Here is a 220,698-nt window from a genome sequence, read left to right as displayed (position 1 = left end):
GACCAGCTCCATCCCCACATTGCCAGGGCAGACCTTTCCTTCTGCGCGCTGGCCTGGATACTCTCGATGTCCACCGAAGTGCCTGATCACGAACACGCTCCTGATGGCGTCGACCAAGTCCAGGACGGCATCGATCTGTGGACCGGGTATTTGGTTTGTAGTGTTTAGCCCCAAGGCTTCCGCAGTCTTCCTGCCCAAAGCCAGTAAGTCGTCACCTTCTTCGGCGGTAGTCAGGTTGTTCAGCATAACGACGCCGATAACACCTGTGTTGTAGTCCAGAACGCTCGATCCCTTGAACCTGATGTCTCGCCCCTCATAGATCACCCCCGCACAATCGATTCCGAAGTGATATCCGATGTCGTCGTACCGTCCAGCGAGGTGGTCGTCTTGGGTATCGGCCATCTGTTCTGCCCCTGGGGCGCAGGAATAGCTACGGCCAGCATGGTGCAGCGCAATCATGCTGTAGTTCCAATCTTCAACCAGCGGCTTTTGGGGCGGCTTCGCTTTCCACTGGGACCGTTCAACGAACCTGCGTCCGAGCGACCGAACCTTGCGGATAACTGCTTCGCGGGTGGCGGCACGATCGTCGACCTTGATGGGGATAGGCTGAACAAGTTGGCCGGGCTTAACCTCCTGGGCCTTTGCCTTTGTCGTGAAGGTCCCGGTCATGCAGTAGCCTCCGAGAACTCGGTCAGGTCGCGGGCGGGGGACCGGAACATGATATGAAGCTCAATCACCGAATCTGCCGAAGGAGCCTCAATAGTGGCCATACCGCTGGAGTCGGTCACGCCAGTTCGACGGTAGCCATCAACCAGTACGATGTATTCGCGATTAGCGAGAGGCTGGCCAGTTTGACTGTCCGTGATGACAAATGACTGGGCGAAAGTCTTCGCGAAATGCACAGGGGTAGGCGCCTCAAAGGGAGCCGGAGTATGGCTGTCACCAATGATCACAGTGCCCGAACCGGAGATAACGACATTTCCGTGAGCGCCAATACTGCCAACAGTCGCAGCATTGCGACCATTGATGAAGACAGTCCCCGAAAGGTTCCCGGTCATCGCACCACCGCAGGCGCTCGGGTCTCCTTGACGCGCAGCCGGAAGGCCATCGAACAAGACATCCGGAGAGCCGGCAGCGATCGGATTCACCCCATGACCGGGCAAGGGGCAGGCTGTCGGATCGGTAAGACGAGCAGCAGGTTTTCCACTCATAACGCTAATCCTTGCATGGCGCATTGATGGCAGCAGAAAGTTGGCCAAGCAGCCGTCTTCCTCTTCAACCGCCAGACGTTAGCAGGGGCAAAGCGCGCAACTTCTTGCGCATACGGGACATAACCCGCATGGAGTCTGGGGCGGTGTCGTTTGTAATAATTTAATTCAGGTGTCCGCATGTTCATGATGAAGGGACTGGCAAACCCCATCTCATCTCTTGCTGTGAATCCAGTTCACAGCCCCTATGCCACCAACAGGGATTATCACCCCGCCCCCGGCTCCCTACCCTGCGCAGACCAGGGCCCATGAGGCCCTGGACAATCACAAGAACAATCCTGCGTGCCGAGGTGCTGTCGATGAACGCGACGCCTGAGAACCCACCCAAGAACCGCCTGGGCCACGGCCTGAAGAGTCGCCAGGTGACCATGATTTCCATCGGCGGCGTGATCGGCGCCGGGCTTTTCGTTGGTTCCTCCAATGCCATCGCCACCGCCGGGCCGGCGGTGTTGCTGGCTTATCTGCTGGCTGCGGTCATCGTCGTGCTGGTGATGCAGATGCTGGGCGAGATGGCCACCGCGCGGCCGGACACTGGCTCCTTCTCGTCCTATGCCGACCAGGCCATGGGACGCTGGGCCGGGTTTTCCATCGGCTGGCTGTACTGGTGGTTCTACGTGCTGGTGATCAGCATCGAGGCCATAGTCGCCGGCAATATCCTCGCGCCCTGGCTGGGCGTGGCGCCCTGGGTGGCGGCGCTGGGCATCACCCTGGCGCTGACGCTGTGCAACTGCCTGAGCGTCGGCAACTTCGGCGAGCTGGAGTACTGGCTGGCATTGTTCAAGGTGGTTTCCATCGTCGGCTTCATCGTCCTCGGCGTGCTGGCGATCTTCGGCTTGCTGCCGGGCTCTTCCACTTCCGGCGTGCAGCACCTGTATGCCGACGGCGGCTTCATGCCCAAGGGGCCGGTGTCGGTGGTGGCGGCCATGCTCACGGCGATGTTCAGCTTCCAGGGCAGCGAGATCGTGACCATCGCCGCCGCCGAGACCAAGGAGCCGCGCGCCAATATCCGCAAGGCGATCCGCGCCGTGGTCTGGCGCCTGGGGCTGTTCTACCTCGGCTCGATGCTGGTGGTGGTGTGCCTGGTGCCGTGGAACGCGCCGGGGCTGGCGCAGGGTTCCTACCAGTCGGTGCTGGCGGCGATGAACATTCCCTACGCGCCGCAGATCATGAGCGTGGTGGTGCTGGTGGCGGTGAGCAGTTGCCTGAACTCGGCGATCTACACCGCCTCGCGCATGGCCTACTCGCTGGCTTACCGTGGCGACGCGCCGCGCGCCTGGAGCCGCACCAACCGCCGCGGCGTGCCGCTGGGCGCGGTGCTGAGCACCGCCGGCGTGGCCCTGCTGGCGCTGGGCGCGAACTACCTGCTGCCCAAGGAGGTGTTCGACTTCCTGCTCGCCTCCAGCGGCGCCATCGCCCTGCTGATGTACCTGGTGATCGCCATCACCCAGCTGTGCATGCGCCGCAAGCTGCGCGCCAGCGGCGAGCCCCTGGCGGTGGAGATGTGGGCCTTCCCCTGGCTGACCCTGGCGACCATCGCGCTGATCGTCGGCATCCTGGCGATCATGTCGGTGTTCCCCGGCCACCGCGGCGAGCTGCTCACCACCCTGGGCCTGAGCGCCGTGCTGGCGGGCATCGGCCTGTACCTGCAGAAGCGCCAGCCGCAGCTCTCCGCGCAGCGCGCGCAGGGCGGCTTCGGCGAACTGGCGGCGCTGTGACGCCGCTTCACAACGCCTGTGCCGGCGGCCCGGTTTTTCCGCCGCCGGCGCACACCTAACCTGCCCGTGGCGGGGCTCGCCGAGCCCGCCGTGACCTTCCCCAACTGCCTGATAGAGAGTGATCGATGAGCATCGCGATGAAGCCGGACGAACTGGCGATTCCCTACCAACTGCCGCAGGTGCCGTTCATGGCGCCGGACATGGTCCTGCCCGGCGTGCTGGACCAGTGGCTGGAGGACGACCAGCTGTGGGTCCCGGTGACCGCCAGCGTCTCCTTCAAGCCGCTGCTGCTGAGCGTGAGCGGCGGCTACTACATCAACCTGCTGCGCGTGCGCCAGAGCGGCGTGCTGTCGCGCCATCGCCATACCGGCGGCGTGCACGCGCTGGTGCTCAAGGGCCGCTGGTGGTACCTGGAGCACGACTGGATCGCCGAACAGGGCTCCTTCGCCTTCGAGCCGCCGGGCGAGACCCACACCCTGTTCGTGCCCGAGGACGTCGAGGAAATGATCACCTGGTTCCACGTCCAGGGCGGCTACACCTACGTCGATCCGCAGGGCGTGGCGGTGGGCTACGAGGACGTCTTCACCAAGCTGGAGGCAGCGCGCCGGCACTATGCGTCCATCGGCCTGGGTGAGGACTACGTCGAGCGTTTCATCCGCTGAAGCAGGCCGGAACGGCGGGCGCTATGCTCGCCGCCACGACGCATCGAGGACCGGACATGGACAACTATTCGCAACTGCTGGCCTTCATCTGGGCGGTCGAACACGGCAATTTCTCCGCCGCGGCGCGCGCCCACGAGATGACGCCTTCGGCGGTCAGCAAGCTGATCAGCCGCCTGGAGGATCGCCTGCAGGTGCGCCTGTTCCAGCGCGGTACGCGGAGCCTGACGCTGACCGAGGAGGGCGCCGCCTACCTGCGCAGCGCCCGCGCCGTGGTGGAGGCGATGGCCGAGGCGGATTCGCTGGCCGAAGCGCTGCCTACGCGGGTCAGCGGCACCCTGCGCATCCACACCATGACCACCTTCGCCAAGCACCAGATAGCGCCCTGGCTGCCGGAGTTCCTCGACCGCTACCCGGCGCTGCAGGTGGAGATCCAGGTCGGCGCGCAGTACGTCGACCAGTTCGAGCAGGGCCTGGACCTGGCCATCCACAGCGGCGTGCTGCCGGACTCCAGCCGGGTGACCCGGCGCCTGGGCGAGACGCAGTGGATCACCTGCGCCGCCCCGGCCTACCTGGCGCGCTGCGGCACGCCCCGCCACCCGCAGGAGTTGCTGCGCCACCGCTGCTTCCAGTTCAGCTTCGACAGCCCGTGGAACCGCTGGAGCTTCCGCGCAGGCCCGGAGCGCCTGAACGTGCCGGTGACGCCCGCGGCGACCTTCGCCCAGGGCGACCTGCTGCGTGACATGGCCCTGGCCGGCGCCGGCATCGTGCGCCTGGCCGACTTCCATATCGGCGCCGACATCCGCGCCGGCCGCCTGGTGCAGGTGCTGGAGGAATACCCCAGCGACCTGCGCGAGCCGGTGTACCTGATCTATGCCAACCGCAGGCACCTGAGCCCGAGGATCAAGGTCTTCCGCGACTTCCTCGAGCAGCGCCTGCGGGAGGCTCCCTGGAGCCTGTCCTAGGGCAGGCCGTTACGACCCATTCACGAGGCGCCCGCACGGCGGGCGCGATGCAGGAGTAGACCATGGCCCATCTGGTGGGTGACGTATCCAGCGCCGCGCGCATTCTTCCCGACCTGGACGGCGAGAAGCTGTTCATCCAGCGGGGCAGGGGGGCCTATCTCTGGGACGCCCAGGGGCGGCGCTACATCGATACCGCGCTGGGCTTCGGCGCGGTGCTGCTCGGCCATTCCGAGCCGGCGGTGATCGAGGCGGTGGGAGCCGCCTTGCAGGACGCCGCCGCGCCGTCCTGGGCCCACGTGCGCGAGCATGCCGCCGCCGACTGCCTGGCGCGCCACGGCGGCGCGCTCGACAAGGTGATCTTCACCAACTCCGGCAGCGAGGCGGTGCACCTGGCCTGCCGCGCGGCGCGCGCCTACACCGGCCGGCCGCGCATCGCCAAGATGGCCGCCGGCTTCGACGGCTGGTTCGACGAGGTGACCCTGGGCAACGTCGGCTCCGCCGAAGCCACCTTCGCCCCTGGCGAGCGCCCGGCGAGCGAGCGCATGACGCTGCTGCGCTACAACGACTTCGACGACGTCGAGCGGCTGTTCGCCGAGCACAGCGACATCGCCGCCGTGCTGCTCGAACCCATGCTGGCCAACGCCGGCTGCATCATGGCCGCGCCCGGCTACCTGGCGCACGTGCAGCGCGTGGCCCACGCCCATGGCGCGCTGGTGATCAGCGACGAGGTGCTGATGGGCTTCCGCCGTCACGCCGGGCTGAGCAGCCTGTACGAGGGGCTGGACCCGGACCTGGCCAGCGTCGGCAAGGCCATCGGCAACGGCGTGCCGGTCTCGGCGGTGCTGGGCAAGGCGCACATCCTGGCCGGCTTCGAGGAAGGCCGGGTACTGCGCGGCGGCACCTTCAGCGGCAACCCCATGGCCTGCGCGGCGGTGCAGGCAACGCTGGCGCAGCTCGAAGACGCCGACTACGCCGCGCTGATGGCGCGTGGCGAGGCGCTTCGCAGCTGGATCGAGCGGCTGTTCCGCGAACATGGCATGCCCCTGTCCACCAGCGGCTACGGCAACGTCTTCGGCCTCTGGCCGGCAGAGCGGGCGTCGCGGGATTTCGACGAAGCCGCGCGCATCGCCAATCCCGGCTTCAGCAAGGCGCTGCATCTGGAACTGCGCCGCGCGGGCCTGTTGCTGATGCCGTCGCCCTATGGCCGGTTGTACCTGTCCTTCGCCCATACCGATGCGGTGGTCGAGGAGATGAAGGCAGCGTTCGAGCAGGCGGTGGGGCGCTTGGCCGAGGTGCTCTTGTAGGAGCGAGCTTGCTCGCGAACAAGCGCGGTGCCATGCGGTTCGCGAGCAAGCTCGCTCCTACGCTGCCCCACCTACGCCATTCCCATGTAGGAGCGCGCCCTGCGCGCGAAATCGCGGGCAGGGCCCGTGCGGGAATGCGTGGTGTTTTTCCCGTAGGAGCGGAGCTTCTCCGCGATAGCCGGATGTATCGGCGCGCTTCGCGGATGAGATCCGCTCCTACGCTGCCCCACCTGCGCCATTCCCCTGTAGGAGCGCGCCCTGCGCGCGAAATCGCGGGCAGGGCCCGTGCGGGAATGCGTGGTGTTTTTCCCGTAGGAGCGGAGCTTCTCCGCGATAGCCGGACGTATCGGCGCGCTTCGCGGATGAGATCCGCTCCTACGCTGCTCCACCTGCGCCATTCCCTTGTAGGAGCGCGCCCTGCGCGCGATTTCGCGGGCAGGGCCCGCTCCTACAGGTTGTGGGCTTTCAGGCTTGCTGGCGGGCGCTTTCCTGCAGTCGCCGGGGCTCGGCGGCGGCTTCTTCGCCGGCCAGCTTCTGCGCCGCCGGCTCGTCTTCGGCGTTGACCGAGCGGCGGAAGCCCTTGATGGCTTCGCCGAGGTCGCTGCCCAGGTGTTTCACCCGCTTGCTGCCGAATACCAGCAGCGCCACCAGCAGCAGGACCAGCCAGTGTTTCCAGTCGAATATGCCCATCACCATGTCTCCAGATCGCGGTTCGGTTGTTGTTATTGGCGCCTGCATTTTTGGTGGGAGGGTTCTGCTGCAGAAGGCACTATCCAACAGATAACCTGGACTTTTCAGGGATCGTGCGGATGGCCGATCTACGGCGGGAGGGCAGGGCTGGAGACTTTTCCGCGAGGAGTGGAATTTTCTTAAGAGTATTCGCTTGGCTTGTCCGCTGAATATTTATAACTAATTGATTTTTAAGTATTTAACTCGTGGCATGGTAATTGATTGGGGGTCGCCGGCGCGGCACGCAAGTGGCCGCGCGCCAATCCGATAACAACAAAAGGCCGGCACTCCCATGTTCGATCAATCCGTTCGCCTTCGCGTATCCCGCCTCGCCTGCGCCATGCTCCTGGCCGGCGCCGCCACCTCGGCCCTCGCCACGGAGGGCGGCACCTCCTCCTGGCCCATGGGCATCGAGATCTACGGGATGGGCATCCTTCCACCGCCTGGCACCTACGCCCAGCTGTTCGCGGGCAACTACCTGGCCGATACGTTGCGCGACAACGGCGGCCACAAGGCCGCTGACATCGACCTGCGGGTCTCCACCCTGGTGCCGCGTTTCGTCTGGGTGACGGAGCAGAAGGTGCTGGGCGGCGACCTCGGCTTCCATGCCCTGCTGCCGCTCACCGACATGCGCCTGAACATCAAGAATGGCCCCCACGACCACAAGCGCGGCATCGGCGACGCCCACCTGGGGCCGGTGATCGGCTTCCACCCGAGCGAGAAGTTCCACGTCGCCACCGGCGTCGACTTCGTGCTGCCCACCGGCAGCTACGACAAGGACGACATCATCAACCTGGGCACCCACTACTACACCGTGCAGGCGGTGCTGGCGATGACCTACGTGGACCCGGCGGGGCCCAACGCCGACATCCGCCTGATGCACGACTACAACTTCGAGAACCGCGCCACCGACTACCAGTCCGGGCGCGAACTGCACGCCGATTACACCCTCGGCTGGGGCATGGGCAACGGCTGGGTGCTCGGCGTCGGCGGCCACGCCTACCAGCAGATCAGCGACGACAAGCTCGATGGCCATACCGTCGAGGACTCCCGCGGGCGGACCTTCTCCATCGGCCCGGCGGTGCAGTATGCGAGCAAGGACGGCTGGTTCTTCAGCGCCAAGTGGCAGGACGATACGGGCGTGCGCAACCGCCCGGATGGGCAGACGTTCTGGTTCAAGTTCACTACGCCGCTTTGAAGGGGCGGGGGTTCTTCGTAGGAGCGAGCTTGCTCGCGAACAGATTCCGCAGCGGGGCTCATTCGCGAGCAAGCTCGCTCCTACGAGAAGCCGTGCCTGCCTGAACCGTAGGAGCGGAGCTTCTCCGCGATAGCCGGAACCACCGGCGCGATTCGCGGATGAGATCCGCTCCTACGCTGCCCCGCCTACGCCATTCCCCTGTAGGAGCGCGCCCTGCGCGCGAATCGCGGACAAGGTCCGCTCGGTAAACATGACGCCCCGTAGGATGGGTTGAGCCTGCGATACCCATGCGGTCGTGGTGATGGGTATCGCTTCGCTCAACACCATCCTACGAAAGGCCATGCTCGCCCATGCGGTAGGAGCGGAGCTTCTCCGCGATAGCCGGAACCATCGGCGCGATTCGCGGATGAGATCCGCTCCTACGCTGCCCCACCTGCGCCATTCCCCTGTAGGAGCGCGCCCTGCGCGCGAATCGCGGGCAGGGCCCGCTCCTACACTCTCCGGCAAACACAACGCCCGTAGGATGGGTTGAGCGAAGCGATACCCATCACCCTGGCCCGATGGGTATCGCAAGCTCAACCCATCCTACGAAAAGCGCCTCGGCGCAGTTCGCAAGACAGTTGCGGCCTCAGCGCCCCTTCAACCGGTAGCTGACCTGGGCGCGGCTCATGCCGAGCATCTGCGCGGCGGCGGTGATGTTGCCGCCGGTGCGTTCCATCGCCACCTGCACCAGGCGTCTTTCCACGTCTTCCAGGGAGATGCCGAGGGTCGGGTTGCGGCCGGAGACGAAGGCGAGCAGGCTGGCCAGTTCGGGTTCTTCCACGGCCTTGCCGGGCGCTGCTTCGGGCGTCGCTGGCGCCTGCTCGGGCTGTTCGCCGCCGGCTTCGGCCAGGGGGCGCGTCAGCCGGCCTTCCGCCGTCAGCCCTATGGGCGCGGCGATCGGTGCGGCGCCGCCTTCGGCCAGGTGGATGACATCCATCACCTCGCCATCGGCGGCGGCGATGACGCCGCGTTCGATGAGGTTCTGCAGCTCGCGGATGTTGCCCGGGAAGCGGTAGGTCAGCAACGCGTTGACCAGGCGTGTGCTGAAGCCCGCCAGTTGCCGGCCGTGGCGCAGGCTGAACTTGCGCAGGAAGTAGCTCATCAGCAGCGGGATGTCTTCCCGGCGCTCGCGCAGCGGCGGCAGGTGGATGGGGAAGACGTTCAGGCGGTAGAACAGGTCCTCGCGGAAGCGCCCGGCCTCCACCTCGCGGCGCAGGTCGAGGTTGGTGGCCGCGACCACCCGCACGTCCACGCGGATCGCCGTGGTGCCGCCGACCCGCTCCAGCTCGCCCTCCTGCAGCACGCGCAGGATCTTGCTCTGCGCGGCCAGGCTGAGGGTGGCGATCTCGTCGAGGAACAGGGTGCCGCCGTTGGCCCTTTCGAAGCGCCCGGGCCGCGAGCGCTCGGCGCCGGTGAAGGCCCCGCGCTCGACGCCGAACAGCTCGGCCTCCACCAGGTTCTCCGGCAGGGTCGCGCAGTTCAGCGCCACCAGCGGCCCCTGGCTGCGCTTGCTGGCCTGGTGCAGGGTGCGGGCGAAGAGTTCCTTGCCCACGCCCGATTCCCCGGTCAGCAGCACCGTCGCCTGGGTCGGCGCCACGCGCTGCAGCAGCTGGCTGGCGGCCATGAAGGCGGCGGAGATGCCGACCATCGGCTGGTCTTCGTCGGGGCTGGGCAGCGTGGCGACCGTGGTCGCCTGGCTGCTGCCGTAGGTGCTGCGGCCGAGGAAGTCGCTGGCGTCCAGGTGGGCCAGGTCGGCGTCGATGTCGTCCCATTCCTCCGCCGGCTTGCCGATGATGCGGCAGGCGTGGTGGCCCATGGCGCGGCACTCCACCTCGCGGAACACCACCAGGCGCCCGAGCAGCGACGAGGCATAGCCGCTGGCGTAGCCGATGCCCATCCAGCACGAGGGCTCGCTGCCCAGGCCGTAGGTGGCGATGTGTTCGTCGGCCTCCAGCGAGTTGTGCCAGAAGAACTCGGAGTAGAAGTGGCCGATGCTGGTGTCGATCTCGAAGTTGATCGGCTCGACGTTGACCATCCCTTCGAGCATGTGCAGGCGCGGCCCGGCGCTGTACAGGCTGGCGTGGTCGCCCTCGGGCCACTGCTCGCTGACCTGCGCCGCGTCGCGCGCGCCGGCCTGCCAGCCGATGCGGGTGAGCAGGCCGCGGGCCTTGTCCAGCCCCTGGGCCTCGATCAGTTCGCGGCGGATGGCGCCGAAGGCGGAGCCCTGCAGCAGCATCATGCGCTGGCCGCACAGCCAGATGCTGCCGTCCTGGGGAGAGAAGGCCACGGTCTCGGCCAGTTGCTCGGCAGAAGGCAGGCCCCGTGGATCGAATTGGCAGGCGCGGTCGACGATCAGGCGTTTCTGCCGGCTGAGCATGTGCCGGAAGAACTCTTCGTCCACCGCGCGCCCGTGTTTGCCCGGATTTGTAATAGTCATAAGGCAGTTCAAGAAGACGCAGGCTGGTCTGGGGAGTATGCCGGCCCGGCCACGGCGGTCAATCGGATTCCAGTCCGAGGGGGAGGGGCGGCGAGCGCAAAACGTACGATAACCGCACGAAATCCCGTTTTTGGCCGCGTCCGTCGAGCTTTCTCCAGCGCCGCGATTTTCTCTGCACAAAATTCCGCGGCCGCCGCGCCGCCAGCGCGAAAGGCGCCGTAGAAGTCTTCCGATAAAATCACAACTATTTGTTTTTAAAGGATATTTTTACGGATAGCGCAACTGGCACGATAGTTGTTAATGCCGAAACACTTGCAACTGAAAAATCCATAACAAGAAACCGGTGATTTCGACATGAACATCCTCCGCGCTTTCCGCCATGCCCGTGCACTAGCCCATCCCGCCCTTGCCCGGCGCCGCCCGGCCCGCCCCGGCGACTGACCTTCGCCCAGCCCGTTTCCCTGTTTCCGTGGCCTTCGCCCAGGCCGGCGGCGGCCGTCCCTCGTCCAGACAAGAGGCACCAGCAACGATGAGCACCAGACCCCAGCCCTACCAGAACCTCGACCTGCAGCCGATCGCCGGCGCCTGGCGCGCCGGCGGCAGCGGCCGGCACATGGAGGTCCTCGACCCCTACACTGGGCAGAGCCTGCTGCGCCTGGCCCTGGCCGACCGCGCCGACCTTGACGCCGCCTATGCCAAGGCCGCCGAGGCCCAGGTGGCGTGGGCCGCCAGCGCGCCCGCCGAACGCGCCCGGGTGATGCTCGAAGCGGTGCGCATCCTCGATGCGCGCCGCGAGGAGATCATCGACTGGCTGGTCCGCGAATCCGGCAGCACCCTGCTCAAGGCGCAGATCGAATGGGGCGCGGCGCGCGCCATCACCCTGGAGGCGGCCAGCCTGCCGAACCGCGTGCACGGGCGCATCGTCGCCTCCAACGTGCCGGGCAAGGAAAGCCGCGTGTACCGCGTGCCGCTCGGGGTGGTCGGGGTGATCAGCCCGTGGAACTTCCCGCTGCACCTGACCCAGCGTTCGCTGGCGCCGGCCCTGGCCCTGGGCAACGCGGTGGTGGTCAAGCCGGCCAGCGACACCCCGGTGTCCGGCGGCCTGCTGCTGGCGCGCGTGTTCGAGGAGGCCGGGCTGCCGGCCGGCGTGCTCAGCGTGGTGGTCGGCGCCGGCAGCGAGATCGGCGACGCCTTCGTCGAGCACCCGGTGCCGGCCTTCATCTCCTTCACCGGCTCGACCCAGGTCGGGCGCAACATCGGCCGCATCGCCAGCGGCGGCGCGCACCTCAAGCACGTGGCCCTGGAGCTGGGCGGCAACAGCCCCTTCGTGGTCCTGGCCGACGCCGACATCGAGCAGGCGGTGAACGCCGCGGTGGTGGGCAAGTTCCTCCACCAGGGGCAGATCTGCATGGCGATCAACCGCATCATCGTCGAGCAGCCGGCGCTGGAGGCCTTCACCCGGCGCTTCGTCGAGCGCGTCCAGGCGCTGCCCTATGGCGACCCGCGCAAGCCGGAAACCGTGGTCGGCCCGGTGATCAACGACCGCCAGCTGCAGGGCCTGCGCGAGAAGGTCGCCAAGGCCCTCGACGAGGGCGCGCGGCTGCTGGTCGGCGGCGAGCCCCAGGGCAACGTCATGCCGCCCCACGTGTTCGGCGACGTGCACGCCGGCATGGAGATCGCCCGCGAGGAAATCTTCGGCCCGCTGGTGGGCATCCAGGCCGCGCGCGACGCCGAGCATGCGCTGGAGCTGGCCAACGGCAGCGAATACGGCCTGTCCAGCGCGGTGTTCACGTCGAGCCTGGAGCGCGGCGTGCAGTTCGCCCAGCGCATCCACGCGGGCATGACCCACGTCAACGACATGCCGGTCAACGACGAACCCAACGCGCCCTTCGGCGGCGAGAAGAACTCCGGCCTGGGCCGCTTCAACGGCGACTGGGCGATCGAGGAATTCACCACCGACCACTGGATCACCCTGCAGCACTCGCCGCGGCCCTATCCCTTCTGAGCGGCCGGCGGTCCCACCAATCCAATAACAAGATGGAGTACGAAATGTCCTTATCCTTCGACAGCCCGGCTGTGAAACGGACCTTCGCTGCTTGCCTTTGCGTGCCCTTGCTCGTGCTGGCCGGTAGCGCCTTCGCCGACGGCGACGGCGTGTGGAAAGGCGGCGCCAACGTCTACGAGAAAGTCTGCGGCCGCTGCCACGAGACCGGCATCGGGCCGGAGCTGAAGGGGCGCCAGCTGCCGTCGCCCTACATAGTCGCGGTGGCGCGCAACGGCCTGCGGGCGATGCCGGCCTGGCCCGCGTCCTTCATCGACGACAAGGCGCTGCAACAGGTCGCCGACTACATCTCGCAGGCGCCCGCGCCGGCGGCCAAGCCCTGAGGAGCGCGCCATGAATCTCGAACGTCGTTCCCTGCTCAAGGGCATGGCCCTGGGCGGGCTGGCGGGCATCGCCATGGGCGGCTCCGGCCTGGCCCTGGCGCGTGGCGTCGCCGGCAGCGCCGCGGCACAGCCGACGCTGGTGCTCATCAGCCCGGCCGTAGCCGGCTCGGCCTTCCTCCAGGGCATCGCCGCCAACCCGGCCGCGGCCCGGGCCGAGCTGCTGCGCAGCGATGCCAGCCTGGCTTTCGTCCGTGAACTGCAACAGCGCCTGGAGGCCGGACGGCCGCAGCGCATCGTCGGCCTGCTGGACGACGCCAGCGCCGCGCTGGTGGTGGACCTGGCGCGCAGCGCCGGCGCCCGCGTGCAGTGGCTCGGTGAGCACAGCGCCGATGCGCGCGCCTCGCGGCACCGGCTGATCACCGCGGACGCCGCCCATGGCCACGCCCTGCAACTGGGCCTGCAGCTGGACGCCTGCGGCGCCGGCTTCGACCTGCGCGAGCAGTGCCCGCTGGGCAGCCGCCAGCCCCTGCGCCTGGGCGCAGCCGGCCGCAGCGCCGGCAACGCCGAGCAATGGGCCGCCACCCTCGGCTACGGCCTGGCCTCGCTCGGCGCGCAGCCGCCGGCGCCCGCGCCGCTGGTGGCCGGCCGCCTGAGCCCGCTGGCCGGGCATTTCGTTTCGTTCTCGATCCAGGCTTGAAGGAGCACCTCCCATGACTGACGCAACCAACAAGGCCGTGCTCCCGCGCGGAGTCGACGCGAACCACTTCCAGCAGGCGCTGGCCAAGTTCCGCAAGCTGCTGGGCGAGGACAACGTCCTGGTCAAGGACGACCAGCTGATCCCCTACGGCAAGATCATGATGCCGGTGGACAACGCCGAGCACGCGCCTTCCGCCGCCGTCACCGCCACCAGCGTCGAGCAGGTGCAGGGCGTGGTGAAGATCTGCAACGAGTTCAAGATCCCGCTGTGGACCATCTCCACCGGGCGCAACTTCGGCTACGGCTCGGCGGCCCCGGCGCAACGCGGCCAGGTCATCCTCGACCTGAAGAAGATGAACAAGATCATCCACATCGACCCGGAGCTGTGCACCGCCCTGGTCGAGCCCGGCGTCACCTACGGCCAGCTCTACGACTACCTGCAGGAAAATAATCTGCCGCTGATGCTGTCGTTCTCCGCGCCCTCGGCCATCGCCGGCCCGGTGGGCAACACCATGGACCGCGGCGTGGGCTACACCCCCTACGGCGAGCACTTCCTCATGCAGTGCGGCATGGAAGTGGTGCTGGCCAACGGCGACGTCTACCGCACCGGCATGGGCGGGGTGCCCGGCGACAAGGCCTGGCAGGTGTTCAAGTGGGGCTACGGTCCGACCCTGGACGGCATGTTCACCCAGGCCAACTACGGCATCTGCACCAAGATGGGCTTCTGGTTGATGCCCAAGCCGCCGGTGTTCAAGCCCTTCAGCATCGTCTACGACGACGAGGCCGACATCGCCGACATCGTCGAGATGATCCGTCCGCTGCGCATCGCCCAGATCATCCCCAACGCGGTGGTGATCGCCAACGCGCTGTGGGAGGCCGCCGGCATCAGCGTGCGCCGCTCGGACTACATCAAGGAGAAGGGCGCGACGCCCGACTCGGTGATCCAGCAGGTCGTCAAGGACAAGGGCCTGGGCCAGTGGAACGTCTACGCGGCGCTGTACGGCACCCCCGAGCAGGTGGAAGTGAACTGGAAGATCGTCACCGAGACCGTGAAGAAGTCCGGCAAGGGCCGCATCGTCACCCAGGAACAGGCCGGCGACACCCAGCCGTTCAAGTACCGCGCCGAGCTGATGAGCGGCGTGCCCAACCTGCAGGAATTCGGCCTGTACAACTGGCGCGGCGGCGGTGGCTCGATGTGGTTCGCCCCGGTCAGCCAGGCCCGCGGCAGCGAGTGCGACAAGCAGAAGGTGCTGGCCAAGCGCATCCTCAACAAGCACGGCCTGGACTACACCGGCGAGTTCATCGTCGGCTGGCGCGACATGCACCACGTGATCGACGTGCTCTACGACCGCACCGACCCCGAGGAGACCCAGCGCGCCCACGACTGCTTCGCCGAGCTGCTGGACGAGTTCGCCAAGGAGGGTTACGCCGTGTACCGCGTGAACACCGCCTTCCAGGACCGCGTGGCGCAGATCTACGGCCCGGTCAAGCGCCGGGTGGAGCACGCCATCAAGCGCGCCCTGGACCCGAACAACATCCTCTCGCCGGGCAAGTCCGGCATCGACCTCGCCAACAACTTCTAGCAACCGCAACGGGCCCCGCCGGCAATCGCCGGCGGGGCCGTTTCGCACAGCTGGATCCACTGGCCCGTTCCGCGCACGCCGGGTGCCGGGGGCCCCGGAACGGGAGCGACTCGCGCCATGCGCAACTGGTTTGACAACCTCGGCGTCACCTACAAGCTGGGGCTGGGCTTCGGCCTGGTCCTGTGCCTCACCGCGCTGCTCGCGGTGGGCGACTGGATCAGCCGCGAGAGCCTGCTGGAGCGCAGCCGGGCCCAGGAGGTCTACGGCGCGCTCAACGAATCGCTGGCGGAACTGCGCCTGTCGCTGCAGGACTATTTGCTGGACGGCGCCAAGGCGGCCAGCGAGCAGCGACTGGGCGCGGCGCTGGATGACTTCGAGCGCCAGCAGGCGGCGATGCGCGCGCGCAAGCTGTTCGCCCGCGCGGACCTGCTCGCCCTGGAGCAGCAACAGGGCGAACTGGTCGGCGACTACCGCCAGGCCCTTGGCAAGCTGCAGGCCGCCAACCATGCGGCCAGCGCCGTTCGCGACGAGATGGCCGAGCGCGCCGAGCGGGCCTTCAAGGCGCTCAGCGCCCTGCAAGCGCTGGCGGCGGGCCTGGACGAACACGACGAGCGCCGCTTCGCCTACTACCAGGCCGGCACGCAGCTGATGCAGGACCTGCTGCTGGTCCGCTACCGCGCGGCGGGCTACGTGGCCCACCCCGGGCCGGAATCCGAGCGGCTGCTGAACGAACAGATGCGTCTGGCCATGGAAAACTTCCCGCGCCAGGCCAAGGTCTTCGGCGCACAGCCCCCCGCCGAGCTGATGGCGGTGGCGGCGGACCAGCAGAGCTACGCCAAGTGCATCGAGGCCTACCGGGCCGCCACCGCCATGGTGGAACAGGCCCGCCAGGTGCTGGTCAAGGTCGCCGAGCAGACCCGCGAGATCACCCAGACGCTGACCCGTCAGCAGATCGAACTGCGCGACGAGGTGGCGGCCTTCAGCCGCATGGCCCAGGCCAGCGTGGCCTTGCTGGCGATACTGGCCAGCGCCCTGGCCGCCTGGTTCATCACCCGCCGCATCACCCGGCCGCTGCACGACACCATGCAGGTGGTCGAGCGCATCGCCTCGGGCGACCTGTCGCAGAACATCCAGGTCCGCCGCCGCGACGAGCTGGGCAGCCTGCAGCAGAGCATGCAGCGCATGAGCTGGAACCTGCGCGACCTGATCGGCGGCATCCGCGATGGCGTGACGCAGATCGCCAGCGCCGCCGAGCAGCTTTCGGCGGTCACCGAGCAGACCAGCGCCGGCGCCAATAGCCAGAAGGTCGAGACCGACCAGGTGGCCACCGCCATGCACGAGATGTCCGCCACCGTGCAGGAAGTGGCGCGCAACGCCGAGCAGGCTTCCCAGGCCGCCTCCGCCGCCGACCGCGAGGCCCACGACGGCGACCGCGTGGTGAACCAGGCGGTGGAGCGCATCGAGCGCCTGGCCCGGGAGGTGGAACGTTCGGCCGACGCCATGCAGCGCCTGGAGCAGGAGAGCGAGAAGATCGGCAAGGTGATGGACGTGATCAAGTCGGTGGCCGAGCAGACCAACCTGTTGGCCCTCAACGCCGCCATCGAGGCGGCCCGCGCCGGGGAGGCCGGCCGTGGTTTTGCCGTGGTGGCCGACGAGGTGCGCGGCCTGGCCTTGCGCACCCGGCAGTCCACCGAGGAGATCGAAGCCCTGGTCGCCGGCCTGCAGAACGGCACCCGCCAGGTCTCCAGCGCCATGCTCGGCAGCCGCGAGCTGACCGCCAGCAGCGTGGCCCTCAGCCGCCAGGCCGGCGAGTCGCTGGGCAGCATCACCCGCACGGTGTCCAGCATCCAGGCGATGAACCAGCAGATCGCCACGGCGGCGGAGGAACAGAGCGCCGTGGCCGAGGAGATCAGCCGCAGCGTGGTCAGCGTGCGCGACGTGTCCGAGCAGACTGCCGCGGCCAGCGAGCAGGTCGCCGCTTCCAGCGTGGAGCTGGCGCGGCTGGGCGGCGAGCTGCAGGCGCTGGTCGGCCGCTTCCACGTCTGAGCCCCGAACGCCGCCGGGGCCTGGGCACGCCCTCAGTCGTGCCCGTCGTCGTGGCCCCGGCTCGGCACCATCCCGGGCGGCACCAGGCCCTCGGGCAGCCAGAGCCGCTCCAGGTTCCTGAAGCCCCAGCGCAGCGGGTCCTCGCGCTGGACGATGCGGTCGTAGATGCGCACGTCGGCCAGGTCGCGCAGTTCCTTGGCGATGGCCTGGCGCCGGTGGGAACAGAAGAACACCTGCACCTGCGGGCGCGTCAGGTTCTCCGGGTTCTGCTGCACCACCACCCCGAGGTGCCCGGACTCCAGGCGTACCAGGCTGCCGATGGGGTAGATGCCGATGGTCTTGACGAAGGCCTGGAACAACTGCGGGTCGAAATGCCCCTCCCAGCTGGCCATGCGCGCCAGGGAGCCGGCGGCTTCCCAGGCGCACTTGTACGGGCGGTCCGAGGTGATGGCGTCGTAGACGTCGCAGATCGCCGCCATGCGCGCCAGCAGGCTGATCTGGTTGCCGGCCAGGCGGTGCGGGTAGCCGGTGCCGTCGTAGCGTTCGTGGTGGTGCAGGCAGACGTCCAGCACCTGGGGCGACAGCCGGGTGTGCTGGCGCAGCATCTCGTGGCCGCGTTCGGGGTGGGTGCGCATGATGGCGAGCTCGGCCTCGTCGAGCTTGCCGGGCTTGTTGAGGATCGCCGGCGGCATGGCCATCTTGCCGATGTCGTGGAGCATCCCGGCCAGGCCGGCCTCGCGCTGGGCCTCGACGTCCAGGCCGAGCTGGCGGGCCAGGGTGACCATCAGCGCGCACACCGTCACCGAGTGCATGTAGGTGTATTCGTCCTTGTTCTTCAGCCGCGCCAGGCTGATCAGCGCCGAGGCGTCGCGGGCCAGCGAGGCGCAGATGTCCTCCACCAGCGGCAGGCACAGGTCCAGGTCGATCGCCCGGCCCATGCGCGCCTCGCGGAACAGTTCCATCAGCGTCAGCTTGGAGCGTTCGAGGATGCGCGCGGCTTCGAAGAACTCGTTCGGATAGATGGCCGGCGGCGCCTCGCCGACAAGCGCCACGACCGGCTCGGCGATGCCTGTGGCGGGCGCCGCGCCGGGGCCCTGCGCCGCCGGCGCGACGGCGTCGGTGACGCCCAGGCCGCGGGCGTCGTCGATCCACAGCCATTGCACGCCGCTGTTCTGCAGGGCGCGCAGGTCGCCGGGGTTCTCCAGCATGAAGCGGGTCTTCCAGAAGGGGTGGGACAGCCAGCTGCCCTCCAGCGACTGGATGAACATGCCCAGGCGAACCTGGTCGGTGCGAATCCGCTTAAGCATGGGGCAGGCTCCGTGGCGGCGGCGCCGGGCTGCGGCAGCCCTCCGGGGAACGCCGGCCGGGGCGGGCGGGCGAGACAGTCACGCACTCTGCTGGCATGGGGTACCTACGGGCCAAGGGGCCTCTCCTTCGTTCGGTGCCATTATCTCGGCGCCAGGAAGTAGCGCTTCTGCTGGAGTGCTGTGGCCCTTTGCCAGCAGGCAAAATATTTTCGTCGTATACGGAAAATTCCCTCTGTAATGGCAAAGTAACGGTCGGGCGGGGACTGACGTGTAGGAACTCATCGGAATGCCGAGCTTTATTCCCGATGCGCTGGAGGGGCAGCGCATCCTGGTCGTCGATGATCTGGAGAGCGAGCGTCGCCTGCTCGCCGAATACCTGCAGCAGCAGGGCTGCCGCATCTACCTGGCGAGCAACGGCCAGGACGCCTTCAAGAAAGTCCAGATGATCAACCCGGACCTGGTGCTGATGGACGTGCTGATGCCCGTGTGGGACGGCCTGACCTGCTGCCGGATGATGCAGGCGAACACCCATACGCGGGACATCCCGGTGGTGTTCCTGAGCGGGGCGAACACCCCCGAGGAGCGCGTCCAGGGGCTGCTGGTGGGCGCCGTCGACTACATCACCAAGCCCTTCAACCTCGAAGAAATCCGCCTGCGCCTGGCCATCCACCTGCGCCGCTGGGGCACCGACCGGCAGGCCTCGCCCATGCCGCCCAGCCACGCCGGCAACCTTGACAGCATCCTCTTCCAGTCGGCCCGCCAGGTACTGCTGCGCACCCTGTCGCACACCCCGGAACTGCAGGAGCTGGCCGAGGCCGTGGGCACCAACAGCAAGCGCCTGAACGAGGCCTTCCGCCAGTGCGTGGGCGTGACGGTCTTCGAGTACCTGCGCGAGGAGCGCATGAAGGAGGCCTGCGTGCTGCTCAGCGGCACCGGCCTGCCGATCCAGGCCATCGCATTGGAGGTGGGTTTCACCAGCGGGGCCAACTTCTCCACCGCCTTCCGCGAGCGCTATGGCCTCTCGCCCAGCCAGTTCCGCCAGTCGCGCCTGGACCTGGAGCCCGGCGATGCGCCCTGACCCGCGCGCCGCCTTCACGGCCCTGCTGGGGAGCCTGGCGCTGCTGCTGGTCATGGGCGTGTCGCTGTTCCTCAACCGCGGCGACCTGCAGGCGCCCTACATCGACCTGACCCGCAGCGCCCAGGTGTTCGAGGAGGCCCCCGGCCAGGCGCTGACGCCCGAGCAAGCCTGGCGCCAGGCCGACTGGCGGCCGGCCGATGCCAGCAGCCTGGCGGCGCCGCGGCGGGAGTCGACGCTCTGGCTGCGCCTGCGGCTGGAAAACCCCGACGCCCTCGCCTGGGAGCGCTGGCTGGAAGTGGCGCCCTGGCGCGTCGGCGAGGTCGACCTGTACCGCCTGGACGCGGCCGGCGGGCGCGTCGACGGGCACTGGCGCATCGGCCTGTCGGTGCCCCTGGCCGAGCGTTCGCTGCACAGCCGGCGCAACCTGCTGCCGGTGGCGCTGGCCCCGGGGGAGAGCCGCGAGCTGCTGCTGCGGGTGCGCAGCGAGAGCCGCCCGGGCCTGGCCCTGAACCTGTGGGACATGGGCGCCGTGCTGGCCCAGGACAACGTCGAGCAACTGACCCATGCGATGCTGTTCGGCTGCGTGCTCACCCTGACCGTGCTGCTGTTGCTGCGCCTGGACTGGAGCTTCGCCATGCTCGCCGTGTGGCTGGGCGCGGCCTACGCCCTGGAGGCGGAAAAGGAGGGCTACCTGGCCTTCCACCTGTTCAGCGGGCAGTTCATCCACGGCCCGGGCATGCGCATCGCCTTCTGGCTGGTTTCCCTGGTCGGCTTCCTGGTCGCCGCCCGGCGCCTGCTCGGCCTGGCCGGGCAGGGCGCATGGCGGCGCCTGTACCTGGCCGGCGTGTTCGCCTGCCTGGCGCTGGCCGTCGCCCTGCCGCTGCTGCCGAACAACCTGGCGCGCACGCTGAACCTGTCGCTGAGCTTCTGCCTCCTGGCCTGCTGGCCGCTGTCGCTGTTCTCGCTGCGGCTGCGCGGCGACTTCTGCCGGCAGGTGCTGGCGGGGCTGTTCCTGCTGAGCTGGGCGGAAAGTTCCTGGTTCATCCTTCGCTACCTGCTCAACCTGGGCTACAGCGGGCAGTTCAGCGTGGACGTGGTGATGCTCAGGCTGAGCATCATCATCGGCATCATCGGCCTGTTCACCCTGCAGCAGCAGATGCGCAAGCAACGCCTGGAAACCGAGAGCCTGCAGAGCGAACGCCGGCAGAAGGCGCAGCTGGAAGAGGCGGTATCCCGGCGCACCGCGGAGCTGCAGGCCGCGCTGGTGAAGGCCAAGGACGCCAACCAGGCGAAGATCGACTTCCTCGGGCGCGTCAGCCACGACCTGCGCTCGCCGCTGACCTCCATCATCGGCTACGCCCAGCTGCTGCAGGAGGAGGGCGGGCGCAGCACCCGCAAGGCCGGTGTCATCCTGCGCAGCGCCGGCCACATGCTGACCCTGATCAACGACCTGATCGACCACGCCCGCGGCGTTTCCAGCGACCGCCTGGACATCCAGCCGGTGTACATCCACGGCCTGCTCGACGCGGTGGCGATGGACGCGCACATCCTCGCCCAGCGCAACCGCAACGCCTTCCGCCTGACGCTGTGCGGCGACATTCCCACGGTGCTGCAACTGGATGCCAAGCGCCTGCGCCAGGTGCTGACCAACCTGCTGGACAACGCCGCCAAGTTCACCCGCGACGGGCGCATCGCCCTGCAGGTGCAGGCCGCCGGGCAGCCGCCCAAGGCGGGCCTGGCGCAGCTGCGCTTCTGCGTCAGCGACACCGGCTGCGGCATCCCCGAGCAGGACCTGCCCAAGCTCTTCACCCCGTTCTTCCGCTGCGACGCCACCGGCGTGGAAGGCGCCGGGCTCGGCCTGGCCATCGTCGAGCACTGGGTCCAGCTCATGGGCGGGCGGGTGACGGTGCAGAGCGCGCCCGGCGAAGGCACCCGGGTTTCCTTCGAGCTGACCCTGGCCGTCGGCACCGAGCAGGACATGGCCCAGCCGCAGCTGTTCGACCTGCCGATGAAGAGCCTGCCGGTGCGCGGCGAGGGGCAGCTGGTGTGGGTCGTCGAGGACAACGCCGACATCCGCGACATGCTGGTGGACCTGCTCGAGGCCAGCCGCTTCCGCGTCGAGGCCGCCGTCGACGGGCAGGACTGCCTGGAGCGCCTGATGGGCCCGGGCGGGCAGCGGCCGGACCTGGTCCTGACCGACTACCTGATGCCGCGCTGCAACGGCGGCGAACTCCTGCTGGCGCTGCGCGAGCGCTGGCCCGGGCTGCCGGTGGTGCTGATGTCCGCCACCCAGCAGACCATGCAGTCCCTCGGCCAGGCGGGCGGCCTGCCGTTCGACGCCAGCCTGGTTAAGCCCATCAGCCTGGCCGACCTGGGCGTGACCCTGGCCCAGTTGCTGCGCCTGCGCGGCGGCCTGGCCGGCGTGACCGAAAAGCCTGACCGCCGTCAGCAAGCGCCGGCCGAACAGTTGGAATCCTTGAGCCGAGGGCAGCGGCAACAACTTCAGGCGCTCGTGGAAGCGGGCGCCATCACCGACCTCATCGAATGGAGTCGAACACTCGCCGATGCCTCTGGGGAGTTGGCGGTGTACTTGCGAGAACTGGCAGAAACAGGGGACTTGGACTCCATGGAAGAAATGATGGGGTTACTGGGAAGCAACCCGTGAAGTCCCGCGTTTTATTTTTGGAAAGGAAAGGCCCTGGCGGCTTGCGGGCTTAGGGGGTCGAGTGTGGGGAGTCAAATGAAAAACAAACAACACCGGGCGTTCGAGGTGCTCGTCATCGACGATGAGCCGCTGGTCGCATCGGAGCTTTCCGAAGTGCTGGAGAGCGTCGGTTTCTCCTCGGTCGGTTGCAGTTCCATCGCCGAGGCGGTCGCGCTGTTCAAGAAGAACGCCAAGTTGCGCATCCTGGTGTGCGACCTGAACCTGGGCAGCGAATGGGGCCTGGACGCCATCAAGGAAATCCACGGCGCGGTGGGCGACGACTACATCTTCGAAGTCATCGTCCTCACCGGGTACGGCGAAAGCGACAAGGTGGTCGAGGCGATGCGCGCCGGGGCCTCGGACTTCCTGATGAAGCCGGTGGCGCCGCAGGAGCTGATCGAGTCGGTGGAGCGGGTGGAGAGCAAGCTGCTGCAGAGCATCCGCCGGCAACGCAGGATCCTTCACCTCAACGGCCGGCTGGAGCATATCGCGGAGTCGCTGAACTCGCTGTTCCAGGACGTCAGCGCGATCAAGATGGACGTCCACGGCGGCCCGAACGTCTTCGACCTGGACGATGACGAGCGCGCCGCTCCGGACAAGGTCGACATCAGCAGCCCGCTGTTCTTCAACCTGACGCAACGCCAGCAGGAAGTCGCGCAGTTGATCTGCAAGGGCTATTCGAACTACCGGGTGGCCCATGAGCTGGGCATTTCCGAGAACACGGTGAAGCTCTACATCACCCAGATATTCAAGCTGCTGCGGGTCAGCAACCGCACCCAGCTGGCCATGCTGCTGGCCGCCTCCTCCGGCGCGCCTGGAGGCTTGGATGCCAGGGGGGCGCTGAGGTAATCCGCAATAAGCGGGCGCCTACAGGTCGTGGTTCGCCTTGCGCCTGGGCGATGACTTGAGCGCCAGCTGCGTGCGGTTGCTCAGCCCGGTGAGGCGCAGCGACTGGGAGACGTAGAGCTTCACCGTATGCTCGCTGATGCCCAGCTTGCAGGCGATCTGGTAGTTGCTCAGGCCTTTGCCGATCAGCCTGACCACGTCGAGCTGGCGCAGGGAGAGCTTGGCGAAGAAGGGGTTGGCCAACTGGTCTTCCGGCGTGTTCAACAGGGCCTCGTCGTCCTTCGAGGGCTCGCCCCTGGTGGGCCTGGACGCAGTGCTCGCGTAGTTGATGGCCTTCTTCGCATCGCTGGCCAGGGACTTCAGGCTCTCGGTCAGAACGTCCAGGCGCGACTCCGCGCGGATGACCCGCTGCCGGTCGCGGGCCCGTTCCTCCAGCTTCTCGGCCAGCTTCTCCAGCGCGGCCAGCAGGTGCTCGGGGTTCAGCGGCTTGGCGAGGAAGTCGCAGAAGCCGCTGCGCAGCACGTCGATCAGTTCGTCCTTGCCGGCCCGCCCGCTGATGGTGATGGCCTCGAACAACCTTTCGCTGCCGGCCAGCGCCTGCATGCGCTCCAGCACCCGCGGGCCCAGGCTGTCCTGCAGGTCGAAGTCGAGGATCAGCATGTCGACGCCGGGGTTGGCCTGGAACAGCGCCAGGGCCTGTTCCGCGGTGTGCGCGCCCAGGCAGGGGTAGCCGGCGCAGTTCAGCAGGTCGACGACCTCTTCGACGATGTCGGGCTCGTCGTCGAGGATGAGTGCCTGGTGCCCGTGCAGGTTCGCTTTTCTTGTTGTAGCCACTGTGTTCAGACCTTGTTGCGCAGGCGCCGGGCCCTGGCGGTTCAGCTGGATTGCTTGAGGTTTCGCGAGCGCAGTTCCAGGTATTCGCTCAGGTCCTGGAGCCTGTCGCGCTCCAGCTTCCTGCGCATGTGCGACCTGATCCGGCTGACGAAGGTGCGGGGTTCCACCGGCTTGGGGATGAAATCGGCCGCGCCCAGTTCGAACCCCTCCAGCTCGGCTTCTGTGGTGTCCTCGCCGGTGAGGAAGATGATGGTGATGTCGCGGGTGCGGGCGTCGGACTTGATCGCTTCGCACAACTGATGCCCGTTCATGCCCGGCATGCCCAGGTCGGCGATGACGATGTCCGGCAGGGGCGTTTCCTCCAGCGTGCCTAGGGCTTCGTGGCCGGAGCCTGCGGTTTTTATATTGAACAGGCTTTCGAGCAACTCTGCCGTCAAAGCCAGTGCGTCCGGGTCATCGTCAACGAGCAATATCAGGGGAAGTTCCGAACGGGTCAGCATCGCTTTTACCGAAGTTCTGCGGAGAGTGGTGTTCGCCTGTTTCCTTTTTGATTTCCGCTGGGCAGGTTTTATTGATTAAAGCTGCCCAGTGCGCGCGCGGATATTCATGAATTTGCCCCACTTCAATTGCGGATATGAAGTGGGGCGGTGCGATTGCCGCGGCGAGAAATCAGAGCGCGTCGGAGATCTGCTGGAAGACCGAGACCAGCTTGGGACCGAGGATCTTCAGGGTGGCGATGATGGCCACGGAGATCAGGCCGGCGATGACCGCGTACTCGATCGCGGTGGCCCCTTCCTTGTCCTTGGCGAATGCCTTTGCGGAAGAGACGAGTTTCTGGATTTTCAACTTGAAGTTCATGGTGCCTCCGTTGCGGGTATATCTTCCGATTCTTTTATGGGGAGTAACTTTTTACAACTAGTAGGAAGGGCCTAGTAGCTTTTGGTCGTTTTATTTATCGGGGCATCAAGGTAGCTTGCCGGCCTTCTCGCGAGATCGACGAGTCTGCTTTCGATACTTGCTTCCCGAATGTGCTTTCCGCTGGCTGCAACGAAATAATCATCATGAAAAGTAAATTGTTGATGGCGTTTGCCGGGCTTCTGTTACTGGGGGCGGTGGTGGTCGGTTACCTGGGGTTGTCCATCGGCAGGCCCGAGGCGCCGGTGGTCGCCAGCGAACCCGTTCCCACCGTGCTCCCCACCGATCCGGACAAGCTGCAGCGCACCCCCGTGGTGGTGGTCACCCGCGACCTGCCGGCGCTGGCGCTGCTGGGCAAGGACGATCTGCGCCTGGAATACCTGCAGACCGCGCCGGCGGGCAGCTACACCCAGGTCGAGGCCTTGCTCGGCCAGCGCGTGTGGGTGCCGGTGGCGGCCGGCAGCATCCTCTCCGGCGCCGTGCTCGAACCCGGCGGGCCGCTGGCGCGGACCATCCGCGCGGACGAGCGGGCCATGGCCATCGCCGTGGACGACGTGGTCGGCGGCGGCGGCTTCGTGCTGCCGGGCGACTACGTCGACGTGGTGCTCTACGTCGCCGACCAGCAGGGCATCCAGCGCGACGTCCGCGCCCAGCTGGTGCTGCCGGGCGTGCGCGTCCTGACCTATGGCGAGCAGATCGCCGTGGGCGGCGACGGCCAGGCGCGCAATGCCGACGACGGCAAGGACAAGGAACGCAAGGTGGCTCGCACCGCGGTGTTGGCGGTGCCGGCGAACGCCACCGCGCGGCTGATGCTGGCCAGCCAGGCCGGCTCGTTGCGCCTGGCGGTACGCAGCAAGGACGAGAAGCTCTACGAGAAAGAGCAGCAGGGCAGCTACCAGCACACCGCCCTGAGCGCCGCGAACACCGAGTCCATCACCCTGGAGCAACTGCTCGGCCGCCGCCAGCCGGTGGCCGCGGCGGTTCCGCGCAGCCCGGCCCGGCCGCGGGCCGCTGCGGGCGTGACGGTCTACCGCGGCGGCACGGTCGCCCACGAGGCGCCTTGAATCAGCCCCTGAAGCAGGGAGAGGGAGTAGTTAGGATGGCTTGCAATATGGGATACCGGCGTCCGGCTGGTGGGGTGGGCGTTTGCCTGGCGGGCGTCATGGCATGGGCGCTGCTGGGTTCGGCGCAGGCCGCGCCCAAGGCCTGCGAAGGGCTGGCGCAACTGCCGCAGAAGCTGGTGCTGGCGCTGCAGCAGGGCGTCCAGCAGGACCAGCAACTGCCGCTGCCGATCAAGCGCCTGGCCATTGGCGACCCGCAGATCGCCGACGTGCAGCTGCTGGACAAGCGCAACTTCCTGGTCACCGGCAAGGCCCAGGGCGAGACCAGCCTGCTGGTCTGGACCGGCTGCCCGGGCGACCCGCTGCGGGCCCAGGTGCAGGTGGCCGGGCGTTCGATCCGCGACGTGGGCGCGACCAGCGACGCCGTTGCCGCCGCCAACCTGGCCAGCCAGGTGCAGACCGACATCCGCTTCGTCGAGGTCAGCCGCAGCAAGCTCAAGCAGGCCAGCACCTCGCTGGTGCGGCGCGGCTCCAACCTGTTCATGCTCGGCGCGCCGGGCAGCCTGAGCGGCATCAGCGTGGGCTCCGACGGCGGTGTGACGGGCAACTTCGGCACCAGCGACAGCGGCTTCAACGTCATCTGGGGCGGCGGCAGCAGCAAGGTGCTGGGCTTCCTCAACATGCTCGAAGGCAGCGGCTTCGCCTACACCCTGGCGCGCCCCAGCCTGGTGGCCACCAGCGGGCAGAGCGCGTCCTTCCTGGCCGGCGGCGAGTTCCCCATCCCGGTGCCCAACGGCGATAACAACAACATCACCATCGAGTACAAGGAATACGGCGTGCGCCTGACCTTGACGCCGACGGTGATGTCCACCGGGCGCATCGCCCTGAAGGTGGCGCCGGAGGTCAGCGAGCTGGACTTCTCCGCCGGCATCCAGACCAACGGCATCGCGGTGCCGGCGCTCAACGTGCGGCGCACCGACACCAGCGTGATCCTCGCCGACGGCGAGAGCTTCGTGATCAGCGGCCTGATCAGCAGCAACACGGTGAGCAACGTCGACAAGTTCCCCGGCCTGGGCAACCTGCCGGTGCTGGGCGCGTTCTTCCGCTCCTCGCAGCTGGACAAGGACGATCGCGAACTGCTGATGGTGGTCACCCCGCACCTGGTCCAGCCGCTGGCGGCCAATGCCGCGCTGCCCAAGCTGCCCGGCGAGGGCCTGCGCAAGTACGACCCCGGCTTCGGCGAGTTCTACTTCCTGGAGAACGGCCAGTACGACGGCCGCGCTTCGGCCAGCGGGATGTCCCAGTGATGGCCGGCGATCCGTTGGGCCGCAGCGGCAGCCGCGTGCCCGCCGCGCAAAGCCGCAACCTCGCCCAGACCTTCGTCGCGCTGACCCAGCATGCCGGCGAGCTGGAGTGGCTGCAGAGCAGCCTGGCCAGCGCCGGCCAGGTGGTCGCCGCCACCAGCGGCACCCTGGAGGAGCTGCTGGCGCTGCTGGAAGTGACCGGCGCCGGCGTGCTCTTCATCAGCCTGAACAAGGCCAACCTGATGGTCCACGGCGCCCTGATCGAGGGCCTGGTGTCGGCGCGGCCGATGCTGGCGGTGGTGGCCGTGGGCGATGGCCTGGACAACCAATTGGTGCTGGCGGCCATGCGCGCCGGCGCCCGCGACTTCGTCACCTACGGCGCCCGCGCCAGCGAACTGGGCGGGCTGGTCCGGCGCCTGGGCGGGCGCCTGCCCAGCGTGCCGGTGAGCGCCGTGCAGCAGGGCGAGCTGTTCGCCCTGGCCAGCGCCCGGCCGGACGCCGACGGCGCCTTCGTCGCCCTGCACCTGGCGTTGGCGTTGCAAGCCCGGGAGGGCAACCGGGTGCTGCTGGTGGACATCGGCCAGCCGGCCGGCGAGGCCCTGGCCATCCTCGGCATGGACGCGCCCTTCACCTTCGCCGACGCCATGCGCAACCTGCGCCGCCTCGACCAGACGCTGATCGACAGCGCCTTCAGCCGCCACGACTCCGGTCTGCGCCTGCTCAGCCTGACCGACGAGCCCGGGGTGCTGGAGCGCATGACCACCGCCGAGCTGTACCTGCTGCTGGGCAACCTGCGCGGCGCCTTCAGCCACGTGCTGATCAACTTCACCGCCATGCCCGAAGGCGAGCTCGCCCGCCAGTTGCTGCAGCAGGCCAGCCGCGTGCTGTGGCTGGTGGACCAGAGCGTGCCCTCGTGCCGGAAGGGCCTGGAAAGCCTGCGCCGCCTGCGCGAGAACAGCCAGGCGCTGCCGCGCATCGAACTGCTGGTGGAGCGCTACCTGCCCGCGGTGCCGCCGGACGAGCAGGCCCTGTGCCGCATGTTCGGCCTGGAACTCTTCGGCGTGTTGCCGGCCTCGGCCGAGGCGCGCCTGCGGGCGAAGAACCTCGGGCGCAGCCTGTTCGAGGTGGCCCCGCGCGACCCCCTGGCGCTCAAGCTGCGCGCCCTGGCCGAGCCGCTCGGCGCGGTGGGCGGCCAGGCGCGGCGGCGCTTCCCCTGGTTCGGCCGCTTCCGGGGCGCGCGTCCATGAGCTACGCCAGCAGCCTCGGCGCGCACGAGCAGGAAATGCAGCTGCTGAAGATGCGCTTGCACCGCTACATCATCGACGAGATCGACGAAGACGGCGTGAACCTGCTGGAAGGCGCGCGCCCGGCGGTGGCCCAGTACGTCGCCGAGAAGGTCGGCGAATACGCTGCGCGGCGCCAGCTGGCGATCTCCCGCTACGAGCTGGACCGCCTGGCCGAGGAAGTGGTGGACGAGCTGACCGGCTTCGGCCCGCTGGAAGTGCTGCTGCGCGACCCGGACATCAGCGAAATCCTGGTCAACGGCCCCGACCGCGTTTTCATCGAGCAGCGCGGCCGCCTGTACCAGAGCGACCTGCGCTTCATCGACGACCACCACGTGTACCGCGTCATCCAGCGCATCCTGGCGCCCCTGGGGCGGCGCCTGGACGAATCCAGCCCGATGGTCGACGCGCGCCTGCCCGACGGCAGCCGGGTCAACGCCATCATCCCGCCGGTGGCCCTGGACGGCCCGTGCATCTCCATCCGCAAGTTCAGCAAGGAGCTGCTGCAGAGCGCCGACCTGCTGGCCTACCAGAGCGTCGACGAGGCGCTGCTGGGGTTCCTCCGCCAGGCCGTGGAGAACCGCTGCAACATCCTCATCAGCGGTGGCACCGGCACCGGCAAGACCACGCTGCTAAACGTGCTGAGCGGCTTCATCGACGCGCGCGAGCGCATCGTCACCATCGAGGACACCGCCGAGCTGCAGCTGGGCCACGACCACGTGGTGCGCCTGGAGACGCGCCCGCCGAACGCCGAGGGCTACGGCGAGGTGACCGCCCGCGACCTGATCCGCAACGCCCTGCGCATGCGCCCGGACCGCATCATCCTCGGCGAAATCCGCGGGGTGGAGGTACTCGACGTGCTGCAGGCGATGAACACCGGCCACGACGGCTCGATGAGCACGGTGCACGCCAACTCGGCGATGGACTCGCTGCTGCGCATGGAAATGCTGGTGGGCCTGGCCGGGCACAAGCTGCCCGAGCAGACGCTGCGGCAGATGATCTGCGCGGCGCTGGACATCGTGGTGCAGATCACCCGCCAGGCCAACGGCCGGCGCTGCATCAGCGAAGTGCTGGAAGTGCTGGAGGTGCGCGACGGCATCTACGTCACCAACTCGCTGTTCAGCCTGGACCGGCGCGCCAGCGGCAGGTTCGTGCGCACCGGCGTGCCGTCGGGGCTGAAGCTGCGCCAGGTGGCGGCATGAGCGCCGGGGCGCTGTTGCTGGCGGTGGCCAGCCTGGCGCTGGTGGGCCTGGCCGTGCTGCTGCTCGGCCTGGGCCTGCGCGCGCGCAACAACGAACAGGTGGTGCGCCGCCTGGTGCCCGGCCAGGCCCTGGGCGACCTCGCCGCGGCGCGGCCGCGCACCCAGCACTGGCTGGTGCGGCGCATGCGCCGCGCCGGCATCGTGCACATGCGCCCCTGGCTGGTCGGGGCGGGGCTGGCGATGCTGGTGCTGGCCGTGCCGGGCTGGCGCCTGCTGAACGTGTTCGGCGTGCTGCTGGCCGTGCCGCTGGTGCTGCTGCTGTTCAACGGCCTGCTCGGCCTGCTGTACCAGCGCCGCCTGCAGAAGATGATCCGGCAGATGCCGGCCTTCCTCGACCAGGTGGTGCGCAGCCTGCAGGCCGGACGCACCCTGGGTGACGCCATCGAGCAGGCGGTGGTGGCGGCCGACGACCCGCTGCGCTCGATCTTCGCCCGCGCCAGCAGCCACGTGCAGCTGGGCATCAGCCTGCCCGAGGCGCTGCAGGACATCGCCGAACTCTACGACGTGGAAGAGTTGCACATCCTCGCCCTGGGCGTGACGGTCAACTACCGCTACGGCGGCAACACCACGGACCTGCTGGACAACATCATCAAGGTCATCCACGAGCGCGAGAAGATCGGCCGCCAGCTGCGCGCCATGACCGGCGAGACGCGCTTCAGCGCCCTGGTGCTGGCGGTGCTGCCGCTGGGCCTGGGCATGTACATCCTGGCCAGCAACCCCGGCTACCTGATGGCCATGTGGACCGACGGCTTCGGCCGCACGCTGCTGCTGACCTCGCTGGGGCTGCAGGCGGTCGGCTGCGTCACGCTGTGGCGCATGCTCAAGAGCGTGTAGGAGACGGACATGGACGCAACCTGGTACGTACTCCTGGCCCTGCTGCTGTTCGGCGCGGCGCTGGCCCTGCTGGTGTCGCAGAGCCGCGCGGCCAACCGCGAGCAGCACCTGATCGAACAACGCCTGGGCGCCGCCGCGCAGGGCGGCGAGGACGCCGCGCGCTGGAGCGCCCGGGCCATCGAACGGCTCGGCGACGGCCCGCTGGGGCGGCGCCTGCAGCCGGGCGACCAGGAGGTGCGCGACCTGCTGGCCCGCGCCGGCTGGAACGGCAACCTGCCGCGCAGCCTGTACCAGGCCGCGCAGCTGGCCTCGCCGCTGCTGGCCTGCGCCCTGGTGGCGCTGGCCGGCCTGCTGCGGGGCGACGCCCTGGACGACCTGCTGCTGCCGCTGGCCTTCGCCGCCGGCCTCGGCTTCCTGCTGCCCAAGCGCGTGCTGGCGCACCTGGCGGACAAGCGCTGCCGGCGCCTGGCCGAGGAAGTCATCGTCTTCATCCAGCTGGTCCGCATCCTCTTCGACACCGGCCTGACGGTGGAACAGGCGCTGCGGGTGGTGCAGCTGGAGGGCCGCAACATCGTGCCGCTGCTGACCCAGGAACTGGACCTGGTGCTGGCCCACGCCGACAGCGGCCTGGACCTGGCCGACGAGCTGGACCAGCTGGCCAGGCGCCTGCAGGTGGCCGAGCTCGCCGACTGCTGCGGCGTGCTGCGCCAGATGCTGCGCCAGGGCGGCAGCGCGCGGGCCTCGCTGGCGACGCTCAAGGCCCTGTTCGAGGACCGCCGGCTGACCTCGCTGCAGGAACGGATCAGCAAGCTGGCGGCGAAGATGAGCCTGGTGATGATCACCCTGCTGTTCCCGGCGCTGCTGATCATCCTGGCCGGGCCGGGGTTCATGGCCATCACCAAGGCACTGGGGGGAATGTGATGAGGACGTTGTGCTTGCTGGGCCTGATCGGCCTGGCGCTGGGCGGCTGCGCCAACCTGCCGGACGACCTGCGCGGCAACCTGGCGGAGAGCTTCCCGGCCCTCGGCCAGAGCTGCGGCAGCCGCCTGAGCCAGGACCAGGAACTGCAGCTGGACATGGCCCGCGGCATGCTGCGCGAGGGCCGCCTGCACGCCGCCCTGGCGCACCTGCAGACGCTGCCGGCGCAGTCGCTGGACGTGCGCGAAAGCAAGGCCGTGGCTCTGCGCCGCATCGGCAGCCCGCAGGCCAGGGCCGAGTACCAGGCCCTGCTCGGCACCTGCAAGGCCGGCGAGGCGCACCACGGCCTGGGCCAGATCGCCCTGCGCGAGGGGCGCATCGCCGAGGCCGAGCGCGAACTGCGCGTGGCGGCGCATCTGCAGCCCACCGACCGGCTGGTGCGCAACGACCTGGGCGTGGTGCTGCTGCGCAAGGGCGACCGCGAAGGCGCGCGCTTCGAATTCCTCACTGCCCTGGAACTGGACGGCGACGACAAGCTGCCGGCCAGCAACCTGCTCAGCCTGTTGCTGCTGGAAGGCAAGACCGCCCAGGCCACGGCGCTGGCCGAGAAGGCGCGGCTTTCCGACGAGCAGGTGCGCCAGGCCCGCCAGCGCGCCGATGCGCTCAGGGGCGGCGCGCCGGCGCCGCGGGCGGCTCAAGTGGCAGCGGCGCTGCCAGCCGTGCCGGCGGCGGATGGCGCCAGCGTGGCCCAGGTCCGCGTGCAGGCGCAGCCCCTGCCGCAGCCGCTGGTGGAACAGCAGATCAGGTAATCGACGGCGGGCGCCCGGCCGCAAGGCGGCCAGGGCCCGCGATGGAAACGGAGACTAGCTATGAAACGGATCATCCTCAGCGGCCTTCTGCTGGCCGCCCCCCTGAGCCTTGGCGCCACCGAGTCGGCGCGGCCGCAAGCGGGCAGCAGTGCCCGCGACCAGTGGGAAGTCGACCACTGGCTGCAACTGCAGCGCAGCGGCCAGCAGGCCTCGGCCAACCGCCAGGCCGCCACCGCGGCCGAGCGCGACCGCGCCTACCGGCGCTACCTGGACAGCTACAGCCACCCGATCCCCGAGTACCTGCTGGACGAGAACCAGGGCTTCAACACCGGCAAGAAGTGATCCCCGACGTCAAGGAGATGTCCATGTTCGGCAAGCGGCAGCGCGGCGCTATCGGTGTGCTGGCGGCAGTCACCCTGCTGTTGGTGCTGATCTGCATGGCCCTGGTGGTGGACACCGGGCGCCTGTACCTGGAGCAGCGCAAGCTGCAGCGGGTGGCAGACATGGCGGCGCTGGAGAGCGCCACCCAGAGCGGCATGTGCGCTACCCAGGCGAACGCCGACGTGCAGGCGCTGGCGATCACCAGCGCGCGGCGCAACGGCTTCGCCGACGACGGCCGGCTGGTCGCAAGCCTGGGCGACGTGGTCTTCGACGGCAGCGGCCAGCGGCGCGTGTTCCAAGCCGCCAATAGCAGCTGGAACGACTCGGTGCAGGTCGTCGCCAGCCGCACGGTGCCTTCGAGCCTGGTGCTGAACGTCGCCTCGGTGTTCGGCGCCGGCACGCCCACCAGCGTCACCCTCCAGGCCCAGGCGGTGGCCCGGCGCCAGGCCATGGCCGCGCTGTCGGCGGGCAGCGGCCTGCTGCGCCTGGACAGCAGCAATTCACCTCTGCTCAACGCCTTGCTCGGCGGCCTGCTGGGCACCCGGCTGAACCTCGACCTGGTGACCTACCAGGGCATCGCCGGGGCCAACGTCAACCTGCTCGCCCTGGGCGAGCAGCTGCAGCTGGCCGGCGTCGACCTCGACCTCGGCTCGGTGGACAGCCTGCTGGACGCCGACGTCAGCGTGGCGCAACTGCTCCAGGCCGCCATCGACGCCGCCGACGCCTCGCAGGTCGCCGGCGTCAACCTCGCCCTGCTGCGCAGCGCCCTGGCCAGCATCAAGGTGCCCTCGGCGAACCTCAGCCTGGGGCAGATCATCAGCGTCATCGCCCCGGACAGCGCGCGCAACGCGGCCCTGGGCGCCGACGTCAACCTGCTGGACCTGCTGATGACCACCGCGCTGGTGGCCAACAAGCAGCATGCGCTGGCGATTCCCGGCCTGACGCTGAACGTGCCGGGGCTGACCAGCCTGACGGTGAAGCTCACGGTGATCAGCCCGCCGACCATCGCCGTCGGCTACCCCGGCAAGGACGCCGGCGGGCAGTGGCGGACCCGCGCCAGCTCGGTGCAGGTGGCCCTGAACGTAGTGGCCGACGTGGACCTGCTCAGGCTCGGGCTGGTCAACGCCCATGTCGACCTGGGCGCCAGCGTGGCCCAGGGCTACGCCGCGCTGGACAGCATCGCCTGCGGCGGCGCCCAGCGGGCCTCGCAGGTCAACGTCAAGGCGCAGCCCGGCGTGGCGGCGGTGGCGCTCAACGACCTGAGCGTGAAGCTGCTGGGCAACGGCAACGCCTACCTGGCCAGCGTGTCGGTGAATACCCGCAAGGGCGACGTGGCGCTGGCCGCCCCCGGGGAACAACCGCTGGCCTTCGACATCGCCTCGCCGGTCGACCTGCCCAGTGCCGTGCAGCGCGTGCAGAGCCCCCTGGGCGCCTCGCTGGCGGCGGGCATCGCCAGCCTGTCGCGGAACCTGAGCCTGTCCGTCGAACTGAACACCCAGGGCCTGCTGTGCAAGGCGCCCCTGGTCGGCTGGCTCCTCTGCCCGCTGGGGAAACTGCTCGATGGCGTGGTCGGCGGCCTGGTCGGTTCGCTCGGCGACCTGACCAGCCTGCTGACCCAGGCGCTGGCCTCGGTGTTCGCCAGCCTGGGCAGCCAGTTGATCGACCCGCTGCTGCAACTGCTGGGCATCCAGACCGGCACCCTCGACGTGCGCATCATCGACCTGCGCACCCCGGGCGCCCAACTCCTGATCTAGGCCACGGCCGTCGCCAGGCAACCACGACTCTACCCGGGGGAACCCATGCAGCAGAAACACCCGAGCCGCCAGCGCGGCGCCGTGACCATCGAGTTCGCCGCCGCCTTCATCCTGTTCTTCACCGTGATGTACGGCGTGCTGGCGTATGGCATCCCCATGCTGGTGCTGCAGTCGTTCAACGACGCCGCGGCCGCCGGCGCGCGGGTGGCGCTGTCGGTGAACGACTCGCTGGGCTCGCAGCAGTACCAGGCGGCCCTGCAGGACACTGTGGCCCAGGCCGTGTCGAGCCGCCTGGGCTGGATGCCGAGCCGCTGGTACACCGGCTGCAGCGACGGCAAGTACGTGGCCGCGCCGGTGGCCGAGGGGCGCTACACGCGCATCACCGTCTGCGTGCGCTACCCCGCCGACGCCACCCCGCTGGTGCCGGTGCTGACGCTGCCGGGCATCGGCCCGGTGCCGCGGCTGCCCGCGGTGCTGCAGGCCCAGGCCAGCCTGCTGCTGTGAGGTCGACGATGCGAGGACTGTTCCGTGGCCACTCCAACGACAAGGCCGCCCCGGCGCCCGGTGGCGATGCGCTGACGCAAGAGACGCAGAGCAGCCTGGACGAGCCGTTCTGGCAATGGAGCCAGGCGCACTGGGACCTGTGCATCGAGCTGGATGCCGAGGACCGTGTGTGCCGCCTGGGCGGGCGCCGTGCCCGCTGCCTGGCGCAGCCGACACATGCCGGCACGGCGCGCCTGGGCGACTACCTGGAGCGCAGGTCCCGGCCCGCCAGCCCGGCGCCGGAGTTGCGCCAGAGCCGCCAGGTGGACCTGGCCCTGCGCAGCCTCGACCAGCAGCCGCTGGTCTTCCGCATGCAGGTCAGCCCGCTGGCCGGCCGCGGCTGCCTGCTGCTGGGCACCGACATCTCCGACCTGAACTGGCAGAGCGACCGGGAAAAGTCGCAGATGCAGTGCTTCAACGTGATCAAGCAGTTGCTCTCCCGGCTCAGCCACGTCGCCCTGGCCGAGCTGCCGGGCGCGCTGGGCGAAGTGCTGGAGGTCATGGCCAACAGCTTCGCGCTGCAATCCATGGCGCTGGTCCTGGCGGAGCCGGGCGGCGGCGGGCGGGTGTTCGCCTGCTACGTCCGCCCCGGCGCCCACAGCCTGCTGCGCGAAGGCCTGGCCCTGCCGGATTGCGGGCTCGCCGCCCTGGCCGACAGCACCCTGCTCGGCGCCGGCGGGCCCGGCTCGGCGTTGCTGAAGCAACTGTGCTGCGAACGCCTGCGGGTGGTGCCGGCGACGCCGCAGGGCGGGCAGGGCGCCTGGCTGATCGGCGAACCGGACGGCCTCGACGAAGGCCGCGCGGGACTGTCGCCCGGCGACTGGCAGTGCCTGGCCGAACAACTGGCGCTGCAGGTCTTCGGCCGCCTCGAACGCAAGCGCCTGCGCGATGCCCTGCACCGGCTGAACCTGCTGGAGAGCAGGGTGCAGGGCGGCTACTGGCGCTACGACGCGGCGCGCGAAGGCTTCCAGTTCTCCGCCGCGGTGGCGGCCATCCTGGAATTGCCCGAGGGGCAGACGCGGCTGTCGCGGGAGGAACTGCTGCAGCGGCTGCATCCCGCCGATGCCGACGAACTGCTGATACGCCTGCGCCAACTGGGCCCCGGCGGGGAGCTGGCGCAGGACCTGCGCCTCTGCCCGGATTCCTGGACCCGCATCCGCCGCTGGCTGCACCTGCAGGGGCGCTGGCAGGGCGGCAGCGAGCACGGCTTCCTCGACGGCGTGCTGCTCGACGTCAGCGAGGCCCGCCAGCAGGCGCAGCAGGCCGAGGCCACCCATGCGCGCCTGCGCAACCTGATCGACAAGGCGCCGGTGGTGATCTACGTGCAGCGCGTGGAAGACGGCCAGCTGATTCCGGAGTTCTACAGCGAAAGCGCCGGCAACCTGCTGGGCCTGGACCTGCAGGCGAACAGCTGGCAGGCCCTGGCCGAACGCGTGCACCCGGACGACCTGGGCAGCTTCTTCGAGCGCGGCCGCACGCTGCTGCGCGAAGGGCGCGTCAATGCCGAGTACCGCCTGCGCGACGGCGCCGGGCAATGGCACTGGCTGTACGACGAGGCCAAGCTGCTGCGCGACGCCCAGGGCCTGCCGCGGGAAGTGGTGGGCCTGTGGCTGGACGTGACCGAGCGGCACCAGGCCGCGCAGCGCATCGCCGAGAGCGAGGAGCGCTACCGGATGCTGGTGGAGGACTCGCCGGCGCTGATCTGCCGCTATTCGGCCAGCCTGGTGCTGACCTTCGTCAACCACACCTTCGCCAGCTTCCTCGGCGAGCCGGTACAGGCGCTGCTGGGGCGGCGCCTGGACTACTGGCTGTCCGAGCGCGATTGCAGCGCCCTGCGCGCCCGCCTGGTCGAAGGGGCCGGCGGCGGCGTCGAGGAATCCTGGGAGCTGCGCTTCAACCTGCCCGGCCGGGAGTGTCGCTGGCTGATCTGGAGCGACCGCCTGCTGTTCGACGACCAGGGCCGGCTGCGCGAAGTCCAGGCGGTCGCCCGCGACAACACCTCGGTGCGCCATTCCCAGCAACAGCTCGCCCAGGGCGCCAAGATGGCCGCCCTGGGGCAGATGGTCAGCGGCATGGCCCACGAGATGAAGCAGCCCCTGCACGTCATGCGCCTGGCGCTGTTCAACGCCTGGCAGCGCCTGGACGACCCGCAGTACCTGGGCGAGAAGCTCAAGCGGGTGGATGCCCAGGTCGACCGGCTGACCCGCGTGGTCAACCACATGGGGGTGTTCAGCCGCAAGTCCGACCTGGACATGGCCCCGTTCGATCCCCAGGCCTGCTGCGAGGCGGTGGTGCTGCTGCTGGGCGAGAGCATGACCCAGCAGGGCATCACCCTGGAGCTGGAGGCGCCCCAGGCGCGGCCGAAGGTCATGGGCTTCGCCGACCAGCTGGAACAGGTGCTGGTGAACCTGCTGGCCAACGCCCGCGACGCCTTGCTGGAAAAGCGCGAGGGCGACAGGTGGATCCGCCTGGGCCAGCACCCTTGCGCCGAGCCCGGGTGGCTGGAACTGCACGTGTGCGACAGCGCCGGAGGCATCGAGCCGGCACTGCTGGAACGCATCTTCGAACCCTTCTTCACCACCAAGCCGGTGGGGCAGGGCACCGGGCTGGGGCTGTCGGTGAGCCACGACCTGATCCGCAACATGGGCGGCAGCCTGCGCGTGAGCAACGCCGAAACGGGGGCGCTGTTCGTCATCCGCCTGCCCCTGGCGGAAGGCTGAAAGTTCCGGGGTGATGATTGCCGGCGAAGAAGTTCGCCGGTTTTTTCTTGCGATGTAGAAATAGATTCCGATGTTGGGCAAAGTTGCCCCTGGGGCATACTTTGTTTTTCATCATTCGAAGAACGATTGATTGCGACGATGATATAGCGAGGGCATTGGTATGCTGTTGGCGATCCTTGCTGGCGTGCTTGTTGTTATTGTCCTTGAGTTTCTCCGCGTATTGAGAAACTCCGCCCGTAGGCGGCGCAATCCTGAAGACGAATGAGGTAGAAAAGGCGGGAGGCTGTCCCTGCAACGGGGGCGGCCAGGTGTTGCTCAGGGGCGCGCGGCTGGGAGCGTAGCGGCTGCGCGGAGAGGGCGGGGTTGCGCGCTGGGCTAGCCGGCCCGGGCCCTGGAGAAGCGGATCTTCTGCCAGCTGACCGCGCTTCTGAAGTCACCGGTATCGCCCAGCAGCTTGAAGCGCGTGCTGCGGTACAGGGCGGTGGGGAAGCTGCAGCCTATTCTTCTGAGATGACCATACATCCAGAGCAGACCGGAGTCCTCGTATTGAACTTTCGCTTGCATGGCATTCCTTGAATGAAGGATGAGTCGTTCTTCTGGTTTTGCATAGGGCTCGACTTTTGAATTATGGAAGTGGGTGGATAACTTGGATATATCCACATGGAACTAGTTGCTTCGTCTAGTTATTGAATAGGCGCGACTTTCCCGGGGTTATCCCGGTGGACTATCGGCGTGGGTTCTCGGGCGGCGGGTGCACTGCGGGAAGGGAAGGCCTGCGCCTCCCCGGTCATCGAGCGTTCATTCCCCTGGCGGGAGCAGCGTGTCGATCTCGCGGAAGATCGCCTGCCATTCCGCCTCGCTCATCTCCATCAGGCCGAAGGAGCGCAGCAGGAAGGCGCCCTTGGCGGCGAGGAAGGCCAGGCGGGCGTTGCGGCTGCGCTCGTCGTCGCCGCCGTCCTGGATCAGCAGAGGGCGGTACCAGTCGCTGGAGCGCTGGCGCAGCTCCTCACGGCTGAGCATCGCCGCCAGCACCGCCGCGGCGCGCTTGCCCAGGGCCTCGTCGCTGGCGGCCAGCAGTTGCACATGGGCGCGCAGGTTGTCGAGCGGTTCCGCTTCGTCTGGGGTGTTGTCGCGTACAGCCACCTCGAACTCCGCTTTCCATCGGTTGAACATGGCCTCGATCAGCCCATCCTTGGTGCCGAAGCAGGATTGCACGCCACCCTTGCTGATCCCGGCGGCCTTGGCCACCTCGCCAATGGACAGCGCCGCAACGCCTTCGCGCATGACCAGGCCTTCGGCGGCATCCAGGACCTTGCCTCTATCAATGACGGGGCGCTTACTCATCAGGCCTCTTCTGCATTAGAATACGTTCGTATTTTAAGGTTGGCCAGCCGTGCGGCCGCCCGTGCTCGTCCTGCTTTGCTGCGCCTGGCAGCCAGGGGACGGCACGGCCCTTCTCGATTCGCAGCAGCCGCTAGAGCTGCGCGCTTGCGGTAATGGCCAGGGACCATGTCCGGCAGGGAGGCGGTGGCTTCCATTCCTGATCGATTCGTCAACGCTTGCCACCCGCCTGGCGAGGGGCAAGTCATCACTGTTCATGGCAATGGCGTTTTTTTGACATTGCCGGTCTTGCGGGTGAACGTCGCCGCTATGTGGACGGAAGGCTGACGCTTTCACCCAATGGGGAAGCATAACGCGCCCAGCGGGAAAGGCACGTCAGACATGCTGGCAATTTACAGGCGCCATTGCCGATGCCGCCTGTCGACCCTTCGCCGAAGGCCGTCTCTGGATTGATGTATGGAAATGGAAAGCAGTACTTCCGCCGGTATCGCCTTCGCCAGGCGCATCCACGCGCCACGCAGCCTGGGCTGCGGTCTCAGCTTCGTGTTCATCGCGGTGCTCGTCTATCCCGGCCACCCCGCGCTCTGGGCCTGGATGCTGGTCAACGGCTTCCTCTGGCCGGGTCTGGCCCGCTTCATCGCCGTGCGCGCCGCCGAGCCCTACCGGGCCGAACTGCGCAACCTGCTGCTGGATTCGCTGTTCGCCGGCGGCTGGGTGGCGCTCATGCACTTCAGCCTGCTGCCCTCGGCGCTGCTGCTGTCGATGGTCACCATGCACAACGTGGCGGCCAACGGCCCCGGCTTCATGCTCAAGGGCCTGCTGGCCAACGCGGCGGGCATCCTGGCGATGGGCTTGCTGACCGGCTACCAAGTGGACCTGGAGACGCCCAGGCGGGTGATCTGGGCCTGCCTGCCGATGCTGTTCTTCTACCCGCTGGCGGTGGGCTGGACCAGCTACAGCCTGGCGCGCCGCCTGCACGCCCAGCGCCGCGCCTTCTCCCTGGTGGACTGCTTCGACCAGCAGCTGCTGCTGTCCTACGACGTCTGGCTGCACCGCCTGGCCCAGGAATTCGGCCGCTGCCGGCGCGGCGGGCCGCGGGCGACCCTGGCGCTGATCCGCATCGACGACCACGCCCGCCTGCGCCTGCGCTACGGCAACCTCACCGCCGAAGCCCTCAGCGTGCGCCTGGGCCACCTGATCAAGGCCGAGGTGCGCAACACCGACCACGTCAGCCGCAAGCACCCAGACGAATACCTGGTGCTGTTCCGCCAGACCCACGGCGCCGGCGCCCGGGCCTGCGTCGAGCGCATCGCCCAACTGTTCGGCAACTTCGACGAAGCCTCGCTGCCGCCGCTCTCGCTGAGCATGGGCCTGGCCGACTACTCGACCGACTTCGCCAGCGAACACGACTGGGTCGAGCACGCCCGCCAGGCCCTGGCGCCACGCACCGCCGCCGAGGACGCCGCCCCGTAGGTGCCGGCTGCGCCGAGGTGCTCTTCGTAGGAGCGAGCTTGCTCGCGAACCGCATGGCACCGGGTTTGTTCGCGAGCAAGCTCGCTCCTACAGGGGAATGGCGCGGGTGGGGCAGCGTAGGAGCGGATCTCATCCGCGAACCGAGCCGGTGGTTCCGGTCATCGCGGACAAGGTCCGCTCCTACGGGGGAGGAATACCGTGCTCCCCAGCAACCTGTAGGAGCGGGCCCTGCCCGCGATATCGCGCGCAGGGCGCGCTCCTACAGGGGAATGGCGCGGGCGGGGCAGCGTAGGAGCGGATCCCATCCGCGAACCGCGCCGGTGGTTCCGGTTATCGCGGATAAGATCCGCTCCTTGGGAGGAATGCCGTGCTTCCCGGCAACCTGTAGGAGCGGGCCCTGCCCGCGATTTCGCGCGCAGGGCGCGCTCCTACAGGGGAATGGCGCAGGTGGGGCAGCGTAGGAGCGGATCTCATCCGCGAACCGCGCCGGTGGTTCCGGTTATCGCGGATAAGATCCGCTCCTACGGGGGAGGAATACCGTGCTCCCCAGCAACCTGTAGGAGCGGGCCCTGCCCGCGATTTCGCGCGCAGGGCGCGCTCCTACAGGGGAATGGCGCGGGTGGGGCAGCGTAGGAGCGGATCCCTTCCGCGAACCGCGCCGATGGTTCCGGTTATCGCGGATAAGATCCGCTCCTACGGGGGAGGAATACCGTGCTCCCCAGCAACCTGTAGGAGCGGGCCCTGCCCGCGAAATCGCGCGCAGGGCGCGCTCCTACAGGGGAATGGCGCGGGTGGAGCAGCGTAGGAGCGGATCTCATCCGCGAACCGCGCCGGTGGTTCCGGTTATCGCGGATAAGATCCGCTCCTACGGGTAACTCTGGATTCACCATTCGCTCCGAACGGCCCCCTCTCCCTTCAGGGAGAGGGTTGGGGAGAGGGCGCTCTTACCCCCAACACCACAGTCACCGGGAAACTCCCTTCGCGAGCAAGCTCGCTCCTACGAAGAGCGCCTCGGCGCGATGCTCAGCCGGCTGGTATCCACCAACTCCACCACCCGCGCCCGCAACTGCCCGCAACCACCCTCCACATCCTGCCCCGCGCTGTTGCGCACCTTGGTCAGCACCCCCCGACTGTGCAGGTAGCGCACGATCTCGACGATGCGCTCGCCGTCCGGGCGCTGGTAGGCGTCGCCTTCCAGGGCGTTGAAGGGGATCAGGTTGAGCACCGCGAACTTGCCCTTGAGCAGGCGCAGGATGCCGTCCAATTCATCCTGGCCATCGTTCACGCCCTTGAGCAGCGTCCACTGGTACTGGATGGGGTAGCCGACCTGGCGGGCATAGGCCTCGCCCAGTTCCACCAGTTCGTCCGGGGTGAGCTTCGGCGCCTTGGGCAGCAGGTGTTCGCGCAGGTCCGCGCGGGTGGTGTGCAGCGACAGGGCCAGGGCCGGCTTCACCCGCTGTTGCGGCAGGCGCTCGAACACCCGCGGGTCGCCCACCGTGGAGAACACCAGGTGCTTGTGGCCGATGCCGCCGTCGCCGCCGAGGACGTCGATGGCCTCCAGCACGTTGTCGAGGTTGTGCGCCGGCTCGCCCATGCCCATGAACACCACCTTCTTCACCCGACGCAGGCGCCGCGCCAGCACCACCTGGGCGACCATCTCGGCGGCGCTGACCTGGCGCAGCAGGCCGCTGCGGCCGGTCATGCAGAAGCGGCAACCCACCGCGCAGCCGACCTGGCTGGACACGCACAGCCCATCGCGCGGCAGCAGCACGCTCTCCACCATCTGCCCGTCGGCCAGGCTCACCAGCAGGCGCTCGGAGCCGTCCCCGGCGGGGTGGCGGGAGTGCAGGCGCGCCAGGCCTTCCAGCTGCGCGGCCAGCTCCGGTACGGCGTTGCGCACCGCCAGCGGCAGGAAGTCCTCGCTGGCCTGGCGCTTGGTCCCGGCATCCAGCGCCCGGCCCTGCAGCCAGGCACGCAGCATCCGCCCGCGATGGAGGGGCAGGGCGCCGAGGTCGGCGAGGCGTTGGTCGAAATCGGTCAGGCGCATGGGGCGCGCATGCTAACACCGGCGCGGGGTGTGGCGAAGGTGGGGTGACGGATGCCGATGCGCCAGTGGGTAGGGCTTCAGCGTCGCTTGTTGGCGAGGTCGTAGATTTCGTTGTCGCGGCGAGCACCCACCGCGATGATCAGCACTTCGATGCGCGGGCCATCCACGCGGTAGACGATGCGGGTATTGCCCACCCTGATTCTTCGGCAGCCGGCGAGGCTTCCCGCCAGTGCCTTGCCCAGCTTGTCGGGTTCACCGTCGACGATGCGTTGCTGGATGGCCTTGAGGATTCGTTGCGCCTCGACCCTGCCCAGGCGCAACAGGTCGTCCGTGACAGCTTCGTGATAGATGACTTTCCATGCCATGCGGCTCGCGGCCTTCTTCAGTCGGCGAAGCGAGCCACCATGTCCTCGTGGCTGATCGCCTTGCTTGCATCGAAGCTGTCCAGGCGGTCACGGGCGACGCGTTCCACGCGCAGGTCTTCCAGTTCGTCGAGCAGTTCCTGATAGGCCTCGACGTTGAGGATGACCGCTGCGGGTTCGTTGTCCTTGAAAACGATGAGCTTCTCGGTTTTCCGAGTTGCCACGTCCCGCAGCTTCGCGCTGAAGCTCCTCGCCATACTCGTGACGGACACCGCCTGATCAGCGCGGTCCATAAGTGCTGCCATTTCCTGGCCTCCCATCGGTGTATATCTATGGCCGATTAATTCGGCTCATTTAAATATGCTCGATTATGCGCTGAATTATGCGCTTTACAAGCCGTGCATCGATGGGGGGCAGGTGCAGGGAAGGTGGAGTATCCATCGCGCTTGCCGATGGCGGGCTGAGGTGGATTCGATTCGGACCGTTCCTGCGGCGCTATCGGCATCGGCCTGCCCGGACGATGCGACGGTCTGATTCAGGGGAGCGACGGACCTGGGTGCTTCTGGTCTAGGCTCTAGGTCTATCCGTCGATCGCCGAGGAACCCGCCATGCAACGCCTCACCGCCCGCGATTTCCCGCCCGAGCTGCTGGAGCTGTACGACCACTACGCCCACGGCCTGATCAACCGCCGCGAGTTCCTTCAGCGCGCTTCGCTGGTGACCGTCGGCGCGGCTGCCCTGGTGGAGGCGCTGAGCCCGGACTATGCGCTGGCCGAGCAGGTGCCGTTCACCGATCCGGACATCGTCCCCGAGTACATCGCCTACGACTCGCCCAAGGGCAACGGCAAGGTGCGCGCCTACCTGGTGCGGCCGGCCAATCCCGTGGGCAAGCTGCCAGCGGTGCTGGTGGTGCATGAGAACCGCGGGCTCAACCCCTACATCGAGGACGTGGCGCGGCGGCTGGCCAAGGCCGGGTTCATCGCCCTGGCGCCGGACGGGCTGAGTTCCGTTGGCGGCTATCCGGGCAATGACGACAAGGGCCGCGAGCTGCAGGCCAAGGTCGACCCCGAGAAGCTGATGAACGATTTCTTCGCCGGCCTGGAGTGGCTGATGCGCTACGAGGGCGGCACCGGCAAGGTCGGCATCACCGGCTTCTGCTATGGCGGCGGGGTGGCCAATGCGGCGGCGGTGGCCTACCCGGAGCCGGCCGCGGCGGTGCCTTTCTACGGGCGCCAGCCGCGCAGCGAGGACGTGCCGCGGATCCAGGCGCCGCTGCTGCTGCACTACGCCGAACTGGACACGCGCATCAACGAGGGCTGGCCGGCCTACGAGCAGGCGCTGAAGGCTGCGGGCAAGACGTACGAGGCGTACATCTACCCCGGCGTGAACCACGGCTTCCACAACGATTCCACACCGCGCTACGACGAGGCCGCGGCGAAGCTCGCCTGGGACCGCACGCTGGCCTGGTTCCGCCGCTACCTGGCCTGACTGCGTCCTGCGGCCGCAGCCTGCCGGTCAGGAAAGGCTTGCCCTGGCGGCTGGACGTGGCAAGCTAGCGGCCCTCCCGTCCACCCCTTCCGCATCATGTCGCTCAATCGCAAAGTCGTTCTCGCGGGCGTGCTCATCGTGGCCTGGCTCGGCATCCTGTTCGCCGCCTTCTGGTCGTTCCAAGGCCGCTACCTGCGCAGCTATCCCGATACCACCCAGCTGTTCGATGGCCAGGCGCTGCAACTGCCGGCGCAACTGGCCGGCCCGGGGCATATCCGCGTGGTGCATTTCTGGGACCCGGAATGCCCGTGCAACGTCGCCAACCAGCAGCACCTGGCCTCGCTGATCAAGCGCTTCGAACCCCAGGGCGTGGACTTCTACGCCTACCGCAAGCCCGGCACCCAGGGCCGCCTGGCCAGTGAGCTGTGGGGCCTGAAGCCGCTGCCGGAATTCCCCTCGCCGCCGCCCATCGCCGCCAGCCCCTCGGTGGCGGTGTGGGACCGCGACGGCAAGCTGGCCTACTTCGGCCCCTACAGCGAAGGCGCCACCTGCACTTCGGCCAACAGCTTCATCGAGCCGGTGATCCAGGCGCTGGTCGAAGGCCGCCAGGTGAAGTCCCCCAGCACCCTCGCCACCGGCTGCTACTGCGACTGGTAACGGCGTTGGGCCTTGCGGCCCTGGGAGCGGCTTTGGCTTTTCGTAGGAGCGAGCTTGCTCGCGAACAGGGGTTACCGGTGGCGTAGGTGCTGGGGGTAAGAGCGCCCTCTCCCCAACCCTCGGCTGCGCGCCCCGCCCTGAAGGGAGAGGGGGCTGTCCTCTGCGGGCTGGAGGTCAGGTGCCATCCTTACGCATTGTCATCCCCGTGAACGGTCGTACGTCCTGCATCACCGGGTGGGCTTGGCGTAGGGCGGATAACCGTTCGCGGTTATCCGCCGTTTGACCTTGGTCCCGGGGTGCGCCGGATTCGAACCCGAAGCTCCCGTTTCCGAGCGCTCCGGGCTTGACCAGGAAGCCAGCGTCGAGATGGGTGTAACGGCGTACAACCGCGAACGGTTGTACGCCCTACAGCGTCAGCGTGAAACGCTCCACCAGCGCGCCTGGCAGTAGCTGGGTGGCTGCGCTGCGGCGTCCGTAGGTGTTGGTGTCGATGCGCAGCGAGCGTTCTTGGGTCAGCGCCTGCAGGTGTTCGCCGAGCAGGCTGTAGAGGCTGTTGTCGAAGCGCATGCTGGCCAGGGGCGCGACTATCCGGCCGTCTTCCACCCAGAAGCTGGCGAAGCGCGTCATGCCGGTGATGCGCGCGGCGGCCAGGTCCGAGTAGTTCAGGTACCAGAGGTTGCCGATGTACAGGCCGGTGCCCAGGCGCGCCAGCACTTCGTCCTCGGGCAGTTCGCCGGCGGCCATGACCAGGGACTGCGGCGTCTCGTGGCTGTTGGCGCCGTAGGCGGGCAGGTTGAATTCCTTCGCCGAGCGCGGGCTGACCAGTTGGCCGACCATGCGCCCGCCCTCGATCAGCGCCTGGTCGCGGCGCAGGAAGCCGTCGCTGTCGAACAGCGGTTCCAGGCCGGCGCTGGCCGCTTCCTCCAGGCTGACCTGCGGCGACAGGCTGGCATGGCCCAGGTGCAGCGACAGCAGCGGGCTCTGGCGGGTGGCCAGTTCGCGGGCGGAGAAGCCGCCCCAGCACAGCAGCGAGATGATTTCCTCCAGCGCCGCCGGCGCCAGGTAGGCGCGGTAGGCGCCGGGTTGCAGCGTGCGCCGTGGGCGTTGCAGGTAGTCCAGCTGCTCGCGGGCGCGGACGAAGGCCTGGCCCAGGGCGGCGGCATCCCAGTCACGCGCGGCGTAGGTGGTCTTCACCGCCTCGCCGTTGCTGGCGAACAGGCTCCAGTCCAGGCTGGCGCTGCCGGCGGCGTGCCAGCCGAAGCTGCCGCGGGTGTTGGCGAAGCCGCGGTACAGCGGGCCGCCGGCGTAGATGCCGACCAGGTCCAGGCCTTGCGCCCGGGCGTCCACCTGGTCGATCACCTCGCGGACTTCCGGCAAGCGGCCGGGGGCTTCCTGGACGCGGGTCCAGGGCTCGTCCTCCAGCAGCAGGTACGGGTCTTCCGGGACCACTTCCAGGGTGCCGCGCAGTTGTTCCAGGCCTTGCTGCAGGCGCTGGCGGTCTTCCTCCGCGCTGCCGGTCAGGCTCAGTTCCAGGCTGGCGTGGCGCGCGCCGCGGATCAGCCGCAGCTGCGCCTCGATCTGCAGCACGCGGGTGGCCTGGCGCACCCGGGCGTGGTTGAAGCGCACGAAGTCGGAGTCCTCGGCGGCGAGCCACAGGCTGAATTCCTCGTCGCCGCGCAGCCGGCCCTTGAGCCAGTCGGCGAGTTCGCGCAGGTGGTCGGGGGACAGTCGCAGTTGCATCAGGCCTGCCCTCCGAACACGGTGACGTCCTTGAACACGCAGGCCGGCGAGGCGTGGCCGACGGTGATCGCCTGGTTGGGCTCGCCCTTGCCGCAGTTGGCGGTGCCCAGCACGCTGAAGGTGGAGGCGTCGCCCACCGCGCCCAGGCTGCGCCAGAACTGCGCGGAGATGCCGCGGTAGTTGGGGTTGCGCACCACGCCGGCGAGTTCGCCGTTTTCGATCAGCTGGCCCCATTCGCAGCCGAACTGGAATTTGTTGCGCGCGTCGTCGATGGACCAGGAGCGGTTGGTGGCCATGAGGATGCCTTTTTCGATGCCGCCGATCAGTTGCGCCAGGCTCTGGTCGCCGGGCTCGACGTTGAGGTTGGCCATGCGGTCGATGGGCGCGCGGTTCCAGCTGCTGGCGCGGCTGTTGGCCACCCCGGCGAGCTGGCTGCGGGCCTGGGACAGGGCGCCGCCCAGGGGGCGCTGAAGGATGCCGCCGGCGATCAGCAGCCGGCGCTCGGCGGGGGTGCCTTCGTCGTCGTAGGCGTAGCTGGCCAGTTCGTCGGGCACGTCCGGGGCGAAGCTGACGTTGAGCAGCGGCGAGCCGTACTGGTAATGGCCGAACATGTCCGGCGTGACGAAGCTGGTGCCGGCGTAGTTGCGCTCGTCGCCGAGGATGCGGTCCAGCTCCAGCGGGTGGCCGATGGATTCGTGGATCTGCAGGATCATCTGGTCGGGCATCAGCAGCAGGTCGCGGGTGCCTTCCGGGGTGTTGGGCGCCAGCAGCAGTTGCAGGGCCTCGTCGGCGACGCGCGCGGCGGCGCCGGCGAAGCCGCTGTGCAGCACCACCTCGGCGCCGCCCTGGCGCGCCACGTCGAAGGTGCGCGTCTGGCTCTGCCGGCCGTCGAAGGCGGTCACCGAGAGCCAGGGGTAGAGGCGCTGGGTCTCGTGCAGCAGGTCGCTGCCGTGGCGGTCCAGGTACAGCTGCCGCTCGCGCACCACGCGCAGGCTGGCGGACCAGTCGACGATGCGTTCCTCGCGCGGCACCGCGGCGCATTCCGCGCGCAGCAGGTCCAGCCATTGCGCCAGGTCCGGCAGCGGGGTGTCGAGGTTCGGGCTGCTACGCCGCTGGCGGCCGAGGTCGGCGCCGGTCTGGGCCGGGCGCGGCAGAGCACGGGCGGCGATGCCGGCGGCGAGCTGGCGGGCGCGCTCGAAGGCCTGGCGCAGGCCCTGTTCGCCGAGGTCGCTGGTGGCGGCGAAGGCTTCCACGCCATCGACCTCGGCGCAGAGCATGGCGCCCTGGTCGAGGCCGTGGCGCACCGGGTCGGGCTGGTCGCGGGTCACGCCGCAATCGAGGCTGTGCCGCTGCACCAGGCGCAGGGAGCGGAAGGCCGGGTCGTGGCGCAGGGTGGAAACGAAGTGGCGCAGGGCCGCATGCAGGCTGTCGGGCATCCGGGGGCTTCCTGGGGAGGGGCGAACCTTGGATTGTGCTCCTGCCGCAAACTTCATTGCCAGTGTGAAAAAGGGGGAAAGAGCGTAGGGGATGGCTTTGGCTTTTGGGCTTTTGGGCTTTTGGGCTTTTCGGCTTTTCGTAGGAGCGAGCTTGCTCGCGAACAGTGGTTACCGGCGGCGTAGGTGTTGGGGGATAAGAACGCCCTCTCCCCAACCCTCTCCCTGAAGGGAGAGGGGGCTGTCCTGAGTGGGCTGGGGGTCAGGTGTCATCCTTGCACATCGTCATTCCCGCGAACGGTTGTATGCCCTACGGAGATGGGCCTGGCGTAGGGCGGATAACCGTTCGCGGTTATCCGCCGTTTGACCTTGCTCCCCGGCGCGCCTCGGTTACGGGTAATGCTCCAGCAGATACCGCAGCGACGCCGGCAACATGGGCCCATGCCCCAGACCATCGAACCGCTGGTACTGCACCTGCAGGCCCGGCACCTTGGCCAGGTCGGCGCTCAGTTCGCGGGCCGGGCGTTCGGCGTCGCCTTTCAGCGGGCCGCGCGGGTTGCCCGGTTCGTCGCCGCCGCGCATCAGCAGCAGGCGCGGGCGGCTTTCGCCCAGGCGTTGTTGCAGGCCGGCGGCTTCGCGGACGATGGCGCCGTCGTGCCACCACAGCGAGGGGCTGGCGGCGGCGTAGGCGCTGAACTCGCCGGGGCGGGTGAACAGGGCGTGGAGCACGGCCAGGCCGCCGTAGGAGTGGCCCCAGAGGGTCTGCCGGCTGGCGTCGATGGGGGCGACGGCGGCGACCATGGGGCGCATGCGTTGGCGCAGCAGGTCGAGGAAGGCGTCGACGCCGCCGCTGGGCTGGCCGGTCAGCGGGTCGAGTTGCCTGGCCTCGCCGGGCAGCGGCGGGGTGTAGTCGTAGGTGCGGGCGTTGCGTTCGATGCGCTGCTCGGTCTGGTAGCCGACCGCGACCAGCAGCGGCGCCTGGCCGCTGGCGAGCTTTTCCAGGCTGGCGGCATCGAGCGCGCCGAGGGCGGCGTTGCCGTCGAGCATCCACAGCACCGGGTAGCCGGCGGCGGGCGCCGGACGTTCGGGCTTGCCGACCCACAGGCGGTAGTGGCGCTGGCCGTCGGCGGAGTCGAGTTCCAGTTGGGTGAAGCGGTAGGCCAGGTCCTGGCGTTGCAGCAAGGTGGTGTCCATCTTCTGGTCCGGCGCCGGTTGCGCCAGGGCCGCCGGGGCCGGCGCGGCCAGTGCCAGCGCCAGGACCAGGGGCAGGGTGGTGGTTTTCATCAGGCGATCTCGTCTGCCGGCCCCCGCCGGGAGCGGGGGCCGGGTGGTCCTCAGAAGGACGCGGTCAGGCTGGTGTAGAGGGTGCGGCCGGGTTCGTTGTAGGTGGCGGCGCCGGCGCCGGCGATGTTGGTCACGCCCTGGGCGTTGCCGGCGCGGTACAGGCGCTTGTCGAAGATGTTGTCGACGCCGGCGGTGAGGCTGAGGTTCTTGCTGATCTTGTAGGTGCCGCTGGCGCCGGTCAGCGCGTAGGGCGAGAGCTGGTCGTTGGCGCTGCCGGTCACGCGGTTGCCCTGGTAGTCGTACTTCTTCGGCTTCTGCTTGCCGTACCAGGCCACGCTCAGTTGCAGCGAGAGGTCGTCGCTGGCCTGCCAGTCGAGCATGGAGTTGAGGGTGTACTTCGGCGTCACCGAGAGCACGTCGCCGGTTTCCTTGTTCTTCGACTGCAGCATGTAGGTGAAGTTGTTGTTCCAGGTCAGCTGCGCGGCCAGCGGGACGCTCAGGGTGCCTTCCAGGCCCTCGACCAGCGCCTTGGGCACGTTCTCCCACTGGTAGATCGAGGCGTTGGCGTAGCTGCCGGTGCCGCCGGTCGCGCTGCCCACCGGGGTCAGGCCGGAGTCGATCTTGTTCTTGTAGTCGTTGCGGAAGTAGGTCAGCCCGGCGACCCAGCCGTCGTCCTTGAACTCGATGCCCAGTTCCTTGTTGACGCTGGTCTCGGCCTTGAGGTTCTCGTTGCCCTGCAGGTAGCAACTGGTGCTCTGCCCGTAGCAGCCCTGGCCGCGGCTGTAGAGCAGGTAGTCGGGGTTGAGCTGGTAGAGGTTCGGCGCCTTGTAGGCGCGGGCGATGCCGGCCTTCAGGGTGAGGGTGTCGCTCAGCGCGTGGGACAGGTTGAGCGACGGGCTCCAGTTGTCGCCGACGATGCTGTGGTGGTCGAAGCGCAGCGCCGGGGTGAGCATGGTGCCGGGGAGGATCTCGATGTTGTCCTCGGCGAACAGCGAGAAGATCTGCGCCTGCGAGGTGGTGTCGCGGCCGGCGCTGGTGAGGCCTGCGACCGAGCCGCCCTCGGTGGTGGTCTGGGTGTTGGCGCTGGGGTCGTCGAGCTTCTGCTGGTTCCACTCGCTGCCCAGGGTCAGGGTTTGGTCGCGCCAGGCGTGCAGCGGCAGGTTGACTTCGCCGTGGGCGGTCAGGTCGCGCAGGGTCGAGGTGTAGAAGTCGGTGTTGCTGAAGATGCCCTCGGTGCCGCCGGCCAGGCCTTCGTTGATGCGGCTGTTGCGCGTCTTCTCGTACTGCAGGTAGGCCATCGAGCTGCCGAAGTCCCAGTCGCCGCGGTGGGTGACCGAGTAGTTCTCGCGGTACATGATGTTGGTCTCGTGACCCAGCATGCTCTTCACGTTGGCGTTGCTGTTGGTGTTCTGGGTGTCGCCGGTGTAGATGTTGCCCTGGCGGCTGAAGCCGCTCTCGAACTCGAGGCTCTGGTTGGGCGCCAGCTTCCAGCTCAACTGGCCGTTGATGTCCTTGTTGCGCACGCCTTCGCGGCCGGCGGGGAGGGTGCCGGCCTGGTTGCCGGTGCGCGCCGATTCGTGGCCGGCGTTGATGTCCCAGTCGTCGGCGTCGGTCTTGGCCAGGTTGCCGTAGACGCGGTAGCTGAGGGTATCGGTCAGCGGGCCGTTGAGGCCGAAGCTCACGCGCTTGCTGGCGCCTTCGTCGCCGTGCTGCGGGAAGTTCTGGTAGACGGTGAGGTTGCCGTGGGTTTGCTTGGCCGCCTGCTTGGTGATGATGTTCACCACCCCGCCCATGGCGCCGGAGCCGTAGCGCGCCGCCGCCGGGCCGCGGATGACTTCGATGCGCTCGACCTGGTCGGCCGGCACCCAGTTGGTGTCGCCGCGGGTGTCGCGCTCGCCGCGCCAGCCGTAGCGCACCGAGCTGCGGCTGCTGACCGGCTTGCCGTCGACCAGGATCAGGGTGTTCTCCGGGCCCATGCCGCGGATGTCGATCTGCCGGTTGTTGCCGCGCTGGCCGCTGGTGGAGTTGCCGGTCAGGTTGACCCCCGGCATGGTGCGGATGATCTGCGAGAGGTCGTTGGCCGGCGGGCGCTTGGCGATGTCCTCGGCGGTGATGACCGACACGCCCGGGGCCTGCTTGGTTTCTTCCTGGGCGGTGGCGACCACGGTCTGGCTGTCCAGTTCGACGGGCTGCTCGTCCTGGCTGGCGGCATGGACGGCGCTGGCCAGCAGGCAGCTGGACAGCAGCAGGAAGGGGACTAGGGGTTGGGCACGGGACGACATCTTCGATCTCCGGAAGTTCAGCCTGAAGGCGAGAGATCGAAGATGATAATCACTAACAATTGCGAGTAAAGCGCATTAACTTTCTAAACACTTCCAGGCCGCCGGCAACAGCAGGTGCAGGCACAGGCCGGGGTGGGCGTTGGTGGCCCACAGGCGGCCGCCCTGCAGCTCGATGGCGCGGCGGGCGATGGCCAGGCCCAGGCCGAAGCCGGCGCCGCTGCCTTCCAGGCGCTGGTAGGGCTCGAAGATGCGCTCAAGGTCGGCCTCGGCCACGCCGGGGCCTTGGTCGCGCAGGCACAGGTGCCAGTGCCGGCCTTCGCGCCAGCCGTCGAGGCTGACGCGGCCGCCCGCCGGCGAGTGGCGGATGGCGTTGCGCAGCAGGTTCTCCAGGGCCTGGGCCAGGCTGTCCAGGTGTACCTGCACGCTGCATTCGGTGCCCAGCGAGCAGGGCAGGCGCGCGGGCTCCCAGCCGCTTTCGAAGCAGGCGTCCTCGCGCAGGGCTTCCCACACCGAGAGCACCAGCACCGGTTCGGTGGGCAGTTGCGGGCGCTCGGTGTCCATCCAGGCCAGGTCGAGGGTGTCTTCCAGCAGCCGCTGCATGTCGGCCACTTCGCGGCCCAGGCGCTGGCGCAACTGCTCCGGCGGCAGCTCGCTGTCATGGGCGATGCGCAGCCGTGCCAGGGGCGTGCGCAGTTCGTGGGACAGGGTGCGCAGCAGCAGGCGCTGCTGGGCCAGGCTCTGGCGCAGGCGCGCGGCCATGTGTTCGAAGGCCTGGGCCAGTTCGCCCAGTTCGTCGCGGCGCTCCTGCAGCGGCAGGCCGGGGCTGTCGAGGTCGTCGGCGCGCAGGGCGTCGGCGCGGTCGCGCAGGCGGTTGAGCGGCACCACCAGGTGGCGGTACAGGGCCAGGCCGAGCAGCAGGGCCAGCAGGGTCGGCGCCACGCCGTGGGTGATGACGTGGGTCCAGGGCGTCAGGCCGCTGGGCAGCAGGCGCTCGGGCAGCTGGATGACCAGGCGGCCGTCCTCAGGGTGTTCGGGGAACTCGATGCTGACGTAGGGCAGTTCATCCTGCAGGCGCCGGCTCATGGGCCAGTCGAGCTTGCGCATGAAGGTCAGGTGGCTGGCTTCCTCGGCGCTCAGCGGCGTGGTGCCGAGGCTTTCCAGGCGCGGGCCGACCAGGGCGACCCAGGTGTCTTCCTCGCGTTCCAGCTGGCGGCGGAAGGCTTCGGCGCCGGCCGCGCCGCCCTGGCGCCAGGCCTGCTCGGCCTGCAGGGCGTAGCGTGCGAGGTAGAGGCGGTCGGCTTCGTCGAGGAAGTAGGTGCTGCGTTCCACCGACAGGCCCCAGTTCCAGAGCAGCCAGGTCAGCGTCAGGCAGAAGCCCACCTGCAGCAGGGCCAGCTTCCACAGCAGCGGGTGGCGGCGCATCAGGCACCGTCCGTCTCGACCAGCACGTAGCCCTGGCCGCGCACCGCCTGGATCTGCAGGTGCTGCGCGCCGATGGCGGCGAGCTTGCGGCGCAGGTTGCAGACGTGCACGTCCAGGCCGCGGTCCAGGCGGGTGTAGGCGCGGTGCAGCACGCTCTGGTAGAGGAAGGCCTTGCTCAGCGCTTCGCCGGGGTGCGCGCGCAGGGTCGCCAGCAGGCGGTATTCGGAGCCGGTGAGGCCGGCGGCGCGGCCCTGGTGGGTGACGTCGCGGGCCTCCTCGTCGAGGGTCAGCTCGCCGTCCCGGGGGGCCTCGGCCGGGCGCCGGTCGAGGGCCACGCGGCGCAGCAGGGCGTCCACCCGGGCGTCCAGCTCGGCCAGGCTGAAGGGCTTGGGCAGGTAGTCGTCGGCGCCGCGGGTGAAGCCGCTGATGCGGTCCTGCTCGGCGCCCAGGGCGGACATCAGCATCACCGGCACGGTCTGCCGGCGGCGCAGTTCGTCGAGCAGGCTGAGGCCGTCGACGCCGGGCAGCATGATGTCCAGCAGCACCAGGTCGAAGCGGCCCTCGCGCAGCGCGGCCAGGCCCTGGGTGCCGTTCTCGCAGGCGCGCACGGCGAAGCCGCGGGCCAGGAAGTGGCGTTCCAGGTCCGGGCGCAGGTGGGCGTCGTCTTCCACGAGGAGTAGTTGCGGTGACACGTGATCAGCCATGGATGAGAACAAAAAGCAATTGCAAATGATCCCACTGGCGGTGGGGGCGGGGCAATGGCTGGGTGCTGGCATTTCGTCGCATCTGAGGTGCTTGGGGGGAATGGGATGGTGCTTTTCGTAGGAGCGAGCTTGCTCGCGAACAATGGCGTCAAGTCTTGCTCCGGAGCGATGTCGAAGCCGGTCCCCTCTCCCCAGCCCTCTCCCTGAAGGGAGAGGGGGCTTGTCCGTGCCGAGAGGAGGAATGGCTTCAGTCGGAAACCAACGGTGCTGCCGGCTGACTCCAGAACATCCGTGTCTGCCCAACGGCCCCCTCTCCCTGAAGGGAGAGGGGACTTGTCCGTGCCGAGAGGAGGAATGGTTTCAGCTGGCAGCTTTCGGTACTGCCGGCTGACTCAGGAATATCCAAGCACTCCGAACGGTCCCCTCTCCCTTCAGGGAGAGGGTTAGGGAGAGGGTGCTCTCAGTCTTGGCGCCGAAGCCCCATTCGCGAGCAAGCTCGCTCCTACGAAAAGCAAGCTCGCACCCGGCTGGCCCCAACGATCAGCGGCGTGCCGCTGTAGGGATCGCTCAGCAGCGTACAGCGCACGCCATACAGCGCTTCCACCAGCTCCGCCGTCACCACCCTGGCCGGCGCGCCTTCGGCCAGCACCTGGCCGCCCTTCATCGCCACCAGGTGGTCGGCGTAGCGGCAGGCGCTGGACAGGTCGTGGACCACCATCACCACCGTCTTGCCGGCTTCGGCCAGGTGGCGGATCAGTTCGAAGACCTCGATCTGGTGGCCCAGGTCCAGCGCCGAGGTGGGTTCGTCGAGCAGCAGCAGCGGGGTGTCCTGGGCGATGGCCATGGCGATCCAGGCGCGCTGGCGCTGGCCGCCGGACATGGATTCCAGCGGCCGCTCGGCCAGCTCGCCGAGGTCGGCGGCGGCCAGGGCGGCGTCCACCACCTTCTGGTCCTCGGCGCTCCATTGCTGGAACAGGCCCTGGTGCGGCTGGCGGCCGAAGCGGATCAGCTCGGCCACGGTGAGGCCGTCCGGGGCGCTGGCGTCCTGGGGCAGCAGCGCCAGGCGCCGCGCCACTTCCTTCGACGGCAGGCTGGCGATGGCCTTGCCGTCGAGCAGCACGGCGCCGCCGCTGGGCTTCTGCAGGCGCGCCAGGCCCGCCAGCAGGGTGGATTTGCCGCAGCCGTTGGGGCCGACGATGGCGGTGACCTGGCCGGCCGGCAGGCGCAGGTTCAGGCCTTCGATGATCGGCCGCTTGCCGTAGGCCATGCACAGGCCGCGGGTTTCCAGCGGGGCGACGGGGTTCGGGTTCATGGCTGTCTCCCGGAGGGTTGGCGCAGGATGATCCACAGCAGGTAGGGCGCGCCTATCACCGCCATGACGATGCCCACGGGGATTTCGATGGGCGCTAGCAGGGTGCGTCCCAGCCAGTCGGCCAGCAGCGTCAGCAGGGCGCCGGCCAGGGCCGCGTTGAGCACCGGCACGCCGTGCTGGCCGCCCAGGTAGCGCGCTGCCTCGGGGGCGATCAGCGCCACCAGGCCGACCGGCCCGGCCACCGCCACGGCCAGCCCGGTGAGGGCCACGCTCAGCGCCAGGGTGGCGATGCGCATGGCGCCCAGGCGCACGCCCAGGCCGATGGCCACGCTGTCGGAGAAGCGCATCGTCGTCAGTGGCCGCGTCAGCAGGCGCGCCGCCGGCAGGCCCAGGGCCAGGCCGCCGGCCAGCAGCCACACGGCCAGCGGCGGGCGGGCGTTGAGGCTGCCGACGGTCCAGGGATAGGCGGCGTTGGCCGCGTCTATGTCGGCGCGGGCCAGCATCAGGTTGGTCAGGGCGCCGAACAGCGCGCCTATGCCCAGGCCGACGACGATGAAGCGATAGCCGCGGGCGCCGGCCCCGGCGGCGAGCAGGAAGGTCAGCGCGGCGGCGCTGGCGGCGCCGGTCAGGGCCAGGGCCGAGGGCGCCAGGCTGGTCGGCACCGCGACTATGGAGGCCACGGCGAAGGCGGTGGCGCCGTTGTCCAGGCCGACCATGCCCGGGGTGGCCAGGCGGTTGCGCGCCAGGGTCTGCATCAGGCAGCCGGCGGCGCCCAGGGCCGCGCCGCTGAGCAGGCCGGCGAGCAGGCGCGGCAGGCGCAGTTCGCGCACCAGCAGTTGCTGGAAGGGGTCGCCCTGGCCGCCGAGCAGGGCGGCGATGGCCTGGCCGGCGCCGAGGCCGTCGCCGCTCAGGCAGAACACGAAGGCGGCGGCCAGCGCCGCCAGCAACGCCAGGCCGACCATGAGGCTGCGGCGGTGCCAGAGCAGCGACAGCCGGCCCAGGCGCAGCAGGCCGTAGCCGTGGGGAGAGGGCGCGTTCATTGGCGTTGCAGCGTCGGCAGGCGGTGCGAGCGCACCACGGCGATGAGGATGGGCGCGCCGACGAAGGCGGTGACCACCCCTACCGGCATCTCGTAGGGGCGCACCAGCAGGCGCGCGATTATGTCGGCCAGCAGCAGTACGCAGGGCCCCAGCAGCAGGCACAGGCCGAAGCAGCTGCGGATGTCGCTGCCCACCAGGCGGCGGGCGATGAAGGGTACGATCAGACCGAGGAAGGCGATGGGGCCGGCGGCGGCATTGGCCGTGCCCACCAGCAGCGCCACCGCCAGCAGGGTGGCCAGGCGCACCCGCTGCGGGTGGTGGCCGAGGCCGCTGGCGACGCGTTCGCCCAGGGCCAGGGCGGCCAGCGGGCGGACCAGCGGCAGCGCCACCAGCAGGCCGAGCAGCAGTCCCGGCAGGCTCCAGTGCAGGGTATCCAGCGGGCGGCCGGCGAGGCTGCCGACCACCCAGAAGCGCACCTCGTCGGCGGTGCGCTGGTCCCACAGCAGCACCAGGCTGCTGAGCGCGGTGAGCAGGCCGGAGAAGGCCACCCCGGCCAGCACCAGGCGCACCGGGTCGTCGCCCACCCCGCGCAGGCGCGACACTGCCAGCACCAGCAGGCAGCCGCCCAGGGCGCCGAGCACGGCCACCGCCAGGTTGAGGCCGGCGGCGGTGGCGCCGAGGTTGATCGCCAGGGTCACGGCGAAGGCCGAGCCGGCGCTGACGCCCAGCAGGCCGGGCTCGGCCAGCGGGTTGCGCGTCACCGATTGCAGCAGCAGGCCGGCGGCGCCCAGGGCCACGCCCACCAGCAGGGCCAGCTCGGTGCGCGCCAGGCGCAGCACGCCGACGACGAAGCGGGTGTCTTCGTCGGCGCCGCCGAACAGGGCTTGCAGGCTGGCCCACGGGCCGGCGTCGCCGGCGCCCAACAGCAGGCTGGACAGGCACAGCAGCAACAGAAGCGAAGCCGCCAGCCCGAGGGCCAGCGGCTGGGGCAGGCGCGCGGGCAGCATCAGTTGGCCAGCGCCTTCTCCACGTCATCCAGCACCTGCTGGGCGGCCAGGTAGCCGGAGCTGCTGCTCCAGATCTGCCCGTCGACGCTGGCCAGGTGCCCGGCCCGCACCGCTTTCAGGCGGGTGAAGGCCGGTTGCTGGCGGGCTTCGGCCAGGGCCTTCTCGCCGTCGGGGTTGAGGGTGGCGAGGAAGATCCAGTCGGCATCGGCCTTGGACAGGTTCTCCAGGCTGAGGATGTCGGTGTGCGGGCGCTGGGTCTGCTGCGCCGCCAGCGGGTTGGGCTGCAGGCCCAGCTGGTCGAGCAACTGGCCGGCGAACAGGTGGCTGGACATCATGATCGGCCCCTGCGGGTTCCAGCGCACCACGCTGAGGCTGGTGTTGGCCGGCAGGCGCGGGCGCAGCCCGGCGATGCGCTGGTCGAGTTCCTGCAGGCGCTGCTCGGCCTCGGCGTTCCTGTCCAGGGCCGCGGCGTAGGAGCGGAAGGCCGCGCGCCAGTCCTCCAGGGCGCCGCCCTTGGGCACCACGGTGGGCGCCATCAGGCTGAGCTTGGCGTACTGCTCGCGGGTCAGGCCGGGGCTGGCGAGGATCAGGTCCGGGCGCAGCTTGAGCACGGCTTCCAGGTTGACCTCGCGCACGGTGCCCACCAGCGGCAGCTTGCCGGCCTTGGCCTTGAGGTATTCGGGAATATCGCTGCCGCCGCGGCTGGCCAGCGCGCCCAGGGGCTGCACGCCCAGGGCGAGGGCGGCGTCGAGGGTGTTCTCGCCCAGGGCCACCACGCGCTGCGGGTGGTCCTTGACCTGCACCGGGCCGAAGGCGGTGTCCAGGGTGGCGGCGCTGGCGCCGCTGGGCAGCAGGAGCAGGAAGGCGCTGGTGACGGCGGCGGCCGCGCAGGCCAGTAGGCGGCGGGAGAGGGGAAGGGCTCGGGCTTGCATGGAGGTTTTCCTGAGGCGCCGAAGATGGCGGGCGGTTGGGAAACGCCCATAGATACGACAGAAGCGAGTTGGAATCACTCGCATTTACCGTTTTTTTACAACTGCGATGATTTATGTCAAAGCCGCGCGGCAGAGCGCCGCGCGGTTCGCCCGGGTCAGTGGCCGGCCCACAGCGCGCGAGGAATGCACACCTGGCCGTCGAACAGCAGGCGCGCGGTGCGCACCAGGCCGCAGCCGGCCACCTGGCCGTCGCGCAGGCGGATTTCCACGCTGAATTCGCCGCTGGGATGTTCCACCGCCAGGCGCCGCACCTCGCCTTCGCCAGCGCGAGCGCGAGCGACGTCCTGCGCCACCGAGCCTTGCACCAGGCAGGCGCTGGCCACGCTCACTGCGCCGAACACGCCGATGGAGGCGTGGCAGCGGTGCGGGATGAACGAGCGGGTGTTGATCGCCCCGCCCTGGCGCGGCGCCGAGACCAGGCACATCTTCGGCACGTTGCGCTGGCCGACGTCGCCCAGGTTCATGTGCGGGCCGGCCTGCAGGCGGATGGATTCCAGGCGCGCCTTCAGTTCGGCGTCGGCGTCCAGTTCCTCGCGGCTCTCGCAGCCGCTGCGGCCCAGGTCCTCGGCGCGCAGCAGCACCACCGGCATGCCGTTGTCGATGCAGGTGACCTCGATGCCGTCGAAGCTGTCGCGGGCATTGCCGGTGGGCAGCAGGGCACCGCAGCTGGAGCCGGCCACGTCGGCGAACTCCACCACCAGCGGCGCGGCGCTGCCGGGCACGCCGTCGATGCGCGTGTCGCCGGCGTATTCCACCTCGCCATCGGGCGTGGGGACGTGCGCCACGGCGATCTGCCCGGTGTTCTCCATGAAGATGCGCACCGCCGTGCTGGCGCCGCGCACCGGCACCAGGCCGCGCTCGATGGCGAAGGGGCCGACGCCGGCGAGGATGTTGCCGCAGTTCTGCCCGTAGTCCACCCGCGCCTCGTCCACCAGCACCTGGGCGAACAGGTAGTCGACGTCGGCGTCCTCGCGGCGCGAGGCCTGGACGATGGCGACCTTGCTGGTCAGCGGATCGGCGCCGCCGAGGCCGTCGATCTGGCGCTTGTCCGGCGAGCCCATCACCGCCAGCAGCACGCGCTCGCGCAACCCGGCGTCGGCGGGCAGGTCGGTGCTGAGGAAGTAGGCGCCCTTGGAGGTGCCGCCGCGCATGAGCAGGCAGGGGATGCGGGTCTGGCTCATGTTCAGCCTCCCAGTTCGTCGAGGCTGTCCACGTAGCGCAGGCCCTTGGCGGCCAGGCGTGGGCGCATCTCGTAGATGTCCAGGCCGAGTTCGCCGGCGGCCAGGCGCAGGCGCTTCTGTTCTTCCAAATCGGCGCGCTTGCGTGCGGCTTCCAGCACCTGGGCCGCTTCGCCGTGGCGCACCACGACCACGCCGTCGTCGTCGGCGACGACGATGTCGCCGGCGTTCACCAGTTGCCCGGCGCACAGCAGCGGCAGGTTCACCGAGCCGAGCACTTCCTTCACCGTGCCCTGGGCGTTGATGGCCCTGGACCAGACCGCAAAGCCCATCTCGCGCAGGGTGTGGCTGTCGCGGATGCCGGCGTCTATGACCAGGCCGCGCACGCCGCGGGCCTTGAGCGAGGTGGCGAGCAGGTCGCCGAAGTAGCCGTCGCTGCACGGCGAGCTGGGCGCCACCACCAGCAGGTCGCCGGGGCGGCACTGCTCGACGGCGACATGGAGCATCCAGTTGTCGCCCGGCGCCACCAGCACGGTCACCGCGCTGCCGGCCACCGCCACGCCCTGCTGGATCGGGCGGATGCCGGTGTTCAGCAGGCCCTTGCGGCCCTGGGCCTCGTGCACGGTGGCCACGCCGAGGCGGCCGAGTTCGTCGATCACTTCCGGCGCTGCGCGGGGGATGTTGCGCACCACGATGCCGGTCTTGCCGATCAGCGCGCTCATGCCAGGTTCTCCGTCACGCGCGGGAAGATGCTCTGGAAGCCTTCGGCGTAGACGATGTTGCGCGCGCTGGTGATGCCGACGTTGCGCTTGGCCTGCACGCCGCGCTGCAGGGCGACGCGGGTGTAGTACTCCCACAGGTGTTCCTGGCCGGCCATGCACTGGATGGCGGCGTACTTTTTGTCCCACACGCCGGTGATGTCGAGGAAGGTGTCCGGGCGCCATTCGCACTGCTCCGGCTGGTGCGGTTCGAAGGCGTATACGGGCGGCGCGCCGACGATCTTCTCGCCCGGCTTGTAGCCTTCGGCCTGGGCGATGATGCGCGCCTCCTGGGCGAGGTTCATGGCCAGCGGGTGGTCGTAGTTGTACGGGTCCTTCAGCGAGTGGCTGAGGACGAATTCCGGCTGCACGCGGCGGAACACGTCGGCCAGGCGGAACAGGGTGTCCTGGTCGGCGCGCATCGGGTAGTCGCCGATGTCGAAGAACTCGACGCTGGCGCCGAGGATTTCGGCGGCGGCCAGGGCTTCCTCGCGGCGCGCGGCCTTGACCTTCTCTTCGGTCATCTCGCCCTTGCGCCACAGCTTGGCGGATTCGCCGCGCTCGCCGAAGGACAGGCAGACGATGTGCACGGCGTAGCCCTGCTCGGCGTGCAGGGCGATGGCGCCACCGGCGCGCCAGACGAAATCGGCGGAATGGGCGCTGACCACCAGGGCGGATTTTTGTGCTGCGTTCATGTGGGTGGGCTCCGGTTGGGAATGTGTCGAGGATGTCACCGAGGGCCACGGCGGACTAATGCGTTCAGTTGTTGGAGGTATGCGTTCTGCTTATTGCGCTTGTCGGGAGGGCTGGGCATAGTCCCGTCGGAGTAGGGCTGCGCGCCGGGAGGGGATATGAGCGACTTCGAGCTGCCGAACCTGATGCAGGTTCGCGCCTTCGTCCGCGTGGCGGACCTGGGCAGCGTGTCGCGGGCCTCGGAGGCGCTGTTCCGCGCGCAGTCGGTGGTCACCCGCGCCATCTCCGAGCTGGAGGCGCGGCTCGACGCGCCGCTGTTCGAGCGCCACGCCAACGGCATGCGCCTGACCGACTACGGCGACTGCGTGCTGCCCCGCGCGCGCCGCGTGCTGGCCGAGCTGGAGAGCGTGCCCAGGGTGCTGGGCGCGGCGCCGGTAGAGCCGCTGTACCTGTTCCAGGGGCGGCGCCTGGAGGTCTTCGTCAAGCTCTGCGAGACGCGCCACATGCAGACCGTGGCCAGCCACTTCGGCCTCAGCCAGCCGGCGGTCAGTTCGGCGCTCAAGGTGCTGGAGGGCGGCTGCGGCCGGCCATTGTTCGAACGCACCCCGCGCGGCCTGCAACCGACGCGGGCGAGCCACGAGATCCTCTTTCCGATCCGCCGCGCGCTCAACGAGCTGCGCCACATCGAGACCGACCTCAGCGCCATGCGCGGCAGCCTGCAGGGCGTGGTGCATGTCGGCGCGTTGCCGCTGGGGCGCACGCGCATCCTGCCCGAGGCCATCGTCCGCCTCACCGCCGAGCATCCCGGCGTACGGGTGATCACCAACGAAAGCCCGTTCGACCTGCTGGCCACCGAGCTGCGCGCCGGCGACCTGGACTTCGTCTTCGGCGCCCTGCGCTCGGCGGACTACGCCAGCGACCTGGCCGGCGAGGCGCTGCTCACCGAGGAGATGGTGCTGCTGGCGCGCCGTGGCCACCCGCTGCTGGAAGGCACCCGCGAGCTGGCGGAACTGCAGCGGGCGCGCTGGGTATTGCCGCGCGCGGGCTCCCCTGCTCGGGGCCTGCTCGACGCCTGCTTTGCCGCCTCGGGCATGGCCGCGCCCTGGCCGGTGGTGGAGAGCGGCGACCTGGCGACCATCCGCGGCCTGCTGCTGCGCTCGGACATGCTCGCGGCGGTGTCGGCGCACCAGCTGGAACACGAGATAGCCTCCGGCGAGCTGTGCCGCCTGCCGGTGCAGCTGCAACAGACCACCCGCGCCATCGGCCTGACCTGCCGCAGCGGCTGCCTGCATTCGCCGGTGTCGGCGGCGTTGATGCAGAGCATCCGCGAGGTGGTCCAGGGGACAGGGCCCTACACCCTGTAGGAGCGGGCCCTGCCCGCGATTCGCGCGCAGGGCGCGCTCCTACAGGGGAATGGTGCGGGTGGCGTAGCGTAGGAGCGGATCTCATCCGCGAATCGCGCCGGAGGTTCCGGCTATCGCGGACAAGGTCCGCTCCTACGGGGGAGAATGCCATGCCTCACGGAAACCTGTAGGAGCGGGCCCTGCCCGCGAAATCGCGCGCAGGGCGCGCTCCTACAAGGGAATGGCGCGGGTGGGGCAGTCGTAGGATGGGTTGAGCGAAGCGATACCCATCGCCATGGCCGCATGGGTTTCGCAAGCTCAACCCATCCTACGAAAGCGCCTCGGCGTGGGGCCTACAGCAGGCTCAGCGGATAACTCACGATCAACCGGTTCTCGTCGAAGCTGTTCGTGCGCCCCCAGTCGCGGCGCATGTTGGAGTTGCGCCACTTCACGTTCAGCGTCTTCAGCGGCCCGGACTGCACGGTGTAGGCCAGCTCGCTCTCGCGGGCCCATTCGGTGCCGTCGTCGGTGCTGGCGTTGTGCACGTTGTCGCCGTGGATGTAGCGGTTCATCAGGGTCAGGCCGGGCACGCCCAGGGCCGCGAAGTCGTAGTCGTGGCGCAGTTGCCAGGAGTGTTCCCTGGCGCTCTCGAAGCTGGAGCCGAAGGCGTCGTTGGCCAGGGTGCCGCCGCTGGCGCCGTTGACGCGGAACCATTCGTCGTCGCCCATGACCTTCTGCAGCCCGACGTAGAAGGTGTTGCCGCCGACCTTCGCCGAGAACATCCCCGAGGCGGTGCGGTTGTCCAGGTCGCCGGCCTTGGCGCTGCCGTCTTCCTGGCCCCAGAAGTAGCCGAGATTGGCGCCCAGCACCCAGTCGCCGAGCGGCTGGATGTGCTGCACCTGCAGGTACTGCTGTTGGTAGATGTCCTTCAGTTCGGCGTTCCACAGGCCGACCAGGGTGCGCTCGTGGTTGAAGCGGTATTCACCGCCGACGAAGTCGAAGCGGTCGGAGGTGTAGGCCGTGCGGTTGAACAGGCTCATGTCCTCCATGCTGGCGTCGTTGCGCGGGCTGTTCTGGCGGAACTCGCCGCCGTAGAGGGTCAGGCCGGCGATTTCCTTCGAGGTGAGTTGCGCGCCCTGGAAGGTCTGTGTCAGCGAACGGCCGTCGTCGGAACGCAGGATCGGCAGCGCCGGCGCCCATTCGCCGACTTTCAGTTCGGTCTTCGATACTCGCGCCTTGCCGGCCACCGCCAGGCGGCCGAAGTCGTCGGCCGGGCGGCCATCGTCGTGCACCGGCAGCAACTGGGTGCCGGCGGTGCCCTTGCCGCCATCGAGCTTGACGCTGTACAGGCCGAGCACGTCCAGGCCCAGGCCGACGGTGCCCTGGGTGAAGCCGGACTTGAAGTCGAGGATGAAGCTCTGCGTCCATTCCTCGGCCTTGCCCTGGGCGGCATCGCCGGTGTAGTCGCGGTTCATGTAGAAGTTGCGCAGGGTCAGGCTGGACTTGGCGTCGTCGAGGAAGCCTTCGGCCAGGGCCTCCAGCGGCAGGGCCGAGGCCAGGGCCAGGGTGCAGACGAGACGGTGCTTGGTCGGGCGGATCATTGTTGTTGTTCTCCGTTTCTTGGGCAAAGCGTCGCCGGCCAGCGGCACGATGGCGTCGCTGGTGGGCGGTGAAGCTGGGCGGGGGAGCGGGGTTAGCGCGGGGCCTTGCCGGCCACCGAGTAGCGCACCTGCTGGTTGCGCGTCTTCATGAAGTCTTCCAGGCTCTGGCCGCGCATGGCGGCGTAGATGTCCAGGTTGGAGACGCCGAGCACGGCGCCGAGTTTCTCCAGCACGAAGAAGATCACCCCGTAGTGGATCAGACCGCGCCAGTCGCGGCGGCGCAGCAGGTCGCGCTCTTCCTCGCTGAGGTCGGCTTCTTCGTACAGCGCCTCGGGTTCGGCGAGGAAGCGCTGGCGCCACTGCGGCTCGATCATGCGGTGCAGGAACTTGTTCAGCCGGTAGCCCTTGGCGCTGCGCTCCAGGGTGTAGGGGTAGGTGCCTTCCAACTGCTCGGCGCCGGCCAGCTGGTGCTGCATGTGCTGGCGGTGGCGCTCGATGGCCGGGGCCGGCAGGCGCTGGTCGCGGTTCTGCAGCAGCAGGGTGGCGATGCCGGTCATGGACGGCAGGTAGTAGTCCTGGTGCAGCTTGTCGACGCTGGCGGACAGCGCGCCGCGCATGATCAGCCAGGTGATCACCTCGGCGCCCTCCATGCCGCCGAGGGTGGCGTATTCGGCGACGGTCATTTCGGTCAGGCGCTCGGGGTCGTTGACCAGCAGCTCGATGAACTGCGCGTCCCACTCCGGGTTGTTGAAGCCGCAGCGCTCGCCGTGGACCTGGTGCGACACGCCGCCGGTGGCGACGATGGCGACCTTGAGGTCTTCCGGGTAGCTCTCGATGGCGCGGCGCAGGGCCTGGCCGAGCTTGTAGCAGCGCCGCGCGCTGGGGATCGGCAACTGCAGCACGCCGACCTGCAGCGGGACTATCTGCAGCGGCCAGCCGTCTGCGCAGGGCAGCAGCGCCGACATCGGCGAGAAGAAGCCGTGGTCCAGCGGCTTGTCGCGGAAGAAGCTCATGTCGAACTCGTCGGCCATCAGGCTTTGCCCGATGTGCCGCGACAGCGCCGCGTGGCCGCCCACCGGCGGCAGCTCGCGCGGGTTGCCGCCCTCGTCGGCGACGCCGTAGCGGTCGTCGACGCCGAGGGTGAAGGCGCTGTAGTGGTCGAAGAAGAACGAGGTGACGTGGTCGTTGAAGATGTAGAAGAGCACGTCCGGGCGCTGTTCCTGGAGCCAGGCGCGGATCGGTTCGAAGCTCTTGAAGATCGGCGCCCAGGCCGCTTCCTCCTGCTTGTCGTGGTCGACGGCGAAGCCGATGGTCGGGGTGTGGGAGACGGCTAGGCCACCAATGATGCGTGCCATGACGGGGTCCTCTGGTTCAGGTTACTGCGCGGCCAGCGCCTGGCTCGCGCGGCGCCGGGCGTGGCCGTTGGCCAGGATCGCCAGGGCCGCGACGAACGCCGGCAGGCCGAGGAAGGTGAACAGCAGCGGCAGGCCCAGGCCGAGGCTGAGCACCGCGCCGCCGATGAGCGAGCCGAAGATGGCGCCGAAGCGGCCGATGCCGAGCATCCAGCTTACCCCGGTGGCGCGGAACTCGGTGGGGTAGTAGCCCGGGGCGAAGGCGTTGAGGCCGGTCTGCGCGCCGCTCATGCAGAAGCCGGCGGCGGTCACGCCGACCACCAGCAGGCTGGATTCCAGGCTCAGCGCGCCGAGGCTGACGATGCACAGGCCGCCCAGGGCGTAGGCGATGGCGATGACGCGGTTGGGGTTGCGCCGGTCCATGATCCAGCCGACCACGATGGCGCCGACGGTGCCGCCGATCTGGAACAGCCCGGTGATGGTGGCGGCGCGTTCGATGGACAGGCCGCCGTCGCGCAGCAGGGTGGGCAGCCAGCCCATGGTCAGGTAAATCACCAGCAGGCCCATGAAGTAGGTGGCCCACAGCGCCAGGGTGCCCAGGCGGAAGCGCCCGTCGAACAGCTGGCGCACCGGCGTCTTGTGCCGCACCGGCGGCTCGCTGACGGTGAAGCGGGTGCCTTCGGCGAAGCGCCCGCCGAGCCTGGCCAGGGCGGCGGCGATCTGCTCGGCCGGGGCCTTGCGCGCAGCCATGAAGCGCGCGGACTCGGGCAGCAGCCACAGCAGGAAGGGCAGCAGGGCCAGCGGCAGCAGGCCGCCGGCGAGCAGCACCGCCTGCCAGCCGTGGTGCGGGATCAGCCAGGCGGCGAGGAAGCCGCCCAGGCCCGAGCCCATGTTGAAGCCGGTGAACATGATGGTGATCAGCAGTGAGCGGCTGCGCTCGGGCAGGTACTCGGCCAGCAGCGTGGTGCTGTTGGGCATGGCTGCGCCCAGGGCGACGCCGGTGAGCAGGCGCAGGAAGGCCAGTTCGTAGGGGCTGCGGGCGAAGGCGCAGGCCAGGCTGAGCAGGCTGAAACCGGTCACCGCGATCAGCAGCACCTTCTTGCGGCCGAGGCGGTCGGCGTAGGGGCCGGCGGTCAGCGCGCCGATGGCCAGGCCGATCATCCCGGCGCTCATCACCGGGCCGAAGGCGGCGCGGGACAGGCCCCACTCCTGCATCAGCGACGGGGCGATGAAGCCCATCACGGCGACGTCGAAGCCGTCGAACAGGACGATGAGGAAGCACAGGGACAGGATCAGCCACTGGTAGGCCGAGATCGGGCGGCTGTCGATCCAGTCTTTGACATCGACGGTCTCCATGCCACCGGGGTTTTGCTTGAGCATTCGCGTTCACCTTTTGTTCTTGTAGTGGTGAAAATTCCAACAGGCTTCGAAAACGATGATGACCGGCAGGAATCACCTCGCCGTTTTTCGGCGTGGGGCGACTGTAAGGCTCAAGGGGCGGGGCTTGCCTCTGGGAAATCCTTAAGCGGGTATCGGTTTTGTTTATGAGGTGCTTGCGCAGGCGTTGCCGGGGCCGGCGACGCCTGGCGGGCGGGTTTCACTGGCTGAGTTCTTCGTGGTAGTCGGATTCACCCTGGCGCCAGTAGGCGGCGACGCGCATGGCTTCCTTCGCCTGGCCCTTCTCCAGCAGCAGGTTGCGTACGCGGACCATGGCCGCGGCCTCGCCGGCGCCCCAGGCGAAGCCTTCGCCGGCGGGCAGGTGCAGGGCCTCGACGGCGGCCAGCAGGGTTTCGCCGTCATCGAACCAGTGCAATTGAAGGTCGGCGGCGCTGGCGAACTGGCGACGATCGGCCGCCTCGACCTGCAGCAGGACGATGGCGCGGGTGCCGGCCGGCATCTCCTCCAGGCGCCGGTGCACGGCGGGCAGGCCGGTGGCGTCGGCGACGAACAGGTGCCAGTCGAAGTCCAGCGGAACGATCATCGAGCCGCGCGGGCCGCCGATCACCGCGTTGTCGCCGACCTGGGCGTGCTCGGCCCACTGGCAGGCCTTGCCGTGGCCGTGCAGGGCGAACTCGACGGTCAGCTCGCGGGCCGAGGCGTCGAAGCGGCGCGGGGTGTAGTCGCGGCGCACGATGCTGCCGTCGTCGTCCTCGAACATGAACTTGACGTGGTCGTCGAAGCCGGCGGAAACGAAATCGGCCAGGGCCTCGCCGGCGAAGGTGAGGCTGACGAAGTGCGGGCTGAGCTGTTCGCGGCGGGCGACCTTCACTTCGCGCATGCGCAGTTCGTGGCGGACGCGTTGCACGCGGCGTTGTTGGGTGGCTTGGGTCATGGGTGGCCCTCTTGGGCTATGGTTGATAATATCAACGATCATAAGAATCATTAGTTGATAAAGTCAACCGTATAGCCATGAAAGCCGACGACGTTCTCGAAACCATCCATGCCGTCATGCACCTGTACCGTTCGCGGCAATACCGCGAACTGCGCGACGGCCCCCACGACCTGACGCACATGGAATTCAAGGTGCTGGCCTTCTTCGCCCGCCGCCCGGGCGCCACCCAGCGCCAACTGGTGGAACACAGCGGCCGCGACAAGGCGCAGATCGCCCGGCTGATCCAGGGCCTGCGCAACCGTGGTTTGCTGGAGGGCAGCGCCGATGTGCTGGACAAGCGCAGCGTGTGCCTGAGCTTGAGCGCTGCGGGTCAGGCGGTTTACGCCGAGGTGGAAGGGCAGGGCCGGCATTTGTCGGAGGTGGCGGTGCGGGGGTTCAGTGCGCAGGAGCGGGAGCAGTTGCAGGGGTTGTTGGCGCGGGTGGAGGCGAATTTGCAGGGGGAGTGAGGGTGTTCTTTGTGGGGTGCTTGCCGGTGGTTTCGGTGTGTTGGGTGGGCGCCGCCCCTCTCCCCAGCCCTCGGCTGCGCGCCCCGCCCTGAAGGGAGAGGGGGCTTGTACGTGCCGAGAGAAGGCCAGGTTTCAGCCGGTAGCTTTCGGTGTTGCCGGCTAACTCCAGAACATCCGTATCTGCCCAACGGTCCCCTCTCCCTTCAGGGAGAGGGTTAGGGAGAGGGCGCGGAGGTTGGCATGGCAGCGGAGCCGCCGGTTACCTCGTTCGCGAGCAAGCTCGCTCCTACGAAAAGCTGGCCAATACCCGAGCGCAATAGCGGCTCCCGTAGGAGCGGGCCCTGCCCGCGATTCGCGCGCAAGGCGCGCTCCTACAGGAATGGCGCAGGTCAGCCCTCCACCACCCGATAGCACGGCTCATACGCCGCCCCACCCGGCAGCTTCATCCGGTGCTGCTTGACGAACGCATGCAGCAGTTCATCCAGGCGTCGCATCAGCGCGGGTTCGCCGTGGATTTCGTAGGGGCCGAATTCCTCGATGGCGCGCACGCCCTTTTCCTTGACGTTGCCCGCGACTATCCCGGAGAACGCCCGGCGCAGGTTGGCGGCCAGTTCGTGGGCCGGCAGGTCGGTGCTCAGCTGCAGGGCGGCCATGTGTTCGTGGGTGGGGTCGAAGGGGCGCTGGAAGCCGACGTCGATCTTCAGCAGCCAGTTGAAGTGGAAAGCGTCGTTGCGCTCGCGGCGGAACTGCTTGACCTCCTTCAGGCCCTGGGCCATGTGCCGCGCCACTTCGGCGGGGTTGTCGATGATGATCTGGTAGCGCCGCTGCGCCGCCTCGCCCAGGGTGGCGCCGACGAAGGCGTGCAGCTGCTCGAAGTAGGCCGAGGCGCTGCGCGGCCCGGTGAGCACCAGGGGGAAGGGCAGGTCCTGGTTGTCCGGATGCATGAGGATGCCCAGCAGGTAGAGGAATTCCTCCGCCGTGCCGACGCCGCCGGGGAAGATGATGATGCCGTGGCCGACGCGGACGAAGGCCTCCAGGCGCTTCTCGATGTCCGGCAGGATCACCAGTTCGTTGACGATGGGGTTGGGCGCCTCGGCGGCGATGATCCCCGGCTCCGTCAGGCCCAGGTAGCGGCCGCCGTGGTGGCGCTGCTTGGCATGGCCGATGGTGGCGCCCTTCATCGGCCCCTTCATCACGCCCGGGCCGCAGCCGGTGCAGACGTCCAGGTTGCGCAGGCCCAGCTCGTGGCCGACCTTCTTGGTGTACTTGTACTCCTCGGTGCTGATGGAGTGGCCGCCCCAGCACACGACTATCTTCGGCTCCACGCCCGGGCGCAGGGTGCGCGCGTTGCGCAGCAGGTGGAAGACGTAGTCGGTGATGCCCTGGGAGGTGTGCAGGTCGACGCGCTGGTTGTCCAGCTCGTTGGCGGTGTAGACGATGTCGCGCAGGGCGCTGAAGAGCATCTCGCGGGTGCCGGCGATCATCTCGCCGTCGACGAAGGCGTCGGCCGGCGCGTTGACCAGTTCCAGGCGCACGCCGCGGTCCTGCTGGTGGATGCGCACCTCGAAGTCGCGGTAGGCGTCGAGGATGGTCTTGGCGTTGTCGATGCGCGCGCCGGTGTTGAGGATGGCCAGGGCGCACTGGCGGAACAGTTGGTAGACGCTGCCCGAGCCGGCTTCGCTGAGTTGCTGGACTTCGCGCTGGGACAGGGTTTCGAGGGTGCCCTTGGGGCTGACCGAGGCATTGATGGTGGGTCTGGGGGACATTACAGCTTCCATTGGTGCGGATGCCCGGGAGGGCACCTGGGTACTCGACCGCGCGGTGGCGGTGTCCTGCCCCGATATGGCCGCAAGGGCGGCCCGGTGAGGGTGGGGCTTAAGCGGATAGTAGTGCGTGGGGAGCGAGGCCGCGAGCCCTGCGGATTGCCATCACGGCTGCGGGAAGGCCTCGGCCACCCGCCGGGGAGGCGGGAGCCGGACGACGGGAACGGGGCGTTCAGCCGGCCAGGGCGGCCACCGGAATGCCCTGCTGGTTGGGCAGGTAGCCGTTGCCCAGGGACAGGCTGATCGGCTGGCGCTGCGGCTTCAGGAAGCCGAGCAGGGCATCGCGGGTGTCGTGCCAGCCCTGCTTGTGCTCGACATCGATGAAGTGCCCGGCATTGCGGATGGTGCGGAACTCGCAATCGCGGATCAACTGCTGGAACAGCTTGGCCTCGGCCGGCGTGGTGTAGAGGTCCAGCTCGCCGTTGAGGAACAGCAGCGGGATGTCGATGGCGGCGAACTTCTCCATGTAGCTCTCGGCGCTGAGCTTGAGCACCTGGCAGATGTGGAAATGCATCTGCCGGTACTCGTGCTCGTCCAGGCCGGCGACGTGGCGGAAGTTGTAGCGCTTGAACAACTGCGGCAGGTAGCGGCCGATGGTCTCGTTGACCAGGCTGGCGACGTTCGGCCGGTCGCAGGCGCCCAGGTAGTCCAGGCCGCGGTGCAGGTAGTCGAGCATCGAGGCGTTGAGCAGCGGCGAGAAGGAGCTGATCACCGCCTTGCGGATGCGGCTGGGTCGCTGCGCCAGGGCCAGCAGGGTGGCCACCCCGCCCCAGGAGAAGGACATCACCACGTCGGCGCGGTAGTGCTCGATCAGCCCGAGCAGCAGCTGCGCCTCGTACTCCTTGCTGATGAATTCGCGGCAGTCGTTGTGCGCCTTGGACCCGCCGGCATAGGGCTGGTCGTAGCAGACCACGTTGAAGTGCGGTTGCAGGTATTTCACCGTTTGCGCAAAGGAGGCGGTAGTAGCCAGCGAGCCGTTGACCAGGATGATGGTCTGGCGTGCTTCCCTGTTGGCGTGGAACTCCGTGTAGACCCGGTGTTGCAGAATTTCGACGACGGCGGTTTCCGGCCTCATGTCGCTTCCTCCATACGCAGCTCGAATGGATGCACCCACGATTGGGTACGAGAGAACTACCAGGCAGAAGGAAAACGCCTCGAGGTGACAGCTTCATGTCACTCGGCGAAAGTTCATATTTCTTTTATTTTCAAAAACTTATAAGTGCAAAAGCGAAGCGCCGAACCTCTTCGGGAGGGCCGTGCACGGGGCTTTCGAGGCAGGTAGGAAAGGCTGGGCCGGGAAGTGCCGAGCGGAAAAAATCTTCTTGGACGTGATGCGTGACCGATGAGTCACGCATGGGGCAGAGTTAAGCAGGACGGTTCGCCCGCCGCAAGCCTGTGCCGGGCGTTTTCCCGCCGCCGCCGGGGTGGAATCCGACGAACTGCGTTTTTCCGGCAAAAGGCCAGCGTCCTATTACACTTTCCTACAGCTCTTTCTAACTAACTCTCCTGCCGCGGAAGAGGTCGTTGCGCTCCTCCCTGGCCGACACAACGGATGGGTCGGATTCATGGTCGTGCACCCTGTTTTGCGAACCGGGCTGGTTTTCGCCGTGCTGGCCTGCGCGGGTCCGCCCGCGGCCGCGGATGACCTCTACGGCTGCGCGCAACCGGTGCGCCTGGCGTTCTACCGCAACCAGGTATTCTACCACGACGGCAAGGGCCTGGACGCCGACTTGGTGGCGGAACTGGCGCGCCGCACCGGCTGCGCCTTCGAGGTCTCGGTGCGGCCGCGGGCGCAGATCTGGACGGCCCTGCAGCGCGGCGAACTGGACATGGCCACCAGCGCCGTGGCCACCGTCGAGCAGCGCCGCTACGCCTACTTCGTGCCCTACCTGCGCCTGCGCGAACGGCTGATCGTGCCGCTGGACCTGTCCGCCGACCTGCACAGCCTGGACGACTTCCACGCGCTGCCGGGCGTGCGCCTGGGCGCGGTCGCCGGCTACAACCACGGCCCCTACCTGGACGCCATGCTGCGCATCCTGCGCAGCGAGGGGCGGGTGCGCGAATACGTCGACGAGACGGCCTGCTTCAACGCCCTGCTGGGCGGCGAGGTGGACGGGCTGATCGGCCACGAACTGAGCCTGTCCGGGCTGCTCCACGAGCCGGCGCTGCGCCACCGCTTCCGCGGCATCGACGTGGCCCGCGGGCCCGGCGTGCCGCGCAGCCTGGTGCTGGCCCGCGGGCGTTTCAGCGCGGCGCAGAGCGCGCAGTGGCAGCGCCTGTTCGAGGACCTGCGGCTGGACGGCTCGCTGGTCCGCATCTTCCTGCGCAACGCGCCGCTGGACGTCGCTGCGGCGCTTCTCGACAACGGCTACCGGCCGACCCCCGACGGGCAAGGCGGACAGGACGAGGCACCATGAGGGCAGACAAGCGCGGCATCCCCCTGCAGGTCCTGGTGACCGGCGCCATCATTCTGAGCATGCTGGTGCTGGCCGTGTCCCTGCTGGTGCAGGGCTACCGGGGCGTGGAAGGGGCGTTGGTGACGGCGGCTGGGGAATCCGCGGCGCAGCTCGGGGTGACGGTCAACGAGCGCATCCGCCGGTTGCTCGACCCGGCGCAGAACACCCTGCGCCTGCTCAGCTACGACGGCATCTCGCAGACCGACAACCTGCCGGCGCGCCTGGAGCGCCTGCCGATGCTGGCCGAGAACCTGCGCGCCAACCGCACCCTCAGCGCGCTCTACATCGGCTACCCGAACGGCGAGTTCCTGCTGATCCGCGCCCTGCGCACGGCCAAGGCGCGCCAGGCGCTCAAGGCCCCGGAGAAGACCTTCTACCTGGTGCAGAGCCAGACCCTCGGCGAGCAGGGCGCGCTGGTCGGCGAGTGGCGCTTCTACGACGCGCGCCTGCAACTGCTGCAGCGCCAGGAACGCCCCGACTACCGCTACGACCCGCGCCAGCGCCCCTGGTACAAGGACGCCTACGCCGGCAAGGGCACGGTGCTGACGCAGCCCTACGTGTTCTTCACCACCCAGGAGATCGGCCTGACCCTGGCCCTGCGCAGCGTCGACGGCGCGGCGGTGATCGGCATGGACGCCTCGGTGGACGACCTGGCCACCGAGATGGGCGGCCTGCGCCAGACCGCCAACACCGAGCTGGCGGTGCTCGGTGAGCAGAACACGGTGATCGCCTACCCGGACCTGGAGCGTTTGCTGCTGCACCAGGGCGGCGAGGTGCGCCTGGCCCACCTCGACGAACTCGGTGTGCCCAGCCTGGAACGCCTGGTGGACCTTGGCGGCCCGCCCGGCACGCCGCAGCGCTACCAGGTGGCGGGGCAGGACTGGTACGGCATCTGGGTGCCGCTGGTGAACTTCGCCAGCGGCCAGGCGCGGGTGCTGATCGGCATCCCGGCCGACGAACTGCTGGCCGGCGCGCGGCAGATGCTGTTGCACCAGGCCGCCTGGAGCGGCGCGCTGCTGCTGGCCCTGCTGCTGCTCGGCTGGCTGATCGGCCGGCGCATCGCCCGCCCGCTGCGGGCCCTGGCCGACCAGGTGGGGGCGCTGGCGGCCTTCGACTTCGCCCGGCCGGTGGGCGTCGACTCGAAGATCCGCGAGGTGCGCGAGCTGAGCCGGGTGCTCGGCGGCATGTCGCGGACCATCCACAACTTCCAGGGGATCACCCTCAGCCTGAGCCGCGAGACGCGCCTGGACAGCATGCTCGCCGAGGTGCTGTCGCGCCTGGTGGTGGCTACCGGCGTGCAGGGCGGCGCGGTGTACCTGCTGCAGGAACAGGACAATCGCCTGGTGCAGGCCTGCGCGGTGAACGGCGAGCACTACCCGCAGTCACTGCTCATCGAGGGCTTCGACGAGGCACAGCTGGCCAGCCTGCTGGACCAGGCCCTGAGCGGCCGCGGCCGGCACATGGAGGTGCCGCTGCGCAACCGCAGCGAGGAACTGCTGGGCATCCTGGTGCTGCAGCTGCAGGAGGAGGGCGAGCGCCGGCGCACGCCGCGGCGGCCGTTCAAGCGCTTCGTCGAGGAGCTGTCCGGCGCCGCCGCCGTGGCCATCGAGACGCGCCAGCTGATCGAGGCGCAGCAGCGCCTGCTGGACGCCATCATCAAGCTGCTGGCCGACGCCATCGACGCCAAGAGCCCCTACACCGGCGGCCATTGCGAGCGGGTGCCGCAACTGGCCGACATGCTGCTGCAGAAGGCCATCGACGACCACGACGGGCCCTACGCGGCCTTCGCCATGAGCGACGCCGAGCGCTACGAATTCCAGATCGCCGCCTGGCTGCACGACTGCGGCAAGATCACCAGCCCCGAGTACGTGGTGGACAAGGCCACCAAGCTGGAGACCCTGTACAACCGCCTGCACGAAGTCCGCATGCGCTTCGAGGTGCTCTGGCGCGACGCCGACATCCGCTACTGGCGTGGCCGCGCCGAGGGCGGCGAGGAGGCAGCCCTGCGCGAGCGGCGCGATGCCGAGCAGCAGGCGCTACGCGAGGACTTCGCCTTCGTCGCCCAGGCCAACGTCGGCGGCGAGTTCATGAAGGACGAGGACATCGAGCGCCTGGCGCGCATCGGCGAGCGCCGCTGGTGGCGGCACTTCGACGACCGTATCGGCATCTCCCACGACGAGGCCGAGCGCCTGGCCGCGACGCCGGTCGAGCCGCTGCCGGTGGAGGAACGCCTGCTGGCCGACAAGCCCGCGCACCAGGTGCCCTGGGGCGAACGCAAGCCGCCGGTGGCCAAGGACGATCCGCGCAACACCTGGGGCTTCGACATGCGCCTGCCGGCCTTCGCCAGCCACTACGGCGAGCTGTACAACCTGGGCATCCGCCGCGGCACCCTGACCGACGAGGAGCGCTTCAAGATCAACGAGCACATCGTCCAGACGCTGATGATGCTCAGCGCGCTGCCGTTGCCCCGGCACCTGCGCCGGGTGCCGACCATCGCCGCCAACCACCACGAGAAGATGGACGGCACCGGCTACCCGCGGCGGTTGTCGGGCGAGGCGATGAGCATTCCCGAGCGGATCATGGCTATTGCCGACATCTTCGAGGCGCTGACTGCCGCCGACCGCCCCTACAAGGCGCCGAAGACGCTGTCCGAGTCGCTGAAGATCCTCGCCTGCATGGCCCGCGACCGCCATGTGGACGCGGGGCTGTTCCGGCTGTTCGTGGCCAGCGGCGTGTACCGCGAGTACGGCGAGCGCTTCCTGCGGCCGGAGCAGATGGATGTGGTGGACGAAGCGGCGGTGCTGGCCATCGTCGAGGCGGGGCAGGCGGAGAAGGCCTGAGCCGCGGCGTAATGCTGATCACTACGGCGTTATCCGCCGAATCGCGGACAGAGTCCGCTCCTACGGGGGAGGCATGCCGTGCTTTCCGGCAACCTGTAGGAGGCCCTGCCCGCGAAATCGCGCGCAGGGCGCGCTCCTACATGGAAATGGCGTGGGTGGGGCAGCGTAGGAGCGGATCTCATCCGCGAATCGCGCCGGATCGTCCGGCTATCGCGGACAAGGTCCGCTACGGGGGAGGCATACCGTGCTTCCCGGCAACCTGTAGGAGCGGGCCCTGCCCGCGATTCGCGCGCAGGGCGCGCTCCTACATGGGAATGGCGTGGATGGGGCAGCGTAGGAGCGGATCTCATCCGCGAATCGCGCTGGTGGCTCCGGCTATCGCGGACGGAGTCCTACAGTTCCAGGGAAGCCCCGTAGGATGGGTATCGCTTCGCTCAACGCCATCCTACGAAAAGCCGTGCTTCCTGGAACCGTAGGAGCGGACTCCGTCCGCGATGGGATTCACCGGCCACGCCGGACGTCCCGGTGGCACGAACAGCCCCTCTCCCTCCGGGGCGGCGTCAGCGCGGCGAGTCCAGCGCCACGCTGCCCTCGGCCTGGAACAGCACCAGGTGGTCGGCGGCCACGCCGATGCCGACTTCCTCGCCCGGCTGGTGATCGGCATGGCTGGGGAAGATCGATTCCAGCAGGGTGCCGGTGGCCAGTTGCAGGCGGTACAGGGTCGCCGCGCCGAGGAACGACTTGCCGACGATGCGCGCCTTCAGGGTGCCCTGGGGGGCGTAGACCAGGTCGTCCGGGCGCAGCAGCACGTCCACCGCGCTGCCCTGGGGCAGGCTGTAGGCGCGGTTGCCGCGCAGCACGCCCAGTTCGGTCTGCACGCTGTCCGGGTCGAGCATCTGCCCGCGGATGAAATAGCCCTGGCCGATGAAGCTGGCGACGAAGGGCGTCTGCGGCTCGTGGTAGAGGTTGAAGGGGGTGTCCCACTGCTCCAGGTGGCCGTGCTTGAACACGCCGACCTGGTCGCTGACGGCGAAGGCCTCTTCCTGGTCGTGGGTCACCAGCACGGCGCTGGTGCCGCGCGCCTTGAGGATTTCGCGGACCTCGTGGCTGAGCTTGCGGCGCAGCTCCACGTCGAGGTTGGAGAAGGGCTCGTCGAGCAGCAGCAGCAGCGGCTCGGGGGCCAGCGCGCGGGCCAGGGCCACGCGCTGCTGCTGGCCGCCGGACAGCTCGTGGGGGTAGCGCCGGCCGAGCTTGTCGAGCTTCACCAGCTCCAGCAGCTCGGTGACGATGCGCCGGCCTTCGGGGTGCTTGCGGATGCCGAAGGCGACGTTGTCCTCCACCGTCAGGTGCGGGAACAGCGCGTAGTCCTGGAACACCATGCCGATGCGGCGCTTCTCCGGCGCCAGGGTGAAGCCGGGGCGCGAGATGGCCTCGCCGGCCAGGTGGATCTCGCCTTCCTGCACCGGCTCGAACCCGGCGATGGCGCGCAGGGTGGTGGTCTTGCCGCAACCGGAGGGGCCCAGCAGGCAGCCGATGTCGCCGGCGTTCAGGTGCAGGCTGACGTCCTGCACCACGCGCTGCTGCCCATAGCCACAGGAGAGGTTTCTGAGTTCGAGCAACAGCGGTCGGGTCATGGATCGGGCCGTGGAGAAAGAAGCGGAGGCAGAGAGTTTACACGTGGCGAATGAGAATTACTCGCCGGCGCGAACGCGGCGACCCCGTGCCGCACGGCGGGCCGGGGCCGTGCGGCTGGGTGAAGGTCAGGCGTAGTGGGCGTGTTCGACCAGCAGTTCGAGCAGCGCCTTCTGCGCATGCAGGCGGTTCTCCGCCTGGTCCCAGGCCACCGAGCGCGGGTCGTCCAGCAGGTCCTCGCTGATCTCCTCGCCACGGTGCGCCGGCAGGCAGTGCATGAACAGCACGTCCGCGGCGGCGCCGTCGAGCAGCTCGCGGCTCACCTGGTAGGGGCGGAAGGTGCGCAGGCGCGCCTGGGCTTCGTCTTCCTGGCCCATGGAGGCCCAGACGTCGGTGCTCACCAGATGCGCGCCGGCCACCGCTTCGCGCGGGTCACGGACCACGCGCACGCGCTCGCCGGCCAGTTCCTGCAGCGCGGCGCTGGGCTCGTAGCCCTCGGGGCAGGCCACGCGCAGCTGGAAGTCGAAGCGGATGGCCGCCTCGATGTAGCTGTTGCACATGTTGTTGCCGTCGCCGATCCAGGCCACCGTCTTGCCGGCGATGCTGCCGCGGTGCTCGTGGAAGGTCTGCATGTCGGCCAGCAGCTGGCAGGGGTGCAGGTCGTCGGACAGGCCGTTGATCACCGGCACCCGCGAGTTGGCGGCGAACTCGGTGAGGGTGCTGTGGGCGAAGGTGCGGATCATCACCGCGTCGACCATGCGCGACATCACCTTCGCCGCGTCGGCGATGGGTTCGCCGCGGCCCAGCTGGGTGTCGCGCGGGGAGAGGAAGATCGCCTGGCCGCCGAGCTGGATCATGCCGGCTTCGAAGGAGATCCGCGTACGGGTCGAGGCCTTCTCGAAGATCATGCCCAGCACGCGGTTCTTCAGTGGCTCGTAGAGCACGCCTCGGTCGCGCAGGTCCTTCAGCTCGCTGCCGCGGCGGATCAGACCGAGGAGTTCGTCGGTCGTGTAATCCAGCATCGAGAGGAAGTGCCTTGCGCTCATGATTCAGTACCTACTGCTTATTCTCAGAGTTGCGACCGAGGGTCTGGCCGGCTTTTCGAGAAAAAACGGACTGAACCTGCGGCCTGACCGCATGCAGCGGAAATTTAGGGGGAAGACGCGATCCTATAAGGAAATTACGCATCCACGCAAGTTTGCCGCTGAGAGCCCCGCCGGGCCCGGTGGCGGCGGGTTTCGGAACATTTCGGAAACGAACGGAAAGGTCCTATTGGGTCTGGCGAGCGGGACTACATAAACGCCCGCGTCTCCCTTGATAGCTTTTCGCCGCCGCCGAGTCCGGCGGCACAAGCCATTAGGAGAAGTTTTCAATGAAGAAACTATGGATGAGCACCGCCCTGGCAGCGGTGATCGTGACCGCCAGCGGTTGCACCAGCTACAACGTCAACCAGCCGTCGGCGCCCATGGATGGCGTGGTGAGCACCGACCTCAAGGCCGACGTCCGCGTCGGCGAGCCGATCACCGGCCAATCCTCGGTGAACATCCTGTTCGGCTTCCTCAAGTTCGGCGGTGACAACCAGTTCGCCGACGGCGTGGCCTACGGCGGCACCGACGGCGGCTCGCTGCTGTCCTTCGACCCGGTGTCCAGCGTCAAGTCCGCCGCGGCCTTCAAGGCCGTGAAGAGCTCCGGCGCCGACCTGATCGTCGCGCCGCGCTACGAAGTGTCGGTACAGGACTACTTCGTGTTCAAGAAGGTCGACGTCAAGGTCACCGGCAACAAAGGCAACATCGCCGGCATCCGCTGATGCCAGCACGGTCGGCATCCCCCCTCTGCCGACCGTCGTCCCCTGGTGGAGGGCCGGCCCCGTGCCGGCCCGATTCACGTCTATACCCCCCGATTCACTGCACTTAGGCTTGTGGCGTTCGCCGCGGCGCCGTTCCATAGTGCTCGCTCTGGTAACGACCGGCCCATGAAGGCCGGCGCAACAACAAGAGGCGAGCCATGAGCAAGACCCTCCACCACCGTGCGTGCCACCTGTGCGAGGCCATCTGCGGCCTGACCATCGAAACCGAGGAGCAGCGCATCCTGTCGATCAAGGGCGATGCGCGGGACAGTTTCAGCCGCGGCCACATCTGCCCCAAGGCAGTGGCCCTGCAAGACATCCAGAACGACCCCGACCGCCTGCGCCAGCCGATGCGGCGGGTCGGCGGCGAGTGGCAGCAGATCGCCTGGGACGAGGCCTTCGAGCTGGTCGCCGCGCGCCTGGCCGAGATCCGCGAGCGCCACGGCAACGACGCGGTGGCCGTGTACCAGGGCAACCCCAGCGTGCACAACTACGGGCTGATGACCCACAGCAACTACTTCCTCGGCCAGTTGAAGACGCGCAACCGCTACTCGGCCACCTCCGTGGACCAGCTGCCGCACCACCTGGTCAGTCAGCAGATGTTCGGCCACGGCCTGCTGATCCCCATCCCGGACATCGACCACACCGACTTCATGCTGATCCTCGGCGGCAACCCGCTGGCTTCCAACGGCAGCATCATGACCGTGCCGGACGTGGAGAAACGCCTCAAGGCCCTGAAGGCCCGCGGCGGCCGCCTGGTGGTGGTGGACCCGCGGCGCACCGAGACCGCGGCGCTGGCCGACCAGCACCTGTTCATCCGCCCGGGGCAGGACGCGGCGCTGCTGCTGGGCATCCTCGACGTGTTGTTCAGTGAGAACCTGGGGCGCGCCAGACACCTGCCGGTGGCCGGGCTGGAGGAGGTGCGCACGGCGCTGGCGCCCTTCGGCGTCGAGGCCATGGCGCAGCGCTGCGGCGTGCCGGCGGCGAGCATCCGCGAGCTGGCCCGGGACTTCGCCGCCGCCGACAAGGCGGTGTGCTACGGGCGCATGGGCGTTTCCACCCAGCGCTTCGGCACCCTCTGCCAATGGCTGGTGCAACTGATCAACCTGGTCACCGGCAACCTCGACCGCGTCGGCGGCAGTCTCTGCACCACGCCGGCCGTGGACCTGGTGGCGAGCACTTCCGGTGGTGCCTTCGGCCGCTGGCGCAGCCGGGTGTCGGGCTTGCCGGAGTACGGCGGTGAACTGCCAGTGGCAGCGCTGGCCGAGGAAATGCTCACCGAGGGCGAGGGCCAGGTCCGCGCGCTGGTCACCGTGGCCGGCAACCCGGTGCTCTCCACCCCCAACGGGCGGCGCCTGGAGCAAGCCCTCGACGGCCTGGAGTTCATGCTCGCCATCGACCTCTACATCAACGAGACCACGCGCTACGCCGATCTCATCCTGCCGCCCACCGCGCCGCTGGAGCACGAGCACTACGACAGCACCTTCAATGTCTTCGCGGTGCGCAACGTCACCCGCTTCAACGAGGCGGTGCTGCCCAGGCCCGCCGGCGCGCTGCACGACTGGGAAATCTTCGTCGGCCTGGCCAAGGCCTATGCCGCGCGCCAGGGCACCGAGCTGAAGCCGACCGTGGCGCCGGAACAGATGATCGACATGGGCCTGCGCTTCGGTCCCTATGGCGATGCCAGCGAGCACAAGCTCAGCCTGGCGCGCCTGCGCGAGCATCCCCATGGCCTGGATCTTGGCCCGCTGCGGCCGAACCTGGCGGCGCGCCTGAAGACCCCCAGCCGGCAGGTGGAAGCCGCGCCGGCGTTGTTCCTCGCCGACCTCGGGCGCTTCGCCGACACCCCGGCGCCGGCCGAGGGACAGTTGCTGCTGATCGGCCGCCGTCACGTGCGCAGCAACAACTCCTGGATGCACAACTACCACCGCCTGGTGAAGGGCAAGCCGCGCCACCAGTTGCTGATGCACCCCCAGGACCTGGCCAGCCGCGGCCTGGTGGATGGCCAGCGGGTGCGGGTGCGTTCGCGGGTGGGCAGCGTCGAGATCGAGGTGGCGGCCAGCGACGAGGTGATGGCTGGCGTGGTCAGCCTGCCCCACGGCTGGGGCCATGCGCGCCCCGGCGTGCAACTGGCCATCGCCAGCGGGCAGGGCGGCGCCAGCGCCAACGACCTGACCGACGAGCGCCACCTCGACGCGCTGTCCGGCAACGCCGCGCTCAACGGCGTGCCGGTGGAGGTGGAGGCGGCCTGAGGCGTGCGGCAAAGCCGAGCGCTGTGCTCGGCTTTCCGGTACACTGTCGGCAAAGTACCGGCTGCATTGCCGGGCAGTAGCGAAGTTCAGCCGAGGTTAGCCAATGGACATCATCGATACCATCAAAGAGCAGATCGCCAACAACCCCATCCTGCTGTACATGAAAGGTTCGCCGAACGCTCCGCAGTGCGGTTTCTCCGCCCGCGCCGCGCAGGTGCTGATGGCCTGCGGCGAGAAATTCGCCTACGTCGACATCCTGCAGAACCCGGAAATCCGCGCCAACCTGCCGAAGTACGCCAACTGGCCGACCTTCCCGCAGCTGTGGGTGGGGGGCGAACTGGTCGGGGGCAGCGACATCCTCGTCGAGATGTTCGAAAAGGGCGAACTGCAGCCGCTGATCAAGCAGGCCGTCGGCAACGCCGAAGCCTGATCGACGGCATAGCCGTCGTAGCGAAGAACCCCGCGCCAGCGCGGGGTTTTTCATTTGTGCGGAGAAAGGATTCGAACCGATGGACGACCGCAAGAGGGCCCGCGCGGCCCGTTGGGCCTGCGCCTTCTGCTTCGGCGCCGGCGGGCTGGTGCATGGCAGCGTCATGGGGCGCATCCCGGCGCTGAAGAGCCTCACCGGCGTCGACGAACAGGGCCTGGGCCAGGCGCTGCTGGGCGCCGGACTCGGCGCATTGCTGGCGTTCTCCTTCGCCGGCACGTTGGTGCGGCGCCTCGGTAGCCGGCGGGTGACCCTGGCCAGCGCCGCGGCGCTGCTGCTGGTGTTCCCGCTGCTGGGGCTGTGCCAGAGCTGGTGGGCGCTGGCCCTGGCGCTGCTGCTGGTAGGGCTGACCTTCGCCACCCTGGACGTGGCGATGAACACCCAGGCGGTGGAGGTGGAGCGCCTGCTGGGCCGGCCCTGCCTGTCCAGCCTGCATGGCATGTACAGCCTCGGCGGCCTGATCGGCGCGCTGGGCGCGGCCTTGCTGGCAGACCTCACGCCGTTCCGGCATTTCAGCCTGCTCGCCGTGCTGACGCTACTGGCCCTGCCGCTGTTCGGCCGGCGTCTGCTGGAAGGGCGCAGCGAACCTCAGGCCGATGCACAACCGCGCCGGCGGGGGCTCCGGCTGCCGCCGGCGGCGCTGGTCGGCCTGGGGCTGCTGACGCTCTGCGCCTTCGTCTCCGAAGGCGCGGTGGCAGATTGGAGCGCGCTACTGCTGCACAGCGTGCTGGGCGCTTCGGAGCGGATGGCAGCGCTGGGCTTCGCCGCCTTCTCGGCGACCATGGTGATCGGCCGGCTGTTCGGTGACCGCCTGCGCCTGCACGTCGCCGACGTCGCCCTGGTGCGCGGGCTCAGCCTGCTGGCCATCGCCGGCATGCTGCTGGCGCTGTTCGGCGGCCGCGCCGAGCTGTCGGTGGCGGGCTTCGCCCTGGTCGGCCTGGGCCTGTCGGTGGTGGTGCCGATCCTCATCGGCGCGGCCGGCAACCGGCCGGGCGTGGAGGCATCGAGCGGGGTCGCCGCGGTGGCGTCGTTCGGTTATGGCGGGTTGCTGCTGGGGCCGCCGCTGATCGGCATCCTGGCCGAGCACATCGGCCTGCACCTGGCATTGCTGGTGGTGGTGGGGCTGTGCGCGGGGCTGCTGTTCTGGGCACACCTGGTGCGCCGCCCGCAGCAGGCGGGGTAGGGAAGAACGGGGGGCGCCGCGTAAGGCGGCGCCCGCAACCGTCAGTCGTCTTCGTGCATGTGCGACTGCAGGTAGTTCTCCAGACCGACCTTCTGGATCAGGCCGAGCTGGGTCTCCAGGTAGTCGATGTGCTCTTCCTCGGACTCGAGGATGTTCTTGAGCAGGTCGCGGCTGACGTAGTCATGCACGCTTTCGCAATGCACGATGGCGTCGCGCAGGTCCTTCGCGGCCTTGAGTTCCAGGTTCAGGTCGCACTGCAGCATTTCCTGGGTGTTCTCGCCGACCAGCAGCTTGCCCAGGTCCTGCAGGTTGGGCAGGCCCTCGAGGAAGAGGATGCGTTCGATGAGCTTGTCCGCATGCTTCATCTCGTCGATCGACTCGTGGTACTCGTGGGCGCCGAGGCGCTTCAGGCCCCAGTCGTTCCACATGCGCGAGTGCAGGAAGTATTGGTTGATGGCGATCAGCTCGTTACCGAGGACCTTGTTCAGATGCTGGATGACTTTCTTGTCGCCTTTCATGCCGAGTCCTGCCGTGTGGAGTGGGTAGGACTGGAATTTTCGCTCTCTTATAACCGGATGTCAAACGTAAGCTATTGATTTAGTTATAAAAAGGAATATGAATACGAATGTTTTCATTCCGCAGTTAGACGCTAAATCCTTGAATTACGGGCATAAAAAAACCGGGCCTGGGCCCGGTTCTTCTGGCGTATGCCGAATCGGCATCGCTCAACTGGCGGCATAGGCCAGCGAGTAGTTCATCGTTTGCGCGCCCTGCAGGTCGCCGAGGGTCTCGCGCACCACCTGCTTGGCGAGGCAGGCGCACTTGCCGCACTGAGTGCCAACGCCGGTGCTTTCACGCACTTCGCGGTAACTGCAGCATCCTTCATAGATCGCGTCGCGGATCTGGGTATCGGTAACACCTTGGCAGAGGCAGACGTACATGGATGGCACTACTGGTGTGGGGTTGTTGGCGTCGATACTAATGTTAATGAGAATGATTGTCAAAAGTTGAGGGGAGACTTTTTGGCGTGTCGACGAACGGTCTTTCGGGGGGAAGGGCCCAATCGCGGACGGAGTCCGCTCCTACGGTTCCAGGAAGCACGGTTTTTCGTAGGATGGCGTTGAGCGAAGCGATACCCATCACCACGGCAGCATGGGTATCGCAAGCTCAACCCATCCTACGAAGAGCACCTCGGCATAAGCCTGAGGTTCAGGGAGGTACGGGCGTAGGAGCGGACTCCGTCCGCGATGGGGTTCACCGGCCACGCCGGACGCCCCGGTGGCACGAACAGCCCCAGGCATCGATCCAATAAAAAAGCCCCGCACCGGCGGGGCTTTTTCATAGCAGAGGGCCAAGAACCAGAATCAGTCCTCATCCTCCATCCACCCACCACATTCCTTCCAGCGGTTGACGATCCCGCAGAACAGCTCCGCGGTCTTCTCGGTGTCGTAGCGTGCCGAGTGCGCCTCGCGGTTGTCGAATTCCATGCCGGCGGCCTGGCAGGCCTTGGCCAGGACCGTCTGGCCGTAGGCCAGGCCGGCGAGGGTGGCGGTGTCGAAGCTGGAGAAGGGGTGGAACGGGTTGCGCTTGAGCCCGGTGCGGTTCACCGCGGCGTTGAGGAAGCCCAGGTCGAAGCTGCTGTTGTGGCCGACCAGGATCGCCCGCTTGCAGCCGTTGGCCTTCAGCGACTTGCGCACGCCACGGAAGATCTCGGTGAGCGCCTGCTCCTCGGCCACCGCCATGCGCAGCGGGTGGTCGAGCTTGATGCCGGTGAACTCCAGGGCCGCCGGCTCGATGTTGGCGCCTTCGAAGGGCTCGACGCGGAAGAAATGGGTATGTTCCGGGAACAGGTAGCCGTTCTCGTCCATGCCGATGGTCACCGCGGCGATTTCCAGCAGGGCGTCGGTGGCGCAGTTGAAGCCGCCGGTCTCGACGTCCACCACCACCGGCAGGTAGCCGCGGAAGCGGCGCGCCATGGGGTGGCGCGGGCCGGGGGGAAAGTTGCCGTCGAACTCTTCTTCGTAATGCTCCTCGCTCATGCGCCGGCCTCCAGCAGGCGCCAGCGCAGTTTTTCGCCGGCGCGCAGGGGCACCACCTCATGGTCGCCGAAGGGCAGGCTGGCGGGCGCCTGCCATTCCTCGCGGACCAGGGTGATGCTGTCGGCGTTGCGCGGCAGGCCGTAGAAGTCCGGGCCGTGGAAGCTGGCGAAGGCTTCCAGCTTGTCCAGGGCGTTGCGCTGCTCGAAGGCCTCGGCGTACAGCTCGATGGCGGCGTAGGCGGTGTAGCAGCCGGCGCAGCCGCAGGCCGCTTCCTTGGCGTGGCGGGCGTGGGGCGCCGAGTCGGTGCCGAGGAAGAACTTCGGATTGCCGCTGGTGGCGGCGTCGAGCAGGGCTTCCTGATGCACGTTGCGCTTGAGGATCGGCAGGCAATAGAAGTGCGGGCGGATGCCGCCGACCAGCATGTGGTTGCGGTTGTACAGCAGGTGGTGGGCGGTGATGGTGGCGCCGACGTTGGCCGGGGCGGCCAGGACGAACTGCGCCGCATCGCCGGTGGTGATGTGCTCGAACACCACCTTGAGCGTCGGGAAGCGCTCGACCACGCGGGCCAGGTGCTCGTCGATGAAGCGCTTCTCGCGGTCGAACACGTCTACCTCGGCGCGGGTCACCTCGCCGTGCACCAGCAGCGGCAGGCCGACTTCGGCCATGGCCTCGAGCACGTGGAAGATGTTGTCGATGCTGGTCACGCCGGAATCGGAGTTGGTGGTGGCACCGGCCGGGTACAGCTTGGCCGCGTGGACGAAGCCGCTGGCCTTGGCGTTGCGCACGTCCTCGGCGCTGGTGCGGTCGGTGAGGTAGAGCACCATCAGCGGTTCGAAGCGGCTGCCGGCCGGGCGCGCGGCGAGGATGCGCTGGCGGTAGGCGTCGGCTTCGCCGGCGTTGCGTACCGGCGGCACCAGGTTGGGCATGATGATGGCGCGGCCGAAGGTGCGCGCGGCATCGCCGACGGTCTGGGCGAGGGCGTCGCCGTCGCGCAGGTGGATGTGCCAGTCGTCGGGGCGCAGCAGGGTCAGGCGGTCGGACATGGGGATACCAGAGGACGATTTGCAGCGGAATTGAAGTGGGGAAATGCTACCGGAAAAGCCCGCGGCCGGCACTCGCTATCAAGTTTCGCCGGGACCGTCCGATATCTCCTGGGTACTTTCCAGCATTACCCGGAGCCGTCCGTGCGCCATTCCTACTTTCTCCTGCTCGGCCTGTGCGCCAGCCTGCCGGCCTGGGGGCTGACCTTCCAGACGCGCCTGGAGAACGCGCGCTGGACGGCGGCGGGCGACCAGTTCGAGTGCCGCCTGTCGCAACAGGTGGACGGCTTCGGCGTCGGCGAGTTCGTCTGGCGCGCCGGCGAGCAGCCGACCTTCCGCTTAAAGCCACAGCGCAACTGGGCCGGCGGCGGTTCGGCGACGCTCCTGGCGGCGGCACCGCCGTGGCGGCCGACCCAGGGCGACATCAACCTGGGCTCGGTGGCCCTGGTCGCCGGCGATGTGCCCTTCACCAGCAGCCAGCAGCAGGCCGGGCGCCTGCTCGACGGCGTGCTGGAAGGGCGCAGCCCCGAGGTGCGCCTGCGCGCGACGGGCGGCCAGGACCTGCGGGTGCGCCTGCTGCCGGCGCGCTTCGCCGACGGCTACGCGCAGCTGCAGGATTGCTCGACGAAGATGCTGCCGGTGAACTTCGAGCAGGTGCGCCAGGCGCAGGTCGGCTTCCCCGGTGGCGGCGACGCCCTGGATGCCGTGGCCCGCGCCAAGCTGGACATCGTCCTGCAGTACCTCAAGGCCGACCCGACGGTGAACCGCATCGAGCTGGACGGCCATTCCGACAACAGCGGCAACCGCCTGAGCAACCGTGACATCTCGCGGCGCCGAGCGGTGGCGGTGATGGAATACCTCAAGGCTCACGGCGTGCCCGAGGAGCAGATCACCGTGCGCTTCTACGGCGAACGCTACCCGCTGGTGAAGAACAATTCCGAGGCCAACCGCGCGCGCAACCGCCGGGTGACCTTGCACCTGTCCCGCGAGGCAGTGCCGGAAACCCCGCTGGCGCCCACCGCCGCGCCCAACACGATGCCGCCCGTGCCGCCAGCCCCCGCGCCCGCGGCCCCGCAGGCCAAGGCCCCGGCCGGCAACGCCCCGGCTTCGGCGCCGCCGGGCCAGTCGCCAGCCCGTGGCGCCTAGTCGCACTCACGATAGAATCTGTCGCTTTGTCGTCAAAAGCTGTCGCGCCTCTGTAATTTCCTGAAACGCAGCAGTAGAATCGGGGGTTTTCGTGACAACCCCCCGTGGAGTGATGGCATGGCGGACGTGAAGAAGGTAGTCCTGGCGTATTCCGGTGGCCTGGATACCTCGGTGATTCTCAAGTGGCTGCAGGATACTTATAACTGCGAAGTGGTGACCTTCACTGCCGATCTCGGCCAGGGCGAAGAGGTCGAGCCAGCCCGCGCCAAGGCCAAGGCCCTGGGTGTGAAGGAAATCTACATCGAGGACCTGCGAGAAGAGTTCGTCCGCGACTTCGTCTTCCCGATGTTCCGCGCCAACACCATTTATGAAGGCGAGTACCTGCTGGGTACTTCCATCGCCCGTCCGCTGATCGCCAAGCGCCTGATCGAGATCGCCAACGAGACCGGCGCCGACGCCATCTCCCACGGCGCCACCGGCAAGGGCAACGACCAGGTGCGCTTCGAGCTGGGCGCCTATGCGCTCAAGCCGGGCGTCAAGGTCATCGCCCCCTGGCGCGAGTGGGACCTGCTGTCCCGCGAGAAGCTGATGGACTACGCCGAGACCCACGGCATCCCGATCGAGCGCCACGGCAAGAAGAAGTCGCCGTACTCCATGGACGCCAACCTGCTGCACATCTCCTATGAAGGCGGCGTGCTGGAGGACACCTGGACCGAGCACGAAGAGGACATGTGGAAGTGGACCGTCTCCCCGGAGAAGGCCCCTGACGCTGCGACCTACATCGAGCTGACCTACCGCAAGGGCGACATCGTCGCCATCGACGGCAAGGAAATGACCCCGGCGCAGGTGCTGACCGAGCTGAACCGCATCGGCGGCGCCAACGGCATCGGCCGCCTCGACATCGTCGAGAACCGCTATGTCGGCATGAAGTCCCGCGGCTGCTACGAGACCCCCGGCGGCACCATCATGCTCAGGGCCCACCGCGCCATCGAGTCGATCACCCTGGACCGCGAAGTCGCTCACCTGAAGGACGAGCTGATGCCGCGCTACGCCAAGCTGATCTACACCGGCTACTGGTGGAGCCCGGAGCGCGAGATGCTGCAGCAGATGATCGACGCCTCCCAGGAGTACGTGAACGGCGTGGTGCGCCTGAAGCTGTACAAGGGCAACGTCATCGTGGTCGGCCGCAAGTCCGACGACTCGCTGTTCGACGCCAACATCGCGACCTTCGAGGAAGACGGCGGCGCCTACAACCAGGCCGACGCCGCGGGCTTCATCAAGCTCAACGCGCTGCGCATGCGCATCGCCGCGAACAAGGGCCGCAAGCTGTTCTGATAAGCTTGCCAGCCTGAGCCAGACAAGCCCCGGCCACGAGCCGGGGTTTGCTTTTATGCGCCCGAAACGGGCCGGATGAGGAGAACGACCCCCATGAGACTGCTGCATACCATGCTGCGCGTCGGCGATATGGACAAGTCCATCGCCTTCTACACCGAAGTCCTGGGCATGACCCTGCTGCGCCGCAAGGACTACCCGGACGGCCAGTTCACCCTGGCCTTCGTCGGCTACGGCGCCGAGGACGAGAACAGCGTCATCGAGCTGACCTACAACTGGGGCGTGGACAAGTACGAGCTGGGCACCGGCTACGGCCACATCGCCCTGGAAGTGGACGACGTCTACAAGGCCTGCGAGGACATCCGCTCGCGCGGCGGCAAGATCACCCGCGAGCCGGGCCCGATGAAGCACGGCACCAGCATCCTGGCCTTCGTCGAGGACCCGGATGGCTACAAGATCGAGCTGCTGTCGCCGCAGCGCAAGGACTGAGGTCGTTCCTGGAGGCGACCGCCTCCGACGCCATGTTCGAACCGCCTGGTCCCTCCGGCCAGGCGCCGGGTGTTACCGAATGAGCCGCGCACCGGCAGGGGCGTGGGCATGATCGCCTCACCCTGCCTATCCCTTCATCCGCTTATTCGGTAGTGAAACATCGAAAACCGGCCGGCATATCGGTCCTTGGCGAGTTTCCATTCAACCGGCTGATTCCAAAGGTTTAATGCCTGAAACAGGCATTTCCCTTCCTTCTCCATGAGCTGGCATGCCTCCTGCAATTTTCTCAGGGAAACATTGTTTCGCGGGGGAAATAGCTGAGTCAGAGCCTTGCTCAGGGACGAGCCGGGGGAGCGCTGCCAGTGGCGCTCCATTGAATAGCCATTTCGGTTCCTGAGCCTCCTGTGCGCTGCTCGTCGACGTGACGATCGCGGTCAAGGGACGGCTTTGCCCGAAGGTAGCGAATAACAAGAAAAAGGAATGGAAATGAAAGCGTCACTTCTGGCCTTGGGCATCCTGGGCTGTATGTTGCAGCAGCCCGTTCTGGCAAAGAACATCGATCCGGTGAAACTGCCGCCGGTCAATCTCGGCGGTGGTTTTTTCTCCGAGGGACTGGCGAGGCCGGGGCATCACCTGATGTTCCAACAGAACTTCTATTCAGTCGAAAACATAAAGGACGGCGAAGGCGATGAAACACCCGGGGAGAAGAACAACCGGATAAGCACCAGTATCTTTCAGTACGCGCTCAATACCCCATGGAAGATATTTGGCGCCGAGTACGGTTTCACCGTCAGGGTGCCTGTCATCCACTCGGACATCGATGTCGAGGGCGGAGCCAAGGGGCGCGATTCCGGCGTGGGGGACATCACCCTGCGGCCGGTGAAACTGACCTGGCGCGACATGCCGCTGGGTTCCGGACGGCTCACCCTGCAGTCGATCCTGGCGCTGACGCTGCCGACCGGCGCATACGACGACAAGCGGTACGTCAATGTCGGGAGCAACTACCTCTACCTGAACCCCATGTTCGCCGGCACCTACTTCAGTGGGCGCTGGAGCCACAGCTTCAACCTCGGATACGTCTGGAGCGACCGCAACGACGATCCGGTCGGCGGTCGAGCCCGCAGCGCGCAGCCCGGCACCGCCATGAACCTGAGCCTGTCGAGCGGCTATCTGCTGTCGGAGCGCCTCAGGTTGGGCCTGGCGGGCTACAGGCTGGAACAGCTGAGCGACGATCGCCTCGACGGGCGCAGGGTCAGCCGTTCGAAGGAGTCCGTCTCGGCGCTCGGACCGGCTTTTTCCTATTTCCATCGCCAGGCGCGGCTGGGCTTCGGAGTGGCCTGGTACGAGGAGTTCGATGCCAGGAACCGGGGCCAGGGCACCCGGGTGATCGCCAATATCCACAAGGGCTTCTGAGGAGGGGCTATGAACAACAAGCTGATCCTGTTGTTGCTGTCGCTCTGTGTCCTCGGTTTGCCGGGCGTCGCTGCGTCGAAGGATGAGGCTCCCCTCTACCGCACCGTCGACCTGGGTCGAGCGATGGGGACGGGCAGGGAATACCAGACGCGGATCGTCTTCCTGGGGACGGGAAGCCCCATCCTCGAGCCGAACAAGGCGGGGCAGTCGATCGCGATCGTGGTCAGGGACAGCGTCTACGTGTTCGACGCAGGGCACGGCAGCATGAACAACCTGTCCAGGTACGGCGACGGCAAGGTCTTCCCACCGTGGAAGATGCCTACCGGGTATCCGGGGGCCGGCTACATGGACAAGCTGTTCCTGACGCACCTGGATAGCGACCATGTTCTCGACGTGCCGGCGTTTCTCCTGCGCTTCTGGATCTATGGTCGCCAGGGGCCGGCCCGGGTCCATGGCCCGCCGGGCACGGAGGCGCTGGTGCGCGGCGTGCTGGAGGGGAACAAGCAGTGGATAGACTATCGCCTGGCTTCGACGAGAACGAAGAACAAGGCGGGCATCACCGTGGAAACCAAGGAGTTTTCAGCCCCTGGCCCGGTCTTCTCCGATGAGCACGTTCGCGTTTCCGCCTTCCAGGTCGTCCATGGTAGTTGGGACCCCGGCAGGACCTACGGGTACAGGGTGGAAACGCCGGACCTGGTGATATCCATCACCGGCGACTATTCGTACCGCCTGACGCCGGCGCTGGAAGAGAAGCTCGCGGGCAGCGACATCGTCATCAGCGAAGTCATGAGCTCGGCGGGCACCGCGAAGCTTCCCGGCGAGTGGCGCGACTACATGCTCGATGCCCACACCACGGAAACCCAATTGGCGGCGCTGATGGCCAAGGTGCAGCCCAGGCTGCTGATCGGCACCCACGCGCTGACGCACGGGGAGGCGCGCAGTGACCTGCTGCTGCGCTTGCAGGCGCTGTATGGAGGGCGCATCGCGCTGGCCGATGACAATGTGGTTTTCCGATGAGCGCAGGCATGCATCCGTGCGTGCCGGAGGTGAGAACCGAAAAAAACGAAGCCCCGCCAAGTGCGGGGCTTTTTTCAGCTTGGGCGCAAGGCTCAGAGGTCGAAATCGTAGTCCGACAGCTGGCGCTGCAGGCGGCGCTCTTCGAGGTAGTTGTCGATGATGCGGCGCTTGGTGAGGTTGGTCTTGGCGACTTCGGCGGCAGCTTCGACGCTGTCGTCGGCATCGTCGGTGCTCACTTCGTCTTCGAGCTCGAGATCTTCTTTATCGGCCATAACGATCACTCCAACGTGCGGGGTGTGCTTGGCGCCCCTTATAGCGACAAAGCTCGGGGCGGTAAAAAAGATTTTTTCAATGAGCGGCGATGCTTTTGACGATAGCACTCAATCGTCGGAAGTCTTGTGCTTGTACTCGCACAGGTCCTCGATGCGGCAGCTGCCACACTGCGGCTTGCGCGCCTTGCAGACGTAGCGGCCATGCAGGATCAGCCAGTGGTGGGCGTCCAACAGGTATTCCCTGGGCACGAACTTGAGCAGCTTGCGTTCCACCTCCAGGACGTTCTTCCCCGGCGCGATGTTGGTGCGGTTGGCGACGCGGAAGATGTGCGTGTCCACCGCCATGGCCAACTGGCGGAAGGCGGTGTTGAGCACCACGTTGGCGGTCTTGCGCCCGACGCCGGGCAGGGCCTCCAGGTCCTCGCGGTTCTCCGGCACCTTGCTGCCGTGCTTCTCGATGAGGATGCGGCAGGTCTCGATGACGTTCTTCGCCTTGCTGTTGTACAGGCCGATGGTCTTGATGTACTCCGACAGCCCGTCCACGCCCAGGGCGTAGATGGCTTCGGGGGTGTTGGCCACCGGGTAGAGCTTGGCGGTGGCCTTGTTCACCCCGACGTCGGTGGCCTGGGCGGAGAGGATCACCGCGATGAGCAACTCGAAGGGCGAATCGTAGGCCAGCTCGGTCTTGGGGTCGGGGTTGTCTTCTTGCAGACGGCGGAAAATCTCCGCGCGCTTGGCGGCATTCATTCGATCACTCCGGTCACGCGGACGCGCTGGCGCTCTGCGGCGGGTACGTTGCCCGCCTGCGCCTTGGCGCGTTCCGCCAGGCTTTCATCGATACGGTTCTTCAGGGCTATCAGCAGGCCCAGCAGGAGGAAGGCGCCGGGCGGCAGCACGGCGAGCAGGAAGCCCTGGTAATCGGCTATCTGCAACTTCCAGCCGGCGGCGGCCGGACCGAACAGCAGGTTCATGTCGGCCAGCAGGGTGCCGTGGCCGATGAGTTCGCGCAAGGTGCCCAGCACCAGCAGCACCAGGGCGAAGCCGGCGCCGGTCATCAGGCCGTCGAAGGCCGCGCGGGCGACGCCGTTGCGCGCGGCGAAGGCTTCGGCGCGGCCGAGGATCACGCAGTTGGTGGTGATCAGCGGGATGAAGATGCCGAGGATCTGGTACAGCTCGTAGGTCCAGGCCTGCATCAGCAGTTCAATGCAGGTGGTCAGCGCGGCGATGATCAGCACGAACACCGGCAGTCGCACCGCCGCGCCGACCCAGCGCCGCGTCGCGGAGATGGCGGCGTTGGAGCAGGCCAGCACGAAGATGGTCGCCAGGCCCAGGCCGAGGGCGTTGACCATGGAGTTGCTGGTGCCCAGCAGCGGGCACAGGCCCAGCAGCTGGACCAGCCCGGGGTTGTTCCGCCACAGGCCCTGGCGGGCGATCTCGCGGTAGCTATTCATGTTGTTCGCCTCCGGCCGCCGGCGCCAGCAGCGCGGCCTTGTGCGCATCGAAATACTGCAGCGCCTTGTGCGTGGCCTTGACCACGGCGCGCGGGGTGACGGTGGCGCCGGCGAACTGGTCGAACCGGCCGCCGTCCTTCTTCACCTTCCAGCCGGCCTCGTCCGGGTCGGCCAGGGAACGGCCGTCGAAGCCGTGCAGCCAGTCGCTCTTGCCCGGCTCGATCTTGTCGCCCAGGCCCGGGGTTTCCTTGTGCGCCACCACGCGCACGCCGAGCAGGCGGCCTTCGGCGCTGACTCCCACCAGCAGTTCGATGGCGCCGCTGTAGCCGTCCGGCGCGGTGGCCGGGAGTATGACGCCGGTGGCGCGGCCCTGCAGGCGGGCGACGAAGGCCTGGGCCGGCTGCGGCTTGCCCAGCAGCTTGGGCTCGAAGACTTCGACGGGGGCGTCCAGCGGGTGGTTGTCGTAGCTTCCCGGCGGCAGCAGTTCCAGCAGCAGGCGCCCGCGCGCCTCGCGCTGGGCCTGCTCGATGCGCGCCTGGGTGAACTGGTGAACCACCGCCACCAGGCCGACGCAGAGCACCGCGAAGGCCCCCAGCAGCAGGGCGTTCTTCAGCATGGAACGGCGGCTGTCGGCCATCTCATTCCCCCAGCTTGAAGCCGCGCTTGGGCTTCTTGTGCCCGTAGGTGCGCGGGCGGGTGTAGTAGTCGATGGTCGGCGCCGCCAGGTTCATCAGCAGCACGGCGAAGGCCACGCCGTCGGGGTAGCCGCCCCAGGCGCGGATCACGTAGGTGACGATGCCCACGCCGAGGCCGAACACCAGGCGCCCGCGGTTGCTGGTGGCGCCGGAAACCGGGTCGGTGACGATGAAGAACGCGCCGAGCATGGCCGCGCCGCTGAACAGGTGGAACAGCGGCGAGCCGTGGGAATCCGAGCCCGAGCCGTTCCAGAACAGCAGGCTCATGACGAACAGGCCGCCGAGCATGCCCACCGGCGCGTGCCAGGTGAACAGCTTGCGCCAGAGCAGGAACAGGCCGCCGGCGAGGAAGGCCAGGTTGACCAGCTCCACGCCGCGCCCGCCGACGTGGCCGAAGGCCGCGCTCTGCGTCAGCAGCTCGTCGATGGTCAGGCTGTGGTTGTTCTTCAGCACGTCCAGCGCGGTGGCGCCGGCCCAGGCGTCCGGCGGCGGCGCGCCCAGGCCGAGGATGCGCGACAGGCCGTCGACCAGGCCGAGGCCGGCGTCCGGGCTGGGCCAGCGCGTCATTTCCAGGGGGAAGGACACCAGCACCACCACGTAGCCGAGCATCGCCGGGTTGAACGGGTTCTGCCCGAGGCCGCCGTACAGGTGCTTGCCGAACACCAGGGCGAAGGCGCTGGCCAGTAGGCTCAGCCACCAGGGCGCGTAGGGCGGCAGGGCCAGGGCCAGGAGCACGGCGGTGACCAGGGCGCTGCCGTCCTTGAGGAACACCGCCAGCGGGCGCTTGCGCAGGTGCAGCATCAGCGCCTCGGTGCCCAGGGCCACGGCGGAGCACCAGAGCAGGTTGAACAGGGTGCCGACGCCGTACAGGGCGATCAGCGCCAGGGCGCCCGGGGCCAGCGCGGCGAGCACTTGCAGCATGACCTTCTGCGTGCGATTGGCGCCGGTGGCGTGGGGCGAGGAAAAACGCGGCAGGGCCATGGGTCACTCCGTATCGCGCGCGGCCAGCGCGTTTTCCGCCGCTGCCAAACGCTCGCGCGCGGCGGCCAGGCGGGCTTCGTCGGCGCCTTCGCGTTCGAGCTTCTTGAGGTCGGCGCGGGCGTAGGCCAGTTCGGTCTTGAGGGCGCGGGTGGCGGCGTCCACCGGGCGCTTGTCGATGCGTTGCAGGTCCGGCGCCGGCTTGCCGCTGGCGTCCTCGGCGGCGTGCAACTGGCGCTCGGCCTCGGCCAGGGCTTCGCGCAGCAGGGCCAGTTCGGCATCGCCGGCGCCGTCCTGCTCGGCTTTCCTCAGCTCGGCGCGGCGGCTGACCAGGGCGATCTTGGCTTTCTTCAGGTTCGCCATGCCGTCGCCGGCGGGCTCCGCCTTGGGTTCGGGCGCTGCCTGCAATTGCGCCAGGTGGCGCTCGGCCTGTTCGGCGGCTTCGCGCAGCTGGGCGAGGGTGGCCTGCTGCTGTTCGTCGGGCGCTTCGCCGAAGGCTTTCTCGGACTTCTTCAATTGGGCGCGGGCCATGGCAGCGTCGATCTTCGCCTTCTTCAGGGCCGCTTCGTCGCCGATTGCTGGCTTGGGAGCGGCGGGGGCTGGTTCGGCTTCGGCAGTCTCCAGGGCCAGGCGGGCCTGCTCGGCGGCCTGGCGCAGCGTCTCGACCTGGGCGCGCAATTGTTCGGTGTCGTGGGCGGCCAGCTGCTTCTCGGCCTTCTGCAGGGCGACGCGGGCCATGCTGGCTTCGATCTTCAGCCGCTTGAGGTCGGCGCCGGCGTTGCCCACGGCCTTCTCCGATTTCACCCGTTCGATGGCCGACTGCGGCGCTTCCACCAGCGGCGCGGCGGCCTGGGCTTCGCGGGCGCGGGCGGCGCGTTCCAGGCGGGCCTGGCGTTCCTCGGCCTTGCGTTGCTCCTCGCGGCGCAGGCGTTCCTGGCGGTGCTCGAAGCGCAGGCGCGAATGCTCGGCCTTCTGCTGTTTCAACTGCAGTTCGCGGATGTCCGCCTTGGCCGCGCGGTAGTACTGCACCAACGGGATGCTGGAGGGGCAGACGTAGGCGCAGGCGCCGCACTCGATGCAGTCGAACAGGTTGTAGGCCTGCAACTGCTCGTGGTCGTCGCCCTGGGCGAAGAAGTACAGCTGCTGCGGCAGCAGGCTGGCCGGGCAGGCCCGGGCGCAGTCGCCGCAGCGGATGCACGGCAGGGCGGCGGGCGGTGTCGGCAGCTCCTCGGCGCTGGCGGCCAGCAGGCAGTTGGCGGTCTTGATCAGCGGGGCCTGCAGGTCGCCGAGGGTGATGCCCATCAGCGGGCCGCCCATGAGCAGGCGGCCGAGCCGGCCGCGGTCCAGCCCGGCGAATTCCAGCAGTTCGCCGACCGGCGTGCCGAGCAGTACCTCGACGTTCATCGGCCGCGCCAGGGCGGCGCCGGTCAGGGTAGTGATGCGTGAGATCAGCGGGCGGCCGAGGATCAGCGCATCACGCAGCGCCACGGCGGTGCCGACGTTGACGCAGACCATGCCGATGTCCGCCGGCAGGCCGCCGCTGGGCACTTCGCGGCCGCTGAGCAGCTGGATCAGCTGGCGTTCGCCGCCGGAGGGGTACTTGGTGGGGACCACCCGCAGTTCGATGGCGCGCTCGCCGATGGCCTGGCGCAGGGCCTCGATGGCCTGGGGCTTGTCGTCCTCGAGGCCGAGCAGCACCTGCTGCGGTTGCAGCAGGTGGATGAGAATCTCGATGCCTTCCACCAGTTCGGCGGCGCGTTCGCGCATCAGCATGTCGTCGGCGCTGATGTAGGGCTCGCACTCGGCGCCGTTGATCACCAGGGTGTGCAGGTCCTCGGCGGCGCGGGCGGCCAGCTTGGCGGCAGTGGGGAAGCCGGCGCCGCCGAGCCCCGCGATGCCGGCCTGGCGGATGCGTTCCAGCAGCGCGGCGGGGCTTTCCTGTCGGTAGTCGGGGCAGGGCTGCAAGGGCGCCCATTCGTCCAGTCCATCGGCGTCGATGACGATGGCTTCGGCCAGTAGGCCGGAGGGATGTGGATAAGGCTGCTCGCCGATCGCCACCACCGTGCCGGAGGTCGGCGCATGCACGGCGGCGCTGATGGCGCTGCCGGGGCTGGCGATCATCTGGCCCTTGAGCACGCGCTCGCCGACGTCCACGCAGGGCAGGGCCGGCGCGCCGGTGTGTTGCTGCAGCGGCAGGATCAGCCGGCTGGGCAGTGGTGCCTGGACGATGGGGCCGGCGGTGGATTGCGCCTTGTTGGTCGGCAGATGCAGGCCGCCGGGGAAGTCCCAGGCCTTGGCGTTCATGCGGCCTGCTCCCGGTCGCTGGCGATCAGCCGGGCATCGGGCAGCGGCCATTTCCAGTCGCGCACGCCGACTTCCAGGTCGAGCATGTCGATGCAGTCCACCGGGCAGGGCTCGACGCACAGATCGCAGCCGGTGCATTCGGCTGCGATCACCGTGTGCATCTGCCGCGCGGCGCCGACGATGGCGTCCACCGGGCAGGCCTGGATGCACTTGGTGCAGCCGATGCACTCGGCCTCGCGGATGAAGGCCACGCGCGGCGGGGTTTCCGCCGGGGCGTCCAGGGGCGGCGCCTCGACGTCGAGCAGGTCGGCCAGGGCGGCGATGGTGGCGCTGCCGCCGGGCGGGCACTTGTTGATCGCGTCGCCCTGGGCGATGGCCTCGGCGTAGGGCTTGCAGCCGGCATAGCCGCATTGCCCGCACTGGGTCTGCGGCAGCAGGGCGTTGACCTGTTCGGCCACCGGGTCGCCCTCGACGCGATAGCGCACCGCCGCGTAGCCGAGCAGGGCGCCGCTGGCCAGGCACAGGGCCAGCAGCACACCGACCGCGAGCAGCACGGCGCTCATAGCTTGATCAGCCCGGTGAAGCCCATGAAGGCCAGGGACATCAGCCCGGCGGTGATCATGCCGATGGCCGCGCCCTGGAACGGCTTGGGTACGTCGGCGATGGCGATGCGCTCGCGCAGGGCGGCGAACAGCACCAGCACCAGGGAGAAGCCCAGCCCGGCGCCGAAGCCCTGCACGCTGGATTGCAGGAAACCGTACTCGGGCTTGTTGGCGTTGAGCAGGGCCACGCCGAGGACGATGCAGTTGGTGGTGATCAGCGGCAGGAAGATGCCCAGCACGCGGTACAGCAGCGGGCTGCTCTTCTTCACCAGCAGTTCGGTGAACTGCACCACCACGGCGATCACCAGGATGAAGCCGATGGTGCGCAGGTACTCCAGGTCCAGCGGGCGTAGCACGTAGCGCTGCAGGATGTAGCTGCAGATCGAGGCCAGGGTCAGCACGAAGGTGGTGGCCAGGGCCAGGCCGATGGCCGTCTCGATCTTGCGCGACACGCCCATGAACGGGCACAGGCCGAGGAACTGCACCAGCACGAAGTTGTTGACCAGGATGGCGCTGACCAGGATCAGGGCGAGTTCGGTCATGGCTGGGCGCCTTGGGTGAGCTTGGGCATGCTCAGATTCCCGTGATCAGCAGGTCGATGGCGGCGATGATGTCCAACCGCAGGTGTGCCAGGCTGCCCACCGGCTCGCCCAGCTCGCGGCGTGCCACGCCGGCCATCTGCGGGGTGAGCAGTAGCAGTTTCTCGCCCTCCACCGTCACCTCGGGCATCAGCCGGTCGATGCCGGCCAGGCCCTTGCCGCGGCTGAGCGGGATCACCACGCGGGTGTTCAGCGAGGCGAGCAGGTCGCTCTGCACGTCCAGCAGCAGCGGGATGTCCCCGCGGCTGCGCGGGCTGGGGTTGCGGTACAGGTCGAACTGCGGCATCAGAAGCTCCGCAGGTCGTCGGCGAACACGCCGGCGCCGTCCACATGCTGATTGTAGGCGTCTATCGCCTGGCGGTTCTGTTCCAGCCAGCGTTGCCGCAGGCGTTCGCGCACCACGTCGGCCAGCGCTTCCTCCAGCACCGCCGAGAGGTTCACGTCCAGCTCGCGGGCCTGCTTGAGCAGGTCGCTGTTCAGGCTGAGGTTGGTGGCTTTCTTCGGGGCTTGGGGATCGTAGGTCGTGTGCATGGGAACCTCCGAGACGGATGCGCATAGGTTATGCGCATGGCTGTGCCCGGGCAAGGCAGAAACGACGACGCCGGCCCTGGGGCCGGCGTCGCGTTCGGTGTTTGCCGCTTACTTCACGCGCTGGCCCGGCTTGGCGCCGCTGTCCGGGCTGAGCAGATAGATTTCCTCGCCGCCGGGGCCGGCGGCCAGGACCATGCCTTCGGAGACGCCGAACTTCATCTTGCGCGGGGCCAGGTTGGCCACGTACAGGGTCAGGCGGCCTTCGAGCTTGCTCGGGTCCGGGTAGGCGCTCTTGATGCCGGAGAACACGTTGCGCTTCTCGTCGCCGATGTCCAGGGACAGGCGCAGCAGCTTGTCGGCGCCCTCGACGAACTCGCACTTCTCGATCAGCGCGATGCGCAGGTCGACGGCGGCGAAGGCGTCGAAGTTGATTTCCGCGGCCAGCGGGTCCTTCACCAGTTCGCCATTGCCCTTGGGCTGGTTGGCGGCGGCGAGGTCTTCCTTGGAGGCTTCGATCATGGCTTCGATTTTCGCGGGCTCGATACGGGTCATCAGCGGGTTGAACGGGTTCAGCTGGTGGTTGGCCAGCAGTTGCTCGTGGTCGCTCCACTTCAGCGGGGCGACGTTGAGGAAGGCTTCGGCGGCCTCGGCCAGCTTCGGCAGCACGGGCTTGAGGAAGATCACCAGCTGGCGGAACAGGTTCACGCCCAGGGCGCAGATGGCCTGGACCTCGGCCTGCTTGCCTTCCTGCTTGTTCAGCGCCCAGGGCGCCTTGTCGGCGATCCAGGCGTTGGCCTGGTCGGCCAGGGCCATGATTTCGCGCATGGCGCGGCCGAAGTCGCGGGCTTCATAGGCGGCGGCGATGCTCGGCGCGGCGGCCTTGAAGGCTTCTACCAGTTCCGGCGCCGGGTCGGCGTCGACCAGCACGCCGGCGTTGCCCTTGTGGATGAAGCCGGCGCAACGGCTGGCGATGTTGACCACCTTGCCGACCAGGTCGGAGTTGACCTTCTGCACGAAGTCCTCGAGGTTCAGGTCGAGGTCGTCGACGCCGCGGCCGAGCTTGGAGGCGTAGTAGTAGCGCAGGTATTCCGGGTCCAGGTGGTCCAGGTAGGTGCGCGCCTTGACGAAGGTGCCGCGGGACTTGGACATCTTCTGCCCGTTGACGGTCAGGTAGCCGTGCACGTTCAGCGCGGTGGGCTTGCGGTAGCCGGCGCCTTCGAGCATGGCCGGCCAGAACAGCGCGTGGAAGTTGACGATGTCCTTGCCGATGAAGTGGTACAGCTCGGCCTTGGAATCCTTGTTCCAGAAGGCGTCGAAGTCCAGCTCCGGGCGGCGCGCGCAGAGGTTCTTGAAGCTGGCCATGTAGCCGATGGGCGCGTCCAGCCAGACGTAGAAGTACTTGCCCGGGGCTTCGGGAATCTCGAAGCCGAAGTAGGGCGCGTCACGGGAGATGTCCCATTCCTGCAGGCCGGCGTCCAGCCACTCGGCGATCTTGTTGGCCACCGACTCCTGCAGCGCGCCGCTGCGCGTCCACTGCTTGAGCATGGCGTCGAAGTCCGGGAGCTTGAAGAAGTAGTGCAGCGACTCCTTGAGCACCGGGGTGGCGCCGGAGATGGCCGACTTCGGGTCCTTCAGCTCGGTGGGCGAGTAGGTGGCGCCGCAGGCTTCGCAGTTGTCGCCGTACTGGTCGGCGGTGCCGCACTTCGGGCAGGTGCCCTTGATGAAGCGGTCGGCCAGGAACATCTGCTTTTCCGGGTCGAAGTACTGGGTCACCGGGCGCGTGGCGATGTGCCCGGCATCGCGCAGCTTCAGGTAGATGGCCGAGGACAGCTCGCGGTTCTCTTCCGAGTGGGTCGAGTAGTAGTTGTCGAAGTCCACCAGGAAGTCGGCGAAGTCGGTCATGTGCTCGGCGCGCACGGCGTCGATCAGTTGCTCCGAGGTGATGCCCTCGCGCTCGGCGCGCAGCATGATGGCCGAGCCGTGGGCGTCGTCCGCGCAGACGTACACCGCCTGGTTGCCACGCATCTTCTGGAAACGCACCCAGATGTCGGTCTGGATGTATTCCAGCATGTGGCCCAGGTGAATGGAGCCGTTGGCGTAGGGCAGGGCGCTGGTGACGAGGATCTGGCGGTTTTCGGACATGATGCTCAGGCCATTGGGGTAAATCGAGGGAAGTCGGTAACTATAACAGGCTGCAGGCGGCAGGCTATAGGCTACAGGTAGGAGCGAAGAGCAATCGGTGCCTGCTGTTCGCCTGAAGCCTGCGGCCTGAAGCCTGAAGCCTGAAGCCTGAAGCTGCTGTTAGAATGTCCGCCTACCGTGCTCAGCCTTTTTTCGGGAGAACCCATGAGCGTCGTCACCCGCGCCACGGTGGAGGCCGTCCTCCGCCAGATCACCGACCCGCACACCGGCCAGAACCTGCTCGACGCCGGCTACCTGCGCGACCTCGACATCCAGGGCGGGCGCATCGCCCTGGGCCTGGAGCTGGGCTACGCCTGCGGCCTGTTCAGGAATGGCCTGGCGCAGACCGTGCAGATGGCCCTGGAAGCCCTCGACGGCGTGGACTCGGCCCAGGTGAAGGTGGACGTGAAGATCGCCGCGCACAAGGCCCAGGCCCAGGTGCCGGGCATGAGCAACGTGAAGAACATCATCGCCGTGGCCTCCGGCAAGGGCGGCGTGGGCAAGTCCACCACCGCCGCCAACCTGGCCCTGGCGCTGGCCCGCGAAGGCGCGAAGGTGGGCATCCTCGACGCCGACATCTACGGCCCCAGCCAGGGCATCATGTTCGGCATCCCCGAGGGCACCCGGCCGAAGGTGCGCGAGCAGAAGTGGTTCGTGCCGCTGGAGGCCCATGGCGTGGAGGTCATGTCCATGGCCTTCCTCACCGACGACAACACCCCGGTGGTGTGGCGCGGGCCGATGGTTTCCGGCGCGCTGCTGCAACTGATCACCCAGACCGCCTGGAACGACCTGGATTACCTGGTGATCGACATGCCGCCGGGTACCGGCGACATCCAGCTGACCCTGGCGCAGAAGGTCCCGGTGGCCGGCGCGGTGATCGTCACCACCCCGCAGGACCTGGCCCTGCTCGATGCGAAGAAGGGCGTGGAGATGTTCCGCAAGGTCAACATCCCGGTGCTGGGCGTGGTGGAGAACATGGCGGTGCACATCTGCTCCAACTGTGGCCATGCGGAGCACCTGTTCGGCGAGGGCGGCGGCGAGAAGCTGGCGGCGCAGTACGGCGTCGAGCTGCTGGCCTCGCTGCCGCTGTCCATGGCCATCCGCATGCAGGCCGACGGCGGCAAGCCGACGGTGATCGCCGACCCGGAAAGCCAACTGGCGATGATCTACCAGGAAATGGCCCGCTGCGTGGGCGCGCGCATCGCCCTGAGCGAGAAGGACGCGCCGGCGATGCCGAGCATCTCGATCAGCGAGGACTGAGCCGCCCGGCGCGCCCCTTTGCCGGGCGGCGCGCCTGCCGGTAAGATTCGCGTTTCTTTTTCAGCAGCTACGGGACGCCCGCCATGAGCATCAAATCGGACAAGTGGATTCGCCGCATGGCCCTGGAGCACGGGATGATCGAGCCCTTCGTCGAGCGCCAGATCCGCGGCGCCGACGACAGCCGGGTGATCTCCTACGGCGTCTCCAGCTACGGCTACGACGTGCGCTGCGCGGCCGAGTTCAAGGTATTCACCAACATCCACTCGGCGGTGGTGGACCCGAAGAACTTCGACGAGAAGAGCTTCGTCGACATCAACAGCGACGTCTGCATCATCCCGCCGAACTCCTTCGCCCTGGCGCGCACCGTGGAGTACTTCCGCATCCCTCGCGACGTGCTGACCATCTGCCTGGGCAAGAGCACCTACGCGCGCTGCGGCATCATCGTCAACGTCACCCCGCTGGAGCCGGAGTGGGAAGGCCACGTGACCCTGGAATTCTCCAACACCACCAACCTGCCGGCGAAGATCTACGCCCACGAGGGCGTGGCGCAGATGCTGTTCCTGCAGTCGGATGAGGCCTGCGAGGTGTCGTACAAGGACCGTGGGGGCAAGTACCAGGGGCAGACTGGTGTGACGCTGCCCAAGGCTTGAGGCTTTAGGCGGATGCGAGAAACCGGGCTTTGGCCCGGTTTTTTGTTGTCGGCTGACTCTTGACCTTCAGTCTGCTCAGGACAAGCCCCCTCTCCCTTCAGGGAGAGGGCTGGGGAGAGGGGACGGACTTCGACGACACTCCGGCGCTGGGACTTGGCCCCGTTCCCCCTCCCTAACCCTCCCCCGCAAGCGGGAGAGGGGACCGTTCGGCGTGAAGCGGGGCTACGGCGCTCCCTGCGAGACTACGGCGTTGCCGGCTGACTCCTGACCGTCAGCCCGCTCAGGACAGGCCCCCTCTCCCTCTGGGAGAGGGCCGGGGTGAGGGGGATGGACTCCGACGACACTCCGGCGCTGGACTTGGCTCCGCCCCCCCACCCTAACCCTCCCCCGCAAGCGGGAGAGGGGACCGTTCGGTGTGAAGCGGGGCTACGGAGCTCCCTGCGAGCCTACGGCGTTGCCGGCTGACTCTTGACCTTCAGCTTGCTCAGGACAGGCCCCCTCTCCCTCCGGGAGAGGGCTGGGGTGAGGGGGACGGACTTCGACGACACGTCGGCGTTGGGCTTGGCTCCGCTCCCCCACCCTAACCCTCCCAGGGGACCGTTCGGTGTGAAGCGGGGCTACATCGCTCCCTGCAAGCCTGCAAGTTGCCGGCTGACTCCTGACCTTCAGTCCGCTCAGGACAAGCCCCCTCTCCCTCCGGGAGAGGGCTGGGGTGAGGGGAGCGGACTTCGATAACATGCCAGCGCTGAGCCTGGCACCACCCCTACTTCAAATTCCCACTGAGAAACTGCCTTAACCGCTCGCTCTTCGGCTGACCCAGCACCTCCTGCGGCGGACCCTGTTCCTCGACGCGGCCCTGGTGGAGGAACAGCACCTGGCTGGAGACCTCGCGGGCGAAGGCCATTTCGTGGGTCACCAGGATCATGGTGCGGCCTTCCTCGGCCAGGGCCTTGATCACCTTGAGCACCTCGCCCACCAGTTCCGGGTCCAGCGCCGAGGTGGGTTCGTCGAACAGCATGATCTCCGGCTCCATGGCCAGCGCGCGGGCGATGGCCACGCGCTGCTGCTGGCCGCCGGAGAGGAAGGCCGGGTACTTGTCCTCCACCTGGGTCGGCAGGCCGACCTTGGCCAGGTAGCTGCGCGCGCGTTCCTCGGCTTCCTTGCGCTCGACGCCCAGGACGCGGCGCGGGGCCAGGGTGACGTTCTCCAGCACCGTCATGTGGCTCCACAGGTTGAAGTGCTGGAACACCATGGCCAGGCGCGTGCGGATGCGCTGCAACTGCGCCGCGTCGGCCACGCGCATGCCGCCGGGGCTGGCGACCATGCGGATTTCCTCGCCATCCAGGCTCATGCGGCCTTCGTCGGGCTGTTCGAGGAAGTTGATGCAGCGCAGGAAAGTGCTTTTGCCCGAGCCGCTGGCACCGATCATGCTCACCACGTCGCCGGTGCGGGTCTCCAGGGACACGCCCTTGAGCACTTCGTTGTCGCCGTAGCGCTTGTACAGGCCTTCGATCTTCAGTGTGGTCATGGAGTCCTCAGGTTACGACCGCCGCGCGGCCGGGATGGGTTCAGCCATGGCTGGGGCCGAGGAAGGCCAGCCAGCGGCGTTCGGCGAGGCGGAACAGGCCGACCAGGGTGAAGGAGGTCACCAGGTACAGCGCCGCGGCTATGCCGAAGGACTGGAAGGAGAGGAAGGTGGCGGCGTTGGCGTCGCGGGCGATCTTCATGATGTCCGGCACCGTGGCGGTGAAGGCCACGGTGGTGGAGTGCAGCATGAGGATCACCTCGTTGCTGTAGTAGGGCAGCGCGCGGCGCAGCGCCGAGGGCATGATCACGTAGCGGTACAGGCGCCAGCCGCTCAGGCCGTAGGCGTGCGCCGCCTCGACCTCGCCGTGGGCGATGTTGCGGATGGCCCCGGCGAAGATCTCGGTGGTGTAGGCGCAGGTGTTCAGGGCGAAGGCCAGCAGCGTGCAGTTCAGGCCGTTGCGGAAGAAGGCGTCGAGGATCGGCTGCTCGCGCACCGCCGCCACGCTGTAGATGCCGGTGTAGCAGACCAGCAGCTGGATGTAGAGCGGCGTGCCGCGGAACACGTAGGTGTAGAACTGCACCGGCCAGCGCAGCAGCGGGTTGCGCGAGACGCGGGCGATGGACAGGGGAATGGCGAAGGTGAAGCCGAAGGCGATGGACACCGTCAGCAGCCAGAGCGTCATGGCCAGGCCGGTGATGTGGTAGCCGTCGCTCCAGAGGAAGGCCTTGCCGTACTGCTGCAGCAACTCGATCATCGCAGGGCCTCGCGCACGCCGATGGCGTAGCGGCGCTCAAGGGCGTTGAGCACGATGTTGGAGACGGTGGTGAAGAGCAGGTAGATGGCCGCCGCCACCAGCAGGAAGAACAGCAGGCGGTAGCTGCTCTTGCCGGCGTCCTGGGCGGCGCGCACCACGTCGGAGAGGCCGATGATGGAGACCAGCGCGGTGGACTTGATCAGCACCATCCAGTTGTTGCCCACCCCCGGCAGGGCGAAGCGCATCATCTGTGGGAAGAGCACGAAGCGGAAGCGCTGCAGGCGCGTCAGGCCGTAGGCGCTGGCCGCCTCCAATTGGCCGCGCGGCACGGCGAGGATGGCACCGCGGAAGGTCTCGGTGAAGTAGGCGCCGTAGATGAAGCCGAGGGTGATGATGCCGGCGCTGAAGGGGTCGATCTCGATGTAGTCCCAGTCCATGTAGTCGGTCAGGTCCGCCAGCCAGGTCTGCAGGCTGTAGAAGATCAGCAGCATCAGCACCAGGTCGGGCACGCCGCGGATCAGCGTGGTGTAGCAGGTGGCGGGGAAGCGCAGCAGCTTCGAGCCGGACAGCTTGGCCGTGGCGCCCAGCAGGCCGAGCGCCACCGACAGCAGCAGCGAGCAGATCGACAGCTTGACGGTCATCCAGGTGCCGTCGAGGAGGATGGAGCCGTAACCCTTGAGGCTCATGTTCTCGGCCAGGGTACGGAAGAAGTCCTGGAGCATGCGCAGGCAACTCCTTGTGCGGCGTTATCAGCAGAATAGACCGCCCCCGGCAGCCGCCAAGGCAGCCGGGTGCGGTGGCGCGGGTCAGTCGTTGTAGATGTCGATGTCGCCGAAGTATTTCTTCTGCAGCTTGTCGTAGGTGCCGTCGGCGTGGATCGCCTTGATGCCCTTGTTGATCATCTCGCGCAGTTCGTTGTTGCCCTTCTTGATGCCGATGGCGATGTCGGCCGGCATCAGCGGGTCATGCACCGGCTTGCTGATCTCGAAGCCCTTGCCCTGGTCGGTGGTGAGGAAGCCCTGCTCGGCCTGCAGCATGTCCTGCAGCGACACGTCCAGGCGCCCGGACACCAGGTCGGCGTAGACCTGGTCCTGGTTCTGGTAGCTCTTCACGTTGACCCCGGCCGGCTCCAGCTTGGCCTTGGCGAAGGTTTCCTGGATGGTGCCCTGCTCGACGCCGACGGTCTTGCCCTTGAGCGATTCGGCGGTGGCTTCCAGGCCCGAGCCCTTCTTGCTGATCATCGCGGTGGGGCTGGTGAACAGCTTGTCGCTGAAGTCGATTTCCTTCTGGCGCGCCTCGGTGACGGTCATCGAGGAGATCACGCCATCGAACTTGCGAGCCTTCAGGCCTGGGATCATGCCGTCGAAGTCGTTGGCCATCCACACGCACTTGACCTTCAGGTGCTCGCAGATGGCGTTGCCCAGGTCGATGTCGAAGCCGACCAGGCTGCCGTCCGGCGCCTTGGACTCGAAGGGCGCGTAGGACGGGTCGGTGGCGAAGCGGATTTCTTTCCATTCCTTGGCCTGCAAGGCTCCGGCGCCAGCCAGCAGCACCAGGGCGGAGAGGGTCAGCCATGCTTTTTTCATCGGTTGGAATCCTTGGTGGTTGATTCAAGCAGTGGAACCAAAGGCATAACATCAATGTGACAGCAAGTTTCGAACCAGGGGCGCAACCACGGGCCTCGGCGGTAGGAGACGGACGACGGGCGCGTTCCTACGACAGGTATAGCAGCCGGTCGGGGAAGGGATGCCCCAAGACGGGGCGAAGGGGCGGGGTTTTCGGTAACAGCCTGGTGCGCCGATTGTGGCGCAGGCAGCAAAAAAGAAAGGCACCCGAGGGTGCCTTGAAGATGATCATGGAGTAAGTCGACAGATCCGACCTGCCGGCGCGGCGGAAGTTCCGCGCCGCGCGCTCATTTCTGCGGGACGAGGGTCAGGCGCTTGCTGCCGTAGACGCGGTCGAGGTTCTGGCTCTGGAACGGGAAGCTCATGTAGTCGCCCTTCAGCCAGGCGTCGATGCCGTCGGCGTAGTGTGGGCTGGCCGGGTTGCCGGACTGGCCGCTGCTGTTGAGCCCGAGCATCGGCTCGCTCTGGCCGAAGTCGACGACGATGCGCATGGCCGGGATCAGCCAGGTGTCGAAGTTCTGGCCCCAGTTGTAGGCGGAAACGTTCAGCGTGCTGTGGTCGCCGCCGGCCGGGTAGGGGCCGCGGTCCAGGTAGCCCTTGATCGCGCCCAGGCTGGCGCGCTGGCCGGCGTCCAGGTAGGGCGTCATCTTGGTGCTGTCGCTGACCCAGTTGTAGGTGTGCAGCTTGCCCCACTGCCAGGCATGGCGGTCGGCGCCGAGCTTCTGCTCGCAGAAGGCGGTGGCGGCGGCCAGGCTGCGCGCGAGGATGGCCGGCTTGTCTTCCTTCTGCGGTGTATTCACGTCATCCCAGAAGGGGCTGTCGTCGCGGCCCAGCAGGTGGTCGGCCTGGGCCGAGTAGGAGAGGTCGGCGTTCTGCACGAAGGCCTTCCAGGCCGGGCTGTCTTCCGGGCCCAGTTCGTCGAGGAAGATCTGCTTCGCGCTTTCCTGCAGGAAGGCTTCGTAGAGGGCGGCGTCGGCGGAGCTGGCGGAGAGCTTGCCGTCGAAGGCCATCAGCCGGTCCAGGGCCTCGCGGGCGCGCTCGCGCTGGCCCTCGGGCAGCGCCTGGATCGCCTGCTTCAGCGGCGCGGCCATGCCGGGCGCGTCGAGCATGCCCTGCAGCTTGGCGGCGAAGGGCGTGGTCTGGTCGTACTGCATGGCGATCATGCTGCGCGCGTCGTGGCGGTTGCTGGCGTTGGCCAGCTGGGCGATGCGCTCGGCGCGTTCGGGGTAGTACCAGGAGCTGGACAACTGCGCGCCGTAGCCGGGCTGCACGGTGCGGTTGTTGGCGGTGCCCAGCCAGCCCTGCTGCGGGTCTTGGTCGGAGGGGTGGAGGATCGGGTCGGCATAGCCGTCCCAGTCGTAGCGCCCGTCCCAGCCGGGGGAGGGCAGCAGGCCGCGGCCGTCCTTGCGGTTGGGGAAGCGCCCGGTGACCTGCCAGCCGATGTGCTTCTCGTCGGCGAACACGATGTTCAGCGGCATGGCGCGGACTTCGCGGGTGGCGTCGAAGGCCTGCTCGACGCTCTTGGCCCGGGACAGGTCGAAGAAGGCGTCCAGGCTCTTGTCCGACACCGCCTGGATGCTCTGGTAGGCCAGGCCGTAGCCGCTGGACAGCGGCAGTGGCTGCAGGTCGTTCTTCTTCGCGCCGAGCAGGGCGCTGTTGAGCAGCGGGCCGTGGCGGGTTTCGTAGATGGTCTCGCGCACCGGGCGCTGGCCCTTGATGAAGAAGGTCTCGACGCGCTCGCTGGCCGGCTTCCACTGGCCGTCGGCCAGGTAGTAGAGCTTGCCGCCCTGGCGCCGTACTTGTTCGAGGAAGACGTCCTGGTTGTCGCCCATGACCATGGTCATGCCCCAGGCCAGCTTGCCGTTGAAGCCGGCCACCACACCGGGCACGCCGGCGATGGTGACGCCCGCGGCGCTGTACTTCGGCGAGCGGATCTGCATGAAGTTCCAGATCGACGGCATCGACAGCGGCAGGTGGGTGTCGTTGGCCAGCAGGCTCTTGCCGCTGCGGCTGCGCTGCGGGGCGATGGCCCAGTTGTTGGAGGCGGCCACGCCGAGCATCTGCAGCCCGGCCACGGCCTCGGCGGCGCCACCGACCTCGGCCAGGCCGGGAATCTGCCCGGCGAGGTTCAGGCCCTTGAGCTTGTCGGCCTCGGCGAAGGGCAGTTCCTCGTCGGGGTAGATGGGCGTGAGCCAGGCGAGCTTCTCGGCGCCGACCTTCTGCGCGAGCACCAGGGAATCCAGTTCTTCCTGCAGGTTCACCGCCAGGCCGAAGTTGAGCAGGGCGAAGACCAGCGCCGAATCCTCGGGCTTCCAGTATTCCGGACGGTAGCCGGACTCGGCGATGTCCATCGGCAGCTTGTCGCGGTAGCGGAACAGGTAGGCGTTGACGCCGCGCGCATAGGTCTCGAAGAAGCGCTTCAGGCGCGGCGAGGAGCCGGCATAGAGGGCATTGGCGGCCTGCCTGAGGTTGACCGTGCGCATGAAACGGTCGATCTCCAGGGCGCCCGGCCCGACCATCTCCGACAGCCGCCCCTGGGCCATCAGGCGCAGGCCGACCATCTGGCTGATGCGGTCGCTGGCATGCACGTAGCCCATGGCGAAGAGCGCGTCGTGGAAGGTGCTGGTCTCGATCAGCGGCATGCCCAGGGCATTGCGGCGCACCGACACGCTCTCGGCCAGGCCCTTGATCGGCTGCACGCCGGAGGTGGGCGGCAGGCTGTCGGCATAGCGGTCGTTCAGCCAGGTCTGACAGCCAGTCAGGCTGACGGCGGCGCTGAGGGTGGCGGCGAGGCCGAGTCGGGGAAGCGGGCGGAAGGCTCGCGAGGCCATGGAAGCGTGCTCCTGCACAGGGGCTTGCGGAAAGCCGCTACGTTAGAGAGCCGCGCACCTTCGCGCAAGCCGCGGGGGCAGGGAATTCGCGGGGTGTGGGTGGTTCGGGAGGGTGGGCGCGGGGATGCTCGCGATGGGTGTTCGTGCCGCCAGGGCGTCCGGCGTGGCCGGCGAGTCCAATCGCGGACGGAGTCCGCTCCTACGCCCGTGCTTCCCTGGAACTATAGGAGCGGACTCTGTCCGCGATTCGTGCGGATAACGCCGTAGGCATTATGCGCCCTACGGATTTCCAGAGAACTTCGGGTGCTGGGTTCAAGAGCGCCCTCTCCCCAACCCTCTCCCGCAAGCGGGAGAGGGGGCTGTTCGGAGTGGGGGGAGAATCCTGAGTCGTCCTGATACGCCTTACCTCACCCCCGTCATTCCCGCGAACGCGGGAACCCAGTGACGGGTGGTTGGGTTCGCGAGCAAGCTCGCTCCTACGAAAAGCAAAAGCAAAAGCGCGTTTGCTTTTGGATTTCCAGAGAAACATCCGTGCACTCCGAAACGCCCCTTCAGAAGGCCGAGCGAAACCGGCGCTCAGGAGGTCATGCGACATGGATGTCGCGAGAGCCCCGTGGGCTACAGGGACGTACCCTCGGGGCGGGCCTCCGTGGCGGGGGAGTTCGTGAGGGTAGCCCGGCTCCATCGGGCCCGTATGTTGGGGCAAGCCTTTTTGGTTCCTTTTGTGGCGTTTGACAAAAGGGACTCGCCCGAGGGGGCGAAACAAAAAATCTCCGCAGACTCGGAGCGGCGCAGAAACACCCAAACAAGAAGGCAACTGGGTTCCCGCGTTCGCGGGAATGACGGGGGTGAGGTTAGGGGTGGGAGGATGGAGCCTGATCGACGCACCGCTCAGGACAGCCCCTCTCCCTTCAGGGAGAGGGTGCTCTTACCCCCAACACCCCAGCCACCGGTAAACCCCGTTCGCGAGCAAGCTCGCTCCTACAGGGGCTTTTGTGCCCGCCGGAAACGAAAACGCCGTTTCCCCTCACGGAAGAAACGGCGTTCTCACCTAGCCCACCCGCCTCAAGCGCCGTGGCACTTTTTGAACTTGGCGCCGCTGCCGCAAGGGCACGGATCGTTGCGGCCAACGTCCTTCAGCGGATTACGCACCGGCTCGTGGCTGTGATTGCAGTGCGGGCCGTGCACGTGGTGATGATGGTCATGATCATGGTCGTGGTTGCAGTCGGGACCATGTACATGGGGTTCCTGGCTCATGGGTGCCTCACTCCGGGATGAAATCGCCGGGGATTATCTCGCCATTGCGCGCGATATGCACGGTGCGGCCGAACAGCAGGCCGGTCTTCACGTCGCCTTCGAGGCTGTAGCGGATCGGCTTGTCCGGGTCTTCCAGCAGCTTGACGATGTACTTCATGTGCCGCCAGAGGTTGGTCTGCACCGGCACCTCGAAGAACTGCCGGCCGTTGGCGGGCACGGTGAACCAGACGCTGGATTCGCCTTCGGCCAGGTCGACGTCGTTCAGCTTGACCTTGTAGGCCAGGCCGCGCACCGGCAGGCTGAAGTCGTTCGGGTTGTCGATACGGAAGTGCAGTGTGAACTGTTGCTCTAGCAGGCGGGCTTTCACCACGTCCACTTTCATCAGCTTCACGTCGGGGCTTTCGAAGCTACCGGTCATCCAGCTGCAACCGGAGAGGAGCGCGAAAATCCAGACTAGGCTGATAATTCTTATCGTTTGCGCCTGATAATTCATTTCAATCCCCCAAGACGCCCCAGTGTACCAAGCGGCTGCTTGGCCGCAAGTTGTTGTTGCGTTAAAAGAAGTTGTCCCATACTGGGCCGCCCGTCGGCAGACGGGAGAACACAGGAGTGTGATGGATGAGCCGTTTCGAAATCGTCTTTTCCGGTCAGACGCTTCCAGGCGCCGATCCGGAAGCGGTGAAGGCCAACCTGGCCAAGCTGTTCCAGGCCGATGCGCAACGCATCGCCCTGCTGTTTTCCGGCCGCCGCCTGGTGCTGAAGAATAACCTCGACGCCGCCGCCGCCGACAAGTACCGCGCCGCTCTGGAACGGGCCGGCGCGCGCGTCGAGGTGGTGGACATGGCCCCCGCGGTGGAGGAGATCGAACTGGCCCCGCCGCCCGCCGCCGAACCCGCTCCTACCCCGGCACCGGCTGCGGCTACGCCGGGACGGCTGAAGGTAGCCCCGCGCGACGAGTACATGGCGGCCTTCGCCGAGGTGGACGCGCCGGACTTCGGCCTGGCCCCGGTGGGCGCCGACCTGCAGGACGACAAGGCCGAGCCGCGTGCGCCGCAGGTTGACCTCAGCCAGTTCAGCCTGGCCCCGGTGGGCAGCGACATGGGCCAGGCAAAGGCGGACCCCGCCGCGCCGGCGCCCGACACCAGCCATCTGAAGCTGGCCGACTGAGCGCTCAGCCGTTCTGCTGGGGATCGTCCTTGTAGACGAACTTGGGCATTTCCCAGTGGAAACGGATCGCCAGCAGGCGGAACAGGAAGCCGGCGAACAGGGTGATCAGCATGGCCTGCTCGTTGGGCAGCGCCAGCTGGATGCAGATCAGGTAGCACCAGGCGCTGGCGAAGGACACACTGGCGTACAGCTCGCGGCGGAAGATCAGTGGCACGTCGTTGCAGAAGATGTCGCGCAGGATGCCGCCGAACACCCCGGTGATCACCCCGCTGACCGCGGCGATCAGCAGGCTGTGGCCCATCTCCAGGCCGACCTGGCAGCCGATCAGGGTGAAGGCCACCAGGCCGATGGCGTCGAGCACCAGGAACAGCGAGCGCAGGTGGCGCATCAGCGGCGCGATGAACACCGTGACCAGCGCGGCGCCGGCGGTGAGCGCCAGGTATTCCGGGTGGCGCACCCAGGTCAGCGGGTAGTGCCCCAGCAGCATGTCGCGCATCGAGCCGCCGCCCAGGGCGGTGACGCAGGCCACCAGCACCACGCCGAACAGGTCCATGCTGCGGCGCCCGGCCGAAAGCGCGCCGGTCATGGCTTCGGCGGTGATGGCGATGATGTAGAGGACGGTCAGCAGCATGGCGAGGGGCCCGCGAAAAAGCGCGCATTCTAGCCGATGGGCCCGATGCACCCAATGGGTGCATGCGGTGTCCCTCTTTAGGTGGGAACGAATCCTTCGCTATCCACGCCCGCCGGAAAGCCCTGGCTACAGGTGCAAGAGAAGCTCTGACGTAGGATGGGTTGTTGCGATACCCATCACCATGGCCCGATGGGTATCGCTTCGCTCAACCCATCCTACGAGGCACGCCCCGGTGCGTCCGCCGTGTCAACCGATCCACGGCCCGCAGCATTTCTTCAGCTTGCCGCCGGCGCCGCACGGGCAGGGATCGTTGCGGCCCAGCTTGAGCGGCACCGTCGGGTCGAGGAAATACCAGCGGCCGTCGCGCTGGACGAAGCCGGAGCATTCGCGGTGGCTGTGCTCGCCGTTGGCGTCGTGCCAGCGCGCGGTGAAGGTGACGCGGGCATGCTCGGGCGTGCCGCCGAGCACCTCGTGGCTTTCCACCTCCAGGCCCAGCCAGGTGCTGCCCAGGCTCCAGGCGCGGATGGCCTCCAGGTCCAGGCCGGGCTGCTGGGCCGGCAGCGTGGTGTCGCGCAGGTAGTCCACCAGGCCCAGGGCGTAGGCGCTGTAGCGCGAACGCATCAGCGCCTCGGCGGTGGGCGCCGGCTGGCCGGCGTGCAGGCGGCCGCAGCAGTCCGCCAGGGACAGGCCGCTTCCACAGGGGCAGCAGGGCTCGGTCATGGTCACCACCAGTACTTGCCGAAGTTTTCCGGGTTGGCCCAGAACTTGGCGTTCAGCCAATCCGGGACCTGCTTGTATTCACGCAGATCGTAGGTGAACAGCGTGAGTGTCTGATCGTCGCGCTGGAAGCGTTCGCTGGCCTGCATGCCCAGGGCGTAGAAGTCGGTTTCGGCGACGCCGGCCTCGGCCAGGTCGACCAGCACGGCGACGCGGCTGCTGTTGAGGTTGCGGATGCCGCCGACCAGTTGCAGCGCCGCGCGCCGCTCCAGGTGTTCCAGGCAGTCGGCCAGCAGCGCCAGGTCGTAACGCTGCGCCGCCAGTTCCGCCGGCAGCTCGCCCGCGGCGGCGCCGTGCACCTGGCAATCGGGGTGGGCCTGGCGGAAGGCTTCCACGGCGGGAATGCCGCTGGCGCCTACCAGCAGCAGGCGTTGCGGGGCGTAGCGGTCGAGCAGGGCGGCCAGCGCCTGCTGGGGCGTGCGATCGGAAATCATCGGTGTGCGGAAACTCTCGTTCGGAATGCGCAGAGACTAGCCTGTGAACCCCTTCATGGCCTAGTGCTGGCGTATTCGTGCATCGCCGTCTTTACTCGGTAATTGTCGGTTCAGACCCATCTCACAGGAGAGACTGATATATGAGCATCAAAAGGACCGCTTTACCCCTGCTGCTGGTAAGCACGCTGCTCACCGGTTGCGCAGGGTTGCAGAAGTCCGACTGGCCGACCTGCGCATTGGTCGGTGGTGTAGGGGGCGCTGGCCTGGGCTCCATCGAAAGCAGTGCCTGGGCGGGCTGGGGCGCGTTGATCGGCGGCGTGCTCGGCGCGTCCTACTGCTGGGTGCATGGCGAAGGCGAGAAGGTGGTCGAGGCGCCGCCGCCCGCACCGGCTCCCGAACCGGCTCCGGCACCGCTGCCGAAGGAAGAGACCATCGTTGTCAGGGACCTGCACTTCGCCTTCGACTCGTCGAAGATCGACAACCGTGACAAGGACAAGCTCGACACCATCGCCACCCGCCTGAAAGAGGAAGCCTCCACCACCACGCTGGATATCTCCGGCCACACCGACAGCGTCGGCACCGACGCCTACAACCAGAAACTGTCCGATCGCCGCGCCCACGCGGTGGCCAACTACCTGGTGGATGCCGGCGTGCCTGCCAGCAGCATCAAGTCGGTGGAAGGCTACGGCGAAAGCAAACCGGTCGCCGACAACAAGACCAAGGAAGGCCGCGCGGAAAACCGTCGCGTGGAAATCCTGATCAAGCGCCAGTGACGCCCGGCGTGTGCTGAAGCGAAAGGGGCCTTTGCGCCCCTTTCGTGTTTCCGCCGCCTATGGAAATCGTCACCGCCTCCGGAGTATGGTGCCGGCACAAGAAACCGGGGGAGCATCTACATGAAGGCTTTTGTGGGGCTGGGCAAGCTGGTTGCCCTGTTGTTCTGGCTGGCGGTGCTGGCCAATCTGCTGCATCCCTTCGCCCATCCGTTCGCGACCCTGCTGAAGGTCGCCGGGGGCCTCATCCTGCTGATCCACATCCTTGAACTGCTGGCGCTCGGCGCACGCCTGAAGGGGCGTTCGTCCCCCTGGCTGGACCGCATCCAGGTCCTGCTGTTCGGCATCTTCCATTTCCTCTCGCTGCCGGCGCCGGCCAAGGAGGGCAGCCATGCGTAAGCTGCTGCTGGGTCTGATGCTGCTGGCGCCGATCGAGGCCGCCAGCGCGGCTTCCGTGCAGGTGGAGGCCAATACCGTGCTGCGCCTGCCGGTGAAGGGCGAGTCCCTGAGCCTGGAGCGTGTCCGCGTGGCGGAGGGCGGCGCGCTGCTGATCCCGTCGCGGGTGAAGGTGCTGCACATCGACGAACTCGACCTGCAGAAGAATGCCCGCCTGGGCGTGTTCCCCGGCGAGCAGCCGCTGCGCATCGAGGTGGCCCGCGGGCACCTCGCCGATGGCAGCGTGATCGCCGCCCAGGGCGCTTCCGGCAGCTTCCATCGTCCGGCCAGCGCCGGCCGGACCCTGACCCTGCGCCTGCAGGACGTGCAGGTGGAGAACCTGATGGTCGACGTGCGCGGCGGCGTCGGCGCGCCGGGCTACGACGGCCTCGACGGCGCCAACGCGCGCAGCGGCGGTTGCCTGTGGGGCGGCGCGGAGCAGGGCGGCGACGGCCAGGACGCTGGCGACGGCCAGACTGGCGGCGCCGGCGGCGTGGTGCGCCTGGAGGTGCCCCAGCAATTCCCCGTGGAGTCGCTCAAGGTGCGCCTGGAAGGCGGCGCCGGCGGTGCCCCGGGCCAGCCGGGCAAGGCCGGCGCGCGCAGCGGCGAGAAGGGCTGCCTGCTGTACTCGGTGGACGGTGGCAAGGCCGGCCACGACGGCAACACCGGCAAGCCCGGCCCCAGCGGCGCCCAGGGCCGTCTGGACATCGTGCGTTTCTGACTGAAGCCGGCGCGGGCCCCGCGGCCCGCGCCAGCGCTTACCAGTGCGGGCGCGCGGCGACTATCGCCACCAGCGCCAAGCCCAGCAGCAGGTTGCCGCCCACGGTGCGGCGGACGCGCCCCAGCACCGCGCCGCCGGCGGGCCAGTCGGACGCCTCGATGGCGCGGCGCAGCTCCGGCAGCTGCAGCGCCTGCACCCGCAGGAACAGCGCCAGCATCGCCACGTACAGCCCCATCATCACCTGCACGTAGCGCGGCGCGCCGGCCACGCCGTTGAAACTCAGCTGCAACATGCCGATACCAGTCACCGGCAGCACCAGCACCGCCACCCAGACCCAGACGAAGAAGCGCCGGAACACCTCGGCCCACAGCTTCAGCCGCGCCGGCGCATCCAGCGCGGCGACGGCCGCAGGCCGCAGGATCATCCAGGCGAAGAACATCCCTCCGACCCAGACCAGGGCGGCCAGGACGTGCAGGGCGTAGACGGGGGCAAAGGCGGTCATTCGGCGATCTCCGCTGGCGGTTGAAAATAAGCGCGCTATCATAGCCGCCCAATCGAACCACTGAAAATTTATCCAGCATCGGGATGTATCCCGCATGCCCGGGAATTCCATGCTCAGCAACGAACTCAAGGCCACCATCCAGGGCGCCTACACGCGCTTCCTGGAAGCCAAGGAACTCAAGCCGCGCTACGGCCAGCGCCTGATGATCGCCGAAGTGGCCAAGGTCCTGGGCACCATCGAGACCGACGAGGAAGGCCATCGCACCGGCGAGGCCGCGGTGGTGGCCGTGGAGGCCGGCACCGGCACCGGCAAGACCGTGGCCTACAGCCTGGCCGCCATTGCCTGCGCCAAGGCCGCCGGCAAGCGCCTGGTGATCGCCACCGCCACCGTGGCGCTGCAGGAGCAGATCGTCCACAAGGACCTGCCCGACCTGCTGCGCAACAGTGGCCTGGCCTTCAGCTTCGCCCTGGCCAAGGGCCGCGGCCGCTACCTGTGCCTGTCCAAGCTCGACCACCTGCTGCAGGAAGGCCAGGCGCAGAACGCCACCGCCCAGCTGTTCGAGGAAGAAGGCTTCCGCATCGACGTCGACGAGAGCGGCACCAAGCTGTTCAACCAGATGATCGAGCGCCTGGCCGGCAACCGCTGGGACGGCGACCGCGACTCCTGGCCCGAGGCCATCGAGGACGCCCATTGGGCGCAGCTGACCACCGACCACAGCCAGTGCACCAACCGGCATTGCCCGAACTTCCAGCAGTGCGCCTTCTACAAGGCGCGCGAGGGCATGACCAAGGTCGACGTCATCGTCACCAACCACGACCTGGTGCTGGCCGACCTGGCCCTGGGCGGCGGCGCCATCCTGCCGGACCCGCGTGAGACCCTCTACGTCTTCGACGAAGGCCACCACCTGCCGGACAAGGCCATCGGCCACTTCGCCCACTTCACCCGCCTGCGCGCCACCGCCGACTGGCTGGGGCAGGTGGAGAAGAACCTGACCAAGCTGCTGGCGCAGAACCCGCTGCCCGGCGACCTCGGCCGGCTGATCGAGCAGGTGCCGGAACTGGCCCGCGAGCTGCGCACCCAGCAGCAGTTCATGTTCACCGCCTGCGAGGAGATCGGCGACTTCCGCGCCGGCGAGGACATGGAAGGCCGCGAGCGCCCGCGCCACCGCTTCGAGGGCGGGGTGGTGCCCGAGCACATCCGCGAGATGGGCATCGAGCTGAAGAAGGGCTTCGCCAAGCTCACCGACCTCTTCACCCGCCTCACCGACCTGCTCAAGCAGGCCATGGACGGCGAGGGCACCGCCGGCGTCGCCAGCTACCAGGCCGAGGAGTGGTACCCGCTGTTCGGCAGCCTGCTGTCGCGCGCCCAGGGCAACTGGGAACTGTGGACCGCCTTCACCTGCGAGGACCCACAGGACAGCCCGCCCATGGCGCGCTGGCTGACCCTCGCCGAGAGCGGCAGCTTCTACGACATCGAGGCCAACGCCAGCCCGATCCTCGCTGCCGAGACCCTGCGCCGCAACCTGTGGAACGTGGCCTACGGCGTGCTGGTGACCTCCGCCACCCTGACCGCCCTGGGCACCTTCGACCGCTACCGCATGCGCGCCGGCCTGCCGCGCGCGGCGGTCACCGCCGTGGTGCCCAGCCCCTTCCACCACGCCGATGCCGGCCTGCTGCGGGTGCCGGACCTGAAGGCCGACCCGCGCGACGCCGCCGCCCACACAGCGGCCATCGTCCGCGAGCTGCCGGCCATGGTCGAAGGCGCGCGGGGCACCCTGGTGCTGTTCGCCTCGCGGCGGCAGATGCAGGACGTGTTCGACGGCCTGGAGCGCGACTGGCGCAAGCGCGTGCTGATCCAGGGCAACCTGTCCAAGCTGGAGACGCTCAACAAGCACAAGTCGCGGGTCGACGACGGCGAGCCCAGCGTGCTCTTCGGCCTGGCCAGCTTCGCCGAGGGTGTCGACCTGCCGGGGGCCTACTGCGAGCACGTGGTGATCGCCAAGATTCCCTTCGCGGTGCCGGACGACCCGGTGGAGGCGGCGCTCTCGGAGTGGATCGAGGCGCGCGGCGGCAACCCCTTCATGGAGATCGCCGTGCCCGACGCCTCGCTGCGCCTGGTGCAGGCCTGCGGGCGGCTGCTGCGCACCGAGCAGGACCGCGGCACCATCAGCCTGCTGGACCGCCGGGTGGTGACGCAGCGCTACGGCAAGGCCATCCTCAACGCCCTGCCGCCGTTCCGCCGCGAGATCGCCTGAGGCGTGCGGCACCCGTAACAGGGGACGGCGCGCCGTCCCAGGTCGCAAACCCCGGTGGCGCCCGGCGCTGCCCCAAGGACAAGGTTGCATGCGTTCATCCCGTTGGCATCTGCCCCTGCTGTTCAGCCTGAGCCTCGCCTGCGCCCCGCTGTGGGCCGCGCTCAGCGACGACACCCTGTTCAACTTCGTCAAGCCGATGGCGGTGGTCAGCGTCGGCCTGCAGGACGCCGACCTGCCCAGCTCCACCGCCGAGGCCACGCCCGAGGGTGAGATCCTGCGGCGGGTGAAGTTCCATCCGGCGGCGCGCCCCACACTCACCCTCAAGCCCGCCGGCGGCAGCTGGGACTGGTCGCGGGCCGACGCCATGAGTCTGCGCATCCAGAGCGCCATGGACTGGGCGCTGACCCTGGAGATCGACATCGACAACCTCGACGGCACGCCCGGCCTGCACGCCAGCATCGCACTGCCCGCCGGGCCGGCGCAGACCCTACTGGTGCCGCTGCAGGCCACCGCGCCGCAGCTGTTCGGCATGCGCGCCGGGGTGCCGATGCCGATGAGCCTCGACGGCCAGCGCGTGCTCATCGCCCCGGTGGTCACCGGCGAGCTGCAGCGCAACAAGGTCGGCGCGGTGCGCATCTACCTGAACGCCCCGAAGGCGGCCCAGGACATCCTCGTCGGCCGCTTCGGCACCCGTTCCGGCGGCGACGAGCTGCGCAAGGCCTACACCGGCATCATCGACGCCTATGGCCAGTCCACCCGCAGCGACTGGCCGGAGAAGGTCAAGAGCATCGAGCAACTGGCCAACGCCTGGAAGGCCGAAGGCGAGCAACTGAAGAAATGGCAGGCCCAGGCGCAGCCCACCGACACCTTCGGCGGCCTGCTGGAAGGCCCGGACTTCCAGGCCACCGGCTTCTTCCGCACGGAGAAGCGCAACGGCCGCTGGTGGCTGGTGACGCCGGATGGGCACCCGTACTGGTCCCTGGGCGTGAACACGGTGAACAGCGAAAGCAGCCAGACCTACGTCGAAGGCCGCGAATACATGTTCGCCGAGCTGCCCGCCGAGGGTGAGCCGCTGGCCGACTTCTACGGCCAGAGCGACGACCGCGACGGCGTCGGCGCCCAGCAGGGCAGGGCCTTCGGCCACGGCCGCTGGTACGACTTCTACGCCGCCAACCGCTACCGCGCCACGGGCGGGCTGAGCGGCCAGCCGGCCGCCGACGCCTGGCTGGAGCGCACCCTGGCGCGCCTCGATGCCTGGGGCTTCAACGGCCTGGGCAACTGGAGCCAGCCGGCTTTCGCCGGCGCCTCGCGGATACCCTACAGCCTGCCGCTGGCCATCGGCGGCGACTACGCCACGGTCAGCACCGGCTACGACTGGTGGGGCGCCATGCCCGACCCCTTCGACCCGAAATTCGCCATGGCCGCCGAGCGCGCCATCGCTATCGCCACCCGCGACCACCGCGAAGACCCGTGGCTGCTCGGCTACTACGCCGACAACGAACTGGCCTGGGCCGGACAGGGCAGCGAGCCGCGCAACCGCTACGCGCTGGCCTTCGGCACCCTGGCGCTGTCCACCGACAGCCCGGCCAAGCGCGCCTTCATCAAGCAACTGAAGGACAAGTACCACGAGCACGAGGCCCTGGCCGAAGCCTGGGGTGTCGAGCTGGGCGCCTGGGAAGACCTGGACGCGCCGGGCTACCAGGCCCCCGCGGTGCAGGCCGAACATCCGGCCATCGAACAGGACTACAGCGCCTTCCTGCGCCTGTACGCCGACCAGTACTTCAAGACCCTGCGCGACTCCCTCAGCTGGCACGACCCCAACCACCTGCTGCTGGGCGGGCGCTTCGCGGTGAACACCCCCGAGGCCCTGGCCTCCTGCGCGCAGTATTGCGACCTGCTGAGCTTCAACCTCTACGCGCCGACGCCGCAGCAGGGCTACGACGCCGCCTACGTGCGCAGCCTCGACAAGCCGGTGCTGATCAGCGAGTTCCACTTCGGCTCGCGCGACCGCGGGCCGTTCTGGGGCGGGGTTTCCGAGGTGTACAACGAGCAGCAGCGCGGCGAGCGCTACCAGCAGTTCCTCGCCGCCGCGGTGAAGGACCCGCAGATCGTCGGCGCGCACTGGTTCCAGTACCTCGACCAGCCCGCCAGCGGCCGCCTGCTCGACGGCGAGAACGGCCACATCGGCCTGGTCGGCATCACCGACCTGCCGTTCGCCGGCTTCATCGACGCGGTGCGCAAGGGCAACCAGCAGGTGATGAAGGCCATGCTGGACGAGGCCCGCGCCGCCGCCAAGGCAGCGCCCGAGGCGCCCACCCCGCGGGTCGACCCGGACGCCACCGCCAGCGCCGCACAGGACGTGCCGGCCGCGCAATAGAACGGCATTCGCCGCGGCCATGATGGCCGCGGCCCTACCCAGGTCGGGTTCACAAGCCGGCGGGGTGCTGGAAGAATGCGCCTTTCGTCCCCAGCCCGGAGTGCCCCATGACCCTGCAAGGCCATTGCGACAGCCGCTTCACCCCCGTAGCCGACGCCTTCGCCGCGCTCTTCGAGGACCCGCAGGAACGAGGCGCCGCGCTGTGCATCCAGGTCGGCGGCGAGACCCTGGTGGACCTCTGGGCCGGCAACGCCGGCAAGGACGAAGGCCAGGCCTGGCAGGCCGACACCATCCTCAACCTGTTCTCCTGCACCAAGACCTTCGCCGCCGTGGCCGCCCTGCAACTGGTGGGCGAGGGCCGCCTGGAGCTGGACGCCCCGGTGGCGCGCTACTGGCCGGAGTTCGCCGCCGCCGGCAAGCAGGCCATCACGCTGCGCCAGTTGCTCTGCCATCGCGCCGGGCTGCCGGCGCTGCACCAGATGTTGCCCGCCGAGGCGCTGTACGACTGGCAGGCCATGACCGCCGCGCTGGCCGCCGAAACGCCCTGGTGGACGCCGGGCAGCGAGCATGGCTACGCGCCCATCACCTACGGCTGGCTGATCGGCGAGGTGATCCGCCGGGTGGATGGCCGCGAGCCCGGCACCGCCATCGTCGAGCGCACCGCCAAGCCCCTGGGGCTGGACTTCCACATCGGCCTGGACGACGCCGAGTTCCCGCGCGTGGCGCACATCGCCCGGGCCAAGGGCAACCTCGGCGACGCCGCTGCGCAGCGCCTGCTGCGCACAATGATGAGCGAGCCGAACGCGCTGACTACCCGCGCCTTCACCAACCCGCCGTCGATCCTCACCAGCACCAACAAGCCCGAGTGGCGGCGCATGCAGCAGCCGGCCGCCAACGGCCACGGCAATGCCCGCGCCCTGGCCGGTTTCTACGACGGCCTGCTGCAGGGCAAGCTGCTGGATGCCGCGCTGCTCGCCGAGCTGACCTGCGAGCACGCCCGCGGCGAGGACCGCACCCTGCTCACCGGCACCCGCTTCGGCCTGGGCTGCATGCTCGACCAGCCGGAACTGGCCAACGCCACCTACGGCCTCGGCCCGCAGGCCTTCGGCCACCCCGGCGCCGGTGGCTCGGTGGGCTTCGCCGACCCCGAGCGCAGCCTGGCCTTCGGCTTCGTCACCAACACCCTCGGCCCCTACGTGCTGATGGACCCGCGCGCCCAGAAGCTGGCGCGCATCGCCGGCGACTGCCTGTAGGCGCCCCGGGCCAGATGCCGCGCAGCGCCAGGCCGACGAAGCGGCGGAACCTTCCGCCGCGGCTCCGCTCGAATGGCGACTTCATGGGGAAACCGCGCCGGGTTTCGTCGCGGTTTTCCCCCCGCTGATACGGCCGGGGTTCCACCGCTCGTCAGTTGAAGAGCAAAATACCCATTTCCCTTAGTAAGTTATGTTCGAATCTTGATTCGCGACATTAACTTGTGTCCGTCCCTGTTGCCCAAGACCGTCCAATGGAATTCCGCCCATGAGACTGCTCAAGCTTTCCACCCTGACCCTCTGCGTCACCCTCGGTGCCTGCAGCCACTTCCAGTCCCAGGACGCCGCCGCGCCGGCGCCCAGCCAGGCCAAGGCCGATGGCGGCAGCCACTGGTGGTGGCCGTTCGGTAACACCGAAGCCAGTGCCCAGGCCGAGACCAAGGCTCCCGCCGCGGTGCCCAAGCCGGTGGTGGCCCAGGTGGACGCGGCCACCGACAAGTCCGCCGGTGGCCACTGGTGGTGGCCCTTCGGCGATTCCGCCTCGGCCCAGGCCAAGGCCGACAACCCGGTGGCCGCGCCCAGCGCCCAGGACACCAAGGCCTGGCTGGACCAGCATGAAGCCGCCGTGCGCGCCGCCGTGGCCGGCAGCAAGTTCAGCGTCGAACGCCGCGACAACGCCCTGGTGCTGACCGCGCCGGTGGACGGCTCCTTCAATCCCAAGCGCCAGGAACTGCTGCTGCCGATCACCCTGGCGCCGCTGGCCAACGTCGCCAAGATCGTCGAGAAGGACCCGCAGGCCGGCGTGTTCATCCTCGGCCACAGCGACAGCAGCGGCGACAAGGCGGCCAACGACAAGGTCAGCCAGCAGCGCGCCGTGGCCATCGCCGCGATCTTCCGCCTGAGCGGCCTGGGCAACGACCGCCTGCGCTACAAGGGCGTGGGCGACGCGCAGCCGATCGCCGACGACAAGACCAAGGCCGGCCGCGCCAAGAACCGCCGCGTCGAAGTCATGCTGACCCCGCGCGGCGGTCTGCTGGCCCTGGCCCAGAGCAACTGAAGCAGCGCGGCGCTTGTCGCCGGTCAAGCAATCTCGCCTGCCACTGGTTAAGCTAATGCACTGGCTTTTTCGAGGAGACGACGATGGCCCAGACCCTGGCCGACATGCGCCGCGAATACACCCGGGACGGACTCTGCGAGACCTTGGCGCCCGCGGAGCCCTTCGTGCTGTTCCAGCAATGGTTCGAGGACGCGGTGAAGACCGAGCAGTTGCCGGTCGAACCCAACGCCATGACCCTGGCCACGGTGGACACCGACGGCCAACCGCACTGCCGCGTGCTCCTGCTCAAGGGGCTGGATGACCGCGGCTTCACCTTCTTCAGCAACTACGACAGCGCCAAGGGCGACCAACTGGCGGCCAACCCGCGCGCGGCCATGACCTTCTTCTGGCCGGCCCTGGAGCGCCAGGTGCGCATCGAAGGCCGGGTGGAGAAGGTCTCGTCGGAAGAGTCCGACGCCTACTACCGCGTGCGCCCGCTGGGCAGCCGCCTGGGCGCCTGGGCTTCGCCGCAGAGCCGGGTGATCGGCAGCCGCGAGGAGCTGGAACGGCTGCTGGCGGAAACCGAGAAGCGCTTCATGGATATCGCCCCGCACTGCCCGGACCACTGGGGCGGCTACCGCCTGCTGCCGCAGCGTATCGAATTCTGGCAGGGTCGCCCGAGCCGCCTGCACGACCGCCTGAACTACCGCCTGGTCGACGGCGCCTGGCAGCGCGAGCGCCTGGCGCCCTGAAGCCCCGCACGGTGCTTTTCGTAGGATGGGTTGAGCTTGCGAAACCCATGCGGTCATGGTGATGGGTATCGCTTCGCTCAACGCCATCCTACGGCGGCTCGTACAAAGCTCCGCGTCCTTCTATGTAGGAGCGCGCCCTGCGCGCGATTCGCGGGCAGGGCCGGGCGGGCACGGCTTCTCGTAGGAGCGAGCTTGCTCGCGAATGAGCCCCGCAGCTGAGTCTGTTCGCGAGCAAGAACTAGGCGTCCCCCTCGATCCTACGAAGAGCGTTCCGGCGCGGCCTGCAAGACAGTTGCTCCTACAGGCGTAGGGCGTACAACCGTTCGCGGTTGTACGCCGTTACACCCATCCCAGCATCGACACCATGGCCGAGCTGAACCCGCAGTCCGCCCCGGTTCCCGGCATGAGTCCGAGTGGGATACGGCCAAGGTCAGGCGGCGGATAACCGTGAACGGTTATCCGCCCTACGCCAACCCTTTCCTCCGCTGCACGGCGTTGTAGGATGCCCCCTACATACCGACACCGGACCCGCCCATGAAACTCGTCATCGCCCCCGATTCCTTCAAGGAAAGCCTGTCCGCCCCCGAGGTCGCCGCCGCCATCGCCCAGGGCTGGTCGCGGGCGCGGCCGCTCGACGAGATCCTGCTGCGGCCCATGGCCGACGGCGGCGAGGGCACCGTGGATGCGGTGCTGGCGGCCACCGGCGGCGAGCGCCGCGAATGCGCGGTGCGCGGGCCGTTGGGGTCGCCGGTGCGGGCCCACTGGGGCTGGCTGGAGGAGGGCGCCGCGGTGATCGAGATGGCCGCCGCCAGCGGTCTGCACTGGGTCGACCCGCAGCTGCGCGACGCCACCCGCACCACCAGCTACGGCACCGGCGAGCTGATCCGCGCGGCGCTGGACGCCGGCGCGCGCAAGATCATCCTCGGGCTCGGCGGCAGCGCCACCAACGATGGCGGCATGGGCCTGCTGCAAGCCCTGGGCGTACGCTTCCTCGACGAACGCGGCGAGCCCCTGGGCGACGGCGGCGCGGCGCTGGCCGGACTGCACGCGATCGACCTGGCTGGCCTGGACCCGCGCCTGGCCGGGGTCGAAGTGGAAGTCGCCGCCGACGTGAACAATCCGCTGTGCGGCGAGCATGGCGCCTCGGCGGTGTTCGGCCCGCAGAAGGGCGCCAGCCCCGAGCAGGTCCGCCAGCTCGATGCCGCGTTGGCGCGCTACGCCGAAGTCGCCGCGCGCACCCTCGGCCAGGATCACAGCCTGTTCCCCGGTGTGGGCGCGGCGGGTGGCCTGGGCTTCGCCGCGCGGGCCTTCCTCAGGGCGCGCTTCCGTCCCGGCGTGGAGCTGGTGGCCGAGGTTTCCGGCCTGGCCGAGGCGCTGCGGGGCGCGGACCTGGCGATCACCGGCGAGGGCCGCCTGGACGAGCAGAGCCTGCACGGCAAGACGCCCATCGGCGTGGCTCGGCTGGCACGGGAGGCCGGGGTTCCGTTGATCGCCCTGGCCGGCAGCCTGGGCAAAGGCTATGGTCGCTTGCACGAGGCGGGCATCGCCGCGGCCTTCAGCCTGGTCCCGGGGCCGATCAGCCTGGCCGATGCCATGGCCGGCGCCGCGGGCGAGCTGGAGGCGCGCGCCGAGGAACTGGCGCGCCTGTGGAGCCTGGCTCAGCCGGCGCGGTAGTCGTCGGCGGCGCGCTGCAGCCAGGCCGGTAGCTCGCTGCGCGACACGCCTTCGTCGCGGGCCAGTTGCAGGCACTGCAGCAGGTACTCGCGCTTGTGCGGGTCGTCGCCGGCCAGCGACAGCGCCAGGTCGCGGTCCATCCAGCGGCGGATGCGCACGAACAGCCACCAGTGGAAGTACAGGCCGGCGGCGGTGGTGACGACGATGATGAAGTAGTCCATGGGCCTTCCTCGTGGGGATGCTGACCTTACCCCAGGCGGGATGGGGGAATGAACGCGCGCTTTTGCCGCAGCTGTCGGAAGAAGCTGTACGGCGGCTGAATCGAACGAAAACTTTGACCTGGCCGGCGTGACAGCAAGTGGCGCGGCAGAGTCTAATATTCACATATCTATCCGGAGGTTCCCGTATGCGTAAATCCGCCTTCCTGCTCGCCGGTTTCACTGCAGTGGCCCTGGCCCTCGGCGGCTGCCAGTCCAGCCTGACCGGCGACACCTACAGCCGTGACGAGGCCCGCACCGTGCAGAACGTGCGCTGGGGCACCATCGAAGCCCTGCGTCCGGTGAAGATCGAGGGCACCAAGACGCCGATCGGCGCCGCGGCGGGCGCCGCCGTGGGCGGCATCGGCGGCAGCGCCATCGGTGGCGGCAAGGGCAGCTACGTGACCGCCATCATCGGCGCCGTGGCCGGCGGCCTGCTGGGCGCGGCCACCGAAGAGGGCCTGACGCGCACCCAGGGCGTGGAGATCACCGTCCGCGAAGACGACGGCAGCTCCCGCGCCTACGTGCAGGAAGTCGACCAGGGCGCCATCTTCCGCGTCGGCGAGCGCGTGCGCATCCTGACCGTCAACGGCACCAGCCGCGTTTCCCACTGATCGGCCCGCTCCGCCCACCCGGGCGGCAGCCTTTCCTGGCGCGCGACACCGGTTTCCGGTGTCGCGCGCTATCGTTTCCGGGTAGCGCTTTTTCCCGTGCCCAGCCTTTCGTAATAGTTCTATCCAAGACGCGCATTCGATAGATATGGATAATCGCCCGGTTCCATGGCTTTCCTGGTAAGTCAGCCATGTCTGAAGGATTAAGGAGAAGGTGATGATGCTGGCGCTGTTGATCGCGCTGCCTTTCCTGGGCTGTTGCCTGCCGGCGCTGTTCGAGCGCCTGGGCCGCAACGCCTGCGCCGCGGCGGCGGCCGTCGCGCCACTGCTGGGCCTGGGGCTTCTGTTCGGCCAGCGCGGCGTGCTCGGCGGCGAGCGGCTGCTGGCGCGCTACGACTGGCTGCCGGAGCTGGGCCTGAACCTCAGCCTGCGCCTGGACGGCCTGGGCTTCCTGTTCGCCCTGCTGATCCTCGGCATCGGCCTGCTGGTGATCCTCTACGCCCGCTACTACCTCTCCGAGCGCGAGCCCACCGGGCGCTTCTACGGTTTCCTGCTGCTGTTCATGGGTTCCATGCTCGGCGTTGTGCTCAGCGAGAACCTGCTGCTGATGCTGGTGTTCTGGGAGCTCACCAGCCTGTCGTCGTTCCTGCTCATCGGCTTCTGGAGCCACCGCTCCGACGCCCGCCGCGGCGCGCGCATGGCCCTGGCGGTCACCGGCGGCGGGGGCCTGGCGCTGCTCGCCGGCATCCTGCTGATCGGCCAGGTGGTGGGCAGCTTCGAGCTGAGCGACGTGCTCGCCGCGCGCCAGGTGCTGCAGGCCAGCGCGCTGTTCCCGCTGATCCTGGTGCTGGTGCTGCTGGGCGTGTTCACCAAGTCGGCGCAGTTCCCCTTCCACTTCTGGCTGCCCCACGCCATGGCGGCGCCCACGCCGGTGTCGGCCTACCTGCACTCGGCGACCATGGTGAAAGCCGGCGTGTTCCTGCTGGCGCGCCTGTACCCGGCGCTGGCCGGCAACGACCTGTGGTTCTACCTGGTCGGCCTGACAGGTCTGGCGACGCTGCTGCTGGGCGCCTTCCTGGCGCTGTTCCAGAACGACCTCAAGGGCCTGCTGGCCTACTCGACCATCAGCCACCTGGGCCTGATCACCCTGCTGTTCGGCCTGGATTCGCCCATGGCCAACGTCGCGGCGATCTTCCACATCATCAACCACGCCACCTTCAAGGCCTCGCTGTTCATGGCCGCCGGCATCATCGACCACGAGACCGGCAGCCGCGACATGCGCCGCATCAACGGCCTGTGGAAGTACATGCCGCACACCGCGGTGCTGGCGATGGTGGCTTCCGCGTCCATGGCCGGGGTGCCGCTGCTCAACGGCTTCCTCAGCAAGGAGATGTTCTTCGGCGAGACCCTCTCGCAGAACATGGCCGGCGCCTTCAACTGGCTGATCCCGACCCTCGCCACCGTGGCCACGCTGTTCTCGGTGGCCTATTCGGTGCGCTTCATCCACGACGTGTTCTTCAACGGCGAGCCGGTCGACCTGCCGAAGACGCCCCACGAGCCGCCGCGCTACATGAAGGTGCCGGTGGAGGTGCTGGTGGGCCTGTGCCTGCTGGTGGGCATGGCCCCGGCCTGGACGGTGGCGCCGCTGCTGTCGGCGGCCGCCTCGGCGAGCCTGAACGGCGCGCTGCCGGCCTACAGCCTGGCGATCTGGCACGGCTTCAACGCGCCGCTGGCGATGAGCCTGATCGCGCTGGTCGGCGGCATCGCCCTGTACCTGCAGCGGCGGCCGCTGTTCGCCTGGTTCGCCGGCCTGCCGGCGGTGGACGCCAAGGAGGTGTTCGAGGCGCAGGTACAACGCCTGGCGCGCTTCGCCCGTGGGCTGACCGGGCTGCTGGAGAACGGTTCGCTGCAACGTTACGTGCTCTGGCTGCTGCTGGCGGCCGTGGTGGTGGTCTGCGCCGGCCTGGCGGGCCTGCCCGCGCTCGCCGGCAGCCGCGCCTTCGTCGAGGTCGACGCCGTCACTGCCCTGTGCCTGGCGCTGCTGGCCCTGGCCGGGCCGCTGACCGTCGTGTTCCACCGCCAGCGCCTGGTGGCGCTGGTGCTGCTGAGCATCGCCGGGCTGTTGGTGGCCCTGGCCTTCGCCCGCTTCGCCGCGCCGGACCTGGCGCTGACGCAACTGGCGGTGGAAGTGGTGACCATGGTGCTGCTGATGCTCGCGCTCTACTACCTGCCGCAGCGCACGCCGAAGGAAAGCAGCAGCCTGCGCGGCCTGCGCGACTTCCTGGTGGCGCTGGCCTGCGGGGTGATGGTGGCGCTGCTGGCCTACGCGGTGTTCAGCCGGCCCTACGACAGCATCGCCGGCTACTACCTGCAGCACAGCGTTTCCGGCGGCGGCGGGCACAACGTGGTGAACGTCATCCTGGTCGACTTCCGCGGCTTCGACACCCTGGGCGAGATCAGCGTGCTGGCCATCGCCGCGGTGGGCATCTTCGCCCTGCTCGACGGCCTGCGCCTGCCGCGCCGCGCCCGCGACGCCGAGGGCCTGGCCTGGTCGGCCGACGCCCACCCGCCGATCCTCGCCACCCTGGCCCGGCTGCTGCTGCCGCTGGCCCTGCTGGTGGCGGTGTTCATCTTCCTGCGCGGGCACAACCTGCCGGGCGGCGGCTTCATCGCCGGGCTGGTCACCGCGGTGGCGCTGATCCTCCAGTACGTCGCCTGCGGCAGCCGCTGGGTGCATACCCGCTTGCCGCTGAACTACTCGCACACGGCCGGCCTGGGCGTATTCGTCGCCGGCCTCACCGGCCTGGGCAGCTGGGCCTTCGGCTATCCCTTCCTGACCTCGTCCTTCGGCCACTTCCAGCTGCCGCTGGTGGGCGAGTTCGAGCTGGCCACGGCCATGCTCTTCGACCTGGGCGTCTACCTCACCGTGGTGGGCGCGACCCTGCTGATCCTCGCCGGCCTCGGCGAGCTGAACGCGCCGCCGCAGCCGGCGCCGGCCAAGGAGGCCCGCTGATGGAAGCGCTGTTCGCCATCACCCTCGGCCTGCTCACCGCCAGTGGCGTGTACCTGCTGCTGCGGGCACGCACCTTCCCGGTGGTGCTGGGCCTGACCCTGATCTCCTACGCGGTGAACCTGTTCCTCTTCGCCATGGGCCGCCTGGCCGGCGAGCCGGCGGTGCTGGGCCAGGTGGCCAACCCCGGCGACCCGATCCCGCAGGCGCTGGTGCTGACCGCCATCGTCATCGGCTTCGCCATGACCGCCTTCGTCATCGTCCTGGCCCTGCGTGGCCTGGCCGAGACCGGTGACGACCACGTCGACGGCAAGGCGCGGGAGGAGGGCGAATGAATCACCTGCTGATTGCGCCAGTCCTGTTGCCGCTGTTCGCCGGCTGCCTGCTGCTGCTCGCCGGCCACGCCTCGCGCGCCGCGCGGGGTATCTCGCTGCTGGCCACCCTGGCGCTGCTGCCGCTGGCCGCGCTGCTGCTGCAACAGGCCGCCGGCGGCCAGGTGCAGTTCTACGCCCTGGGCAACTGGCAGCCGCCGTTCGGCATCATCCTCGTGCTCGACCGCCTGAGCGCGCTGATGCTGCTGGCCAACGCGGTGCTGGCCAGCTTCGCCCTGGTCTATGCGCTGCGTGGCGACGACCGCCGTGGCAAACACTTCCATGCGCTGTTCCAGTTCCAGCTGCTGGGCCTCAACGGCGCCTTCCTCACGGGCGATCTGTTCAACCTGTTCGTGTTCTTCGAGATCCTGCTGATCGCCTCCTACGCGCTGCTGCTGCACGGCGGCGGGGCAGGGCGGGTGCGCGCCGGGGTGCACTACGTGGTGCTCAACCTGGTGGGCTCGGCGTTCTTCCTGATCGCCGTGGGCGTGCTCTATGGCGTGACCGGCACTCTGAACATGGCCGACATGGCGGATCGCGTGGCCCAGTTGGGGGCGGCCGACGCGCCGCTGGTGCGCGCCGCGGCGCTGCTGTTGCTGGTGGTGTTTGGCCTCAAGGCGGCGTTGCTGCCGCTGTACTTCTGGCTGCCGCGGGCCTATGCCGAGGCCAGTGCGCCGGTGGCGGCGCTGTTCTCGATCATGACCAAGGTGGGCATCTACTCGATCCTGCGGGTGTACACGCTGGTCTTCGGCGACCATGCCGGCGAGCTGGCCAACCTGGCCCAGGCCTGGCTGTGGCCGCTGGCCCTGGCAGGCATCCTGGTCGGCACCTTCGGGGCGTTGGCAGCTACCCGTCTGCAGGGCCTGCTGGCGTACCTGGTGGTGATTTCCGCCGGCACCCAGCTGGCGGTGCTGGCGCTGGGCTCGGCGCAGTCCCTGGCGGCGCTGCTGTTCTACCTGCTGCACAGCACCTGGGTGGTGGGTGGGCTGTTCCTGCTCGCCGACCTGATCGCCCGCCAGCGCGGCGACAAGGCCGGCCTGCTGGTGCAGGGCCCGGCACTGCTGCAGCCGCAGCTGCTGGGCGCGCTGTTCTTCGTCGGCGCCATCGCGGTGGCCGGGCTGCCGCCGTTCTCCGGCTTCTTCGCCAAGCTGCTGATCCTGCGTTCGGCCAGCGGCGGCGAGGCGCTGGCGCTGTGGGCGGTGGTGCTGGGCAGCGGCCTGCTGGTCACCGTGACCCTCAGCCGCGCCGGCAGCGCGTTGTTCTGGAACACCGGGCGCACCGTCCTCGGCAACGCCGAGCGTGACCCGCTGCGCCTGCTGGCGGCGGTGGCGCTGCTGGCTGCGGCCGTGCTCCTGGTGCTGTTCGCCAAGCCGCTGCAGGCCTACCTGCAGGCCACCGCCGAGCAGTTGCTGGACGTCGACCTGTATCGCCGGGCGATCCTGGCCGGAGGTGGCGCATGATCCGCCGCCTGCTGCCGCATCCGCTGCTCAGCCTGTGCCTGTTGCTGGGCTGGGTGCTGCTGGTCGATGACTTCTCCTTCGGCCACTGGCTGCTCGGCGCCGTGCTCGGCCTGGCCTTGCCGCTGCTGTGCCGCGACATGCTGCTGGCGCCGCTGCGCATCCGCCGCCCGGGCCTGCTGCTGCGCTTCATCGGCCTGGTGCTGTACGACATCGTCATGGCCAACCTGCAGGTCGCGCGCCTGGTGCTCGGGCCCACCGGCAAGCTGCAGCCGGGCTTCGTCGAGGTGCCGCTGGAACTGCGCGAGGATTTGCCCATCGCCATCCTCGCCAGCGTCATCACCCTGACCCCCGGCACCGTCTCCGCCGACCTCAGCGCCGACCGCCGCAGCCTGCTGGTGCACGGCCTGGACGTGCCCGACGCGCAGGCCCTGGTGGCGGACATCAAGGCGCGCTACGAGGCGCCGCTGAAGGAGGTGTTCGAATGCTCGCCTACGTGATCCCGCTGTGCCTGGCGCTGATCGCCCTGGCCCTGCTGCTGACGGTGGCGCGCCTGGTGCGCGGGCCGAGCGCGGCCGACCGTATCCTGGCGCTGGACACCCTGTCGGTGGAGGCCATCGCGCTGATCCTGCTGTACGGCCTGTGGAGCGGCAGCGGCCTGTACTTCGAGGCGGCGCTGCTGATCGCGGTGATGGGCTTCGTCAGCACCGTGGCGCTGTGCAAGTTCCTGCTGCGTGGAGACATCATCGAATGAGCCTGTTCGTGGAAATTCTCGTCAGCGCGCTGTTGCTGGGCGGCAGCCTGTTCGCCCTGCTCGGCGCCGTGGGCCTGTACCGCCTGCCGGACTTCTACACGCGCCTGCACGCGCCGACCAAGGCCTCGACCCTCGGCGTGGGCGGCGTGGCGCTGGGCTCGCTGCTGTACTTCAGCACCAGCGGCAACGGCGTGAGCCTGCACGAGGTGCTGATCACCCTGTTCCTGTTCATCACCGCGCCGGTCAGCGCCCACCTGCTGGCCAAGGCCGCCATGCAGGCGCGCCTGCCGCGCACCCCGCGTACCCGCGGGGAGCCTTGGGAGTAGCTTCCGGCGTAGGAGCACTATCTTGCCAACTGCGCCGAGGTGCTCTTCGTAGGATCGAGGGGGACGCCTAGTTCTTGCTCGCGAACAAACCCCGCTGCGTAGCCTGTTCGCGAGCAAGCTCGCTCCTACGAGAAGCCGTGCCTGCCCGTACGGTTGGAGCGGCGCGGTTCGCGGATGAGATCCGCTCCTACGCTGCCCCACCCACGTCATTCCCTGTAGGAGCGCGCCCTGCGCGCGAAATCGCGGACGGAGTCCGCTCCTACGGGTGGGAGAGACGCTGGCGCAGGCGGCCATTACAGTTTTCCCCCGGCGCTGTGCCTGTCGGCCACCCGCGGCGCGCTTCTATACTGCGGGGATTCATTTCCTGGAGCGTCCCGTGCAGCAGTCCCGGCCCTTCGCCCTGGCATGCCTGGTCCTGGCCATGGCGCTGTGGGGCAGTTCCTTCATCGCGCTGAAACTGGCCTTCGCCGAATGGCCGGCGATGTGGGTGATCTTCGCCCGCATGGCCATCGGCAGCCTGATCTTCCTCGCCGCCTGGCGCTGGCGCGGGCGGATGGACTACCAGGCGGGCGACTGGAAGTACCTGGTGGGCCTGGCGGTGTGCGAGCCGTGCCTGTACTTCGTCTGCGAGTCCTTCGCCCTGCAGTACACCAGCGCCGCCCAGGCCGGGATGATCACCGCGCTGCTGCCGTTGCTGGTGGCGGTCGGCGCCTTCCTCCTGCTGCACGAGCGCATCGCCCGCAACACCTGGGCCGGCTTCGCCCTGGCGGTGCTCGGCGCGCTCTGGCTGACCCTCGCCGGCGAGCCCGACCAGCATGCGCCGCAGCCGCTGCTGGGCAACTTCTTCGAACTGCTGGCGATGGTCTGCGCCACCGGCTACACCCTGTTGCTCAAGCACCTGTCGGCGCGCTACTCGCCCTTCATCCTGACCGCCATGCAGGCCTTCATCGGCTCGGTGTTCTTCCTGCCCCTGGCCGCCCTCAGCTCCGGCGTGCCGCCGGCGCCCAGCGGCCAGGGATTGTTCGCCCTGGTGTACCTGGGCAGCGTGGTCACCGTCGGTGCCTACGGCCTGTACAACTTCGGCGTCAGCCGGCTGCCGGCGAGCCAGGCCACCGGCTTCATCAACCTGATCCCGGTGTTCACCCTGGTATTCGCCTGGCTGCTGCTGGGCGAGCGCCTGAACGGCCAGCAGCTGCTGGCCGCCGGCCTGGTGTTCGCCGGCGTCGCCCTCAGCCAGTGGCGCAGCGCCACGCCCGCGCCCGCCGGGGTGCTCGACTGACCGAACGAGGAACCGCCCCATGTCCATCGACATCCGTGACTGGACCCGCGAAGCCATCCGAATCATCGAGGCGGACTTCCAGCGCAGCGCCGACACCCACCTGATCCCCCTGGAAGCGCCCGGCCTGCCCGGCATCGACCTGTACTTCAAGGACGAATCCAGCCACCCCACCGGCAGCCTCAAGCACCGCCTGGCGCGCTCGCTGTTCCTCTACGCGCTGTGCAACGGCTGGCTGAAGCCGGGGGCGCCGGTGATCGAGGCTTCCAGCGGTTCCACGGCGATCTCCGAGGCCTACTTCGCGCGCCTGCTGGGGCTGCCCTTCATCGCCGTGGTGCCGGCCAGCACCTCGAAGGAGAAGATCGCCCAGATCGCCTTCTACGGCGGCCGCAGCCACCTGGTGGACGACCCCACGCAGATCTACGCCGAGTCCGAGCGCCTGGCCCGCGAGAGCGGCGGGCACTTCATGGACCAGTTCACCTACGCCGAGCGCGCCACCGACTGGCGGGCGAACAACAACATCGCCGAATCGATCTTCCAGCAGCTGCGCCACGAGCGCTTTCCCGAGCCGGCCTGGCTGGTCTCCAGCCCCGGCACCGGCGGCACCCTGGCCACCCTCGGGCGCTTCGCCCGCTACCGTCGGCACCAGACCCGCGTGCTCTGCGCCGACGCCGAGCGCTCGGTGTTCTTCGATGCCTACCGCACCGGCGACCGCAGCCTGACCCTGGACTGCGGCTCGCGCATCGAGGGCATTGGCCGGCCGCGGGTGGAGGCTTCCTTCCTGCCGGCGGTGCTCGACGCCATGGTCAAGGTGCCCGATGCCTGGTCGCTGGCGGCCATGCACTACCTGGCGCAGCGCCTGGGCCGGCGCGTCGGCGGCTCCAGCGGGACCAACCTGGTGGGCGCGCTGCTGGCGGCGCGGAGCATGCTCGATCGCGGCGAGTCCGGCTCGATCGTGGCGATCCTCTGCGACGGCGGCGAACGCTACGCGACCAGCTACTACGACCCGCTGTGGTTGATCCAGCAGGGCTTCCAGCTGGAGCCGCTGATCGACGCGGTGCGCGCCTGCGTGGAGCAGGGCAGCGCACTGCCGGAGGCGTTGCCGGCGCTGGGGTTGTGACGGGCCGGCTTATTCCGGGTAGGCGGCGCCGGGGTAGGCGCAACCGCGCATGACCTTGTCGTCCAGGCGCAGCTCGGCGGTGAGGTTGTTCACCGCGCCGCTCATGCTGTTGACGCAGCGCGCCGGGGCCACCCACAGCTCCAGCTTCTCGCCGTTGGCCTCGGTGGAATAGCTGCTGCTGCCGCCGGGCACGCTTTCCACCACGTAGGGCAGCACCTGGTCCGGCTGCCCCGGGCGCTGCAGCAGCAGGCCCTGGGCGTTGACCATCACGCTCCAGCCCGGCTCGTTGCCGCCGGCCTGGACGATGGTCTGCCTGAAGTTGGGGTCGTCGCAGCCGTGGCCCTCGTTCTGCAGGCGGTACAGCGAGCGCACCTCGAACTTGCCGTCGGTGTTGCTGGCCTGGCCGCCGGAGTAGGCGCCGCGGGCGTCGATGAACAGCTTGCCGGCGCCGTCGGCGAACAGGTCGCGGGACTCGCGGGCCACGGCGCTGTCGGCGCCGTCCACCAGGTTGAAGCGGCGCTGCTCGTTGCACGGTCGCAGCACCAGGCCGCCATCCTCGCGGGTGACCTCGCCCTGTACCCGCGTCGGCGCGTCCTGGCGGGTGGGCTCGGGCTTCCACACCTGGCAGGCGGCGAACAGGGGCAGCAGGGCATAGAGGAAGAGACGGGCTTGGCGCATGAGATAGGGCTCCCGGAAAAATGCGCCCACGTTACCGAGCCAATGGCACCTGCTCAAGGGCTACAGTGGTAGGGACAGTCGCAAAAGGAGGCATCCGATGATTCGCTACAAGCGCGCCTACGAGGCCCCGGCCGCGGAGGACGGCTACCGGGTCCTGGTGGACCGGCTCTGGCCCAGGGGCATCAGCAAGGAGGAGCTGCACATGGACGAATGGCTCAAGGACGTGGCGCCGTCCACCGAGCTGCGCCAGCGCTTCCACCACGATCCCGGCCTGTTCGAGGAATTCCGCCGCGCCTACCACGCCGAACTGGCGGCGCACCCGGAGCACTGGTGGAAGCTGCTGGGGATCGCTGGCAAGGGCGACCTGACGCTGCTCTATGGCGCGAAGGATACCGAGCACAACAATGCGCGGGTGTTGGCGGAGTTTCTCGAGGATGAGATGGAAAGGGTGGGGGAGGGGAGTTCGCCGGTGTGCTATGCGGGGAAGAAGGAGTGAGGGGGTTGGCTTTTCGTAGGAGCGAGGGGGACGCCTAGTTCTTGCTCGCGAACGGAGTTATCCGGTGGCTTCGGTGTCTGGGGTTGACGCCGTCCCCTCTCCCCAACCCTCGGCTGCGCGCCCCGCCCTGAAGGGAGAGGGGGCTTGTCCGTGCCGAGAGAGGGTCAGGTTTCAGCCGGTAGCTTTCGGTGTTACCGGCTAACTCCAGAACATCCGTGTCTGCCCAACGGTCCCCTCTCCCTTCAGGGAGAGAGTTAGGGAGAGGGCGCTCTTGAGGATTCGCGAGCAAGAACTAGGCGTCCCCCTCGCTCCTACAAGTAGCAAGTAGCCCCCGCCCCACACTCACCAAACCTTGTAGACCCGCCCCGTCTCCGCCCCCTCCACACTCCGCGCGAACCCCAGCGCCGCATCCGCCGCCGGCACCGGCTTGAAGCCGCGGAAGAACGGCCCGTAGCCCGCCATCGATTCCACCAGCACGTTCGGGCTCACCGCATTGACCCGCTGCCCGCGCGGCAGTTCTATCGCGGCGCTGCGCACGAAGCCTTCCACCGCGGCGTTGACCAGGGTTGCCGAGCTGCCCTGGCGGATCGGCTCCTCGCTGAGGATGCCGGTGGTCAGGGTGAAGGAGGCGCCGTCGTTGGCGTAGCGGCTGCCGATCAGCACCAGGTTGACCTGGCCCATCAGCTTGTCCTTCAGGCCGACGGCGTACTCGGCTTCGCCCATCTCGGCGAGCGGGGCGAAGTGCACCTTGCCGGCGGCGCTGACCAGGGCGTCGAAGGGGCCCACCTGCTCGAACAGGGCGCGGATCGAGGTGCTGTCGGTGATGTCCACCCGCAGGTCGCCGCTGCTGCGGCCGACGCGGACGATCTCATGGCGCTGGCCCAGTTCGCTGGCCACGGCCTGGCCGAGGGTGCCGCTGGCGCCGACGAGGATGATCTTCATGCTGACTCCGGGAGTGAGTGGGTGACGGAGCCAGTCTAGGGACGTATTTTGTTGAGATAACCGGGGTAATCGGCAACCTGCTGTTTTCGTGGGGAAACAATCATGGGCGAACTGGAAGACCTCTCGGCCTTCGCCGTGCTGCTGGAATGCGGCAGCTTCACCCGCGCCGCCGAGCGCCTGGGTTGCAGCAAGGGGCAGTTGTCCAAGCGCATCAGCGCCCTGGAGCAGGCCCTGGGCGTGACCCTGCTGCACCGCACGACGAGAAGCTTGGCGCTGACCGCCGCCGGCCAGGCCCTGCTGCCCGAGGTCCAGGCGCTCAACGCCCAGGCGGCGCGGGCGCGGCAGGCGGTGGCGCGGTTGCAGGAGGAGGCGCGTGGCACGGTGCGCATGAGTGTGCCGGTGTCCCTCGGCGAGACCTTCTTCGACGCCTGGCTGGTGGAGTTCTCCCGCAGCCATCCGGGCATCCGCCTGGAACTGGACCTGGCCAACGAGCGCCGCGACCTGGTGGCCGACGGCTTCGACCTGGCGATCCGCTCCGGCGTCGGCGGCGACGAGCGCCTGGTGGCGCATCCGCTGTTCGCCCTGCAGGAACTGACCTGCGCCACCCCGGCATACCTCGCCGCCCACGGTGAGCCGCAGCGGCCGGCGGACCTGGCCGGGCACAATTGCCTGCTCAACACCCACTACCCGGGCCCTGGCCCGTGGCTGTACCAGCGCCAGCACGAGCTGTTCCGCGTGGAGGTCGGCGGGGTGCTGGCGAGCAACCACTACACCCTGCTGAAGAAGGCGGCGCTGGCCGGCGTCGGCATCGCCCGGCTGCCGTCCTACATGCTCCAGGACGAACTGGCCGACGGCCGCCTGCGCTGGCTGCTGCGCGACTACCAGACGCGCAGCACGCCGGTGTTCCTGGTGCACCCCTACCAGGGCGGGCTGCCGCGGCGCACGCAACTGCTGGTGGACTACCTGCTGGCCTGGTTCGAGCGCGCCCGCCAGCGTCTGCTGCAATTGCAGGGCTGAAAACGGCTTCGTTCAGCTTCGTTCAGTGCGGGTTCAGCTGGAGTTCAGGGGGTGTTCAGTGACGAGGGAATAGGCTTTGTCCATTCCCTTAGTGACCGTCCGCGAGGACCCGAGCATGAAAACCCCGACCCCGAAAGCCTCCCGCTCCCTGCTGCTCGCCGCCTTCGTCGGCAGCGCCCTGGTGCTGTCCGGCTGTGCCTCGAACCTGTCCGGCAGCAGCTATTCCCGCGCCGATGCCCGCGCGGTGCAGAGCGTGCGCATGGGCACCATCGAATCCCTGCGCGCGGTGCAGATCGAAGGCACCAGGACGCCGATCGGCACCCTGGCCGGTGCCGCCGTTGGCGGTATCGCCGGCAGCGGCATCGGGGGTGGCCGTGGTGCCGCCATCGCCACCGTCCTCGGTGGCGTCGCTGGGGGTGCCGCCGGCTCGGCGGTGGAAGAGGGCCTGACGCGTACCCAGGGCGTGGAAATCGTGGTCCGCGAGGACGACGGCATGTCCCGCGCCTACGTCCAGGCGGTGGATGCCGGCCAGCGTTTCCGCGTTGGCGACCGCGTCCGCATCATGAGTGTCAACGGCGCCAGCCGCGTGACGCTCTGAGGCCGCCGTGCAGGAGGCACCGTCATGAACAAGGCACTGATCCTGCTGGTGGCGCTGCTGGCGGCACCCGTCGCCTGGGCCGGCGAGGGCGATTCCTGGTACCTGCAGACCAGCGTGTTCACCCGGCACTGGAACCACGACCCGCAACACAACAATCACCAGGACCTGATCGGCGTCGAGCGCAACCGCGCCGATGGCTGGGTGTGGGGCGGCGCGACCTTCCGCAATTCGTTCCGCCAGCGCTCCAACTACGTCTACGCCGGCAAGCGTTTCGACCTGGATGACTCGCCGTTCTACTTCAAGGTCACCGGCGGCGCCATCCAGGGCTACCACGGCAAGTACCGCGACAAGATCCCGCTCAACCGCTACGGCGTGGCGCCGGCCGTCATCCCCTCGGTCGGCGCCCAGGTCGGCCGTTTCGCCAGTGAGTTCGTGGTACTGGGCAACTCGGCCGGGATGATCAACCTGGGCGTGAACCTGTAACGGCGCACCCCGCTCAGCCGGCGGTTTCGGCCAGGGCGGCGTCCAGGGTGTCGATCAGCAGGTCGGCGTGCTCCTGCTCGAAGGCCAGCAGCGGGCGGATCTTGAGGATGTTCTCCTGCGGGCCGGCGGCGCTGATCAGCACGCCGCGCTCGCGCATGGCGTTGACCACCCGGCGCGTCTGCGCGGCGGCCGGGGCCTTGCTGGCGCGGTAGGCGACCAGCTCCACGCCGAGGAACAGCCCGGCGCCGCGCACGTCGCCGATCAGCTCGTGGCGCTGGGCCAGGCGCTGGAAGCCTTCGCGCAGGTAGTTGCCGAGCCGTTCCGAACGTTGTTGCAGGCCTTCGTCGCGGATCACGTCGAGTACCGCCTGGCCGGCGGCGCAGCTCACCGGGTTGCCGCCGAAGGTGTTGAAGTAGCGCACGCTGCGGCCGAAGCTTTCCAGCACCTCGGGGCGCGCCACCACGCCGGCGATCGGCTGGCCGTTGCCCATGGGCTTGCCCAGGGTGACCAGGTCCGGCTGCACACCGTGGCGCTGGAAGCCCCACATGCGTTCGCCGGTACGGGCGAAGCCGCTTTGCACTTCGTCGGCGATGTAGAGCAGGCCTTCGCTGCGGGCCGCGGCCACCGCCTCGGCGAGGACGCCGGTGGGGCCTGCGAACACGCCGTCGCTGGCGAAGATGCCGTCCACCAGCAGCGCGGCGGGCTCGATGCCGTTGGCGCGCAGGTCGGCGATGGCGGCGCGCACGTCCTCGGCGAGCAGGCGGGCGACGTTCTCCGCGCCCAGGCGGTAGGCGTCCGGCGCGCGCACGGTGCGAGCGTGGGCGGGCAGGGTGATGCCGCTGCCCAGCGCCGGCGAGAGTTCGGAAATGTCGCCGGTGACGCCGTGGTAGGCGAAGCGGGTGACGATCACCCCGCTGCCGCCGGTGTGGTGGCGGGCGATGCGCAGGGCCAGGTCGTTGGCCTCGCTGCCGGTGCAGGTGAACATCACCTGGCCGAGTTCGGCGGGGAAGGTGGACAGCAGGTCCTCGGCGTAGTCGAGGATGCCTTCCTGCAGGTAGCGCGTGTGGGTGTTCAGCACCGCCGCCTGGCGGGCGATGGCCTCGACCACCCGCGGGTGGCAGTGGCCGACCGAGGCGACGTTGTTGTAGGCGTCGAGGTAGCGCCGGCCCCGCTCGTCGTAGAGCCACACGCCCTCGCCGCGCACCGTGTGCAGCGGGCGTTCGTAGAACAGCCGGTAGGCCGGGCCGAGCAGGCGCTCGCGGCGCTCGATCAGGCTGCGTTCCTTGTCGCTCAGGCGCTCGGCGTCGGCCGGGCTGTAGCCATTGGTCATGGTCATGCGGGGGACTCCTCGTGGCAGGCGCGGGCGATGCGTTCGCGCGCCTCGGATCGGGACAGCCCGGCCAGGCCCTGCAGGCTGGCGCGGGCCTGGCGGGCGTTGCGCAGGATGTAGTCGCGGTTCTCCGGGTGCAGGCTGGCGCGCCAGGCGGTGATGCCCAGGGTGAGCACCAGGCGGGTGGCCATGAGGTCGCAGAGGATGTCCTGCTCGGCTTCCTGCAACGGGTTGCGCGCGTGATAGGCGGCGATGAATTCCAGGGCCGGGGCGAGCACGTCGCCCTCGCTGCCCAGCTGGTAGGCGGCGGCCACGCCGAGGTCGTTGACCAGCGGGGCGTGGACCATGTCGCCGAAGTCGAGGATGTTGCGCAGTCGCTCGGGGTGCGCGGCGTCGACTATCACGTTGTGTGGGTTGAGGTCGTTGTGGATCACCTGGGCGCGCAGCGTCGGCAGGCGCGGCAGGGCGTGTTCCTCGAAGTTGTCCAGGGCGCGCTCGACCAGGGCGCACAGCTCGTCGTCGTCGATGTGCCGCAGCAGCGGGCGCAGGCGCTGGGCGTGCTGCAGGTCCCAGAGCAGTTCGTGGCCGGAGGCCGGGTGCTGGTAGCCGTGCAGGGCCAGGTCCAGGCGCGCCAGGGCTTCGCCCAGGTTGCGCCGCAGCGCCGGCGAGCGCTGGGGCACGCGGTGCAGCGGCAGGCCTTCGACGAAGGACATCAGCCGCGCCAGCATGCGCTGGCCGTCCACTTCCACCCAGGTCTGGTACTGGCCGTCGAGGGCCGGGTAGACGCGCTGCACCGGCAGGCCCGGGTCGGCCTGCTGGACGCGCAGCAGGGCGCGGTTGTGGAAGTCCACCACCTGCGGGTCCTCCAGCGGGTGGGACAGCTTGAGCAGGCGGCTGGCGCTGTCGTGGGCGCCGATCTGGAAGTTCAGGTCGCGCTCCCCGGCCAGGCGTTGCAGCGGGCCTTCCAGGCCGAAGCAGTCGCGGGCGATGGCCGCGGCCTGGTCCGGCGTGACCTGGGCGGGCGCGGCTTCCAGCAGGGGATCGTGGGCGAGGGCGGTCAGCGGCATGCGCGGGGACTCCGGTTCTTGTCGTGCTTGTGGGGCTGGCGGCCATTAAAGCATAAAGAAAATATGATGCATCATATTTTATTCGGCAGCCGATTGCGTCATCATCGAACGCACTCCGCAAGCCCGAATGGATGGACACGCACATGAGCGAACCCAGGACCCTGCTGCTCACCGGCGCCAGCCGCGGCATCGGCCACGCCACCGTGAAACACTTCAACGCCGCCGGCTGGCGCGTGTTCACCGCCTCGCGCCAGGACTGGGTGGCCGAATGCCCCTGGGCCGAGGGGCTGCTCAACCACATCCACCTCGACCTCGAGGACATCGCCAGCGTCGAGGCCGCCCTGCCAGCCATCCGCGAGAAGCTCGGCGGGCGCCTGGACGCCCTGGTGAACAACGCCGGCATCTCGCCCAAGGGCCCGGAAGGGCAGCGCATGGGCGTGCTGGAGAGCGACTACGGCACCTGGCTGAAGGTGTTCAACGTCAACCTGTTCTCCACCGCGCTGCTGGCCCGCGGGCTGTTCGAGGAGCTGAAGGCGGCCCAGGGCAGCATCATCAACGTCACCTCCATCGCCGGCTCGCGGGTGCACCCTTTCGCCGGCGTCGCCTACGCCTCGTCCAAGGCCGCGCTGGCGGCGCTGACCCGCGAGATGGCCTACGACTTCGGCCGCCACGGCGTGCGGGTGAACGCCATCGCGCCGGGGGAAATCGATACCTCGATCCTGTCGTCGGGCACCGAACTGATCGTCGAGCGCGACATCCCCATGCACCGCCTGGGCAAGCCGGAGGAGGTGGCCTCGCTGATCCACTTCCTGTGCACCCAGGGGGCTTCGTACGTGAACGGCGCGGAAATCCACGTCAATGGCGGCCAGCACGTCTGAGCGGGTAGCTGGCAATTCGCCGGCGGCCACCGCATCATCGCGCCCGGAATAGCACGAGGAGCCCATGAACTATCCCATCGACGGCCTCAACCACGCCTACCTGGGCAGCGGCGTCTATGCGCTGCTGCGCGAGGCGCTGATCACCGGACGCTTCCAGCCCGACGACCGCCTGCGCATCCGCGACCTGGCGCAGCAGCTGGGCACCAGCGTGACGCCGGTGCGCGACGCCATCCTGCAACTGGCCAAGGAGCAGGCCCTGGTGCTGCGCACGCCAAGGGACATCCGCGTGCCGGTGCTGAGCCGCGAGCAGTACCTGGAAATCCGCAGCATCCGCGTGGCCCTGGAGGGCCTGGCCGCCGAGACCGCGGCCAGCCGTGTCACGCCCGCGCAACTGGCGATGCTGGAGAAGAACATCCGCGACAACCTCGCGGCCATCCACGCCGACGACCTGGTGGCGGCGCTCAAGCTCAACCAGGCCTTCCACTTCGCCCTCGCCGAGATCGCCGGCATGCCGCTGCTCAAGGGCTTCCTCGACAGCCTGTGGATGCGCACCGGGCCGCTGATCGCGCGGACCTACGGCAGCTTCAACGAACGCATGGCGGTGGAGCACCACTGGGAAGTGCTGCACGCGCTGCAGAAAGGCGATGGCGCCGCGGCGCGCGCAGCCATCTGCGCCGACCTCACCGATGGCAGCCAGAAGATGCTGGAGTTCCTCGCCCAGCGCGAAGAGGACGAGGCGCGGGCGGCGGGTTGAATCCCTCATGGGAATGGCGCGGGTGGGGCAGCGTAGGAGCGGATCTCATCCGCGAATCGCGCCGGTGGTTCCGGCTATCGCGGACAAGGTCCGCTCCTACGACCGTGCATTCCTGCGGCTATCCGCCATGCCATGCCAATGTAGGAGCGGGCCCTGCCCGCGATTTCGCGCGCAGGGCGCGCTCCTACTCGCGAACGGTGTTTACCGGCGGCAACTGTGTTTCGGATTGACGCCGCTCCCTCTCCCCAACCCTCTCCCGCAAGCGGGAGAGGGGGCTGTCCGTGCGATCGGGGAGGGAGGTTTCATCCTGCCGTTTTCGCAGGTCTGCAGAGGGCGCAGTCCAATGTAGGAGCGCGCCCTGCGCGCGATTCGCAGGCAGGGCCTGCTCCTACGCTACAGGCGTGCACGGCTTTTCGTAGGAGCGAGCATGCTCGCGAACAGATTCCGCAGCGGCACCTAAGGCGATGGGGCTACGGTCCAGTCCTCCAGGCGCAGCCCCGGCACCCGCTCGAATTCGCGCAGGTTGTTGCTGACCAGGATCAGCCCGCGGGAACGGGCGTGCCCGGCGATCATCTGGTCGTAGGGGCCGATGGGCTTGCCGATTCGCGCCAGCTCGGCGCGCAGTTGTCCGGTGTGGGCCGCCGCGTTGCCGTCGTAGTCGAGCACTTCCAGGCGGGCGGCGAAACCTTCGACGATGCCCAGGTTGTGTTCCGGCATGGAGGACTTCTCGGCGCCGTATATCAGTTCCATCAGCGTCACCGAACTGATCGCCAACTGCCCATGATGCTGGTTGAAGGCCTCGCGAACGACTTGCGGCTTGTTCTTGATGGTGAAGATGCAGATGTTGGTATCGAGCATGAACTTCAGCATCAGAACCCCTCGCGTTCCTGTTCCGCCGGTTGCTCGCGCTCGCTCATGAAGTCGGCGCTGACGTTCTCGCCGTCGAACCAGCTGTCCCAGCTCTCTCCGGCCGGGGTGAGGATGCGGGTTCGGCCGATGGCCACGACGTCTACGCGCTTCACGTCTTCAGGCAGCGCGACGGCCTTGGGCAGGCGCACGGCCTGGCTGCGGTTGCTCTGGAATACGGCGCCTTGTTCCATGCTCGGCCTCCGGGATGGGGAAAGGGGAGGATTCATGGTAAGGATAGCGAGGGATATGTCAATGGGATATACCTGGCGTCGACCGTAGGATGGGTTGAGCGGAGCGATACCCATCGCCAAGGCTCGACCATCCTACGAAGCGCCAAAGAAAAACGGCCCCGAAGGGCCGTTTTCTTTTGCCGCAAGAGGCTCAACCGCCCAGGTAGGCGTCGCGCACCTTGGGGTTGACCAGCAGGTTGGCGCCGGTGTCCTGCATCACGATGTGGCCGTTCTCCAGCACGTAGCCGCGGTCGGCGAGCTTCAGCGCCTGGTTGGCGTTCTGCTCGACGAGGAAGACGGTCACGCCTTCGCTGCGCAGCTGTTCGATGATGTCGAAGATCTGCTGGATGATGATTGGCGCCAGGCCCAGGGACGGTTCGTCGAGCAGCAGCAGCTTGGGCTTGCTCATCAGCGCGCGGCCGATGGCGAGCATCTGCTGCTCGCCGCCGGACATGGTGCCGCCGCGCTGGCTGAAGCGTTCCTTCAGGCGCGGGAACAGGCCCAGGACGCGGTCCATCTGCTCCTGGTAGTCGCCCTTGCTGGTGAAGAAGCCGCCCATGGCCAGGTTTTCCTCGACGGTCAGGCGGGCGAACACCCGGCGGCCTTCGGGGACCACCGCGATGCTCTTGCGCATGATGTGCGAAGACTCCTGGCCGACCAGTTCCTCGCCGAGGTACTTGATGCTGCCGGAGGCCGCCCGCGGCGAGCCGCAGAGGGTCATCAGCAGGGTCGACTTGCCGGCGCCGTTGGCGCCGATCAGGGTGACGATCTCGCCCTGCTGCACTTCCAGGCTGACCTCGTGCAGGGCTTGGATCTTGCCGTAGAAGGTGGAGACCTTGTCGAACTTCAGCATGGCTCAGGCCTCCCCCAGATAGGCTTTGATCACGTCCGGGTTGTCGCGGATCTGCTCCGGGGTACCGTCGGCCAGGGGCGTGCCCTGGTTGATCACGTAGATGTGGTCGGAAATGCTCATCACCAGCTTCATGTCGTGCTCGATCAGCAGCACGGTCACGCCGTGCTCGGCGCGCAGCATGGCGATCAGCGCCTTGAGGTCCTCGGTCTCGCGCGGGTTGAGGCCGGCGGCCGGCTCGTCGAGCATGAGGATCTGCGGGCGCGTCATCATGCAGCGGGCGATCTCCAGGCGGCGCTGCTGGCCGTAGGCCAGGGTGCCGGCCGGGCGGTTGGCGACGTCCTTGAGGTTGACCACTTCCAGCCAGTGCGCCGCGTAGTCCAGCGCCTCGGCCTCGGCGCGGCGGAACCCGGGAGTCTTCAGCAGGCCGGCGAAGAAGTTGGTGTTGATGTGGCGGTGCTGGGCCACCAGCAGGTTCTCCACCGCGGTCATTTCCTTGAACAGGCGGACGTTCTGGAAGGTGCGCACCACGCCGCGGTGGGCGATCTTGTGGCCCGGCAGGCCCTGGATCGGCTCGCCGCGCAGCAGGATCTGCCCGCCGGTGGGCTGGTAGAAGCCGGTCAGGCAGTTGAACACGGTGGTCTTGCCGGCGCCGTTGGGGCCGATCATCGAGACCACCTGCTTTTCCTCGACCTTGAGCGCGACGCTGTTGACGGCCAGCAGGCCACCGAAGCGCATGGTCAGGCCGGATACTTCAAGAATCGGTCGACTCATTTACGCAACTCCAGGTGCGGGCGCTGCATCGGCAGCAGGCCCTGCGGACGCCAGATCATCATCAGCACCATGATGGCGCCGAACATCAACATGCGGTATTCGCTGAACTCGCGCATCAGTTCGGGCAGCAGGATCATCACCACGGCGGCGAGGATCACGCCCAGCTGCGAGCCCATGCCGCCGAGGACGACGATGGCGAGGATGGTGGCCGACTCGATGAAGGTGAACGACTCCGGGGTCACCAGGCCCTGGCGCGCGGCGAAGAAGCTGCCGGCGAAACCGGCGAAGCAGGCGCCGAGGGTGAAGGCCGAGAGCTTGATCATGGTCGGGTTCAGGCCCAGCGCGCGGCAGGCGATCTCGTCCTCGCGCAGCGCTTCCCAGGCGCGGCCCAGGGGCATGCGCAGCAGGCGGTTGATGACGAACAGCACCAGCAGCACCAGCAGCAGCGCCACCAGGTAGAGGAACACGACCTTGTAGTTGGAGTTGTAGGCGATGCCGAAGAACTCGTGGAAGGTCTGCATGCCCTCGGGGGCGCGGCGCTCGAAGGTCAGGCCGAGCAGGGTCGGTTTCTCGATGTTGCTGATGCCGTTGGGGCCGCCGGTCAGGCCGGTGAGGTTGCGCAGCAGGACGCGGATGATCTCGCCGAAGCCCAGGGTCACGATCGCCAGGTAGTCGCCGCGCAGGCGCAGCACCGGGAAACCGAGCAGGAAGCCGAACAGCGCGGCCATCGCCCCGGCGATCGGCAGGCAGGTCCAGAAGCCCAGGCCGTAGTAGTGCGAGAGCAGCGCGTAGCTGTAGGCGCCCACGGCGTAGAAGCCGACGTAGCCGAGGTCGAGCAGGCCGGCGAGGCCCACCACGATGTTCAGGCCCAGGCCCAGCAGCACGTAGATCAGCACCAGGGTGGCGATGTCCACCGCGCCGCGCGAGCCCCAGAAGGGCCAGGCCAGGGCGACCAGGATCATCACGATGATCACCTTGCGCTGCACCGAGGGCTGCGTCAGCGAGCGGTACAGGAAGTTGTTCTCGCCCAGGTGCAGGGTGCGGCCACGGCTGAAGCTGAAGCGGTCGCGCACCAGCTGCCAGACGAACATGGCCACGGCGCACGCGGCGATGGTCCACAGGGTGCTGGGGCTGACGCCTTCCAGCTGCAGGCCGATGCCGATGACGCTGAGTTTCAGGCCGAGGATCGGGTAGGCCACCGCCAGCACCAGCAGGGCGCTGAAGAAGGCCGTCTTGAGTCGCTTGTTCATACCTTCTCCACCTCCGGACGACCGAGCAGACCGGTGGGGCGGAACAGCAGCACGAGGACCAGCAGGCTGAAGGCCACCACGTCCTTGTACTGGTCGCCGAACACGTCGGCGCCGAAGGCTTCGGCGACGCCCAGCACCAGGCCGCCGAGCATGGCGCCCGGAATGCTGCCGATGCCGCCGAGCACCGCGGCGGTGAACGCCTTGATGCCGGCGAGGAAGCCGATGTTCGGGTTGATCACGCCGTACTGCAGGCCCAGCAGGACCGCGGCTACGGCCGCGAGGCTGGCGCCGATGACGAAGGTCAGGGCGATGATGTTGTTGGTGTTGATCCCCAGCAGGTTGGCCATCTTGATGTCCTCGGCGCAGGCGCGGCAGGCGCGGCCCAGGCGGGAACGGGAGATGAACAGGCTGAGGCCGTACATGGCCAGCAGGGTGACGATGAAGATCAGCACCTGCATGTACGAGACGGTCACCCCGTAGCTGGGATCGCCGAAGACGAAGTTCCCCGGCAGCAGGTTGGGGATGGCCTTGTCCTTGGAATCCTGGGCGAGCAGGACCTCGTTCTGCAGGAAGATCGACATGCCGATGGCGGAGATCAGCGGGATCAGCCGGTTGCTGCCGCGCAGCGGGCGGTAGGCGATCCGTTCGATGCTGTAGCCATAGGCGCTGGTGACGATGATGGCAGCGGCGAAGGTGCAGAAGATGACGATCGGCAGGCTGACGATCCCCATCATGGCCAGGCCGGTGATCACGATGAAGGCTACGTACGAGCCGATCATGTAAACCTCGCCATGGGCGAAGTTGATCATGCCGATGATGCCGTAGACCATGGTGTAGCCGATGGCGATCAGGGCATAGGTGCTGCCAACGGTAAGGCCGTTGACCAGCTGTTGCAGGTAGTGATAGAGCTCAGGCATCACCTAACTCCTCGGGCGTCGCGTGAAGCGGCGCTTGTGGCGCGACGGACCCCCGGAATACGCGGAATAAACAAAGCCCACTGCGGGTGCAGTGGGCTTTGGACCTCAGGCGGCAGACCTTATTTGACTTCGGTCTTGGTGCCGTCCTTGTGCCACTGGTAGACCACGAAGTTGAAGTTCTTCAGGTCGCCCTTCTCGTCGAAGGCCAGGGCACCGGTGGGCGTATCGAAGGTGTTGCTGCGCAGGGCGGCGGCGACCTTTTCGGTGTCTTCGCTGCCGGCTTTCTTGATGCTGTCGGCGATGACCTGCACGGCGGCGTAGGCCGGGAACACGAACGGGCCGCTCGGGTCCTGGTTCTTGGCCTTGAAGGCGGCGACCAGGGCCTGGTTCTTCGGATCCTGGTCGAAGGACTTCGGCAGGGTCACGTAGAGGCCTTCGGAAGCCGGGCCGGCGATGGCGGAGATTTCCTTGTTGCCGACGCCTTCCGGGCCCATGAAGCCGACTTTCAGGCCTTTCTCGGAAGTCTGGCGCAGCAGCAGGCCCAGTTCCGGGTGGTAGCCGCCGTAGTAGATGAAGTCGACCTTGGCCTGCTTGAGCTTGGCGATCAGCGAGGAGAAGTCCTTGTCGCCGGCGTTGATGCCTTCGAACAGGGCGACTTTCACGCCGGCGTCTTCCAGGGTCTTCTTGACCGCGGTGGCGATGCCTTCGCCGTACTGCTGCTTGTCGTGGATGACCGCGACGATCTTCGGCTTGACGTGCTCGGCGATGAACTTGCCGGCGGTCGGGCCCTGCATGTTGTCCAGGCCGATGGTACGGAAGATCAGCTTGTAGCCGCGGCTGGTGATGTCCGGGCTGGTGGAGGCCGGGGAGATCATCAGGATGCCTTCGTCCTCGTAGATGTCCGAGGCCGGCTGAGTGGAGCTGGAGCACAGGTGGCCGACGACGAACTTGACGCCATCGTTGACGATCTTGTTGGCGACTGCCACGGCCTGCTTCGGATCGCAGGCGTCATCGTAGACCACGCCTTCGAGCTGCTTGCCGTCGACGCCGCCGGCCTTGTTGATCTGCTCGATGGCCATCTTGGCGCCGACGAACTCCATCTCCCCGTACTGGGCGACCGCACCGGTCACCGGACCGGCCAGGGCGATCTTGATGGTATCGGCGGCCATCGAATAGCTGGCGACGCCGGCCAGGGCCATGGCGGTCAACAGTTTGGAAAGACGTTGGGTACCCTTTTTCATAATGCTCCACTCTTTCTTGTGTTTTCGTTCTTGTGGTTCGTGGCCGCGGTTCGACGGGCTTTGCGCCCGGGGGAAGCCGCCGGCAACTGTACCGGTACAGTGTAGAGTGCCGCTTCGCCGCTTGAAAAGCCGCTGGCGGCGGGGCGTTTCGCCCCATGTCGCAAAGTCGCAATAAACGTATAGAAAAACGGCGTTGTGCCAGTACCCTCCTTTGGTCCCATCCGCCCCCGCGGCTCCCGGGAAACTTGCCTGGCGCCGACCGGGCGGTATCATGGCGCCGCCTGATTTCCCGGTGAGCACCATGACTGAACAAACTAGCACCCTCTATGCCAAGCTGCTCGGCGAGACCGCGATGATTTCCTGGCAGGAGCTGCAGCCGTTCTTCGCCCGCGGCGCCCTGCTGCTGGTGGGCGAGGCCGTCGACCTGGTGGAGGCCGCGCAGGCCGTGGCCGAGGACGACCGCCAGAAGGTCGCCGCCTGGCTGGCCAGCGGCGACCTGGCGCGGGTCGACGAGGCCCGCGCCCGCGACTTCCTCGAACGCGACCCGCAGCTGTGGGCGGTGGTGGTGGCGCCCTGGGTGCTGGTTCAGGAGCGTGCGGAAAAAAACCGCCTGCATTGACCCGGGGCGGCTTGCGTTGCCCGCAGGCGAGCTAGACTTGCGGGACCACTGCAAGGAGTCACGTCATGTTCGAGCCTGGTCACCTGCATCTCCACGCCCTGCCGGGCCTTGACCAGCAGGCGCTGGATATCCACCTGTACTACGAGATTCGCCACGACGCCGAGAAGGGTGCCTATGTCCACTTCACCATGGACGGCAGCATCGACGGTAATGCCTTCAAGGAAGAGTTCGACATGCCGAAGGACCAGGCCTTCAACTTCGCCAGCGATGCTACCCGCATTGCGCAGAAGCATGGCCTGCACCCGCGCTTCGGGCCGATCGTGCGCATCCACAAGGAATACGATGCGATGTTCGAGGACATCCGCGTCAAGCTGGGGACCCATCCGGGGGATCCGGTGGACTTGGACAAGGTGCTCCATGGCGGTGAGTGAGCCCTGATACGCGGAAGCCCGGCGGGTGCCGTGATGCTGCTGTTTACTTAAAAGAGGATGCCGTTTCTCTGGCTGGGGGAAACGGCATTTTCATGTGGGGTGGGCTATGGCTTGGTTTGCGGAGCGGGGGACCTCGGCTCTGTGCTCCGATCTCCACCCCGTCATTCTCGCGAACGCGGGAACCCAGAGACTTTTGGGGTTGGGCTCGGTGTAGCGCGCCGCACCGAGTGCGTTGATGTCTCTCGTTTCGCCCCCTCGGGCGAGTCCCTTTTGTCAAACGGTGGAAGGCCACCCCCGCAAAAAGGAACCAAAAAGGCTTGCCCCAACATACGGGCCCGATGGAGCCGGGCTACCCTCGCGAATTCCCCCGCCACGGAGGCCCGCCCCGAGGGTACGTCCCTGTAGCCCGCGGGGCTCTCGCGACATCCATGTCGCATGACCTCCTGAGCGCGGGTTTCGCTCGGCCTTCTGAAGGGGCGTTCCGGTGCGCTCGGCTATTTCTCTGGAAGTCCCAAGAGCAAACGCGCTTTTGCTTTTGCTCTTCGTAGGAGCGAGCTTGCTCGCGAACCCAGCCGTCACTGGATTCCCGCGTTCGCGGGAATGACGAGGTGGGGGGCAGGTGTTTCAGGATGACTCAGGATTCTCCCTTCGCTCAGGACAGCCCCCTCTCCCGCTTGCGGGAGAGGGCTGGGGTGAGGGCGCTCTTGAACCCAGCACCTAAACTTCTCTGGAAATCCGTACGGCATTATCCGCCATTGTTATTCGGCTCCGGTGTTCCGCCCTACGCCCTCAGGCACTGACCCACCGCTGCCGCGCCCAGGCGCTTAGGCTGTCGACGCCCAGCACCAGCACCAGCATGGCGAGGATCACCGTGGCCGCCTGGGCCTGCTGGAACAGGCTGAGACTGAAGTAGAGCATCTGCCCCAGGCCGCCGGCGCCGACGAAGCCGAGCACGCTGGCCATGCGGATGTTGTTCTCCCAGCGGTAGAGGATGTAAGCCACCAGTTGCGGCCAGACCGCCGGCAGGGTGCCGTAGGCGAAGGCGGCGACCCGCCCGCTGCCGCCCAGGCGCAGGGCCTCGGCGGGTTCGGCCGGGGTGTTTTCCAGGGCCTCGGCGAACAGCCGGCCGAGCACGCCGCCGGTGTGCAGGGCCAGGGCCAGGGTGCCGGCGTTGGGGCCCAGGCCCGCGGCCAGCACCATGAGCGCGCCCCACACCAGTTCCGGCACCGCGCGCAGGGCGTTGAGGACGAAGCGCGCCAGGCTCTGCGCGGCGGCGCCGAAGCGGCCGGCGGCCGGTAGCGCGAAGAGCATGCCCAGCAGCGCCGCGAGCAATGTGCCCAGGGCCGACATGGCCAGGGTTTCCAGAGCGCCGCGGGCCACCGCGCTCAGGTGCGTGGCGGACAGGTCCGGCGGGAAGAAGTCGCGGGCGTAGCCGAGCATCTGCCGCAGGCCTTCGCCGCTGAGCAGGCCATCGCTGTCGACTTGCAGATAGATGAAGGAGGCCGCCACCGCGAGCAGGATCGCCAGGCTCCAGCCGATGGCGCGCAGCAGTCCGGCGCGGGCGCGGTTCATTCCAGCCTCCGGCGCAGGAAGCGGCTGAGCTGGTCGGCGCCCAGCACCAGCAGCAGGAAGGTCAGCAGGATGCTGGCCACCTCGCCGCCGGCGAACATGCGCAGCGACAGGTCGACCTGCTGGCCGAGCCCGCCGGCACCGACGAAGCCCATGACCACCGAGGCGCGGATGGCGCACTCCCAGCGGTACACGGTGTAGGAGATCATCTCGCTGGCCGCCTGGGGCAGCAGGCCGTAGGCGAAGGCGCCCAGCCGCGAGCCGCCGCCCAGCAGCAGCGCGCGGGTGGGGCGCGGGTCCACCGATTCGAAGATTTCCGCGTAGACCTTGCCGAGCATGCCGCCGTAGGTGATGGCGATGGCCATGACGCCGGCTGTGGGGCCCAGGCCGACGGCACGGACGAACAGCAGCGCCCAGACGATCTCCGGGATGCTGCGCAGCACGATCAGCAGCAGCCGCACCGGCCAGCGCAGGGCCCGCGCCCACCAGGCAGGCAGGCCGCCGCGGGGCAGGGCGGACAGCGACAGCGCGCGGGTGGCCAGCAGCGCCGCGGGGAAGGCGATGAGCCAGGCCAGGGCCATGCCGGCGGTGGCGATGGCCAGGGTTTCCAGGGTGGCGCGGCCGAGGATGGCGAGGAATTCGGCGTCGTGGGCCGGCGGCCAGAAGCCGGCGAGGAAGCCGGCCATGGTGCGCGCGTTGTCGCCGCTGAACAGGCCGGGGATGTCCAGTTCGCTCAGGCGCAGGCCGGGCCACAGCAACAGCAGCGCCAGGGCGGTCAGCAGCAGCCGCGGCAGGGCGGCGGGGTCGCGGGGTTTCAGCATCGCGGGATCTGCACCACGTGCAGGGGCTCGACCGGCGCCGGGGCATCCAGGCTCAGCTGTTCGTTGGCGTAGAGCTGCTGCAGGTCGTCCGGGCTGACGCTGGCGGCCGGCTTGTCGAAGGCGATGCGCCCGTCGCGGATGCCGACGACGCGCGGGAAGTGCGCCAGGGCCAGGTCCACCGCATGCAGGCTGGCCAGCAGCGTCAGGCCACGGTTGGCGGCCTCGCGGGTGAGCAGGTCGAGAGTGTGCCCGGCGAGCACCGGGTCCATCGCCGAGACCGGCTCGTCGGCCAGCAGCAGTTGCGGCTGCTGGTACAGCGCGCGGGCGATGCCGACGCGCTGCAGCTGGCCGCCGGAAAGCTGGTCGCAGCGCTGGAACAGTTTGTCGGCCAGGTCCAGGCTGCGCAGGGCCTCGCGGGCGCCGTCGATGTCCAGCGGGTAGAGCAGGCTGGCCAGGCTCTTCCACAGCGGCCACTGGCCGAGGCGCCCGGCCAGCACGGCGTTGACCACCCGCTGGCGCGGCGGCAGCGGCGGCGCCTGGTGGATCAGGCCGATGCGCGCGCGCAGGCGCTGGCGGGCCCGGGCGCCCAGGCGCCAGGGCTGGCTGCCGAGCAGTTCGATCTCGCCGTGGCTGGGCTTCAGGGCGGTGGCCAGCACGCGCAGCAGGGTGGTCTTGCCGGCGCCCGAGGGGCCGATGATCGCCACCCGCTCGCCGGCCTCGACGCTCAGGTCGATGCCGGCGAGGGCGCGCTGGCCGTTGGCGTGCTGGTGCTCCACGCCGGTCAGGCGCAGGCTCACTTCAACAGGCCGGCGGCGCGGGCCGACTCCTCGATGCCCTTGTAGTTCTCGGGCTTGGTCTCGATGAAGCGGCTGGCCGCCTGCAGGTCGAGGATGGCCTTGTCGCGCGGCTTGCTCGGGTCGAGGTCGAGGAAGGCCTGCTTGATCTTCTCGGCCAGGGCCGGGTCGAGGTTGCCGCGCACCGTCCAGTTGTAGTCGTAGTAGGTCGGGGTGGTGGCGAAGACCTTCACCTTGTCGGTGTCGACCTTGCCGGCGTCCACCAGCTTCTGCCACACCGAGGCGTTGAGCACGCCGGCGTCCACCTTGCCGGCCTGGACCCAGGCCACGGTGGCGTCGTGGGCGCCGGAGTAGGCCACGCGGGAGAAGAACTGCTCGGGCACGATGCCGTCCTTCTGCATGAAGTAGCGCGGCATCAGGCTGCCGGAGGTGGAGGACACCGAGCCGAAGGCGAAGGTCTTGCCCTTGAGGTCCTGCAGCGACTTCACGTGCGGGTCGGCGCTGATGAATTTGCTGGTGAACTGCTGGTCCTGCTCGCGCTGCACCAGGGGGATGGCGTTGCCGGTCTTCAGCCGCGCCTGGACGAAGGTGAAGCCGCCCAGCCAGGCCATGTCCAGGCGGTCGGCGGCCAGGGCCTCGACCACGCCGGCATAGTCGGACACCGGGATGAACTTCACCGGCATGCCCAGGCGTTCCTGCAGGTATTCGCCCAGCGGCTTGAACTTGCGCAGCAGCTCGGTGGGGGCTTCGTCGGGGATCGCCGAGACCTTCAGTTCCTTCAGGGTTTCGGCTTGGGTGAAGCTGGCGGAAAGGGACAGCGCAAAACAGGCGGCGAGCGCCAGGGTGCGTTTCAGCATGGGAGCAGTCTCCGGTTCAATAGCGGAAAAAGCCTGGGAAGTATAGTGGCGGTCTGCCGGTGCGCGTGGAAATGACCACGGCGGCGGGCTCGCAGGCTCGGCGAAGGCGGCGGTGGACGGTTAAGATGGCCGTCCCCGTGCCCGCTATTTTGCCCGACAGGAGCCATCCATGTCTGCCTTGCCCTCCATCGCCTTCGCCGGCCTCGGCCTGATGGGCGTGCCCATGAGCCGCCGCCTGCTGGCCGCCGGCTACCCGTTGACCGTGTGGAACCGCTCCGCCGCCAAGCGCGAGCTGCTGGCCGGGGAGGGCGCCCGCGCCGCGCAGAGCCCCGCGCAGCTGTGCGCGGATGCCGAGATCGTCATGCTGTGCCTGGCCGACACCGCCGCCGTGCGCGAGGTGGTGTTCGGCCCCGGTGGCATCGTCGAGGGGGCGAAGCCCGGGCAGTTGCTGGTGGACTTCTCCAGCCTGGAACCGGCCGCCACCCGCGAGATGGCCGCCGAGCTGGAGGCGCGCAGCGGCATGCGCTGGATCGATGCGCCGGTTTCCGGCGGCACGCCGGGCGCCGAGGCCGGCAGCCTGGCGATCATGGCCGGCGGCCGGGTGGAGGACATCGAGCGCGTCCGCCCCGTTCTCGCCCACCTCGGCCAGCGCCTGACGCGCATGGGCGAGGTCGGCGCCGGCCAGGTGACCAAGGTGTGCAACCAGATGATCGTCGCCTGCAACGCCCTGGTGATCGCCGAAGTGGTGGCCCTGGCGGAGAGCGCCGGGGTCGACGCCAGCCTGATCGCCCCGGCCCTGGCCGGCGGTTTCGCCGATTCCAAGCCCTTGCAGATCCTCGCCCCGCAGATGGCCGAGAGCCGCTTCGAGCCGATCAAGTGGCACGTGCGCACCCTGCTCAAGGACCTGGACACCGCGGTGAAGCTGTCCCGCGAGCAGGGCTCGGCCACGCCCATGAGCGGCCTGGCCGCGCAACTGATGCGCCTGCACGGCAGCCAGGGCCACCTGGCGCACGACCCGGCCACCCTGGTTGAGCAGTACCGCCAACCCCGCGATTGAGGAATGCCGCCATGCCGATCTGCGCCAACCTGTCCCTATTGTTCACCGAGCTGCCGCTGATCGAGCGCGTGCGCGCCGCCGCCGAGGCCGGTTTCGCCGGGGTGGAGATCCAGTTTCCCTACGAGGTGCCGGCCGCGGCATTGCAGGCCGAGCTGCAACGCAGTGGCATGCCGCTGGTGCTGTTCAACCTGCCGGCCGGCGACCTGATGCAGGGCGGCGCCGGGCTGGCCGCGGTGCCGGGGCGCGAGGCGCAGTTCGCCGCCGGGCTGCGCCAGGCCCTGGACTACGCCGAGGTGGCGCGGCCGCAGAAGATCAACGTGCTGGCCGGGCGCCTGGCCGAGGGCGTCGAACGCGAGCAGGCGCTGGCGCTGCTGGCCGAACACCTGCGGCAGACCGCCGAGGCCTTCGCCGGGCGCGGCATTGCGGTGCTGATGGAGGCGATCAACCTGCACGACATGCCCGGCTTCCTGCTCAACACCCCGCAGCACCTGCTGGACCTGCTGGCGCGCGTCGGCCACCCGAACCTGGCAGCGCAGCTGGACTTCTACCACATGGCGCGCATGGGCCTGGACCTGGCGGATTGCGTGCGCCAGCTGCAAGGGCATATCGGCCACGTGCAGTTCGCCGACGCCCCCGGGCGCGGCGAGCCGGGTAGCGGCGAACTGGACTTCGAGCCGGCGCTGGCGGCCCTGCGGGCCCAGGGCTACGCCGGCTGGCTGGGCGCCGAATACCGCCCGGCTGGCGCCACCAGCGCTGGCCTGGGCTGGTTGCCGGCTTGGCGGGAACGTCTGAAATCGGCCTGAGCCGACAAACGTTGTATCGATTCAGTGGCAAATTTGACACTTTTTTGACTAACTGATCAGTAGATTCGGCGCGCCCGCCGTGACGGTGGGCGATGCCGTTCTTCCGCTGCGCCCAGTCAAGGAGTGCCTCGATGTCCGAGGGCAACCGCCGCCTGTTACCCACGATCAGTTCCAACCGCCTGGTGCTGCTGTTTTCCCTGGCCCTGGTGCTGTTCTACAACCTCGCCACCTGGAAGGCCCTGGACGGCCTGGTGCCGTTGCAGGGGGCGTACCGCATCGCCTTCTTCGCCTCCTTCGGCGTCTTCCTCTGGGCCGCCTTCAGCCTGCTGCTGACCCTGGTGTCGTTCCGTCCGCTGCTCAAGCCGGCACTGACCCTGGTGGCGTTGTGCTCGGCGGCGGCCGCCTACTTCATGAACAGCTACGGCATCGCCATCGACACGGTGATGGTGCAGAACGTCTTCGAGACCAACCCGGGCGAGGCCGAGGCGCTGTTCAGCGGCCGCCTGGTGGCCTACCTGCTGCTGCTCGGGGCGCTGCCCTCGGCGCTGGTCTGGGCGCTGCCGGTGGCTTACAAGCCGTTCCTGCGCGGGCTGCTGAACAAGGTGCTGGTGGCGTTCGCCTGCGTGGCCGCAGTGGCGGTGATGGTGGGCGGCTTCTATTCCACCTACGCGCCGATCTTCCGCGAGGAAGACAAGCTGACCCACTTCATCAACCCGACCAACTACATCTACGCCGTGAGCAAGTACGGCAAGCAGCGCCTGGGCATCAAGAAGGCCGACCTGGTGGTGCAGAAGATCGGCGAGGACGCGGTGCAGAGCGCCAAGGCCGCGCAGCGGGCGAAGAAGTCGCTGTTCGTCTTCGTCGTCGGCGAGACCGCGCGGGCCGACCACTTCTCGCTCAACGGCTACGCCCGCGAAACCAACCCGGAGCTGGCGAAGCTGGATATCCTCAACTTCACCCAGGTGCATTCCTGCGGCACCTCCACCGCGGTGTCGGTGCCCTGCATGTTCTCCAAGTTCCCCCGCGAGGACTACAGCGACAAGAAGGGCAAGACCTACGAGAGCCTGCTGGACGTGCTGCAGCGCGCCGGCCTGCAGGTGATCTGGCTGGACAACAACAGCGACTGCAAGGGCACCTGCCTGCGCGTGCCGCACCGCGACATCCCGAAGAACCAGCCCGGCCCGTTCTGCGACGGCAACCGCTGCCTGGACGAGGCCCTGCTGCAGGACCTGCAGGCATACATCGACGGCCTGAAGGACAACGCCATCATCGTCCTGCACGCCGACGGCAGCCACGGCCCGGAGTACTACGACCGCTACCCGGCGGACATGGAGCGCTTCAAGCCGGTGTGCCGCACCAACCAGCTGGGCAGCTGTTCGAAGGACGAGCTGGTGAACGTCTACGACAACACCATCCTCTATACCGACTTCTTCCTGTCGAAGGTGATCGATCTGCTGAAGAAGAACAGCGACAGGTACGACACCTCGATGCTCTACGTCTCCGACCACGGCGAGTCGCTGGGCGAGAACGGCGTGTACCTGCACGCCGCGCCCTACGCCATCGCCCCGGCGGCGCAGGTCCACGTGCCCATGGTGATGTGGTTCGGCCCCTCGACCCTGCGCGACCTGGGCATCGACCGCGGCTGCCTGGCCGGCAAGCGCGACGAGCAGGACCTGAGCCACGACAACCTGTTCCACTCGGTGCTCGGCCTGCTGGACGTGCGCACCAGCCTGTACCAGCCGGGCCTGGACATCTTCCACTCCTGCCGCGGCAACGCTGTGGCGGCGGGCGAATGACGCCGATGCCGTAGCCTTCTGCTTTTCGTAGGAGCGAGCTTGCTCGCGAACAGAGTCCGCAGCGGGGCTCGTTCGCGAGCAAGCTCGCTCCTACAGGGTGGGGGCTCCAGGTGAAAAAAAGGCCGTGCGGGGTGACCCGCACGGCCTTTTTCGTTTCGTGGGTTGCCGTTACTTGTCGCGAACCAGCAGCACCGGGCGGTTGCTGACGCGCAGCAGGCCCTCGGCCACGCTGCCCAGCATCAGCCGGCGCACGCCGCGGCGGCCGTGGGTGCCCATGACGATCACGTCGGCCTTGGCGTCCTCGGCCTCCAGCTCGATGCGTTCGGCGATTTCCTCGCTGGCGCGCTCCTGGCACACGCGGTCGAACTTTGCCTTGACCTTGTCGCCCACCTGCTCGCGGGCCTTGGCCAGCACGTCGTCGGCGGCCTTCAGCGCGGCTTCGCGCAGCGGCTCGGGGTTGTAGTAGACGGCATAGTCGGGCAGGTGGCGCAGCGGGCTGTCGACGATGGTGATGACGCGCAGCTCGCCGCCCGTCAGTTGCGCCAGCTTGACCGCCTCGCCCAGCGCGCGGTCGGAAACCGGGCTGCCGTCCACTGCTACCAGAATGCGCTCGTACATGATGTATCCCTCAATGAGTGGCTTGGTGGGAAAACTCTAGCTCTCCCCGGGGTGGATTCCCTTGCGCAGCGTCAATAGTAGACCGTGAGGGCGGATGTGCCGGCGGAAGGGGCTCCGCGCGAGCGGACTTCGTCCGCGGTTTCGCGCGCAGGGCGCGCTCCTACATGGGAATGGTGAGGGTGGGGCAGCGTAGGAGCGGATCTCATCCGCGAATCGCGCCGGATCGCCCGGCTATCGCGGACAAGGTCCGCTCCTACGGGGGAGGCACGTTGTGCTCCCCTGCAACCTATAGGAGCGGGCCCTGCCCGCGATTTCGCGCGCAGGGCGCGCTCCTACATGGGAATGGTGTGGGTGGGGCAGCGTAGGAGCGGATCTCATCCGCGAATCGCGCCGGATCGCCCGGCTATCGCGGACAAGGTCCGCTCCTACGGGGGAGGCACGCTGTGCTCCCCTGCAACCTGTAGGAGCGGGCCCTGCCCGCGATTTCGCGCGCAGGGCGCGCTCCTACATGGGAATGGCGAGGGTGGGGCAGCGTAGGAGCGGATCTCATCCGCGAATCGCGCCGGATCGTCCGGCTATCGCGGACAAGGTCCGCTCCTACAGGGGGACGCCAATTGGGCAGGCATGAAAAAGGCCGCCGCGGTTTCCCGGGGCGGCCTCTTGGGCGTGGCGCGGATCAGCCGGCGACCAGTACGCGGATCGCCTCCAGGCGCAGCGAGGCCTTGTCCAGCAGGGCGACGCTCTCGTCGCGCTGGGTGCGCAGGGCTTCCAGTTCGCTGTCGCGCACGCTGGGGTTGACCTGCCTGAGCGCGGTCAGACGCGCCAGTTCCTCGTCCAGGCTCGCCACCAGTTGCTGGCGGGCCTTCTCCACGCGCTCGGCGTGGCGCGGGGCGATCCTGGCCTCGCCGATGGCGAACTGCTTGGCCAGCACGTCGCGCTGGGCCTGGACGAACTTGTTGGCGCTGGCGCGCGGCACGCTTTCCAGCTGCTCGTGCAGCGTTTCGAAGGCCACCCGGGCGGCCAGGTCGTTGCCGTTGGCGTCGAGCAGGCAGCGCAGCGCCACCGGCGGCAGGAAGCGCCCCAGCTGCAGCTTGCGCGGGGCCACCGCCTCGCTGACGAAGAGCATCTCCAGCAGCACGGTGCCGGGCTTGAGCGCCTTGTTCTTGATGATCGCCACCGAGGTGTTGCCCAGCGAGCCGGACAGCACCAGGTCCATGCCGCCCTGCACCATGGGGTGTTCCCAGGTGAGGAACTGCATGTCCTCGCGGGCCAGGGCCTGGGCGCGGTCGTAGGTGACGGTCACGCCCTCGTCGTCGCCCAGGGGGAAGCTGGCGTCGAGCATCTTCTCGCTGGGCTTGAGGATCAGCGCGTTCTCGGAGTGGTCCTCGCTGTCGATGCCGTAGGTGTCGAACAGCTTCTCCATGTAGATCGGCAGGGCGAACTGGTCGTCCTGTTCCTCGATCTCTTCCACCAGCGCCTCGCCCTCGCCGGCGCCGCCGGAATTCAGCTCCAGCAGGCGGTCGCGGCCGCTGTGCATTTCCGCTTCCAGGGCCAGGCGCGCGGCCTGGCCTTCTTCGAGCAGGGCGGCGAAGGCATCGTCGTCGCTGCCTTCGAGCAGTTCCACCAGACGCGGGCCGTAGCGGTGCTGCAGGGCGTTGCCGGTGGGGCAGGTGGCGAGGAAGGCGTTGAGCGCCTGGTGGTACCACTGGAACAGGCGTTCCTGCGGGCTGTTCTCCAGGTGCGGCACGTGGATCTGGATGGTGTGCCGCTGGCCGATGCGGTCCAGGCGGCCGATGCGCTGTTCCAGCTGGTCCGGGTGGGCCGGCAGGTCGAACAGCACCAGGTGGTGGGCGAACTGGAAGTTGCGGCCTTCGCTGCCGATTTCCGAGCAGATCAGCACCTGGGCGCCGAATTCCTCGTCGGCGAAGTAGGCCGCGGCGCGGTCGCGCTCGAGGATGCTCATGCCCTCGTGGAACACCGTGGCCGGGATGCCCGAGCGCAGGCGCAGGGCGTCTTCCAGGTCCAGGGCGGTCTCGGCGTGGGCGCAGATCACCAGCACCTTGAACTGCTTGAGCATCTTCAGGGTGTCGATCAGCCATTCCACGCGGGGGTCGAAGCGCCACCAGCGGGCGTTCTCGTCGGTGTTGTCGTCGACTTGCGCCTGGAAGCTCACTTCCGGGTACAGGTCCGGGTGTTCGCCGACCGGCAGCTCCATGTATTCCACCGGGTTCGGCAGCGGGTAGCTGTGCAGCTGGCGCTCAGGGAAGCCCTGCACCGCGGCGCGGGTATTGCGGAACAGCACGCGGCCGGTGCCGTGGCGGTCCAGCAGCTCGCGGACCAGGCGCGCGCGGGCATCGTCGTCGCCGCCCTCGACGCTGGCCAGCAGCTCGTCGCCGGCTGCGCCGAGGAAGCCATGGATGGCCTCGCGCGCGGCGGGGGACAGGCGGCCCTGGTCGATCAGTTCCTGCACCGCCTCGGCGACCGGGCGGTACTGGCTGCTCTCGCGGCGGAAGGCCTCCAGGTCATGGAAGCGGTCCGGGTCGAGCAGGCGCAGGCGCGCGAAGTGGCTGTCCAGGCCCAGCTGTTCCGGGGTGGCGGTGAGCAGCAGCACGCCGGGGATGATCTGCGCCAGGGTTTCCACCAGCTGGTACTCGCGGCTGGCCTGCTCCGGGTGCCAGACCAGGTGGTGGGCCTCGTCGACCACCAGCAGGTCCCAGCCGGCGGCGCACAGGGCGTCCTGGGCGCGCTCGTCGGCGCGGATCCACTCCAGGGCCACCAGGGCCAGCTGGCTGTCCTCGAAGGGGTTGCTGGCGTCGCTTTCGGCGAAGCGCTCGCGGTCGAACAGCGCCACTTCCAGGTTGAAGCGCCGGCGCATCTCCACCAGCCACTGGTGCTGCAGGTTCTCCGGCACCAGGATGAGCACGCGGCTGGCGCGCCCGGAGAGCAGCTGGCGATGGATCACCAGGCCGGCCTCGATGGTCTTGCCCAGGCCCACTTCGTCGGCCAGCAGGACGCGCGGGGCGATGCGGTCGGCGACCTCGCGGGCGATGTGCAACTGGTGCGCGATGGGCTGGGCGCGGGCGCCGCCCAGGCCCCAGAGGGAGGATTGCAGCAGGCGGGTGCGGTGTTCCAGGGTGTGGTAGCGCAGGGCGAACCAGGGCATGGGGTCGATCTGCCCGGCGAACAGGCGGTCGCTGGCCAGGCGGAACTGGATGAAGTTGGACAGCTGGGTTTCCGGGAGTATCTTGGCGTCGTTGTGCGAGTTGATGCCGTGGTAGACCAGCAGGCCGTCGACCTCCTCGACCTCGCGGACGGTCATCTTCCAGCCTTCGAAGTGCGTCACCTCGTCGCCCGGGGCGAAGCGCACGCGGGTCAGCGGGGCGTTGCGTTCGGCGTACTGGCGGGTATCCCCGGTGGCCGGATAGAGCACGGTGAGCAGCCGTCCGTCGAGCGCCAGGATGGTGCCCAGCCCCAATTCTGCTTCACTGTCGCTGATCCAGCGTTGACCCGGTTGATACTGCGCCATGGACACCTCCCGCAAAAAGCCGGCTATGGTAACGGAACACGCGGCTTTCAGCGACGCCCGTTCGCACGCAGCGGCCGGGTGGCATCGCCGCCTTGGGGGGGCGATGGACCTGCGCCGGCTCCGCGCCGCCGGCCAGGACCGGGATGGATGCGGATTGTTCCGTGAAGTGTAGCGACGGCCCCGGCGCCTGCCGCCGCCAGCCGACAACCTGAAGCCCGCGAGGAGCCAGCGACAGCCATGATCCCGCCGATCCCCAGCGACGTACTGCCGGTCACCGCGCAGCAGGACCCGGCGCGCTCGCGCCCGGACGTCGCCCCGGTGGCGCCGGTGGTCCCTGCCACGGGCGATGCCGCCGTGGGCCTGGAGCGCCGCCCGGCGGAAATGACGCCGGAGGAAGAGTACCCGCAGCACCAGCGGCGCCGGCAGCAGGCGCAGGGCGAGGAGGCTGAGCCCGAGGCGCCGGAGGAGCCCGCCGACGACGGCCTGGGCGAGGCGCCGCGCAAGGGCGTGTGGATCGACATCGAGGTCTGAGCGCGCCGCGTAGTAAGCTGTCCTTTCCGACCCGCCTCCCGTCACCACCATGCTCTTCGCCGACGCGCCCATCCACCTAGAACACGCCGAGCTGCGCCTGATCCCGCACTGGTGCGATGAAGCCTGCGCCAAGGCCTGGTTCGCCGAACTGGTCGAGAATACTCCCTGGGAGCGGCCCAGCGTGCACCTGCACGGCCGCGACTACCCGGTGCCGCGCCTGGTGGCCTGGTACGGCGATGCCGAGGCCAGCTACCGTTACTCCGGGCTGGTGCACCGGCCGCTGCCATGGACGCCGCTGCTGGCGGAAATCCGCGAGCGCGTGCAGGCCGAGGCCGGCCAGCGCCTGAACGGCGTGCTGCTCAACTATTACCGCGACGGCCAGGATTCCATGGGCTGGCACAGCGACGACGAGCCGGAGCTGGGCCGCAACCCGCTGGTGGCCTCGCTGAACCTCGGCGGCACGCGGCGCTTCGACCTGCGCCGCAAGGGCCGCACGGCCATCGAGCACTCCCTGGCGCTGGATTCCGGCAGCCTGCTGGTCATGTCCGGCGCAACACAGCATTATTGGCAGCATCAGGTGGCCAAGACGCGGCGCCCGGTCGCCCCCCGCCTGAACCTGACTTTCCGCCTGGTGCATGCCTGATCATGAGCAACGACGACAAGCTGATCGACTTCAACGCCGAGCGCGACAAGCGCATCCACGACGTCCACGAGAAGCGCCTGCAGGAAGTGCGCAAGGCCTTCGAGCAGGCCCTGCCGCTGGGCAAGGCACGCAAGAAGGGCAAGGGCAAGCCGAAGAAGTGCTGAACCCGTCCCGCCCGCCTGCGAAAACCCCGCCCGAAGCCGCCCCGCGCGGCCATACACCGCAGCCCACCCCGCCTCGAACTTGATCTGGATCAGTTATCCGAAGCCCCGTGAACCGGGGCTTTGCGGCCATTGATCCAGGTCAATATCGCGCCCCCGGCCGACGCTAACCTGAGCCCATCTTCAAAACGCACAGGGATTCAGGAGGCCAGCATCATGTTCATCGACGAAGTGGTTCTCGCCGGCATTGTCACCGTTGGTCTGATGGTCCTGTTCTGCGGTGGAGTCGGATATTTCATCTGGAAGGACAGCCACAAGAAGGGCTGATCTCCTTCCCGATCACAGAGCACGCAAGGCACTTGGGGCGACTTCGGTCGCCCGTTTTTTTGCCTGCGATTTTTCATCGCGGACGGAGTCCGCTCCTGCATCCGTGCTTCCCACTCTTGCAGGCTACGCCGGAATGCTCTTCGTAGGAGCGAGCTTGCTCGCGAACGAACACGCTGCCATGCGGTTCGCGAGCAAGCTCGCTCCTACGAGAAGCCAGAAGCAGTGCCCGCCGGTATGGTAGGGCTCCGCCCGCGCAGGTCGCACGATGGCGAGGAGACACGCCATCGTAGGATGGGTTGAGCGAAGCGATACCCATCGCCACGACCGCATGGGTTTCGCAGGCTCAACCCATCCTACGAAGAGCATCTCGGCGCAGTCGGCTTCGAGGCAATGAATAAAAAACGCCGCTTCCCCCTCGGGGGAAAGCGGCGTTTTTTTGTGGGCGCGGATCAGCCGATGGTGATCGGCGGCAGCGCCGGCAGTTCGATGTCCAGCTTCTGCTTCGGCGCCAGCACCTCGGCTTCGCCTTCCACCACCGCCTCGCCGTTCTGGTTGAGCACGCGGGTGCCGATGCGCACGCGGTTCTTCGGCAGTTTTTCCAGCACTTCCAGCTCCACGTCGAGCACGTCGCCGATCTTCACCGGGCGGGTGAAGCGCAGGCTCTGGCCCAGGTAGATGGTGCCCGGGCCGGGCAGGGTGGTGGCGATGGCGGCGCTGATCAGCGCGCCGCTGAGCATGCCGTGGGCGATGCGCTCCTTGAACAGGGTGGTGGCGGCGTAGTCGGCGTCCAGGTGGACCGGGTTGCGGTCGCCGGAGACTTCGGCGAAGAGCTGGATGTCGCGCTCGCCGACCGGGCGCTGGAAGCTGGCCTTCTGCCCGACTTCGAGCTCGGCATAGGGAACGTTCTGCACCTGGGTCATGGCTTTTCCTCGTGGTTCGCGCCGGGACCGGCGGAAAGGATTCCGTCCAGCCAGGCGATCAGGTTGCGGGTGACCTCGTCGCGGTTGGTCTCGTTGAACAACTCGTGGCGGGCCTCGGGGTAGATCTGCGTCTGCACGTCGCGCAGTCCGGCGCGGCCCAGCGCCGCGGCTAGGTCGCGCAGGCGCTTGCCCTGGCTGACCGGGTCGCGCTCGCCGCCGATGATCAGCAGCGGCAGGGCCTTGTCGATGCGCGCCAGGTGCTGCACCGGGGTGATGTCCTCCAGGCCGCCGAGCAGGTCCAGCCACAGCTGGTTGCTGCAGCGGAAGCCGCACAGCGGGTCGCTGATGTACTTGTCCACCTCGCGGGTGTCGCGGCTGAGCCAGTCGAATTCCGTGCGGTTGGGCTTGAAGGCCTTGTTGAACGAGCCGAAGGAGAGGAACTCGATCAGCGCGCTGCGCCCCAGCGGGCCCTGGCGCCAGCGCTCGAAGCGGGCCACCAGGCGCGCGGCGCGGTACAGCGCGATGCTCTGGTAGTTGGAGCCGGAGAGCACCGCGCCTTGCAGCGTGGCGCTGTGCTGCAGCAGGTAGGCGGTGGCGATGTAGCTGCCCATGCTGTGGCCGAGCAGGACCACCGGCAGGCCGGGGTGCTGCTCGCGCACGTGGCGGTTGAGGCTGAGCAGGTCGCCCACCACCTTGCCCCAGCCGCCCTGGTCGGCGTAGTGGCCCAGGTCGCCGTGCTCGGCGGTGCGGCCGTGGCCGCGCTGGTCGATGGCGAACAGCGCCCAGCCGGCGGCGTTCAGCGCCTCGCCCAGGCGGGCGTAGCGCCCGGCGTGCTCGGCCATGCCGTGGGAGAGCATCACCACGCCCCTCGGCGCCTCGGCGGCCCAATGGTGGGTGTACAGCGGGGTCTGGTCGCTGGCGGTCAGCCAGTAGGCGGCGTACGGCATGGGCAATCCTTGTGCCGGCTCGGGGTGGCGGCATTCTAGCAGTGCCCGGCGCCGCGCAGCATCCCGCCAGCGGTGGCGCAAGATTCACGAGGTAAATGGGAACGGCCGGACTATTTGCGCTCCAGCGGGCAACTGCTACTTTGCGACGGATGCCCCAGCGCCGGATGCCCGAGGGAGCCGGCCGGGAACAGCCTTGCAGGTAATAAAGAGGACAACAGCCAATGCAAGCGGAATTCTGGAACGACAAACGTCCCGCCGGCGTGCCCAGCCAGCTCGACCTGGGCGCCTACAAGTCGGTGGTGGAAGTGTTCGAGCGCTCCTGCAAGCGCTTCGCCGACCGCCCGGTGTTCAGCAACATGGGCGTGACCCTCACCTACGCCGAGCTGGACCGCCTGTCCGCCGCCTTCGCCGCCTACCTGCAGCGCAACACCGACCTCAAGCCCGGCGAGCGCATCGCCGTGCAGATGCCCAACGTCCTGCAATACCCCATCGCCGTGTTCGGCGCCCTGCGCGCCGGCCTGGTGGTGGTCAACACCAACCCGCTGTACACCGCCCGCGAGATGCGCCACCAGTTCAAGGACTCGGGGGCGCGGGCGCTGGTCTACGTCAACCTGTTCGGCAAGCTGGTGCAGGAAGTGCTGCCGGACACCGGCATCGAATACCTGATCGAGGCGCAGATGGGCGACCTGCAGCCGGCGCTCAAGGGCCTGCTGGTCAACGCCGCGGTCAAGCACGTGAAGAAGATGGTCCCGGACTACCAGCTGCCCCAGGCGGTGCCCTTCAAGGAGGTATTGCGCCAGGGCCGCGGCCATGCGCTGCAACCGGTCAAGGTCGGCCTGGAGGACATCGCCGTACTGCAGTACACCGGCGGCACCACCGGCGTGGCCAAGGGCGCCATGCTCACCCACGGCAACCTGGTGGCGAACATGCTGCAGGTGGACGCCTGCCTGTCGCAGCACGGCCCCGACGGCCGCCCGCTGATGAACGAGGGCGGCGAGGTGATGATCGCGCCGCTGCCGCTGTACCACATCTATGCCTTCACCGCGAATTGCATGTGCATGATGCACAACGGCAACCACAACGTGCTGATCAGCAACCCGCGGGACATCCCCGGCTTCATCAAGGAGCTGAAGAAGTGGCGCTTCTCCTCGCTGCTGGGGCTGAACACGCTGTTCGTGGCGCTGATGGAGCACCCGGAGTTCAAGGACCTGGACTTCTCCAACCTCAAGGTCACCAACTCCGGCGGCACCGCGCTGGTTTCGGCCACCGCCGAGCGCTGGAAGGCCGCCACCGGCTGCACCGTGGTCGAGGGCTATGGCCTCACCGAGACCTCGCCGGTGGTCTCCACCAACCCCTACGGCGAGCTGGCGCGCCTGGGCACCGTGGGCATCCCGGTGCCGGGCACCGCGCTCAAGGTGATCGACGACGAGGGCAACGAGCAGCCCGTGGGCGAACGCGGCGAGCTGTGCGTGAAGGGCCCGCAGGTGATGAAGGGCTACTGGCAGCGCCCGGAGGCCACCGAGGAGGTGCTGGACGCCGAGGGCTGGCTGCGCACCGGCGACATCGCGGTGATCGACGAAGATGGTTTCGTGCGCATCGTCGACCGCAAGAAGGACCTGATCATCGTTTCCGGCTTCAACGTCTACCCCAACGAGATCGAGGATGTGGTCATGGCCCACCCGAAGGTGGCCAACTGCGCCGCGGTCGGGGTGCCGGACGAACGTTCCGGCGAGGCCGTCAAACTCTTCGTCGTGGCCCGTGAGCCGGGTCTGACGGTGGAGGAGCTGAAGGCCTACTGCAAGGAGAACTTCACCGGCTACAAGGTTCCCAAGCAGATCGTCCTCAAGGAGGCCCTGCCGATGACCCCGGTGGGCAAGATCCTGCGCCGCGAGCTGCGCGAGAGCGCCTGACCGGTTCGGCCGCAACAACCCTCTGAACGGAGGCCGGTCCGACGACCCGCCTCCGTTTTTTTCGTCTCACTTTCCCTGGCAGCGTCTTTGTCAGACAATCCAACAAGGCCGCAGCCCTTCTGGCACGGGCTTTTCCGACCGATAGACGGGTTGTGACCGATTTGCCTGCTTTTGGTCATTTTTATGACTGGGTAGGCTGTGTTTGGTGCTGGTCGGGTTTTGGCAAAGCTGCTACTCTCGGCCCGCTTTTCGCTCCCCGACTCAAGGGAAAGCGGCACAAACACAACAAAGAACCGCATACGCGGTAAAGATAAGCTGTTGCTTAGGAGTGGGCTTCCATGATCGACAATTTCTGGAAGGACAAATACCCAGCAGGTATCGCTGCCGAGATCAATGCCGACCAGTACCCGAACATTCTCGCGGTGCTCAAGGAGTCCTGCCAACGCTTTGCCAACAAGCCTGCCTTCAGCAACCTTGGCAAGACCCTGACCTACGGCGAGCTGTACCGCCTCTCCGGTGATTTCGCCGCCTACCTGCAGAACAGCACCGACCTGCAGCCGGGCGACCGCATCGCGGTGCAACTGCCCAACGTCCTGCAATACCCCATCGTGGTGTTCGGCGCCATGCGCGCCGGCCTCATCGTGGTCAACACCAACCCGCTGTACACCGCGCGGGAGATGGAACACCAGTTCAACGACTCCGGCGCCAAGGCGCTGGTGTGCCTGGCCAACATGGCCCACCTGGCCGAGGAAGTGCTGCCGCGCACCGGCATCCGCCACGTGCTCATCACCGAGGTCGCCGACCTGCTGCCGCCGCTCAAGCGCCTGCTGGTCAACGCGGTGGTCAAGTACGTCAAGAAGATGGTCCCGGCCTACCACATCGGCAACGCCGTCAAGCTCAACGACGCCCTGGCCAAGGGCCGCGGCAAGAGCGTGCGCGAGGCCTCGCCGAAGGCCGACGACGTCGCCGTGCTGCAGTACACCGGCGGCACCACCGGGGTGGCCAAGGGCGCCATGCTGACGCACCGCAACCTGGTGGCCAACATGCTGCAGTGCAAGGCACTGATGGGCGCCAACCTCAACGAAGGCTGCGAGATCCTCATCGCGCCGCTGCCGCTGTACCACATCTACGCCTTCACCTTCCATTGCATGGCGATGATGCTCACCGGCAACCACAACATCCTGGTGACCAACCCGCGCGACCTGAACGCCTTCTCCAAGGAGCTGGCGCAGTGGAAGTTCACCGGCTTCGTCGGCCTGAACACCCTGTTCGTCGGCCTGTGCAACAACGAGGCGTTCCGCAAGCTGGACTTCTCCAGCCTGAAGCTGACGCTCTCCGGCGGCATGGCCCTGCAACAGGCCGCGGCCGAGCGCTGGAAGGAAGTCACCGGCTGCTCCATCTGCGAAGGCTATGGCATGACCGAGACCAGCCCGGTGGTGTCGGTGAACCCGTTCCAGAACATCCAGATCGGCACCATCGGCATCCCGGTTCCGTCGACCCTGTGCAAGGTCATCGACGACGCCGGCAACGAGCTGCCCCTGGGCGAGCGCGGCGAGCTGTGTGTCAAGGGCCCGCAGGTGATGAAGGGCTACTGGCAGCGCCAGGAAGCCACCGACGAGATCCTCGACGCGGACGGCTGGCTGCGCACCGGCGACGTGGCGATCATCCAGGAAGACGGCTACATGCGCATCGTCGACCGCAAGAAGGACATGATCCTGGTCAGCGGCTTCAACGTGTACCCCAACGAGCTGGAAGACGTCCTCGCCACCCTGCCGGGCGTGCTGCAGTGCGCCGCCATCGGCGTGCCGGACGAGCGCTCCGGCGAGGTGATCAAGGTGTTCGTGGTGCCGCGCCCGGGCGTGACCCTGACCAAGGAGCAGGTGGTCAAGCACATGCACGACAACCTGACCGGGTACAAGCGTCCGAAGTACGTGGAGTTCCGCGAGAGCCTGCCGACCACCAACGTCGGCAAGATCCTCCGTCGCGAATTGCGCGACCAGGAGCTAAAGAAGGCCCAGGCCTGAGCCGATAACAAGAAACCCGCCCCACGGCGGGTTTTTTGATGCCGTCGCCCCTGCCTATGGAGGCTGCCACCGTGATTCCCTCCCTGCGCCTGCGCGCCAAGGTCCTGAGCCTGGCGCTACTCCCGATCCTGATCCTCACCCTGGTGCTCTGCGCCGTGGCCCTGGTGGCCCTGCAGCGGCTGTCCGGCCAGCAGGAAGAACAGATCCGCCAGAGCCTGATCGACGACCGCCAGGTCCAGCTCAAGCAGTTCGTCGACGTCGCCCTGGCGGCGGTCGGCCCGCAGTACCAGGCCGCGGCCGAGGGCGACGCGGCGGCGCGCGAGGCCGGGGTGGCGCTGCTCAAGCGCCTTGCCTACGGCAACGGCGGCTACTTCTGGGGCTACGACACCCGCTCGGTGCGCGTCTTCCAGGGCACCAGCGAAGAGCGCATCGGCGAAGACTTCAGCAGCTTCCGCGACCCCAACGGCGTCTACGCCATCCGCGAGCTGGTGCGTGCCGGCCAGGACGACAGCCACTACGTGCACTACAGCTTCACCCGCCCGGGCAACAGCGCCGTCGTGCCGAAGATCGGCTACGCGCAGTACCTGCCGAAGTGGAACCTGGTGTTCGGCACCTCGCTGAACCTGGACGACATCGAGGAAGACGTGGCCAAGGCCCGCGAACATCTGCACGGGCAGATCAACAGCCTGCTGACGCTGATGATCGGCTCGGCCCTGGCGCTGCTGGTGATCATCGCCCTGGTGGCGGTGCCCACCGGCAACGCCATCGTCCGCCCGCTGCTGCGCGTCAAGGCCAACCTCGACGACATGGCCGCCGGCGACGGCAACCTGACCCACCGCCTGCCGGTGGAAAGCCGCGACGAACTGGGCGAGCTGGCGCAGTCGTTCAACCGCTTCGTCGAGAAGATCCACACCCTGGTGCAACAGGTGGCCGGCACCACCGGGCAACTGTCCGGGCTGGTCGGCAACGTCGCCCAGCAGGCGCAGCGCTCGGAGCAGGCGATGGCCGGCCAGCGCAGCGAGACCGACCAGGTGGCCACGGCGATCAACGAAATGACCGCCGCTGCCCAGGAAGTGGCGCGCAGCGCCCAGCGCGCCGCCGATGCCGCCCGCGACACCGACCGCGAGGGCCAGGCGGCCAAGCGCGAGGTGGACCTGTGCGTGGCGCAGATCAACGACCTGGCCGGCGAGGTGAGCAGCAGCAGCGAGGCCCTGGACACCCTCAGCCAGGACGTGCGCGGCATCGTCGGCGTGCTGGAGGTGATCCGCTCCATCGCCGAGCAGACCAACCTGCTGGCGCTCAATGCCGCCATCGAGGCGGCGCGGGCCGGCGAGGCCGGGCGCGGCTTCGCGGTGGTCGCCGACGAAGTGCGCGCGCTGGCCAGCCGCACCCAGCAGAGCACCGGCGAGATCCAGCAGATGATCGACCGCCTGCAGGCCACCACCGCCGGTTCCGTGCAGGCCATGCAGCGCGCCAGCGAGATGGCCGGGCGCACCCGCAGCCAGGCCGACCAGGCCGGGCAGTCGCTGGACGCCATGGCCAACCTGATCGGCACCATCAACTCGATGAACGCGCAGATCGCCAGCGCCGCCGAGGAACAGACCGCGGTGGCCGAGGAGATCAACCGCAGCGTGCACCAGATCGCCGACGGCGTGGACCGGGTGGCCGAGGACGCCGTGCAGGGCGCGCGCACTGCCAGTGAGCTGAGCGGCCTGGGCGAGCGCCTGCGCCAGATGGTCGGCCAGTTCCGCATCTGATTCGCGCCTGAAACCCCGCCGCCACGCACTGGGCGTGGCGACGCGGGGCGTTACTCTGCGACAATCGCGCCTTTGCCCCTTTCCGGAAGCGGCCGCCGCCAGGCGCGCGGCCGCCTCCGGCACAGACGCCAGCTCAGCCGATGACCGACGTAACGCCCAGCCCCGAACAGCTCCTGCAACGCCTCGACCACGCGTTGATCCGCGACCGCCACCGCCTGCGCCGGCAGTTCCACGAACTGCGCAAGCACCCCGACGACGGCAAGCTGGCGCAGTGGGTGGAGCGCTTCCAGGCTTCCTGCGCCAAGGTCGAGGCGCGCCGCGCCAGCGTCCCGGCGATCCGCTACGACGACAGCCTGCCGATCGCCGCCAAGCGCGACGAGATCAAGGCCGCGCTGCTCAAGAGCCAGGTGGTGGTGATCGCCGGCGAGACCGGCTCGGGCAAGACCACCCAGCTGCCGAAGATCTGCCTGGAGCTGGGCCGCGGCAGCCACGGCCTGATCGGCCACACCCAGCCGCGCCGCCTGGCCGCGCGCAGCGTCGCCACGCGGGTGGCCGAGGAGATCGGCACACCGCTGGGTTCGCTGGTGGGCTACCAGGTGCGCTTCGAGGACCAGAGCGACGACAGCACCCTGGTCAAGCTGATGACCGACGGCATCCTGCTCGCCGAGACCCAGCACGACCGCTACCTGGAGCGCTACGACACCATCATCGTCGACGAGGCCCACGAGCGCAGCCTGAACATCGACTTCCTGCTCGGCTTCCTCAAGACCCTGCTGCCGCGCCGGCCGGACCTGAAGCTGATCATCACCTCGGCGACCATCGACCTGGAGCGCTTCTCGAAGCACTTCGGGGATGCGCCGATCGTCGAGGTTTCCGGGCGCACCTACCCGGTGGACACCTGGTACCGCCCGCTGGCCGCCGAAGTGGACGAGGACGGTGAAGCGCTGTTCGACGACCTTTCGGTGGACGAGGGCATCCTCCGCGCCCTGGACGAAATCGCCGCCCACGAGCGCGAAGTCGGCAAGCGCCCCGGCGACGTGCTGGTGTTCCTCCCCGGCGAACGGGAAATCCGCGACGCCGCGGACATGCTGCGCAAGGCCAACCTGCGCCACACCGAAGTGCTGCCGCTGTACGCGCGGCTGACCCCGGCGGAGCAGCAGAAGATCTTCGCGCCCATGCCGGGGCGCAAGATAGTGCTGGCCACCAACGTCGCCGAGACCTCGCTGACGGTGCCGGGCATCCGCTACGTGATCGACAGCGGCACCGCGCGCATCAGCCGCTACAGCTACCGCGCCAAGGTCCAGCGCCTGCCCATCGAGGCCGTGTCCCAGGCCAGCGCCAACCAGCGCAAGGGCCGCTGCGGGCGGGTCGAGCCGGGCATCTGCGTGCGTCTGTACAGCGAAGACGACTTCAACGGCCGGCCGGCCTTCACCGACCCGGAGATCCTCCGTACCAACCTGGCGGCGGTGATCCTGCAGATGCTCCACCTGCGCCTGGGCGACATCGAGGCCTTCCCCTTCATCGAGCCGCCGGACGGCAAGGCGATCAAGGACGGCTTCACCCTGCTGCAGGAACTCTCGGCGGTGAACCGCGAGGGTCAGCTGACGCCGCTGGGCCGCCAGCTGGCGCGTCTGCCGGTGGACCCGCGGCTGGGCCGCATGCTGCTGGAAGCGGCCCACCAGGGCAGCCTGAACGAAGTGCTGACGGTGGCCAGCGCGCTCTCCGTGCAAGACCCGCGCGAACGCCCGATCGAACGCCAGCAGGCCGCCGACCAGGCCCATGCGCAGTGGAAGGACCCGGATTCGGACTTCGCCGCGCTGATCAACCTCTGGCGCGGCTTCGAGGAACAGCGCCAGGCCCTGGGCTCCAACGCCCTGCGCGCATGGTGCCGGAAGAACTTCCTCAACTATCTGCGCCTGCGCGAATGGCGCGACGCGCACCGCCAGCTCACCCTGATCTGCCGCGAACTCAAACTCCCCTTCGGCAAGGGCGATGCTTCTCGTAGGAGCGAGGGGGGCGCCTCAGTCATTGCTCGCGAACAACCCAACGCTCCGAAACCCCAGGCCGGCAAAGACGCAAAGAGCGTTCGCGAGCAAGCTCGCTCCTACAAAGACGGGGAGCAGCCCAAGCGCGACATCGACTACGCCGCCGTGCACAAGGCCATCCTCTCCGGCCTGCTCAGCCAGATCGGCCAGAAGTCCGAGGACGGCGACTACCTGGGCGCGCGCCAGCGGCGCTTCTGGGTCCACCCCTCCAGCGTCATCGGGCGCAAGAAGCCGCAGTGGATCATGGCCGCCGAACTGGTGGAGACCACCAAGCTGTTCGCCCGTATGGTCGCCAAGATCGAGCCGGACTGGCTGGAGCCCCTGGCCGCGCACCTGGTGAAGAAGAACCACCTGGAGCCGCACTGGGAGAAGAAGCGCGGCCAGGTGGTGGCCTACGAGCAAGTGACCCTCTACGGGCTGATCATCGTCGGCCGCCGCGCCGTGCACTACGGCCCCATCGACCCGCCGGTGGCCCGTGAGCTGTTCATCCGCGAGGCCCTGGTGCGCGGCGAGATCAACAGCCGCGCCAGGTGCCTTGCCGCCAACCGCCAGTTGCTGGAGAAGCTCGACGAGCTGGAAGCTAAGGCGCGCCGCCGCGACATCCTCGCCGACGAGGAAACCCTGTTCGCCTACTACGACGCGCGTCTGCCGGCGGACATCTACCAGACCGCCAGCTTCGAGAAGTGGTACGAGCGCGAGCACAAGCAGCAGCCCGACCTGCTGATCATGCGCGAGGAAGACGTGCTGGCCCGCGATGCCAGCGAAGTCACCGCCGGCCTCTACCCGGACCGCCTGCGCCTGGGCGAGCTGCAGCTGCCGCTGACCTACCACTTCGAGCCGGGCCACCCGCGCGACGGCGTGACCCTGCGCGTACCGGCGCCGCTGCTGCCGCAACTGCCCGCCGAGCGCCTGGAATGGCTGGTGCCGGGCCTGCTGGAAGCCAAGTGCGTGGCCCTGGTGCGCAACCTGCCCAAGGCCATCCGCAAGAACTTCGTGCCGGTGCCGGACTTCGTCCGCGCCGCGCTGGGCAAGATGACCTTCGCCGAAGGCGCGCTGCCCGGGGCCCTGGGCCGCGAGCTGCAACGCATGACCGGCAGCCGCGTGGCCGAGGAAGCCTGGGCCGAGGCCGCCGCGCTGGTGGAAAGCCACCTGCGCATGAACATCGAGGTGGTGGACGCCCGCGGCAAGTTCCTCGGCGAAGGCCGCGACCTCGCCGAACTCACCGCGCGCTTCGCCGAAGCCAGCCAGGCCGCCCTGGCCATCCCCCAGGCCGACAAGCCGCAGAAGCCGGTGGAAGCCAAGGGCTTCGCCGAGGTGGCGGAAAAGGCCCAGCAGAAGATCGCCGGGCTGTCGATGACGGTCTACCCGGCGCTGGTGGAAGAGGGCGGGGTGGTCAAGGAAAACCGCTTCCCGACCCAGGCCGAGGCCGAGTACCAGCACCGCCGCGCCCTGCAGCGCCTGCTGCTGCAGCAACTGGCCGAGCCGGCCAAGTTCCTGCGTGGCAAGCTGCCGGGCCAGACCGAGATGGGCCTGCTGTACCGCGAACTGGGCCGCGTCGAGGCGCTGGTGGAAGACATCCTCCTGGCCAGCCTGGACGCCTGCATCCTCGAAGGCGAGGCCAGCCTGCCCCGAGACGGCGCGGCCCTGGCTTCGCTGGCGGAGAAAAAACGCGGCGCCTGGACCGAACACGCCGAACGCATCGCCCGCCTGGTGCTGGACATCCTCAAGCTCTGGCACGGCCTGCAGAAGCGCTTCAAGGGCAAGGTCGACCTGGCCATGACGGTGCCGCTCAACGACGTGAAGGGGCAACTGGCCAACCTGGTCTATCCCGGCTTCGTTCGCGACACCCCGCTGGAATGGCTGAAGGAATACCCGCGCTACCTCAAGGCCGTGGAACAGCGCCTGGACAAGGTCGCAGGGCAAGTCCAGCGCGACCGCGTGTGGAGCGGCGAGATGGCCGGCTACTGGGACCAGTACAAGGCCCGCCAGGCCAAGCACGCCCAGGAAGGCAAGCGCGACCCGGAACTGGTGCTGTACCGCTGGATGCTGGAGGAATACCGCGTATCGCTGTTCGCCCAGCAACTGGGGACCAAGGTGCCGGTGTCGGACAAGCGGCTGAGCAAGCAGTGGGGCCAGGTCGAGGCCTGACGCAGGGCTGATCGCTTTTGGTAGGAGCGGACTCCGTCCGCGATGGGCCGAGCCTGCGCACAGAACATCGCGGATAAGCGAGCATGGCTTTTCGTAGGATGGTGTTGAGCGAAGCGATACCCATCACCGCAACCGCATGGGTTTCGCAAGCTCAACCCATCCTACGAAAAGCGCCTCGGCGCGGCCGGCAAGATAGTCGCCCCTACAGGCGTACCGCTCAACCCCGCTCCGGAATCCCCAACCCCCGCTGCACCGCCGGCCGCGCCAGGAACGCCTCCAGCACCCGCTTCACATTGCCGAAGCGCTCGAACTGCACCAGGTCACCCGCTTCGTAGAAGCCCACCAGGTTGCGCACCCAGGGGAAAATGGCGATGTCGGCAATGCCGTACTCCTGGCCCATCACCCAGTCGCGGCCTTCCAGGTGCTGGTCGAGCACGCCGAGCAGCCGCCGGGACTCCTCCACGTAGCGGTTCAGCGGCCGCTTGTCCTCGATCTCGCGGCCGGCGAACTTATTGAAGAAGCCCAACTGGCCGAACATCGGCCCGATGCCGCCCATCTGGAACATCAGCCACTGGATCGCCTCGTAGCGTCGCGCCGGGTCCTTGGGCAGCAGTTGGCCGGTCTTGTCGGCCAGGTAGATGAGGATGGCGCCGGACTCGAACAGCGCCAGCGGCTGGCCGCCGGGGCCGTTGGGGTCGAGGATGGCGGGAATCTTGTTGTTCGGGTTCAGCGAGAGGAATTCCGGGCTGAACTGGTCGTTGCGCTCGAAGCTGACCAGGTGCGGCTCGTAGGCCAGGCCGGTTTCCTCCAGCATGATCGAGACCTTCACCCCGTTGGGCGTGGGCAGCGAGTACAGCTGCAGGACGTCGGGGCGGGTGGCGGGCCATTTGCGGGTGATCGGGAAGTCGGCGAGCGAAGGCATGGGAACTCCGGTCTGAAAGTCGAACGCCCAGCATACGCCGCCGATCGCGCAGGGGGGAGGTGCCAGCGGCGCCGCGAGCCGGTATGGTGCCGTCTCCGATCCACCGCTCAAGGACAGCGCCATGAGCCTGCAAGGCACCTACGATGCGCAGAACATCTTCGCCCAGATCATTCGCGGCGACGCCCCCTGCTACAAGCTGTACGAGGACGACGACGTGCTCGCCTTCCTCGACCTCTTCCCGCAGTCCCACGGCCATGCGCTGGTGGTGCCCAAGCGCAGCGCCGCGCGCAACATCCTCGAAGTCGACCCCGATGCGCTGTGCAAGGTGATGGGCGTGGTGCAGCGCCTGACCCGCGTGATAGTCGAGGAGCTGAACCCCGACGGCGTGCAGGTGGCCCAGTTCAACGGCGCGCCCGCCGGGCAGACGGTGTTCCATATCCACGTGCACATAGTGCCGCGCTACGCCGGCCAGGGCCTGGGCATCCACGCTGCGCAGAAGGCCGACCCGGCCGAGCTGGAGCAACTGCAGGCGCGCCTGGTGCGACGCATCAACGGGTAAGCCGGGGAAGGGCGGGGCCGTGGCCCCGCCCGGGCATCAACGCTGGGCCGGGAGGATGTCGAAGCCTTTGTTGGCGTCGCTGAGGATGCGGAACTGCGCGGTCTCGCCGGCGGCGAGGTCCACCAGCAGTTCGCGGCGCAGCAGGCCCTTGCTGCACAGGCCCTCGCCCTGTTCGTCGGCGCCGATGCCGACGATGTGCTGGCCGGGCGGCAGCTGGAAGCTGGCGGTCTCGCCCACGGCGATGCGCGCGGCCAACTGGCGGTCGATCTTGAAGGCGACCATGCAGCCGCCGCCGAGGAAGCCCAGGTCGCGCTCGACCTCGACCTTGGCGTCGCCCTGGGCCTCTTGCTGGAAGCCCAGCAAACGGTCGGCGGGCACCGGGCCGGTTTCCTTGGCCTGGTAGGACGAGCAGCCGGCCAGGGCCAGCAGGGACAGCGAAGCGATCAGTACGCGCATGGGCGCCCTCCGTGGTTGGGGTTCCTCGAAGGCTAGCGCAGCGGCGATGAAGCTGCCGTGAATTCAGCGTGGCGGCGTTGGTCGCCATGCTTGCACCGTCCGGCGGGCGACGACCGGCTGTCATGCCGGGCGGGCGGACTGGCTAGACTCCATCCACGCGGATGGGCGGTCGTTTCGTCCAGCGCTCCGCCATGCCGGGCGGGGCCAGGGAAAGGTAGCCATGCACGACAAGGCCAAAGCCAATGCGCCGGGGGAGCCGGCGGCCAGCACCAGCGGACTGGACCTGGCCGACCAGCGCCTGCTGATGCGCCTGATCTTCTTCTGCACCGGGCTGACCCTGGGAATCTTCTCGGTGCTCCAGTGCCTCAACGGCAACTACCTGCTGGCGGGCCTGGAGGCGCTGGTCTGCGCGCTGCTGCTCTGGGCCACCTCGCGCCTGGCGCGGGTGCGCGACCTGACGCCGTGGATCTACGCCTACCTGCTGCCCACCTTCTGCTTCCTGGTCTACATCATCATCATGCCGCAGGCCTCGGCCACGGCCTTCGTCTGGCTCTACCTGATGCCGGTGATGGCCTACCTGCTGCTGGGCGCCTGGCGCGGCTTCCTGCTCTCGGTGCCCTTCGTCGGCGTGGCCGCGCTGCTCTACCTGCGCCAGCACCCGCTGCGCCTGGACGCCCCGGGGATGATCGACCTGGGCAACGCCATCCTCTGCGGCCTGCTGATCATGGCCTTCGTGCACATCTACGAAACCCGCCGCGCCCAGGCCCAGCAGTTGCTGCAGCGCCTGGCGCTGAGCGACGCGCTGACCGGCGTGGCCAGCCGCGAGGCGTTCCAGCGCGCGGTGCTGCGTTGCCTGGAGGATTCCCGCGGCAACGGCCAGCGCTGGGTGCTGGTGCTGCTGGACGTGGACCACTTCAAGGACGTCAACGACCGCTGGGGCCACGACGCCGGCGACAAGGCCCTGCAATACCTCTGCGCCCGGCTGCGCCTGCACCTGCGCGCCGGCGACATGATCGGCCGCCTGGGCGGCGAGGAGTTCGCCCTGCTGCTGCGCAACACCGTCCGCTTCGACGCCGCGCCGCTGGTGGAGCGCCTGCGCACGGATCTGGCGGCCAACCCGCTGCTGTACCGCGGCCATGTCATCCCGCTGTCGGCCACCTTCGGCCTGGCCGAGTGGCCGGTGGACGGCGACGACGCCGAGGCCCTGTACCGTTGCTGCGACCACCGCCTGTACCGCGGCAAGGCCCAGGGGCGCAACCGCCTGGTCTGCGGCGACGGCTAGGCCGGCACCGGGCGCGGCGCCCAGGCCTGCTTCAGGCGCCGGCCCAGGCGCAGTTCCACCCATTCGTAGCTCAGCCAGGACAGCAGCAGGATCGCCGGCAGGCACAGCGCCAGCGTCTGGTACGGACCGAGGCCCAGGCGCTGGTGCAGCCAGTAGCTGGCCAGCCACAGCACTATCACGTGGACCAGGTACACCGAATAGCTCCAGTCGCCCAGCGCCTTGAGCGGGCGGCAGCCGGCGAACCATGGCTCCAGCGCCACGCAGGCGGCCACCAGCACCGCGCTGGGCAGGCCCCAGGTCAGCGGGCGCCAGGGATGGTCGGCGGGGAAGTGCAGCAGCACCAGCACCGCGCCCAGCGCCAGCGGTAGTGCCAGCGATGCCCGCAGGCGCAGCAGGCCGCGGCGGTACAGCTCGGCCAGCAGCAGGCCGAAGAGGAATTCGCAGACGATGGGGTTGCGGTAGAAATTGCTCAGCCACGGCGCCTTCGCCAGCACGCCGCTGACCAGCGCTAGCAGCGCGCCCACCAGCCAGGGGCGCCAGCGTTCGCCCACGGCGAAGGAGAGGGCGAACAGCAGGTAGAAGAGCATCTCGAAGTTCAGCGTCCAGCCCACCGGCAGGATCGGGTAGAAGCCGAAGCCGCCGGGGTTCTGGCTGGGCAGGAACAGCAGCGACAGCAGCAACTGCGGCAGGGCCACGCCGTAGACCGGCATCAGGTTGCCGAAGGCGTAGAGGATCAGCGCGGTGATGGCGGTGTACAGCCAGTAGGCCGGGGCGATGCGTGCCAGCCGCTGGGCCAGGAAGGTCAGGCCGGGCACCTGGCGCCCGGCGCAGGACAGCTGGATGACGAAGCCGCTGAGGACGAAGAAGATGTCCACCCCGACCTGGCCGCGGGTGGACAGCAGGCGCCCGCCGAGGCTGTCGGCGCGAAAATCGAAGAACACCTGCATGAAGTGATGGAACACCACCAGCCAGGCGGCCAGGGCCCGCAGCGCCTGAAGGGAAACCAGCATTGCTACCTCTGTGCTTGCCAATGAAAAGGGGCGCCGGCGGGCGCCCCTTTCCTCGACAGCGGTTTTCCCGCCGGGGTTCAGCGCACCTGCCCGGTGGCATGCGGGCACTCGCCCCAAGGGCATTTGCGCAAGAGCGCAGGGCGCTTCCGCCAACTCGCCTGGATGGCCTGGCTATAGCGGCTTTCGGGAATTTCAATCACCGGCCGGTACAAGGTCTGTATGCTGGAAAACTGCGCCGCGGTAGCGGCATTTCCCGGCGATTTGCCGCATAATCGGCGGTTATTCGAGCGCCGCGCAGCGCCGTCGCCGTTGGGCGGTGGAAGATGCCAGCGCGCCACCTTCGATGGCACACTGCCTGGTCATCAGGCCGTGCCCTCAGGCCCACGCGGGCCGAACCCCTTTTGCAGTGCCGGCCCGCGGGCGGGCACATCGATGCCTAACCATGCTGCCGGGGCCGGCAGCCAGATTGAGAAGAGGATTGACCGTGCATAAAGTCGTGATCAGCGGAACCGGTCTCTATACCCCGCCGTTCAGCATTTCCAACGATGAACTGGTGGAGTCCTTCAATGCCTACGTCCGCCAGTACAACGACCAGCACGCCGAAGCCATCGCCAAGGGCGAACTGGAAGCGCTGAGCGAATCCAGCTCGGCGTTCATCGAGAAGGCCTCCGGCATCAAGAGCCGCTTCGTGGTCGACAAGCAAGGCATCCTCGACCCGCAGCGCATGGTCCCGCGCATCCCCGAGCGCAGCAACGACGACTGGGGCATCCTCTGCGAGATGGCCGTGCACGCCGCCAAGGAGGCGCTGCAGCGCGCCGGCCGCAGCGCGGCGGACATCGACGGCGTCATCGTCGCCTGCTCCAACCTGCAGCGCGCCTACCCGGCGGTGGCCATCGAGGTCCAGGCCGCCCTCGGCATCCAGGGCTTCGGCTTCGACATGAACGTCGCCTGCTCCTCGGCCACCTTCGGCCTGCAGGCCGCGGCCAACGCCGTGCAACTGGGCCAGGCCCGCGCCATCCTGATGGTCAACCCGGAAATCTGCACCGGCCACCTGAACTTCCGCGACCGCGACAGCCACTTCATCTTCGGCGACGCGGCCACCGCGGTGATCGTCGAGCGCGCCGACCAGGCCATCGGCAAGCAGCAGTTCGACATTGTCAGCACCAAGCTGCTGACGCAGTTCTCCAACAACATCCGCAACAACTTCGGCTTCCTCAACCGCGCCGCGGAAGAGGGCATCGGCCAGCGCGACAAGCTGTTCGTCCAGGAAGGCCGCAAGGTGTTCAAGGACGTCTGCCCCATGGTCGCCGAGCTGATCGGCGAGCACCTGGCGCAGAACGACATCCCGGTCGGCGACGTCAAGCGCTTCTGGCTGCACCAGGCCAACCTCAACATGAACCTGCTGATCACCCGCAAGCTGCTCGGCCGCGACGCCGAGGCCCACGAGGCGCCGGTGATCCTCGACAGCTACGCCAACACCAGCTCGGCCGGCTCGGTGATCGCCCTGCACAAGTACCACGAGGACCTGCCCGCCGGTTCCATCGGCGTGCTCAGCTCCTTCGGCGCCGGCTACTCCATCGGCAGCGTGATCCTGCGCAAGCGCTGACCGGGTGGGCGAAGCCGACGGCGAACTGCTGGCGCGCCTGCGCGCCGGCGAGGACGCGGCCTTCCGCGAGATGGTCGCGGCCTACCAGGGCGCCATGCGCGCCGTGGCTTTGGCCATCGTCGGCAGCCCCCACGCCGACGAGGTGGTGCAGGACGCCTGGCTCGCCGTGGTGCGTCACCTGGACGGCTTCCAGGGGCGCTCCAGCCTCAAGACCTGGCTGCTGACCGTTACCGCCAACACCGCCAAGAGCAAGCTGCGCCAGGTGCGCCGGGAAGTCTCCCTGGACGACATGCCGGCGCCCCACGGCAGCATCGACGACAGCCGCTTCGCCGCCGACGGCCACTGGAGCGCCGCGCCCCTGGCCTGGCATTCGGACTCGCCCGAGGCCCTGCTGGCCGAGGACGAACTGCGCGAATGCCTGGAAAAGACCCTGCTGAGCCTGTCGGACATGCAGCGCAGCGTGGTCCTGCTGCGCGAGCGCCAGGGCCTGGAATTGCAGGAGATCTGTAATCTTCTGTCGCTTTCCCTCTCCAATGTCCGGGTGTTGCTGCACCGCGGGCGGCTGAAGCTGTTCGCCACCCTGGAGCATTTCGAGGAGACCGGCCAATGCTGACCTGCAAGGAACTGGTGGCCCTCTCCAGCGACCTGCTGGACAGCCAGCTCGGCCTGCGCGAGAAACTCGCGGTGCGCCGCCACCTGCTGCTGTGCCGCCACTGCCGGCGCTTCATCCGCCAGATGCGCCTGACCCAGGCGACAGTGCGCCGCCTGCCGGAAGACCGCGACACCGGCCTGGATCTGCTGGCCGCCCGCCTGGCCGAACTGCGCCGGGACCATTCGCGGCGCTGAGCGCAATTGCGCCGGGATGACCAGCTATCGCGGACAAGGTCCGCTCCAGGGAGGCGCCATCGTACGCGTAACTGTCTATTGGGTTCCCGCGTTCGCGGGAATGACGTCGGAAAACACGATTCTTACCCCGTCATTCCCGCGAACGCGGGACGCGGCTCCATCGCGAACAGCGCTTGCGCTGGCCCGAAGGGGAATAACCCAGAAAACAGTGTAGGAGCGGACCTTGTCCGCGATCGACGTGATTCGCGGATGAGATCCTGCGTTGCAGGCGAGCACGGCTTTTGTAGGAGCGAGCTTGCTCGCGAATGAGCCCCGCTGCGGAGTCTGTTCGCGAGCAAGCTCGCTCCTACGAAGAGCGCCTCGGCGCAGCCGGCAAGACAGTTGCTCCTACGAGCATCGCGGTGCAGCGAATCGGACCCCACCAAAGGTTGGGCTGGGCGCTGGCGGCGCTTTATCGGAAAGTGATTCCGACTGAATCTGCGCTCCATCACGTTTTAAAAATCTTGGGAATTTTCCCTTAGAACGTGAAGGCAATCGCGCTGTCGATATTTGCCGAGCATGACCGCTGAGTCATTGGAGGCAAAACGCCATCATCTGTGGCAGCATTCGCTCCTCGACTCCCCACCCGGTCCAGTTTTCCGCCACGGAGCGTCCGATGTACAAACTCTGCTTCTATGTTCCCGAGACTCACCTGGAGACGGTGAAGAAAGCGGTGTTCGCCGCAGGTGCAGGACGCATCGGTGCTTACGACAGCTGCTGCTGGCAGTCCCTCGGCCAGGGCCAGTTCCGCCCGCTGCAGGGCAGCAACCCCTTCCTCGGCTCGACCGGCCTCGTCGAGCAGGTGGCCGAATGGAAGGTAGAGATGGTGGTGGCCGACGAGCTGATCCACGACTCGGTCAAGGCGCTGAAGGCCGCGCACCCCTACGAGACGCCGGCCTTCGAGGTGTGGCGGCTGTCGGACATGGTCTTCTAGCCACCGCAAAATGAAAAAGGCGCCCGAAGGCGCCTTTTTTCATTGCCGCCTCAGGGGCGGATCTCGATCAGCGTGCCGTCCTTGACCAGGCTCCAGACCTCCTGCATGTCCGGGTTGGTCATGGCGATGCAGCCGTTGGTCCAGTCCAGGGTGGAGAAGTACCACTCCGGGTACTCGTCGCTCAGCGGGGTGCCGTGGATCATGATCATGCCGCCGGGCGACAGGCCCTTCTCGCGGGCGCGCACCACGTCGCGGGCGTTGGGGTAGGAGATGTGCATGGAGAGGTTGAACTTGTCGCTGGTCTTGCGCCAGTCGATCCAGTAGAAGCCCTCCGGCGTGCGGTTGTCGCCCTCGGCCAGCTTGGTGCCGCGCGGGCTCTTGCCCAGGGAGATGCGGTAGCTCTTGAGGATCTTGCCGTTGCTCAGCAGGTGCAGCTTGTGCTCGGACTTGAGCACCAGCACCTTGTCGATGCGGCCTTCCAGGGTCGGCGTCGCATTGGCCTGCGACAAGGCGGCAAAGGTCAGGCACAGAAAGGCAAGCAGCCAGCGCATGGAAAGACGATCCCCCGGATGTTCGATAAAGCGCCGCGATGCACGGCCCTGCAAAGTGTTCAGGTCTTCTTATAGTGGCCCGGCATGGGTGCTATGGCCTCGTTGCGCACCGGGAAGTCCTGCCTCTGCCGGTCGCTGAAGTAGCATTCTAAGGTACGGCCCACGGTGGGGAAAGCCAGCTCCGACCAGGGAATCGCCGATTCCTCGAACAGGCCCACCTCCAGGCTTTCCTCGCCGGCGGCGAAGTCCAGGTCGGCCAGCTCGGCGCGGAAGAACATGTACACCTGGCTGATGTGCGGCAGGTCGAACAGGGTATAGAGCTGCAACTGGCGCACGCGGGCGCAGGCTTCCTCCAGCGTCTCGCGGGCGGCGGCCTGCTCGAGGGTCTCGCCGTTCTCCATGAAGCCCGCCGGCAGCGTCCAGAAGCCCTGGCGCGGGGCGATGGCGCGGCGGCACAGGAGGATGCGCCCCTCCCACACCGGCAGGCAGCCGGCGACGATGCGCGGGTTCTGGTAATGCACCGTATGGCACTGGTCGCAGACGTAGCGTGGCCGGTTGTCGCCGCTGGGGATGCGCAGGCTCACGCTGGCGCCGCACTGACTGCAGAATTTCATGCACTTTCCCTGGGAATCGATACGTCCATCTTGCTCGCCGGAAGGCCCGCGCAGCAAGGGGGTGGGGCTTGGGGCGAGGCCGTCTTTCATGCCATGATTCCACAATTGAGAGAATGGCTTACACGCAGGATGTCCGCATGCTGGACGAGCTGCGCCGGCGTATCACGGCGCACACCCCCCAGGACCTGAACAGCGAGCAGCGCTTCCCCGAAGCGGCGGTGCTGCTGCCCATCACCCCCAGCGAGGAGCTGGTGCTGACCCTGCGCGCCACCGGCCTGTCGACCCACAGCGGCGAGGTGGCCTTCCCCGGCGGGCGCCGCGACCCCGAGGACGTCGACCTGATCCACACCGCCCTGCGCGAGGCCGAGGAGGAGATCGCCCTGCCGCCGAGCCTGGTGGAGGTGGTCGGGCCGCTGAGCACCCTGGTCTCGCGCCATGGCATCAAGGTGACGCCGTTCGTCGGTTTCGTCCCGGACTTCGTCGAGTACACCCCCAACGACGGCGAGATCGCCGCGGTGTTCAAGGTGCCGCTGGAGTTCTTCCGCGGCGACCCGCGGGAAATGACCCACCGCATCGACTACTTCGGGCGCAGTTGGTACGTGCCCAGCTACCGCTTCGGCGAATACAAGATCTGGGGCCTGTCGGCGATCATGGTCGTCGAGCTGGTCAACCTGCTGTTCGATGACCGCATCGACCTGCACCGAGCGCCGCCACAATTCATCAAGCTCAGCTGAGCGGCGCGTACAACAACGAGATGCCTGAGGAGCTACCGATGAAATACCGCCTGGGCGACGCCCGAGTCGAAACCCACCCCGACAGCTGGATCGCCCCGAACGCCGCGGTGATCGGCAAGGTGCGCCTGGACGCCGGCGCCAGCGTCTGGTTCAACGCCGTGCTGCGTGGCGACAACGAGCTGATCCACATCGGCGAGAACAGCAACGTCCAGGACGGCACCGTGATGCACACCGACATGGGCTTCCCGCTGAACATCGGCAAGGGCGTGACCATTGGCCACAACGTCATGCTGCACGGCTGCACGGTGGACGACTACAGCCTGATCGGCATCAACGCCGTGGTGCTCAACGGCGCGAAGATCGGCAAGTACTGCATCATCGGCGCCAATTCGCTGATCCCCGAGGGCAAGGTGATCCCCGACGGCTCGCTGGTCATGGGCTCGCCCGGCAAGGTGGTGCGCGAGCTGAGCGAGCAGCAGAAGAAGATGCTCGAAGCCAGCGCCGCCCACTACGTGCACAACGCCCAGCGCTACGCCCGCGGCCTGGCCGAGCAGGAAGAATGAGCCAGGAGCGCCCGGTGGCCTCGCCCTGCGTCTACGTCTGCACCCTGGACGATCAGGACCTGTGCATAGGCTGCCAGCGCACGGCCGACGAAATCACCCGCTGGGGCCGCATGGACAACGACGAGCGCCGCGAGGTGCTGCGCCTGTGTCATGAGCGCGCCCGTGAACAGGGCGTGCTGCTCTAGCGCGCCGACAGAACATACCCTTCCCGAGGTTGCACGCAATGCCCCGTATTGGAACCCCCCTGTCGCCCACGGCGACCCGCGTACTGCTCTGTGGCTCCGGCGAGCTGGGCAAGGAAGTGGTGATCGAACTGCAACGCCTGGGCTGCGAAGTGATCGCCTGCGACCGCTACGCCAACGCCCCGGCCATGCAGGTGGCGCACCGCAGCCACGTGCTGAGCATGCTCGATGGCGCCGCCCTGCGCGCGGTGATCGAGCAGGAGAAGCCGCACTACATAGTCCCGGAGATCGAGGCCATCGCCACCGCCACCCTGGTCGAGCTGGAGGCCGAGGGCTACACCGTGGTGCCCAGCGCCCGCGCCGCGCAGCTGACCATGAACCGCGAGGGCATCCGCCGCCTGGCCGCCGAGGAGCTGGGCCTGCCGACCTCGCCGTACCACTTCGCCGACTCCTACGAGGACTACGTCGCCGGTGTCGCGGCGGTGGGATACCCCTGCGTGGTCAAGCCGATCATGAGCTCCTCGGGCAAGGGCCAGAGCGTGCTCAAGTCCGACGCCGACCTCAAGGCTGCCTGGGACTACGCCCAGGAAGGCGGCCGCGCCGGCAAGGGCCGGGTGATCGTCGAGGGCTTCATCGACTTCGACTACGAGATCACCCTGCTCACCGTGCGCCACATCGGCGGCACCACCTTCTGCGCGCCCATCGGCCACCGCCAGGTCAAGGGCGACTACCACGAATCCTGGCAGCCCCAGGCCATGAGCCCGAAGGCCCTGGCCGAGTCCGAGCGCGTGGCCAAGGCGGTCACCGAGGCATTGGGCGGCCGCGGCCTGTTCGGCGTGGAGTTGTTCGTCAAGGGCGACCAGGTGTGGTTCAGCGAAGTCTCGCCGCGCCCCCACGACACCGGCCTGGTCACCCTGATCTCCCAGGACCTCTCCGAGTTCGCCCTGCACGCGCGGGCCATCCTCGGCCTGCCGATCCCGGCGATCCGCCAGTTCGGGCCCTCGGCCTCGGCGGTGATCCTGGTGGACGGCGAGTCGCAGCAGGTCAGCTTCGGCAACCTGGGCGCCGCGCTGACCGAGCCGGACAGCGGCCTGCGCCTGTTCGGCAAGCCGGAAGTCTCCGGCCAGCGGCGCATGGGCGTGGCTCTGGCGCGCGCCGAATCCATCGAGGAGGCGCGGGCCAAGGCCACCCGTTCGGCCGAGGCGGTGGTCATCGAGCTGTGAACCGCCTGGCGGGGCTGGCCTGGTGGGCGGCGGCGCTGCCGTTGCTGCCGCTGGCCCTGCCGATGGCCGTGCGCACCCGGCGCACGGCTTTGCGCCTGGCGCCGGCGGCCGGTTCCCGCGAGGGGCTGGCCGGCGCCGAACTCCCCGGCGAGCCGTTGAGGCTGCTGTTGCTGGGCGAGTCGACCGTCGCCGGCGTCGGCGCCTCCTGCCTGGACTTCGCCCTGGCCGGGCGCCTCTCTGCGGCCCTGGCGGCGCGCCTGCAACGGCCGGTGGCCTGGCGGGCGCTGGGGGAGAACGGCATTACCGCGTCGCAGGCCTGCGAGCGCCTGTTGCCGCTGGCCGACGGGGGTTATGACCTGGTGGCGCTGGTCTTCGGCGTCAACGACACCACGCATTTCAGTTCCACCGAGCGCTGGCAGGCATCCATCGCCCGTCTGATCGGGCATTTCCAGGCCGCTGGCGCGCGGGTGGTGTGCACGGCGGTGCCGCCGCTGCGGCATTTCCGCGCCTTGCCCTGGCTGCTGCGGCAGTTGCTGGGCTGGCGTGCAGCCTTGCTGGACCGCCAACTGTTGGCACTGGCTACGGCCGAAGGGGCCGGCTATTGCGCGGTGGGGCTGGAGATGCAGCCGCAGTATCTCGCCATCGATGGCTATCACCCGTCGGCGCTGGGCTACCAGGTGTGGGGCGAGCGCCTGGCGGAGTGGTTGGTGGCCGTGGAACGCGGCTGAGGCCGGATCGCGGGCAGGGCCCGCTACGTTGCAGGCGAGCACAGCTTCTCGTAGGAGCGAGCTTGCTCGCGAATGAGCCCCGCTGCGGAGTCTGTTCGCGAGCAAGCTCGCTCCTACGAAGAGCATCCCGGCGCTCCTACATGGATATGCCATGGCTGATGCGGCGTAGAAACCGTAGGGCGTACAACCGTTCGCGGTTGTACGCCGATGGCGCTATGGTCTGCGCTGAGTTGCCTTTCGTAGGATGGGTTGAGTTTGCGAAACCCATGCTGTCACGGCGATGGGTATCGCTTCGCTCAACCCATCCTACGGGGCTGGAGTGACAACCCCGGTCGCGATGGCGCTATCAGAGCTCCCGCTCCCGCGTCTCGTGCAGGCACAGCACCGCGATCAGGCTCAGCGCCGCCGCCACCGACACGTAGCCGCCGACCCAGCTCAGCCCGCCCATGCCCACCAGCTTCTGGGCGATGTAGGGCGCCACCGAGGCGCCGAGGATGCCGCCCAGGTTGTAGGCCGCCGAGGCGCCGGTGTAGCGCACGCGGGTAGGGAAGAGTTCCGGCAGCAGGGCGCCCATGGGGGCGAAGGTCACTCCCATGAGGAACAGCTCCAGGGCCAGGAAGATCGCTACTTCCACCGACGAGCCCTGGCTCAGCAGCGGCTGCATGGTGAAGCCGGAGAGGATGGCGGCGATGCAGCCGACGATCAGTACCGGGCGGCGCCCGTAGCGGTCGCTCAGCCAGGCGGAGATCGGCGTGGCCGCGGCCATGAACAGCACGGCGAAGCACAGCAGGCCGAGGAACTGCTCGCGGCTGTAGCCCAGGCTGGTCACCCCGTAGCTCAGCGAAAACACGGTGGAGATATAGAAGAGCGCGTAGCACACCACCATGGCCAGCGCGCCCAGCAGCACCGGGCGCCAGTGCTGGGCGAACAGCTCGGCGATCGGCAGGCTGGAGCGCTCCTGGCGTTCCATGGCCTTGGCGAACACCGGGGTTTCCGACAGCTTCAGGCGCACGTAGAGGCCGACGATCACCAGCAGTGCGCTGAGGATGAAGGGAATGCGCCAGCCCCAGGCGCGGAACTGCTCCTCGCTGAGGGTCATGGCCAGGCCGAGGAACAGGCCGTTGGCGGCGAGGAAGCCGATCGACGGGCCCATCTGCGGGAACATGCCGAACCAGGCGCGGCGGTGCTTGGGCGCGTTCTCCGTGGCCAGCAGCGCGGCGCCGCCCCATTCCCCGCCCAGCCCCAGGCCCTGGCCGAAGCGCAGCAGGCAGAGCAGCGCCGGGGCCCAGGCGCCGATGCTGTCGTAGCCCGGCAGCAGGCCGATCAGGGTGGTGGACAGGCCCATCAGCAGCAGCGAGGCGACCAGCGTCGACTTGCGCCCGATGCGGTCGCCAAAGTGGCCGAACAGCGCCGAGCCCAGCGGCCGGGCGAGGAAGGCGATGCCGAAGGTGATGAAGGCGCTGAGCATCTGCGCCGTGCCCGAGGTCTGCGGGAAGAACACCGGGCCGATCACCAGGGCGGCGGCGGTGGCGTAGACGTAGAAGTCGTAGAACTCGATGGCGGTGCCGATGAAGCTGGCGACCGCGACCCGCGCGGTGGAGTTGGCGGGTTGCTGTTCGGCGGCAGCGGCAAGGCTGGCGGTGGTCATGGGATATCCCTGTCAGTCATGGCCGGCACGGCTCTGCGGACGTGTCCGGCGGCGATGGAGGCTGCGCCCGTGCGCGAGGCGGGAAGCGCCACCCGGGTAGGGCAGGGGCGGGAACCTCGCGGCGGGTCGGGGCGAGGCCGGGTGCTTCGCCGGGCGCAGGCGCGGGGCCGGGCTCGGGCTGGCGGGCGGTCGACTGGCGCCGGGCGTTGCGCGGGTAGCGCAGGCCCTGGCGCGGGATGCTGGGTAAGCAGGGGGCGATTATAGGGCGCGGGCCGGCCGCTCAGGCAAGCCCGTCGGCGCTGCCCGGCGCCGGCGCGGCGGCGCGCCCGGTGAGCCAGACGCGCACGCTCTTCACGCGGTTCTCGCCGGACTGCAGGATTTCCAGGCGGTAGGGGCCGATGCGCAGGCACACCGGGCAGTCGGGGATCTGCTCCAGGGCCTCGGTGACCAGGCCGTTGAGGGTCTTCGGGCCCTCGCTGGGCAACTGCCAGCCCAGGGCGCGGTTGAGCTCGCGGATGTTCGCCGAGCCGTCGATCACGTAGGTGCCGTCGGCCTGGGGGTGGATGTCCGGGTTGCGCAGGGCGTCGGCGTTGCTGAATTCGCCGACGATCTCTTCGAGGATGTCTTCCAGGGTGATGATGCCGATCACCTCGCCGTACTCGTCGACGACGATGCCGATGCGCCGCTTCTGCTTCTGGAAGTTGATCAGCTGGGTGGCCAGCGGCGTGCTCTCGGGAATGAAGTAGGGCTCCAGGCAGGCCGCGCGCAGGCTGTCCTTGGTCAACTGGTTGTGCGTCAGCAGGCGGGCGATCTGGCGCATGTGGACGATGCCCTCGACCTGGTTGATGTCGTTGCGGAACACCGGCAGGCGCGTGTGGGTGGTGTTGCGCAACTGGCTGATGATGCTTTCCACGTCATCGTCCAGGTCGATGCCCTGCACCTCGTTGCGCGGCACCATGAGGTCGTTCACGGTGATCTTTTCCAGGTCGAGGATGCTCAGCAGCATGTCCTGGCGGTTGGCGCTGAGCTTCTCGCTGGATTCGCTGACCACGCTGCGCAGCTCGTCGTTGTTCAGCGGCCGGCTGCGGCGCTGCGCCGGGTCCAGGCCGCACAGCCGCAGGATGCCGTTGCTCACCCCGTTCATCAGCCACAGCAGCGGGCTGAACAGGCGCTGCAGCCACAGCAGCGGCAGGCTGGCGGGGAAGGCCACGCGTTCCGGGCGCAGGGTGGCGTAGGTCTTGGGGGTGATCTCGCCGAAGATCAGCAGCACCAGGGTCAGCGCCAGGGCGGTGGGCGCCACCGCGAAGTCGCCCCACAGGCGCAGGGCCAGCAGGGTGGCCAGGGACGAGGCGATGACGTTGACCAGGTTGTTGCCGATGAGGATGGTGCCCAGCAGGCGGTCGGTGCGCAGCAGCAGCCAGCTGGTACGCCGCGCCGCGCGGTTGCCCTGCTTGGCCTGGTGGCGCAGGCGGTAGCGGTCCAGGCTGAGCACGCCGGTCTCGACGCTGGAGAAGAACGCCGAGCACAGCAGCAGGACGACCAGCAGGCCGATCAGGTAGCCGGGGTGGATGTCGCCCATGCGTCGGGTTCCCTCAGCGTTCCGTGGCGCCCAGGCGCCGCCGGGCTCAGATGTGCAGGATGAATTCCTTGACCAGCTTGCTGCCGAAGTAGGCCAGCATCAACAGGCAGAAGCCGGCCAGGGTCCAGCGGATCGCCTTGTGCCCGCGCCAGCCGAGCTGGTGGCGGCCCCACAGCAGCACGGCGAAGACCACCCAGGCGAAGCAGGAGAGGATGGTCTTGTGCGCCAGGTGCTGGGTGAACAGGTTGTCGAGGAACAGCCAGCCGGACACCAGCGACAGCGAGAGCAGCACCCAGCCGCCCCAGAGGAAGCCGAACAGCAGGCTTTCCATGGTCTGCAGCGGCGGGAAGTTGCGGATCAGCCCGGCCGGGTGCTTGTGCTTCAGGCGATGGTCCTGCACCAGCAGCAGCAGGGCCTGGAACACCGCGATGGTGAGCAGGCCGTAGGCCAGCACCGAGAGCAGGATGTGCGCGAGGATGCCCGGCTGCTCGTTGATCGGCTCCAGGGTGCCGTGGGGCACCAGCACCGACAGCGCGGCGGTCAGCATGCCCAGCGGGAAGAGGAACAGCAGCAGGTTCTCCACCGGGATGCGCAGGCAGGCCAGCAGGGTCAGGGCGATCACCGCCGCGGCGATCAGGTTGGCGGCGTTGAAGAAGTCCAGCACCAGCCCGGCGTCGGTCAGCAGTTGCGGCGTCAGGCCCAGGCACTGGGCGACCAGCGCGGCCAGGCCGAGCACCAGCAACAGGGGTTTGTTCGGCGCGGCGCGGCGCGCCAGGCAGACACCGTGGTAGGCCGTGGCGCCCAGGTAGAGGAGGGCGGCGAGCAGGCTGGGCAGCAGAGGGTGCATAGCGTCTTGGGCGAATCCTTCGAAAGGTGCCGAGTTTGGCACAGAACGCCCATGCCTAGAAAGCAGCCGGGAACGCTTCGCTTTCTCGCTGCGGCGGGATCATCGGCGGTGTCTGCGGCCTTCGCAGTTGGTTATAATCCCGCGCTTGCTGCCACGCCCACCCCGGCCGCTCCCGGCCCGATAGGAACGCGCATGTTCGAAAACCTTACAGACCGCCTCTCGCAAACGCTGCGCCAGGTCACCGGCAAAGCCAAGCTGACCGAGGACAACATCAAGGATACGCTCCGCGAGGTGCGGATGGCCCTGCTCGAGGCCGACGTGGCCCTGCCGGTGGTCAAGGACTTCGTCAACCGCATCAAGGAGCGCGCGGTCGGCACCGAGGTGTCCAAGAGCCTGACCCCGGGCCAGGCCTTCGTGAAGATCGTGCAGGCCGAGCTGGTCGAGCTGATGGGCGCGGCCAACGAGGACCTGGCGCTCAACGCCGCGCCGCCGGCGGTCATCCTCATGGCCGGCCTGCAGGGCGCGGGCAAGACCACCACCGCCGGCAAGCTGGCGCGCTTCCTCAAGGAGCGCAAGAAGAAGTCCGTGCTGGTGGTTTCGGCGGACGTCTACCGCCCGGCGGCGATCAAGCAGCTGGAAACCCTGGCCAACGACATCGGCGTGACCTTCTTCCCCTCGGACACCAGCCAGAAGCCGGTGGCCATCGCCGAGGCGGCGATCCGCGAGGCGAAGCTGAAGTTCATCGACGTGGTGATCGTGGATACCGCCGGTCGCCTGCACGTCGACACCGAGATGATGGACGAGATCAAGCAGGTCCACGCGGCGATCCAGCCGGTGGAAACCCTGTTCGTGGTCGACGCCATGACCGGCCAGGACGCCGCCAACACCGCCAAGGCCTTCAACGACGCCCTGCCGCTGACCGGCGTGGTGCTGACCAAGGTCGACGGCGACGCCCGCGGCGGCGCCGCGCTCTCGGTGCGCGCCATCACCGGCAAGCCGATCAAGTTCCTCGGCATGGGCGAGAAGAGCGAAGCGCTCGACCCCTTCCACCCGGACCGCGTGGCCTCGCGCATCCTCGGCATGGGCGACGTGCTCAGCCTGATCGAGCAGGCCGAGCAGAACATGGACCGCGAGAAGGCCGAGAAGCTCGCGAAGAAGATCAAGAAGGGCAAGGGCTTCGACCTCGAAGACTTCCGCGACCAACTGCAGCAGATGAAGAACATGGGCGGCCTGGGCAGCCTGATGGACAAGCTGCCGATGATGGGCGGCGTCAACCTGGCGCAGATGGGCAACGCCCAGGGCGCGGCGGAGAAGCAGTTCAAGCAGATGGAGGCGATCATCAACTCCATGACCCCCGCCGAGCGCCGCGACCCGGAAGTGATCAGCGGCTCGCGCAAGCGCCGCATCGCCATGGGTTCGGGTACCCAGGTGCAGGACGTCGGCCGCCTCATCAAGCAGCACAAGCAGATGCAGAAGATGATGAAGAAGGTCACCGCCAAGGGCGGCATGGCCAAGATGATGCGCGGCATGGGCAGCATGTTCCCCGGCGGCATGCCGAAGATGTGACCCCACGGGCCCGCCCGGCTGGCGGGCCGACGTGCTGCGGCTTGCGGCGCGGGGCTTTAGCTCATAGAATATGCGGCCTTTCGGGCTCCGTGCCCGGGGGCTGCATTTCTTTTTTGCAAGCAAACCATAGGAACAATGTACGCATGGTAACCATTCGTCTGGCTCGTGGCGGCTCCAAGAAGCGCCCGTTCTATCACCTGACCGTGACCAACAGCCGCAACGCTCGCGACGGCCGTTTCGTCGAGCGCGTCGGTTTCTTCAACCCTGTCGCCACTGGCGCCGAAGTCAAGCTCTCGGTCAACCAGGAGCGTCTGAACTACTGGCTGAGCCAGGGCGCCCAACCGTCCGAGCGCGTTGCCCAGCTGATCAAGGAAGCCGCCAAGGCTGCCTGAAGTCGATGAACACGATGCCTGCGGCCGAGGAAATGATCGTACTCGGCAAGATAGTTTCCGTGCATGGCATTCGTGGCGAGGTGAAGGTGTATTCCTTTACCGACCCGTTGGACAACCTGCTGGACTACCGGCGCTGGACGCTACGGCGTGGCACCGAGGTTCGACAGGCTGAACTGGTCAGTGGCCGCGTGCAGGGCAATGTCCTGGTGGCGAAGCTGAAGGGACTGGATGATCGCGAAGTCGCCCGCACCTATGCGGATTTCGAGATCCTGGTACCGCGCAGCGAGCTCCCGGAGCTGGACGACGGCGAGTTCTACTGGAGCCAGTTGGAAGGTCTCAAGGTGATCGACACGAACGGGCAACTGTTCGGGATACTCGACCACATGCTGGAGACCGGCGCCAACGACGTGATGGTGGTCAAGCCCTGTGCGGGCAGCCTGGATGACCGCGAGCGCCTGTTGCCCTATACGGAGCAATGCGTGCAATCGGTGGACCTGGCGGCTGGCGAGATCAGGGTGGACTGGGACGCGGATTTCTGACCCGCAGGGTAGGAGTTTCAACCCATGTGGATCGGAGTCATCAGCATCTTTCCGGAGATGTTCCGCGCCATCAGTGACTACGGCATCACCAGCCGTGCGGTGAAACAGGAGCTGATCCGGCTCGAGTGTTTCAACCCACGCAACAACACTGATGACCGTCACCAGACGGTGGACGACCGGCCCTTCGGCGGTGGTCCGGGCATGGTGATGAAGATCAAGCCGCTGGAAGGCGCACTGGGCGATGCCCGGCAAGCCGCAGGCGGACCGGCGAAGGTGATCTACCTGTCGCCGCAGGGTCGCAAACTGACGCAGGCGGCCGTGAAGGAACTGGCGAACGAGGAGCGGTTGATCCTCATAGCCGGGCGTTACGAAGGCATCGACGAGCGCTTCATCGAAGAGCACGTGGATGAGGAATGGTCGATTGGCGATTATGTCCTGTCCGGGGGTGAGCTTCCGGCCATGGTGCTGATCGACGCGGTCACACGGTTGTTGCCCGGTGCATTGGGCCACGTGGACTCCGCCGAGGAGGACTCGTTCACCGACGGCCTGCTCGACTGTCCGCACTACACCCGACCCGAGGTGTACGCAGACAAACGTGTTCCCGAGGTGCTGCTAAGCGGCAACCACGAACACATCCGGCGCTGGCGTTTGCAGCAGTCCCTAGGAAGGACCTGGGAACGACGTGCCGATCTTCTGGATTGCCGCTCGCTTTCTGGAGAAGAGAAGAAGCTGCTGGAGGAATACATCCGCCAGCGGGACGATAGTTAACGTATCGATGGCGAGCGCCGAGCGCTTGTCTTAGGAGCACTGAGATGACCAACAAGATCATTCAGCAGATCGAAGCTGAACAGATGAACAAAGAGATTCCGGCGTTCGCCCCCGGCGACACCGTAATCGTCCAGGTGAAAGTGAAGGAAGGCGACCGTCAGCGTCTGCAGGCCTTCGAAGGCGTCGTGATCGGCAAGCGCAACCGCGGCCTGAACAGCGCGTTCACCGTTCGCAAGATCTCCAACGGCGTAGGCGTAGAGCGTACCTTCCAGACCTACAGCCCGCTGGTCGACAGCGTCAGCGTCAAGCGTCGCGGCGACGTGCGCAAGGCCAAGCTGTACTACCTCCGCGAACTGTCCGGCAAGGCAGCGCGCATCAAGGAAAAACTGGTCTGAGTCCACGACTCCCAGTCGATCCGGAAAAAAGCAGCCCTCGGGCTGCTTTTTTCATGCCTGGGATTTGCCGGGGACGCCTGTAGGGGCGGGCCCTGCCCGCGATTTCGCGCGCAGGGCGTGGAGCCGTAGGGCGCCCTCCTCGGAGCGACTGTCTTGCCGGCTGCGCCGAGATGCTCTTCGTAGGAGCGAGCTTGCTCGCGAACCGCATGGCACCGCGTTTGTTCGCGAGCAAGCTCGCTCCTACGAAAAGCCGTGCCCGCCGGTATGGTAGGAGCGGGCTTCCCGGTCGCCTCAGGGCCGCATGCTGACGTGCAGCGAGGCCTGGGACAGGTCGATGTCCTGCAGGCTCAGGCTGCCCATGCTCTGGCTCTGCGGGGCGCCGGCGACGCGGATGTTGTCGAAGCGCATCTCGCCGATGGAGCTGGGCAGGCGCAGGCTGATCGAGCCGTCGGGGTTGAGGCTGGAGGCCATGTGTTCGGTGTCGTAGACCACGTCCTTCATCGAGGTCTCGGCCTGCAGGCTGTCCACCACCGGCAGCACCAGGCGCGCCAGCTGCTTCATGGTGCCCACGCCGTCGCCGGCCTCGGCGCTGACGAACAGGCTCTGCAGGGTTTCATCGAAACCCTGGGCATTGATGCTGCTCATTTCGCTGTCGCTCAGCGGCTTCAGCCCGCGCTGCTGGTGGCTCTGGCTGATCGCCGGGGCCTGTTGGCGCTGGATGTCCGCGCTGGCCAGCTGGAAGGGGCCGAGCAGGGCCGCCACCAGGGTGGCGGCTAGGCGCAGGTTGTTCTGCTTCTTCAGCGCCTGCCTGACCTGGCGTTCGCTGACCCAGCCCTGGGCGATCAGGGTTTCCCCCAGGCGCAGGCCGTTGCGCAATTGCAACTGGATCGCCTGGTCCAGTTGGGCGGCGCTGATCAGGCCCTTGCTGACGAGAATCTGGCCGAGGCGGGAATTCTGGGTGTTGGGCATGGTTGTGGACCGTGGAACTGAAAGAATGATGGCGTGGTGCAATCATTGCTTCCGACACCCCGCCCTGTCACCCATCTTAGGATAGGCTGACGGACGATTCGCCAGCCGATCCCGGATCATTCCGACTGTCGGTCGTCCTCCTTGCCGGCCGCGTGGGCGCCTTCCTCGATCAGCGCTATCACCAGCCAGCTCTCCGCGGGGTTCAGCGGCCGGGTGCTGCTGGCCACGTGCATCCAGCCCGAGGGATCGCGGGCGAACAGCAGGGTGGCGGCGTTGCCGTACAGCGCCTGGTACTGCTCCCAGCCGAAGCTCTCGCTGAGCAGGGTGCTGCGCACTTCGGCGCCGCGGGACAGCAGGCCGGCGAACTGCGGGTAGCTCAGCTCGCGCGGGCTCAGGTTGTGCCCGCGGTGCTGGTCGCTGGCGCGGTGCTTGTCGGTGCGCCGGCTCTCCTGGCCGCTGGTCAGGCTGAAGAGGCGCGCGCCGAACTCGTGGCGGAAGCGCATGCAGGCCAGGGTGTTCAGCTCGCCGGAGGGCGACAGGGCCAGCAGGTGGCCGAGGCCGACTAGGTCCAGGTGCGCCTCGGCATGCTGCGAGGTGGGGTTGCCGAAGTAGGTGGGCAGGTTGTCCATGCGCGCGGCGCGGATGTTCTCCCAGCTGGAGTCGGTGAGCAGCACGCGGCTGCCGGCGTTCTTCAGCGCCGTGCCGATGGCCCGCGCCACCGGGTTGGCGCCGACGATGAGGAAGCCGCTGGGCGCCGGCTCCGCCACTTTCAGCAGGCGCGCCAGGGGCCGCGCGGTGGCGCTCTGCAGGACCACGGTGCCGATGATCACCAGGAAGGTCAGCGGCACCAGCAACTGGGCCTGCTCGTGGCCGGCCTCCTGCAGGCGGATGGCGAAGATCGCCGAGACCGCCGCCGCGACTATCCCGCGCGGGGCGATCCAGGCCAGCAGCGCCCGTTCGCGCCAGTTCAGCGACGAGCCGGCGCTGCTCACCAGCACGTTCAGCGGGCGGGCGACGAACTGGATCAGCGCCAGCACCAGCAGCGCCGCCGGGCCCAGGCCGAGCAGGGCGGACAGGTCCAGGCGCGCGGCGAGGACGATGAACAGGCCGGAGATCAGTAGCACGCTGAGGTTCTCCTTGAAGTGCAGGATCTGCCGCACGTCCACGCCCTTCATGTTGGCCAGGCACATGCCCATCAGCGTCACCGCCAGCAGGCCGGACTCGTGCACCGTGAGGTTGGCGCCGATGAAGATGCCCAGCACCGCCGACAGCGCGGCCAGGTTGTGCAGGTAGTCCGGCAGCCACTGGCGGCGCAGCACCTGGCCCAGGGCCAGGCCGCCGAGGATGCCGAAGGCGCTGCCGCAGGCGATCACCCCGGCGAAGGCGCCAAGACTGTGGCGCCAGCCGCTGCCGGTGTCGCTGGCGGCGATGAAGCTGTAGACCACCACCGCCAGCAGCGCGCCTATGGGGTCGATGACGATGCCCTCCCAGCGCAGGATGTTGGCGATGGTTGCCTTCGGCCGCACCACCCGCAGCATCGGCACTATCACCGTGGGGCCGGTGACCAGGGTGAGGGTGCCGAACAGCAGCGCCATCTCCCAGCTGAAGTCCAGCAGCCAGTGCACCGCCAAGGCGATCACGCCCCAGGTCAGCAGCGCGCCCCAGGTGACCATGCGCTGCACCACCTTGCCGATCTCGCGCCACTCGCTGAAGTGCAGGGTGAGGCTGCCTTCGAAGAGGATCAGCGCCACCGACAGCGAGACCAGGGGGAACAGCAGGGGGCCGAACAGCGCCTGCGGGTCGAGCAGGCCGAGCAGGGGCCCGGCGAGGATGCCGGACAGCAGCAGGAAGAGGATCGCCGGCAGGCGCAGGCGCCAGGCCAGCCACTGGCAGAGCAGGGCGCCGGCGCCGATGCCGCCGAGGGAAAGCAGAACTCGGGTTTCATCCATGCGGAGGATTCCTTGACGAGGGGATGGCTGGCCGCGGACGGCCTGCCTGTGGAAGACTAGCTGCGCCCCGTCCGCTTTAGAATCCGAAAACCGCCGTGAATCCCGTTGCGCACCCGCTGATCGACCGCTTCCTCGACGCCCTCTGGCTGGAAAAGGGCCTTGCCGACAACACCCGCCTGGCCTACGGCAGCGACCTGGCGCTGTTCAACGGCTGGTTGGGGGAGCAGGACGTGAGCCTGGAGCGCGCCGGCCGCGAGCTGATCCTCGACCACCTGGCCTGGCGCCTGGCCCAGGGCTACAAGGCCCGCTCCACTGCGCGCTTCCTCTCCGGCGTGCGCGGTTTCTACCGTTACTGCCTGCGCGAGGGGCTCATCGCCGAGGACCCGACCCTGCAGGTGGAGCTGCCGCAACTGGGCAAGCCGCTGCCCAAGTCGCTGTCCGAGGCTGACGTCGAGGCGTTGCTGGCCGCGCCGGAGACCGAGGACCCGCTGGGTCTGCGTGACCGCGCCATGCTGGAAGTGCTCTACGCCTGCGGCCTGCGCGTCAGCGAGCTGGTCGGCCTGACACTGGAGCAGCTCAACCTGCGCCAGGGCGTGGTGCGGGTGTTCGGCAAGGGCAGCAAGGAGCGCCTGGTGCCGCTGGGCGAGGAAGCCATCGTCTGGCTCGAACGCTACCTGCGCAACGCCCGCGACGACCTGCTCGGCGGCCGCCCCAGCGACGTGCTCTTCCCCAGCCTGCGCGGCGAGCAGATGACCCGCCAGACCTTCTGGTACCGCATCAAGCACCACGCCAAGGTCGCCGGCATCGGCAAGTCGCTGTCGCCGCACACCCTGCGCCACGCCTTCGCCACCCATCTGCTCAACCATGGCGCCGACCTGCGCGTGGTGCAGATGCTGCTGGGCCACAGCGACCTGTCGACCACGCAGATCTACACCCACATCGCGCGCGCGCGCCTGCAGGAGCTGCACGCGCAGCACCACCCTCGTGGCTGAAGAGGGCTTTTCGTAGGAGCGAGCTTGCTCACGAACCAACCCCGCAGCGGAATCGGTTCGCGAGCAAGCTCGCTCCTACAGGGCAGGGCCCAGCGCCGAGGTGCCTTTCGTAGGATGGGTTGAGTTTACGAAACCCATGCGCTCGTGCTGATGGGTATCGCTTCGCTCTACCCATCCTACGGGGAGCCGTCCCGCGGATGAGATCCGCCCCTGCGACAAGGCGCCGTTTGGCCCTGGTTGCCTGCCGCTCGATGTCGAGCTGGAAGGGTCCTCGTTCTGAAGCCGGAGCCGGGGAGGGCATGGGTGAAGCGGCGTATAACCGCGAACGGTTATACGCCCTACGAGATAAGGGACGCCGATCGACCAACGGCGCGCCCTGAAGCCTCGTGCTACAAGCTCGCGGTTCGGTCCGCAGGCTCTGCTGTGGTAGGCTGCGAGGTTCATCCACAGGAGTTTTCCATGCGTCTGTCCCGTTTCCTGGCTGCCGCGGCCCTGGGCCTCGCCAGCACCCTCGTCCTGGCCGCCGAGCCCGACCAGACCATCCGCAAGACCCTGCAGTCGCTGCAGCCCGACCTGCCCATCGAAACCATCAGCGCCAGCCCCGTGCAGGGCCTGTACCAGGTCCAGCTCAAGGGCGGCCGGGTGCTCTACGCCAGCGTCGACGGCAACTTCGTGGTGCAGGGCAACATCTACCAGGTGAAGGACGGCGCGGCCACCAACATCACCGAGGTCGCCGAGGCGGCCGGCGTGGCCAAGACCATCAATGCGCTGCCGGCCAGCGACATGGTGGTGTTCCCCGCCCAGGGCAAGGCCAAGGCGCACATCACCGTGTTCACCGACACCACCTGCCCGTACTGCCAGAAGCTGCACGCCGAGGTGCCGGAGCTGAACAAGCGCGGCATCGAGGTGCGCTACCTGGCCTTCCCGCGCCAGGGGCCGAAGTCCCCGGGTGACCAGCAACTGCAGGCGGTGTGGTGCTCCAAGGACCGCGCGGCGGCCATGACCGAGATGTTCCACGGCAAGGAAATCAAGGCCGCGCAGTGCCCCAACCCGGTGGACAAGCAGTTCCAGCTGGGCCAGATGGTCGGCGTGCAGGGCACCCCGGCGATCATCCTCGAAAGCGGCCAGATGCTGCCGGGTTACCAGAGCGCCGGCGAAATCGCCAAGCTGGTGCTGGACACCAAGTGAATCGGGCCCTGCGCCTGATTTGACTAATAGGGAGCCGCTTCGTAATGTGCGGTTCCTTTAACCATGAGGCCGGGCGTTCGCCCGGCCTTCGTACGGTACGTCCCCGCTCTCGCCGCGCATGCGCCGCGGGCCGGGACGTACCCCGTTTGCCGCGATGATGGGGAGTTTCAGCGTGAAACCGGTGAAAGTGGGAATCTGTGGGTTGGGGACCGTCGGTGGCGGTACCTTCAATGTACTCAAACGCAACGCCGAGGAGATTGCCCGCCGTGCCGGGCGTGGTATCGAGGTTGCGCAGATTGCCGCCCGTCGCCCCAATCCGAAATGCGAAACCGGCAGCACCCCCATCACTGCCGACATTTTCGACGTGGCGAACAACCCGGAAATCGACGTGGTCATCGAGCTGATCGGCGGCTACACCCTGGCCCACGAGCTGGTGCTCAAGGCCATCGAGAACGGCAAGCACGTGGTCACCGCGAACAAGGCGCTGATCGCCGTGCACGGCAACGAAATCTTCGCCAAGGCCCGCGAAAAGGGCGTGATCGTCGCCTTCGAGGCCGCGGTGGCCGGCGGCATCCCGGTGATCAAGGCGATCCGCGAGGGCCTGGCGGCCAACCGCATCAACTGGCTGGCCGGCATCATCAACGGCACCGGCAACTTCATCCTCACCGAGATGCGCGAGAAAGGCCGCGCCTTCGCCGACGTGCTCAAGGAAGCCCAGGCGCTGGGCTACGCCGAAGCCGACCCGACCTTCGACGTCGAGGGCATCGACGCCGCGCACAAGCTGACCATCCTGGCGTCCATCGCCTTCGGCATCCCGCTGCAGTTCGACAAGGCCTACACCGAGGGCATCACCAAGCTGACCACCGCCGACGTGAACTACGCCGAGGCCCTGGGCTACCGCATCAAGCACCTGGGCGTGGCCCGCCGCACCGACGCCGGCATCGAGCTGCGCGTGCACCCGACGCTGATCCCGGCCGACCGCCTGATCGCCAATGTGAACGGCGTGATGAACGCGGTCATGGTCAACGGCGACGCCGCCGGTTCCACGCTGTTCTACGGCGCCGGAGCCGGCATGGAGCCCACCGCGTCCTCGGTGGTCGCCGACCTGGTCGACGTGGTCCGCGTGCTCACCACCGACCCGGAGAACCGCGTGCCGCACCTGGCCTTCCAGCCGGACGCGCTCTCCGACCACCCGATCCTGCCGATCGAAGCCTGCGAAAGCGCCTACTACCTGCGCATCCAGGCCAAGGACCACCCGGGCGTACTGGCCCAGGTGGCGACCATCCTCTCCGAGCGCGGCATCAACATCGAATCGATCATGCAGATGGAAGTCGAAGAGCATGACGGTCTGGTGCCGATGATCCTGGTTACCCACCGCGTGCTCGAGTCCCGCATCATCGAAGCCATCGCCGCGCTGGAAGCGCTGGATGACGTGGTCGGCAACGTCGTACGCATTCGTGTAGAGCAGCTCGCGTAAGGCTATAGGCTGAAGGCTGGACGAGAAGGCTTCTACGTCCAGCCTCAAGCCTCCAGCGCTTTTATCGGTTTTCAAGAAAGGTTTCTAACATGCGCTACATCAGTACCCGCGGCCAGGCGCCCGCGCTGAACTTCGAAGACGTGCTGCTGGCTGGCCTGGCCAGCGACGGCGGCCTGTACGTGCCGGAAAACCTGCCGCGTTTCACCGTCGAGGAAATCGCCTCCTGGGCCGGCCTGCCGTACCACGAGCTGGCCTTCCGGGTGATGCGCCCGTTCGTCGCCGGCAGCATCTCGGACGCCGACTTCAAGAAGATCCTCGAGGAGACCTACGGCGTCTTCGCCCACAACGCCGTGGCGCCGCTGCGCCAGCTGAACGGCAACGAGTGGGTGCTGGAGCTGTTCCACGGCCCGACCCTGGCCTTCAAGGACTTCGCCCTGCAATTGCTCGGCCGCCTGCTCGACCACGTGCTGACCAAGCGCGGCGAGCGCGTGGTGATCATGGGCGCCACCTCCGGCGACACCGGCTCGGCGGCCATCGAAGGCTGCAAGGCCTGCGAGAACGTCGACATCTTCATCATGCACCCGCACAACCGCGTGTCCGAGGTACAGCGCCGGCAGATGACGACCATCCTCGGCGAAAACATCCACAACATCGCCATCGAAGGCAACTTCGACGACTGCCAGGAGATGGTCAAGGCCAGCTTCGCCGACCAGGGCTTCCTGAAAGGCACCCGCCTGGTGGCGGTCAACTCGATCAACTGGGCGCGGATCATGGCCCAGATCGTCTACTACTTCCATGCCGCCATCCAGCTCGGCGCGCCGGCCCGTTCGGTGGCCTTCTCGGTGCCCACCGGCAACTTCGGCGACATCTTCGCCGGCTACCTGGCGCGCAACATGGGCCTGCCGATCAGCCAGCTGATCGTGGCGACCAACCGCAACGACATCCTGCACCGCTTCATGTCCGGCAACCGCTACGACAAGGACACCCTGCACGCGTCGCTGTCGCCGTCCATGGACATCATGGTCTCGTCCAACTTCGAGCGCCTGCTGTTCGACCTGCACGGCCGCAACGGCAAGGCCATCGCCGAGCTGATGGACGGCTTCAAGGCCACCGGCAAGCTGTCCGTCGAGGATGACCGCTGGACCGAGGCGCGCCGCCTGTTCGACTCCCTGGCGGTGGACGACGAGCAGACCTGCCAGACCATCGCCGAGGTCTACGCCGAGTGCGGCGAACTGCTCGACCCGCACACCGCCATCGGCGTGCGCGCCGCCCGCGAATGCCGCCGCAGCCTGGCCATCCCCATGGTCACCCTGGGCACCGCGCACCCGGTGAAATTCCCGGAAGCGGTGGAGAAGGCCGGCATCGAGGCGGCCCCGGCGCTGCCGGCGCACCTGGCCGACCTGTTCCAGCGCGAGGAACGCTGCACCGTGCTGCCCAACGAACTGGCCAAGGTCCAGGCCTTCGTCAGCGCCCACGGCAACCGCGGCAAGCCGCTCTAAACCGGCCGCAGGAAGAGCCCGCCACCTTGGCGGGCTTTTTCGTTTTCGGGGCAAATATCTGAGGTTATTGAACTTTTTCCTTCAGATAGAGGTCTTTTCCTGACGTATCCGTTGTATCCCAGGAGAACCCCATGGACCGACTCGAGCCCCTGCTCGCAGCCATCTTCAGCCAGTACGCCCACGATCTCGGCCCCGCGCGTCCGGACGGTGGCCGGGTGCTGAGCCTGAGCACTTCCGAAGGCGAGGTCGTCCTGCGTCGCGTCCTCAGTGGCGAACAGCTGGCCGACGAGCGCAGCAGCCAGGAGGCGCTGGAGGCCATCAGCCGCGACCTGGCGGTGCAGGAGGGGCGCATCTGCAATGACGTGATCCACGCTCTGCGCCAGCGCGCCGCCCAGGTGCTCAGCTACGACACCTGAGCCCCGCCGGTTCCATCGCGAATGCCGCCGCCCCGGCCCGGGACGGCGGCATTCGTGTTTCTACAGGCGCCCGCACTGCACCAGGCGGGCGCGGATGGCCCCGGTGGTGCGGCCATGGGCGCGGGCGATGGCGGTGATGGGTTCGCCCTCGTCGAAGCGCTGCAGCAGGGCCTGTTCCTCTTCCTCGCTCCAGGGCTTGCCGGCCTGCTCCGGCGGCGGGCGTACCTTGCTCTGGGCTTCGAGGGCCTGGATGGCCTGGAACAGTGCGCGGATCACCTCCGGCGCCTGGCAGGCATCCTCCTCGGGAAGCGGCAGGCCGCTACGCGGGTCGATGCCCTGGGCCAGCTTGCGCAGCGTGTCCAGGCAGTGCTGGTTCATCTCCATGGAGCCTTCTCCTCTGCGGGGCGCCCGGAATAGGCGCCGAAAGGATCAGGTAGTGGATTTTCCCGCGTGGATCAGCCGGGTGATTCCGTTCTTTTCGTAGGAGCGAGCTTGCTCGCGAATGGGGGTTGCCGGGGACGTAGGTGTTAGGGGTTAAGAGCCCCTCTCCCCAACCCTCTCCCTGAGGGGAGAGGGTTGGGGAGAGGGGCGGAGCCAAGCCATGGCGTCGAAGTCACCGGTGACTCCAGTTCGCGAGCAAGCTCGCTCCTACAAGAGCAGTGTGCTCACCGCTATCAGACCGCCCCATCCCGCCGTAGCGCGGCGATCTGTCCGGCGTCGTAGCCTAACTCCGCCAGGATCGCGTCGTTGTGCTCGCCCAGCTTCGGGCCTATCCATTCGGCCGAGCCGGGGGTTTCCGAGAGCTTGGGCACTATGCCGGGCATCTTGAAGGCCTTGCCGTCCGGCAGCTTCGCCGAGAGGAACATCTCGCGGGCGAGGAACTGCGGATCGGCGAACATGTCCTCGGCGGAATAGATGCGGCTGGCCGGCACCTCGGCCTCGTTCAGCACCTTCAGCACCTCTTCCTGCGGCAGCGAGCGGGCCCAGCGGTCGATCACCCCGTACAGCTCGTCGCGCCGCGCATCGCGGCCGTCGTTGCCGGCCAGCTGCGGGTCGTCGGCCAGGTCCTGGCGGCCGATGGCGAGCATGAAGCGGCGGAAGATGGCGTCGCCGTTGGCGGCGATCTGCACGTGCTTGCCGTCGGCCGTAGTGTGCACCGAGGACGGGGTGATGCCGGGCATGATGTTGCCGCTGCGCTCGCGGATGAAGCCGAACACGTCGAACTCCGGGACCATCGACTCCATCATGGCGAACACCGCCTCGTACAGCGCTACGTCCACCACCTGGCCCTGGCCGCCGTTGACTTCGCGATGGCGCAGGGCCATGAGCGCGCCGATGACGCCCCACAGGGCGGCGATGGAGTCGCCGATGGAGATGCCGGTGCGCACCGGCGGGCGGTCCTCGAAGCCGGTGATGTAGCGCAGCCCGCCCATGGATTCGCCCACCGCGCCGAAGCCCGGCTGGTCCTTGTAGGGGCCGCTCTGGCCGAAGCCGGACAGGCGCACCATCACCAGCCTGGGGTTCAGCGCGTGGAGCACGTCCCAGCCCAGGCCGAGCTTCTCCAGCACGCCGGGGCGGAAGTTCTCGATGAGGATGTCGGCCTCGGCCAGCAGCTTCTTCAGCACCTCGCGGCCGGCTTCCTGCTTGAGGTTGAGCGTCAGCGAGCGCTTGTTGCGCGCCTGCACGAACCACCACAGCGAGGTGCCCTCGTAGAGCTTGCGCCACTTGCGCAGCGGGTCGCCGCCGTCGGGCGACTCGATCTTGGTCACGTCGGCGCCGAACTCCGCGCACAGGCGCGCGGCGAAGGGGCCGGCGATCAGGGTGCCGAGTTCCACGACCTTGAGGCCGGCGAGGGGTTTGGCGGTGGCGTTCATCGAGGGTTTCCGTCAGTCGGGCAGTGGGGCGACTCTAGGGCCGTCGCCGGCCCGCCGCAAGCCATGGCCGGGGCGGCGGCGCGGGCAAAGCTGACCGATCGGTTGTGAAGGCGTTCCGCGATCGACGCCGGACGCGTAGAGTAGGGAACATTCCCACACCCTTTTCAGGCCGGCCGGGTATCCGTTCATGGGCGCCGTTGATCTTTCTCCTTCCGTCGACTCCAGGTCGCCTGCGCACGGGATGCCGAAGGAGGGCGCATGTCGCTGAGCCTGCCCACCCTGCTGCTGGTGGACCTGTACATCCTCGCCCTGGTCGGCGTGCTGATGTTCTTCGCCTGGTACGGCGGGCGCCGCGAGCCGACCCTCGGCTACATGGCCGCCATGCTCCTGCTCGGGGCGCTGTCCACCTTCCTCATCGCCCTGCGCAGCTTCGGCCTGGAGCTGCTGGCCATCGTCGCCGGCAACATGGTGGTGGCGCTTTCCTGCGCGCTGCTGTGGACCAGCATGCGGGTGTTCGCCGGGCGCGCGCCCTACTGGCCCGGCGTGGCCGCGGGCGCCGTGCTCTGGCTGCTGCTGTGCCTGTGGCCGGCCTTCCTGCAGTCGATGGTCTTGCGCATCCAGGTCCATTCGGCGCTGACCGTGGTCTACTGCCTGCTCGCCGCCGCCGAGCTGTGGCGCAGCCGCCAGCGCCTGGAAGTGCCGTTGCGCCCGACCCTGGCCCTGCTGCTGTTCCACGCCGGCTTCTACACCCTGCGCATCTTCGTCGACCGCGGCGAGGCGCCGGTCGTGCCCGCCGGCACCTACACCACCCTGTTCACCCTGCTGGTGTTCGAGACCATGATGGTCGCCGTCGGCCTGGCCTTCACCACCCTGACCATGGTCAAGGACCGCGCCGAGCTGAAGTTCCGCTCGGCGGCCCTGAGCGACCCCCTGACCGGCATCGGCAACCGCCGCGCCTTCATGGATTCCGGCGAGCGCCTGCTGCGCCTGTGCGCCGAACGCGGCGAGCCGGTGGCGCTGCTGGTCTGCGACCTGGACAACTTCAAGCGCCTCAACGACGCCTACGGCCACCCGGTGGGCGACCGCGCCCTGCAGGAGTTCAGCCGCATCACCGCCTCGCGCATGCGCCGCCAGGACGTGTTCGGGCGCATCGGCGGCGAAGAGTTCGCCTGCCTGCTGATCGGCGCCGGCACCGAAGCCGCCTGCCAGGTGGCCGAACGCATCCGCCGGGAGTTCGCCGAGGTGCCGTTCGTCGCGGATGGCCTGCTCAGCGTCAGCATCGGCGTGGCCACCAGCGAGGAGGGCGGCTACGAGCTGGCGCGCCTGCTGTCGCTGGCCGACCAGGCGCTGTACCTGGCCAAGGCCAAGGGCCGCAACCGCATCGAGCTGTCGGCGCCGGGCTCCGGCCGCGAGGGCCGCGGTCACCGCTGAGCGCGACGGAGGCGGCAGGGCCGGCGCAATCGGGGTAGACTTGCCGCCTTCGCATCGCTGGGATAGACCATGGCCCTCTCCGCCACCCCCTACAAGGCCGACATCAGCCTCACCGACCTGGACCGCGGCGTCTACGAGACGCTGCGCTTCACCGTCGCCCGCCACCCCTCGGAAACCGAGGAGCGCCTGGCGGTCCGCCTGATCGCCTTCGTGCTCTGGTACAACGAGCAACTGGCCTTCGGTCGCGGCCTGTCGGACGTCGAGGAACCGTCGCTGTGGGAGAAGAGCCTGGACGACCGCATCCTGCACTGGATCGAGGTCGGCCAGCCGGACAGCGAGCGCCTGGTGTGGTGCTCGCGCCGCTGCGAGCGCCTGTCGCTGCTGGCCTACGGCAACCTGCGGGTGTGGACCACCAAGGTCCTCGACGGCGTGCGCCACCTAAAGAACCTGAATGTCGCCGCCGTGCCCCAGGAACCCCTGGAGGAACTGGCCCGCGACCTGCCGCGCTCGATCAACTGGACGGTGATGATCAGCGAGGGGACGATCTTCGTCACCGATGAGAACGGCCAGCATGAACTGCAACTCGAATGGCTGATGGGCGAACGCTGAGTTGCGCTAGCTGCGCGTCGGCCCGGCTGCGTTGAAAACAGGCCCGGGCTTGCTCATTTACACTCGGTAAACTCCGCGCCCGTGCCTGTTTTCGCCTAGCCGTGCTCTAGCTCGCAAGGCGCAAGGTCAGGCTGAAATGGAAGGATTGGAAAGCTCTGATGCGCATCGACCCCCGCCCGTTGCCGGAAACCCTGCCCGACCTCGGCGACCTGCCGCCACTGCTGACCCGCCTGTACGCCGCCCGTGGCGTGAAGTCCGCCGAGGAGCTGGACAAGGGCCTGGCGCGGTTGATCCCGTACCGCCAGCTCAAGGGCATCGACGCCGCCGTCGAACTGCTGGTCGACGCCCTGGAGAAGCGCCAGCGCATCCTCTACGTCGGCGACTTCGACGCCGACGGCGCCACCGCCAGCAGCGTCGGCGTGCTGGCCCTGCGCCTGCTCGGCGCGGCCTGGGTCGACTACCTGGTGCCGAACCGCTTCGAATACGGCTACGGGCTGACCCCTGAGATAGTCGCGGTCGCCCTGGAGAAACGCCCGGAGCTGCTGGTCACCGTGGACAACGGCATCTCCAGCATCGACGGCGTGGCCGCGGCCAAGGCCGCCGGGCTGCGCGTGCTGGTCACCGACCACCACTTGCCGGGCCCGGAACTGCCGGCGGCGGACGCCATCGTCAACCCCAACCAGCCGGGCTGCGAATTCCCCAGCAAGGCCATGGCCGGGGTCGGCGTGATCTTCTACGTGATGCTCGCCCTGCGCGCGCGCCTGCGCGAGCTGGACTGGTTCGCCCGCAGCGGCACGCCGGAGCCGAACCTGGCCGAACTGCTCGACCTGGTGGCCCTGGGCAGCGTCGCCGACGTGGTGCCGTTGGACGCCAACAACCGCATCCTGGTGCACCAGGGCCTGGCGCGCATCCGCGCCGGCCGCGCCCGCCCGGGCCTGCGCGCGCTGCTGGAAGTGGCCGGGCGTGACGCCCGGCGCATCACTTCCACCGACCTGGGCTTCATCCTCGGCCCGCGGCTGAACGCCGCCGGGCGCCTGGACGACATGTCCCTGGGCATCGAATGCCTGCTCTGCGAGGACGAGGCCCTGGCCCGCGACATGGCGGTGCAGCTCGACCAGCTCAACCAGGACCGCAAGGCCATCGAGCAGGGCATGCAGCGCGAGGCCCTGGCCCAGCTCAAGGAGCTGCCGGTGGAGGAAATGCCCTTCGGCCTGTGCCTGTTCGACCCGGACTGGCACCAGGGTGTGATCGGCATCCTCGCCTCGCGCCTGAAGGAGCGCTACCACCGCCCGACCATCGCCTTCGCCGACGCCGGCGACGGCAGCCTCAAGGGTTCGGCGCGCTCGGTGCCGGGCCTGCACATCCGCGATGCGCTGGACGCCGTGGCCGCGCGCCACCCGGGGCTGATCAGCAAGTTCGGCGGGCATGCCATGGCCGCCGGGCTGTCGCTGGCGCAAGGGCACTTCGGCGCCTTCGCCGCGGCCTTCGACGCCGAGGTGCGCCGCCAGCTCAGCGAGGACGACCTCACCGGGCGCATCCTCTCCGACGGCCAGTTGAGCCTGACCGAGTTCCACCTGGAGCTGGCCCGCGCCCTGCGCCAGGCCGGCCCCTGGGGCCAGCACTTCCCCGAGCCGCTGTTCCACGGGGTGTTCCAGATCGTCCAGCAGCGCATCGTCGGCGAGCGCCACCTGAAGCTGGTGCTCAAGACCGAGTGCGGCTCGCTGCAGCTGGACGGCATCGCCTTCAACGTCGACCGCGAGGTCTGGCCGAACCCGACGGTGCGCTGGGCGGAAGTGGCCTACAAGCTGGACGTCAACGAATACCGCGGCAACGAGAGCGTGCAGTTGATGGTGGTGCACCTGGCGCCGCGCTGAGCTCGCCGGCCGATGGGTATCGCAAGCTCAACCCATCCTGCGAAAGCGCCCTGGCGCACCTGCAGTCCCTCGTAGGATGGGTTGAGCGAAGCGATACCCATCGCAGGGTTTTACCAGCGCCCACCCCAGGCAAAAAGAGACCCGCGCAAGGCGGGTCTGAAATCGCCGCAGGAGAGAACGCGGCGAGCGTGGTTGGTCTTCCGGGCTCAGGCGCCGGCCAGCTCCGCGTTGCGCCGGGCCAGGCGGCGGCGCCAGGCGCGGTACAGCGGCAGCACGAGCATGAGCGCGACCAGGGTCCAGGTGCCGATGGCGATGGGGCTGGACCAGAGGATGCCCAGCTCGCCGTTGGAGATCGACAGCGCGCGGCGCAGGTTCTGTTCCATCAGCCCGCCGAGGATGAAGCCCAGCAGCAGCGGCGAGAGCGGGAAGTCGAGCTTGCGCAGGATGTAGCCGAGGATGCCGATGCCGACCATCAGGAACAGGTCGAAGGTGGTGGCATGCACGGCGTACACACCGATCGCGGTGATGATCGCGATGCCCGGCACCAGCGCCCAGTTCGGCACCGAGAGGATGCGGGTGAACACCCGTACCATCGGCACGTTGAGGATGATCAGCATCAGGTTGGCGATGAACAGCGAGGCGATCAGGCCCCAGACGATGGTCGGCTGCTCCTGGAACAGCAGCGGGCCGGGGGTGATGTTGTACAGGCTGAGCGCGCCGATCATCACCGCGGTGGTGCCCGAGCCGGGTACGCCGAGGGTCAGCATGGGCACCAGGGCGCCGCAGGCGGAAGCGCCGATGGCGGTTTCCGGGGCGGCCAGGCCGCGCATGTCGCCCTGGCCGAACTTGCCGCTGGTGCCGGCGTAGCGCTTCTCGGTCATGTAGGCCACGGCGCTGGCCAGGGTGGCGCCGGCGCCGGGCAGCACGCCCATGATGAAGCCGAGCAGGCCGCAGCGCAGGTTGACGACGAACACCGAGGCCGCCTCCTTGAGGTTGAACAGCATGCGCCCGCTGGCTTCCACGGCCTTGTGCCCGTGGTGGGTCTTCTCCAGCAGCAGGAGGATCTCGCTGACCGAGAACAGGCCCAGCACCAGCACCACGAACTGGATGCCGTCGGCCACGTGGATGCTCTCGAAGGTGAAGCGGTACACGCCGCTGTTGGCGTCGATGCCCACGCTGGACAGGAACAGCCCGAGCAGCGCCGCCAGCAGCGTCTTCAGCGGCCGGTCGCCGGCCAGGCCGCCGAGCGCGACTATGGCGAAGACCATCAGCACGAAGTATTCCGCCGGGCCGAAGGCGATCGCCCATTTCGCCAGCAGCGGGGCGAACAGCACCATGCCGCAGGTGGCGATGAAGGCGCCGATGAACGAGCTCCAGGCCGACAGCGACAGGGCCACGCCGGCCAGGCCGTTGCGCGCCATGGGGTAGCCGTCGAGGGTGGTCATCACGGTGGAGGCCTCGCCGGGGATGTTCAGCAGGATCGAGGAAATCCGCCCGCCGTATTCGCAGCCCAGGTACACCGCGGCCAGCAGGATCAGCGCCGACTCCGGCGGCAGGCCGAGGGCGAAGGCCACCGGGATCAGCAGGGCCACGCCGTTGATCGGGCCCAGGCCCGGGAGCAGGCCGACCACGGTGCCGATCAGCGTACCGATCAGCGCGGTGACGAGGTTGTAGGGGCTCAGGGCGACGCCGAAGCCCTGCCCGAGATAGCTCAGGGTATCCATGACGGTGTCCTCAGAAGGGCAGGAAGTCGAGCACGCCCCGCGGCAGCGGGACGTCCAGGGTGCGGTCGAAGAGCAGGTACAGGCCGATGCTCAGCAGCGTGCAGGTGAGCACGCTGACGGCCGGCTTGCCGCCGTAGAGCAGGGCGATGAAGCTGCCCACCAGGGCGCTGGCGAGGATGAAGCCCAGCGGCTCGAAGAGCCCGGCGTAGACCAGCAGCAGGCCGATGCACGCCACCACCTTGCGCAGCAGCGCGCCTTCCAGCGGCTGCTCGTCGTCGTGGCGCACCGGCGTGGGCCGCAGGATCAGCCAGGCCAGGCCGATCGCCATCAGCGCCAGGCACAGCAGCGGGTAGGCGCGCGGGCCCACCGGTTCGTAGGAGAAGGGCGCCTGGTAGTTCCAGGCCACGGCGGCCAGGCCGAGGCAGGCCAGCAGCCAGGCACCGGCGAACAGCCGCTGCGGCAGCGAGTGGGGGGCGTGCATGTCGGGAACCTCGCGGCTTACTGGATCAGGCCGAAGTCATGGGCCATCTGGCGGTAGCGGGCGACCTGCTGCTTGACGTAGCTGTCCAGCTCGGGCCCGGTCATGGCGAAGGGGAACAGCTCGCGCTGGTCGCGCAGCTTGGCGAAGTCCTCCGAGGCCAGCAGCTTGTCGAACGAGGCCTTCCAGAACTGGTAGTCCTCGTCGCTGACCTTGGGCCCGACGTAGAAGCCGCGCACCACCGGCCAGACGATGTCGAAACCCTGCTCCCTGGCGGTGGGGATGTCGGCCATGCCCTCGTCCTGCAGGCGCTCCTCGGAGAACACCGCGAGCAGGCGCATCTTGCCGGCGCGGATGTGCGGCATGGAGTCGGAGATGTCGGTGCTGCCCACCTGGATGTGCCCGCCGAGCAGCGCCGTGGCGATCTCGCCGCCGCCTTCCAGGGCGACGTAGCGCAGCCGCTTCGGATCGATGCCGGCGGCCTTGGCGATCAGCGCGGTCTGCATCCAGTCCTGGCTGCCGACGGTGCCGCCGGAGCCGATCACCACCTTGCCCGGGTCTGCCTTGAGCGCGGCCACCAGGTCGGCGAGGTTCTTGTAGGGCGAGTCGTCGCGCACGGCGATGGCGCCGTAGCTGGTGCCGATGGCCGCCAGCCACTTCACCGCGTTCTCGTCGTAGCGGCCGAACTTGCCCTGGGCCAGGTTCAGCAGCGAACCGCTGGAGAAGGCGGTGATGCTGTTGCCGTCGGCCGGGCGCTGGGCGACCACGGCGTTGTAGGCCACCGCGCCGACGCCGCCGGGCATGTAGGTGACGCGCATCGGGCTGGACAGCAGCTTCTCGTCCAGCAGGGCGCTCTGCGCCAGCTTGCAGGTCAGGTCGAAGCCGCCGCCGGGGGCGGCCGGGGCGATGCATTCCGGGCGCTTGGGCTCGGCGTGGGCGACGGCGGCGGTGAACAGAGCGCCGGCGGCGAGGAGCAGGGGGAGGGTGCGGAGCTTGGTCATTATCGGGGCCTCTTCTTGTTGTTGTTTACCAGATCGCCAGGGAATAGGTGAGGTAGACGCGGGTTTCGTCGGCGTTGCGGGCGAAGTTGGAACGGTAGGTGGCGTTGCGCAGGCGCACGCCGAAGTCCTTCAGCGGGCCGCTCTGCACCACGTACTTGAGGTCGGTGTTGCGTTCCCACTCGCGGCCTTCGCCGGTGCGCCCGTTGATCTCGGCGTTGTCGCCCTTGAGGTAGCGGTTCATCAGGGTCAGGCCGGGCAGGCCGAACACGGCGAAGTCGAAGTCGTGGCGCAGCTGCCAGGAGCGTTCCTTGGTCTCGGCGAAGTCGCCGACCTGGACGAAGTTCACCAGGTAGGGGTTGCTGCCGTCGATGTAGGGGAAGGCGCTGTCGCCGTCCATCTGCTGCCAGCCAACGCTGAACTTGTTGGCGCCGATGGCGTAGCCGAGCATGGCGTTGAAGGCGCGGTTGTCGATCCTGCCGCCGCGGGCGGCGCCGTCGTCGTCGCTGATCGCCAGGCGCCAGTCGGTGGTCAGCTTGCCGTCGCCCAGCTTGTGGCGGCTGAGCAGGCCGATGAAGTGCTGGCGGTACACCTCGTCCAGCTCGGCGTAGTGGTAGCGGCCGGTGAAGTGGTCGTCGAACTTGTAGTCGCCGCCGGCCAGGTCGTAGTGCTCGCCGGCGACGCTGCCGGTGAAGCGCTTGTTCTTGTTGTTCAGCGCCAGGTCCTGGGCGTCGGTGGAGTCGCGGTCGATGGCCTTTTCCAGGCGCCCGCCGGTGAAGGTCAGGCCGGGCAGGTCGCGGGACTCCAGCAGGCCGCCCTCGAATATCTGCGGGAACAGGCGGCTGTCGTTGGGCTGCAGGGTGGGCAGGTCGGGGATCAGGCTGCCGAGCTTGAGTTCGGTCTGCGAGACCTTGAACTTGGCGGTCAGCCCGAGCTTGCTGTACTCGTCCGCGGCGCGGCCGTCGTCGTGGGTGGGCAGCAGGCCGCTGCCGGTGCGGTCGGGGCTGGAGTCGAGCTTCAGGCCGAGCATGCCCAGGGCATCCAGGCCGACGCCGACGGTGCCGTCGGTGTAGCCGGACTGGAAGTCGAGGATGAAACCTTGCGCCCACTCCTCGCGCTTGGACTGGCCGGCGCCGTCGCGGAAGTCGCGGTTGAAGTAGATGTTCTGCGTCTGCAGCTTCAGGCTGCTGTCTTCGATGAAGCCGGAGGCGTCGGCTTCCCCGGCCAGGCCGCCAAGGGCCAGGGCCGCGCCGAAACCGGCGGGAAAAACACGGAACAGGACGGGATTGGCCCCACGGGCCGGGTGCTGGACAGTCAGCATCGGTGGACTCCATTTCTTGTTCTTGTGTGGATGGCGCCACGCCGCCAGCCGATTTGGGGACGATCTTCGTCGTCTGACGGGCGATCCTAGCGCCGCTGCCTTTCACCAGGCTTTCAGCCGTTCACAGGCGCCCGTGGGCGGGTAAACTGCGTGCACCTGTCCACATCCGAGCGAGGAATACCGCCGTGCGCATCCTTCTGGTCGAAGACCATCCGCAACTGGGCGACAGCGTGCAGCAGGCGCTCAAGGGCGCGGGCTGGACGGTGGACCTGCTGCGCGACGGGGTGGCCGCCGACCTGGCCCTGGCCAGCGAGGAATACGCCCTGGCCATTCTCGACGTCGGCCTGCCGCGCCTGGACGGCTTCGAGGTGCTGGCGCGCCTGCGCGGCCGCGGCAAGACCCTGCCGGTGCTGATGCTGACCGCCCGCGGCGAGGTCAAGGACCGCGTCCATGGCCTCAACCTCGGCGCCGACGATTACCTGGCCAAGCCCTTCGAACTGAGCGAGCTGGAAGCGCGGGTGAAGGCCCTGCTGCGGCGCAGCGTGCTCGGCGGCGAACAGCAGCAGCGCTGCGGCGAGCTGGTCTACGACCTGGGCGCGCGGCGCTTCACCCTGGCCGGCGAGGCGCTGACCCTGACCTCCCGCGAGCAGGCCGTGCTGGAAGCGCTGATCGCCCGCCCCGGACGGGTGCTGAGCAAGGAGCAACTGGCCGCCCAGGTGTTCGGCCTGGACCAGGACGCCAGCGCCGATGCCATCGAAATCTACGTGCACCGCCTGCGCAAGAAGCTGGAGGGCGACGCGGTGCGCATCGTCACCTTCCGCGGCCTGGGCTACCTGCTCGAGGCCGTGGATGCCTGAGGTGCTCCGGCGCCTGGCCCTGCCTGGTTCCGGCAGCCTGCGCTGGCGCCTGCTGTGGCGCCTGGGCGGATTGCTGCTGGTGCTGCTCCTGCTGGGCAGCCTGGCCACCTACCAGCGTGCCCGCCATGCCTCGGACATCGCCTACGACCGCACCCTGCTGGCCTCGGCGCGGGACATCGCCGACGGCCTTTACGACAGCGACGGCAGTTTGCGCGCCAACGTGCCCTACGTGGCCCTGGACAGCTTCGCCTACGACAGCGCCGGGCGCATCTTCTACCAGGTGATCGACACCCGCGGGCAGTCCATCTCCGGCTACGAGAACCTGCCGCCGCCGCCGCCTGGAACTCTGCGCACCGACGACTACCCGGCGCTGGCGCGCTTCTACGACAGCGAATACCAGGGCCAGGGCGTGCGCGTGGTCAGCCTGCTGCAGCCGGTCAGCCAGCCGACGGTCAACGGCATGGCCGAAATCCGCGTGGCCGAGACACTAGGCGCGCGCGAGCGCCTGGCCCGCGAGCTGCTCACCGACACCCTGCTCAACCTGGCGCTGTCGGCGTTGGCCGCGCTGGTCATGGTCTGGTACGCGGTGAGCGCCGGCCTGCGCCCGCTCGACCGCCTGCGCGCGGCGGTGGAGGAGCGCCAGGCGGACGACCTGCGGCCCCTGCCGCCGGTGGCGGTGCAGCGCGAACTGCGCCCGTTGGTGGCGGCGCTGAACCATTTCACCGTGCGCCTGCGCAGCCTGTTCGAGCGCCAGTCGCAGTTCATCGCCGAAGCCTCCCACGAACTGCGCACGCCGCTGGCGGCGCTCAAGGCGCGGCTGGAGCTGGGCCTGCGCGAGCAGGAGCCGCAACGCTGGCGCGAGACGCTGGAAGAAGCGGTGCAGTACACCGACCGCGTCACCGGGCTGGCCAACCAGCTGCTGTCCCTGGCGCGGGTGGAAAGCGGCGCCCGGGCCATCGCCGAGGGCGGCGGCGAGGCCATCGAGCTGGGCGCCCTGGCCCGCGAGCAGGGCATGGTGCTGGCGCCATTGGCCCACGCGCGCGGCGTGGCCCTGGCCCTGGAGGCCGAGCGGCCGGTGTGGATCAAGGGCGACCCGACGCTGCTCCACGAACTGCTCGACAACCTGGTGGGCAACGCCCTGGCCCATGCCGCCGGCAATGTAGTGATCCGCGTCGAGCCGCCGGCCGTGCTGGAGATCGAGGACGACGGCCCGGGCATCCCGGCGGAGGAGCGCGACAAGGTCTTCGGCCGCTTCTACCGCAAGCGCCAGGAGGGCACCGGGCTGGGGTTGGCGATCGTTGGGGAGATCTGCGCGGCGCACCGGGCGCGCATCGAGCTGGCCCATGGCGAGTTGGGTGGGTTGTTGGTGCGGGTGAGTTTTCTGGTGGAAGAGGCGAGGGGCGGCTAGGCGATTTTCGTAGGAGCGAGCTTGCTCGCGAAGGGTGTTCTACCGGAAAGGTTTGGTGTAGCTCCGAAGAGCGCCCTCTCCCCAGCCCTCTCCCTGAAGGGAGAGGGCTGGGGAGAGGGCGCGGAGTTAATCCAGACACCGAAGCCCGCCGGCAAGCGCTATTCGCGAGCAAGCTCGCTCCTACGAAGAGCCCTGCGCCAACGCCGGACCGGTGACCTACTGCAACATCCCCATCGCCGCCTCCATGGCGGCCGACAGGTCCTCGTCCTCGTTGAGGTTGGCCTGCGGGTCGATGCCCAGCTTGGCGAAGGACGGGATGCCGCTCCAGTCCAGCTCGGTGAAGGGATGCTGGCTGCCCAGGTAGCTCTGCAGGGTGGCGACCTGGACGATGTCCACGTAGTCGGCCTTGGCGGAGTCGCGGGTGAAGTCCAGGTAGTGGCCGGGCACTTCGGCGATGGGCGCGGGGAATTCCCAGGCCTTGAGGATGCGGTCGCCGATGATCGGGTGGATGCGCTCGATCACGTGGTTGAGGCTGATGGAGTCGGCCAGCAGTTCGCTGTTCTCCTCGGCGTAGGTGAGGATCGGCAGCACGCCGATCTGGTGCACCAGGCCGGCGAGGGTCGCCTGGTCGGGCATCAGCCGGGTGTAGTGGCGGCACAGCGCGTGGCAGATGCCGGCGACCTCGACGCTCTTGTTCCACACCTCGCGCATCTTGCGGTCGACCACGTCGGAGGTGGCCTGGAACATCTGCTCCATGGCCAGGCCCGTGGCCAGGTTGCTGGTGTAGTTGATGCCCAGGCGGCCGATGGCCATCTGCAGGTCGGTGATTTCCTTGTTGGTGCGCAGCAGCGGGCTGTTCACCACCTTGATGATGCGCGCGGTGAGCGCGGCGTCGTTGCCGATCACCCGGGCCAGGTCATGGATGCTGACGTCCGGGTCCTCCGCCGCCTCGCGGACCCGCAGCGCCACCTCGGGCAGGGTGGGCAGCACCAGTTCGTCGTTGTCGATGGCCCGCAGCAGTTCCTGTTGTACTTTTTCGGCAAGCTTGCTCATGGCGTTTCCTTGAGGGACGCCGGGCTCCCCACCCGGCAGGCGATTCGGTCAGCGCTGGATTTCGCGGTCGCTGTCGAGAACGTAGGGCAGCGTCAGCAGGCACAGGGCCGGGCCGTCCTCGGCCTGGCCGAGGCGCACGCGGCCGTCGGCCACGGCGTCGTCCTGCAGCACCGCCAGCAGCTCGATGCCTTCGGCGGCGCGGGCGGCCAGCACCACTTCGCCGACGCTGCTGCCGTGCACCGGCGAGAACAGCGCGGCGCCCGGCTCGGGCAGCTCGGCGGCGTCCAGCGCCAGGCGGTGCAGGCGGCGCTTGAGGCGGCCGAGGTACTGCATGCGCGCGACGATTTCCTGGCCGGTGTAGCAGCCTTTCTTGAAGCTCACGCCGCCGACCGCCTGCAGATTGATCATCTGCGGGATGAACAGCTCGCGGGTGGCGCCGAAGACCTGGCCGACGCCGGCGCGCACCTGGCCCAGCAGCCAGTCGTTGAGGGTGCCTTCGTCCAGGCCGGCGTCGAGCGCCTCGCGCACTTCGCCGGCGCGGGCCGCCGGCACCCAGAGTTCGGCGCGGCCATGGCCCAGGTTGATGGCCAGCAAATCACCGTTGCGCGCCACGCGGTCGGCTTCGGCGGGCAGTTCCAGGCCGAGGCCGGCGAGCACGGCGTCGCCGCCGCTCAGGCCGAAGCGGAGCCAGGCGGCGCTGTCGTCGCTCAGGCTGGCCTTGGAGAACACGGCGTACTTCTTCAGGTCGGCCAGTTGACCTTCCAGCAGCTCGGCGGCCAGCGCCAGCAGGTGGCCGTCGCCCTCGGCGACGATGCGGAAGCTGGAGGTCATGCGCCCCTTGGGCGTGCAGCGGCCGCCCAGGCTGGAAGTCGTGGCGTCGAGGTAATTGAGGTTGCAGGTCAGCTGGCCCTGCAGGAACTTGGCGGCGTCCACGCCACGGACGGCGAGGACTCCTTCGTGGGTCAGGGCGGTGTAGAACGCGGAATCGGCCATTGCGGGTCGCTGGAAGAAAGTTAGGCTTCTCATCATAGAGCCGGGGCCTGCGCTTGTCAGCGGGTGCCGCCGGGCGAGGGCATGCGTATAATGCCGCTCGCTTCACGGAATCCGGCAGGCGCCGCACCGTGGGGTTTCCGATGTAGCGCCGAGGACCCGCAGATGACCGACGAAACCGAACTGAAACGACTCTTCTGGCACAGCCGCCGCGGCATGCTGGAGCTGGACGTGCTGCTGGTGCCCTTCGTGGAGGAGGTCTACCCGGGCCTGGACGCCGAGAACCAGGCGCGCTTCCGCATGCTGCTGGAATGCGAGGACCAGGACATGTTCGGCTGGTTCATGCAGCGCGGCGAGCCGGAAGACGCCGACCTGCGCCACATCGTGCGCATGATCCTGGACCGTGTCCAACCGAAGTGAGCCCTTCGAGTGCCACTGGCGGCCGTCCGAGCGGCTGCTGGCGGCCTACCTGGCGAGCCTGGCGCTCGCCGTGGCGGCGCTGTATCTGGCCGCCATTCCCGCCTTCTGGCAGGCCGCCGGCCTGCTGCTCTGCCTGATCCATGCCCTGTGGGTGCTGCCGCGCCAGGTCCTGCTGCGCAGCCGCCACGCCTACCGCGCTCTGCGCCACGACGCCGATGGCTGGCAGCTGTGGAGCCCGGCCGACGGTTGGCAGGCGGTGCAACTACGCGCCGACAGCCTCGCGCTGCCGGCGCTGATCGTGCTGCGCTTCCGCCTGCCGGGCCAGCGCCTGAGCCGCGGCCTGTGCCTGCCGGCCGACAGCCTGGCGGCGCAGGCCCACCGCCGTCTGCGCGTAAGGCTGCGCTTCAGCCGGGGCCGCTGGGTGGCGCCGCAGTAGCTTCAGCGCGGCCTGTTCGCCAGTTCCGCGCCCTGACGTAGCGCTTCCAGCAGGCTGCGTTCGTCGGCGATGCCCTTGCCGGCGATGTCGAAGGCGGTCCCGTGGTCCACCGAGGTGCGCACCACATCCAGGCCGACCGTGACGTTCACCCCGGCTTCCAGCCCGAGGACCTTCACCGGGCCGTGGCCCTGGTCGTGGTACATGGCCACCACCAGGTCGAAGTCGCCGCGGCCGGCTCGGTAGAACAGGGTGTCGGCCGGCAGCGGGCCGGTGACGTCCAGGCCCCGCGCCTGCAGCAGGCTGACGGCGGGGATGATCTTCTCTTCCTCTTCGCCGTAGCCGAACAGGCCGTTTTCCCCGGCGTGCGGGTTGATGCCGCAGACGCCGATGCGCGGCTGCGGGATGCCGGAGCGCACCAGGGTCTCGTGGCCGCGCTCGATGGTGCGTTGCACCAGGCCGGGCTCGATGCGGCGTATGGCGTCGATGATGCCGATGTGGGTGGTGACGTGGATGACGCGCAGCTTGGGGGCCACCAGCATCATGGACACTTCGTCGACATTGGTCAGGTGGGCGAGCAGCTCGGTGTGGCCGGGAAACTTGTGGCCGCCGGCGTGCAGGGCCTCCTTGTTCAGCGGGGCGGTGCAGATGGCGTCGATCTTCCCGGCCTTGGCCAGGTCCACCGCGCGGGCGATGTACTGGTAGGCCGCATCACCCGCCACGGGGGAGAGCACGCCGAAGGGCAGGTCGTCGGGGATGAGCCCGAGGTCGATACAGTCGATCACGCCCGGCTCGAAGCGGGCGTCGTCGGCATCCTCGATGCGCCGTACCCGGGCCAGCCCGCCGAGCAGCCGGTCGGCCTTCTCCAGGCGCTGCGCATCGCCGATCACCAGGGGGCGGCAGAATCGGTGGAGCCCGGCGCTGGCCAGGCTCTTGACGATGATCTCCGGTCCGACGCCGGCCGCGTCGCCCATGGTGATGCCGATTACGGGAAGATAGTCGTTCATTGCTGGGACACTCTGAATTCAGGAGGGGGACTGTTGCGCGTCGCGCAGGTGGCGCCACGCGCGATAGAGGGCTTCGGGGCTGCCGAAGGCGCCGGCCTTGGTGACGATGCCGGGCCGGTGGCCGCCCGCCGGGGCCAGGGGATGGCTGAGGACGCTGCCGGCCTCGATCTCGCCGACCAGCTGCAGGCCGTCGATGCCGACCGCGCCGAGCATTGCCCGCGCGGTTTCGCCACCGGTGGCGACCAGGCCGCCGACCTGATGGAAATGCGGCTTGAGCAGGGCGGCGAGGTTGGCCGAAAGCAGGGCGCCTTCGGCGGGATCGGGGCGTTCGTCGCGGCCGATGCGCAGCAGCAGGTCGCGGCCTTGTTCGAGCAGCGCGCCCACCTGCGCTTGCCAGTCCGGCCAGTCGGCATGCTCGCAGCCCTGGCGCAGCACGGCCGGCGGCAGGCTGAGCTGGAGGATGTCGCTGCGCCGTTGCAGTTCCTCGCATTGCCGGTCGGCGACGGCGGAAAGGCTGCCGGCCAGCACTACGGTCGCCAGTTGCGATGGGGGAAGCCCGGCCTCGGCGGGGATTGCCTGCGAAGAGGAGGGCGCAGGCGTTTCGGTTATCTGCCTTGCCAGGCCCCCGGA

At 68.3% G+C, this 220,698-nt stretch carries 208 protein-coding genes (2 of these 208 running past the window's edge); 108 read left to right on the top strand and 100 right to left on the bottom strand.

Annotated elements, in window-relative coordinates:
* Positions 1 to 669, bottom strand: partial view of an N-acetylmuramoyl-L-alanine amidase gene (locus M8R19_RS09690; protein WP_249917686.1) — the 5' portion only. Its footprint begins 48 nt before the window's first position; only the first 669 of its 717 coding nucleotides appear in the window; it begins with the start codon at positions 667 to 669; its stop codon lies beyond the left edge, outside the window.
* Positions 666 to 1,211: a PAAR domain-containing protein gene (locus tag M8R19_RS09685; RefSeq protein WP_116422526.1), complete on the bottom strand. Its 546-nt coding sequence runs from the start codon at positions 1,209 to 1,211 to the stop codon at positions 666 to 668. Before M8R19_RS09685 ends, M8R19_RS09690 begins: the two co-directional genes overlap by 4 nt.
* Before the next feature lie 356 nt (positions 1,212 to 1,567).
* On the opposite strand from M8R19_RS09685, the gene M8R19_RS09680 reads away from it, so the two are divergent.
* From M8R19_RS09680 to M8R19_RS09665, 4 genes are all read left to right on the top strand, one after another.
* On the top strand, positions 1,568 to 2,983 hold the full coding sequence (locus tag M8R19_RS09680; protein ID WP_249917685.1) for an amino acid permease: 1,416 nt from the start codon (positions 1,568 to 1,570) through the stop codon (positions 2,981 to 2,983).
* A 125-nt stretch (positions 2,984 to 3,108) separates the two neighbouring features.
* Entirely contained in the window at positions 3,109 to 3,645 is a 537-nt protein-coding gene (locus M8R19_RS09675; RefSeq protein ID WP_249917684.1) for a 2,4'-dihydroxyacetophenone dioxygenase family protein, read from the top strand.
* Positions 3,646 to 3,701: 56 nt separating this feature from the next.
* The gene (locus tag M8R19_RS09670; RefSeq protein WP_249917683.1) at positions 3,702 to 4,607 is read left to right on the top strand and encodes a LysR family transcriptional regulator; all 906 of its coding nucleotides are present in this window, start codon (positions 3,702 to 3,704) and stop codon (positions 4,605 to 4,607) included.
* A gap of 62 nt (positions 4,608 to 4,669) precedes the next feature.
* On the top strand, positions 4,670 to 5,911 hold the full coding sequence (locus M8R19_RS09665) for an aspartate aminotransferase family protein (RefSeq protein WP_249917682.1): 1,242 nt from the start codon (positions 4,670 to 4,672) through the stop codon (positions 5,909 to 5,911).
* Positions 5,912 to 6,376: 465 nt separating this feature from the next.
* Here M8R19_RS09665 and tatA read toward each other — a convergent pair whose 3' ends face one another.
* Positions 6,377 to 6,601 carry a twin-arginine translocase TatA/TatE family subunit gene (gene tatA, locus M8R19_RS33295; protein ID WP_074983062.1) on the bottom strand — a complete coding sequence of 75 codons (225 nt, stop codon included), beginning with the start codon at positions 6,599 to 6,601 and terminating at the stop codon, positions 6,377 to 6,379.
* A 331-nt stretch (positions 6,602 to 6,932) separates the two neighbouring features.
* On the opposite strand from tatA, the gene M8R19_RS09655 reads away from it, so the two are divergent.
* Positions 6,933 to 7,838: a SphA family protein gene (locus M8R19_RS09655; protein ID WP_009618267.1), complete on the top strand. Its 906-nt coding sequence runs from the start codon at positions 6,933 to 6,935 to the stop codon at positions 7,836 to 7,838.
* A gap of 628 nt (positions 7,839 to 8,466) precedes the next feature.
* On the opposite strand, the gene M8R19_RS09650 is transcribed toward M8R19_RS09655, so the two are convergent.
* Positions 8,467 to 10,317 carry a sigma-54-dependent Fis family transcriptional regulator gene (locus M8R19_RS09650; RefSeq protein ID WP_249917681.1) on the bottom strand — a complete coding sequence of 617 codons (1,851 nt, stop codon included), beginning with the start codon at positions 10,315 to 10,317 and terminating at the stop codon, positions 8,467 to 8,469.
* A gap of 529 nt (positions 10,318 to 10,846) precedes the next feature.
* On the opposite strand from M8R19_RS09650, the gene M8R19_RS09645 reads away from it, so the two are divergent.
* The 5 genes from M8R19_RS09645 to M8R19_RS09625 all read left to right on the top strand — a co-directional run bounded on the left by M8R19_RS09645 (position 10,847) and on the right by M8R19_RS09625 (position 17,027).
* Entirely contained in the window at positions 10,847 to 12,322 is a 1,476-nt protein-coding gene (locus tag M8R19_RS09645) for an aldehyde dehydrogenase family protein (RefSeq protein WP_249917680.1), read from the top strand.
* A 44-nt stretch (positions 12,323 to 12,366) separates the two neighbouring features.
* Positions 12,367 to 12,702, top strand: coding sequence for a c-type cytochrome (locus tag M8R19_RS09640; RefSeq protein ID WP_009618272.1), 336 nt, complete (start codon positions 12,367 to 12,369; stop codon positions 12,700 to 12,702).
* A 10-nt stretch (positions 12,703 to 12,712) separates the two neighbouring features.
* On the top strand, positions 12,713 to 13,399 hold the full coding sequence (locus M8R19_RS09635) for a hypothetical protein (RefSeq protein ID WP_249917679.1): 687 nt from the start codon (positions 12,713 to 12,715) through the stop codon (positions 13,397 to 13,399).
* Positions 13,400 to 13,412: 13 nt separating this feature from the next.
* A complete protein-coding gene (locus M8R19_RS09630; RefSeq protein WP_249917678.1) occupies positions 13,413 to 14,981 on the top strand; it encodes an FAD-binding oxidoreductase in 1,569 nt (522 codons plus the stop codon).
* Between the two features lie 117 nt (positions 14,982 to 15,098).
* The gene (locus M8R19_RS09625; RefSeq protein WP_249917677.1) at positions 15,099 to 17,027 is read left to right on the top strand and encodes a methyl-accepting chemotaxis protein; all 1,929 of its coding nucleotides are present in this window, start codon (positions 15,099 to 15,101) and stop codon (positions 17,025 to 17,027) included.
* A gap of 32 nt (positions 17,028 to 17,059) precedes the next feature.
* Here M8R19_RS09625 and M8R19_RS09620 read toward each other — a convergent pair whose 3' ends face one another.
* Positions 17,060 to 18,334 (bottom strand): HD-GYP domain-containing protein, encoded by a 1,275-nt coding sequence (locus tag M8R19_RS09620; protein WP_249917676.1) that lies wholly within the window; start codon positions 18,332 to 18,334, stop codon positions 17,060 to 17,062.
* Positions 18,335 to 18,620: 286 nt separating this feature from the next.
* Between M8R19_RS09620 and M8R19_RS09615 the strand changes: the two genes are divergently transcribed.
* The 3 genes from M8R19_RS09615 (at position 18,621) to M8R19_RS09605 (ending at position 22,965) form a co-directional block, all read left to right on the top strand.
* Positions 18,621 to 19,412, top strand: coding sequence for a response regulator transcription factor (locus M8R19_RS09615; protein WP_074983074.1), 792 nt, complete (start codon positions 18,621 to 18,623; stop codon positions 19,410 to 19,412).
* A complete protein-coding gene (locus M8R19_RS09610; protein ID WP_249917675.1) occupies positions 19,402 to 22,077 on the top strand; it encodes a hybrid sensor histidine kinase/response regulator in 2,676 nt (891 codons plus the stop codon). The genes M8R19_RS09615 and M8R19_RS09610 overlap by 11 nt, the downstream gene beginning before the upstream one ends.
* A 75-nt stretch (positions 22,078 to 22,152) precedes the next feature.
* On the top strand, positions 22,153 to 22,965 hold the full coding sequence (locus M8R19_RS09605; protein ID WP_074983080.1) for a response regulator transcription factor: 813 nt from the start codon (positions 22,153 to 22,155) through the stop codon (positions 22,963 to 22,965).
* Positions 22,966 to 22,983: 18 nt separating this feature from the next.
* Here the strand turns inward: M8R19_RS09605 and M8R19_RS09600 are convergent, their stop codons facing one another.
* The 3 genes from M8R19_RS09600 to M8R19_RS09590 all read right to left on the bottom strand — a co-directional run bounded on the left by M8R19_RS09600 (position 22,984) and on the right by M8R19_RS09590 (position 24,654).
* Positions 22,984 to 23,796, bottom strand: a complete 813-nt coding sequence (locus M8R19_RS09600) for a response regulator (RefSeq protein ID WP_249917674.1) — start codon at positions 23,794 to 23,796, stop codon at positions 22,984 to 22,986.
* A 41-nt stretch (positions 23,797 to 23,837) separates the two neighbouring features.
* On the bottom strand, positions 23,838 to 24,296 hold the full coding sequence (locus tag M8R19_RS09595; RefSeq protein WP_249917673.1) for a response regulator: 459 nt from the start codon (positions 24,294 to 24,296) through the stop codon (positions 23,838 to 23,840).
* A gap of 169 nt (positions 24,297 to 24,465) precedes the next feature.
* Positions 24,466 to 24,654 carry a Flp family type IVb pilin gene (locus tag M8R19_RS09590; protein ID WP_249917672.1) on the bottom strand — a complete coding sequence of 63 codons (189 nt, stop codon included), beginning with the start codon at positions 24,652 to 24,654 and terminating at the stop codon, positions 24,466 to 24,468.
* Positions 24,655 to 24,857: 203 nt separating this feature from the next.
* On the opposite strand from M8R19_RS09590, the gene cpaB reads away from it, so the two are divergent.
* The 11 genes from cpaB to M8R19_RS09535 are packed head-to-tail and all read left to right on the top strand — an operon-like array spanning position 24,858 to position 37,579.
* Positions 24,858 to 25,775 carry a Flp pilus assembly protein CpaB gene (gene cpaB, locus M8R19_RS09585; protein ID WP_249917671.1) on the top strand — a complete coding sequence of 306 codons (918 nt, stop codon included), beginning with the start codon at positions 24,858 to 24,860 and terminating at the stop codon, positions 25,773 to 25,775.
* A gap of 35 nt (positions 25,776 to 25,810) precedes the next feature.
* Positions 25,811 to 27,079: a type II and III secretion system protein family protein gene (locus tag M8R19_RS09580; RefSeq protein ID WP_390895839.1), complete on the top strand. Its 1,269-nt coding sequence runs from the start codon at positions 25,811 to 25,813 to the stop codon at positions 27,077 to 27,079.
* Positions 27,079 to 28,323, top strand: a complete 1,245-nt coding sequence (gene tadZ / locus M8R19_RS09575; protein WP_249917669.1) for a type 4b pilus Flp biogenesis protein TadZ — start codon at positions 27,079 to 27,081, stop codon at positions 28,321 to 28,323. Before M8R19_RS09580 ends, tadZ begins: the two co-directional genes overlap by 1 nt.
* Complete coding sequence (gene tadA / locus M8R19_RS09570) at positions 28,320 to 29,561, top strand: type 4b pilus Flp biogenesis ATPase TadA (RefSeq protein ID WP_009618290.1); 1,242 nt, start codon at positions 28,320 to 28,322, stop codon at positions 29,559 to 29,561. The genes tadZ and tadA overlap by 4 nt, the downstream gene beginning before the upstream one ends.
* The gene (locus tag M8R19_RS09565; protein ID WP_249917668.1) at positions 29,558 to 30,454 is read left to right on the top strand and encodes a type II secretion system F family protein; all 897 of its coding nucleotides are present in this window, start codon (positions 29,558 to 29,560) and stop codon (positions 30,452 to 30,454) included. The genes tadA and M8R19_RS09565 overlap by 4 nt, the downstream gene beginning before the upstream one ends.
* A gap of 9 nt (positions 30,455 to 30,463) precedes the next feature.
* Positions 30,464 to 31,375, top strand: coding sequence for a type II secretion system F family protein (locus tag M8R19_RS09560; protein ID WP_249917667.1), 912 nt, complete (start codon positions 30,464 to 30,466; stop codon positions 31,373 to 31,375).
* The gene (locus M8R19_RS09555) at positions 31,375 to 32,181 is read left to right on the top strand and encodes a tetratricopeptide repeat protein (RefSeq protein WP_283939452.1); all 807 of its coding nucleotides are present in this window, start codon (positions 31,375 to 31,377) and stop codon (positions 32,179 to 32,181) included. Before M8R19_RS09560 ends, M8R19_RS09555 begins: the two co-directional genes overlap by 1 nt.
* 60 nt (positions 32,182 to 32,241) lie before the next feature.
* Positions 32,242 to 32,523, top strand: a complete 282-nt coding sequence (locus M8R19_RS09550) for a DUF3613 domain-containing protein (RefSeq protein WP_074983092.1) — start codon at positions 32,242 to 32,244, stop codon at positions 32,521 to 32,523.
* Positions 32,524 to 32,546: 23 nt separating this feature from the next.
* Entirely contained in the window at positions 32,547 to 34,316 is a 1,770-nt protein-coding gene (locus M8R19_RS09545; RefSeq protein WP_249917666.1) for a pilus assembly protein TadG-related protein, read from the top strand.
* Between the two features lie 45 nt (positions 34,317 to 34,361).
* Entirely contained in the window at positions 34,362 to 34,820 is a 459-nt protein-coding gene (locus M8R19_RS09540; protein WP_074983096.1) for a TadE/TadG family type IV pilus assembly protein, read from the top strand.
* 8 nt (positions 34,821 to 34,828) lie between these two features.
* Positions 34,829 to 37,579 carry a PAS domain-containing sensor histidine kinase gene (locus M8R19_RS09535; protein WP_249917665.1) on the top strand — a complete coding sequence of 917 codons (2,751 nt, stop codon included), beginning with the start codon at positions 34,829 to 34,831 and terminating at the stop codon, positions 37,577 to 37,579.
* Between the two features lie 375 nt (positions 37,580 to 37,954).
* On the opposite strand, the gene M8R19_RS09530 is transcribed toward M8R19_RS09535, so the two are convergent.
* Both M8R19_RS09530 and M8R19_RS09525 read right to left on the bottom strand, forming a co-directional pair.
* Positions 37,955 to 38,143, bottom strand: coding sequence for a hypothetical protein (locus M8R19_RS09530; RefSeq protein WP_249917664.1), 189 nt, complete (start codon positions 38,141 to 38,143; stop codon positions 37,955 to 37,957).
* Positions 38,144 to 38,377: 234 nt separating this feature from the next.
* On the bottom strand, positions 38,378 to 38,923 hold the full coding sequence (locus M8R19_RS09525; RefSeq protein WP_249917663.1) for a TetR/AcrR family transcriptional regulator: 546 nt from the start codon (positions 38,921 to 38,923) through the stop codon (positions 38,378 to 38,380).
* A 453-nt stretch (positions 38,924 to 39,376) separates the two neighbouring features.
* Here M8R19_RS09525 and M8R19_RS09520 point away from each other — a divergent pair, with 453 nt between their 5' ends.
* Positions 39,377 to 40,393: an MASE2 domain-containing protein gene (locus M8R19_RS09520; protein ID WP_249917662.1), complete on the top strand. Its 1,017-nt coding sequence runs from the start codon at positions 39,377 to 39,379 to the stop codon at positions 40,391 to 40,393.
* A gap of 997 nt (positions 40,394 to 41,390) precedes the next feature.
* On the opposite strand, the gene M8R19_RS09515 is transcribed toward M8R19_RS09520, so the two are convergent.
* From M8R19_RS09515 to M8R19_RS09505, 3 genes are all read right to left on the bottom strand, one after another.
* Positions 41,391 to 42,440, bottom strand: a complete 1,050-nt coding sequence (locus M8R19_RS09515) for an RNA methyltransferase (protein ID WP_249917661.1) — start codon at positions 42,438 to 42,440, stop codon at positions 41,391 to 41,393.
* A gap of 77 nt (positions 42,441 to 42,517) precedes the next feature.
* Positions 42,518 to 42,805 carry a type II toxin-antitoxin system RelE family toxin gene (locus M8R19_RS09510; RefSeq protein ID WP_249917660.1) on the bottom strand — a complete coding sequence of 96 codons (288 nt, stop codon included), beginning with the start codon at positions 42,803 to 42,805 and terminating at the stop codon, positions 42,518 to 42,520.
* Between the two features lie 17 nt (positions 42,806 to 42,822).
* A complete protein-coding gene (locus tag M8R19_RS09505) occupies positions 42,823 to 43,026 on the bottom strand; it encodes a hypothetical protein (RefSeq protein WP_370311046.1) in 204 nt (67 codons plus the stop codon).
* A 384-nt stretch (positions 43,027 to 43,410) separates the two neighbouring features.
* Between M8R19_RS09505 and yghX the strand changes: the two genes are divergently transcribed.
* Complete coding sequence (yghX, locus tag M8R19_RS09500; protein ID WP_249917658.1) at positions 43,411 to 44,289, top strand: YghX family hydrolase; 879 nt, start codon at positions 43,411 to 43,413, stop codon at positions 44,287 to 44,289.
* A gap of 96 nt (positions 44,290 to 44,385) precedes the next feature.
* The gene (locus M8R19_RS09495; protein ID WP_009618327.1) at positions 44,386 to 44,946 is read left to right on the top strand and encodes a DUF6436 domain-containing protein; all 561 of its coding nucleotides are present in this window, start codon (positions 44,386 to 44,388) and stop codon (positions 44,944 to 44,946) included.
* Positions 44,947 to 45,351: 405 nt separating this feature from the next.
* Here M8R19_RS09495 and M8R19_RS09490 read toward each other — a convergent pair whose 3' ends face one another.
* The 13 genes from M8R19_RS09490 to galB all read right to left on the bottom strand — a co-directional run bounded on the left by M8R19_RS09490 (position 45,352) and on the right by galB (position 60,793).
* Positions 45,352 to 46,686, bottom strand: a complete 1,335-nt coding sequence (locus M8R19_RS09490) for a TldD/PmbA family protein (RefSeq protein ID WP_074976760.1) — start codon at positions 46,684 to 46,686, stop codon at positions 45,352 to 45,354.
* Positions 46,686 to 48,122 carry a TldD/PmbA family protein gene (locus M8R19_RS09485; protein ID WP_116422497.1) on the bottom strand — a complete coding sequence of 479 codons (1,437 nt, stop codon included), beginning with the start codon at positions 48,120 to 48,122 and terminating at the stop codon, positions 46,686 to 46,688. The genes M8R19_RS09490 and M8R19_RS09485 overlap by 1 nt, the downstream gene beginning before the upstream one ends.
* Before the next feature lie 387 nt (positions 48,123 to 48,509).
* On the bottom strand, positions 48,510 to 49,403 hold the full coding sequence (locus M8R19_RS09480) for an alpha/beta hydrolase (protein ID WP_116422496.1): 894 nt from the start codon (positions 49,401 to 49,403) through the stop codon (positions 48,510 to 48,512).
* A 50-nt stretch (positions 49,404 to 49,453) separates the two neighbouring features.
* Entirely contained in the window at positions 49,454 to 51,685 is a 2,232-nt protein-coding gene (locus M8R19_RS09475) for a TonB-dependent siderophore receptor (RefSeq protein WP_249917657.1), read from the bottom strand.
* Positions 51,686 to 51,760: 75 nt separating this feature from the next.
* On the bottom strand, positions 51,761 to 53,107 hold the full coding sequence (locus tag M8R19_RS09470; protein ID WP_249917656.1) for a HAMP domain-containing sensor histidine kinase: 1,347 nt from the start codon (positions 53,105 to 53,107) through the stop codon (positions 51,761 to 51,763).
* Positions 53,107 to 53,811, bottom strand: a complete 705-nt coding sequence (locus tag M8R19_RS09465) for a response regulator transcription factor (RefSeq protein ID WP_249917655.1) — start codon at positions 53,809 to 53,811, stop codon at positions 53,107 to 53,109. Before M8R19_RS09465 ends, M8R19_RS09470 begins: the two co-directional genes overlap by 1 nt.
* 502 nt (positions 53,812 to 54,313) lie before the next feature.
* Positions 54,314 to 55,123, bottom strand: coding sequence for an ABC transporter ATP-binding protein (locus M8R19_RS09460; protein WP_390895838.1), 810 nt, complete (start codon positions 55,121 to 55,123; stop codon positions 54,314 to 54,316).
* The gene (locus M8R19_RS09455) at positions 55,120 to 56,163 is read right to left on the bottom strand and encodes a FecCD family ABC transporter permease (RefSeq protein ID WP_249917654.1); all 1,044 of its coding nucleotides are present in this window, start codon (positions 56,161 to 56,163) and stop codon (positions 55,120 to 55,122) included. Before M8R19_RS09455 ends, M8R19_RS09460 begins: the two co-directional genes overlap by 4 nt.
* Positions 56,160 to 57,170 (bottom strand): FecCD family ABC transporter permease, encoded by a 1,011-nt coding sequence (locus M8R19_RS09450; protein ID WP_181925950.1) that lies wholly within the window; start codon positions 57,168 to 57,170, stop codon positions 56,160 to 56,162. Before M8R19_RS09450 ends, M8R19_RS09455 begins: the two co-directional genes overlap by 4 nt.
* Positions 57,170 to 58,102 (bottom strand): ABC transporter substrate-binding protein, encoded by a 933-nt coding sequence (locus M8R19_RS09445; RefSeq protein ID WP_249917653.1) that lies wholly within the window; start codon positions 58,100 to 58,102, stop codon positions 57,170 to 57,172. Before M8R19_RS09445 ends, M8R19_RS09450 begins: the two co-directional genes overlap by 1 nt.
* A gap of 155 nt (positions 58,103 to 58,257) precedes the next feature.
* On the bottom strand, positions 58,258 to 59,343 hold the full coding sequence (locus M8R19_RS09440) for a 4-oxalomesaconate tautomerase (RefSeq protein ID WP_249917652.1): 1,086 nt from the start codon (positions 59,341 to 59,343) through the stop codon (positions 58,258 to 58,260).
* A gap of 2 nt (positions 59,344 to 59,345) precedes the next feature.
* A complete protein-coding gene (locus M8R19_RS09435) occupies positions 59,346 to 60,062 on the bottom strand; it encodes a 4-carboxy-4-hydroxy-2-oxoadipate aldolase/oxaloacetate decarboxylase (RefSeq protein ID WP_249917651.1) in 717 nt (238 codons plus the stop codon).
* Complete coding sequence (gene galB, locus M8R19_RS09430; RefSeq protein ID WP_249917650.1) at positions 60,059 to 60,793, bottom strand: 4-oxalmesaconate hydratase; 735 nt, start codon at positions 60,791 to 60,793, stop codon at positions 60,059 to 60,061. The genes M8R19_RS09435 and galB overlap by 4 nt, the downstream gene beginning before the upstream one ends.
* A 156-nt stretch (positions 60,794 to 60,949) precedes the next feature.
* On the opposite strand from galB, the gene M8R19_RS09425 reads away from it, so the two are divergent.
* Positions 60,950 to 62,155, top strand: a complete 1,206-nt coding sequence (locus M8R19_RS09425) for a LysR family transcriptional regulator (RefSeq protein ID WP_249917649.1) — start codon at positions 60,950 to 60,952, stop codon at positions 62,153 to 62,155.
* A 332-nt stretch (positions 62,156 to 62,487) separates the two neighbouring features.
* On the opposite strand, the gene M8R19_RS09420 is transcribed toward M8R19_RS09425, so the two are convergent.
* The 4 genes from M8R19_RS09420 to M8R19_RS09405 all read right to left on the bottom strand — a co-directional run bounded on the left by M8R19_RS09420 (position 62,488) and on the right by M8R19_RS09405 (position 67,419).
* Entirely contained in the window at positions 62,488 to 63,735 is a 1,248-nt protein-coding gene (locus M8R19_RS09420) for an OprD family porin (protein ID WP_249917648.1), read from the bottom strand.
* Positions 63,736 to 63,827: 92 nt separating this feature from the next.
* Positions 63,828 to 65,090: a gallate dioxygenase gene (locus M8R19_RS09415; protein ID WP_249917647.1), complete on the bottom strand. Its 1,263-nt coding sequence runs from the start codon at positions 65,088 to 65,090 to the stop codon at positions 63,828 to 63,830.
* 21 nt (positions 65,091 to 65,111) lie between these two features.
* Positions 65,112 to 66,467 (bottom strand): MFS transporter, encoded by a 1,356-nt coding sequence (locus tag M8R19_RS09410; protein WP_249917646.1) that lies wholly within the window; start codon positions 66,465 to 66,467, stop codon positions 65,112 to 65,114.
* A gap of 217 nt (positions 66,468 to 66,684) precedes the next feature.
* Complete coding sequence (locus M8R19_RS09405) at positions 66,685 to 67,419, bottom strand: siderophore-interacting protein (protein ID WP_249917645.1); 735 nt, start codon at positions 67,417 to 67,419, stop codon at positions 66,685 to 66,687.
* A 77-nt stretch (positions 67,420 to 67,496) separates the two neighbouring features.
* On the opposite strand from M8R19_RS09405, the gene M8R19_RS09400 reads away from it, so the two are divergent.
* Positions 67,497 to 67,925 carry a MarR family winged helix-turn-helix transcriptional regulator gene (locus M8R19_RS09400; RefSeq protein WP_074976723.1) on the top strand — a complete coding sequence of 143 codons (429 nt, stop codon included), beginning with the start codon at positions 67,497 to 67,499 and terminating at the stop codon, positions 67,923 to 67,925.
* Between the two features lie 389 nt (positions 67,926 to 68,314).
* Here the strand turns inward: M8R19_RS09400 and ppnN are convergent, their stop codons facing one another.
* A complete protein-coding gene (gene ppnN, locus M8R19_RS09395; RefSeq protein WP_074976719.1) occupies positions 68,315 to 69,691 on the bottom strand; it encodes a nucleotide 5'-monophosphate nucleosidase PpnN in 1,377 nt (458 codons plus the stop codon).
* 229 nt (positions 69,692 to 69,920) lie between these two features.
* Positions 69,921 to 70,823 carry an alpha/beta fold hydrolase gene (locus M8R19_RS09390; RefSeq protein WP_074976717.1) on the bottom strand — a complete coding sequence of 301 codons (903 nt, stop codon included), beginning with the start codon at positions 70,821 to 70,823 and terminating at the stop codon, positions 69,921 to 69,923.
* Positions 70,824 to 71,313: 490 nt separating this feature from the next.
* Between M8R19_RS09390 and M8R19_RS09385 the strand changes: the two genes are divergently transcribed.
* Positions 71,314 to 72,165: a substrate-binding periplasmic protein gene (locus M8R19_RS09385; RefSeq protein ID WP_043315845.1), complete on the top strand. Its 852-nt coding sequence runs from the start codon at positions 71,314 to 71,316 to the stop codon at positions 72,163 to 72,165.
* Positions 72,162 to 75,044 carry an HD domain-containing phosphohydrolase gene (locus tag M8R19_RS09380; RefSeq protein ID WP_249917644.1) on the top strand — a complete coding sequence of 961 codons (2,883 nt, stop codon included), beginning with the start codon at positions 72,162 to 72,164 and terminating at the stop codon, positions 75,042 to 75,044. The genes M8R19_RS09385 and M8R19_RS09380 overlap by 4 nt, the downstream gene beginning before the upstream one ends.
* 560 nt (positions 75,045 to 75,604) lie before the next feature.
* On the opposite strand, the gene M8R19_RS09375 is transcribed toward M8R19_RS09380, so the two are convergent.
* Both M8R19_RS09375 and argF read right to left on the bottom strand, forming a co-directional pair.
* Positions 75,605 to 76,678: an ABC transporter ATP-binding protein gene (locus M8R19_RS09375; RefSeq protein ID WP_249917643.1), complete on the bottom strand. Its 1,074-nt coding sequence runs from the start codon at positions 76,676 to 76,678 to the stop codon at positions 75,605 to 75,607.
* A 126-nt stretch (positions 76,679 to 76,804) separates the two neighbouring features.
* Positions 76,805 to 77,722 carry an ornithine carbamoyltransferase gene (gene argF / locus M8R19_RS09370; protein ID WP_009618386.1) on the bottom strand — a complete coding sequence of 306 codons (918 nt, stop codon included), beginning with the start codon at positions 77,720 to 77,722 and terminating at the stop codon, positions 76,805 to 76,807.
* Between the two features lie 326 nt (positions 77,723 to 78,048).
* Between argF and M8R19_RS09365 the strand changes: the two genes are divergently transcribed.
* From M8R19_RS09365 to M8R19_RS09350, 4 genes are all read left to right on the top strand, one after another.
* Positions 78,049 to 78,483, top strand: a complete 435-nt coding sequence (locus M8R19_RS09365) for a hypothetical protein (protein ID WP_009618388.1) — start codon at positions 78,049 to 78,051, stop codon at positions 78,481 to 78,483.
* 197 nt (positions 78,484 to 78,680) lie between these two features.
* A complete protein-coding gene (locus M8R19_RS09360) occupies positions 78,681 to 80,774 on the top strand; it encodes a molybdopterin oxidoreductase family protein (protein WP_249917642.1) in 2,094 nt (697 codons plus the stop codon).
* A 103-nt stretch (positions 80,775 to 80,877) separates the two neighbouring features.
* A complete protein-coding gene (grxD, locus tag M8R19_RS09355; RefSeq protein ID WP_058070522.1) occupies positions 80,878 to 81,204 on the top strand; it encodes a Grx4 family monothiol glutaredoxin in 327 nt (108 codons plus the stop codon).
* A 79-nt stretch (positions 81,205 to 81,283) separates the two neighbouring features.
* The gene (locus tag M8R19_RS09350) at positions 81,284 to 82,444 is read left to right on the top strand and encodes an MFS transporter (protein WP_249917641.1); all 1,161 of its coding nucleotides are present in this window, start codon (positions 81,284 to 81,286) and stop codon (positions 82,442 to 82,444) included.
* Positions 82,445 to 82,485: 41 nt separating this feature from the next.
* Here M8R19_RS09350 and bfrB read toward each other — a convergent pair whose 3' ends face one another.
* The 4 genes from bfrB to pyrC all read right to left on the bottom strand — a co-directional run bounded on the left by bfrB (position 82,486) and on the right by pyrC (position 85,526).
* Positions 82,486 to 82,962 (bottom strand): bacterioferritin BfrB, encoded by a 477-nt coding sequence (gene bfrB / locus M8R19_RS09345; protein WP_009618404.1) that lies wholly within the window; start codon positions 82,960 to 82,962, stop codon positions 82,486 to 82,488.
* Between the two features lie 207 nt (positions 82,963 to 83,169).
* Positions 83,170 to 83,385, bottom strand: a complete 216-nt coding sequence (locus M8R19_RS09340) for a bacterioferritin-associated ferredoxin (protein ID WP_009618406.1) — start codon at positions 83,383 to 83,385, stop codon at positions 83,170 to 83,172.
* Positions 83,386 to 83,808: 423 nt separating this feature from the next.
* Positions 83,809 to 84,483: a ribonuclease T gene (rnt, locus tag M8R19_RS09335; RefSeq protein WP_074976703.1), complete on the bottom strand. Its 675-nt coding sequence runs from the start codon at positions 84,481 to 84,483 to the stop codon at positions 83,809 to 83,811.
* The gene (pyrC, locus tag M8R19_RS09330) at positions 84,480 to 85,526 is read right to left on the bottom strand and encodes a dihydroorotase (RefSeq protein WP_249917640.1); all 1,047 of its coding nucleotides are present in this window, start codon (positions 85,524 to 85,526) and stop codon (positions 84,480 to 84,482) included. Before pyrC ends, rnt begins: the two co-directional genes overlap by 4 nt.
* 141 nt (positions 85,527 to 85,667) lie before the next feature.
* Between pyrC and M8R19_RS09325 the strand changes: the two genes are divergently transcribed.
* The 5 genes from M8R19_RS09325 (at position 85,668) to M8R19_RS09305 (ending at position 90,920) form a co-directional block, all read left to right on the top strand.
* Positions 85,668 to 86,669 (top strand): flagellar protein MotY, encoded by a 1,002-nt coding sequence (locus M8R19_RS09325; RefSeq protein WP_116422476.1) that lies wholly within the window; start codon positions 85,668 to 85,670, stop codon positions 86,667 to 86,669.
* 117 nt (positions 86,670 to 86,786) lie between these two features.
* Positions 86,787 to 88,004 carry an argininosuccinate synthase gene (locus M8R19_RS09320; protein ID WP_074976697.1) on the top strand — a complete coding sequence of 406 codons (1,218 nt, stop codon included), beginning with the start codon at positions 86,787 to 86,789 and terminating at the stop codon, positions 88,002 to 88,004.
* A 93-nt stretch (positions 88,005 to 88,097) separates the two neighbouring features.
* A complete protein-coding gene (gene gloA, locus M8R19_RS09315; protein WP_009618415.1) occupies positions 88,098 to 88,490 on the top strand; it encodes a lactoylglutathione lyase in 393 nt (130 codons plus the stop codon).
* Positions 88,491 to 88,976: 486 nt separating this feature from the next.
* Positions 88,977 to 89,903 (top strand): SphA family protein, encoded by a 927-nt coding sequence (locus tag M8R19_RS09310; protein WP_249917639.1) that lies wholly within the window; start codon positions 88,977 to 88,979, stop codon positions 89,901 to 89,903.
* 9 nt (positions 89,904 to 89,912) lie between these two features.
* Entirely contained in the window at positions 89,913 to 90,920 is a 1,008-nt protein-coding gene (locus M8R19_RS09305) for an MBL fold metallo-hydrolase (protein WP_249917638.1), read from the top strand.
* Positions 90,921 to 91,012: 92 nt separating this feature from the next.
* Here the strand turns inward: M8R19_RS09305 and M8R19_RS09300 are convergent, their stop codons facing one another.
* The 11 genes from M8R19_RS09300 to metG form a co-directional block, all read right to left on the bottom strand.
* On the bottom strand, positions 91,013 to 91,192 hold the full coding sequence (locus M8R19_RS09300; protein ID WP_074976686.1) for a PA3496 family putative envelope integrity protein: 180 nt from the start codon (positions 91,190 to 91,192) through the stop codon (positions 91,013 to 91,015).
* Between the two features lie 108 nt (positions 91,193 to 91,300).
* Positions 91,301 to 91,939 carry an endonuclease III gene (gene nth, locus M8R19_RS09295; protein ID WP_064582191.1) on the bottom strand — a complete coding sequence of 213 codons (639 nt, stop codon included), beginning with the start codon at positions 91,937 to 91,939 and terminating at the stop codon, positions 91,301 to 91,303.
* Positions 91,936 to 92,643 carry an electron transport complex subunit E gene (locus M8R19_RS09290; protein ID WP_249917637.1) on the bottom strand — a complete coding sequence of 236 codons (708 nt, stop codon included), beginning with the start codon at positions 92,641 to 92,643 and terminating at the stop codon, positions 91,936 to 91,938. Before M8R19_RS09290 ends, nth begins: the two co-directional genes overlap by 4 nt.
* Positions 92,636 to 93,280 (bottom strand): electron transport complex subunit RsxG, encoded by a 645-nt coding sequence (gene rsxG / locus M8R19_RS09285; RefSeq protein ID WP_043315824.1) that lies wholly within the window; start codon positions 93,278 to 93,280, stop codon positions 92,636 to 92,638. Before rsxG ends, M8R19_RS09290 begins: the two co-directional genes overlap by 8 nt.
* A gap of 1 nt (position 93,281) precedes the next feature.
* Positions 93,282 to 94,319, bottom strand: a complete 1,038-nt coding sequence (locus M8R19_RS09280; RefSeq protein WP_116422471.1) for an RnfABCDGE type electron transport complex subunit D — start codon at positions 94,317 to 94,319, stop codon at positions 93,282 to 93,284.
* 3 nt (positions 94,320 to 94,322) lie between these two features.
* The gene (gene rsxC, locus M8R19_RS09275) at positions 94,323 to 96,620 is read right to left on the bottom strand and encodes an electron transport complex subunit RsxC (protein WP_249917636.1); all 2,298 of its coding nucleotides are present in this window, start codon (positions 96,618 to 96,620) and stop codon (positions 94,323 to 94,325) included.
* A complete protein-coding gene (rsxB, locus tag M8R19_RS09270) occupies positions 96,617 to 97,183 on the bottom strand; it encodes an electron transport complex subunit RsxB (protein ID WP_009620724.1) in 567 nt (188 codons plus the stop codon). The genes rsxC and rsxB overlap by 4 nt, the downstream gene beginning before the upstream one ends.
* Positions 97,180 to 97,764: an electron transport complex subunit RsxA gene (gene rsxA, locus M8R19_RS09265; protein WP_043315811.1), complete on the bottom strand. Its 585-nt coding sequence runs from the start codon at positions 97,762 to 97,764 to the stop codon at positions 97,180 to 97,182. The genes rsxB and rsxA overlap by 4 nt, the downstream gene beginning before the upstream one ends.
* 31 nt (positions 97,765 to 97,795) lie before the next feature.
* Positions 97,796 to 98,107, bottom strand: coding sequence for a CcdB family protein (locus M8R19_RS09260; RefSeq protein WP_249917635.1), 312 nt, complete (start codon positions 98,105 to 98,107; stop codon positions 97,796 to 97,798).
* Entirely contained in the window at positions 98,107 to 98,352 is a 246-nt protein-coding gene (locus tag M8R19_RS09255) for a type II toxin-antitoxin system CcdA family antitoxin (protein ID WP_043272502.1), read from the bottom strand. The genes M8R19_RS09260 and M8R19_RS09255 overlap by 1 nt, the downstream gene beginning before the upstream one ends.
* Positions 98,353 to 98,460: 108 nt before the next feature.
* The gene (metG, locus tag M8R19_RS09250; RefSeq protein ID WP_249917634.1) at positions 98,461 to 100,494 is read right to left on the bottom strand and encodes a methionine--tRNA ligase; all 2,034 of its coding nucleotides are present in this window, start codon (positions 100,492 to 100,494) and stop codon (positions 98,461 to 98,463) included.
* A 204-nt stretch (positions 100,495 to 100,698) separates the two neighbouring features.
* Here metG and apbC point away from each other — a divergent pair, with 204 nt between their 5' ends.
* A complete protein-coding gene (gene apbC / locus M8R19_RS09245) occupies positions 100,699 to 101,793 on the top strand; it encodes an iron-sulfur cluster carrier protein ApbC (RefSeq protein ID WP_058488715.1) in 1,095 nt (364 codons plus the stop codon).
* Positions 101,794 to 101,876: 83 nt separating this feature from the next.
* Entirely contained in the window at positions 101,877 to 102,443 is a 567-nt protein-coding gene (gene dcd / locus M8R19_RS09240; protein WP_074976654.1) for a dCTP deaminase, read from the top strand.
* A gap of 763 nt (positions 102,444 to 103,206) precedes the next feature.
* Here the strand turns inward: dcd and M8R19_RS09235 are convergent.
* The 7 genes from M8R19_RS09235 to M8R19_RS09205 form a co-directional block, all read right to left on the bottom strand.
* Positions 103,207 to 103,971 carry an ABC transporter ATP-binding protein gene (locus tag M8R19_RS09235; RefSeq protein ID WP_009620708.1) on the bottom strand — a complete coding sequence of 255 codons (765 nt, stop codon included), beginning with the start codon at positions 103,969 to 103,971 and terminating at the stop codon, positions 103,207 to 103,209.
* A 40-nt stretch (positions 103,972 to 104,011) separates the two neighbouring features.
* Positions 104,012 to 104,725 carry an ABC transporter permease gene (locus M8R19_RS09230; RefSeq protein WP_249917633.1) on the bottom strand — a complete coding sequence of 238 codons (714 nt, stop codon included), beginning with the start codon at positions 104,723 to 104,725 and terminating at the stop codon, positions 104,012 to 104,014.
* The gene (locus M8R19_RS09225) at positions 104,722 to 105,447 is read right to left on the bottom strand and encodes an ABC transporter permease (protein ID WP_249917632.1); all 726 of its coding nucleotides are present in this window, start codon (positions 105,445 to 105,447) and stop codon (positions 104,722 to 104,724) included. Before M8R19_RS09225 ends, M8R19_RS09230 begins: the two co-directional genes overlap by 4 nt.
* An 84-nt stretch (positions 105,448 to 105,531) precedes the next feature.
* Positions 105,532 to 106,311 carry an ABC transporter substrate-binding protein gene (locus tag M8R19_RS09220; protein WP_074976648.1) on the bottom strand — a complete coding sequence of 260 codons (780 nt, stop codon included), beginning with the start codon at positions 106,309 to 106,311 and terminating at the stop codon, positions 105,532 to 105,534.
* Positions 106,312 to 106,637: 326 nt separating this feature from the next.
* Positions 106,638 to 109,181 (bottom strand): penicillin acylase family protein, encoded by a 2,544-nt coding sequence (locus tag M8R19_RS09215; RefSeq protein ID WP_249917631.1) that lies wholly within the window; start codon positions 109,179 to 109,181, stop codon positions 106,638 to 106,640.
* A gap of 1,065 nt (positions 109,182 to 110,246) precedes the next feature.
* Positions 110,247 to 110,438 (bottom strand): SEC-C metal-binding domain-containing protein, encoded by a 192-nt coding sequence (locus tag M8R19_RS09210; RefSeq protein ID WP_009620699.1) that lies wholly within the window; start codon positions 110,436 to 110,438, stop codon positions 110,247 to 110,249.
* Positions 110,439 to 110,445: 7 nt separating this feature from the next.
* Complete coding sequence (locus M8R19_RS09205; protein WP_009620697.1) at positions 110,446 to 110,931, bottom strand: LEA/WHy family protein; 486 nt, start codon at positions 110,929 to 110,931, stop codon at positions 110,446 to 110,448.
* A gap of 125 nt (positions 110,932 to 111,056) precedes the next feature.
* Between M8R19_RS09205 and M8R19_RS09200 the strand changes: the two genes are divergently transcribed.
* Positions 111,057 to 111,605, top strand: coding sequence for a hypothetical protein (locus tag M8R19_RS09200; protein ID WP_064582203.1), 549 nt, complete (start codon positions 111,057 to 111,059; stop codon positions 111,603 to 111,605).
* A gap of 4 nt (positions 111,606 to 111,609) precedes the next feature.
* Here M8R19_RS09200 and M8R19_RS09195 read toward each other — a convergent pair whose 3' ends face one another.
* From M8R19_RS09195 to M8R19_RS09185, 3 genes are all read right to left on the bottom strand, one after another.
* Positions 111,610 to 112,236, bottom strand: a complete 627-nt coding sequence (locus tag M8R19_RS09195) for a trimeric intracellular cation channel family protein (RefSeq protein WP_135499864.1) — start codon at positions 112,234 to 112,236, stop codon at positions 111,610 to 111,612.
* A gap of 246 nt (positions 112,237 to 112,482) precedes the next feature.
* Positions 112,483 to 112,956, bottom strand: a complete 474-nt coding sequence (locus M8R19_RS09190) for a YchJ family protein (protein ID WP_043272511.1) — start codon at positions 112,954 to 112,956, stop codon at positions 112,483 to 112,485.
* A gap of 2 nt (positions 112,957 to 112,958) precedes the next feature.
* Positions 112,959 to 113,447 (bottom strand): DUF6231 family protein, encoded by a 489-nt coding sequence (locus M8R19_RS09185; RefSeq protein ID WP_074976643.1) that lies wholly within the window; start codon positions 113,445 to 113,447, stop codon positions 112,959 to 112,961.
* Between the two features lie 140 nt (positions 113,448 to 113,587).
* Here M8R19_RS09185 and M8R19_RS09180 point away from each other — a divergent pair, with 140 nt between their 5' ends.
* From M8R19_RS09180 to M8R19_RS09170, 3 genes are all read left to right on the top strand, one after another.
* Positions 113,588 to 114,220, top strand: coding sequence for an OmpA family protein (locus M8R19_RS09180; protein WP_009620687.1), 633 nt, complete (start codon positions 113,588 to 113,590; stop codon positions 114,218 to 114,220).
* Between the two features lie 120 nt (positions 114,221 to 114,340).
* Positions 114,341 to 114,616, top strand: coding sequence for a DUF1145 domain-containing protein (locus M8R19_RS09175; protein ID WP_116422459.1), 276 nt, complete (start codon positions 114,341 to 114,343; stop codon positions 114,614 to 114,616).
* Positions 114,609 to 115,373 (top strand): collagen-like protein, encoded by a 765-nt coding sequence (locus M8R19_RS09170; protein ID WP_249917630.1) that lies wholly within the window; start codon positions 114,609 to 114,611, stop codon positions 115,371 to 115,373. Before M8R19_RS09175 ends, M8R19_RS09170 begins: the two co-directional genes overlap by 8 nt.
* A 37-nt stretch (positions 115,374 to 115,410) precedes the next feature.
* Here the strand turns inward: M8R19_RS09170 and M8R19_RS09165 are convergent, their stop codons facing one another.
* Positions 115,411 to 115,875: a CopD family protein gene (locus M8R19_RS09165; protein WP_249917629.1), complete on the bottom strand. Its 465-nt coding sequence runs from the start codon at positions 115,873 to 115,875 to the stop codon at positions 115,411 to 115,413.
* A gap of 109 nt (positions 115,876 to 115,984) precedes the next feature.
* Between M8R19_RS09165 and dinG the strand changes: the two genes are divergently transcribed.
* The 6 genes from dinG (at position 115,985) to M8R19_RS09135 (ending at position 125,218) form a co-directional block, all read left to right on the top strand.
* Complete coding sequence (gene dinG / locus M8R19_RS09160; RefSeq protein WP_074976639.1) at positions 115,985 to 118,129, top strand: ATP-dependent DNA helicase DinG; 2,145 nt, start codon at positions 115,985 to 115,987, stop codon at positions 118,127 to 118,129.
* An 88-nt stretch (positions 118,130 to 118,217) separates the two neighbouring features.
* Entirely contained in the window at positions 118,218 to 120,506 is a 2,289-nt protein-coding gene (locus M8R19_RS09155; RefSeq protein WP_249917628.1) for a beta-galactosidase, read from the top strand.
* Positions 120,507 to 120,613: 107 nt separating this feature from the next.
* Positions 120,614 to 121,759 (top strand): serine hydrolase domain-containing protein, encoded by a 1,146-nt coding sequence (locus M8R19_RS09150; protein WP_249917627.1) that lies wholly within the window; start codon positions 120,614 to 120,616, stop codon positions 121,757 to 121,759.
* Between the two features lie 265 nt (positions 121,760 to 122,024).
* Positions 122,025 to 122,813 carry an OmpA family protein gene (locus M8R19_RS09145; protein WP_249917626.1) on the top strand — a complete coding sequence of 263 codons (789 nt, stop codon included), beginning with the start codon at positions 122,025 to 122,027 and terminating at the stop codon, positions 122,811 to 122,813.
* A gap of 83 nt (positions 122,814 to 122,896) precedes the next feature.
* A complete protein-coding gene (gene pdxH, locus M8R19_RS09140) occupies positions 122,897 to 123,544 on the top strand; it encodes a pyridoxamine 5'-phosphate oxidase (protein WP_249917625.1) in 648 nt (215 codons plus the stop codon).
* Positions 123,545 to 124,078: 534 nt separating this feature from the next.
* Positions 124,079 to 125,218 carry a glycerate kinase family protein gene (locus M8R19_RS09135; protein ID WP_249917624.1) on the top strand — a complete coding sequence of 380 codons (1,140 nt, stop codon included), beginning with the start codon at positions 124,079 to 124,081 and terminating at the stop codon, positions 125,216 to 125,218.
* Here the strand turns inward: M8R19_RS09135 and M8R19_RS09130 are convergent.
* Positions 125,203 to 125,439, bottom strand: coding sequence for a hypothetical protein (locus tag M8R19_RS09130; RefSeq protein ID WP_009620668.1), 237 nt, complete (start codon positions 125,437 to 125,439; stop codon positions 125,203 to 125,205). The genes M8R19_RS09135 and M8R19_RS09130 overlap by 16 nt on opposite strands.
* A 185-nt stretch (positions 125,440 to 125,624) precedes the next feature.
* Here M8R19_RS09130 and M8R19_RS09125 point away from each other — a divergent pair, with 185 nt between their 5' ends.
* From M8R19_RS09125 to M8R19_RS09085, 9 genes are all read left to right on the top strand, one after another.
* Complete coding sequence (locus M8R19_RS09125) at positions 125,625 to 126,089, top strand: outer membrane lipoprotein (RefSeq protein ID WP_009620666.1); 465 nt, start codon at positions 125,625 to 125,627, stop codon at positions 126,087 to 126,089.
* Positions 126,090 to 126,303: 214 nt separating this feature from the next.
* Entirely contained in the window at positions 126,304 to 129,099 is a 2,796-nt protein-coding gene (locus M8R19_RS09120; RefSeq protein WP_249917623.1) for a monovalent cation/H+ antiporter subunit A, read from the top strand.
* Positions 129,099 to 129,431, top strand: a complete 333-nt coding sequence (locus M8R19_RS09115) for a Na+/H+ antiporter subunit C (protein WP_061560898.1) — start codon at positions 129,099 to 129,101, stop codon at positions 129,429 to 129,431. The genes M8R19_RS09120 and M8R19_RS09115 overlap by 1 nt, the downstream gene beginning before the upstream one ends.
* Positions 129,428 to 130,927: a monovalent cation/H+ antiporter subunit D gene (locus tag M8R19_RS09110; protein WP_249917622.1), complete on the top strand. Its 1,500-nt coding sequence runs from the start codon at positions 129,428 to 129,430 to the stop codon at positions 130,925 to 130,927. The genes M8R19_RS09115 and M8R19_RS09110 overlap by 4 nt, the downstream gene beginning before the upstream one ends.
* A complete protein-coding gene (locus tag M8R19_RS09105; protein WP_249917621.1) occupies positions 130,924 to 131,424 on the top strand; it encodes a Na+/H+ antiporter subunit E in 501 nt (166 codons plus the stop codon). Before M8R19_RS09110 ends, M8R19_RS09105 begins: the two co-directional genes overlap by 4 nt.
* A complete protein-coding gene (locus tag M8R19_RS09100) occupies positions 131,409 to 131,678 on the top strand; it encodes a K+/H+ antiporter subunit F (protein ID WP_043272521.1) in 270 nt (89 codons plus the stop codon). The genes M8R19_RS09105 and M8R19_RS09100 overlap by 16 nt, the downstream gene beginning before the upstream one ends.
* Positions 131,675 to 132,004 carry a Na+/H+ antiporter subunit G gene (locus M8R19_RS09095; RefSeq protein ID WP_116422449.1) on the top strand — a complete coding sequence of 110 codons (330 nt, stop codon included), beginning with the start codon at positions 131,675 to 131,677 and terminating at the stop codon, positions 132,002 to 132,004. The genes M8R19_RS09100 and M8R19_RS09095 overlap by 4 nt, the downstream gene beginning before the upstream one ends.
* A 376-nt stretch (positions 132,005 to 132,380) precedes the next feature.
* Positions 132,381 to 133,283, top strand: coding sequence for a DMT family transporter (locus M8R19_RS09090; protein WP_043314166.1), 903 nt, complete (start codon positions 132,381 to 132,383; stop codon positions 133,281 to 133,283).
* A 19-nt stretch (positions 133,284 to 133,302) separates the two neighbouring features.
* On the top strand, positions 133,303 to 134,400 hold the full coding sequence (locus tag M8R19_RS09085) for a PLP-dependent cysteine synthase family protein (protein ID WP_249917620.1): 1,098 nt from the start codon (positions 133,303 to 133,305) through the stop codon (positions 134,398 to 134,400).
* A gap of 9 nt (positions 134,401 to 134,409) precedes the next feature.
* On the opposite strand, the gene M8R19_RS09080 is transcribed toward M8R19_RS09085, so the two are convergent.
* Positions 134,410 to 135,078 carry a COG3650 family protein gene (locus tag M8R19_RS09080; protein WP_249917619.1) on the bottom strand — a complete coding sequence of 223 codons (669 nt, stop codon included), beginning with the start codon at positions 135,076 to 135,078 and terminating at the stop codon, positions 134,410 to 134,412.
* A gap of 97 nt (positions 135,079 to 135,175) precedes the next feature.
* Between M8R19_RS09080 and M8R19_RS09075 the strand changes: the two genes are divergently transcribed.
* Complete coding sequence (locus M8R19_RS09075; protein ID WP_009620653.1) at positions 135,176 to 135,574, top strand: DUF488 domain-containing protein; 399 nt, start codon at positions 135,176 to 135,178, stop codon at positions 135,572 to 135,574.
* A 342-nt stretch (positions 135,575 to 135,916) separates the two neighbouring features.
* Here M8R19_RS09075 and M8R19_RS09070 read toward each other — a convergent pair whose 3' ends face one another.
* Positions 135,917 to 136,516, bottom strand: a complete 600-nt coding sequence (locus M8R19_RS09070; RefSeq protein WP_249917618.1) for a short chain dehydrogenase — start codon at positions 136,514 to 136,516, stop codon at positions 135,917 to 135,919.
* A gap of 102 nt (positions 136,517 to 136,618) precedes the next feature.
* Between M8R19_RS09070 and M8R19_RS09065 the strand changes: the two genes are divergently transcribed.
* From M8R19_RS09065 to M8R19_RS09055, 3 genes are all read left to right on the top strand, one after another.
* Positions 136,619 to 137,533: a LysR family transcriptional regulator gene (locus tag M8R19_RS09065; protein WP_074976599.1), complete on the top strand. Its 915-nt coding sequence runs from the start codon at positions 136,619 to 136,621 to the stop codon at positions 137,531 to 137,533.
* Positions 137,534 to 137,648: 115 nt separating this feature from the next.
* Positions 137,649 to 138,131, top strand: coding sequence for an outer membrane lipoprotein (locus M8R19_RS09060; protein WP_074976596.1), 483 nt, complete (start codon positions 137,649 to 137,651; stop codon positions 138,129 to 138,131).
* 24 nt (positions 138,132 to 138,155) lie between these two features.
* The gene (locus tag M8R19_RS09055) at positions 138,156 to 138,614 is read left to right on the top strand and encodes a sn-glycerol-3-phosphate transporter (protein ID WP_074976594.1); all 459 of its coding nucleotides are present in this window, start codon (positions 138,156 to 138,158) and stop codon (positions 138,612 to 138,614) included.
* A gap of 13 nt (positions 138,615 to 138,627) precedes the next feature.
* Here the strand turns inward: M8R19_RS09055 and M8R19_RS09050 are convergent, their stop codons facing one another.
* Positions 138,628 to 139,950, bottom strand: coding sequence for an aspartate aminotransferase family protein (locus tag M8R19_RS09050; RefSeq protein ID WP_249917617.1), 1,323 nt, complete (start codon positions 139,948 to 139,950; stop codon positions 138,628 to 138,630).
* Complete coding sequence (locus M8R19_RS09045) at positions 139,947 to 141,011, bottom strand: phosphotransferase (protein WP_249917616.1); 1,065 nt, start codon at positions 141,009 to 141,011, stop codon at positions 139,947 to 139,949. The genes M8R19_RS09050 and M8R19_RS09045 overlap by 4 nt, the downstream gene beginning before the upstream one ends.
* Before the next feature lie 143 nt (positions 141,012 to 141,154).
* Here M8R19_RS09045 and M8R19_RS09040 point away from each other — a divergent pair, with 143 nt between their 5' ends.
* Positions 141,155 to 141,889, top strand: a complete 735-nt coding sequence (locus M8R19_RS09040) for an SDR family NAD(P)-dependent oxidoreductase (RefSeq protein WP_009620642.1) — start codon at positions 141,155 to 141,157, stop codon at positions 141,887 to 141,889.
* Between the two features lie 64 nt (positions 141,890 to 141,953).
* On the top strand, positions 141,954 to 142,643 hold the full coding sequence (locus tag M8R19_RS09035; protein WP_249917615.1) for a GntR family transcriptional regulator: 690 nt from the start codon (positions 141,954 to 141,956) through the stop codon (positions 142,641 to 142,643).
* Positions 142,644 to 143,099: 456 nt separating this feature from the next.
* On the opposite strand, the gene vapC is transcribed toward M8R19_RS09035, so the two are convergent.
* The 7 genes from vapC to M8R19_RS09000 form a co-directional block, all read right to left on the bottom strand.
* Positions 143,100 to 143,513 (bottom strand): type II toxin-antitoxin system tRNA(fMet)-specific endonuclease VapC, encoded by a 414-nt coding sequence (gene vapC / locus M8R19_RS09030; RefSeq protein WP_074976585.1) that lies wholly within the window; start codon positions 143,511 to 143,513, stop codon positions 143,100 to 143,102.
* Positions 143,513 to 143,743: a type II toxin-antitoxin system VapB family antitoxin gene (vapB, locus tag M8R19_RS09025; RefSeq protein ID WP_009620639.1), complete on the bottom strand. Its 231-nt coding sequence runs from the start codon at positions 143,741 to 143,743 to the stop codon at positions 143,513 to 143,515. Before vapB ends, vapC begins: the two co-directional genes overlap by 1 nt.
* 190 nt (positions 143,744 to 143,933) lie before the next feature.
* Positions 143,934 to 144,635: an ATP-binding cassette domain-containing protein gene (locus tag M8R19_RS09020; RefSeq protein WP_009620638.1), complete on the bottom strand. Its 702-nt coding sequence runs from the start codon at positions 144,633 to 144,635 to the stop codon at positions 143,934 to 143,936.
* A 3-nt stretch (positions 144,636 to 144,638) separates the two neighbouring features.
* Positions 144,639 to 145,406 (bottom strand): high-affinity branched-chain amino acid ABC transporter ATP-binding protein LivG, encoded by a 768-nt coding sequence (livG, locus tag M8R19_RS09015; RefSeq protein ID WP_074976582.1) that lies wholly within the window; start codon positions 145,404 to 145,406, stop codon positions 144,639 to 144,641.
* Positions 145,403 to 146,656, bottom strand: coding sequence for a high-affinity branched-chain amino acid ABC transporter permease LivM (locus M8R19_RS09010; protein WP_249917614.1), 1,254 nt, complete (start codon positions 146,654 to 146,656; stop codon positions 145,403 to 145,405). Before M8R19_RS09010 ends, livG begins: the two co-directional genes overlap by 4 nt.
* Positions 146,653 to 147,573, bottom strand: a complete 921-nt coding sequence (gene livH, locus M8R19_RS09005) for a high-affinity branched-chain amino acid ABC transporter permease LivH (RefSeq protein ID WP_074976578.1) — start codon at positions 147,571 to 147,573, stop codon at positions 146,653 to 146,655. Before livH ends, M8R19_RS09010 begins: the two co-directional genes overlap by 4 nt.
* Positions 147,574 to 147,692: 119 nt before the next feature.
* Positions 147,693 to 148,814 carry a branched-chain amino acid ABC transporter substrate-binding protein gene (locus M8R19_RS09000; protein WP_249917613.1) on the bottom strand — a complete coding sequence of 374 codons (1,122 nt, stop codon included), beginning with the start codon at positions 148,812 to 148,814 and terminating at the stop codon, positions 147,693 to 147,695.
* A 301-nt stretch (positions 148,815 to 149,115) separates the two neighbouring features.
* On the opposite strand from M8R19_RS09000, the gene M8R19_RS08995 reads away from it, so the two are divergent.
* A complete protein-coding gene (locus tag M8R19_RS08995) occupies positions 149,116 to 149,433 on the top strand; it encodes a DUF2288 domain-containing protein (RefSeq protein ID WP_074976809.1) in 318 nt (105 codons plus the stop codon).
* A gap of 65 nt (positions 149,434 to 149,498) precedes the next feature.
* A complete protein-coding gene (locus tag M8R19_RS08990; RefSeq protein ID WP_074976575.1) occupies positions 149,499 to 149,864 on the top strand; it encodes a DUF5064 family protein in 366 nt (121 codons plus the stop codon).
* A 789-nt stretch (positions 149,865 to 150,653) separates the two neighbouring features.
* Here M8R19_RS08990 and phnE read toward each other — a convergent pair.
* Genes phnE through M8R19_RS08970 form a run of 4 tightly spaced genes read right to left on the bottom strand, consistent with a single transcriptional unit; the run spans position 150,654 to position 153,905 of the window.
* Entirely contained in the window at positions 150,654 to 151,436 is a 783-nt protein-coding gene (gene phnE, locus M8R19_RS08985) for a phosphonate ABC transporter, permease protein PhnE (protein WP_249917612.1), read from the bottom strand.
* Positions 151,433 to 152,254: a PhnE/PtxC family ABC transporter permease gene (locus M8R19_RS08980; RefSeq protein ID WP_058070186.1), complete on the bottom strand. Its 822-nt coding sequence runs from the start codon at positions 152,252 to 152,254 to the stop codon at positions 151,433 to 151,435. Before M8R19_RS08980 ends, phnE begins: the two co-directional genes overlap by 4 nt.
* Positions 152,248 to 153,051 carry a phosphonate ABC transporter ATP-binding protein gene (locus M8R19_RS08975; protein WP_249917611.1) on the bottom strand — a complete coding sequence of 268 codons (804 nt, stop codon included), beginning with the start codon at positions 153,049 to 153,051 and terminating at the stop codon, positions 152,248 to 152,250. The genes M8R19_RS08980 and M8R19_RS08975 overlap by 7 nt, the downstream gene beginning before the upstream one ends.
* Positions 153,048 to 153,905 carry a putative selenate ABC transporter substrate-binding protein gene (locus M8R19_RS08970; protein WP_074976565.1) on the bottom strand — a complete coding sequence of 286 codons (858 nt, stop codon included), beginning with the start codon at positions 153,903 to 153,905 and terminating at the stop codon, positions 153,048 to 153,050. The genes M8R19_RS08975 and M8R19_RS08970 overlap by 4 nt, the downstream gene beginning before the upstream one ends.
* 169 nt (positions 153,906 to 154,074) lie before the next feature.
* Between M8R19_RS08970 and M8R19_RS08965 the strand changes: the two genes are divergently transcribed.
* From M8R19_RS08965 to M8R19_RS08955, 3 genes are all read left to right on the top strand, one after another.
* Positions 154,075 to 154,962: an NAD(P)-dependent oxidoreductase gene (locus tag M8R19_RS08965; RefSeq protein WP_249917610.1), complete on the top strand. Its 888-nt coding sequence runs from the start codon at positions 154,075 to 154,077 to the stop codon at positions 154,960 to 154,962.
* An 11-nt stretch (positions 154,963 to 154,973) separates the two neighbouring features.
* Positions 154,974 to 155,765: a hydroxypyruvate isomerase family protein gene (locus M8R19_RS08960; protein ID WP_249917609.1), complete on the top strand. Its 792-nt coding sequence runs from the start codon at positions 154,974 to 154,976 to the stop codon at positions 155,763 to 155,765.
* A 131-nt stretch (positions 155,766 to 155,896) separates the two neighbouring features.
* The gene (locus M8R19_RS08955) at positions 155,897 to 157,561 is read left to right on the top strand and encodes a phosphoethanolamine transferase (protein ID WP_249917608.1); all 1,665 of its coding nucleotides are present in this window, start codon (positions 155,897 to 155,899) and stop codon (positions 157,559 to 157,561) included.
* Positions 157,562 to 157,729: 168 nt separating this feature from the next.
* Here M8R19_RS08955 and uspN read toward each other — a convergent pair whose 3' ends face one another.
* Positions 157,730 to 158,179 (bottom strand): universal stress protein UspN, encoded by a 450-nt coding sequence (uspN, locus tag M8R19_RS08950; RefSeq protein WP_116422435.1) that lies wholly within the window; start codon positions 158,177 to 158,179, stop codon positions 157,730 to 157,732.
* A 676-nt stretch (positions 158,180 to 158,855) separates the two neighbouring features.
* Positions 158,856 to 161,711: an RNA polymerase-associated protein RapA gene (gene rapA / locus M8R19_RS08945; RefSeq protein WP_249917607.1), complete on the bottom strand. Its 2,856-nt coding sequence runs from the start codon at positions 161,709 to 161,711 to the stop codon at positions 158,856 to 158,858.
* Positions 161,712 to 161,942: 231 nt separating this feature from the next.
* On the opposite strand from rapA, the gene M8R19_RS08940 reads away from it, so the two are divergent.
* From M8R19_RS08940 to ccoM, 4 genes are all read left to right on the top strand, one after another.
* The gene (locus tag M8R19_RS08940; protein ID WP_043314185.1) at positions 161,943 to 162,236 is read left to right on the top strand and encodes a hypothetical protein; all 294 of its coding nucleotides are present in this window, start codon (positions 161,943 to 161,945) and stop codon (positions 162,234 to 162,236) included.
* 49 nt (positions 162,237 to 162,285) lie between these two features.
* On the top strand, positions 162,286 to 162,879 hold the full coding sequence (locus M8R19_RS08935; protein ID WP_249917606.1) for an alpha-ketoglutarate-dependent dioxygenase AlkB family protein: 594 nt from the start codon (positions 162,286 to 162,288) through the stop codon (positions 162,877 to 162,879).
* Between the two features lie 2 nt (positions 162,880 to 162,881).
* Entirely contained in the window at positions 162,882 to 163,043 is a 162-nt protein-coding gene (locus M8R19_RS08930; RefSeq protein ID WP_249917605.1) for a hypothetical protein, read from the top strand.
* Positions 163,044 to 163,256: 213 nt separating this feature from the next.
* Complete coding sequence (gene ccoM, locus M8R19_RS33155; protein ID WP_009618523.1) at positions 163,257 to 163,367, top strand: cytochrome c oxidase subunit CcoM; 111 nt, start codon at positions 163,257 to 163,259, stop codon at positions 163,365 to 163,367.
* Between the two features lie 449 nt (positions 163,368 to 163,816).
* Here ccoM and M8R19_RS08925 read toward each other — a convergent pair whose 3' ends face one another.
* A complete protein-coding gene (locus M8R19_RS08925; RefSeq protein ID WP_009618521.1) occupies positions 163,817 to 164,287 on the bottom strand; it encodes a MaoC family dehydratase in 471 nt (156 codons plus the stop codon).
* Positions 164,284 to 165,234 carry an alpha/beta hydrolase gene (locus M8R19_RS08920; RefSeq protein ID WP_249917604.1) on the bottom strand — a complete coding sequence of 317 codons (951 nt, stop codon included), beginning with the start codon at positions 165,232 to 165,234 and terminating at the stop codon, positions 164,284 to 164,286. The genes M8R19_RS08925 and M8R19_RS08920 overlap by 4 nt, the downstream gene beginning before the upstream one ends.
* A 221-nt stretch (positions 165,235 to 165,455) precedes the next feature.
* Here M8R19_RS08920 and fadD2 point away from each other — a divergent pair, with 221 nt between their 5' ends.
* The 4 genes from fadD2 (at position 165,456) to hrpA (ending at position 175,118) form a co-directional block, all read left to right on the top strand.
* Positions 165,456 to 167,144 carry a long-chain-fatty-acid--CoA ligase FadD2 gene (gene fadD2, locus M8R19_RS08915; protein ID WP_249917603.1) on the top strand — a complete coding sequence of 563 codons (1,689 nt, stop codon included), beginning with the start codon at positions 165,456 to 165,458 and terminating at the stop codon, positions 167,142 to 167,144.
* A gap of 338 nt (positions 167,145 to 167,482) precedes the next feature.
* Complete coding sequence (fadD1, locus tag M8R19_RS08910; protein ID WP_249917602.1) at positions 167,483 to 169,168, top strand: long-chain-fatty-acid--CoA ligase FadD1; 1,686 nt, start codon at positions 167,483 to 167,485, stop codon at positions 169,166 to 169,168.
* A gap of 71 nt (positions 169,169 to 169,239) precedes the next feature.
* Positions 169,240 to 170,925 carry a methyl-accepting chemotaxis protein CtpM gene (ctpM, locus tag M8R19_RS08905; RefSeq protein WP_249917601.1) on the top strand — a complete coding sequence of 562 codons (1,686 nt, stop codon included), beginning with the start codon at positions 169,240 to 169,242 and terminating at the stop codon, positions 170,923 to 170,925.
* A gap of 140 nt (positions 170,926 to 171,065) precedes the next feature.
* A complete protein-coding gene (gene hrpA / locus M8R19_RS08900) occupies positions 171,066 to 175,118 on the top strand; it encodes an ATP-dependent RNA helicase HrpA (protein ID WP_116422427.1) in 4,053 nt (1,350 codons plus the stop codon).
* A gap of 217 nt (positions 175,119 to 175,335) precedes the next feature.
* Here the strand turns inward: hrpA and M8R19_RS08895 are convergent, their stop codons facing one another.
* The gene (locus M8R19_RS08895) at positions 175,336 to 176,040 is read right to left on the bottom strand and encodes a glutathione S-transferase N-terminal domain-containing protein (protein ID WP_116422426.1); all 705 of its coding nucleotides are present in this window, start codon (positions 176,038 to 176,040) and stop codon (positions 175,336 to 175,338) included.
* 121 nt (positions 176,041 to 176,161) lie between these two features.
* On the opposite strand from M8R19_RS08895, the gene M8R19_RS08890 reads away from it, so the two are divergent.
* Complete coding sequence (locus M8R19_RS08890; RefSeq protein WP_249917600.1) at positions 176,162 to 176,599, top strand: HIT family protein; 438 nt, start codon at positions 176,162 to 176,164, stop codon at positions 176,597 to 176,599.
* Positions 176,600 to 176,635: 36 nt separating this feature from the next.
* Here the strand turns inward: M8R19_RS08890 and M8R19_RS08885 are convergent, their stop codons facing one another.
* Positions 176,636 to 177,055 (bottom strand): 3-isopropylmalate dehydratase, encoded by a 420-nt coding sequence (locus M8R19_RS08885; protein WP_074976531.1) that lies wholly within the window; start codon positions 177,053 to 177,055, stop codon positions 176,636 to 176,638.
* A gap of 220 nt (positions 177,056 to 177,275) precedes the next feature.
* Between M8R19_RS08885 and M8R19_RS08880 the strand changes: the two genes are divergently transcribed.
* Positions 177,276 to 178,337: a GGDEF domain-containing protein gene (locus M8R19_RS08880; RefSeq protein WP_116422424.1), complete on the top strand. Its 1,062-nt coding sequence runs from the start codon at positions 177,276 to 177,278 to the stop codon at positions 178,335 to 178,337.
* Here M8R19_RS08880 and M8R19_RS08875 read toward each other — a convergent pair.
* On the bottom strand, positions 178,334 to 179,347 hold the full coding sequence (locus tag M8R19_RS08875) for an acyltransferase family protein (protein WP_249917599.1): 1,014 nt from the start codon (positions 179,345 to 179,347) through the stop codon (positions 178,334 to 178,336). The genes M8R19_RS08880 and M8R19_RS08875 overlap by 4 nt on opposite strands.
* Before the next feature lie 484 nt (positions 179,348 to 179,831).
* Here M8R19_RS08875 and M8R19_RS08870 point away from each other — a divergent pair, with 484 nt between their 5' ends.
* The 4 genes from M8R19_RS08870 (at position 179,832) to M8R19_RS08855 (ending at position 182,772) form a co-directional block, all read left to right on the top strand.
* Positions 179,832 to 180,953, top strand: coding sequence for a beta-ketoacyl-ACP synthase III (locus M8R19_RS08870; protein WP_249917598.1), 1,122 nt, complete (start codon positions 179,832 to 179,834; stop codon positions 180,951 to 180,953).
* A gap of 4 nt (positions 180,954 to 180,957) precedes the next feature.
* Entirely contained in the window at positions 180,958 to 181,566 is a 609-nt protein-coding gene (locus M8R19_RS08865) for an RNA polymerase sigma factor (protein WP_349654698.1), read from the top strand.
* Positions 181,560 to 181,799 carry an anti-sigma factor family protein gene (locus M8R19_RS08860; RefSeq protein ID WP_249917597.1) on the top strand — a complete coding sequence of 80 codons (240 nt, stop codon included), beginning with the start codon at positions 181,560 to 181,562 and terminating at the stop codon, positions 181,797 to 181,799. The genes M8R19_RS08865 and M8R19_RS08860 overlap by 7 nt, the downstream gene beginning before the upstream one ends.
* A gap of 655 nt (positions 181,800 to 182,454) precedes the next feature.
* Positions 182,455 to 182,772, top strand: coding sequence for a YqfO family protein (locus M8R19_RS08855; RefSeq protein WP_249917596.1), 318 nt, complete (start codon positions 182,455 to 182,457; stop codon positions 182,770 to 182,772).
* Between the two features lie 50 nt (positions 182,773 to 182,822).
* Here the strand turns inward: M8R19_RS08855 and M8R19_RS08850 are convergent, their stop codons facing one another.
* Positions 182,823 to 183,323, bottom strand: a complete 501-nt coding sequence (locus M8R19_RS08850) for a L,D-transpeptidase family protein (RefSeq protein ID WP_009616312.1) — start codon at positions 183,321 to 183,323, stop codon at positions 182,823 to 182,825.
* A 59-nt stretch (positions 183,324 to 183,382) separates the two neighbouring features.
* A complete protein-coding gene (locus M8R19_RS08845) occupies positions 183,383 to 183,937 on the bottom strand; it encodes an NUDIX hydrolase (RefSeq protein WP_249917595.1) in 555 nt (184 codons plus the stop codon).
* Positions 183,938 to 184,074: 137 nt separating this feature from the next.
* Here M8R19_RS08845 and M8R19_RS08840 point away from each other — a divergent pair, with 137 nt between their 5' ends.
* Genes M8R19_RS08840 through M8R19_RS08820 form a run of 5 tightly spaced genes read left to right on the top strand, consistent with a single transcriptional unit; the run spans position 184,075 to position 187,367 of the window.
* Entirely contained in the window at positions 184,075 to 184,671 is a 597-nt protein-coding gene (locus M8R19_RS08840; RefSeq protein ID WP_074978923.1) for a CoA pyrophosphatase, read from the top strand.
* 38 nt (positions 184,672 to 184,709) lie between these two features.
* Positions 184,710 to 185,234, top strand: coding sequence for a gamma carbonic anhydrase family protein (locus M8R19_RS08835; protein ID WP_249917594.1), 525 nt, complete (start codon positions 184,710 to 184,712; stop codon positions 185,232 to 185,234).
* On the top strand, positions 185,231 to 185,419 hold the full coding sequence (locus M8R19_RS08830) for a DUF1289 domain-containing protein (RefSeq protein ID WP_009616323.1): 189 nt from the start codon (positions 185,231 to 185,233) through the stop codon (positions 185,417 to 185,419). The genes M8R19_RS08835 and M8R19_RS08830 overlap by 4 nt, the downstream gene beginning before the upstream one ends.
* A 38-nt stretch (positions 185,420 to 185,457) precedes the next feature.
* Positions 185,458 to 186,639, top strand: a complete 1,182-nt coding sequence (gene purT, locus M8R19_RS08825; RefSeq protein ID WP_249917593.1) for a formate-dependent phosphoribosylglycinamide formyltransferase — start codon at positions 185,458 to 185,460, stop codon at positions 186,637 to 186,639.
* Positions 186,636 to 187,367 (top strand): SGNH/GDSL hydrolase family protein, encoded by a 732-nt coding sequence (locus M8R19_RS08820; protein WP_249917592.1) that lies wholly within the window; start codon positions 186,636 to 186,638, stop codon positions 187,365 to 187,367. Before purT ends, M8R19_RS08820 begins: the two co-directional genes overlap by 4 nt.
* A 346-nt stretch (positions 187,368 to 187,713) precedes the next feature.
* Here M8R19_RS08820 and M8R19_RS08815 read toward each other — a convergent pair whose 3' ends face one another.
* The 3 genes from M8R19_RS08815 to M8R19_RS08805 form a co-directional block, all read right to left on the bottom strand.
* Positions 187,714 to 189,015, bottom strand: coding sequence for an MFS transporter (locus M8R19_RS08815; protein WP_249917591.1), 1,302 nt, complete (start codon positions 189,013 to 189,015; stop codon positions 187,714 to 187,716).
* A gap of 280 nt (positions 189,016 to 189,295) precedes the next feature.
* On the bottom strand, positions 189,296 to 190,594 hold the full coding sequence (locus tag M8R19_RS08810; RefSeq protein ID WP_074978908.1) for an HlyC/CorC family transporter: 1,299 nt from the start codon (positions 190,592 to 190,594) through the stop codon (positions 189,296 to 189,298).
* Positions 190,595 to 190,640: 46 nt separating this feature from the next.
* Positions 190,641 to 191,441, bottom strand: a complete 801-nt coding sequence (locus M8R19_RS08805; protein WP_009616342.1) for a cytochrome C assembly family protein — start codon at positions 191,439 to 191,441, stop codon at positions 190,641 to 190,643.
* Between the two features lie 192 nt (positions 191,442 to 191,633).
* On the opposite strand from M8R19_RS08805, the gene ffh reads away from it, so the two are divergent.
* The 5 genes from ffh (at position 191,634) to rplS (ending at position 195,101) form a co-directional block, all read left to right on the top strand.
* The gene (gene ffh / locus M8R19_RS08800) at positions 191,634 to 193,007 is read left to right on the top strand and encodes a signal recognition particle protein (protein ID WP_249917590.1); all 1,374 of its coding nucleotides are present in this window, start codon (positions 191,634 to 191,636) and stop codon (positions 193,005 to 193,007) included.
* A gap of 143 nt (positions 193,008 to 193,150) precedes the next feature.
* On the top strand, positions 193,151 to 193,399 hold the full coding sequence (rpsP, locus tag M8R19_RS08795) for a 30S ribosomal protein S16 (RefSeq protein ID WP_024766882.1): 249 nt from the start codon (positions 193,151 to 193,153) through the stop codon (positions 193,397 to 193,399).
* Between the two features lie 5 nt (positions 193,400 to 193,404).
* Positions 193,405 to 193,938 (top strand): ribosome maturation factor RimM, encoded by a 534-nt coding sequence (gene rimM, locus M8R19_RS08790; protein ID WP_371921163.1) that lies wholly within the window; start codon positions 193,405 to 193,407, stop codon positions 193,936 to 193,938.
* 24 nt (positions 193,939 to 193,962) lie between these two features.
* The gene (gene trmD / locus M8R19_RS08785; RefSeq protein WP_009616361.1) at positions 193,963 to 194,706 is read left to right on the top strand and encodes a tRNA (guanosine(37)-N1)-methyltransferase TrmD; all 744 of its coding nucleotides are present in this window, start codon (positions 193,963 to 193,965) and stop codon (positions 194,704 to 194,706) included.
* A gap of 44 nt (positions 194,707 to 194,750) precedes the next feature.
* Positions 194,751 to 195,101 carry a 50S ribosomal protein L19 gene (gene rplS, locus M8R19_RS08780; RefSeq protein WP_009616363.1) on the top strand — a complete coding sequence of 117 codons (351 nt, stop codon included), beginning with the start codon at positions 194,751 to 194,753 and terminating at the stop codon, positions 195,099 to 195,101.
* Between the two features lie 291 nt (positions 195,102 to 195,392).
* Here the strand turns inward: rplS and M8R19_RS08775 are convergent, their stop codons facing one another.
* Together M8R19_RS08775 and M8R19_RS08770 are read right to left on the bottom strand one after the other, a co-directional pair.
* On the bottom strand, positions 195,393 to 196,070 hold the full coding sequence (locus M8R19_RS08775; protein WP_074978902.1) for a cyclic di-GMP-binding domain-containing protein, MshE-related: 678 nt from the start codon (positions 196,068 to 196,070) through the stop codon (positions 195,393 to 195,395).
* A 116-nt stretch (positions 196,071 to 196,186) separates the two neighbouring features.
* The gene (locus tag M8R19_RS08770) at positions 196,187 to 198,019 is read right to left on the bottom strand and encodes a cation:proton antiporter (RefSeq protein ID WP_074978900.1); all 1,833 of its coding nucleotides are present in this window, start codon (positions 198,017 to 198,019) and stop codon (positions 196,187 to 196,189) included.
* 95 nt (positions 198,020 to 198,114) lie between these two features.
* Between M8R19_RS08770 and xerD the strand changes: the two genes are divergently transcribed.
* The 5 genes from xerD (at position 198,115) to M8R19_RS08745 (ending at position 203,591) form a co-directional block, all read left to right on the top strand.
* Positions 198,115 to 199,011 (top strand): site-specific tyrosine recombinase XerD, encoded by an 897-nt coding sequence (xerD, locus tag M8R19_RS08765; protein ID WP_249917589.1) that lies wholly within the window; start codon positions 198,115 to 198,117, stop codon positions 199,009 to 199,011.
* Between the two features lie 459 nt (positions 199,012 to 199,470).
* Positions 199,471 to 200,199 (top strand): DsbC family protein, encoded by a 729-nt coding sequence (locus M8R19_RS08760; RefSeq protein ID WP_009616374.1) that lies wholly within the window; start codon positions 199,471 to 199,473, stop codon positions 200,197 to 200,199.
* A gap of 172 nt (positions 200,200 to 200,371) precedes the next feature.
* The gene (locus tag M8R19_RS08755) at positions 200,372 to 201,676 is read left to right on the top strand and encodes a homoserine dehydrogenase (RefSeq protein WP_249917588.1); all 1,305 of its coding nucleotides are present in this window, start codon (positions 200,372 to 200,374) and stop codon (positions 201,674 to 201,676) included.
* Between the two features lie 89 nt (positions 201,677 to 201,765).
* On the top strand, positions 201,766 to 203,175 hold the full coding sequence (thrC, locus tag M8R19_RS08750; RefSeq protein WP_116422935.1) for a threonine synthase: 1,410 nt from the start codon (positions 201,766 to 201,768) through the stop codon (positions 203,173 to 203,175).
* Between the two features lie 131 nt (positions 203,176 to 203,306).
* The gene (locus tag M8R19_RS08745) at positions 203,307 to 203,591 is read left to right on the top strand and encodes a DUF3509 domain-containing protein (protein ID WP_074978892.1); all 285 of its coding nucleotides are present in this window, start codon (positions 203,307 to 203,309) and stop codon (positions 203,589 to 203,591) included.
* A 60-nt stretch (positions 203,592 to 203,651) separates the two neighbouring features.
* Here the strand turns inward: M8R19_RS08745 and M8R19_RS08740 are convergent, their stop codons facing one another.
* Both M8R19_RS08740 and M8R19_RS08735 read right to left on the bottom strand, forming a co-directional pair.
* Entirely contained in the window at positions 203,652 to 203,975 is a 324-nt protein-coding gene (locus M8R19_RS08740) for a hypothetical protein (RefSeq protein WP_116422936.1), read from the bottom strand.
* A gap of 290 nt (positions 203,976 to 204,265) precedes the next feature.
* The gene (locus tag M8R19_RS08735; RefSeq protein ID WP_249917587.1) at positions 204,266 to 205,465 is read right to left on the bottom strand and encodes a CaiB/BaiF CoA transferase family protein; all 1,200 of its coding nucleotides are present in this window, start codon (positions 205,463 to 205,465) and stop codon (positions 204,266 to 204,268) included.
* Positions 205,466 to 205,723: 258 nt separating this feature from the next.
* Between M8R19_RS08735 and M8R19_RS08730 the strand changes: the two genes are divergently transcribed.
* The 3 genes from M8R19_RS08730 (at position 205,724) to recJ (ending at position 209,379) form a co-directional block, all read left to right on the top strand.
* Positions 205,724 to 206,896 carry a GGDEF domain-containing protein gene (locus M8R19_RS08730; protein ID WP_249917586.1) on the top strand — a complete coding sequence of 391 codons (1,173 nt, stop codon included), beginning with the start codon at positions 205,724 to 205,726 and terminating at the stop codon, positions 206,894 to 206,896.
* A gap of 69 nt (positions 206,897 to 206,965) precedes the next feature.
* Positions 206,966 to 207,505, top strand: coding sequence for a YaeQ family protein (locus M8R19_RS08725; RefSeq protein WP_249917585.1), 540 nt, complete (start codon positions 206,966 to 206,968; stop codon positions 207,503 to 207,505).
* Between the two features lie 158 nt (positions 207,506 to 207,663).
* A complete protein-coding gene (gene recJ, locus M8R19_RS08720; RefSeq protein WP_074978885.1) occupies positions 207,664 to 209,379 on the top strand; it encodes a single-stranded-DNA-specific exonuclease RecJ in 1,716 nt (571 codons plus the stop codon).
* A gap of 206 nt (positions 209,380 to 209,585) precedes the next feature.
* On the opposite strand, the gene M8R19_RS08715 is transcribed toward recJ, so the two are convergent.
* Genes M8R19_RS08715 through M8R19_RS08700 form a run of 4 tightly spaced genes read right to left on the bottom strand, consistent with a single transcriptional unit; the run spans position 209,586 to position 213,900 of the window.
* The gene (locus tag M8R19_RS08715; protein WP_074978883.1) at positions 209,586 to 211,103 is read right to left on the bottom strand and encodes a tripartite tricarboxylate transporter permease; all 1,518 of its coding nucleotides are present in this window, start codon (positions 211,101 to 211,103) and stop codon (positions 209,586 to 209,588) included.
* A 10-nt stretch (positions 211,104 to 211,113) separates the two neighbouring features.
* A complete protein-coding gene (locus M8R19_RS08710; RefSeq protein WP_009616391.1) occupies positions 211,114 to 211,584 on the bottom strand; it encodes a tripartite tricarboxylate transporter TctB family protein in 471 nt (156 codons plus the stop codon).
* A 17-nt stretch (positions 211,585 to 211,601) separates the two neighbouring features.
* On the bottom strand, positions 211,602 to 212,585 hold the full coding sequence (locus M8R19_RS08705; RefSeq protein WP_281688225.1) for a Bug family tripartite tricarboxylate transporter substrate binding protein: 984 nt from the start codon (positions 212,583 to 212,585) through the stop codon (positions 211,602 to 211,604).
* 22 nt (positions 212,586 to 212,607) lie between these two features.
* Positions 212,608 to 213,900 (bottom strand): OprD family porin, encoded by a 1,293-nt coding sequence (locus tag M8R19_RS08700; protein WP_249917584.1) that lies wholly within the window; start codon positions 213,898 to 213,900, stop codon positions 212,608 to 212,610.
* 185 nt (positions 213,901 to 214,085) lie between these two features.
* Between M8R19_RS08700 and tctD the strand changes: the two genes are divergently transcribed.
* Both tctD and tctE read left to right on the top strand, forming a co-directional pair.
* Positions 214,086 to 214,757, top strand: a complete 672-nt coding sequence (gene tctD / locus M8R19_RS08695; RefSeq protein WP_074978874.1) for a two-component system response regulator TctD — start codon at positions 214,086 to 214,088, stop codon at positions 214,755 to 214,757.
* Between the two features lie 19 nt (positions 214,758 to 214,776).
* Complete coding sequence (tctE, locus tag M8R19_RS08690; protein WP_116423181.1) at positions 214,777 to 216,165, top strand: two-component system sensor histidine kinase TctE; 1,389 nt, start codon at positions 214,777 to 214,779, stop codon at positions 216,163 to 216,165.
* A gap of 216 nt (positions 216,166 to 216,381) precedes the next feature.
* On the opposite strand, the gene M8R19_RS08685 is transcribed toward tctE, so the two are convergent.
* Positions 216,382 to 217,218, bottom strand: a complete 837-nt coding sequence (locus M8R19_RS08685) for an HDOD domain-containing protein (protein WP_074978867.1) — start codon at positions 217,216 to 217,218, stop codon at positions 216,382 to 216,384.
* 48 nt (positions 217,219 to 217,266) lie between these two features.
* Positions 217,267 to 218,211, bottom strand: coding sequence for a CAF17-like 4Fe-4S cluster assembly/insertion protein YgfZ (ygfZ, locus tag M8R19_RS08680; protein ID WP_249917583.1), 945 nt, complete (start codon positions 218,209 to 218,211; stop codon positions 217,267 to 217,269).
* 162 nt (positions 218,212 to 218,373) lie between these two features.
* Between ygfZ and M8R19_RS08675 the strand changes: the two genes are divergently transcribed.
* Both M8R19_RS08675 and M8R19_RS08670 read left to right on the top strand, forming a co-directional pair.
* Positions 218,374 to 218,628, top strand: a complete 255-nt coding sequence (locus M8R19_RS08675) for an FAD assembly factor SdhE (protein WP_249917582.1) — start codon at positions 218,374 to 218,376, stop codon at positions 218,626 to 218,628.
* Positions 218,612 to 219,064 (top strand): protein YgfX, encoded by a 453-nt coding sequence (locus M8R19_RS08670; protein WP_043314936.1) that lies wholly within the window; start codon positions 218,612 to 218,614, stop codon positions 219,062 to 219,064. Before M8R19_RS08675 ends, M8R19_RS08670 begins: the two co-directional genes overlap by 17 nt.
* A 2-nt stretch (positions 219,065 to 219,066) precedes the next feature.
* Here the strand turns inward: M8R19_RS08670 and pdxA are convergent, their stop codons facing one another.
* Both pdxA and M8R19_RS08660 read right to left on the bottom strand, forming a co-directional pair.
* The gene (pdxA, locus tag M8R19_RS08665; RefSeq protein ID WP_074978851.1) at positions 219,067 to 220,068 is read right to left on the bottom strand and encodes a 4-hydroxythreonine-4-phosphate dehydrogenase PdxA; all 1,002 of its coding nucleotides are present in this window, start codon (positions 220,066 to 220,068) and stop codon (positions 219,067 to 219,069) included.
* 18 nt (positions 220,069 to 220,086) lie between these two features.
* On the bottom strand, positions 220,087 to 220,698 hold the 3' portion of the coding sequence (locus M8R19_RS08660; RefSeq protein WP_249917581.1) for a four-carbon acid sugar kinase family protein. 636 nt of this gene lie beyond the right edge of the window; the window shows 612 of its 1,248 coding nt (coding positions 637–1,248); its start codon lies beyond the right edge, outside the window; its stop codon occupies positions 220,087 to 220,089.

This window comes from Pseudomonas sp. R3.Fl, assembly GCF_023516765.1.
GTDB lineage: Bacteria > Pseudomonadota > Gammaproteobacteria > Pseudomonadales > Pseudomonadaceae > Pseudomonas > Pseudomonas citronellolis.
Note: the sequence above shows the minus strand (reverse complement) of the source record. Positions and strands in the feature narration are given on the sequence as shown.

Bases quoted from the DNA above. Each gene is read 5' to 3' on its own strand.
- M8R19_RS09685 (WP_116422526.1), bottom strand. From the start codon at position 1,211: ATGAGTGGAAAACCTGCTGCTCGTCTTACCGATCCGACAGCCTGCCCC.
- M8R19_RS09680 (WP_249917685.1), top strand. From the start codon at position 1,568: ATGAACGCGACGCCTGAGAACCCACCCAAGAACCGCCTGGGCCACGGC.
- M8R19_RS09675 (WP_249917684.1), top strand. From the start codon at position 3,109: ATGAGCATCGCGATGAAGCCGGACGAACTGGCGATTCCCTACCAACTG.
- M8R19_RS09670 (WP_249917683.1), top strand. From the start codon at position 3,702: ATGGACAACTATTCGCAACTGCTGGCCTTCATCTGGGCGGTCGAACAC.
- M8R19_RS09665 (WP_249917682.1), top strand. From the start codon at position 4,670: ATGGCCCATCTGGTGGGTGACGTATCCAGCGCCGCGCGCATTCTTCCC.
- tatA (WP_074983062.1), bottom strand. From the start codon at position 6,601: ATGGGCATATTCGACTGGAAACACTGGCTGGTCCTGCTGCTGGTGGCG.
- M8R19_RS09655 (WP_009618267.1), top strand. From the start codon at position 6,933: ATGTTCGATCAATCCGTTCGCCTTCGCGTATCCCGCCTCGCCTGCGCC.
- M8R19_RS09650 (WP_249917681.1), bottom strand. From the start codon at position 10,317: ATGACTATTACAAATCCGGGCAAACACGGGCGCGCGGTGGACGAAGAG.
- M8R19_RS09645 (WP_249917680.1), top strand. From the start codon at position 10,847: ATGAGCACCAGACCCCAGCCCTACCAGAACCTCGACCTGCAGCCGATC.
- M8R19_RS09640 (WP_009618272.1), top strand. From the start codon at position 12,367: ATGTCCTTATCCTTCGACAGCCCGGCTGTGAAACGGACCTTCGCTGCT.
- M8R19_RS09635 (WP_249917679.1), top strand. From the start codon at position 12,713: ATGAATCTCGAACGTCGTTCCCTGCTCAAGGGCATGGCCCTGGGCGGG.
- M8R19_RS09630 (WP_249917678.1), top strand. From the start codon at position 13,413: ATGACTGACGCAACCAACAAGGCCGTGCTCCCGCGCGGAGTCGACGCG.
- M8R19_RS09625 (WP_249917677.1), top strand. From the start codon at position 15,099: ATGCGCAACTGGTTTGACAACCTCGGCGTCACCTACAAGCTGGGGCTG.
- M8R19_RS09620 (WP_249917676.1), bottom strand. From the start codon at position 18,334: ATGCTTAAGCGGATTCGCACCGACCAGGTTCGCCTGGGCATGTTCATC.
- M8R19_RS09615 (WP_074983074.1), top strand. From the start codon at position 18,621: ATGCCGAGCTTTATTCCCGATGCGCTGGAGGGGCAGCGCATCCTGGTC.
- M8R19_RS09610 (WP_249917675.1), top strand. From the start codon at position 19,402: ATGCGCCCTGACCCGCGCGCCGCCTTCACGGCCCTGCTGGGGAGCCTG.
- M8R19_RS09605 (WP_074983080.1), top strand. From the start codon at position 22,153: ATGAAAAACAAACAACACCGGGCGTTCGAGGTGCTCGTCATCGACGAT.
- M8R19_RS09595 (WP_249917673.1), bottom strand. From the start codon at position 24,296: ATGCTGACCCGTTCGGAACTTCCCCTGATATTGCTCGTTGACGATGAC.
- M8R19_RS09590 (WP_249917672.1), bottom strand. From the start codon at position 24,654: ATGAACTTCAAGTTGAAAATCCAGAAACTCGTCTCTTCCGCAAAGGCA.
- cpaB (WP_249917671.1), top strand. From the start codon at position 24,858: ATGAAAAGTAAATTGTTGATGGCGTTTGCCGGGCTTCTGTTACTGGGG.
- M8R19_RS09580 (WP_390895839.1), top strand. From the start codon at position 25,811: ATGGCTTGCAATATGGGATACCGGCGTCCGGCTGGTGGGGTGGGCGTT.
- tadZ (WP_249917669.1), top strand. From the start codon at position 27,079: ATGGCCGGCGATCCGTTGGGCCGCAGCGGCAGCCGCGTGCCCGCCGCG.
- tadA (WP_009618290.1), top strand. From the start codon at position 28,320: ATGAGCTACGCCAGCAGCCTCGGCGCGCACGAGCAGGAAATGCAGCTG.
- M8R19_RS09565 (WP_249917668.1), top strand. From the start codon at position 29,558: ATGAGCGCCGGGGCGCTGTTGCTGGCGGTGGCCAGCCTGGCGCTGGTG.
- M8R19_RS09560 (WP_249917667.1), top strand. From the start codon at position 30,464: ATGGACGCAACCTGGTACGTACTCCTGGCCCTGCTGCTGTTCGGCGCG.
- M8R19_RS09555 (WP_283939452.1), top strand. From the start codon at position 31,375: ATGAGGACGTTGTGCTTGCTGGGCCTGATCGGCCTGGCGCTGGGCGGC.
- M8R19_RS09550 (WP_074983092.1), top strand. From the start codon at position 32,242: ATGAAACGGATCATCCTCAGCGGCCTTCTGCTGGCCGCCCCCCTGAGC.
- M8R19_RS09545 (WP_249917666.1), top strand. From the start codon at position 32,547: ATGTTCGGCAAGCGGCAGCGCGGCGCTATCGGTGTGCTGGCGGCAGTC.
- M8R19_RS09540 (WP_074983096.1), top strand. From the start codon at position 34,362: ATGCAGCAGAAACACCCGAGCCGCCAGCGCGGCGCCGTGACCATCGAG.
- M8R19_RS09535 (WP_249917665.1), top strand. From the start codon at position 34,829: ATGCGAGGACTGTTCCGTGGCCACTCCAACGACAAGGCCGCCCCGGCG.
- M8R19_RS09530 (WP_249917664.1), bottom strand. From the start codon at position 38,143: ATGCAAGCGAAAGTTCAATACGAGGACTCCGGTCTGCTCTGGATGTAT.
- M8R19_RS09525 (WP_249917663.1), bottom strand. From the start codon at position 38,923: ATGAGTAAGCGCCCCGTCATTGATAGAGGCAAGGTCCTGGATGCCGCC.
- M8R19_RS09520 (WP_249917662.1), top strand. From the start codon at position 39,377: ATGGAAATGGAAAGCAGTACTTCCGCCGGTATCGCCTTCGCCAGGCGC.
- M8R19_RS09515 (WP_249917661.1), bottom strand. From the start codon at position 42,440: ATGCGCCTGACCGATTTCGACCAACGCCTCGCCGACCTCGGCGCCCTG.
- M8R19_RS09510 (WP_249917660.1), bottom strand. From the start codon at position 42,805: ATGGCATGGAAAGTCATCTATCACGAAGCTGTCACGGACGACCTGTTG.
- yghX (WP_249917658.1), top strand. From the start codon at position 43,411: ATGCAACGCCTCACCGCCCGCGATTTCCCGCCCGAGCTGCTGGAGCTG.
- M8R19_RS09495 (WP_009618327.1), top strand. From the start codon at position 44,386: ATGTCGCTCAATCGCAAAGTCGTTCTCGCGGGCGTGCTCATCGTGGCC.
- M8R19_RS09490 (WP_074976760.1), bottom strand. From the start codon at position 46,686: ATGCAACTGCGACTGTCCCCCGACCACCTGCGCGAACTCGCCGACTGG.
- M8R19_RS09485 (WP_116422497.1), bottom strand. From the start codon at position 48,122: ATGCCCGACAGCCTGCATGCGGCCCTGCGCCACTTCGTTTCCACCCTG.
- M8R19_RS09480 (WP_116422496.1), bottom strand. From the start codon at position 49,403: ATGAAAACCACCACCCTGCCCCTGGTCCTGGCGCTGGCACTGGCCGCG.
- M8R19_RS09475 (WP_249917657.1), bottom strand. From the start codon at position 51,685: ATGTCGTCCCGTGCCCAACCCCTAGTCCCCTTCCTGCTGCTGTCCAGC.
- M8R19_RS09470 (WP_249917656.1), bottom strand. From the start codon at position 53,107: ATGCGCCGCCACCCGCTGCTGTGGAAGCTGGCCCTGCTGCAGGTGGGC.
- M8R19_RS09465 (WP_249917655.1), bottom strand. From the start codon at position 53,811: ATGGCTGATCACGTGTCACCGCAACTACTCCTCGTGGAAGACGACGCC.
- M8R19_RS09460 (WP_390895838.1), bottom strand. From the start codon at position 55,123: ATGAACCCGAACCCCGTCGCCCCGCTGGAAACCCGCGGCCTGTGCATG.
- M8R19_RS09455 (WP_249917654.1), bottom strand. From the start codon at position 56,163: ATGAACGCGCCCTCTCCCCACGGCTACGGCCTGCTGCGCCTGGGCCGG.
- M8R19_RS09450 (WP_181925950.1), bottom strand. From the start codon at position 57,170: ATGCTGCCCGCGCGCCTGCCCCAGCCGCTGGCCCTCGGGCTGGCGGCT.
- M8R19_RS09445 (WP_249917653.1), bottom strand. From the start codon at position 58,102: ATGCAAGCCCGAGCCCTTCCCCTCTCCCGCCGCCTACTGGCCTGCGCG.
- M8R19_RS09440 (WP_249917652.1), bottom strand. From the start codon at position 59,343: ATGAGCCAGACCCGCATCCCCTGCCTGCTCATGCGCGGCGGCACCTCC.
- M8R19_RS09435 (WP_249917651.1), bottom strand. From the start codon at position 60,062: ATGAGCGCGCTGATCGGCAAGACCGGCATCGTGGTGCGCAACATCCCC.
- galB (WP_249917650.1), bottom strand. From the start codon at position 60,793: ATGAACGCAGCACAAAAATCCGCCCTGGTGGTCAGCGCCCATTCCGCC.
- M8R19_RS09425 (WP_249917649.1), top strand. From the start codon at position 60,950: ATGAGCGACTTCGAGCTGCCGAACCTGATGCAGGTTCGCGCCTTCGTC.
- M8R19_RS09420 (WP_249917648.1), bottom strand. From the start codon at position 63,735: ATGATCCGCCCGACCAAGCACCGTCTCGTCTGCACCCTGGCCCTGGCC.
- M8R19_RS09415 (WP_249917647.1), bottom strand. From the start codon at position 65,090: ATGGCACGCATCATTGGTGGCCTAGCCGTCTCCCACACCCCGACCATC.
- M8R19_RS09410 (WP_249917646.1), bottom strand. From the start codon at position 66,467: ATGCTCAAGCAAAACCCCGGTGGCATGGAGACCGTCGATGTCAAAGAC.
- M8R19_RS09405 (WP_249917645.1), bottom strand. From the start codon at position 67,419: ATGACCCAAGCCACCCAACAACGCCGCGTGCAACGCGTCCGCCACGAA.
- M8R19_RS09400 (WP_074976723.1), top strand. From the start codon at position 67,497: ATGAAAGCCGACGACGTTCTCGAAACCATCCATGCCGTCATGCACCTG.
- ppnN (WP_074976719.1), bottom strand. From the start codon at position 69,691: ATGTCCCCCAGACCCACCATCAATGCCTCGGTCAGCCCCAAGGGCACC.
- M8R19_RS09390 (WP_074976717.1), bottom strand. From the start codon at position 70,823: ATGAGGCCGGAAACCGCCGTCGTCGAAATTCTGCAACACCGGGTCTAC.
- M8R19_RS09385 (WP_043315845.1), top strand. From the start codon at position 71,314: ATGGTCGTGCACCCTGTTTTGCGAACCGGGCTGGTTTTCGCCGTGCTG.
- M8R19_RS09380 (WP_249917644.1), top strand. From the start codon at position 72,162: ATGAGGGCAGACAAGCGCGGCATCCCCCTGCAGGTCCTGGTGACCGGC.
- M8R19_RS09375 (WP_249917643.1), bottom strand. From the start codon at position 76,678: ATGACCCGACCGCTGTTGCTCGAACTCAGAAACCTCTCCTGTGGCTAT.
- argF (WP_009618386.1), bottom strand. From the start codon at position 77,722: ATGAGCGCAAGGCACTTCCTCTCGATGCTGGATTACACGACCGACGAA.
- M8R19_RS09365 (WP_009618388.1), top strand. From the start codon at position 78,049: ATGAAGAAACTATGGATGAGCACCGCCCTGGCAGCGGTGATCGTGACC.
- M8R19_RS09360 (WP_249917642.1), top strand. From the start codon at position 78,681: ATGAGCAAGACCCTCCACCACCGTGCGTGCCACCTGTGCGAGGCCATC.
- grxD (WP_058070522.1), top strand. From the start codon at position 80,878: ATGGACATCATCGATACCATCAAAGAGCAGATCGCCAACAACCCCATC.
- M8R19_RS09350 (WP_249917641.1), top strand. From the start codon at position 81,284: ATGGACGACCGCAAGAGGGCCCGCGCGGCCCGTTGGGCCTGCGCCTTC.
- bfrB (WP_009618404.1), bottom strand. From the start codon at position 82,962: ATGAAAGGCGACAAGAAAGTCATCCAGCATCTGAACAAGGTCCTCGGT.
- M8R19_RS09340 (WP_009618406.1), bottom strand. From the start codon at position 83,385: ATGTACGTCTGCCTCTGCCAAGGTGTTACCGATACCCAGATCCGCGAC.
- rnt (WP_074976703.1), bottom strand. From the start codon at position 84,483: ATGAGCGAGGAGCATTACGAAGAAGAGTTCGACGGCAACTTTCCCCCC.
- pyrC (WP_249917640.1), bottom strand. From the start codon at position 85,526: ATGTCCGACCGCCTGACCCTGCTGCGCCCCGACGACTGGCACATCCAC.
- M8R19_RS09320 (WP_074976697.1), top strand. From the start codon at position 86,787: ATGGCGGACGTGAAGAAGGTAGTCCTGGCGTATTCCGGTGGCCTGGAT.
- gloA (WP_009618415.1), top strand. From the start codon at position 88,098: ATGAGACTGCTGCATACCATGCTGCGCGTCGGCGATATGGACAAGTCC.
- M8R19_RS09310 (WP_249917639.1), top strand. From the start codon at position 88,977: ATGAAAGCGTCACTTCTGGCCTTGGGCATCCTGGGCTGTATGTTGCAG.
- M8R19_RS09305 (WP_249917638.1), top strand. From the start codon at position 89,913: ATGAACAACAAGCTGATCCTGTTGTTGCTGTCGCTCTGTGTCCTCGGT.
- M8R19_RS09300 (WP_074976686.1), bottom strand. From the start codon at position 91,192: ATGGCCGATAAAGAAGATCTCGAGCTCGAAGACGAAGTGAGCACCGAC.
- nth (WP_064582191.1), bottom strand. From the start codon at position 91,939: ATGAATGCCGCCAAGCGCGCGGAGATTTTCCGCCGTCTGCAAGAAGAC.
- M8R19_RS09290 (WP_249917637.1), bottom strand. From the start codon at position 92,643: ATGAATAGCTACCGCGAGATCGCCCGCCAGGGCCTGTGGCGGAACAAC.
- rsxG (WP_043315824.1), bottom strand. From the start codon at position 93,280: ATGGCCGACAGCCGCCGTTCCATGCTGAAGAACGCCCTGCTGCTGGGG.
- M8R19_RS09280 (WP_116422471.1), bottom strand. From the start codon at position 94,319: ATGGCCCTGCCGCGTTTTTCCTCGCCCCACGCCACCGGCGCCAATCGC.
- rsxC (WP_249917636.1), bottom strand. From the start codon at position 96,620: ATGAACGCCAAGGCCTGGGACTTCCCCGGCGGCCTGCATCTGCCGACC.
- rsxB (WP_009620724.1), bottom strand. From the start codon at position 97,183: ATGAGCGCCGTGCTGCTCGCGGTCGGTGTGCTGCTGGCCCTGTGCCTG.
- rsxA (WP_043315811.1), bottom strand. From the start codon at position 97,764: ATGACCGAACTCGCCCTGATCCTGGTCAGCGCCATCCTGGTCAACAAC.
- M8R19_RS09260 (WP_249917635.1), bottom strand. From the start codon at position 98,107: ATGCCGCAGTTCGACCTGTACCGCAACCCCAGCCCGCGCAGCCGCGGG.
- M8R19_RS09255 (WP_043272502.1), bottom strand. From the start codon at position 98,352: ATGCACACGACCTACGATCCCCAAGCCCCGAAGAAAGCCACCAACCTC.
- metG (WP_249917634.1), bottom strand. From the start codon at position 100,494: ATGTCCGAAAACCGCCAGATCCTCGTCACCAGCGCCCTGCCCTACGCC.
- apbC (WP_058488715.1), top strand. From the start codon at position 100,699: ATGAGCGTCGTCACCCGCGCCACGGTGGAGGCCGTCCTCCGCCAGATC.
- dcd (WP_074976654.1), top strand. From the start codon at position 101,877: ATGAGCATCAAATCGGACAAGTGGATTCGCCGCATGGCCCTGGAGCAC.
- M8R19_RS09235 (WP_009620708.1), bottom strand. From the start codon at position 103,971: ATGACCACACTGAAGATCGAAGGCCTGTACAAGCGCTACGGCGACAAC.
- M8R19_RS09230 (WP_249917633.1), bottom strand. From the start codon at position 104,725: ATGATCGAGTTGCTGCAGCAGTACGGCAAGGCCTTCCTCTGGAGCGAC.
- M8R19_RS09225 (WP_249917632.1), bottom strand. From the start codon at position 105,447: ATGCTCCAGGACTTCTTCCGTACCCTGGCCGAGAACATGAGCCTCAAG.
- M8R19_RS09220 (WP_074976648.1), bottom strand. From the start codon at position 106,311: ATGAAAAAAGCATGGCTGACCCTCTCCGCCCTGGTGCTGCTGGCTGGC.
- M8R19_RS09215 (WP_249917631.1), bottom strand. From the start codon at position 109,181: ATGGCCTCGCGAGCCTTCCGCCCGCTTCCCCGACTCGGCCTCGCCGCC.
- M8R19_RS09210 (WP_009620699.1), bottom strand. From the start codon at position 110,438: ATGAGCCAGGAACCCCATGTACATGGTCCCGACTGCAACCACGACCAT.
- M8R19_RS09205 (WP_009620697.1), bottom strand. From the start codon at position 110,931: ATGAATTATCAGGCGCAAACGATAAGAATTATCAGCCTAGTCTGGATT.
- M8R19_RS09200 (WP_064582203.1), top strand. From the start codon at position 111,057: ATGAGCCGTTTCGAAATCGTCTTTTCCGGTCAGACGCTTCCAGGCGCC.
- M8R19_RS09195 (WP_135499864.1), bottom strand. From the start codon at position 112,236: ATGCTGCTGACCGTCCTCTACATCATCGCCATCACCGCCGAAGCCATG.
- M8R19_RS09190 (WP_043272511.1), bottom strand. From the start codon at position 112,956: ATGACCGAGCCCTGCTGCCCCTGTGGAAGCGGCCTGTCCCTGGCGGAC.
- M8R19_RS09185 (WP_074976643.1), bottom strand. From the start codon at position 113,447: ATGATTTCCGATCGCACGCCCCAGCAGGCGCTGGCCGCCCTGCTCGAC.
- M8R19_RS09180 (WP_009620687.1), top strand. From the start codon at position 113,588: ATGAGCATCAAAAGGACCGCTTTACCCCTGCTGCTGGTAAGCACGCTG.
- M8R19_RS09175 (WP_116422459.1), top strand. From the start codon at position 114,341: ATGAAGGCTTTTGTGGGGCTGGGCAAGCTGGTTGCCCTGTTGTTCTGG.
- M8R19_RS09170 (WP_249917630.1), top strand. From the start codon at position 114,609: ATGCGTAAGCTGCTGCTGGGTCTGATGCTGCTGGCGCCGATCGAGGCC.
- M8R19_RS09165 (WP_249917629.1), bottom strand. From the start codon at position 115,875: ATGACCGCCTTTGCCCCCGTCTACGCCCTGCACGTCCTGGCCGCCCTG.
- dinG (WP_074976639.1), top strand. From the start codon at position 115,985: ATGCTCAGCAACGAACTCAAGGCCACCATCCAGGGCGCCTACACGCGC.
- M8R19_RS09155 (WP_249917628.1), top strand. From the start codon at position 118,218: ATGCGTTCATCCCGTTGGCATCTGCCCCTGCTGTTCAGCCTGAGCCTC.
- M8R19_RS09150 (WP_249917627.1), top strand. From the start codon at position 120,614: ATGACCCTGCAAGGCCATTGCGACAGCCGCTTCACCCCCGTAGCCGAC.
- M8R19_RS09145 (WP_249917626.1), top strand. From the start codon at position 122,025: ATGAGACTGCTCAAGCTTTCCACCCTGACCCTCTGCGTCACCCTCGGT.
- pdxH (WP_249917625.1), top strand. From the start codon at position 122,897: ATGGCCCAGACCCTGGCCGACATGCGCCGCGAATACACCCGGGACGGA.
- M8R19_RS09135 (WP_249917624.1), top strand. From the start codon at position 124,079: ATGAAACTCGTCATCGCCCCCGATTCCTTCAAGGAAAGCCTGTCCGCC.
- M8R19_RS09130 (WP_009620668.1), bottom strand. From the start codon at position 125,439: ATGGACTACTTCATCATCGTCGTCACCACCGCCGCCGGCCTGTACTTC.
- M8R19_RS09125 (WP_009620666.1), top strand. From the start codon at position 125,625: ATGCGTAAATCCGCCTTCCTGCTCGCCGGTTTCACTGCAGTGGCCCTG.
- M8R19_RS09120 (WP_249917623.1), top strand. From the start codon at position 126,304: ATGATGCTGGCGCTGTTGATCGCGCTGCCTTTCCTGGGCTGTTGCCTG.
- M8R19_RS09115 (WP_061560898.1), top strand. From the start codon at position 129,099: ATGGAAGCGCTGTTCGCCATCACCCTCGGCCTGCTCACCGCCAGTGGC.
- M8R19_RS09110 (WP_249917622.1), top strand. From the start codon at position 129,428: ATGAATCACCTGCTGATTGCGCCAGTCCTGTTGCCGCTGTTCGCCGGC.
- M8R19_RS09105 (WP_249917621.1), top strand. From the start codon at position 130,924: ATGATCCGCCGCCTGCTGCCGCATCCGCTGCTCAGCCTGTGCCTGTTG.
- M8R19_RS09100 (WP_043272521.1), top strand. From the start codon at position 131,409: ATGCTCGCCTACGTGATCCCGCTGTGCCTGGCGCTGATCGCCCTGGCC.
- M8R19_RS09095 (WP_116422449.1), top strand. From the start codon at position 131,675: ATGAGCCTGTTCGTGGAAATTCTCGTCAGCGCGCTGTTGCTGGGCGGC.
- M8R19_RS09085 (WP_249917620.1), top strand. From the start codon at position 133,303: ATGTCCATCGACATCCGTGACTGGACCCGCGAAGCCATCCGAATCATC.
- M8R19_RS09080 (WP_249917619.1), bottom strand. From the start codon at position 135,078: ATGCGCCAAGCCCGTCTCTTCCTCTATGCCCTGCTGCCCCTGTTCGCC.
- M8R19_RS09075 (WP_009620653.1), top strand. From the start codon at position 135,176: ATGATTCGCTACAAGCGCGCCTACGAGGCCCCGGCCGCGGAGGACGGC.
- M8R19_RS09070 (WP_249917618.1), bottom strand. From the start codon at position 136,516: ATGAAGATCATCCTCGTCGGCGCCAGCGGCACCCTCGGCCAGGCCGTG.
- M8R19_RS09065 (WP_074976599.1), top strand. From the start codon at position 136,619: ATGGGCGAACTGGAAGACCTCTCGGCCTTCGCCGTGCTGCTGGAATGC.
- M8R19_RS09060 (WP_074976596.1), top strand. From the start codon at position 137,649: ATGAAAACCCCGACCCCGAAAGCCTCCCGCTCCCTGCTGCTCGCCGCC.
- M8R19_RS09055 (WP_074976594.1), top strand. From the start codon at position 138,156: ATGAACAAGGCACTGATCCTGCTGGTGGCGCTGCTGGCGGCACCCGTC.
- M8R19_RS09050 (WP_249917617.1), bottom strand. From the start codon at position 139,950: ATGACCATGACCAATGGCTACAGCCCGGCCGACGCCGAGCGCCTGAGC.
- M8R19_RS09045 (WP_249917616.1), bottom strand. From the start codon at position 141,011: ATGCCGCTGACCGCCCTCGCCCACGATCCCCTGCTGGAAGCCGCGCCC.
- M8R19_RS09040 (WP_009620642.1), top strand. From the start codon at position 141,155: ATGAGCGAACCCAGGACCCTGCTGCTCACCGGCGCCAGCCGCGGCATC.
- M8R19_RS09035 (WP_249917615.1), top strand. From the start codon at position 141,954: ATGAACTATCCCATCGACGGCCTCAACCACGCCTACCTGGGCAGCGGC.
- vapC (WP_074976585.1), bottom strand. From the start codon at position 143,513: ATGCTGAAGTTCATGCTCGATACCAACATCTGCATCTTCACCATCAAG.
- vapB (WP_009620639.1), bottom strand. From the start codon at position 143,743: ATGGAACAAGGCGCCGTATTCCAGAGCAACCGCAGCCAGGCCGTGCGC.
- M8R19_RS09020 (WP_009620638.1), bottom strand. From the start codon at position 144,635: ATGCTGAAGTTCGACAAGGTCTCCACCTTCTACGGCAAGATCCAAGCC.
- livG (WP_074976582.1), bottom strand. From the start codon at position 145,406: ATGAGTCGACCGATTCTTGAAGTATCCGGCCTGACCATGCGCTTCGGT.
- M8R19_RS09010 (WP_249917614.1), bottom strand. From the start codon at position 146,656: ATGAACAAGCGACTCAAGACGGCCTTCTTCAGCGCCCTGCTGGTGCTG.
- livH (WP_074976578.1), bottom strand. From the start codon at position 147,573: ATGCCTGAGCTCTATCACTACCTGCAACAGCTGGTCAACGGCCTTACC.
- M8R19_RS09000 (WP_249917613.1), bottom strand. From the start codon at position 148,814: ATGAAAAAGGGTACCCAACGTCTTTCCAAACTGTTGACCGCCATGGCC.
- M8R19_RS08995 (WP_074976809.1), top strand. From the start codon at position 149,116: ATGACTGAACAAACTAGCACCCTCTATGCCAAGCTGCTCGGCGAGACC.
- M8R19_RS08990 (WP_074976575.1), top strand. From the start codon at position 149,499: ATGTTCGAGCCTGGTCACCTGCATCTCCACGCCCTGCCGGGCCTTGAC.
- phnE (WP_249917612.1), bottom strand. From the start codon at position 151,436: ATGAACCGCGCCCGCGCCGGACTGCTGCGCGCCATCGGCTGGAGCCTG.
- M8R19_RS08980 (WP_058070186.1), bottom strand. From the start codon at position 152,254: ATGCTGAAACCCCGCGACCCCGCCGCCCTGCCGCGGCTGCTGCTGACC.
- M8R19_RS08970 (WP_074976565.1), bottom strand. From the start codon at position 153,905: ATGCTGAAACGCACCCTGGCGCTCGCCGCCTGTTTTGCGCTGTCCCTT.
- M8R19_RS08965 (WP_249917610.1), top strand. From the start codon at position 154,075: ATGTCTGCCTTGCCCTCCATCGCCTTCGCCGGCCTCGGCCTGATGGGC.
- M8R19_RS08960 (WP_249917609.1), top strand. From the start codon at position 154,974: ATGCCGATCTGCGCCAACCTGTCCCTATTGTTCACCGAGCTGCCGCTG.
- M8R19_RS08955 (WP_249917608.1), top strand. From the start codon at position 155,897: ATGTCCGAGGGCAACCGCCGCCTGTTACCCACGATCAGTTCCAACCGC.
- uspN (WP_116422435.1), bottom strand. From the start codon at position 158,179: ATGTACGAGCGCATTCTGGTAGCAGTGGACGGCAGCCCGGTTTCCGAC.
- M8R19_RS08940 (WP_043314185.1), top strand. From the start codon at position 161,943: ATGATCCCGCCGATCCCCAGCGACGTACTGCCGGTCACCGCGCAGCAG.
- M8R19_RS08935 (WP_249917606.1), top strand. From the start codon at position 162,286: ATGCTCTTCGCCGACGCGCCCATCCACCTAGAACACGCCGAGCTGCGC.
- M8R19_RS08930 (WP_249917605.1), top strand. From the start codon at position 162,882: ATGAGCAACGACGACAAGCTGATCGACTTCAACGCCGAGCGCGACAAG.
- ccoM (WP_009618523.1), top strand. From the start codon at position 163,257: ATGTTCATCGACGAAGTGGTTCTCGCCGGCATTGTCACCGTTGGTCTG.
- M8R19_RS08925 (WP_009618521.1), bottom strand. From the start codon at position 164,287: ATGACCCAGGTGCAGAACGTTCCCTATGCCGAGCTCGAAGTCGGGCAG.
- M8R19_RS08920 (WP_249917604.1), bottom strand. From the start codon at position 165,234: ATGCCGTACGCCGCCTACTGGCTGACCGCCAGCGACCAGACCCCGCTG.
- fadD2 (WP_249917603.1), top strand. From the start codon at position 165,456: ATGCAAGCGGAATTCTGGAACGACAAACGTCCCGCCGGCGTGCCCAGC.
- fadD1 (WP_249917602.1), top strand. From the start codon at position 167,483: ATGATCGACAATTTCTGGAAGGACAAATACCCAGCAGGTATCGCTGCC.
- hrpA (WP_116422427.1), top strand. From the start codon at position 171,066: ATGACCGACGTAACGCCCAGCCCCGAACAGCTCCTGCAACGCCTCGAC.
- M8R19_RS08895 (WP_116422426.1), bottom strand. From the start codon at position 176,040: ATGCCTTCGCTCGCCGACTTCCCGATCACCCGCAAATGGCCCGCCACC.
- M8R19_RS08890 (WP_249917600.1), top strand. From the start codon at position 176,162: ATGAGCCTGCAAGGCACCTACGATGCGCAGAACATCTTCGCCCAGATC.
- M8R19_RS08885 (WP_074976531.1), bottom strand. From the start codon at position 177,055: ATGCGCGTACTGATCGCTTCGCTGTCCCTGCTGGCCCTGGCCGGCTGC.
- M8R19_RS08880 (WP_116422424.1), top strand. From the start codon at position 177,276: ATGCACGACAAGGCCAAAGCCAATGCGCCGGGGGAGCCGGCGGCCAGC.
- M8R19_RS08875 (WP_249917599.1), bottom strand. From the start codon at position 179,347: ATGCTGGTTTCCCTTCAGGCGCTGCGGGCCCTGGCCGCCTGGCTGGTG.
- M8R19_RS08860 (WP_249917597.1), top strand. From the start codon at position 181,560: ATGCTGACCTGCAAGGAACTGGTGGCCCTCTCCAGCGACCTGCTGGAC.
- M8R19_RS08855 (WP_249917596.1), top strand. From the start codon at position 182,455: ATGTACAAACTCTGCTTCTATGTTCCCGAGACTCACCTGGAGACGGTG.
- M8R19_RS08850 (WP_009616312.1), bottom strand. From the start codon at position 183,323: ATGCGCTGGCTGCTTGCCTTTCTGTGCCTGACCTTTGCCGCCTTGTCG.
- M8R19_RS08845 (WP_249917595.1), bottom strand. From the start codon at position 183,937: ATGAAATTCTGCAGTCAGTGCGGCGCCAGCGTGAGCCTGCGCATCCCC.
- M8R19_RS08840 (WP_074978923.1), top strand. From the start codon at position 184,075: ATGCTGGACGAGCTGCGCCGGCGTATCACGGCGCACACCCCCCAGGAC.
- M8R19_RS08835 (WP_249917594.1), top strand. From the start codon at position 184,710: ATGAAATACCGCCTGGGCGACGCCCGAGTCGAAACCCACCCCGACAGC.
- M8R19_RS08830 (WP_009616323.1), top strand. From the start codon at position 185,231: ATGAGCCAGGAGCGCCCGGTGGCCTCGCCCTGCGTCTACGTCTGCACC.
- purT (WP_249917593.1), top strand. From the start codon at position 185,458: ATGCCCCGTATTGGAACCCCCCTGTCGCCCACGGCGACCCGCGTACTG.
- M8R19_RS08815 (WP_249917591.1), bottom strand. From the start codon at position 189,015: ATGACCACCGCCAGCCTTGCCGCTGCCGCCGAACAGCAACCCGCCAAC.
- M8R19_RS08810 (WP_074978908.1), bottom strand. From the start codon at position 190,594: ATGGGCGACATCCACCCCGGCTACCTGATCGGCCTGCTGGTCGTCCTG.
- M8R19_RS08805 (WP_009616342.1), bottom strand. From the start codon at position 191,441: ATGCACCCTCTGCTGCCCAGCCTGCTCGCCGCCCTCCTCTACCTGGGC.
- ffh (WP_249917590.1), top strand. From the start codon at position 191,634: ATGTTCGAAAACCTTACAGACCGCCTCTCGCAAACGCTGCGCCAGGTC.
- rpsP (WP_024766882.1), top strand. From the start codon at position 193,151: ATGGTAACCATTCGTCTGGCTCGTGGCGGCTCCAAGAAGCGCCCGTTC.
- rimM (WP_371921163.1), top strand. From the start codon at position 193,405: ATGAACACGATGCCTGCGGCCGAGGAAATGATCGTACTCGGCAAGATA.
- trmD (WP_009616361.1), top strand. From the start codon at position 193,963: ATGTGGATCGGAGTCATCAGCATCTTTCCGGAGATGTTCCGCGCCATC.
- rplS (WP_009616363.1), top strand. From the start codon at position 194,751: ATGACCAACAAGATCATTCAGCAGATCGAAGCTGAACAGATGAACAAA.
- M8R19_RS08775 (WP_074978902.1), bottom strand. From the start codon at position 196,070: ATGCCCAACACCCAGAATTCCCGCCTCGGCCAGATTCTCGTCAGCAAG.
- M8R19_RS08770 (WP_074978900.1), bottom strand. From the start codon at position 198,019: ATGGATGAAACCCGAGTTCTGCTTTCCCTCGGCGGCATCGGCGCCGGC.
- M8R19_RS08760 (WP_009616374.1), top strand. From the start codon at position 199,471: ATGCGTCTGTCCCGTTTCCTGGCTGCCGCGGCCCTGGGCCTCGCCAGC.
- thrC (WP_116422935.1), top strand. From the start codon at position 201,766: ATGCGCTACATCAGTACCCGCGGCCAGGCGCCCGCGCTGAACTTCGAA.
- M8R19_RS08745 (WP_074978892.1), top strand. From the start codon at position 203,307: ATGGACCGACTCGAGCCCCTGCTCGCAGCCATCTTCAGCCAGTACGCC.
- M8R19_RS08740 (WP_116422936.1), bottom strand. From the start codon at position 203,975: ATGGAGATGAACCAGCACTGCCTGGACACGCTGCGCAAGCTGGCCCAG.
- M8R19_RS08735 (WP_249917587.1), bottom strand. From the start codon at position 205,465: ATGAACGCCACCGCCAAACCCCTCGCCGGCCTCAAGGTCGTGGAACTC.
- M8R19_RS08730 (WP_249917586.1), top strand. From the start codon at position 205,724: ATGTCGCTGAGCCTGCCCACCCTGCTGCTGGTGGACCTGTACATCCTC.
- M8R19_RS08725 (WP_249917585.1), top strand. From the start codon at position 206,966: ATGGCCCTCTCCGCCACCCCCTACAAGGCCGACATCAGCCTCACCGAC.
- recJ (WP_074978885.1), top strand. From the start codon at position 207,664: ATGCGCATCGACCCCCGCCCGTTGCCGGAAACCCTGCCCGACCTCGGC.
- M8R19_RS08715 (WP_074978883.1), bottom strand. From the start codon at position 211,103: ATGGATACCCTGAGCTATCTCGGGCAGGGCTTCGGCGTCGCCCTGAGC.
- M8R19_RS08710 (WP_009616391.1), bottom strand. From the start codon at position 211,584: ATGCACGCCCCCCACTCGCTGCCGCAGCGGCTGTTCGCCGGTGCCTGG.
- M8R19_RS08700 (WP_249917584.1), bottom strand. From the start codon at position 213,900: ATGCTGACTGTCCAGCACCCGGCCCGTGGGGCCAATCCCGTCCTGTTC.
- M8R19_RS08685 (WP_074978867.1), bottom strand. From the start codon at position 217,218: ATGAGCAAGCTTGCCGAAAAAGTACAACAGGAACTGCTGCGGGCCATC.
- ygfZ (WP_249917583.1), bottom strand. From the start codon at position 218,211: ATGGCCGATTCCGCGTTCTACACCGCCCTGACCCACGAAGGAGTCCTC.
- M8R19_RS08675 (WP_249917582.1), top strand. From the start codon at position 218,374: ATGACCGACGAAACCGAACTGAAACGACTCTTCTGGCACAGCCGCCGC.
- pdxA (WP_074978851.1), bottom strand. From the start codon at position 220,068: ATGAACGACTATCTTCCCGTAATCGGCATCACCATGGGCGACGCGGCC.